This window comes from Rhizobium leguminosarum bv. trifolii WSM2297, from assembly GCF_000271845.1.
This window is the reverse complement of sequence record NZ_JH719393.1, coordinates 277,360-505,981: the sequence shown is the minus strand read 5'-3', so window position 1 is coordinate 505,981 and position 228,622 is coordinate 277,360. Positions and strand designations below refer to the sequence as shown.

At 61.2% G+C, this 228,622-nt stretch carries 195 protein-coding genes and 7 pseudogenes (2 of these 202 running past the window's edge); 94 read left to right on the top strand and 108 right to left on the bottom strand.

Annotation, left to right across the window (positions count from 1 at the left end):
* Positions 1-749, bottom strand: partial view of a LacI family DNA-binding transcriptional regulator gene (locus RLEG4DRAFT_RS06135; RefSeq protein WP_003576114.1) — the 5' portion only. It extends 286 nt beyond the left edge of the window; only the first 749 of its 1,035 coding nucleotides appear in the window; it begins with the start codon at positions 747-749; its stop codon lies beyond the left edge, outside the window.
* A gap of 566 nt (positions 750-1,315) precedes the next feature.
* On the opposite strand from RLEG4DRAFT_RS06135, the gene RLEG4DRAFT_RS06130 reads away from it, so the two are divergent.
* The 3 genes from RLEG4DRAFT_RS06130 (at position 1,316) to RLEG4DRAFT_RS06120 (ending at position 4,443) form a co-directional block, all read left to right on the top strand.
* Complete coding sequence (locus RLEG4DRAFT_RS06130; protein ID WP_003576113.1) at positions 1,316-2,563, top strand: ABC transporter substrate-binding protein; 1,248 nt, start codon at positions 1,316-1,318, stop codon at positions 2,561-2,563.
* 90 nt (positions 2,564-2,653) lie between these two features.
* A complete protein-coding gene (locus tag RLEG4DRAFT_RS06125) occupies positions 2,654-3,592 on the top strand; it encodes a carbohydrate ABC transporter permease (RefSeq protein ID WP_003576112.1) in 939 nt (312 codons plus the stop codon).
* Between the two features lie 5 nt (positions 3,593-3,597).
* On the top strand, positions 3,598-4,443 hold the full coding sequence (locus RLEG4DRAFT_RS06120; RefSeq protein WP_003576110.1) for a carbohydrate ABC transporter permease: 846 nt from the start codon (positions 3,598-3,600) through the stop codon (positions 4,441-4,443).
* Between the two features lie 6 nt (positions 4,444-4,449).
* Here the strand turns inward: RLEG4DRAFT_RS06120 and RLEG4DRAFT_RS06115 are convergent, their stop codons facing one another.
* From RLEG4DRAFT_RS06115 to RLEG4DRAFT_RS06090, 6 genes are read right to left on the bottom strand one after another with little or no spacing between them, the layout of a single operon-like run.
* A complete protein-coding gene (locus RLEG4DRAFT_RS06115) occupies positions 4,450-5,451 on the bottom strand; it encodes a sugar kinase (RefSeq protein ID WP_003576109.1) in 1,002 nt (333 codons plus the stop codon).
* 18 nt (positions 5,452-5,469) lie between these two features.
* Complete coding sequence (locus tag RLEG4DRAFT_RS06110) at positions 5,470-6,285, bottom strand: carbohydrate ABC transporter permease (RefSeq protein ID WP_003576107.1); 816 nt, start codon at positions 6,283-6,285, stop codon at positions 5,470-5,472.
* Entirely contained in the window at positions 6,285-7,226 is a 942-nt protein-coding gene (locus RLEG4DRAFT_RS06105; RefSeq protein WP_003576105.1) for a carbohydrate ABC transporter permease, read from the bottom strand. The genes RLEG4DRAFT_RS06110 and RLEG4DRAFT_RS06105 overlap by 1 nt, the downstream gene beginning before the upstream one ends.
* Positions 7,226-8,554, bottom strand: coding sequence for an ABC transporter substrate-binding protein (locus tag RLEG4DRAFT_RS06100; protein WP_003576102.1), 1,329 nt, complete (start codon positions 8,552-8,554; stop codon positions 7,226-7,228). Before RLEG4DRAFT_RS06100 ends, RLEG4DRAFT_RS06105 begins: the two co-directional genes overlap by 1 nt.
* Before the next feature lie 55 nt (positions 8,555-8,609).
* Positions 8,610-9,287, bottom strand: coding sequence for a GntR family transcriptional regulator (locus tag RLEG4DRAFT_RS06095; RefSeq protein WP_171898183.1), 678 nt, complete (start codon positions 9,285-9,287; stop codon positions 8,610-8,612).
* 7 nt (positions 9,288-9,294) lie between these two features.
* A complete protein-coding gene (locus RLEG4DRAFT_RS06090) occupies positions 9,295-10,179 on the bottom strand; it encodes a dihydrodipicolinate synthase family protein (protein WP_003576100.1) in 885 nt (294 codons plus the stop codon).
* A 427-nt stretch (positions 10,180-10,606) separates the two neighbouring features.
* Between RLEG4DRAFT_RS06090 and RLEG4DRAFT_RS06085 the strand changes: the two genes are divergently transcribed.
* Positions 10,607-10,963, top strand: a complete 357-nt coding sequence (locus RLEG4DRAFT_RS06085) for a hypothetical protein (protein ID WP_003576098.1) — start codon at positions 10,607-10,609, stop codon at positions 10,961-10,963.
* A gap of 3 nt (positions 10,964-10,966) precedes the next feature.
* Entirely contained in the window at positions 10,967-11,389 is a 423-nt protein-coding gene (locus RLEG4DRAFT_RS06080; RefSeq protein ID WP_003576097.1) for a hypothetical protein, read from the top strand.
* Between the two features lie 309 nt (positions 11,390-11,698).
* On the opposite strand, the pseudogene RLEG4DRAFT_RS06075 reads toward RLEG4DRAFT_RS06080, so the two are convergent.
* A pseudogene (locus RLEG4DRAFT_RS06075) lies at positions 11,699-12,887 on the bottom strand (IS3 family transposase).
* A 56-nt stretch (positions 12,888-12,943) separates the two neighbouring features.
* Between RLEG4DRAFT_RS06075 and RLEG4DRAFT_RS59875 the strand changes: the two are divergent.
* Both RLEG4DRAFT_RS59875 and RLEG4DRAFT_RS06060 read left to right on the top strand, forming a co-directional pair.
* Positions 12,944-13,081, top strand: a pseudogene (locus RLEG4DRAFT_RS59875) (KUP/HAK/KT family potassium transporter); the annotation flags it as partial.
* A 134-nt stretch (positions 13,082-13,215) separates the two neighbouring features.
* On the top strand, positions 13,216-13,587 hold the full coding sequence (locus tag RLEG4DRAFT_RS06060) for a COG4315 family predicted lipoprotein (RefSeq protein WP_003576092.1): 372 nt from the start codon (positions 13,216-13,218) through the stop codon (positions 13,585-13,587).
* A gap of 339 nt (positions 13,588-13,926) precedes the next feature.
* Here RLEG4DRAFT_RS06060 and RLEG4DRAFT_RS06055 read toward each other — a convergent pair whose 3' ends face one another.
* A complete protein-coding gene (locus tag RLEG4DRAFT_RS06055) occupies positions 13,927-14,820 on the bottom strand; it encodes a LysR family transcriptional regulator (protein WP_003576090.1) in 894 nt (297 codons plus the stop codon).
* A 100-nt stretch (positions 14,821-14,920) separates the two neighbouring features.
* On the opposite strand from RLEG4DRAFT_RS06055, the gene RLEG4DRAFT_RS06050 reads away from it, so the two are divergent.
* Positions 14,921-15,790: an SDR family oxidoreductase gene (locus tag RLEG4DRAFT_RS06050; RefSeq protein ID WP_003576089.1), complete on the top strand. Its 870-nt coding sequence runs from the start codon at positions 14,921-14,923 to the stop codon at positions 15,788-15,790.
* A gap of 179 nt (positions 15,791-15,969) precedes the next feature.
* Here the strand turns inward: RLEG4DRAFT_RS06050 and RLEG4DRAFT_RS06045 are convergent, their stop codons facing one another.
* Positions 15,970-16,815 (bottom strand): quinone oxidoreductase family protein, encoded by an 846-nt coding sequence (locus RLEG4DRAFT_RS06045; RefSeq protein ID WP_210161322.1) that lies wholly within the window; start codon positions 16,813-16,815, stop codon positions 15,970-15,972.
* Positions 16,816-17,372: 557 nt separating this feature from the next.
* Between RLEG4DRAFT_RS06045 and RLEG4DRAFT_RS06040 the strand changes: the two genes are divergently transcribed.
* Positions 17,373-18,902, top strand: coding sequence for an aldehyde dehydrogenase (NADP(+)) (locus RLEG4DRAFT_RS06040; protein WP_003576085.1), 1,530 nt, complete (start codon positions 17,373-17,375; stop codon positions 18,900-18,902).
* A 274-nt stretch (positions 18,903-19,176) separates the two neighbouring features.
* Positions 19,177-19,395, top strand: a pseudogene (locus RLEG4DRAFT_RS42395) (hypothetical protein); the annotation flags it as partial.
* Between the two features lie 306 nt (positions 19,396-19,701).
* Here the strand turns inward: RLEG4DRAFT_RS42395 and RLEG4DRAFT_RS06035 are convergent.
* Positions 19,702-20,181, bottom strand: coding sequence for a hypothetical protein (locus tag RLEG4DRAFT_RS06035; protein WP_003576080.1), 480 nt, complete (start codon positions 20,179-20,181; stop codon positions 19,702-19,704).
* Positions 20,182-20,396: 215 nt separating this feature from the next.
* Here RLEG4DRAFT_RS06035 and RLEG4DRAFT_RS40720 point away from each other — a divergent pair, with 215 nt between their 5' ends.
* The 3 genes from RLEG4DRAFT_RS40720 to RLEG4DRAFT_RS39980 all read left to right on the top strand — a co-directional run bounded on the left by RLEG4DRAFT_RS40720 (position 20,397) and on the right by RLEG4DRAFT_RS39980 (position 21,735).
* Entirely contained in the window at positions 20,397-20,546 is a 150-nt protein-coding gene (locus RLEG4DRAFT_RS40720; protein WP_171898175.1) for a hypothetical protein, read from the top strand.
* Positions 20,547-20,612: 66 nt separating this feature from the next.
* Entirely contained in the window at positions 20,613-20,798 is a 186-nt protein-coding gene (locus RLEG4DRAFT_RS06025; RefSeq protein ID WP_003576077.1) for a helix-turn-helix domain-containing protein, read from the top strand.
* Positions 20,799-21,066: 268 nt separating this feature from the next.
* On the top strand, positions 21,067-21,735 hold the full coding sequence (locus RLEG4DRAFT_RS39980; RefSeq protein ID WP_125869619.1) for a hypothetical protein: 669 nt from the start codon (positions 21,067-21,069) through the stop codon (positions 21,733-21,735).
* An 11-nt stretch (positions 21,736-21,746) separates the two neighbouring features.
* On the opposite strand, the gene repC is transcribed toward RLEG4DRAFT_RS39980, so the two are convergent.
* The 6 genes from repC to RLEG4DRAFT_RS05990 all read right to left on the bottom strand — a co-directional run bounded on the left by repC (position 21,747) and on the right by RLEG4DRAFT_RS05990 (position 29,044).
* Positions 21,747-23,051: a plasmid replication protein RepC gene (gene repC, locus RLEG4DRAFT_RS06015; RefSeq protein ID WP_003576076.1), complete on the bottom strand. Its 1,305-nt coding sequence runs from the start codon at positions 23,049-23,051 to the stop codon at positions 21,747-21,749.
* 153 nt (positions 23,052-23,204) lie between these two features.
* Complete coding sequence (gene repB, locus RLEG4DRAFT_RS06010) at positions 23,205-24,206, bottom strand: plasmid partitioning protein RepB (RefSeq protein ID WP_003576075.1); 1,002 nt, start codon at positions 24,204-24,206, stop codon at positions 23,205-23,207.
* A gap of 3 nt (positions 24,207-24,209) precedes the next feature.
* Positions 24,210-25,403, bottom strand: coding sequence for a plasmid partitioning protein RepA (repA, locus tag RLEG4DRAFT_RS06005; protein ID WP_003576073.1), 1,194 nt, complete (start codon positions 25,401-25,403; stop codon positions 24,210-24,212).
* A gap of 274 nt (positions 25,404-25,677) precedes the next feature.
* A complete protein-coding gene (locus RLEG4DRAFT_RS06000; protein WP_003576072.1) occupies positions 25,678-26,988 on the bottom strand; it encodes a hypothetical protein in 1,311 nt (436 codons plus the stop codon).
* Positions 26,989-27,206: 218 nt separating this feature from the next.
* Positions 27,207-28,136, bottom strand: a complete 930-nt coding sequence (locus RLEG4DRAFT_RS05995; RefSeq protein ID WP_003576071.1) for a DUF72 domain-containing protein — start codon at positions 28,134-28,136, stop codon at positions 27,207-27,209.
* A 155-nt stretch (positions 28,137-28,291) separates the two neighbouring features.
* Positions 28,292-29,044, bottom strand: a complete 753-nt coding sequence (locus RLEG4DRAFT_RS05990; RefSeq protein ID WP_003576069.1) for an SDR family oxidoreductase — start codon at positions 29,042-29,044, stop codon at positions 28,292-28,294.
* 341 nt (positions 29,045-29,385) lie between these two features.
* On the opposite strand from RLEG4DRAFT_RS05990, the gene RLEG4DRAFT_RS05985 reads away from it, so the two are divergent.
* Genes RLEG4DRAFT_RS05985 through RLEG4DRAFT_RS05970 form a run of 4 tightly spaced genes read left to right on the top strand, consistent with a single transcriptional unit; the run spans position 29,386 to position 34,733 of the window.
* On the top strand, positions 29,386-33,021 hold the full coding sequence (locus RLEG4DRAFT_RS05985; protein WP_003576066.1) for a PAS domain-containing protein: 3,636 nt from the start codon (positions 29,386-29,388) through the stop codon (positions 33,019-33,021).
* Entirely contained in the window at positions 33,018-33,659 is a 642-nt protein-coding gene (locus tag RLEG4DRAFT_RS05980; RefSeq protein WP_003576064.1) for a response regulator transcription factor, read from the top strand. Before RLEG4DRAFT_RS05985 ends, RLEG4DRAFT_RS05980 begins: the two co-directional genes overlap by 4 nt.
* Before the next feature lie 2 nt (positions 33,660-33,661).
* Complete coding sequence (locus RLEG4DRAFT_RS05975) at positions 33,662-34,039, top strand: response regulator (protein WP_003576062.1); 378 nt, start codon at positions 33,662-33,664, stop codon at positions 34,037-34,039.
* A gap of 1 nt (position 34,040) precedes the next feature.
* A complete protein-coding gene (locus RLEG4DRAFT_RS05970; protein ID WP_003576061.1) occupies positions 34,041-34,733 on the top strand; it encodes a response regulator transcription factor in 693 nt (230 codons plus the stop codon).
* Here RLEG4DRAFT_RS05970 and RLEG4DRAFT_RS39975 read toward each other — a convergent pair.
* On the bottom strand, positions 34,730-35,020 hold the full coding sequence (locus RLEG4DRAFT_RS39975) for a hypothetical protein (protein WP_125869618.1): 291 nt from the start codon (positions 35,018-35,020) through the stop codon (positions 34,730-34,732). The two genes, RLEG4DRAFT_RS05970 and RLEG4DRAFT_RS39975, sit on opposite strands and share 4 nt — an antisense overlap.
* Between RLEG4DRAFT_RS39975 and RLEG4DRAFT_RS05965 the strand changes: the two genes are divergently transcribed.
* From RLEG4DRAFT_RS05965 to RLEG4DRAFT_RS05955, 3 genes are all read left to right on the top strand, one after another.
* Complete coding sequence (locus RLEG4DRAFT_RS05965) at positions 34,944-35,303, top strand: ArsR/SmtB family transcription factor (protein ID WP_003576060.1); 360 nt, start codon at positions 34,944-34,946, stop codon at positions 35,301-35,303. The two genes, RLEG4DRAFT_RS39975 and RLEG4DRAFT_RS05965, sit on opposite strands and share 77 nt — an antisense overlap.
* 288 nt (positions 35,304-35,591) lie before the next feature.
* Positions 35,592-36,257 carry a nitroreductase gene (locus RLEG4DRAFT_RS05960; protein ID WP_003576059.1) on the top strand — a complete coding sequence of 222 codons (666 nt, stop codon included), beginning with the start codon at positions 35,592-35,594 and terminating at the stop codon, positions 36,255-36,257.
* A gap of 85 nt (positions 36,258-36,342) precedes the next feature.
* Positions 36,343-36,915, top strand: a complete 573-nt coding sequence (locus RLEG4DRAFT_RS05955) for an NADPH-dependent FMN reductase (RefSeq protein ID WP_003576057.1) — start codon at positions 36,343-36,345, stop codon at positions 36,913-36,915.
* A 59-nt stretch (positions 36,916-36,974) separates the two neighbouring features.
* On the opposite strand, the gene RLEG4DRAFT_RS05950 is transcribed toward RLEG4DRAFT_RS05955, so the two are convergent.
* The 6 genes from RLEG4DRAFT_RS05950 to RLEG4DRAFT_RS05925 form a co-directional block, all read right to left on the bottom strand.
* On the bottom strand, positions 36,975-38,162 hold the full coding sequence (locus RLEG4DRAFT_RS05950; RefSeq protein ID WP_003576055.1) for a galactarate dehydratase: 1,188 nt from the start codon (positions 38,160-38,162) through the stop codon (positions 36,975-36,977).
* Between the two features lie 12 nt (positions 38,163-38,174).
* Positions 38,175-39,386 carry a mandelate racemase/muconate lactonizing enzyme family protein gene (locus tag RLEG4DRAFT_RS05945; RefSeq protein WP_003576053.1) on the bottom strand — a complete coding sequence of 404 codons (1,212 nt, stop codon included), beginning with the start codon at positions 39,384-39,386 and terminating at the stop codon, positions 38,175-38,177.
* The gene (locus RLEG4DRAFT_RS05940) at positions 39,383-41,134 is read right to left on the bottom strand and encodes an ABC transporter ATP-binding protein (protein ID WP_003576051.1); all 1,752 of its coding nucleotides are present in this window, start codon (positions 41,132-41,134) and stop codon (positions 39,383-39,385) included. The genes RLEG4DRAFT_RS05945 and RLEG4DRAFT_RS05940 overlap by 4 nt, the downstream gene beginning before the upstream one ends.
* Before the next feature lie 7 nt (positions 41,135-41,141).
* Positions 41,142-42,263: an ABC transporter permease gene (locus tag RLEG4DRAFT_RS05935; RefSeq protein WP_003576049.1), complete on the bottom strand. Its 1,122-nt coding sequence runs from the start codon at positions 42,261-42,263 to the stop codon at positions 41,142-41,144.
* 9 nt (positions 42,264-42,272) lie between these two features.
* Positions 42,273-43,259 (bottom strand): ABC transporter permease, encoded by a 987-nt coding sequence (locus RLEG4DRAFT_RS05930; RefSeq protein WP_003576048.1) that lies wholly within the window; start codon positions 43,257-43,259, stop codon positions 42,273-42,275.
* A 122-nt stretch (positions 43,260-43,381) separates the two neighbouring features.
* Positions 43,382-45,322, bottom strand: a complete 1,941-nt coding sequence (locus RLEG4DRAFT_RS05925) for an ABC transporter substrate-binding protein (protein WP_003576047.1) — start codon at positions 45,320-45,322, stop codon at positions 43,382-43,384.
* Positions 45,323-45,623: 301 nt separating this feature from the next.
* On the opposite strand from RLEG4DRAFT_RS05925, the gene RLEG4DRAFT_RS05920 reads away from it, so the two are divergent.
* The 9 genes from RLEG4DRAFT_RS05920 to RLEG4DRAFT_RS05880 are packed head-to-tail and all read left to right on the top strand — an operon-like array spanning position 45,624 to position 54,317.
* Complete coding sequence (locus RLEG4DRAFT_RS05920) at positions 45,624-46,337, top strand: FadR/GntR family transcriptional regulator (RefSeq protein WP_003576045.1); 714 nt, start codon at positions 45,624-45,626, stop codon at positions 46,335-46,337.
* Between the two features lie 20 nt (positions 46,338-46,357).
* Positions 46,358-47,188 carry an NAD-dependent epimerase/dehydratase family protein gene (locus tag RLEG4DRAFT_RS05915; protein WP_003576043.1) on the top strand — a complete coding sequence of 277 codons (831 nt, stop codon included), beginning with the start codon at positions 46,358-46,360 and terminating at the stop codon, positions 47,186-47,188.
* A complete protein-coding gene (locus tag RLEG4DRAFT_RS05910) occupies positions 47,185-48,060 on the top strand; it encodes an SMP-30/gluconolactonase/LRE family protein (RefSeq protein WP_003576041.1) in 876 nt (291 codons plus the stop codon). The genes RLEG4DRAFT_RS05915 and RLEG4DRAFT_RS05910 overlap by 4 nt, the downstream gene beginning before the upstream one ends.
* Positions 48,061-48,094: 34 nt before the next feature.
* On the top strand, positions 48,095-49,048 hold the full coding sequence (locus tag RLEG4DRAFT_RS05905) for a dihydrodipicolinate synthase family protein (RefSeq protein ID WP_003576038.1): 954 nt from the start codon (positions 48,095-48,097) through the stop codon (positions 49,046-49,048).
* A 45-nt stretch (positions 49,049-49,093) separates the two neighbouring features.
* Positions 49,094-50,680 carry an ABC transporter substrate-binding protein gene (locus tag RLEG4DRAFT_RS05900; protein WP_003576037.1) on the top strand — a complete coding sequence of 529 codons (1,587 nt, stop codon included), beginning with the start codon at positions 49,094-49,096 and terminating at the stop codon, positions 50,678-50,680.
* Positions 50,681-50,685: 5 nt separating this feature from the next.
* Positions 50,686-51,783, top strand: a complete 1,098-nt coding sequence (locus RLEG4DRAFT_RS05895; RefSeq protein WP_003576036.1) for an ABC transporter permease — start codon at positions 50,686-50,688, stop codon at positions 51,781-51,783.
* 4 nt (positions 51,784-51,787) lie between these two features.
* Positions 51,788-52,723: an ABC transporter permease gene (locus RLEG4DRAFT_RS05890; RefSeq protein WP_003576034.1), complete on the top strand. Its 936-nt coding sequence runs from the start codon at positions 51,788-51,790 to the stop codon at positions 52,721-52,723.
* Positions 52,720-53,577 (top strand): ABC transporter ATP-binding protein, encoded by an 858-nt coding sequence (locus tag RLEG4DRAFT_RS05885; protein ID WP_003576032.1) that lies wholly within the window; start codon positions 52,720-52,722, stop codon positions 53,575-53,577. The genes RLEG4DRAFT_RS05890 and RLEG4DRAFT_RS05885 overlap by 4 nt, the downstream gene beginning before the upstream one ends.
* On the top strand, positions 53,574-54,317 hold the full coding sequence (locus tag RLEG4DRAFT_RS05880) for an ABC transporter ATP-binding protein (protein ID WP_003576031.1): 744 nt from the start codon (positions 53,574-53,576) through the stop codon (positions 54,315-54,317). Before RLEG4DRAFT_RS05885 ends, RLEG4DRAFT_RS05880 begins: the two co-directional genes overlap by 4 nt.
* Positions 54,318-54,352: 35 nt before the next feature.
* On the opposite strand, the gene RLEG4DRAFT_RS05875 is transcribed toward RLEG4DRAFT_RS05880, so the two are convergent.
* Positions 54,353-55,195, bottom strand: coding sequence for an alpha/beta fold hydrolase (locus RLEG4DRAFT_RS05875; protein ID WP_003576029.1), 843 nt, complete (start codon positions 55,193-55,195; stop codon positions 54,353-54,355).
* A gap of 287 nt (positions 55,196-55,482) precedes the next feature.
* Here RLEG4DRAFT_RS05875 and RLEG4DRAFT_RS05870 point away from each other — a divergent pair, with 287 nt between their 5' ends.
* Together RLEG4DRAFT_RS05870 and RLEG4DRAFT_RS05865 are read left to right on the top strand one after the other, a co-directional pair.
* Positions 55,483-58,362, top strand: a complete 2,880-nt coding sequence (locus RLEG4DRAFT_RS05870; RefSeq protein ID WP_003576027.1) for a helix-turn-helix transcriptional regulator — start codon at positions 55,483-55,485, stop codon at positions 58,360-58,362.
* A 170-nt stretch (positions 58,363-58,532) separates the two neighbouring features.
* Complete coding sequence (locus tag RLEG4DRAFT_RS05865) at positions 58,533-59,141, top strand: class I SAM-dependent DNA methyltransferase (RefSeq protein ID WP_003576025.1); 609 nt, start codon at positions 58,533-58,535, stop codon at positions 59,139-59,141.
* Positions 59,142-59,198: 57 nt separating this feature from the next.
* On the opposite strand, the gene RLEG4DRAFT_RS05860 is transcribed toward RLEG4DRAFT_RS05865, so the two are convergent.
* Entirely contained in the window at positions 59,199-60,311 is a 1,113-nt protein-coding gene (locus RLEG4DRAFT_RS05860; RefSeq protein WP_171898182.1) for a hypothetical protein, read from the bottom strand.
* 408 nt (positions 60,312-60,719) lie between these two features.
* On the opposite strand from RLEG4DRAFT_RS05860, the gene RLEG4DRAFT_RS05855 reads away from it, so the two are divergent.
* Positions 60,720-60,923 (top strand): cold-shock protein, encoded by a 204-nt coding sequence (locus tag RLEG4DRAFT_RS05855; RefSeq protein ID WP_003572688.1) that lies wholly within the window; start codon positions 60,720-60,722, stop codon positions 60,921-60,923.
* Positions 60,924-61,081: 158 nt separating this feature from the next.
* Here RLEG4DRAFT_RS05855 and RLEG4DRAFT_RS42390 read toward each other — a convergent pair.
* The 5 genes and pseudogenes from RLEG4DRAFT_RS42390 to RLEG4DRAFT_RS05830 all read right to left on the bottom strand — a co-directional run.
* Positions 61,082-61,257: pseudogene (locus RLEG4DRAFT_RS42390) on the bottom strand (GMC oxidoreductase); the annotation flags it as partial.
* An 89-nt stretch (positions 61,258-61,346) separates the two neighbouring features.
* Complete coding sequence (locus tag RLEG4DRAFT_RS05845) at positions 61,347-61,652, bottom strand: DUF982 domain-containing protein (protein ID WP_245277933.1); 306 nt, start codon at positions 61,650-61,652, stop codon at positions 61,347-61,349.
* Positions 61,653-61,804: 152 nt separating this feature from the next.
* Positions 61,805-63,151: an SLC13 family permease gene (locus tag RLEG4DRAFT_RS05840; RefSeq protein ID WP_003576019.1), complete on the bottom strand. Its 1,347-nt coding sequence runs from the start codon at positions 63,149-63,151 to the stop codon at positions 61,805-61,807.
* Positions 63,152-63,245: 94 nt separating this feature from the next.
* Positions 63,246-64,757 (bottom strand): malonate--CoA ligase, encoded by a 1,512-nt coding sequence (locus RLEG4DRAFT_RS05835; RefSeq protein ID WP_003576018.1) that lies wholly within the window; start codon positions 64,755-64,757, stop codon positions 63,246-63,248.
* A complete protein-coding gene (locus RLEG4DRAFT_RS05830; RefSeq protein WP_003576016.1) occupies positions 64,754-66,178 on the bottom strand; it encodes a malonyl-CoA decarboxylase in 1,425 nt (474 codons plus the stop codon). The genes RLEG4DRAFT_RS05835 and RLEG4DRAFT_RS05830 overlap by 4 nt, the downstream gene beginning before the upstream one ends.
* Positions 66,179-66,335: 157 nt before the next feature.
* Here RLEG4DRAFT_RS05830 and RLEG4DRAFT_RS05825 point away from each other — a divergent pair, with 157 nt between their 5' ends.
* The 3 genes from RLEG4DRAFT_RS05825 (at position 66,336) to RLEG4DRAFT_RS05815 (ending at position 69,311) form a co-directional block, all read left to right on the top strand.
* The gene (locus tag RLEG4DRAFT_RS05825; RefSeq protein WP_003576015.1) at positions 66,336-66,986 is read left to right on the top strand and encodes a GntR family transcriptional regulator; all 651 of its coding nucleotides are present in this window, start codon (positions 66,336-66,338) and stop codon (positions 66,984-66,986) included.
* Between the two features lie 131 nt (positions 66,987-67,117).
* Positions 67,118-68,035, top strand: coding sequence for a DMT family transporter (locus RLEG4DRAFT_RS05820; RefSeq protein WP_003576013.1), 918 nt, complete (start codon positions 67,118-67,120; stop codon positions 68,033-68,035).
* Between the two features lie 283 nt (positions 68,036-68,318).
* Positions 68,319-69,311 carry an Lnb N-terminal periplasmic domain-containing protein gene (locus RLEG4DRAFT_RS05815; protein ID WP_003576012.1) on the top strand — a complete coding sequence of 331 codons (993 nt, stop codon included), beginning with the start codon at positions 68,319-68,321 and terminating at the stop codon, positions 69,309-69,311.
* Positions 69,312-69,328: 17 nt separating this feature from the next.
* Here the strand turns inward: RLEG4DRAFT_RS05815 and RLEG4DRAFT_RS05810 are convergent, their stop codons facing one another.
* Positions 69,329-70,573 (bottom strand): DUF763 domain-containing protein, encoded by a 1,245-nt coding sequence (locus RLEG4DRAFT_RS05810; RefSeq protein ID WP_003576011.1) that lies wholly within the window; start codon positions 70,571-70,573, stop codon positions 69,329-69,331.
* 116 nt (positions 70,574-70,689) lie between these two features.
* Here RLEG4DRAFT_RS05810 and RLEG4DRAFT_RS05805 point away from each other — a divergent pair, with 116 nt between their 5' ends.
* Positions 70,690-72,231 (top strand): phospholipase D-like domain-containing protein, encoded by a 1,542-nt coding sequence (locus RLEG4DRAFT_RS05805; RefSeq protein WP_003576009.1) that lies wholly within the window; start codon positions 70,690-70,692, stop codon positions 72,229-72,231.
* Here the strand turns inward: RLEG4DRAFT_RS05805 and RLEG4DRAFT_RS05800 are convergent.
* Positions 72,178-73,137, bottom strand: a complete 960-nt coding sequence (locus RLEG4DRAFT_RS05800) for a lysylphosphatidylglycerol synthase domain-containing protein (RefSeq protein ID WP_003576007.1) — start codon at positions 73,135-73,137, stop codon at positions 72,178-72,180. The genes RLEG4DRAFT_RS05805 and RLEG4DRAFT_RS05800 overlap by 54 nt on opposite strands.
* Positions 73,138-73,252: 115 nt before the next feature.
* On the opposite strand from RLEG4DRAFT_RS05800, the gene RLEG4DRAFT_RS05795 reads away from it, so the two are divergent.
* Positions 73,253-73,981 carry an endonuclease/exonuclease/phosphatase family protein gene (locus RLEG4DRAFT_RS05795; RefSeq protein WP_003576005.1) on the top strand — a complete coding sequence of 243 codons (729 nt, stop codon included), beginning with the start codon at positions 73,253-73,255 and terminating at the stop codon, positions 73,979-73,981.
* A 212-nt stretch (positions 73,982-74,193) separates the two neighbouring features.
* Here RLEG4DRAFT_RS05795 and RLEG4DRAFT_RS05785 read toward each other — a convergent pair whose 3' ends face one another.
* The 5 genes from RLEG4DRAFT_RS05785 to RLEG4DRAFT_RS05765 form a co-directional block, all read right to left on the bottom strand.
* The gene (locus RLEG4DRAFT_RS05785) at positions 74,194-74,445 is read right to left on the bottom strand and encodes a hypothetical protein (protein WP_003576004.1); all 252 of its coding nucleotides are present in this window, start codon (positions 74,443-74,445) and stop codon (positions 74,194-74,196) included.
* A gap of 140 nt (positions 74,446-74,585) precedes the next feature.
* On the bottom strand, positions 74,586-75,095 hold the full coding sequence (locus tag RLEG4DRAFT_RS05780; RefSeq protein ID WP_003576003.1) for a hypothetical protein: 510 nt from the start codon (positions 75,093-75,095) through the stop codon (positions 74,586-74,588).
* Positions 75,096-75,211: 116 nt separating this feature from the next.
* Complete coding sequence (locus RLEG4DRAFT_RS05775; RefSeq protein ID WP_003576002.1) at positions 75,212-76,348, bottom strand: NAD(P)/FAD-dependent oxidoreductase; 1,137 nt, start codon at positions 76,346-76,348, stop codon at positions 75,212-75,214.
* Positions 76,349-76,447: 99 nt separating this feature from the next.
* Complete coding sequence (locus RLEG4DRAFT_RS48460) at positions 76,448-77,986, bottom strand: amino acid ABC transporter permease/ATP-binding protein (RefSeq protein ID WP_003576000.1); 1,539 nt, start codon at positions 77,984-77,986, stop codon at positions 76,448-76,450.
* A 78-nt stretch (positions 77,987-78,064) separates the two neighbouring features.
* Positions 78,065-78,889 (bottom strand): ABC transporter substrate-binding protein, encoded by an 825-nt coding sequence (locus tag RLEG4DRAFT_RS05765; protein ID WP_003575997.1) that lies wholly within the window; start codon positions 78,887-78,889, stop codon positions 78,065-78,067.
* Between the two features lie 182 nt (positions 78,890-79,071).
* Between RLEG4DRAFT_RS05765 and RLEG4DRAFT_RS05760 the strand changes: the two genes are divergently transcribed.
* Positions 79,072-80,142 (top strand): LacI family DNA-binding transcriptional regulator, encoded by a 1,071-nt coding sequence (locus tag RLEG4DRAFT_RS05760; protein ID WP_003575995.1) that lies wholly within the window; start codon positions 79,072-79,074, stop codon positions 80,140-80,142.
* 85 nt (positions 80,143-80,227) lie between these two features.
* Here RLEG4DRAFT_RS05760 and RLEG4DRAFT_RS05755 read toward each other — a convergent pair whose 3' ends face one another.
* The 11 genes from RLEG4DRAFT_RS05755 to araD all read right to left on the bottom strand — a co-directional run bounded on the left by RLEG4DRAFT_RS05755 (position 80,228) and on the right by araD (position 90,593).
* The gene (locus RLEG4DRAFT_RS05755; RefSeq protein ID WP_003575993.1) at positions 80,228-80,491 is read right to left on the bottom strand and encodes a hypothetical protein; all 264 of its coding nucleotides are present in this window, start codon (positions 80,489-80,491) and stop codon (positions 80,228-80,230) included.
* A gap of 125 nt (positions 80,492-80,616) precedes the next feature.
* On the bottom strand, positions 80,617-80,847 hold the full coding sequence (locus tag RLEG4DRAFT_RS05750) for a hypothetical protein (RefSeq protein WP_037093443.1): 231 nt from the start codon (positions 80,845-80,847) through the stop codon (positions 80,617-80,619).
* A gap of 301 nt (positions 80,848-81,148) precedes the next feature.
* Positions 81,149-81,397, bottom strand: a complete 249-nt coding sequence (locus tag RLEG4DRAFT_RS38490; protein WP_003575989.1) for a hypothetical protein — start codon at positions 81,395-81,397, stop codon at positions 81,149-81,151.
* Between the two features lie 67 nt (positions 81,398-81,464).
* Positions 81,465-81,872, bottom strand: coding sequence for a hypothetical protein (locus RLEG4DRAFT_RS05740; RefSeq protein ID WP_003575987.1), 408 nt, complete (start codon positions 81,870-81,872; stop codon positions 81,465-81,467).
* Positions 81,873-81,898: 26 nt separating this feature from the next.
* The gene (locus RLEG4DRAFT_RS05735; RefSeq protein WP_003575986.1) at positions 81,899-82,189 is read right to left on the bottom strand and encodes a hypothetical protein; all 291 of its coding nucleotides are present in this window, start codon (positions 82,187-82,189) and stop codon (positions 81,899-81,901) included.
* A gap of 185 nt (positions 82,190-82,374) precedes the next feature.
* A complete protein-coding gene (locus tag RLEG4DRAFT_RS05730; RefSeq protein ID WP_171898181.1) occupies positions 82,375-83,436 on the bottom strand; it encodes an Ldh family oxidoreductase in 1,062 nt (353 codons plus the stop codon).
* A 59-nt stretch (positions 83,437-83,495) separates the two neighbouring features.
* The gene (locus RLEG4DRAFT_RS05725; RefSeq protein ID WP_003575982.1) at positions 83,496-85,016 is read right to left on the bottom strand and encodes an ABC transporter substrate-binding protein; all 1,521 of its coding nucleotides are present in this window, start codon (positions 85,014-85,016) and stop codon (positions 83,496-83,498) included.
* Between the two features lie 325 nt (positions 85,017-85,341).
* Entirely contained in the window at positions 85,342-86,859 is a 1,518-nt protein-coding gene (locus RLEG4DRAFT_RS05720) for an aldehyde dehydrogenase (NADP(+)) (protein ID WP_003575980.1), read from the bottom strand.
* Between the two features lie 63 nt (positions 86,860-86,922).
* Positions 86,923-87,633, bottom strand: a complete 711-nt coding sequence (locus RLEG4DRAFT_RS05715) for a ribonuclease activity regulator RraA (RefSeq protein ID WP_003575979.1) — start codon at positions 87,631-87,633, stop codon at positions 86,923-86,925.
* Between the two features lie 22 nt (positions 87,634-87,655).
* Positions 87,656-88,846, bottom strand: coding sequence for an L-talarate/galactarate dehydratase (locus tag RLEG4DRAFT_RS05710; RefSeq protein WP_003575977.1), 1,191 nt, complete (start codon positions 88,844-88,846; stop codon positions 87,656-87,658).
* 10 nt (positions 88,847-88,856) lie between these two features.
* Entirely contained in the window at positions 88,857-90,593 is a 1,737-nt protein-coding gene (gene araD, locus RLEG4DRAFT_RS05705) for an L-arabinonate dehydratase (RefSeq protein WP_003575976.1), read from the bottom strand.
* Positions 90,594-90,736: 143 nt separating this feature from the next.
* Here araD and RLEG4DRAFT_RS05700 point away from each other — a divergent pair, with 143 nt between their 5' ends.
* Positions 90,737-91,456, top strand: coding sequence for a GntR family transcriptional regulator (locus RLEG4DRAFT_RS05700; protein ID WP_003575975.1), 720 nt, complete (start codon positions 90,737-90,739; stop codon positions 91,454-91,456).
* Between the two features lie 29 nt (positions 91,457-91,485).
* Here the strand turns inward: RLEG4DRAFT_RS05700 and RLEG4DRAFT_RS05695 are convergent, their stop codons facing one another.
* From RLEG4DRAFT_RS05695 to RLEG4DRAFT_RS05675, 5 genes are all read right to left on the bottom strand, one after another.
* On the bottom strand, positions 91,486-92,433 hold the full coding sequence (locus tag RLEG4DRAFT_RS05695) for a 2-hydroxyacid dehydrogenase (protein WP_003575974.1): 948 nt from the start codon (positions 92,431-92,433) through the stop codon (positions 91,486-91,488).
* Positions 92,430-94,064: an ABC transporter ATP-binding protein gene (locus tag RLEG4DRAFT_RS05690; protein WP_003575973.1), complete on the bottom strand. Its 1,635-nt coding sequence runs from the start codon at positions 94,062-94,064 to the stop codon at positions 92,430-92,432. Before RLEG4DRAFT_RS05690 ends, RLEG4DRAFT_RS05695 begins: the two co-directional genes overlap by 4 nt.
* Positions 94,057-94,977, bottom strand: coding sequence for an ABC transporter permease (locus RLEG4DRAFT_RS05685; RefSeq protein ID WP_003575972.1), 921 nt, complete (start codon positions 94,975-94,977; stop codon positions 94,057-94,059). The genes RLEG4DRAFT_RS05690 and RLEG4DRAFT_RS05685 overlap by 8 nt, the downstream gene beginning before the upstream one ends.
* 9 nt (positions 94,978-94,986) lie before the next feature.
* On the bottom strand, positions 94,987-95,901 hold the full coding sequence (locus RLEG4DRAFT_RS05680) for an ABC transporter permease (protein WP_003575971.1): 915 nt from the start codon (positions 95,899-95,901) through the stop codon (positions 94,987-94,989).
* A 102-nt stretch (positions 95,902-96,003) separates the two neighbouring features.
* Complete coding sequence (locus RLEG4DRAFT_RS05675) at positions 96,004-96,897, bottom strand: DMT family transporter (RefSeq protein WP_003575970.1); 894 nt, start codon at positions 96,895-96,897, stop codon at positions 96,004-96,006.
* Positions 96,898-97,384: 487 nt separating this feature from the next.
* Here RLEG4DRAFT_RS05675 and RLEG4DRAFT_RS05665 point away from each other — a divergent pair, with 487 nt between their 5' ends.
* A complete protein-coding gene (locus tag RLEG4DRAFT_RS05665) occupies positions 97,385-98,572 on the top strand; it encodes a hypothetical protein (protein ID WP_003575969.1) in 1,188 nt (395 codons plus the stop codon).
* 142 nt (positions 98,573-98,714) lie between these two features.
* Here the strand turns inward: RLEG4DRAFT_RS05665 and RLEG4DRAFT_RS40715 are convergent, their stop codons facing one another.
* The 7 genes from RLEG4DRAFT_RS40715 to RLEG4DRAFT_RS05630 form a co-directional block, all read right to left on the bottom strand.
* Complete coding sequence (locus tag RLEG4DRAFT_RS40715) at positions 98,715-98,876, bottom strand: hypothetical protein (RefSeq protein ID WP_003575968.1); 162 nt, start codon at positions 98,874-98,876, stop codon at positions 98,715-98,717.
* A gap of 189 nt (positions 98,877-99,065) precedes the next feature.
* A complete protein-coding gene (gene malQ / locus RLEG4DRAFT_RS05655) occupies positions 99,066-100,934 on the bottom strand; it encodes a 4-alpha-glucanotransferase (RefSeq protein WP_003575967.1) in 1,869 nt (622 codons plus the stop codon).
* Positions 100,935-100,955: 21 nt separating this feature from the next.
* Positions 100,956-102,719, bottom strand: a complete 1,764-nt coding sequence (treZ, locus tag RLEG4DRAFT_RS05650; RefSeq protein ID WP_003575966.1) for a malto-oligosyltrehalose trehalohydrolase — start codon at positions 102,717-102,719, stop codon at positions 100,956-100,958.
* A gap of 140 nt (positions 102,720-102,859) precedes the next feature.
* Positions 102,860-103,150 carry a type II toxin-antitoxin system RelE/ParE family toxin gene (locus RLEG4DRAFT_RS05645; protein WP_003575965.1) on the bottom strand — a complete coding sequence of 97 codons (291 nt, stop codon included), beginning with the start codon at positions 103,148-103,150 and terminating at the stop codon, positions 102,860-102,862.
* Positions 103,143-103,400: a type II toxin-antitoxin system ParD family antitoxin gene (locus RLEG4DRAFT_RS05640; RefSeq protein WP_003575964.1), complete on the bottom strand. Its 258-nt coding sequence runs from the start codon at positions 103,398-103,400 to the stop codon at positions 103,143-103,145. The genes RLEG4DRAFT_RS05645 and RLEG4DRAFT_RS05640 overlap by 8 nt, the downstream gene beginning before the upstream one ends.
* A gap of 97 nt (positions 103,401-103,497) precedes the next feature.
* Positions 103,498-105,174, bottom strand: a complete 1,677-nt coding sequence (locus tag RLEG4DRAFT_RS05635; RefSeq protein WP_003575962.1) for a response regulator — start codon at positions 105,172-105,174, stop codon at positions 103,498-103,500.
* A gap of 10 nt (positions 105,175-105,184) precedes the next feature.
* Positions 105,185-111,484, bottom strand: coding sequence for a HAMP domain-containing protein (locus RLEG4DRAFT_RS05630; protein WP_003575961.1), 6,300 nt, complete (start codon positions 111,482-111,484; stop codon positions 105,185-105,187).
* A 224-nt stretch (positions 111,485-111,708) separates the two neighbouring features.
* Here RLEG4DRAFT_RS05630 and RLEG4DRAFT_RS05625 point away from each other — a divergent pair, with 224 nt between their 5' ends.
* Entirely contained in the window at positions 111,709-112,161 is a 453-nt protein-coding gene (locus RLEG4DRAFT_RS05625) for a hypothetical protein (protein ID WP_003575960.1), read from the top strand.
* A 26-nt stretch (positions 112,162-112,187) separates the two neighbouring features.
* Positions 112,188-112,469, top strand: a complete 282-nt coding sequence (locus tag RLEG4DRAFT_RS05620) for a hypothetical protein (protein ID WP_003575958.1) — start codon at positions 112,188-112,190, stop codon at positions 112,467-112,469.
* Positions 112,470-112,512: 43 nt separating this feature from the next.
* On the opposite strand, the gene RLEG4DRAFT_RS59870 is transcribed toward RLEG4DRAFT_RS05620, so the two are convergent.
* Positions 112,513-112,707 carry a hypothetical protein gene (locus RLEG4DRAFT_RS59870; protein WP_037093270.1) on the bottom strand — a complete coding sequence of 65 codons (195 nt, stop codon included), beginning with the start codon at positions 112,705-112,707 and terminating at the stop codon, positions 112,513-112,515.
* Between RLEG4DRAFT_RS59870 and RLEG4DRAFT_RS59865 the strand changes: the two are divergent.
* Both RLEG4DRAFT_RS59865 and RLEG4DRAFT_RS54120 read left to right on the top strand, forming a co-directional pair.
* Positions 112,706-112,964, top strand: a pseudogene (locus RLEG4DRAFT_RS59865) (hypothetical protein); the annotation flags it as partial. The gene RLEG4DRAFT_RS59870 and the pseudogene RLEG4DRAFT_RS59865 overlap by 2 nt on opposite strands.
* Complete coding sequence (locus RLEG4DRAFT_RS54120; RefSeq protein WP_003575956.1) at positions 112,924-113,529, top strand: hypothetical protein; 606 nt, start codon at positions 112,924-112,926, stop codon at positions 113,527-113,529. The pseudogene RLEG4DRAFT_RS59865 and the gene RLEG4DRAFT_RS54120, both read left to right, overlap by 41 nt.
* A 293-nt stretch (positions 113,530-113,822) precedes the next feature.
* On the opposite strand, the gene RLEG4DRAFT_RS05605 is transcribed toward RLEG4DRAFT_RS54120, so the two are convergent.
* Entirely contained in the window at positions 113,823-114,488 is a 666-nt protein-coding gene (locus RLEG4DRAFT_RS05605) for a GntR family transcriptional regulator (RefSeq protein WP_003575955.1), read from the bottom strand.
* A 495-nt stretch (positions 114,489-114,983) separates the two neighbouring features.
* On the opposite strand from RLEG4DRAFT_RS05605, the gene RLEG4DRAFT_RS05600 reads away from it, so the two are divergent.
* The 8 genes from RLEG4DRAFT_RS05600 to RLEG4DRAFT_RS05565 all read left to right on the top strand — a co-directional run bounded on the left by RLEG4DRAFT_RS05600 (position 114,984) and on the right by RLEG4DRAFT_RS05565 (position 124,335).
* On the top strand, positions 114,984-116,195 hold the full coding sequence (locus RLEG4DRAFT_RS05600; protein WP_085061895.1) for an NRAMP family divalent metal transporter: 1,212 nt from the start codon (positions 114,984-114,986) through the stop codon (positions 116,193-116,195).
* A gap of 121 nt (positions 116,196-116,316) precedes the next feature.
* Positions 116,317-117,081, top strand: coding sequence for a LamB/YcsF family protein (locus RLEG4DRAFT_RS05595; protein ID WP_003575953.1), 765 nt, complete (start codon positions 116,317-116,319; stop codon positions 117,079-117,081).
* Between the two features lie 20 nt (positions 117,082-117,101).
* On the top strand, positions 117,102-117,908 hold the full coding sequence (locus RLEG4DRAFT_RS05590; protein ID WP_003575952.1) for a putative hydro-lyase: 807 nt from the start codon (positions 117,102-117,104) through the stop codon (positions 117,906-117,908).
* 7 nt (positions 117,909-117,915) lie between these two features.
* On the top strand, positions 117,916-119,517 hold the full coding sequence (locus RLEG4DRAFT_RS05585; RefSeq protein ID WP_003575951.1) for a 5-oxoprolinase/urea amidolyase family protein: 1,602 nt from the start codon (positions 117,916-117,918) through the stop codon (positions 119,515-119,517).
* Positions 119,518-119,555: 38 nt separating this feature from the next.
* A complete protein-coding gene (locus tag RLEG4DRAFT_RS05580) occupies positions 119,556-121,289 on the top strand; it encodes an acetyl/propionyl/methylcrotonyl-CoA carboxylase subunit alpha (RefSeq protein ID WP_003575950.1) in 1,734 nt (577 codons plus the stop codon).
* Positions 121,290-121,514: 225 nt separating this feature from the next.
* Positions 121,515-122,540 (top strand): ABC transporter substrate-binding protein, encoded by a 1,026-nt coding sequence (locus RLEG4DRAFT_RS05575; RefSeq protein ID WP_003575949.1) that lies wholly within the window; start codon positions 121,515-121,517, stop codon positions 122,538-122,540.
* Entirely contained in the window at positions 122,537-123,577 is a 1,041-nt protein-coding gene (locus RLEG4DRAFT_RS05570; protein WP_003575948.1) for a FecCD family ABC transporter permease, read from the top strand. Before RLEG4DRAFT_RS05575 ends, RLEG4DRAFT_RS05570 begins: the two co-directional genes overlap by 4 nt.
* Positions 123,574-124,335: an ABC transporter ATP-binding protein gene (locus RLEG4DRAFT_RS05565; RefSeq protein ID WP_003575946.1), complete on the top strand. Its 762-nt coding sequence runs from the start codon at positions 123,574-123,576 to the stop codon at positions 124,333-124,335. The genes RLEG4DRAFT_RS05570 and RLEG4DRAFT_RS05565 overlap by 4 nt, the downstream gene beginning before the upstream one ends.
* An 18-nt stretch (positions 124,336-124,353) precedes the next feature.
* On the opposite strand, the gene RLEG4DRAFT_RS05560 is transcribed toward RLEG4DRAFT_RS05565, so the two are convergent.
* Positions 124,354-124,821 carry an Lrp/AsnC family transcriptional regulator gene (locus RLEG4DRAFT_RS05560; RefSeq protein ID WP_003575945.1) on the bottom strand — a complete coding sequence of 156 codons (468 nt, stop codon included), beginning with the start codon at positions 124,819-124,821 and terminating at the stop codon, positions 124,354-124,356.
* A gap of 150 nt (positions 124,822-124,971) precedes the next feature.
* Between RLEG4DRAFT_RS05560 and RLEG4DRAFT_RS05555 the strand changes: the two genes are divergently transcribed.
* Both RLEG4DRAFT_RS05555 and RLEG4DRAFT_RS05550 read left to right on the top strand, forming a co-directional pair.
* Complete coding sequence (locus RLEG4DRAFT_RS05555) at positions 124,972-126,147, top strand: amino acid aminotransferase (protein WP_003575943.1); 1,176 nt, start codon at positions 124,972-124,974, stop codon at positions 126,145-126,147.
* On the top strand, positions 126,144-127,772 hold the full coding sequence (locus RLEG4DRAFT_RS05550) for a thiamine pyrophosphate-dependent enzyme (protein WP_003575941.1): 1,629 nt from the start codon (positions 126,144-126,146) through the stop codon (positions 127,770-127,772). The genes RLEG4DRAFT_RS05555 and RLEG4DRAFT_RS05550 overlap by 4 nt, the downstream gene beginning before the upstream one ends.
* A 6-nt stretch (positions 127,773-127,778) precedes the next feature.
* Here RLEG4DRAFT_RS05550 and glgB read toward each other — a convergent pair whose 3' ends face one another.
* From glgB to RLEG4DRAFT_RS05535, 3 genes are read right to left on the bottom strand one after another with little or no spacing between them, the layout of a single operon-like run.
* Positions 127,779-129,989, bottom strand: a complete 2,211-nt coding sequence (glgB, locus tag RLEG4DRAFT_RS05545) for a 1,4-alpha-glucan branching protein GlgB (RefSeq protein ID WP_003575939.1) — start codon at positions 129,987-129,989, stop codon at positions 127,779-127,781.
* Positions 129,986-133,267 (bottom strand): maltose alpha-D-glucosyltransferase, encoded by a 3,282-nt coding sequence (gene treS, locus RLEG4DRAFT_RS05540; RefSeq protein ID WP_003575937.1) that lies wholly within the window; start codon positions 133,265-133,267, stop codon positions 129,986-129,988. The genes glgB and treS overlap by 4 nt, the downstream gene beginning before the upstream one ends.
* The gene (locus RLEG4DRAFT_RS05535) at positions 133,268-136,495 is read right to left on the bottom strand and encodes an alpha-1,4-glucan--maltose-1-phosphate maltosyltransferase (protein WP_003575936.1); all 3,228 of its coding nucleotides are present in this window, start codon (positions 136,493-136,495) and stop codon (positions 133,268-133,270) included. It lies immediately after the preceding gene.
* A 238-nt stretch (positions 136,496-136,733) separates the two neighbouring features.
* On the opposite strand from RLEG4DRAFT_RS05535, the gene RLEG4DRAFT_RS05530 reads away from it, so the two are divergent.
* From RLEG4DRAFT_RS05530 to RLEG4DRAFT_RS05515, 4 genes are all read left to right on the top strand, one after another.
* Positions 136,734-137,090, top strand: a complete 357-nt coding sequence (locus RLEG4DRAFT_RS05530) for a hypothetical protein (RefSeq protein WP_003575935.1) — start codon at positions 136,734-136,736, stop codon at positions 137,088-137,090.
* Positions 137,091-137,160: 70 nt separating this feature from the next.
* Positions 137,161-137,415, top strand: a complete 255-nt coding sequence (locus tag RLEG4DRAFT_RS05525; RefSeq protein ID WP_003575934.1) for a hypothetical protein — start codon at positions 137,161-137,163, stop codon at positions 137,413-137,415.
* Between the two features lie 118 nt (positions 137,416-137,533).
* Positions 137,534-138,415, top strand: a complete 882-nt coding sequence (locus RLEG4DRAFT_RS05520; protein WP_003575933.1) for an MBL fold metallo-hydrolase — start codon at positions 137,534-137,536, stop codon at positions 138,413-138,415.
* Between the two features lie 26 nt (positions 138,416-138,441).
* Positions 138,442-139,215 (top strand): phosphotransferase enzyme family protein, encoded by a 774-nt coding sequence (locus RLEG4DRAFT_RS05515; protein WP_003575932.1) that lies wholly within the window; start codon positions 138,442-138,444, stop codon positions 139,213-139,215.
* On the opposite strand, the gene RLEG4DRAFT_RS05510 is transcribed toward RLEG4DRAFT_RS05515, so the two are convergent.
* The 4 genes from RLEG4DRAFT_RS05510 to RLEG4DRAFT_RS05495 all read right to left on the bottom strand — a co-directional run bounded on the left by RLEG4DRAFT_RS05510 (position 139,216) and on the right by RLEG4DRAFT_RS05495 (position 142,043).
* Positions 139,216-140,262: a magnesium and cobalt transport protein CorA gene (locus RLEG4DRAFT_RS05510; RefSeq protein WP_037093267.1), complete on the bottom strand. Its 1,047-nt coding sequence runs from the start codon at positions 140,260-140,262 to the stop codon at positions 139,216-139,218.
* 177 nt (positions 140,263-140,439) lie between these two features.
* Positions 140,440-140,949 carry a GNAT family N-acetyltransferase gene (locus RLEG4DRAFT_RS05505; RefSeq protein WP_003575930.1) on the bottom strand — a complete coding sequence of 170 codons (510 nt, stop codon included), beginning with the start codon at positions 140,947-140,949 and terminating at the stop codon, positions 140,440-140,442.
* Positions 140,950-140,952: 3 nt separating this feature from the next.
* Complete coding sequence (locus tag RLEG4DRAFT_RS05500) at positions 140,953-141,237, bottom strand: DUF1778 domain-containing protein (protein WP_003575929.1); 285 nt, start codon at positions 141,235-141,237, stop codon at positions 140,953-140,955.
* A gap of 98 nt (positions 141,238-141,335) precedes the next feature.
* Positions 141,336-142,043, bottom strand: a complete 708-nt coding sequence (locus tag RLEG4DRAFT_RS05495; protein ID WP_003575928.1) for a DUF4272 domain-containing protein — start codon at positions 142,041-142,043, stop codon at positions 141,336-141,338.
* Between the two features lie 201 nt (positions 142,044-142,244).
* Here RLEG4DRAFT_RS05495 and RLEG4DRAFT_RS05490 point away from each other — a divergent pair, with 201 nt between their 5' ends.
* Positions 142,245-144,128, top strand: a complete 1,884-nt coding sequence (locus tag RLEG4DRAFT_RS05490; protein WP_003575927.1) for a methyl-accepting chemotaxis protein — start codon at positions 142,245-142,247, stop codon at positions 144,126-144,128.
* A gap of 66 nt (positions 144,129-144,194) precedes the next feature.
* On the opposite strand, the gene RLEG4DRAFT_RS05485 is transcribed toward RLEG4DRAFT_RS05490, so the two are convergent.
* From RLEG4DRAFT_RS05485 to RLEG4DRAFT_RS05465, 5 genes are all read right to left on the bottom strand, one after another.
* The gene (locus tag RLEG4DRAFT_RS05485) at positions 144,195-145,646 is read right to left on the bottom strand and encodes an NCS1 family nucleobase:cation symporter-1 (RefSeq protein ID WP_003575926.1); all 1,452 of its coding nucleotides are present in this window, start codon (positions 145,644-145,646) and stop codon (positions 144,195-144,197) included.
* A gap of 126 nt (positions 145,647-145,772) precedes the next feature.
* A complete protein-coding gene (locus RLEG4DRAFT_RS05480; protein WP_003575924.1) occupies positions 145,773-146,927 on the bottom strand; it encodes an alpha/beta hydrolase in 1,155 nt (384 codons plus the stop codon).
* A 178-nt stretch (positions 146,928-147,105) separates the two neighbouring features.
* Positions 147,106-150,177: an efflux RND transporter permease subunit gene (locus RLEG4DRAFT_RS05475; RefSeq protein ID WP_003575922.1), complete on the bottom strand. Its 3,072-nt coding sequence runs from the start codon at positions 150,175-150,177 to the stop codon at positions 147,106-147,108.
* The gene (locus RLEG4DRAFT_RS05470) at positions 150,174-151,259 is read right to left on the bottom strand and encodes an efflux RND transporter periplasmic adaptor subunit (protein ID WP_003575921.1); all 1,086 of its coding nucleotides are present in this window, start codon (positions 151,257-151,259) and stop codon (positions 150,174-150,176) included. The genes RLEG4DRAFT_RS05475 and RLEG4DRAFT_RS05470 overlap by 4 nt, the downstream gene beginning before the upstream one ends.
* Positions 151,256-152,329 carry an efflux RND transporter periplasmic adaptor subunit gene (locus RLEG4DRAFT_RS05465; RefSeq protein ID WP_003575917.1) on the bottom strand — a complete coding sequence of 358 codons (1,074 nt, stop codon included), beginning with the start codon at positions 152,327-152,329 and terminating at the stop codon, positions 151,256-151,258. Before RLEG4DRAFT_RS05465 ends, RLEG4DRAFT_RS05470 begins: the two co-directional genes overlap by 4 nt.
* A 111-nt stretch (positions 152,330-152,440) precedes the next feature.
* Here RLEG4DRAFT_RS05465 and RLEG4DRAFT_RS05460 point away from each other — a divergent pair, with 111 nt between their 5' ends.
* Together RLEG4DRAFT_RS05460 and RLEG4DRAFT_RS05455 are read left to right on the top strand one after the other, a co-directional pair.
* Positions 152,441-153,073, top strand: coding sequence for a TetR/AcrR family transcriptional regulator (locus RLEG4DRAFT_RS05460; protein ID WP_003575916.1), 633 nt, complete (start codon positions 152,441-152,443; stop codon positions 153,071-153,073).
* Positions 153,074-153,250: 177 nt separating this feature from the next.
* Positions 153,251-154,288, top strand: coding sequence for a LacI family DNA-binding transcriptional regulator (locus tag RLEG4DRAFT_RS05455; protein WP_003575914.1), 1,038 nt, complete (start codon positions 153,251-153,253; stop codon positions 154,286-154,288).
* A gap of 34 nt (positions 154,289-154,322) precedes the next feature.
* On the opposite strand, the gene RLEG4DRAFT_RS05450 is transcribed toward RLEG4DRAFT_RS05455, so the two are convergent.
* The gene (locus RLEG4DRAFT_RS05450) at positions 154,323-155,351 is read right to left on the bottom strand and encodes an AraC family transcriptional regulator (protein ID WP_003575912.1); all 1,029 of its coding nucleotides are present in this window, start codon (positions 155,349-155,351) and stop codon (positions 154,323-154,325) included.
* A gap of 171 nt (positions 155,352-155,522) precedes the next feature.
* On the opposite strand from RLEG4DRAFT_RS05450, the gene RLEG4DRAFT_RS05445 reads away from it, so the two are divergent.
* Complete coding sequence (locus RLEG4DRAFT_RS05445; RefSeq protein WP_003575910.1) at positions 155,523-156,674, top strand: ROK family transcriptional regulator; 1,152 nt, start codon at positions 155,523-155,525, stop codon at positions 156,672-156,674.
* A gap of 164 nt (positions 156,675-156,838) precedes the next feature.
* Here RLEG4DRAFT_RS05445 and RLEG4DRAFT_RS05440 read toward each other — a convergent pair whose 3' ends face one another.
* From RLEG4DRAFT_RS05440 to RLEG4DRAFT_RS05415, 6 genes are read right to left on the bottom strand one after another with little or no spacing between them, the layout of a single operon-like run.
* Positions 156,839-157,885, bottom strand: coding sequence for a carbohydrate ABC transporter permease (locus RLEG4DRAFT_RS05440; RefSeq protein WP_171898195.1), 1,047 nt, complete (start codon positions 157,883-157,885; stop codon positions 156,839-156,841).
* Positions 157,886-157,898: 13 nt separating this feature from the next.
* On the bottom strand, positions 157,899-158,888 hold the full coding sequence (locus tag RLEG4DRAFT_RS05435; protein WP_003575906.1) for a carbohydrate ABC transporter permease: 990 nt from the start codon (positions 158,886-158,888) through the stop codon (positions 157,899-157,901).
* Between the two features lie 2 nt (positions 158,889-158,890).
* Positions 158,891-159,997: an ABC transporter ATP-binding protein gene (locus RLEG4DRAFT_RS05430; protein ID WP_003575904.1), complete on the bottom strand. Its 1,107-nt coding sequence runs from the start codon at positions 159,995-159,997 to the stop codon at positions 158,891-158,893.
* Positions 159,985-161,349, bottom strand: a complete 1,365-nt coding sequence (locus RLEG4DRAFT_RS05425; RefSeq protein WP_003575902.1) for a glycoside hydrolase family 28 protein — start codon at positions 161,347-161,349, stop codon at positions 159,985-159,987. The genes RLEG4DRAFT_RS05430 and RLEG4DRAFT_RS05425 overlap by 13 nt, the downstream gene beginning before the upstream one ends.
* Positions 161,346-162,440: a glycoside hydrolase family 88/105 protein gene (locus RLEG4DRAFT_RS05420; RefSeq protein WP_003575900.1), complete on the bottom strand. Its 1,095-nt coding sequence runs from the start codon at positions 162,438-162,440 to the stop codon at positions 161,346-161,348. The genes RLEG4DRAFT_RS05425 and RLEG4DRAFT_RS05420 overlap by 4 nt, the downstream gene beginning before the upstream one ends.
* A gap of 16 nt (positions 162,441-162,456) precedes the next feature.
* Entirely contained in the window at positions 162,457-164,979 is a 2,523-nt protein-coding gene (locus RLEG4DRAFT_RS05415) for a hypothetical protein (protein WP_003575897.1), read from the bottom strand.
* A 189-nt stretch (positions 164,980-165,168) separates the two neighbouring features.
* On the opposite strand from RLEG4DRAFT_RS05415, the gene RLEG4DRAFT_RS05410 reads away from it, so the two are divergent.
* Both RLEG4DRAFT_RS05410 and RLEG4DRAFT_RS05405 read left to right on the top strand, forming a co-directional pair.
* Positions 165,169-166,455, top strand: coding sequence for an ABC transporter substrate-binding protein (locus tag RLEG4DRAFT_RS05410; protein ID WP_003575896.1), 1,287 nt, complete (start codon positions 165,169-165,171; stop codon positions 166,453-166,455).
* A 523-nt stretch (positions 166,456-166,978) separates the two neighbouring features.
* Positions 166,979-168,241, top strand: a complete 1,263-nt coding sequence (locus tag RLEG4DRAFT_RS05405) for a DUF3422 domain-containing protein (protein WP_003575893.1) — start codon at positions 166,979-166,981, stop codon at positions 168,239-168,241.
* A gap of 117 nt (positions 168,242-168,358) precedes the next feature.
* Here the strand turns inward: RLEG4DRAFT_RS05405 and RLEG4DRAFT_RS05400 are convergent, their stop codons facing one another.
* The 6 genes from RLEG4DRAFT_RS05400 to RLEG4DRAFT_RS05375 form a co-directional block, all read right to left on the bottom strand.
* Entirely contained in the window at positions 168,359-170,503 is a 2,145-nt protein-coding gene (locus RLEG4DRAFT_RS05400; protein ID WP_003575892.1) for a methyl-accepting chemotaxis protein, read from the bottom strand.
* 15 nt (positions 170,504-170,518) lie between these two features.
* Entirely contained in the window at positions 170,519-171,448 is a 930-nt protein-coding gene (locus tag RLEG4DRAFT_RS05395) for a substrate-binding domain-containing protein (protein ID WP_003575890.1), read from the bottom strand.
* A gap of 198 nt (positions 171,449-171,646) precedes the next feature.
* The gene (locus tag RLEG4DRAFT_RS05390; protein ID WP_003575886.1) at positions 171,647-172,528 is read right to left on the bottom strand and encodes a carbohydrate ABC transporter permease; all 882 of its coding nucleotides are present in this window, start codon (positions 172,526-172,528) and stop codon (positions 171,647-171,649) included.
* Complete coding sequence (locus RLEG4DRAFT_RS05385; RefSeq protein WP_003575884.1) at positions 172,518-173,444, bottom strand: carbohydrate ABC transporter permease; 927 nt, start codon at positions 173,442-173,444, stop codon at positions 172,518-172,520. The genes RLEG4DRAFT_RS05390 and RLEG4DRAFT_RS05385 overlap by 11 nt, the downstream gene beginning before the upstream one ends.
* 89 nt (positions 173,445-173,533) lie before the next feature.
* On the bottom strand, positions 173,534-174,757 hold the full coding sequence (locus tag RLEG4DRAFT_RS05380) for an ABC transporter substrate-binding protein (protein WP_003575881.1): 1,224 nt from the start codon (positions 174,755-174,757) through the stop codon (positions 173,534-173,536).
* A 49-nt stretch (positions 174,758-174,806) separates the two neighbouring features.
* Positions 174,807-176,126, bottom strand: a complete 1,320-nt coding sequence (locus RLEG4DRAFT_RS05375; protein ID WP_003575880.1) for an alpha-L-fucosidase — start codon at positions 176,124-176,126, stop codon at positions 174,807-174,809.
* Between the two features lie 204 nt (positions 176,127-176,330).
* On the opposite strand from RLEG4DRAFT_RS05375, the gene RLEG4DRAFT_RS05370 reads away from it, so the two are divergent.
* The gene (locus tag RLEG4DRAFT_RS05370) at positions 176,331-177,338 is read left to right on the top strand and encodes a LacI family DNA-binding transcriptional regulator (protein ID WP_003575877.1); all 1,008 of its coding nucleotides are present in this window, start codon (positions 176,331-176,333) and stop codon (positions 177,336-177,338) included.
* 29 nt (positions 177,339-177,367) lie between these two features.
* On the opposite strand, the pseudogene RLEG4DRAFT_RS59860 reads toward RLEG4DRAFT_RS05370, so the two are convergent.
* Positions 177,368-177,526: pseudogene (locus RLEG4DRAFT_RS59860) on the bottom strand (CopG family transcriptional regulator); the annotation flags it as partial.
* A 210-nt stretch (positions 177,527-177,736) separates the two neighbouring features.
* Between RLEG4DRAFT_RS59860 and RLEG4DRAFT_RS05365 the strand changes: the two are divergent.
* The 4 genes from RLEG4DRAFT_RS05365 to RLEG4DRAFT_RS05350 all read left to right on the top strand — a co-directional run bounded on the left by RLEG4DRAFT_RS05365 (position 177,737) and on the right by RLEG4DRAFT_RS05350 (position 181,584).
* Positions 177,737-178,465 carry a FadR/GntR family transcriptional regulator gene (locus tag RLEG4DRAFT_RS05365; RefSeq protein ID WP_003575874.1) on the top strand — a complete coding sequence of 243 codons (729 nt, stop codon included), beginning with the start codon at positions 177,737-177,739 and terminating at the stop codon, positions 178,463-178,465.
* 298 nt (positions 178,466-178,763) lie between these two features.
* On the top strand, positions 178,764-179,777 hold the full coding sequence (locus tag RLEG4DRAFT_RS05360; protein ID WP_003575871.1) for an ABC transporter substrate-binding protein: 1,014 nt from the start codon (positions 178,764-178,766) through the stop codon (positions 179,775-179,777).
* Between the two features lie 94 nt (positions 179,778-179,871).
* Positions 179,872-180,690, top strand: coding sequence for an ABC transporter ATP-binding protein (locus RLEG4DRAFT_RS05355; protein ID WP_003575870.1), 819 nt, complete (start codon positions 179,872-179,874; stop codon positions 180,688-180,690).
* Positions 180,691-180,702: 12 nt separating this feature from the next.
* The gene (locus RLEG4DRAFT_RS05350; protein WP_003575869.1) at positions 180,703-181,584 is read left to right on the top strand and encodes an ABC transporter permease; all 882 of its coding nucleotides are present in this window, start codon (positions 180,703-180,705) and stop codon (positions 181,582-181,584) included.
* 77 nt (positions 181,585-181,661) lie between these two features.
* On the opposite strand, the gene RLEG4DRAFT_RS05345 is transcribed toward RLEG4DRAFT_RS05350, so the two are convergent.
* From RLEG4DRAFT_RS05345 to RLEG4DRAFT_RS05330, 4 genes are read right to left on the bottom strand one after another with little or no spacing between them, the layout of a single operon-like run.
* Positions 181,662-183,068, bottom strand: a complete 1,407-nt coding sequence (locus RLEG4DRAFT_RS05345; protein ID WP_003575867.1) for a sensor histidine kinase — start codon at positions 183,066-183,068, stop codon at positions 181,662-181,664.
* Positions 183,058-183,726: a response regulator gene (locus tag RLEG4DRAFT_RS05340; RefSeq protein ID WP_003575865.1), complete on the bottom strand. Its 669-nt coding sequence runs from the start codon at positions 183,724-183,726 to the stop codon at positions 183,058-183,060. The genes RLEG4DRAFT_RS05345 and RLEG4DRAFT_RS05340 overlap by 11 nt, the downstream gene beginning before the upstream one ends.
* Positions 183,727-183,765: 39 nt before the next feature.
* Entirely contained in the window at positions 183,766-184,638 is an 873-nt protein-coding gene (locus tag RLEG4DRAFT_RS05335; protein WP_003575863.1) for a hypothetical protein, read from the bottom strand.
* Between the two features lie 11 nt (positions 184,639-184,649).
* Positions 184,650-186,443, bottom strand: a complete 1,794-nt coding sequence (locus RLEG4DRAFT_RS05330; RefSeq protein WP_003575861.1) for a heparinase II/III domain-containing protein — start codon at positions 186,441-186,443, stop codon at positions 184,650-184,652.
* Between the two features lie 224 nt (positions 186,444-186,667).
* Here RLEG4DRAFT_RS05330 and RLEG4DRAFT_RS05325 point away from each other — a divergent pair, with 224 nt between their 5' ends.
* The 7 genes from RLEG4DRAFT_RS05325 to RLEG4DRAFT_RS05295 all read left to right on the top strand — a co-directional run bounded on the left by RLEG4DRAFT_RS05325 (position 186,668) and on the right by RLEG4DRAFT_RS05295 (position 194,739).
* Entirely contained in the window at positions 186,668-187,648 is a 981-nt protein-coding gene (locus tag RLEG4DRAFT_RS05325; RefSeq protein ID WP_245277931.1) for a carbohydrate ABC transporter permease, read from the top strand.
* Positions 187,645-188,481 carry a carbohydrate ABC transporter permease gene (locus RLEG4DRAFT_RS05320; protein WP_003575857.1) on the top strand — a complete coding sequence of 279 codons (837 nt, stop codon included), beginning with the start codon at positions 187,645-187,647 and terminating at the stop codon, positions 188,479-188,481. The genes RLEG4DRAFT_RS05325 and RLEG4DRAFT_RS05320 overlap by 4 nt, the downstream gene beginning before the upstream one ends.
* A 3-nt stretch (positions 188,482-188,484) precedes the next feature.
* Positions 188,485-189,657: a glycoside hydrolase family 88 protein gene (locus RLEG4DRAFT_RS05315; RefSeq protein WP_003575854.1), complete on the top strand. Its 1,173-nt coding sequence runs from the start codon at positions 188,485-188,487 to the stop codon at positions 189,655-189,657.
* Between the two features lie 15 nt (positions 189,658-189,672).
* Positions 189,673-190,782: an ABC transporter ATP-binding protein gene (locus tag RLEG4DRAFT_RS05310; RefSeq protein WP_003575852.1), complete on the top strand. Its 1,110-nt coding sequence runs from the start codon at positions 189,673-189,675 to the stop codon at positions 190,780-190,782.
* 18 nt (positions 190,783-190,800) lie between these two features.
* The gene (locus RLEG4DRAFT_RS05305) at positions 190,801-191,514 is read left to right on the top strand and encodes a YesL family protein (protein ID WP_003575851.1); all 714 of its coding nucleotides are present in this window, start codon (positions 190,801-190,803) and stop codon (positions 191,512-191,514) included.
* A 29-nt stretch (positions 191,515-191,543) separates the two neighbouring features.
* Positions 191,544-192,818, top strand: coding sequence for an ABC transporter substrate-binding protein (locus RLEG4DRAFT_RS05300; protein ID WP_003575849.1), 1,275 nt, complete (start codon positions 191,544-191,546; stop codon positions 192,816-192,818).
* A gap of 76 nt (positions 192,819-192,894) precedes the next feature.
* Positions 192,895-194,739: a DUF2264 domain-containing protein gene (locus RLEG4DRAFT_RS05295; RefSeq protein WP_037093441.1), complete on the top strand. Its 1,845-nt coding sequence runs from the start codon at positions 192,895-192,897 to the stop codon at positions 194,737-194,739.
* Positions 194,740-194,746: 7 nt separating this feature from the next.
* On the opposite strand, the pseudogene RLEG4DRAFT_RS42370 reads toward RLEG4DRAFT_RS05295, so the two are convergent.
* Positions 194,747-194,827, bottom strand: a pseudogene (locus RLEG4DRAFT_RS42370) (HIT family protein); the annotation flags it as partial.
* 290 nt (positions 194,828-195,117) lie between these two features.
* Between RLEG4DRAFT_RS42370 and RLEG4DRAFT_RS05290 the strand changes: the two are divergent.
* Positions 195,118-195,381: a hypothetical protein gene (locus RLEG4DRAFT_RS05290; protein ID WP_003575844.1), complete on the top strand. Its 264-nt coding sequence runs from the start codon at positions 195,118-195,120 to the stop codon at positions 195,379-195,381.
* Positions 195,382-195,425: 44 nt separating this feature from the next.
* A complete protein-coding gene (locus tag RLEG4DRAFT_RS05285; RefSeq protein ID WP_003575842.1) occupies positions 195,426-195,695 on the top strand; it encodes an antibiotic biosynthesis monooxygenase in 270 nt (89 codons plus the stop codon).
* Positions 195,696-195,758: 63 nt separating this feature from the next.
* Here the strand turns inward: RLEG4DRAFT_RS05285 and RLEG4DRAFT_RS05280 are convergent, their stop codons facing one another.
* From RLEG4DRAFT_RS05280 to RLEG4DRAFT_RS05265, 4 genes are all read right to left on the bottom strand, one after another.
* Positions 195,759-196,178, bottom strand: coding sequence for an HD domain-containing protein (locus tag RLEG4DRAFT_RS05280; protein WP_003575840.1), 420 nt, complete (start codon positions 196,176-196,178; stop codon positions 195,759-195,761).
* Between the two features lie 4 nt (positions 196,179-196,182).
* Positions 196,183-196,509 carry a DUF2934 domain-containing protein gene (locus tag RLEG4DRAFT_RS05275; RefSeq protein WP_003575839.1) on the bottom strand — a complete coding sequence of 109 codons (327 nt, stop codon included), beginning with the start codon at positions 196,507-196,509 and terminating at the stop codon, positions 196,183-196,185.
* A gap of 31 nt (positions 196,510-196,540) precedes the next feature.
* Positions 196,541-196,891, bottom strand: coding sequence for a hypothetical protein (locus RLEG4DRAFT_RS05270; RefSeq protein WP_003575837.1), 351 nt, complete (start codon positions 196,889-196,891; stop codon positions 196,541-196,543).
* Between the two features lie 144 nt (positions 196,892-197,035).
* A complete protein-coding gene (locus tag RLEG4DRAFT_RS05265; protein ID WP_003575835.1) occupies positions 197,036-197,326 on the bottom strand; it encodes a hypothetical protein in 291 nt (96 codons plus the stop codon).
* 363 nt (positions 197,327-197,689) lie between these two features.
* Between RLEG4DRAFT_RS05265 and ydiJ the strand changes: the two genes are divergently transcribed.
* A complete protein-coding gene (gene ydiJ, locus RLEG4DRAFT_RS05260; protein ID WP_003575833.1) occupies positions 197,690-200,734 on the top strand; it encodes a D-2-hydroxyglutarate dehydrogenase YdiJ in 3,045 nt (1,014 codons plus the stop codon).
* 89 nt (positions 200,735-200,823) lie between these two features.
* On the opposite strand, the gene RLEG4DRAFT_RS05255 is transcribed toward ydiJ, so the two are convergent.
* Genes RLEG4DRAFT_RS05255 through RLEG4DRAFT_RS05245 form a run of 3 tightly spaced genes read right to left on the bottom strand, consistent with a single transcriptional unit; the run spans position 200,824 to position 203,220 of the window.
* A complete protein-coding gene (locus tag RLEG4DRAFT_RS05255; protein ID WP_003575831.1) occupies positions 200,824-201,087 on the bottom strand; it encodes a DUF6522 family protein in 264 nt (87 codons plus the stop codon).
* A gap of 41 nt (positions 201,088-201,128) precedes the next feature.
* The gene (locus tag RLEG4DRAFT_RS05250; RefSeq protein ID WP_003575829.1) at positions 201,129-202,259 is read right to left on the bottom strand and encodes an HPP family protein; all 1,131 of its coding nucleotides are present in this window, start codon (positions 202,257-202,259) and stop codon (positions 201,129-201,131) included.
* 55 nt (positions 202,260-202,314) lie between these two features.
* Positions 202,315-203,220 carry a LysR substrate-binding domain-containing protein gene (locus RLEG4DRAFT_RS05245; protein ID WP_003575827.1) on the bottom strand — a complete coding sequence of 302 codons (906 nt, stop codon included), beginning with the start codon at positions 203,218-203,220 and terminating at the stop codon, positions 202,315-202,317.
* Positions 203,221-203,475: 255 nt separating this feature from the next.
* On the opposite strand from RLEG4DRAFT_RS05245, the gene RLEG4DRAFT_RS05240 reads away from it, so the two are divergent.
* Positions 203,476-203,787, top strand: coding sequence for a hypothetical protein (locus RLEG4DRAFT_RS05240; RefSeq protein WP_003575825.1), 312 nt, complete (start codon positions 203,476-203,478; stop codon positions 203,785-203,787).
* 17 nt (positions 203,788-203,804) lie between these two features.
* Here the strand turns inward: RLEG4DRAFT_RS05240 and RLEG4DRAFT_RS05235 are convergent, their stop codons facing one another.
* Complete coding sequence (locus RLEG4DRAFT_RS05235) at positions 203,805-204,026, bottom strand: hypothetical protein (RefSeq protein ID WP_003575823.1); 222 nt, start codon at positions 204,024-204,026, stop codon at positions 203,805-203,807.
* Positions 204,027-204,263: 237 nt separating this feature from the next.
* Between RLEG4DRAFT_RS05235 and RLEG4DRAFT_RS05230 the strand changes: the two genes are divergently transcribed.
* Entirely contained in the window at positions 204,264-204,464 is a 201-nt protein-coding gene (locus tag RLEG4DRAFT_RS05230) for a hypothetical protein (protein WP_003575821.1), read from the top strand.
* Positions 204,465-204,489: 25 nt separating this feature from the next.
* Here RLEG4DRAFT_RS05230 and RLEG4DRAFT_RS05225 read toward each other — a convergent pair whose 3' ends face one another.
* Entirely contained in the window at positions 204,490-204,804 is a 315-nt protein-coding gene (locus RLEG4DRAFT_RS05225; protein ID WP_037093263.1) for a hypothetical protein, read from the bottom strand.
* Here RLEG4DRAFT_RS05225 and RLEG4DRAFT_RS05220 point away from each other — a divergent pair.
* On the top strand, positions 204,803-205,846 hold the full coding sequence (locus RLEG4DRAFT_RS05220; RefSeq protein ID WP_003575820.1) for a tartrate dehydrogenase: 1,044 nt from the start codon (positions 204,803-204,805) through the stop codon (positions 205,844-205,846). The two genes, RLEG4DRAFT_RS05225 and RLEG4DRAFT_RS05220, sit on opposite strands and share 2 nt — an antisense overlap.
* Positions 205,847-205,870: 24 nt before the next feature.
* On the opposite strand, the gene RLEG4DRAFT_RS05215 is transcribed toward RLEG4DRAFT_RS05220, so the two are convergent.
* Together RLEG4DRAFT_RS05215 and RLEG4DRAFT_RS05210 are read right to left on the bottom strand one after the other, a co-directional pair.
* The gene (locus tag RLEG4DRAFT_RS05215) at positions 205,871-206,539 is read right to left on the bottom strand and encodes an aldolase (protein ID WP_003575818.1); all 669 of its coding nucleotides are present in this window, start codon (positions 206,537-206,539) and stop codon (positions 205,871-205,873) included.
* A gap of 16 nt (positions 206,540-206,555) precedes the next feature.
* On the bottom strand, positions 206,556-207,554 hold the full coding sequence (locus RLEG4DRAFT_RS05210; RefSeq protein ID WP_003575816.1) for a LacI family DNA-binding transcriptional regulator: 999 nt from the start codon (positions 207,552-207,554) through the stop codon (positions 206,556-206,558).
* A gap of 233 nt (positions 207,555-207,787) precedes the next feature.
* On the opposite strand from RLEG4DRAFT_RS05210, the gene ltnD reads away from it, so the two are divergent.
* The 12 genes from ltnD to RLEG4DRAFT_RS05150 all read left to right on the top strand — a co-directional run bounded on the left by ltnD (position 207,788) and on the right by RLEG4DRAFT_RS05150 (position 222,916).
* Positions 207,788-208,732, top strand: coding sequence for an L-threonate dehydrogenase (ltnD, locus tag RLEG4DRAFT_RS05205; protein WP_003575813.1), 945 nt, complete (start codon positions 207,788-207,790; stop codon positions 208,730-208,732).
* A gap of 15 nt (positions 208,733-208,747) precedes the next feature.
* Positions 208,748-209,524, top strand: coding sequence for a 2-oxo-tetronate isomerase (gene otnI, locus RLEG4DRAFT_RS05200; protein ID WP_003575811.1), 777 nt, complete (start codon positions 208,748-208,750; stop codon positions 209,522-209,524).
* A 3-nt stretch (positions 209,525-209,527) separates the two neighbouring features.
* On the top strand, positions 209,528-210,805 hold the full coding sequence (otnK, locus tag RLEG4DRAFT_RS05195) for a 3-oxo-tetronate kinase (protein WP_003575809.1): 1,278 nt from the start codon (positions 209,528-209,530) through the stop codon (positions 210,803-210,805).
* Between the two features lie 644 nt (positions 210,806-211,449).
* The gene (locus RLEG4DRAFT_RS05190) at positions 211,450-212,163 is read left to right on the top strand and encodes an HAD-IA family hydrolase (protein WP_003575807.1); all 714 of its coding nucleotides are present in this window, start codon (positions 211,450-211,452) and stop codon (positions 212,161-212,163) included.
* A gap of 62 nt (positions 212,164-212,225) precedes the next feature.
* Positions 212,226-213,836: an ABC transporter substrate-binding protein gene (locus RLEG4DRAFT_RS05185; RefSeq protein ID WP_003575804.1), complete on the top strand. Its 1,611-nt coding sequence runs from the start codon at positions 212,226-212,228 to the stop codon at positions 213,834-213,836.
* A gap of 90 nt (positions 213,837-213,926) precedes the next feature.
* On the top strand, positions 213,927-214,877 hold the full coding sequence (locus tag RLEG4DRAFT_RS05180; RefSeq protein WP_003575803.1) for an ABC transporter permease: 951 nt from the start codon (positions 213,927-213,929) through the stop codon (positions 214,875-214,877).
* Positions 214,874-215,740 (top strand): ABC transporter permease, encoded by an 867-nt coding sequence (locus RLEG4DRAFT_RS05175; RefSeq protein ID WP_003575801.1) that lies wholly within the window; start codon positions 214,874-214,876, stop codon positions 215,738-215,740. Before RLEG4DRAFT_RS05180 ends, RLEG4DRAFT_RS05175 begins: the two co-directional genes overlap by 4 nt.
* A complete protein-coding gene (locus RLEG4DRAFT_RS05170; RefSeq protein WP_003575799.1) occupies positions 215,737-217,392 on the top strand; it encodes an ABC transporter ATP-binding protein in 1,656 nt (551 codons plus the stop codon). Before RLEG4DRAFT_RS05175 ends, RLEG4DRAFT_RS05170 begins: the two co-directional genes overlap by 4 nt.
* A 173-nt stretch (positions 217,393-217,565) precedes the next feature.
* Positions 217,566-218,891 (top strand): NAD(P)/FAD-dependent oxidoreductase, encoded by a 1,326-nt coding sequence (locus RLEG4DRAFT_RS05165; protein WP_003575797.1) that lies wholly within the window; start codon positions 217,566-217,568, stop codon positions 218,889-218,891.
* Positions 218,892-218,917: 26 nt separating this feature from the next.
* A complete protein-coding gene (locus RLEG4DRAFT_RS05160) occupies positions 218,918-220,342 on the top strand; it encodes an aldehyde dehydrogenase family protein (RefSeq protein WP_003575794.1) in 1,425 nt (474 codons plus the stop codon).
* Between the two features lie 428 nt (positions 220,343-220,770).
* The gene (locus tag RLEG4DRAFT_RS05155; protein WP_003575791.1) at positions 220,771-222,096 is read left to right on the top strand and encodes an NAD(P)/FAD-dependent oxidoreductase; all 1,326 of its coding nucleotides are present in this window, start codon (positions 220,771-220,773) and stop codon (positions 222,094-222,096) included.
* 112 nt (positions 222,097-222,208) lie between these two features.
* Positions 222,209-222,916 carry an aspartate/glutamate racemase family protein gene (locus tag RLEG4DRAFT_RS05150; protein ID WP_003575789.1) on the top strand — a complete coding sequence of 236 codons (708 nt, stop codon included), beginning with the start codon at positions 222,209-222,211 and terminating at the stop codon, positions 222,914-222,916.
* A gap of 64 nt (positions 222,917-222,980) precedes the next feature.
* On the opposite strand, the gene RLEG4DRAFT_RS05145 is transcribed toward RLEG4DRAFT_RS05150, so the two are convergent.
* Positions 222,981-225,521 (bottom strand): methyl-accepting chemotaxis protein, encoded by a 2,541-nt coding sequence (locus tag RLEG4DRAFT_RS05145; protein WP_003575786.1) that lies wholly within the window; start codon positions 225,519-225,521, stop codon positions 222,981-222,983.
* A gap of 311 nt (positions 225,522-225,832) precedes the next feature.
* Positions 225,833-228,622: the 3' portion of a trifunctional transcriptional regulator/proline dehydrogenase/L-glutamate gamma-semialdehyde dehydrogenase gene (gene putA / locus RLEG4DRAFT_RS05140; RefSeq protein ID WP_003575784.1), read on the bottom strand. The gene runs 918 nt beyond the window's last position; 2,790 of the gene's 3,708 nt are visible here — the last part of the coding sequence; its start codon lies off the right edge, out of view — the gene reads right to left on this strand; it ends in the stop codon at positions 225,833-225,835.

The following is a 228,622-nucleotide window of genomic DNA, read 5'->3' as shown; positions in this document are numbered from 1 at the left end:
CAGAGCAGGGTCTTGCCCGGAAGGCCGCCGCGCGCAAGAATTCGCTGCATCTGCTCGTATCCGAGACGCTCGAACTCCCAGGAAGGCGGTGCGTCGCAATCGATGACCAGCGGGGAATGCCCTTCCCTTGCCATGGTCGCGCGGTAACTCGCCTGCCGCTCGCCAGCATTTTCCGTTAAATGCGGAATTTCCAGGAATATCGGTGGCTCACCAGACCGGCAAAGATACTGGACAATGGCGGCCATGCTTTGGGCGTTGTCGTTGCCGACATAAGGAAGATCGCCGCTGGCAGGATTGTCGAAGCAGACGACGGGAATTCCATCTTTTAATCTTTCCAGCGCGGAACGGCGCGAACCGGCCCCGAGCGGCGCCACGATCGCGCCCGCGACCTTCAGCGACAGCAAGGTCCGCACCGCCTCCGCCTCCAGTTCCGGCCGCGTGTGCGAGGAAATCTGGACGGGCCAGAATCCCTTGTCGCGCAGCTCGAGCTCGATCAGAGATACGACCTGCACATAAAAAGGATCCGACATGGTCGGGACCAGGATCCCGATATTCCTGGTCCGCTTGCGATTGAGATGCCGCGCAAAAAGATTCGGCTCGAAATTCGACTTCTTGAGAGCCGCCTCGATGCGTTTGCGGGTCACCTCCTTGATCTGCGAGGGATCATCAAAATATTTCGACAAGGTCGGACGCGATACGCCGGAGGCGGTCGCGAAGTCATCCATCGATTTATAACTCTTCTTGGCCATTCAGTTCCTTACCGGCAGGACGACGCGCTGGATCGAAATAAGACCGCACCAACGGCAACGCCGCCGACGCGCAATCACGCATTCGAGCAAGTTGTACAGGGCGATCTCGATATCTGGAATTGCTGAAAATCACCGGCAGGCGGGCTTGATCCGTCATTTTCGGTGCGGATCTCGGCTCCCTTTCGAAAAACGAAATATTCGCCTCCATCTGCCTTGTGCGCCATTCGCGCCGCGCTTGCGCAAAGGCCCTTGTTTCAAGCCCTACTTGGAAAATTTGCAGGGAAGACGTGGGGTGCGCGGCCTTTCGGTTCATTGGGCAAACTTTCATTTGTTTACGAAAGTAAAGAAAAAATGCATCACAAGCAACACAAATGCTGCGAAAAAATCTCAAAGAGAAACCCAAATATTATGGTTATTTATCAGCAATTTAGCTTGGATCGTGTTGCCTGCGGAGACGACTCCTTTTTTCCGATTCGCAGTTCTTCATTGACATACGGGTGCCTCACGGAACCTACTTTACCTACGGTCTTGAGGAGGATCGATAACTGAATCTATGGGAGGCACAGATGAATATCAGAAAGTTCGGCGTGACAATGCGGGCTGCCGTCGCTGTGTGGGCGCTATGCGCTACATCGGCGTTTGCCGACACCACCATCGAATTCATTCAATGGTGGGAACCGGAAATGCCCTCCGGTGCGCTCCGCGGCATCATGAACGATTTCGAAGCGGCAAATCCCGGTATCAAGGTGACCCTGGTCAGCGGTCCCTATGCCACGACGCGCGACCAGATCGTCGTCGGCGCCGCCTCCGGGACCCTCAGCGACGTCGTCGGCCTTGATGGCGCCTGGGTCAACGGGCTGGCCAAGCAGGGTGCAATCGCCTCCATGGACGAACTGATGGAGAAGGCGAAATACGACAAGAGCCAGATCACCGATATCGTCAAGGTCGACGGCAAGAGCGTGATGTTCCCGCTGGCATCCTTCGTCTACCCGGTCTTTGTCAACCTCGATATCGCCAAGGCATCGGGCGTCGACAAGCTGCCGACGACGCGCACCGAATTCGCCGAAGCCGCAAAAAAGATGACCGACGGCTCGAAGAACCAATATGGCTGGGTTTTGCCGCTATCGCTGCAGTCTCCGAGCGGAATCCAGAACGACGTGATGTCCTGGGTCTGGGCCTCCGGCTCCTCGATGCTGAAGGACGGCAAGCCTGACCTCGAAAATGACGCCGTCGTCGGCACGCTCGACTATCTCACTTCCCTCAACAAGGAAGGCGTTATTTCTCCCGGCATTTTTGCCAAGAAGGAACAGGACAAGGTCGAGGAATTCGTCAACGGCCGTGTCGGCATGATGGTCGATTCCCTCGCCCATGTGAACCTCATCCGCGAACGCAATCCGAAGCTCAAGTTCGACATCTCAGCCTTGCCGGCCACCGACGGCTACACCGGCAAACGCGGCATGCCCTATGCATCCTGGGGCATCGGCATCAGCGAGGGCAGCAAGCACAAGGAGGAAGCCTGGAAACTTGTGGAATATCTGATGAGCCCAGACGTCAACGGCCGCTTGGTGTCGATTGCCAACGCCTTCCCCGGCAACGTCCATGCCAAACCGGACTTCGTGGCATCGGACCCGATCTTCGCCGAAGCTTTCAAAATTTTCCAGAGCGGCTATCCTGCCAATGAATTCGTCGGCCTTCCTGTGGCCGAAGAGCTGATGCGCGACATGAATGTCGAAGTTCAGAAGATGTTCGACGGTGGCCAGTCGGCCAAGGACGCGGCTGCCAATACCGAGAAGGCTTGGCTCGCCAAGTTCTAAGCGCGTCGCCTTCACGAGATCACCGGTAGCGCGACCTGGCGCTGCCGGTGCAAGTCGTCAAAATCTCGGCAGAATGGGAAGTCACAGCTCATGAATCATTCCGCTCCGGCTCTGGTCGCTGCGCAAGCCAAAGCGCGAGGGAAAAGAAGACTTCGCTACAGCACCTTAAGGAAGCTGGTGCCGTATTTCTACGTGTCGCCGGCGACCCTGCTGCTGGTTCTGCTGATGCTGTTCCCCATGGTGATGGTCTTCAAATATTCATTGATGGACGGCGCCATCATGAAGAAGGACGGTGCGTTCGCGGGGGTGCAGAACTATCTGACCATCTTCGAAAATCCGATCTTCTGGCAGTCGGTGGTGCAGACGCTTTATTTCACGATCATGAGCGTCGTCTTCCATTTCATCATCGGCTTGGCCTTCGCGCTGCTCTTGAACACCAATCGCGTCGATCCGCTTATTCGCAGCATCCTGCGTGTGCTCTTCATCCTGCCCTGGCTGTTTACCGCCGTCATCATCGCCATCATTTGGCGTTTGCTGCTTGACCCGAACGGCGTCGTCAACAGCGTGCTGATGGCACTGCATATCATCAACTTCAAGGTCGAGTGGTTTTCCTCGACCCACACCGCCATTCACGCTTTGACCTTCGCAAATATCTGGGCGGGTTATCCGCTTTACATGGTCAGCCTGCTTGCCGGCCTCCAGGGCATTTCGAAGGAGCTTTACGAGGCAGCCGGCATCGACGGCGCCAACGAACTGGAAAAATTCTGGTACATCACCATTCCGCAACTGATGCCGATCATCATCAGCATCGCGCTGCTCGACTTCATCTGGACGATGCAGGTTTTTCCGCTCGTCTGGATGACGACGGGCGGCGGTCCGATCTATTCGACGGAAGTGCTTTCCACCTTCACCTACAAACTCGCCTTCTCCCAATATGAATTTTCTCTGGCTTCGGCGAGTGCAATGATCATCCTCATCATTTCGATGAGCGTCACCTACTTCTACATCAAACACCAGCAGCGCAGGTGAGCGGCATGGCAAAGCGATCCTTCAAGAGCTCGGCGCTGCCGACCATCCTGACCTATCTCGGGCTGGCGGTCGGCCTCATCTTTTCGACCTTCCCGATCGTCTGGATGTTCTTCAGCTCGCTGAAATCGAACACGGAAATCTTCGCTCTTCCGCCGCGGCTGTTGCCGCAGGATTTCACGGTGGCCGCCTATTTGACGATCTTCAACGATCCGGTGAAGGTGCGGTTCTTCATCAACAGCTACTTCGTCGCCGGCGTCGTCACTTGCCTTACCCTGGTCGTCGCCATCCTGACCGCCTACGGCTTCAGCCGCTATTCATTCCGCTTCAAGAACACCTTGAACATCTTCATCATCAGCACGCAGACCGTTCCGCCGATCACCCTTCTCATTCCCTATTTCGGCATGGTGGTCGCCTTCAAGATTTTCGATACGTATCTCGCGCTGATCCTCACCTACATGGTCTTCACACTGCCCTACGCCGTTCTGCTGATGACGGGCTACCTCAATACCTTGCCGAAGGAATTGGACGAGGCCGTCCTTGTCGATGGCGGTTCGAGCTGGACGGCGCTTTGGCGTGTCATTGTTCCCGTCTCCATCCCCGGGATCGTCGCCACCGCGGTCTACACGTTTCTGCTTGCGTGGAACGAATTCCTCTTCGCACTGACGCTGACAAAATCGATGGACCTCAGAACCGTTCCGATCGGCATCCAGCTGCTGATGGGCCAGCACGCTTTCGAATGGAATGAAATGATGGCAATGAGCGTGCTGGGTTCCCTTCCCCTCCTGGTGCTTTACCTGGTTGCTCAGCGCTATTTCCTGGCGGGCATGACCGCGGGTTCGGTCAAAAGCTGACGAATTTCATGGCGCGGGCGGATCGCTTGTTCGATCTGCCTGCCCGCAAGATTGTTCCCGACCGCTCCACCCTTCAAGGGCATTGCAAACCTCGGCTCTGCTGGGCGCGCCGATACGGCCGCCGAACACCTGGCATTTGAGCGCCGCCGCCATGGACGAGAGGCGCATCGTCTCGGCGATCGGCAGACCTTCTGCGATCGCCAGAGCGAAAGCACCATGGAAGATATCGCCTGCCGCAAGCGTATCGACGGCCGTCACCTTCGGAGCGGCAAGATGGAAGATTTCGCCGGTTGGCTCATCGAACCAGAAGGATCCGTTTTCGCCTGCAGTAACGCTGATGAAGGCATGCTCGAACTTTCGCTTGAGAAGACCGACGGCCATCGCCGGCTCCGCCGTTCCGGTAAGGCGCTCGGCGGCCGGCTGCGAGAACACGATGTGGCTGGCAGCCGGTGCCAGCATCTCGATGACGCCCTCGCCTGCAACGTCGCCATCGAGAATGGCCGGTTTGCCCGCTTCTCCGGCGGCCGACACCGTCCGCAGTGCAAGCCTCGGCCAGCGAACGTCGACCAGCACCGCATCGAAATCGGAAGCGTCCTGCTTTGTGACCGGCTTGACCATCTCGTGCAGGGCCGCATCGTAGAACGGCACAATCAAGCGCTCGCCTTGATCATCGACAAGGATCGTCGAGACAGCCGAGCGGGCACCTGCCACACGGACCATGCCGCTGGTATCTATGCCGCTATTGCCGAGGTCGGCAATGATGCGGTCGCCGGTGACATCGTCGCCGACCGCGCCCCAGAGGCTGGCATTGCCGCCCAGCCGGGCGATCGCAAAGGCCGCGCTTGACGCCATGCCTTCGGCGACCTGCAGCATATCGTAGGGCAGAATTTTGCCCTGACCGGCCGGTAACGAGCGCACCCGAAACAGCGTGTCCAGCACCGCCGCGCCGACACATAAAACGCTGCGCGGCGGGCCAGCCGGCGGGTCGAAGGCAGAAGAATTCGTCACGGCGGTCGTCTCACCTGCTCACTTGACGGCTCCGGCCGTCAGCCCCGCCACGATCTGCCGTTGCGCAAACACCGTCAATATCAGCACCGGCAAGGTGACGATCAACGCCGCCGCCGCAAGCGGGCCCCAGCTCACCTGTTCGAATGAGAGCATGTTGTAGACTGCAACCGGAAGCGTACGCGTCTCGCGGCTGGCGAGCACGATGCCGAAGACGAAGTTGTTCCAGGAGAAGATGACCGACAGGATGAAGGCGACGACAATGCCGGGCTTGGCGATCGGCAAGGCGACCAGGCGGAAAATCTGCCAGGGCGTCGCACCGTCGATGCTTGCAGCCTCTTCCAGCTCCATCGGCGTCGTCTCGAAATAGCCGATCATGATCCAGACGACGATCGGCACGGTGACGACGAGATGGATGATGATCTGCGGCATCAGCGTGCCGAGCAGGTTCAGCCACTGGAACAGCAGGAAGAGCGGGATCAAAAAGGAAAGGCCGGGCGTCATGCGCGCGATCATGATGACCATCGCCGACTTCTCCGCCTTCAGGCGTGCGATACCGTAGCCGGCAGGCACGCCGATCAAGAGCGCCAGAAGCGTCGCGGCACCCGTCACCAGCACCGAATTCCAGAGATAGAGAAAGAAGTTGTTCTCCTCAAAGACCTTCAGGTAGTTGGTCCAGGCGAAACGCTCCGGAATGAAGATCGGCGGATAGGCGCCGTTGTCGATCTCGTATTTCAACGACAGCGAGATCATCCAGAGGAAGAACAGGACGACCGGCGAGATCATCACAAGGGCAATAAACAGTAGTCCGATGCGATCGAGTGTCTTGCGCTTCATCAGCGTGCCTCCCCGTCGGACCAGTTGGCGCGCTGCCGGAGCATCAGAAGGACGAAGGAGAGCAGGACGATGAGCACGAAGAAGACCACCGCCATGGCCGAGCCGTAACCGATATCGTAGTAGGCGAAGGCAGTGTTATAGAGATAGATATTGATCGTTTCCGAGGCCGTGCCCGGGCCACCCTGGGTCATGGCATAGATGATGTCGAAACTCTTCACCGCATCGATGCTGCGGATAATCACGGCGATCATCAGGAATGGCGCGATCATCGGCAGCGTCAGATAGCGGAATTTCTGCCAGACATTGGCGCCATCGATTTCGGCACTTTCATAGGGTTCGCGCGGAACCGCCGCCAGGCCGCCGAGCACGATCAGCATGATCAGCGGCGTCCATTGCCAGGTCTCGACCAGCACCAGCGACGGGATGACGCTGCTCTGATTATAGATCCACTCCTGCGGGCCGATGCCGATGAAGGAAAGAAGATAATTGAGGACGCCGAGCTGCGGGTGGAACATCATGGTCCAGACGAGGGCGATGGCGACCGGTGTCGCCATCATCGGCATCACGAATATGCCGCGCAGAAGGCCGCGCAGCGGAAATTGCGTATCGAATATCAGCGCGGCGAGTGTCCCCAGAAACAGGGGAGCCACCACGGAGAGCGTCGTGTAAAGCACCGTATGCCACAGCGACTCCCAGAAGCGCATGTCGACGGCCAGGCGCGCATAATTGTCCAGCCCGGCGAAGACCTGGGACTGGCCGAGCGTCCAGCTGTTGACGCTCATCCAAAGCGTAAACACCCATGGAAAAACGATGACCGCCGCAATGACGATCAGCGCCGGGATCACAAAGGGCCAATAATTGGGAGCAACGCGACCCGCGTTGCTCCTTCCCTTCGAGGCGGCCTTGGCGGCGGCGGCCGTTTCGATGCTTGCCGAGGCCATCATCCCTCGCTTTTCGCCAGGACCGGTTCGAACTGGGCCGTTGCGGCCTTGAGTTCGGCTTCCGGATCGGCGCCGCCAATCATATTGGTGAGACCGACGCCATAGATGTCGCGGAACTCGGTAACCGGAATGATGACCGGCAGCGCGAGCTGCGAGATCTTGCCGGAACCGACGACGGCATCCAGCCATGCGCCCGGCATCTTGACGCCTTCGCGGACCTTCGCATCCTCCAGGACGGACTGGCGGAAAGGAACGCCGGCACCGGCCTGCAGCAGGCGGGCGCCCATGTCATGCGAAATCGCCCATTGGCAGAAGAGGTAGGCGGCTTCCTTCTTCTGGCTGGCCGCGACGACGCCAAGCCCGTCGCCGAAGGTTCCCGCAGCCTGTGCCTTCGGGCCTTTCGGCATGATGCCGTAACCCACCTGGCCGACGACGCGCGATTTTTCCGGGTTCTCGATCGGCGGCGCAAAGCCGACGCCGTCGAGCCACATGCCGATCTTGCCCTGCAGGAAGGCCGACTGAGCCTCGGCCCAGTTGAAGCCGGAGACGCCTGGAGGGGCGGTCTTGGTCATCAGCTTCTGGTAAAGCTTGGCGGCGTCGATCGCTTCCGGCGAAGTCGTGCGCAGCTTGCCATCAGGGCCGAGCGGGCTCGAACCGTAACCGAGCAACAGCGACGTCCAGACCGGCGTATTGGCGTTCTTGAGGCCGCGAGCGACGAAGCCGTAGGTGTTGGTCGACGGATCGGTGAGTGCTTCGGCCGCACTTGCCAGCTCTTCGAAGGTCGTCGGGTAGGAAAGCCCCTTCTTCTCGAACAGCGCCTTGTTCCAGTAGATGATCCAGTAATCGACCGAGAAGGGGAGAGAACGCAGAACGCCCTCGGCATCCTTGGCGAAGGCGAGGCCGGCTTCGGCGAAATCACCCTCGGTCAGGGATGGGTCGGTCAGCGCAGGATCCTTGAGGAAGCCGCCGATATCGGCAAGCCAGCCGCCCTTTTCGAACTGCCGCTTCTGCACGTGATAGCTCATGTGTACGACGTCGAAGCTCGGCTTGCCGGAGCTGAGCTCGATCGTCGTCTTCTGGCGCTGTTGTTGTTCGGGCGTCGCTTCGGCATTGACCTTGATGCCGGTGAGTTCCTCGAATTCGGGCAGGTACTTCAACAGTATTTCGCTGCGCGGGCTCTTGACCAGGTTGACTTCGAGCTTGGTGCCGGCGAAGCGCTTCCAGTCAACGGCAGCAAATGCCGAGCGTATGCCGAGCATGCCGCTGGCCCCAAAAGCCGCCGTACCTGCCAGAAAGCCGCGTCTCGTCGGATTCAAAAACGATGACATGTGATTCCTCCTCCTTTTGCCGGCGATCTCCTCACCGCCGGCTGTTTATTTCCGATTATATCCTGAGCGCACGATCTCTCGCGTGATTGATGTGTGCGACAAGGCTGTTGACGGCGTCCTCCGCCGATCGTCGTTCTATTGCCTCGAGCACCTTCAGATGCTCGCCCATGACAGGCCCGACGTGGCCCTCGATGCGAAACCGGTCCTGGCTGATCAGGCGCATCTTGATCGAGTTCACGCGGTAGGCATTCGAAATGATGGTATTTCCCAAAGCATCGATAAAGGCGTCGTGCATGCCCCAGTCGACAGCCTGCGCGTGCACTTCCAATTCGTGCGAACCATCGCCGCTTCGAATGGCGTCGGCAATATCCCGATGCTGCTTCAAAAGCCCGGCGATCGTCTCGTCGGACGCAGAGCGGGTGAAAAGCGCCACGGCTTCCTTCTCCAGGAACACGCGCAGCTGGAATGCCTCGCGGATGAGATTGAGATCGATGTGAGCGATCTGCAACCCCCGCTGCGGCACGGTCTTGATCAGCCCTTCAGCTTCAAGCCTGGGGATGAGTTCGCGGATGGCACCGAGCGTCAGTCCCGTCAACTCGACGAGGCGGCGCTGCGAAACGAACTGGCCGGGGCGCACGTCACGCGCAAGCAGGTGGCGCGTGAAACTCTCATACGCCTTTTCCCGCAGTGTCGGCTGCTCGTCTGTGCCGTCCATCGCCTCTCCCAGAAACATCCCTGACCTATGCCGCCTTCGAGCGGAAAAGAGAATCGAACGCAAGAGCGAGTTCCGCCTGCCCTTCAGCGGATATTGAAACGAGGGGTGGACGAACTGCAAGCCATATATCATCCGAGCTGAGGTGAGCGACCATGACCTTCACGGCAGCGGTCACCGGAAATTTCAGCAGTTCGGCCACGAAATCTTCGACGCGGGAATCGTCCTTGCCGTCCTCCGCCATCAGCTTGACTTCACGCGGTACGAAATTCGCCATGCCCGAGATTGCACCCTGGCCGCCAAGCCGCACGCCCTTGGCCAGGTGGCGTTCGTCCCCCACCAGGATGACAAGATCGCCATGCGCCTTCAATAGCGTTTCCGTAAAAGGCCAGTCGCCGGAAGAATCCTTGACGCCTCTGACGATATCGGGAAAGGCGGTCCGCAGCCGGCCAATCAGCGATACGGTCAGCGGAACCATTGTGACCGAGGGAATGTTGTAGACGATAATGTCTCGCGCCTTGTCGCCCAGGATGGCGAATACCGCCGAAAACCACTTGAAGAGCCCGTCGTCACTGACGTTCTTGAAGTAGGAAGGCGGCGCAAGCAGAATGTTGCGGACCCCCTTGGAAAGAGCAAGACCTGCCTGCGACGCCGCATCTTCGGCGGCGTCTACCAGCACGCCGACGACGATCTTCTCTGCTGCTATCCCAGCATCGAGCAAGCGAGCCAGGACTCGTTCCCGTTCCTGCGTTCCGATGGAGGAGCCCTCGCCCGTCGTTCCGAACAGGGTTACGCTCGAACATCCGGCAGCAAGGCTTCGCTTAGCCTGCGCGATCATGACTTCGATCGCGATATCGCCATTGATGTCGAACGGCGTGGCGAGAGCGACTGACAGCCCGAATTTCTGGGTCAATATGCTTCCTCCCAATTATTGGGATTAGACGTAGCAGACTGACATGTTAGTTGTAAAGGTATGATTGCATGCCGAAGTTTCCCACGTTTGTTTTTGCCCGGCCCCTCCACAATGTCCTTTTGCACCTTCGAAAAGGCTTGAAAGCACCTGCCCGGATTTAGTGTTGATTGGATCCCGCCGACAGCGCACAGCGAGTGGACTTATAAGGCGAGCAAATTCGATTCACGGTAAATCGTTCTGTTCGTAGATCCGGCTTGATCAACAGTCGGCGCGAAATTTAGCCCGAACATATATTCACGGAATTATGAGCAATTGCGACCAACGAAGCGGGTCTTGAGGCGTGAGTATGTGACATTCCTTGATAGGTATCTTGATGCGGGTGCTTCAGAAGGTATATGGGAATGGTGTATTTCTATAGGAGTGTGCGATGTCCTCTACAGTTTCGGCGAATGTCGATGGCAGAACGGCCGTTAAATTGAAGGCGGTGGCCTCGATGGAAAACAGGTCCGTATCGAATGCGGTGTCGAGCGCAATCACAGTATTCGTTGGGCTACCCAAGGGTGTCCGTGATTTCCTACTCGAGTTAAACGCACAGAACGACCAGGACACTATCAACAGGCTTGGCCGTGAAATGATGGCAGCGGCGGCGCGAGTTCGCCTTGAGAGAGCAACCACCGACCTAGCATCCGAGCACCGCTTCGGGGGGCCAGAAGAAGTGTCCAGCGAGATCGACATGTTGGAAGAAGCGACGGCCCTCGCCCGTGCCGCGGCACACCGGAAGTAATACATGGATCGTCCTGTTCGAGTGCTGCTCGATGTCAACGTCTGCTCCATGATCGACATCATGAAATATGGGCCAGATTCCCTCGATCCCTATCTTATTTTGGGCGGAGAAGAGCGCTTCGCCATGTCTGACGCAGAGGATGCAGGCGTGCTAGCTACAGCCTTTGGCGCCGAAGCCGACATTCTTGTTACGGACAATTTGAGGGATTTTGCAACCAAGGACGCTTCTGTCGTAGACACGCAAGTGGTGAACACTACTCATTCGGGCCAGCGAACCCTACAGGCTTTAAGATATGAGATCGGCAGTGCGGATCTCATTGTCGCGCACCCGTTCGATGTAATGCAATGGATCCGCTTGGGCTATGATTTTACGCCGGCCACCCTCTGGAACTCCATTCAACAGCCCGGCAATGAACCCGGCCTATGATTGCGGGCAGCATTCTTACTTTTGCAGTTCTGGTGGCACTTGCTACATAATTCCGTATATTTGATCAGTCGCAACTGTTGGTTATTCTCCTAGGAACCGTCTCTTCATGAACTGTTGGTAACGTTCTGGAGATGCGCCAATGGGACACTCCATTTGACCAATTCCCAGATGCGATCTGAAGATCCGGAACTGGAATATCAGCGCCGGCACGGGGGCTGCCGGCGCTCGTTCTTGCGGCGCTCGGCGTCGTCTCTTGAGACATCGGAACAAGCCCGCTCACGCCTTCCGGAAGTGACCTTGCCCCAAGTTTTATCCAGTTTTGAGTTCGCTCCAGCGGTTTTTGGTTGCTGTTGTTGGTTCGGTAGCGGCGGGTTGCGGTGCGGAGCCATTTCGGCTGCGCAGCACCGCATCACGTCGCGGGTTGAGTGTCTGAGCGAATTCGGCCGGTGTCAGCCAGCCAAGGCCTGAATGCGGGCGTTGATCGTTGTAATCGCTACGCCAGTTTGAAAGCGCAGACCGGGCGTGAGCAAGCGACGAGAACAGAGTTTCATTCAAGAACTCGTCTCGCAGCCGCCCGTTGAAGCTTTCGATGAAGGCGTTCTGGATAGGCTTGCCAGGCGCGATGTAATGCCAGTCAACCTTGGTCCGGTCCGCCCATTGCAGGATCGCGTTGCTGGTGAACTCGCTGCCGTTGTCGCTGACGATCATCCTCGGCTTGCCGCGCTCCTCGATGATCCGGTCAAGCTCCCGTGCGACGCGAAGACCGGAAAGCGATGTATCGGCGACGAGCGCCAGGCACTCCCTCGTGCAATCATCGACGACGGTCAGAATCCGCAACCTGCGCCCATCGGTGAACTGATCCGACACGAAGTCTAGCGACCAACGGTCATTGGCCATCATCGGCACCAGCATCGGCGCTCGCGTGCCTATCGCTCGCTTGCGACCGCCGCGCTTGCGCACCGTCAGCTTCTCTTCCCGATAGAGCCGGAAGAGCCTCTTGTGGTTCACGAGGTGACCATCCCGCCGGAGCAGCACATGAATGCGTCGATATCCAAAGCGGCGGCGTTCATGCGCCAATGCCTTCATTCGCTCGCGAAGCTCATGATCGTCGCTGCGGCTCGTTTCATAACGGATCGTCATCCGGCAAACGCCGATGGCTTTACACGCCCGCCGTTCACTCATCTGATGGTGGCTCATCAGATGAGTGACAGCGTTCCGCTGGCTGCGGGCGTCACCACTTCTTTCCCAAAAGGTCTTTCAAAGCAGCATTGTCAAGCATGGCATCCGCCAGGAGCCGCTTCAGCTTCGTGTTCTCGTCCTCCAGCGTCTTCAACCGCTTGGCTTCGGATACGTCCATGCCGCCGAACTTGGCTTTCCACTTATAGATACTGGCATCGCTGACGCCGTGCTTGCGGCAAAGCTCCGCGACCGGAGTGCCTGCCTCGTGCTCCTTCAGAATGCCGATAATCTGTTCGTCTGTGAAACGATTGCGCTTCATTCCCTGGTCCTCTCAATGGGCCAGAGCTTACTTCAAAATGGATTATTTCAACGGGGCAAGGTCACCTGACCGGTCGCCCCAAATGGGTGCTTGTCTTGGGCGTCGTCGGCGTCTCGCTCTTCCTCGGCGACGCAATCATTACTCCGGCGATCTCCGTCCTGTCGGCAGTCGAGGGTATCGAGATGGTAGCCCCGGCTGCCGGTCACAAGACAAATCGAAATCTGTATCGCCGTCAGTCAGATCACGGAACCGCCACCTCGCCGGAGCGTTTCTTGCTCATACCGGACCCTGTCAGCATCCCGCTGGCACTCCCAAACTGGAGGTAATCATGAAAACGCTGATCGTCTCCATGGGCTTGTTGGCTGCAACCGTCTTTTCGGCCTTTGCAGCGGAACCGGCCAAAATGGTTGATACAAAGATGGGTAAGATCCTTGCAAACGCCAAAGGTATGACACTCTATACGTTCGACAAGGACGCCATGGGCAAATCAAACTGCGACGAGGCCTGCTTGAAGAAATGGCCTGCCTTCCACGCCGCCGCCAAGGCCAAGGCCGAAGGTGAATGGTCACTAGTCAAGGCGGCCGACGGCAAGGAGATGTGGGCGTACGAAGGAAAGCCGCTTTACACCTTCGCTGGAGACAAGAAGCCTGGAGATATGACCGGCGATGGCGTCGGCGGTGTTTGGCATGTCGCCAAGTAGCCCGGCGCACTGGAGCCTTTCAGGACTGAATTGAAAGGCTCCAAACGGGGGATGAGGGCGATGATGTATCCGCGTGAGCGCCTCATCCCTGTCCGCATCGGTATTCCGAAACCGGAGTTAGCGCCCTGCTTTTCCGAACCGACAATTGCGCAATTAGCTAGTAACTGCCACCAAGTATTTGCCAGACCGCCGGGACCGCCTCGAACGGAAAGCCTTGCTCGCGCAGTTCCGAGCGGGAGTGAGCTTTGTGCGGTTACGCCGTCGGTTCTGCATGGGTTGCGAACGCATGTGCCACCCGGACGGCGATCTGTGCCGGAAGCGGTTCCCGTGCCTTCAAGATCATCCGTCGATGTAAGCTGAAAGCTCATCCGATGTGCCATTTGGAAATGCGGCTTTCAGATGGGCAAGGAACGCAGACACCCGCGCGCTGAGCAAGCGCCTTGAGGGATAGAGCGCCCACAGGCCGATCTCAGATGCTTGCACGTCGCCCCACTTCAAAAGCTTGCCCGAAGCAATGTCGTCACTGACGAGGGAGATGGGAAGTCGGGCTGCTCCGACGCCCATCCTCACGGCGTCGCGGACGTTCAACAGAGACGAGAGACCGAGTATGGGTTTGACATTGATGGAGGCTGCGCCGGCAGCCGTCGTTATTGTCCACGCATCCATCGCGCCCGGCGGGCCGCGCACGATTACTGGAACCGTGGCATCGTTCTTTGGAAATTCCAGTCTTGCAGGTGCAACCACAACCAAACGGTCTCGAAGGAAGACGCGGCCGACGAGGGTGTTGTCGGGATCGGGATTGACGCGGATCACCAGGTCATACCCTTCCTCGACCATGTCGACGACGCGATCCTCAGTGGTGACCTCCACCCTCACCTCTGGATACTTCAGAGCGAAGCTGGCGGCGAGCTTACCGATCGCCGTCTGTGAGAACAACAACGGCGCACTGACCCTTAGTCTGCCACGAGGTTTGTCGCCCCCTGCCGCGATTGCAGTCGTCGTCTCGTCGAGCTCCGTCAGAAGCGCTCCGGCACGCTCCTGGAGCGCCCGCCCCTCCTCCGTGAGCATAAGCATCCTAGCGCCACGCTCAACCAAGCGCATACCGAGGTTCGCTTCCAGGTCCGTAACACGTCGAGAAAGCGTCGCTTTCGGACGCCCCGTCGCACGCGCAGCTTTGCCGAAGCCGCCATGCCGGGCCACGAGAACGAAATCGGCGAGACCGAGAAGATCCATTGATGTTCCACCAGTGGGACGACGTGTCCAGATTATCTGCCTATTGGATCATTAGTGATCCATTCATATTCGGGTTGTCAACAACCAACGGAGAACTTCCATGACAATACTCGTAATCGGCGCAACTGGCCGCGTCGGCCGCCATGTCGTCGAACAGCTCGTTTCTCGAAACGCAAAGGTCCGGGTCCTAACCCGCGACGCCTCCAAGGCGAACTTTCCGATCGACGTTGAAGTTGTTCAGGGCGAGATCCTTGACCTCGCCTCCCTGCGTAACGCCTTCAAGGGCGTCCGCACTCTGTTCCTACTTAATGCGGTGACTGGCGATGAATTCACGCAGGCCATCATCACCCTCAACCTCGCCCGCGAAGCCGGCATCGAACGCGTCGTCTACCTGTCCGTCATCCATGCTGATCGCTTCGTCAACGTCCCGCATTTCGCGGTGAAGTCCGGTGCAGAGCAGATGCTGAAGCAGATGGACTTCAGCGCTACGATCCTGCGTCCGAGCTACTTCATCGACAACGAAGTCATGATCAAGGACGTCGTTCTTGATCATGGCGTCTATCCCATGCCCATCGGCGGCAAGGGCGTGGCGATGGTGGATGCCCGCGACATTGCGGAAGTGGCGGCGATCGAACTCGTCCGCCGCGACCAGGCGTCCGGCAAGCTTCCTGTGGAAACAATCAACCTGGTCGGTCCGGACACGTTGACCGGCGAAGGTGTCGCCGCGATCTGGACCGAAGTCCTCGGCCGTCCCATCGTCTACGGAGGCGATGATCCAAGCGGCTTCGAGCAGAATATGGCGACGTTCATGCCGACATGGACGGCCTATGAAATGCGCCTGATGGCCGAGCGCTACGTAAGCGACGGCATGATCCCGGAAGATGGCGATGTCGACCGCCTGGTCAAAATTCTGGGTCGACCATTGCATTCCTATCGTGAGACTGCTGCATCTCTGGCGACACGGAACTGAGCATCCTGGCCCAGACTGTAAGAGAGAAGACGAAGGGGAACCTTCGGTGGATGGAGGCCATTCCTCTCTCACCGAGGTTCTCTTTGAATGAAGATGGCGTATAGGGAGACCGACCGAACTCGACCGGATGTCTCCTCAGAAAACGATCACCGGACGCCCGCGCACCCCGCCGGCCGCCATCATCCGTTGAGCATCAGCGATCTTCTCCGGAGGAAATTCGCCAGCGACCCGGAGCGTGATCTCGCCGCTCTCCACCATCCGACGTAGGGTCTCGAGGAATTCTGTTCGTTCCAGGACCTCGCGAACCCAAACGGGTCTGATGTAGATTCCTCTCTGCGACGGCTCGTCTTTCCACCCGCGAACGGCAGGTAAACGCCGCCGTCCTTTATGGCAGGGAACGCTTTTTCGCCAAGGACTGCGGTATCGAGCAGGGCGTCCACTCCGTCTGGCGCATGCTTTCTCACAGCGGCGGCGAAGTCGCCACTCCGCTCGACGACGGTCGTCGCGCCGCACCCGTCAACGAGTTCGAGCTCCTCGGGTTTGGCGTCGGCGATCACATTGATACCTTGACGTCTTGCCGCGGCGATCGCGTAATGGGCAAGAAGGCCGGCGCCGCCCGACACTGCGAGCGTTTCCCCTTGCGGTATCGACGCCAGCTCCAGCGCCAACAGTGCGGTCATCCCATTCATCGGAAGGGTTGCTGCTTGAACCAGCGTTATGTTGCTGGGCTTGCGGACAGCGGACGCTTCAAGCACGACGACGAATTCAGCCTGGGCGCCACCTTCGGGACGGCGGGGATTCAACGCGGCCATGACTTCGTCCCCCACCTTGAGCCGAGTGACGTTCGGGCCGACGGCCTCTACGACGCCGGCTGCGTCCATTCCGGGGGTGATCGGCGCTTCGACGCCAGGCGCTCCCACCTCTCTGAGGAGGATGTCCGTGGGGCTGACGGCGGCGGCTTTGACGTGGATCCGGATTTCGCCCTCGCGCGGCGCTCGAACACTGCGCTCGACAATCTCGATCACGTCTTCGCCGCCATTCGTGCTATAGGTCACGGCCTTTGCAAGAATGGATCGCGTGATGCAAACTCCCCTTAGATGATCTCCGGCAGACCGATCTGGCTGACGTACTGTCTGACATGGGGACTTTGCTGACCAACGCAAGGCCCTGCCAGACTGCAGCTATTCCGCCGTCTCTATGGCCTTGAGCGGACACATTTGCAGCGGCGCCTTAAATTCCGAGGCAGACGACGTCGATCGACGCTTCCTCAAGCATGTGAGTAAGGCTCGAAGCGGCTGCTGACGCCGTTGACGTTACAGGTGCCGATCTTGAAGGCTGCTCTCATCGAGATCGCGCTCTTCCTCGATAGCGGACAAGCGGGCGTCGCAGGGTCTAGCTGCGGTGAGAAATTCCACCCGCATCCACCAGGAACTGGTCTTTTTCGGTTTGGGATGAACGATCTTCCTCAGCGGGGGCGGCAAGCACTCCCGCTCCTCAGAAAAAGGTCCGCTCTGGGTGGCAAGCGAGCCTCCCAAAGCCTACATTGAAAAGTAATACTTTTTGATTCGAGAGGATGTCGATCATGACCATCACCGGCAGCCTGCTGATCGCGGGCGCTGAAAAGCGCGGCTCCAAAGGGGAGTTCTTCGGCATCGAGGCGGCGACCGGCAAGCCCCTGCCGGTCTCGTTCGGCGGCGCTTCGGCGGCCGACGTCGAGGAAGCGGCCCGGATCGCATGGGAAGCTTTCGACGTCTACCGCGAAATCGACCTGGAACCGCGCGCGGCATTCCTCGAAGCAATAGCCGAGGAGATCGACGGCGTTGGCGACGAACTTTTCGTCCGGGCAATGGCGGAAACGGGCCTTCCTCGGGGACGGCTCGACGGCGAGCGCGCGCGAACCACTGGACAACTTCGGCTGTTCGCAAAGGAAGTCCGGGGCGGTCGGTTCCAGGAGCTGCGGTTCGACGCGGGCGATCCATTGCGCAAGCCGGTGCCGAAACCTGACCTTAGATTGCGCAATATCCCAGTCGGCCCCGTCGCCGTCTTCGGCGCCTCCAACTTCCCACTGGCCTTCTCAGTCGCCGGGGGCGATACCGCTTCCGCGCTAGCCGCCGGCTGCCCGGTCATCGTGAAAGCCCATTCCGCCCATCCGGGGACGTCTGAGATCGTCGGGCGCGCAGTTCAGAAGGCGGTCGCGAACGCAGGACTTCCTGCCGGAACGTTCGCGCTCCTCTTCGACACCGGCTTCGAAGTCGGCCAGGCCCTGGTGGCGGATCCTCGCATCCGGGCGGTCGGCTTCACCGGCTCCCGCCGCGGCGGCACCGCGCTGATGAAGATCGCCTCCGAACGCAAGCAGCCGATCCCAGTCTACGCCGAAATGTCGAGCATCAACCCGGTGATCCTTTTTCCCGCCGCACTAGCGTCGCGTGCGGAGGAGATCGCGTCATCCTTCGTCGGCTCGCTGGCTCTCGGCGCCGGACAGTTCTGCACGAACCCCGGCCTGATCCTGGCGGTCGACGACGAAGGACTGGACGCCTTCATCGCGAGGACGCGCGATCTGCTTCCCGACGTCGCCGCACAGACGATGCTGACCGGGTCGATCGCGAAGGCTTTCAGGGACGGCGTTGGTCGGCTCGAGAAGCATCCGGAAGTGAAGCTCGTCGCCAACGGGAAGCACGGCGGCGAATTCGAAGGAACCGCGGCCCTCTTCGAAACGACGGCCACTGCGTTCCTCGAACATCGCGAGCTGCAGGACGAGGTGTTCGGGGCGGCGGGTCTCGTGGTCCGATGCAAGGACGTCGCCGAACTTGAAAAGGTCCTAGACGGACTGGAAGGGCAGCTCACAGTCGCTCTGCACGTCGCGGCCGAGGACGAGGAGACGGCAAGACGTTTCGTTCCGAGGTTGGAGATGTTGGCAGGACGCCTTCTTCTGAATGGCTTCGGCACGGGCGTCGAAGTGTCGCCCGCCATGGTGCACGGCGGCCCCTACCCGGCGACCGCCGATGGCAGGTCGACCTCGGTCGGAACGCTGGCCATCTACCGGTTCCTTCGGCCGGTGTCGTATCAGGACTTCGGTGAAGCCCTTCTGCCGGCTGCGCTACGCCCCAAGTGACAGAGGTAAGCTTCGGTTGAGCTTTAGCTGGCAATCGCGCAAGCGGCCCAGATGCCCCGCGAGTTCACCGTTCCCGATGTGCTGGAGCTTCGACCTTTCGCGGCGTCGAAGCTGCCTTTCGGGACCTAGAAGCCCTTGTTCATCTGGACGTTGTCGAGAACGATGCCGCCGGTCCATGTCGCTTGGTGATGGCCTGTTTGCAGGGGGCGCACCATGCGGCATGTTCATTTATAACAATTCTGATATCCTCCGCGCTCGAACGGGAGTGAGCGTTATGTTTACCGCGAGTTTGGTTCCGGAAGCCTATTACTGGGCGCGTTCAGCAAAGCACTTCGACGGGAAGCTCACCGTTGTACAAGTCTCGACTGTCTTCGGAGAAGATCCCAATTATTGGTCCCTTGCACTGCTGGGCACCGACCAGCACGCAATGCCATGCGATTTCGAGATCATCGGACCATTGGTCCTCCCGGACGAGAACCCCATGCGGCAAAGCCGCCGAGTAGTATTATCGAACGCAACCGAGTTCCCTATTAGCAAGCCCGCGTGGTCGGATATTCGGCCCATGTCATCCTCGTCTGCGCGAGGATCGATTTTGACCGATCCACAACTTCTAAGCGATCAACCTGAGCGTTATTCCACACGACCCTTTTTGGGCTAATGGTGGTCGAACATAGCCGCGCCAAGCTCTGCGCTTGCGGCGATACTCGTCAGAATCGATATCCGACCGCGAGCATTCGCCAAGCGCCCGTTGGTGATTTGATCGAGGCGCTGCAGATCACCTGCGATGCCGCAAGCCTCGTCACTTTTCGCAAAGCTTTGCCAAGTTCTTCTCCAGACTTCGCCGGAGGGCGCCGGAGATTTCGGTCTCCAGCCCCATGACGATGTCGCCGAACCGGCCACCGGTCTTCACGATCTCAATGGAGGTCTCGGTCGCCTTGCAGGTCGCCAGGTCGATGTTCAGACGAACCTCAGCAGTCGCTGAAAACCCTCCTTCGACCAGCGCTTCGTCTGAGGTCTTGCAAGCAAGCGTGCCGCGGGCGCTCGCCTCCGCGGTGTCGCCATTAACCGACAATTGCAGGTTTTCGATCTTTACGGAATCGAGCTTGTCGACGCCTACCTCTACACTGATGCCGAAGCTCGATACCTTGGTCTTCAACGACCTGCATGGCTGCGCATCTCCGATGGCCCTCTCCAGCGCATTCGGTGCCTGTGCGTTGGCGAAGAAGCATGGCTGGAGGAGAAAGACTCCAGCCGTTAGCGCGCCTAAACACTTCCGCATCGCTCTCTCCAATCTGCCTGGGTTTTCACGCAGGTGCCTCTGAATCATAGGGCTGGATCGGTCTCCCGGAAAGGCAGTACCGCTCGCGGCCCCTTCAGTAGGCGGATCCCCGCGCCGAGCGAAGGGCAGCCATGCATTGGAGATCTGGGACTGACCACCATTTATCGATAAGCTCATCTTAGATGGATAGCATGATATCGAGGATCAAAAGAACCTTGACCGTCGGCCAACGCGCGGCCGCGGTCGAGCGAACGAATACAATCGCGCAGGAATCAGCCGCCGAGGAACGCCAGCGCCGCGAAGAGAAGACCGAGCGGCTGCGGCAGCTCGGGTTTGCATCTGTGGAAGCGACGCCGCAGAAGTGAACGCCGGCTGCCATCGAGGGATGGAACCCTCGTACAAGAATCAATTTCAAAAACTCGGAGAAGACGATGGATCACGTGTCGAGGAATATCGAGACCGCTGCGGCCCTGCAGGAAGACCGACTTGCCAAGGGCTACAGCCTCGAAGATCTGGCGATCACGACTGGCTTGACGGTCGACGAAATCAAGTCGGCCGAGCGCGGCGACAACGTGCCGACCCACAACATCGAGCGGATCGAGCACGCCCTGAAATAAAAACACGGCGCCTTTAGTCGAAAATTCCACACCGCGGAAACGGGCTGGGCACTATGGCGTCAGCAAGTGGGGCGACGTCGCCGTTGCCCGCGGGCCGAAGGCATCGACAAAGACTTCCAGCCTTGGGGCGGAGCCGACTTCGATTTCTTCGAGGAGCTCCACACTGTCATCGAACGTGAGCCGACCTCGATGCTCGACCTTTGAATTGCTGGGTCTCTTTGCCTCTGTCGGCATCGAGAAGGGCACGCCCTTCGCTCCGGATCAGCTGATGAAGAAGCTGCTGGTCGACGCGGTGGCTGCCGGCAACGCAACCGCCCGCGGCGACGGCGTCCAACTCTATCCGAATAGCGCCTGGAGCATGACCCTTCTTGGGCGGCAACTATCAGTGGCTCCGGGACGAAGCCAGAGGCGACCGCAATCTCGACGCCAGGACACTGTTTTTCTTTCAGGCGACGGTCAACACGCCCGCCATGGTGCAGCAAATGGTCGGCGCCGGTTCCCAGTACCCCAATGCCCCGACCGACCGGAACGGCGACTATTTGAATGGCGGAAAGACTTACAGGCTTCGCATTTCCCGCCAATGCGCCGGCCATGGACTTTTGGTCGTAGTGCTCCGCAGACGCGCTCGCAGCTCAAGACGAGCCAGACCTTCCCGAGCGAGAACAACAAACGCGGCAAGCTCATCGGGAATTCCGGCGGTGAGCGAAGGGCGTTGGCCCGGGGGACGAAGCTGCTCCGTTTTCGCAACCCGGCCATCTTCGCCACGGAGGGGCCACTTGCGTTGCGCCGCCATTCCGACGGCGCCGGCGTATGTCGCCTCGATCCCATTTCCGAGGCGGAGGAACTCCTTTCCGCGCGACCCGCAACGCAAGCGACGCGACATCGCCGGACATTGCCGTGTTCGCGAAGCCGACAGCAGATCATTTCGCGCACGTAAATCCCGCATCATCAACCGGCATGCCTTGCCGTCGACCCATTTACCCGCACCAGCGCCATCAGCATGGGGCCGATCGCAAACTCGCCTCTTTCGGTCCTTCGGGTGAGATCGCGGAGATAACCACCGGGCGAATTGATATGTCCGCCCCTTTCCAGGATACAAGCGATTACGGTCGCGGCATTTTCCGGTCCCATGCCGGCGCAGGCTTCCTCGTAGGCCGACGGACTGACGCCGAGCATCGAGCGCACGACGACGGCGGCCGCCATCAGGTCTCGCCAACTGCCGATCGCGCCGCCCGGCCCATAGTCGAGAATGGCAGGGCAGGCCTGGAGAACGAGGCCAAGCGGGAAGGATTTCAGGCCCGGGCCGGAGACCGGAGCGGCGGCACCCGATACCTTACCGACCATTCCAGCCGCCGGCTTGAGCGACCTCGGCTTTTGCTCACCCGGCGGTTCGGTAGTGCCCTCGTTGTTTGTCGCTGCCTTTTCGTCCTGCTTCGGTTCGAAGCTTGGTTCAAGTTCATAGTTGGAGTTGGGGTTTGAATTCTGTTTGTGACGCTCAACTTGACACTCATTGGCGTCTATTTTTTGTCTTTTGATGTGCTTTTCCAGCAGGTTGACTGCTTCGTCCCGCAAAAGGCCCATTTCGTCGAGCAATGAAGCCAGCTCCTCGACCCCCGCCACGCGCGGTATCCTGGCGACGATGGCGCGAAACATCATCGTCATCTGCTCCCAGTCGCCTGGAACCGCATCGTCGATCGCCGTTGAGATCAGCTTGGAGATATCACGACGGCAGAGTGTCAGGCGCTCCCTGGTCACTCTCAGCAGTTCTCGGTCGGCAATCACCTGAGCCGCCAGGCTTTCGATCTCTATCGCGCGTGCGAGCAGCGGCGCGATGCTGAACCCGAAGGCTTCGCCGATCGCCCCTGCCCTGTCGCGGCGGGCATAACGCTTTCCATTCGGGCTGTCCTTGCGCAGGATAAGACCCGCCTCTACCAGGACCGCCAGATGCCGTCGCAGCGTCGCGGGTGTCATTCCACGGGCACGAAGCGAAAGCTGCGCGTTTGAGGGAAAGACGATCAGGCCGTTTTCCTCGGAAATCTCGTCGTCGGGATAGAAGGTCAGCAGCGCGTCTAGCACCGTCAGTGCCCGATCGGTCACGCCGAGTGCCGGCCGGGCCTCGCAGATTGCCCGAAACAGCTTCCACTTGCTGCGTTTCATCCCCGGCTCGATGCTCTCGGCCAGCTGCTGGCTTGCCAGCATGCCAAGCGACATCGGCCGCCGCCCAAAGGGCGTCGTCACATATCCACTCTCCATTGCCTTCACCTTCGTTCAGGCAAAAGAAAACCGTCCACCAATTTGGTGCCTAAGACGCTTGACTGTGATTCGTGGAAATGCGATTCTCGATGTGCTTAAGATCTGAGAAGGGCTTCCACGACGGCGTCGTTGGGGGCCTTTTTCTTTTGCGCGCTACGCTCCTCTGTCCTTGTTGAACTCCTGGAACAGGCCCTGCAGCCTTTCCTGGACGAATTGATCGAATCCCGGTGCGGTCTTGCCGTCGAAAACGAACGTGGCGCCCGATGCTGTCTTCTTGATCGTCACTGGCAGGCCGCTGACCTGAGTTTTGGAAATCGCCGGCTTTGGCGCCGACGTCCGCTTGGTTGCCAGCACAAGTGCGCGGTGAAACCGCTCGTCGCTTGAGATTTTGCGCGCGTCGTCCGCGGACAACTCGGCGATGATCCTCTCGATGTCGGCGCCTTCAAGCCGCTCGCCTAGTTCCAGCCACCGCCGGCGGCCGATATCGGGCGCAGCGCCGATGGCGTTGACGAGATCAAGCGGAACCTGCCGTATGACGATCAGCATTCTCGACAGCGCCGCCTTATCGACGCCGAGCGACGCCATGATGACATCGCGGCCAAAGCTGCGTTCCTCGAGCCGTGACGCGAAAAGCGCGCGCTCGATATAGGAGAGATTGGTGCGGGCGCTGTTTTCCTGTCCCTGGCTGACGACCAACTGACCGTCGGTGAGATCGCGGACGACCGCGCGCACCCGGATGCCGATTTCTCTGGCTGCAGCCAGGCGACGATGGCCGTAAGCCACCTGGTAACGTCCCCTAGTATCGGGGTGCGGGCGCACAAGGATCGGAACCTGCTGTCCATGCTCGCGGATCTGTTCGACAAGCTGTGCGAGCTCGGCCGCATCGATCGCCAATCGGTCGCAGATGAAGGACGCGTCAATCAGGCCGGGATCGAGGTCGACGATGGTCTGGCCGGCGGCAAGCTGCCGTTCCAGTTCACTCGCCCGTTCCATTTTTTCGGTAATGTTGCCGAGCGTCTTGGTAATGCCGCCGACAGGTGCGGGACTGCGCTCCTGCGGCACGAATCCCGCGATCGGACGATTGTCGCGCGGCGCGACAGTTTCCACCCTGGCCGGACTCGGAGCAGAGATTTCGATGAGGTTCTTGCGCGCCATCGACTATTTCCTTCCCCAGGTGGAGCGAATATGCGCCTCGATCTCGCTGTTCACCAAGTTGAGGGACTCCAGCGCCCGATCATAGGTTCCGCGGGTGAATTGCGACCGCTCGACCTCGTAAAGTGTCTGCTTGGTGACGCCGGCATCGGCGACCGCCGTCGACTTCACCATGGCGTTGTGCAGCATTCGATTGCCGAAGATCGCCCGCATGAAGCCGGTCATCTGGCTCTGCGGCCCGTCGTTCGGCTCGAAACGTGTCACCAGGTAGCGCATCCAATCATAGCTGGTGCGCCCGCCGGCCTTCTCCACGACGGACATCAGTTCGCTGGTCATCGTCAGGAACTGCGACATCGACATGACGTCCAGCATCTGCGGGTGGACGGTAATCAGGACCGACGTTGCCGCGCAGAGCGCCGACATCGTCAGGAACCCCAGCTGCGGCGGGCAGTCGATGACGACGATGTCGTAGAGGCTTTCGATCTCGGTCAGGACCTCGCCGATACGGGCAAAGAACATCGTCTCTGCCCTCCCCGACGACATCGCCTTCGGCGTCTCGTGCTCGAACTCCATCAGCTCGAGATTTCCGGGAATGAGATGCAAATTGGGCGTGTAGGTGGCGCGCACGATATCGGCGATGGGGCACGGCTGCTCATAGCGGATCGCGCCGTAGATCGTTTCGCCCTCTCCAACGTCGAATTCCGGCTGATGGCCGAACAAGGCGGATAAGGAAGCCTGCGGGTCGAGGTCGACGGCAAGCACCCGGTAGCCCCTCAGCGCCATGAACTGGGCCAGATGCGCTGCGGTCGTGGTCTTGCCCGAGCCGCCTTTGAAATTCATGACGGAGACGATCTGAAGCTTTTCTCCCGGCCTGCGGGCCGGCACATATTTCGGCGTGCCGTTTCGCTCGTCGAGGACCCGGCGAATCCGATCCATATCCGCTGGGCTATAGAGCCTCCGTCCGTTTGCCAGCGGATCCGGCCCATGGCCATCGGCAGCCACCTGCCGGAGATAACCTTCGCCGATGCCGATGAAGGCTGCAGCTTCCGCCGGCGAGAATGTCCTGATGGTCTTTTGCGACAGCGGAGGGAAGATTTTTGCCTGATGCTGCTGAAGCTGATAGGACAACTCCTTCGCATCTGTTGCCAGAAGCGACGGCAGATGCTCTTGGTCGTCCTGAAGAGCAAGACTCGGCTGCATGATCTGTTTCCCAAATAACTGCGCAATTTTGAACGAAAGCGCTTCAGTTGCGCAGTTCCCATATGCCGCGATTCGTGACCGATTTACAAATGCTTAACCAAAGATGGGTCGAGGCGTGTGAGACGAGCGCGCAAATCTGGCAGTTTCCGGGACCAGTCGGCGGGTCATTCGCACCTTCCCAAGGTGCTCGTGAGCAAGGGCGACGCTCTCGTTATGCACATGACTTTATTGAATTTTTTGTGACGCCGCCGGCGGGACCAAAGGCTCTGTCTACCTATTGTCCGTCCTCTTTCAGATAGTTGCTTCCGTTGATCACCAGGAGCCCGTCGGAGCCTTTGTCCGGTTCGAATATGCTCATGCTTTCCGTCTTACCGCTCGCATCGGTCAGGTCGAGACGATAACCAGAAAGCGTATAGCGTCCGCTGGCGCCCGGCCGGTTGCCCGATGTGGTGACGCCCGATCGTGATCCGCCGATTTCGTTCGTCATCGCGGCGCCGGACCAGCCTGTGCGTTCGAACGTGCCGTTTCGATGAAGTGTCAGCGTATGGCTGGAAGCGACCGATCCCGATGAGGTCGCGCTCATGCCGCTCGAGGCAGAGGTGGAAACCCATTCGCCGTCGAGCGTCGCGCCATCCTCAAACGGCGGCACCGCATGATGGTCATCCTCGTCAATAACCAAGTCGTCGCCCCTTTTCGAAAATGGCTTCGTCTCGGTCTCCATCGTGCCATAGGCAGAGGTGACGCTGCGCATTTCGATCGACCCAGCCGACGAGAAGAAGCCGCCGCCGGTGAGCTTGTAAAGGCCGCAGTCGGTCGGGTTTTCCCTGCAGTGCTCGGCAATGCTCCGGCCGCCCTTCGGCAGTTCCGTGCTGAACAGGCCCTTCGGATCGAACATGGTGATCTCGCTATCGGAATAGAAATCCACGCCGCCGAAGACGTTCGGGCGGACACCCGTATCGAGATGGGTGAAGACGCCGTCGAGCCCGCCGTCGCCGCCTGCCGGCACGAGATCGAAATCCTTGTCGGAAGGATCAAGCTTGACCGAACGCACGAGCGCCTCGAAATCGGTTTCGGCACTTTGGCTTCTGTCGCCGTCGAGGTTCAAGAGCACAAGCTGCAGATAGGCTTGCCGCCTGTTGCCGGCGATGCCGACGACGATCTGATTGATGCTGACATTCTTCTGGTGGACGCAGCAGCGTTCCTCCACGCGGATGTCGTGACCATTTATCGTGATCCCGGAATGTTTGATCAGAATATCTTCCTTGGCCATGTCGGGCAGCGTCGCGACGAAAGTCTTCATGCCGGCCGGAAGGGAGTTGCGCGCAGCCGAAAGCGGCTTGGTGATCTGGATCAGGGCGCTCCCGCGCTTGTCGTCCTCGGTTTCCGGAAAATCCTTCTGCAGCATGAAGAGATTGCCGTTGCCGGCTTTCCGCCAGCCGGAAGCGGGATCAGGCAAGCTCACCGTCAGGCCGCCAATATCGGCGGGCGCTGCCAATGCCCGGGGGGAGGAGAGAAGGCAGAAAAGAACGACCAAAGCCAAGGCTGATTTAACCTGGCAAAGCCGATCGATATATGCGCTGCCCATACGCCCATCCCCTCTAGTTTCGACGACCGCCGACGGGATTTGGAGCCGCGCTCCACCATTTCAACCCTGAGCTTTCATGAAGATTTCTTGAACCTTCGTCACAGCTGATATCAGGGAGCGGGTGCCATCATTCATGAGGCAAGAGGTGGTGACAGCGGCCGACATCCCGCGTCAGCCGCGCAACTGTCTGACGGAGACTGACGTTGGTAGCAATGGAATTACCGTTCGCCTAGAAGTCGCGACAGCATCTTGGCGTTGTTGATGGCGTGAGCGTCTCTGTCATTGTTGAAGTAGGTCCAGACCGTTTTCGCTCCGCTGCTCTTTATCCGCTCGGCCCAGACCGTCAGCTCGGCTTCGCTGTAATCGTGACGGTACCATCGCGTGGTGCCATGGAAACGAATGTAAATATCGTCAGCGGTCTTCACCAACTCGTCTGGAAGACGCGGCCCGCTACATGAGCAGAAGATCGCGCCGGCAGCCTCGAACTGCTTGAACACCTCGTCGTTCCACCAAGTTTTGTGGCGGAATTCGACAACGTTCCGGCGCTGCGGATCGAGCTGGCGAAGGATGAGCTGCAGAGTGTCGGGCGAATAGCGGATACTCGGCGGCAGCTGGAAAAGGAAACACCCCATCCGCTTGTCGAGCATATCCGCGATATAACCGAAATCTCTGATCAGATCGTCGGTCTCTTCGAAACGCCTGATATGCGTGATTAACTCGCACACCTTGATCGTATAGACGAAATCGCCAGTCACCTGGCGAAGCCAGGTTTTCACCGTGGCAACTGTTGGCCATGAATAGAACGGCGCGTTCAGCTCGACCGTCTCGAACTCTCGCTCGTAAAACGAAAACCATTGCTTTCGAGGAAGATCGGCGGGGTAGAAGGAACCCTGCCAATGCCAGTAATACCAGCCCGAGCAACCGATGTGGACCCTCCCCTCGGCATGGCCGTCAGAGATCGCTACCCTTCGTTCCCCGGCGTCGACCCTGGCTTCGTGCATCTTGGCGGCACGCTCGACGTTGGCCTCGCGCTGCTTCTGCCGCCGCTCCGCCCGCCGCGCCTTCCGTTTCTCCCGATCATCTATCGACACTTCCGGCACGTCGCGGTCTCCGATCTCGCAGGCAGGCTTCAAACCACCGATGAACATCGGGCGTGCCGGCTGCAGCGTGAATCGGGGATAGAACTTCGATATAAATCATGTGTTCCGCAAAGACCTCGTCCGATGCCCAAACCGGCAATGCGAGAAGGCTGAGAAAAGCCGATTGAGGAGCGAAACGGCCGACAAATGCCGATCGACACGATCTAATCCGCCATCGATTGATATAGCCATTCGGAGAGCTTCTCGGACGCTATCCGCGCGCCAGCGCCCGGAAGCAGTGCGTCGCCGGTCAATTCGACCCCGAAATACGACGTGGACGGATCCGTTATCACCTGCCGCTGGTCTTCGTTTGCAGCGAGATAGATCCGTGCGACCTCGTCGACACCGAACTGTTCCGGGCCGCCGATTTCGACGACACCGCCCAAAGGCGTTGCGACGGTCAATTCGGCCAGGAAGGCGGCGACGTCCCCGGCTGAGACCGGCCTCATCAAGGCCGGCGGCAGTCGAAAGACATCGTCTTGCGCGCCGATATCGATCAATCCGCTGATGAACTCGTAAAACTGCGTAGAGCGGAGGATCGTATAGGGGCGATTTGACGCGCGGATAAGATTCTCCTGCACCATTTTCGCGCGAAAATAGTCGCTTTCCACCAGCAGCGGCGTGCCGACGACGGAGAGGGCGAGATAATGCCCGACGCCGGCTTCAGCGGCGGTGGCAAGCAAATTCTTCGTCGAAGCCTTGAAAAAATCCAATGCAGCGCTGTCACCAAATGATGCGGCGTTGGTCACATCAACGATGATATCGGTTTCCGCCACGGCCGCGTCGAGGCCCTTGCCGGTAGCGGTGTCGACGCCAACCGACAAGGAGGCGGCCGTGACCTCGTGGCCTGACCGGCGCAGGCGCTCCGAGAGTTGCGTCCCGATGAGACCGCTTGCTCCCACCACCGTAATTTTCATGTCAGCCATCCTTGCAATCTTTTGGGTCGACATTGACCGGAAAGCCAAAACCCTTCCATCATGCGTGAGGGTGAACATCTTAGCCGTAGGTATAGCCGAACAGACCCAAGGTTTAGAATAATCGACCGGGAACCGAACCGGCCCTCACTCCTCGTTCGCGCTGAATATCCGGCGTCGACGCAACACTACCTCTCCGCGCAATGTATGGATTTCCATGAGTTGCGGCTGTGAGGTGACGGGATTACGGTTCGAGCATGAGCTCGCCGGCCCCGACATCAAGAACAAGTGCTGCACCGAATGCTGACGATCCCCGCGTTTTGCCTGCCCGACAGGAGTGGTTGATGATGAGCGTTTGGTCGCACCGCCCCCGCGCCCTGTATCTGGGGCTCTTCATCGCCGCCTATGTGCTCGGCTGCGGCTTCGCCCAGTCGCTGGCAATCGTGCCGGGAACGGGCATTTCCATCTGGCCTCCGGGCGGACTTTTCATCGCCACGCTCATCCTCGCCCCCAGGCGCAGCTGGCTATGGTGGATATTGGGAGGCTGCCTGGCAGAGCTGCTCAGCAATGCCATCTGGTTCCACAGTCCGCTGCCTGCGGCCTTTCTGATCTATGTCGGCAATGCTCTTGAAGCGGTCGTCGCGGCATGGCTGGTCAATCGGGTCTTGAAGCGGCCGGCACAGCTGGAAACCTTGCAGGAAGTTCTTGCATTCGTCGTCCTGGGGGCCGGAGTTGCGCCCATCGTCAGCGCGACGGTGGGAAGTGCAACGCTCGCGTGGTTTGGAATACAATCGCAATCCTTCGTGACGGCCTGGCCCCTTTGGTGGATCGGTGATGCAACCGGCGTCCTGATCGTCGCGCCGCTGGCGCTCGCCGTCTTCCACAACTGGCGCGGCAAGACCCGGCTTTCGGTGGCACAATGGCTGGAAGCTGGCGTCCTTGGACTGATTTTCCTCGGTGTCGCGGCTCTTTCGCTGAGTGGCTACCTTCCCTTCGCCTACATCATCATGCCGCCTCTTCTCTGGGCCGCGGTCCGCTTCGAGTTCAAGGGCGCGGCCATATCGCTCGTTCTCCTTGCTCTGATCACCGCCGTCTTCACGGCAACCGGGACCAGCGAATTTGTCGGCGATCACGAATCCCAGAAACACAAGCAGATCATGCTGCAGCTTTTTCTGGCCATCTCGGCATTTTCGGCGTTGATCGTCGCCGCCATATCCAGGCAACACCAGCTGGCCGTCAGCACATTGCGGCAAAGCGTGGAGACATTGCGCGAGCGGGAGCAGGAGCTCTCGCAGCTCGTCGACTTGGTGCCGAGCCACGTCTGGCGCCTGACACCTGAGGGCGAACCGACCTTCTTCAACAGACGGATGGTCGATTTTCTCGGTCTCGATGTCGCGGATTCGGACAGGCCAGGCATGAGCCGGCTGCAATCAGTCGTCGAGGCCATCATTCATCCCGATGATGCGATGGGCTTCGGGGAAGCGCTCAACCATTGCCTCGCCACCGGCGAGAACTTCGCCATGCGGTATCGGCTGCGCCGCGCCGACGGCGCCTATCACTGGATGTCGAGCCGCGCCGAGCCGATGCGGGATCAGACGGGAAACATCGTCCAGTGGTACGGTCTTTGCCACGACATCGACGATCAGGTCCGTGCCGAAGAGGCGGTGCGCCTAAGCGAGCGAGCGCTGCAGCAGATGATCGACGCGGTCCCGGTTCGCGTCTGGAGCGTCGAGCCGACGAGCGGGTCGGTTTATTTCAACAAGCGCTATCAGGACCATTTCCGGGCCGTCATCGCCAATTTCGACGCGCTCGGCGAGCCGCGCATCGAAGAGCTGCTGCAGCAGCTGATCCATCCAGAAGACGCGCCTGACGTTCAGCGCACGCTGCAGAATTGTTTCGAAAGCGGCGGCGGCAGCGCGATGCGATTTCGCTGGCGCGAAAAGGACGGCGCCTACCGCTGGGCGGAATGCCGGGTGGAACCTCGGCGCGATGACGCCGGAACGGTCGTGCAATGGTACGGCGTTTCTCTCGACATCGACGAAGAGGTGCGCGCCTTGGAGGCATTGCGGGATCGCGAGCGCGAACTCTCTCAGCTCGTCGACATGGTCCCGGCGCAGATTAGACGCCTGACGCCGCAAGGCGAGCCGGTCTTCTTCAACAAGCGCCTGATTGATTTTTTCGGTCTCGACGTAGGGGATATGGACAAGCCGGGCATGAGCCGCCTCTCGTCGGTTATTCACACCCTCGTTCACCCCGACGATTCATCGAGACTCCTTGAGACGGTTCACCGTTCCCTCGTCAGCGGCGATCCCTTCTCGATAAAATACCGTATGCGCCGTGTCGATGGAGCCTACCGCTGGGTCGACGGCCGCGCCGAGCCGCTGCGGGATCAAAATGGCGCGATCGTCCAATGGTACGTGATATCGGTCGACATCGACGATGAGATGCGCGTGCAGGAAGCGCTGCGCGACCGGGAGCGGGAGCTTTCGCAACTCGTGAACATGGTTCCGAGCCTGCTCTGGCGGCTTGATCCGGAAGGCGCTCCGACCTTCTTCAACCAGCGTCTGATCGATTTTCTGGGTCTCAACATCGCTCATATGGAAAAGCCGGGCATGAGCCGACTGGCGGCGCTCATCGAAGCTGCCGTCCATCCAGACGATGCGGGGAGCCTTGCAGAAGCGCTCAACCATTCCTTCGCCACCGGCGAGCGCTTTTCAAAGCAGTATCGCCTGCGGCGCGCTGATGGCGTCTACCGCTGGGTCAAAGGCAGCGCCGAGCCGCTCAGGGACGAGAGCGGGCAAATCATCCAGTGGTACGGCCTCACCCATGACATCGACGACCAATTGCGTATTGAGGAGGAGTTGCGCGAGAGAGAACGCTCACTTTGGCAGATCGTCGAAACGCTGCCGGCAATGATCGATTGCGCGGCGCCCGATGGAGAACCGGTATACCGCAACCCTCAGCTCCGCGATTTCCTCGGATATAAGCTCGAAGAGCTTGATGGAACGGGGAAAACCCGGCTGGACGGCACACTCGATGCCGGCGTCCATCCCGACGACGTGGCGAGTGTCAAAGAGGATTATGCCCATTCGTTGCACACCGGCGAACCCTATGCGCGACGGCACCGTCTGCGCCGGTTCGATGGAGAATATCGTTGGGTCGAAACGCGCGCCGCGCCGATGCGCAATGCAGACGGCGTGATCGTCCAGTGGAATGTCATCTGCCTTGATATCGACGGAGAGGTTCGGGCGGAGGAAGATCTGCGTCAGGCACGGGAAGGCCTTGCGCGGGCGAGCCAGGTGGCGAGCCTCGCCGAACTCTCGGCCTCCATAGCCCATGAGGTGAATCAGCCGCTCGCAGCCGTCGTCGCCAACTCGCATGCTTGCCAGCGCTGGCTCATGGCCGAGCCCCCGAACATGGAGCGGGCGCAGAGGACGGTCGAACGCATTGTCCGCGACGCCAACTCGGCCGCAGACGTCGTCAGCCGCATCCGCGCCCTGTTCAAACAATCCGCAGACAGGCGGGCTTACACGACGCTCTCAAGCGTCATCGATGAAGCGCGCAACCTCATGGCCGACGAAGCGGCGCGGCGGCGCGCCAGGATGGATGTGGAGGTCGATGGAAACCTCCCGTTCATCGCCATCGATCGCATCCAGATCCAGCAGGTTCTGATCAATCTCGTCCGCAACGGGATCGAGGCGATGGACGCCGTCGCCGGTGACAGGGTGATCGGGATGCGCGTGCGCCATATGGGCAATGCGGTTCAGACCGAAATCAGCGATCGCGGCGGAGGTATCGAATTTCCCGAGAAGATGTTCGAGCCGTTCTTCACGACCAAGGAAAACGGCATGGGCATGGGTCTGGCGATCTGCCGCTCGATCGTCGAGCTGCACGGCGGACGTTTATGGGCAGAGAAGAACAATCCGCACGGAGCGACGTTGATCTTCACATTGCCCATTGAAACAAAGGCGGCGTCATGACGGCGGACGACCATATTGTCTTCATCGTCGATGACGATGAACGCATCCGCGAAGCGCTCGGCGAGCTGCTGGACGCGCACGGCATGCGCGCCATCGCCTTCGAATCGGCCGGCGACTACGTGAAAGCGGACAAGCCGGATCTACCCGCCTGCCTCATCCTCGATATCGAACTGCCCGACATCAACGGCCTCGACCTGCAGAGGCAAATCGCCGACGGGGATCACCCGCCGATCGTCTTCATTACCGGGCATGGCGACATCCCCTCCTCCGTGCGAGCGATCAAAAGCGGCGCCGTCGATTTCCTCACAAAACCGTTCAGTGACGCGGATCTCCTGGCGGCAATCCATGCGGCACTCGCCGAGGATCGGGAAAAGCGATCGGGACGCGCCGAGCTCGACATGCTCAGACGACATTATCTCGACCTGACGCCGCGCGAGCGCGAAGTGCTGCCGCTCGTTGTCAGCGGTCTTCTCAACAAGCAGGCGGCAGCCGAACTCGGGATCAGCGAAGTCACACTGCAGATCCATAGAAGAAACGTGATGCAGAAAATGGCGGCGGCGTCGCTCGCCGATCTCGTGCGGATCGCGGAGAAACTGGAAATACCGATTACCCACTCGCGCCGGGTGGGGGGGAATTGAACATGAACGAAACAAGACATGTCGTCGCAATTGTCGATGACGATCCAAGACTGCTTGAATCGATGGGCGACCTTCTGGAATCGGCGGGTTATGTGGCCCGCGGCTTCCCGTCGGCGGGCTCGCTGCTCGTCAGCGGGCTGTCGGACCTTGATGTGCTCATCACCGATATCGGAATGCCCGGCATCGACGGCTTCGAGCTTCGTGACCTGGTGAGAAAATCACGTCCCGAGTTGCCGGTGTTCCTGATCACGGGCCGCCACGAGATCGCGGATCAGGGCCGCGCCCAGGGAGGCGGAGGTTTCTTCCGCAAGCCCTTCGATGCCCAGGCCCTGCTGGCGGCTATCGCCAATGCTTTACACCACTCGAGAGATGGAGGGTAACATGAGAGTTGACCAGCCGTTGCTGCGGAGATCGGCGCCGTTATCACTGCAGGGCAGATATGAAGAAGATCAGCCGCTCGTCATTATCGTCGATGACGACGCATCGGTTCGCGAGGCGCTGTCGGAGCTTATCCTGTCGGCGGGTTTTCAATCGATCAGTTTTGCCTCGACCCGCGAATTGCTTGATGCCGATCTCTTGGAAAACCCCGGCTGTCTGATCCTCGATGTGCGTATGCCCGGAGCAAGCGGCCTTCACCTGCAGAGCCATCTGGCCGAAAACGGCATTTCCAAGCCGATCATTTTTCTGACCGGCCATGGCGATATCCCGATGACCGTCCAGGCGATGAAGGCCGGCGCGGTGGATTTTCTCACCAAGCCGGTGCGGGACCAGACGCTGCTCGACGCCATCACTGCGGCCATTGCGATGGATACCGAACGACGGGCCGAAGCCGCAATCGCCAAACGCAATGTCAAACGCCTGGAGACGCTGACGCAGCGCGAGCGCGAAGTTCTGCATGAAGTGGCGCGCGGACGCCTCAACAAACAAATCGCCTTCGACCTCGGCATCAGCGAAGTGACGGTCAAACTTCATCGCAGCAACGTCATGCACAAGATGGAGGCCGGTTCGATCGGCGAACTGATCCGGGCCTGGGAGACGCTGCCGGCGCAAATGCGGCAGGCCGGCTCGCGCTAATTTTCTTGCCGGGCCGCGTTCCAAGACCAAGAATGCCGGCCTCGAACATCAATTGCCTGTCCATTTGATGCGCGCCGTATCCAATTTGCGTTGAAAAAGACGGCGCGGCGCCGGCAATGGGTTTCGCCGTGACCCGCATGCGTTATCTCTAAATTAAAGCTCGGGGATATGACCTCATGCCCGGCTTGGATTTCATAAAGGAGATCACGCCTGAACAATCGATCGCCAGCCGCGCCTTCCCCTGAAACCAGCGCCTTCGACAGCGAAGCAAGCTTCTTGTCGGCCATGGGGAACGCCAAACGGCTTCACATTCTGCATCTGTTGACCGAGGGGGAAGTGTCGGTGACCGTGCTGGCCGATGAGGTGGGATTGAGCCAATCTTCGACTTCCCAGCATCTGGCAATTCTTCGAGAACAGGGGCTCGTGCAGACGCGAAGGGCTGCCCAGACGATCTTTTATTCCCTTCAATCCGGTGCGGCCAAGACGATGCTCGATACGCTCGCCGACATCTTCGGATCGCACCGTCGCTCCCCAGCAGAACACGTCCGGGCCGGGCACCAGACAAAATGACGAAGCGTTGCTTTTGACACCCGAGATTGAGCTTCAATTCTGCTGAGCATGATCTTCAGGCAATCCGGATCCGCGCTCTGCCGACATGAACGCGGTTTCGCGTGGGATGATGGCGGCTTCAGCGTAAGCGCCGAGCTGAGACCTGCAGCGGTTTACCGACATGCCCCCTCGGACGCGTCGATCCCCGATGGACCTTTGATGTACGTCTCCTAGACCGCGGTATGATTACGCCTTCGTTGCGAATGGAGATAATCAACCCATCAGCAACGAAACGGTGAGGAAGCGATCATGGACGTATATGAGGCAGTCACAAGCCGACGGTCGGTGCGCGGATTCAAAGACAGGCCTGTGTCGAAAGAGATACTCGAGCGGGTGCTGTCGGCCGCGGCCTGGTCGCCGTCAGGATCGAACATCCAGCCTTGGAACACCTACGTGATGATCGGCGCGGCGCTGGCCGAGCTCAAGACAACAGCCGTCGAGCGCGTGGCCCACGGTGACCCCTGGGACAAGAGGCAGTACGAGATGTATCCGCAGGCGCTGAAGTCCCCTTACGGGGAGCGCCGGTCCGCCTTCGGCAAGGAGCGCTACAGCGCGCTCGGCATTGCACGCGAAGACTGGGAGGCGCGCCAGCGGGCAGCGATCGCCAACTGGAACTGCTTCGGCGCGCCAGCCGCCCTGTTCTGCTACATCGATCGTGACCTCGGCCCACCCCAATGGGCCGACGTCGGCATGTATCTGCAGACCGTCATGCTGCTGCTCCGCGCCGAAGGACTGCACAGTTGCCCGCAGATGGCGTGGTCGCAGGTTCGCGAGACGGTCGCGGAGGCCCTGTCACCCCCGGACGGGCTCATCCTCTTCTGCGGAATGTCGATCGGCTACGAGGATCCTGTGGTAAGATTTGCCCGTACGGGCCGCGCGCCGCTCGCCGAGACGGTCACTTTCGTCGGCGACTAGCTAGCTTGCGCTCAAGGACGAGAGACCCCTTCCATGCTTCCTGCGCAGGATACGTCCTTTATCATGCGCGATACTGGAGAACGCCATGACCACGCATAAAGTAGGCTATCTCATCGGCAGCCTCGCAAAGGGCTCGATCAATCGCAAGCTCGCCAAAGCGTTGGTGCGGTTCGCCCCGCCGGAACTTGAGATGTCGGAGATATCGTTCAAGGACCTGCCGCTCTACAGCTACGACTATGACGCCGACTACCCTCCGGCCGGCAAGGCATTCAAGGCGGCGATCGCGGCCGTCGACGCCGTCCTGTTCGTCACGCCCGAATACAATCGATCCATACCCGGCGGGCTGAAAAACGCCATCGACTGGGCGAGCCGCCCCTACGGCACCAACTCGTTTACGCGTAAGCCGTCAGCGGTGATCGGCACGTCGCCGGGCGCGATCGGCACGGCAGTCGCCCAGCAGAATTTACGCAGCGTGCTTAGTTTCTGCAATTCTCCCCAGATGAATGCCCCGGAAGCCTACATCCAGTTCACACCTGGGCTGATCACCGATGACGGCGAGGTCACGAACGAAACCACCGCCGAATTCCTTCGCAAGTTCATGCAGGACTTCCATGTTTTCATCGCCAGAGTTCGCTCGGTGCTGCCGAAAGACGCCTAGACGGCACTGGGATCCGGCCGCTCCCATATTGCAGCGGCCAGTTCCCGGTTTTCGAGTCTTTAAGCGAAGGCGTAAGAGCCGTCCGGCCGCTTCGGCACGCGCCGCTGCCAGTGGATATAACCTTCCTCCTCCATCGCCTTCTCGTCCATTTCGACGCCCCAGCCGGGCCGATCCGGGCGCAGCTCGAGATAGCCGTCCTTCGGCAGGTAGGGATCGACGACGTAACGGGTTTCCCCTTCCCGCTTCTCGATATCGTTGCCGCCATAGACATAGGCTTGCCCCTTCGGCAGCCGGTATTCGAGGATGCGAAAATTCTGCGCCGCAGCCGAAAAATGAACGTTGACGGCCGTCGCAAGCGGACCCATCGGATTGTGCGGTGCGACGCCGACGAAGAAGGCCTCGGCAAGGGTGGCAATGCGGCGCATTTCGCTGATGCCGCCGACGACACAGATATCCGGCTGGATCAGGTCGGCGCCCTTGACCTGCAGCAGCCGCAGGAACTCGTTTCTGTTGTAGAGCGACTCGCCTGTTGCCAGCGTGCAGTTGAGGCCCTGTTTCAGGTCGCCCCAGGCCTCGATATTCTCGGGCCGCAGCGGCTCCTCGAAAAACAGCGGGTCGTAGGGGGCAAGCGCATTGCCGAGCTGACGCGCTGCGACCGGCTCGAAAATCTTGGCATGGGCGTCGAAAGCGATCTCGTATTCGTCGTTGACCGTTTCGCGCAGCGAACGGAAATAATCCGCCGAGGCTTTGACGACATTGCCCCAGCGGTTGGAATGCATGTCGATCCGCCAGGGGCTGAGCTTGAAGGCGGTGAACCCCCAACCCTCCTTCAGGCGATCGAATTCGTCGCGGGCCGCCGGCGCATCGGGAGCGGTATAGACCCCGGCATAGACCTTGATGCGGTCACGCACTTCGCCGCCGAGCAGCTTGTAGACCGGGACGTTCGCCGCCTTGGCCGCGAGATCCCACAGGCAATGGTCGAGCGCGGAGATTGCCGCAAGGCCGAGCGCGCCCGGCGGGAACCGGCTTTGCTGGATCAGCAGATTGACCAGATACTCGACGCGTGTCGGGTCCTGGCCTGATATAAATCCGTAGAGGTATTCGAGCAGCGGCGGCAGCGCCTTGTCGGGGCCGTGATTGTAGCACTCGCCCCAGCCCGTCAGCCCGTCATCGGTATCGAGCGCGACGATCACGCGCGGACGGTCCTTGTCGCGGGTCATGAAAACCCGCATGCGGTCGATCTTCATCATTCTGTCCTTCTAGCGATTGAAATAGCTGCGGCGCGCCACGCGCGTCTGCACGTAGACATGTTCGTTGCTGGTTCCGGGATTGTAGGCGCCGGCGGCCTGCGGCACCGAGACATTGCCGCTGCTCGGAAAGCGCGCGACGAAAGCCTCGTCGATATCGCAGCCAAGACCCGGGCCATCGGGGACGGCGATCAAGCCGTCAACCTGTTGCGGATGCGGCACGATCGTCTGGCAGCGGCCGTCCCAGTCGTCGTCGAGGCGCTCGAGGATGAGGCCGTTCGGGATGGCGGCCAGCAGATGCAAGGCCGCATATTCCGCCACCGGCCCGAGTGAACCCGAATGCGGCGCCATCTGGATATGATGGGCTTCGGCCATGGCGGCGATCTTCTTCATCTGGGTGATGCCGCCGGCCCGGCCGGTATCCGGCTGGATCACGTCGACCAGTTCCTTCTCGATCAGCTCGCGCTCGCCGAAAATGGTTGCCGAGCGCTCACCGGCCGCAAGCGGCATATGCGCTGCGTCGCGGATCCGCCGGTAGCCGTCAATATTCTCCGGCGCGATTGGATCTTCCACCCACATCAATTCATAGGGTTCGAGCGCCCGCACCAGCCGGCATGCATCGGCAGGCGTCAGCCATGGCGGCCCATGCAGATCGATGGCTATATCCATGTCGTCGCCGACGGCATCGCGAAGTGCTGCGACCTTGCGAACGGGATCTGCGACACCACCGCACTTGATCGCCTTTATGCCGCGTTCCTTAAGGGCAAGCGCGCGCTCCGGCGTATTCGCGTGCGAATAGATCGGGATCCGGTCGCGCACCTTACCGCCGAGCAGCATCCAGACCGGCACGCCGAGCGCCTTGCCCTTGATGTCCCAGAGCGCCATGTCGATGCCGGTCATCGCACCGCCCCCGACAGTCCCCAGCATGCCATGGCCCATCATGGCGATATGCATCTTCTGCCACAGCCGTTCGATATGGGCCGGATCTTCACCGATCAGCAGTGGCGCGAGATCATGGATCGCCGTCTCGACGACCCGGGGCCAGCCCGAGCATTCACCGATGCCGGTGATGCCCTCGTCGGTATCGATCTTCAGAAACAGCCAGTTTCTGGTGCCGCCGAACTGCTTGGAGGTGCCGGCACCCGAGAGTTGGTCGGCAGCCCAATTCTCGGGGTCAGGCTGACCGACATGCATGAGAAAGGTGCGGATTCCGGTAATTTTCATCTCTGAGAACTTCCATTCTTCAGATTATTTGGCTTCAGATTGTCTGGCTTCAGAATATCTGGCGCGACGTAGCGGAAACGCCTGGAATGATCGCGGTCGCGCGGATCGGGACGTGGGATCGCCGATATCAGCGCCTGCGTGTAGGCGTGCTCGGGGGTGCGGCAGACCTGTTCCGCCTCGCCGATTTCGACCAACTGGCCTTTGTACATGACGCCGACACGGTCGCACATGTAGCGGATGACGCCGATGTCGTGGCTGATGAAGATATAGGCGAGGCCGAGTTCGTCCTGCAGGCGCATGAGTAGGTCAAGCACCTGCGAGCGCACCGAGACGTCGAGCGCCGAGGTTGCCTCGTCGGCAACGATGACGCGCGGATTGAGCGTGATGGCGCGGGCAATGCCGATCCGCTGGCGCTGACCGCCGGAGAATGCGTGCGGGTAGCGTTCACGCGCCCTCGGATCGAGGCCCACCTGCTCCATGAGATGGCAAACCCGCTCGTCCAGCGCCCGCCCCTTGGCGACGCCGTTGACGAGCAGCGGCTCGCCGATGATCTGGGAGACGGTCATGCGTGGGTTGAGGGAGCCGAAAGGATCCTGGAACACCATTCGCAATTCCCGCCGTGCGGCGGCCAGCGTCTGACCTTTCGCCGTTGCCAGATCGATGATGTTGCCGTCGGCGCGGCGGTAAAGGATTTCGCCGGCAGTCGGATCAATCAGCCGCATGATCGAGCGGCCCATCGTCGTCTTGCCGGATCCGCTCTCGCCGACGATGCCGAGCGTTTCGCCCGGCAGAAGCGAAATGGAGACATCGTCGAGCGCTTTGACTTCACCGAAATCCATCGAGACATTGCGGAGTTCGAGGATCGGTGCTGCAGTCCTGTCGAGCGGCGCGCGCGCCAGACGGATTTCGGCCTTCTGCTCCAACTTCAGCACCGAGCCGATGAGCATGCGGGTATAATCGTCTTGCGGGGAATGAAAGATCTGCTCGACCGGTGCATATTCCTTGGCGACGCCGTTGTGCATCACCAGCACGTCGTCGGCGATCTGCGCCACGACGCCCATGTCATGGGTGATGAACAGAACGGCCATTCCGTTGGCCTTCTGCAGCCGGGCGATCAGGTCGAGAATCTCGGCCTGTGTCGTCACGTCGAGGGCCGTGGTCGGCTCGTCGGCGATCAGCAGCTGCGGTTTGCAGGCGAGCGCCATGGCGATCATCGCCCGCTGGCGCATGCCGCCGGAATATTGGAAGGCATATCGATCCAGGGCTTTCTCCGGTGAGGGAATTTCGACCTGCTTGAGCAGCGATATGGCTTCAGCCCGCGCCTCTGCCTTGCTCATCCTGGTGTGCAGGCGAAGCGCCTCGACGATCTGGTTGCCGACCGTGTGGATCGGCGACAGCGACGACATCGGCTCTTGGAAGATCATCGCGATGTCGCGGCCGCGGATCGCCCGGATCTGGCGCCCGCGCGGATTGAGGCTGGTCAGATTGGTCGAGCCGCCGTTCTGATCGTTCAATATGATCGATCCGGCCGCAATGCGGCCGGGCGCGTCGACGATCTGCAGGATCGAACGCGCCGTCACCGACTTGCCGGATCCGCTTTCTCCGACGACACAGAGCGTCTTGCCCGGTTCGATCGAGAAAGACAGATCGCTGACGGCGCGAAAGACGCCGGTGCGCAGAGGGAATTCGACGGTCAGGTTTTTCACCTGGAGCAACGGCCTGCCGGCAATGGGAACGATATCGGTCATGCCGGCCTCATTTGTTGTAGGGATCGGCTGCATCGCGCAGGCCGTCGCCGAGAAGGTTGAGCGCCATCACGGCAACCACGACGGCGCAGCCCGGCATGAAAAGCCAAGGTGCGGTGGCGATCGAGCGAATGTTCTGGGCCTCGCGCAGCAGCACGCCCCAGGAGATGGTCGGCGGCTGCAGCCCGAGCCCCAAGAAGGAGAGAGAGGTTTCGGCAAGGATCATCGCCGGCACCGCGAGCGTGATCGACGCGATGATGTGGCTGGCAAAGCTCGGCAGCATATGGCGAAAGATGATGCGTCCTTCGCGAACGCCGTCCAGCCTGGCGGCGGCGACGAATTCCTCGGTGCGCAGGGACAGGAAACGGCCGCGGACGACGCGGGCGAGCTGCGCCCAGCCGGTCAGCGACAGGATGATCGTAATCATCATATATTGCAGCGTCGCCGGCCAGTCCTGAGGCAGCGCCGCGGCCATGGCGAGCCAGATCGGGATCGTCGGCAGTGACAGCACGAAATCGATCACGCGCTGCATGAAGAAATCGATGCGGCCGCCGTAATATCCCGAGATGCCGCCAATCACGATGCCGAGCATCAACGACAGAAAGACGCCGACAAGGCCGATCGACAACGAAATCTGCGAACCCTGTATCGTTCGGCTGAAGACATCGCGTCCAAGCCGGTCGGCGCCGAAGAGAAGCAGCGGCGTCGTCTTGTCGGGCGAAGCGATCAGATGGATGTTGGTATTGAAGAGGCCAAACACCGAATATTCATAGCCACGTCCGAAGAACTGGACGTCGACACGCTTCGTCGTGTCTTCCTTGAAGATGGCGGCCAGCGTTTCCGGATCGCGGGTCAGCTTCATCGGATAATAATGCGGGCCGAAGGAGAAGCCGTTCTGCGTATCGATCAGGTGCAATCTCTGCGGCGGGTGAAAGGTCGCCCGCGCATTTTGCAGATACGGATCGTTGATGGCGAAGAAGCCGGGAACCAGGGCAACGATATACATCATCACGGTGACGACGAGCGCCACCATGGCCAGCCGGTGCCGGCGGAAAGCCCACCAGATGAGCTGCCATTGCGATGCGACCGCGGCGCGATCCGGCTGAATATTTGTAACGGCAATGTCAGCCATGGGAGGCTCCTATTCCAACCGGATGCGGGGATCGACCAGCGCAAGCAGGATATCGCTGATCAGAGAGCCTATCAGCGTCAGCGCGCAGATCAGCAGAACGAAGGCACCCGCCAGATACATGTCCTGGGCCATCAGCGCTTGCAGCAGCAGGGGGGCAGCCGTCGGCAGATTGAGGACGATGGCGACGACGACCGAGCCGGAGATGAGGTTGGGCAGCAGCCAGGCAATCGTCGAGATGAACGGATTAAGCGCGATCATCAACGGATATTTCATCAGCAGCCGGAATTCCGACAGCCCTTTTGCCCGTGCCGTGGTCACGTAAGGCTTCGGCAGTTCGTCGAGCATGTTCGCGCGCATGACGCGGATGAGGCTCGCCGTCGAAGAAACGGCAAGAATGATGACCGGAAGCCAGAGATGCGAGAAGAGATCGACCATCTTGGCGAAGCTCCAGGATGCGTTCTCGTATTCCGGCGAAAACAGCCCTCCGACATCCTGTCCGAATTCGACCGCCGCGACATACATCAGCACCAGCGCCAGCAGGAAGGACGGAACGGCAAGGCCGAAGAAGGTGAAGGCTGTGAAGAAATAGTCGCCGATCGAATATTTTCGCACGGCCGAATAGACGCCGATCGGCAGTGCGATCGCCCAGGTGGCGATCAATGTCGACAGAGCCAGAACGAGGGTCAGCGCCATGCGCTCCCAGATCAGGTCGGAGACGGGCTGCTGCCACTCGAAGGAAATACCGAAATCGCCACGCGAGAGGATGCCCCAGATCCATTTGAAATATTGGACGAGCATTGGATCACCGAGGCCGAAACGCTCGCGCAATTGCGCCGCGGTGTTCTGATCAACGATCTCGTTGGAGGCCGCCAGCGTCGCGATATAGGTGGTGACATAATCGCCCGGCGGCAGCTGGATCAGCACGAAAGCAAGGAAGCTGACGGCAAAAAGCGATGGAATCATCCACAGCAAGCGTTTGGCGATGAAGACCAGCATGAGGCGCCTCTTGCATTGAACACCGCCTTCCGGGCCTTGCCGGCTGTCAAGGCCGGCAAGGCATCTCGGAGGGCGAACTGAAGAAAGCGCCGTACCGTCGGGCACGGCGCCAGAGATCCAAATCAGCTCGTGAAGGTGAATTGCTGCGGCAGCGCCGGCCCCGGATTGGGCCAAGACCAGCTATCCGGTTGCTTTTCGGGAACATTGCGCAGGTTGTTGCGAATGATGCCGAAGCCGCCGACCGCAAGGCAAAGGCCGACAGTCTCGAATTCCTCCGCGGCGATATCGAAGATCTGCTTCATGACCGCACCGCGCTTGTCGAGATCAGCCGTCGAACGCGCTTCGTCGAAGAGCTTCATGCGCTTCTTCTGGCTTTCCGGGGGTTCTTCGCCGCGTGCACCGTTGGAGGTGTACCATAGCGTCCACGGAATGGCGTAGCGCGATCCCTGCGGATGGAAGGCGAAGAAATCGCGCGGGTCGAGCATCGGATCGAGACCGCCGGGGCCTGGCCACACCTGCGCATCATGGGCGTTGTCGTCGCCGCGGGTGTAATAGAGCGCCCGTTCGATTGTGTTGACCTTCATATCGATGCCGATCTGAGCCCAATGCGTCTTGACCAGTTCGAGCGCGTCGACAAGGTCGGGATAGAGCGTCGGAATGACGTCGATCGAGAAGAACACCTTCTGGCCGTCCGGCCGGAGGCGGAAACCGTCGCCGCCTTTCTTGTAGCCGGCCTGATCGAGCATGGCGCCTGCCTTGTCGGCGTCATATTCGGTGAATTGGCGCGCGTACTTCTCGTGGTACCAGGGATGGGTCGGACGGGGTCCGGCCTGGTAGGGCTCGCTCTGCCCGAAATAGACGATATCGATGAGCTCCGGGCGGTTGATGCCGATCGACAACGCCTGCCGGAACGATTTATCCGCAAACATCTTGCGCATGGCAGGATCTTTGTGGGTGATATTGAAGTAGATCTGGCACTGTTGCGAAGCCGAAGGCACGAGCGTCAGCAGTCGATAGTCGCCTTTCTGCATGTTCTGAGACAGCGTCGGCTTATTGGCGAGCACGCTGATGTGACGCTCCTGGATATCGATCTTACCGGAGATGACGTTCAGCATCAGCGATTCGACGTCCTGCGAGATGCCGAAATTGATCTCATCGATATAGGGAAGCTGATTGCCCTCGGTATCGACCTGCCAGAAATAAGGATTACGGGCCATGACGACACGCGTCGCACCGCCGGCATAGGGCTCCTTGACCACCCATGGATCGAGCGTCGGCTTGTCGACATTGCCCCACCGCGACGGGATCTCGATGTCACCGCAACGGCTGCGGAACAGCTCCGTCCAGCTGGTGACGCCGGCCTTCTTCGCATCGGCTTCGATATTGGGATTATATTTCGGCAGGAACTGGCTGCAATAATGCTTCGGAAAGAGCGTCGGATGCTGACCAAGCGGGGTGGCGAGGTTTTCCAGGTAAAGCGCGTTGGCCGCAGCAAAGGTGAACTTCACTGTATAGTCGTCGACCTTTTCGACGGTGACCGGCTTGCCGGCAACAGCAAGCTGGGCCGGTGTCGCGCTGTAGAGTTCGGTGTTCTTGACGCAGTCTTCGATCGCAAAAACGACGTCATCCGCCGTAAAGGGACGACCGTCGGACCAGCGTACGCCTTCGATGAGATGGAAGGTGAATTGCGTTGCGTCGTCGCTGACTTCCCAGCGTTCGGCAAGATTCGGCTCCACAGCGGTAAATTCGAGGTTCCAGCGCACCAGGCTCTGGTTGCCCACCATGCGCAGAATGCCGTTATGGTCGGATGAACCGCGAAGGCCGCGGCGCAGGGAACCGCCATAGGTGCCGACTTTCTCGAACGGCTTGACGACCATCGGCTTCTTCGGCAGGCGCTCGGCGAGCGGCGGCAGTTTTCCGTCTTTCACAAGCTGTGCAAGTGCCGGGGCTTCACCGCCTGCGGCAGCGGATACGCGACCGGCGACGGATAGCGCTGCTACACCGGCCATGCCGCCAAGCACGGCCCGGCGGGTAACGCCACGCGACAGTATTTCATTAGGCATCGAGTTCCTCCGTTTTTATGCCGGCGCAGCGTTTGGACCGGCGGATGCGGCGGGCTCCCGACCCGCCGCTCGCGCCCTCCTCGGCGCTAGGACCGAACCATAGACACGTTCCCAAATGATTACAAGAGTTGACAGATAATTACAAATTTTGTAGCGATGCAACAACGAGGCCGGGAGGGCCTTCCCAGAAAACAAGGCTAATGCGAATAAGACGCGACGATCTGTCAGAAGCTGTACGTTGCTCTGGCGAATATTAATTGGCGACAGCGAGCGCCCACAGCGTTCAGAGAAAAGGACGATCATGACATTCGCAGTCGACGCCGTTTCGAACAGAGCCGCAACGCGCTTCAGCGACATCATCTATGAGAAGATCGTTGGGATGATCGCCGACGGCAACTTTCCGGTGAACGAACGGCTGCCTTCGGAGACGAAGCTCGCTGCTGATTTCGGCGCATCGAGGCCCGTCGTGCGCGAAGCGCTCGAACGCTTGAGAGCCGATGGTCTGGTCGTTTCGCGCAAGGGGTCCGGCTCCTATGTCAGGCAGAGGCCGGATTCGTCGATGCTGAAAATGGTGCCGGTCGGATCGCTCGCCGATGTCCAACGGTTTTTCGAATTCCGCGCCGGTCTCGAAGCCGAGGCCGCGGAGCTTGCCGCGCGAAACTGGCAGGCGGAGGACAGGGACCGGATAACGGCGGCGCTTGTTGCGATCGAGCAATGCCTGCGCAACGGAGAGCTTGGCGCCGAGGAGGACCAGGCTCTGCATGATGCAATCGCCATGGCGACCGGTAACCAGTTCCACATCACCGTACGCGAATGGTTCAGGCCGCATTTCGCCATCGGGCATTCCGTGACGCGAAGCTTGAGCCTGAAACGGACGCTGGAACAGATCCGCAGCGTCCAGGACGAGCACGCGGTGATCGTTGAGGCGATCTTCGCACGGCGGGAAACCGAAGCGCACGATGCGATGAAGAAACACATACTGAATGCTCGCGCCCGCATGTTCCAGGGCGTTTGAGTAGGAATGGGAGGAAGACGATGAAACGGATCGCTGTGACGGGGGCTGCCGGACGTGTCGGAACGCTGCTGCGACCACTCCTTCGCGCTGATGTCGAACAGGTCAGCCTGATCGATCTGCAGGAGCCCGCCGGGCTTAGCGAAAACGAGACGTTCGTCAGGGCCGACCTGACAAAGCTCGACGAGGCAACGGCTGCGCTGAAGGATATCGACGGCGTCGTTCATCTCGCTGGCATCGCAAGCGGCATCGACATGAACGCCATCCTGCACGCAAATGTGCTTGGAACCTATAATCTCTACGAAGCGGCGCGGACAAACAGGGTCCAGCGGGTCGTCTATGCATCGAGCAACCATGCGACCGGTTTCTATCCTCGTGGCCAAATCATATCGCCGCTCGTTCCCATGCGCCCCGACAGCCCGTACGGGCTCTCCAAATGCTGGGGCGAACTGGTGGCGGGGCTTTACTACGACACGACGGGCATTCGCTCCCTTTCCATCCGCATCGGCAATGCCGGCACCTATCCCAACAGTGAGCGATCGGTTGCGATCTGGATCAGCCCGCGGGATCTGGCGCAGCTTGTGCGGATCGGGCTGTCCCATCCGCTGATTGCCGCGACAGTCGTCTATGGCGTTTCAGATACCGACGAGAAATGGTGGGACAATGATCTGGCGACGAGGCTCGGCTACCGGCCACAGGACCGGCCGCGCGACCACGCCCGCATCGAACAGGGGTCCGAAGGGCCGGTCGCGCTGGCGTTCCAGGGTGGTGGGTTCTGCGAGATCAATCACGACGGAACCGTCCGCATGCGTGACGCCGAAGGTTTGGCCAAGAGCCTGGAGGCGGCCGAATGACGGCGCCTAAAATCATCCGGCCGGATGTCCGTTCGGTGATCCAGCAGCCACTGACGGTCGGTGAATCACCGGTATGGGACGATGAGACCGGCACCCTATGGCTGGTCGATATTCTGGCACCGGCGCTTGTGCGGCTTTCGGCCACAGGACAGATCGATCGCTTCGACATGCCGGCCGCAATCGGCTGTCTCGGGCTTTGCCGCGATCACAGGATCGCCGTGGCGCTTCAGACGGGCGTCCATCTTTTCGATCCCCTCTCTGGTGATATCGAATTTCTGTGCGATCCGGTTGGGCGTGATTTCAACGGCCGCCTCAACGACGGCAAGGTCGGCCCCGACGGGCACTTCTGGATCGGCTCGATTAGCGAGGCCAAGCCGCAGACCGATGAGGCAGCACTTTACCGCGTGGGGGCAGATGGCAGCACGCGGACCGTTGCAACAGGACTGACGAGCTCCAACGGCCTTGCCTGGTCGCCGGACGGCCGGCGGATGTATCACTCCGACAGCCGTCAATGTTTCCTGCAGGCATTCGACTTTGAACCCGATACGGGTGATTTGGGCGACGGCCGCCGGCTTCGCAGCTTCACGGAAGAGGACGGGCGACCGGACGGAGCGGCGGTCGATCGTGACGGCTTTTACTGGAGCGCCGGCGTTTCGGCCGGTCGCCTCAACCGCATGTCGAGCGAAGGCGAAATCGTCGAGATCTACGTTCTGCCCGTCCCGGCACCGACGATGCCCTGTTTCGGAGGACCGGATCTCAGGACCCTCTTCATCACCAGCCTGTCGACGGACCGCACCGGACGTTTCGAAGCAGGCACGGTCATCGCCTTCGATGTGGATGCGGAGGGCTTGGCGCCCTTCCGCTTCGGATGACGATCATTTTGATGGAAGCTAACGGGGAAGAAAAATGAGCATCGCGATCATGCGAAAGGCGCTCACGGGCGTTTCGGGGGTTCCCGTCACGGCCTATGACGGTAATGGCGAAGTCGAACCGCAGACGACGGCGAAGGTCTATGCGCGAGTAGCGGCGGCGGGCATTCACAACATCGTCGCTGCCGGCAATACCGGGGAATTCTATGCGCTGACGCCACAGGAAATCCGCATCGTTCACGAGGCGGCGGTATCGGGCGTTAACGGCCGGGCGCCAGTGACGGCGGCGATCGGCCGGTCGCTGCGCGAGGCGATCGGCATGGCGAGGGATGCGGCGGCGATCGGCGCATCCGCCGTCATGTCGCACCAGCCCGTCGATCCTTTCGCAGCACCTTCGGCCCAGATCGATTATTTCTGCAATCTCGCCGATGCTTCCACCCTGCCGCTGATCGCCTACGTCAGAGCCGAGGGTTTCGGTGTCGACGATATCGTCCGTCTCGCCAACCACGGCAATATTGCAGGAATCAAATTTGCCACGACCGATCTGATGCTGCTGTCGCGCGCGATTCCCGCTGCCGATCCGGCCGGCGCGCTGTTCGTCTGCGGCCTGGCGGAAAGCTGGGCGTCGACATTCACCGCGGCCGGCGCGCGCGGTTTCACCTCCGGCCTCGTCAATGTCGCACCGCAACTGTCGCTTGCCGTTCACGCTGCGCTCGAAAAAGGCGATTTCGCCGCGGCGCGCGTAATCGTCAACAAGCTCGAACCCTTCGAGCGGATGCGGACGAAGTTCCGCAATGGCGCCAACGTCACTGTCGTCAAGGAGGCCGTCACCTATTCCGGCCTCGATGTCGGCCCGGTGCGAGTGCCGGGATTGCCGCTGCTCGACCGGCATGATCGCGAAGAACTTCATCGACTGCTTCAAGGCTGGGAGGCCGAGGGCAGCATTCAAGCTAATCCGGACCGGCGGCAGTCTGCCGAAGCAGCCGGCTGAGTTCGACATTATTTTTTGAAAACAACAGGATTGGGAGGTCTAGAGATGCTGAAACAGCTACTGACAACGATCGCAATTACCGGGGCACTGATGACGACGCAGCCTGCCTGGGCGGCATCGCCGCCCAATATGCTGGTGATCGGCACCAATCTCACCGGCATCCGGACGCTTGATCCGGCCCAGAACAATGCCCGCACGGTTTCGGAGGTGATCTCGAACCTCTACGACAACCTCGTGCAGCTGTCGCCGGACGATCTTAAAACGCTGAAGCCGATGCTTGCCACCGCATGGAGTGTCTCGGACGATGGCAAGATCATCACCCTGACCTTGCGCGACGACGCCGTCTTCCAGAGCGGCAACAAGGTGACCGCCGAGGATGCGGCCTGGTCGATCCAGCGCGTCATCAAGATGGGACAAGTCGGCTCCACCGACGTCGCACTCTGGGGCTACAAGCCTGACAACGTCGAAAAACTGGTTCGGGCAAAGGACGAACATACGCTCGAGATCGAGCTGCCGCAGACCGTGAACACCGACCTGGTGCTCTATTCGCTGGCCGGCTCGTCGATCGGCATCGTCGACAAGAAGACGGTACTGTCGCATGAAGCGAACGGTGATTTCGGCGGCGCCTGGCTTTCGGCCAATTCCGCTGGCAGCGGACCATTCAGCCTGGCGCAATGGCGGCCGAACGATGTAGCAATCTTCAATGCACAGCCGAAATATTGGGGCGGCAAGCCGGCCATGGCCCGCGTCGTTGCCCGCCACATCCCGGAATCCGGCAATCTCCGGCTGCAGCTCGAAGCCGGCGACGTCGATGTCGGCCAGTATGTGGCAAGCGGCGATCTCGATGCGCTGTCCACCAACAAGGATATGGTGATCGACAATGTCCCGGGTCTCGGCTTCTATTACATCGCCCTCAATCAGAAGGACCCGGATCTGCAGAAGCCGAAGGTTCGCGAGGCCTTCCAGCACGCATTCGACTGGAAGGCGATCTCCGGCAATATCATGCGCTATACCGGCTTTCCCTGGCAGTCGATGATCCCGCGCGGCATGATCGGCGCTCCCGATGAGGCTGCCGTCCGCTATGATTACGATCCCGCCAAGGCCAAGCAGCTGCTGGCGGAGGCCGGATATCCCAACGGCCTGAAGAAAGTCCTCAATCCCTCGGGGGCGCCAACCCTGCCCTTCGCCGAAGCGCTGCAGGCGAGCGCGCGGGCCGCCGGTTTCGATCTCGATCTGGTTCCGGGCGAATTCACCCCCGCTTTCCGCGAGCGCAAATTCGAAGTGCTGCTCGGCAATTCCGGCGCCCGCCTGCCCGATCCCTTCGCCGTCGCCACCCAATATGCCTTCAACCCCGACAATAGCGACGAGGCGCGCCTCGGCAGCTATTATCTTTGGCGCACGGGCATGAAGGTGGACGACCTCAACACACTCATCGATCAATCGATGAGGGAGCGCGACACGCAAAAGCGCACCGACATCTTCAAGAAGATGGACGGGATCTATGCCGGCATGGCTTCGCCGCTCGTCATCTTCTTCCAGCGAACCGACCCCTATGTCATGCGCGCAAACGTGAAGGGCTATCACGGGCACACGACATGGTCGACGCGCTGGCATGACGTGACCAAGGAGTAGAGCGCGTGGCGAGCGCCGATCTGACATCGAAGCAGGAGGTGAGCCGCCGCTCAACGGCGGGCGGGTTCACCGAGGCGGCCCCGCACCCGGCACTCAGCCTGCTGCGGCGCCTGGCGGGACGCCTAGTGGCTGTCGTCACGACGCTGCTTGGCCTGCTTTTCCTGACCTTCTCGATGGGCCGTCTGCTGCCTGCCGACCCGGTGCTTGCCATCACCGGGGCGGAGGTCAGCAAGGAGGTTTATGACCGGGTCTATAACGAGCTTGGGCTCGGGCAACCGATCTGGATGCAGTTTCTCTCCTATGTCGGAAAGATCGCCACAGGCAATCTCGGCACATCGGCGACCACGGGCCAGCCGATCCTCACCGATCTGATGACGATCTTTCCGGCGACGATCGAGCTTGCGATCATCGCCATGATCATCGGCGCCATGATCGGTATTCCCTTAGGCGTCACGGCTGCCGTCAGGCGCGGAACGATCATCGATCACATCGCCCGGATCGTGGCGCTTGCCGGCCACTCCATCCCGATCTTCTGGACCGGGCTGATGGCGCTCTTCGTTTTCTACGCCAAGCTGAAGCTGGTCGGCGCATCGGGCCGGGTCGACGTCTTCTACGAAGGCCTCGTCACGCCAATGACCGGCTTTCTGTTGATCGACGCGGCGATACAGCAGCAATGGGACGTATTCCACAACGCTCTCGGCCACATCATCCTGCCAGCTGCGATCCTCGGCTATTATTCCGTCGCCTATATCAGCCGCATGTCGCGAAGCTTCATGCTGGAACAGCTCAGCCAGGAATACATCATCACCGCACGGGCAAAGGGGCTCGGCACCCGCAAGGTCGTCTGGCGCCATGCCTTCCGGAACATTCGCGTGCAGCTGCTGACAATCCTCGCGCTGACCTTCGGCGGGCTGCTCGAGGGCGCGGTGCTGATCGAGACGGTCTTCGGCTGGCCAGGACTCGGCCAGTATCTCACCCGCGGGCTGCAGATGAACGACATGAACGTGGTGATGGGTTCGGTGCTGACGATCGGCGCCGTCTTCCTGACCATCAACATCGTGTCGGACTTCCTCTATCGCATTCTTGATCCGAGGACACGGTGACGCCATGACGATCTCTACCGAAGACGCAGACAGCGCCCACATCGGCGGCCTCCGCAAATGGCTGCTGGCGCCGGAGCCTCAGGGCTGGTTTCAGTCGACGACGCAGCAGATCCACCAGGGCTGGCTGAAATTCAGCCTGCACCCGCTTGGCCTTGCCGGCCTCGTCGTCATCGTGCTCTTGATCGTCGTGGCGACGGCAGCCCCTCTGCTCACCAGCTACGATCCGATCGTGCAGGATATGGCCGGGCGGCTTGCGCCCCCCTCGGCGGCTCATCTTCTCGGCACCGACAATTTCGGCCGCGATGTCTTTGCGCGGGTGATCTACGGCGCCCGCACGACGCTCTACATCATCATGCTCGTCACGATCATCGTTGCACCGCTCGGCCTGCTGATCGGCACGGTCTCTGGCTATTTCGGCGGCATCGTCGACGAAATTCTGATGCGCATCACTGATATTTTCCTCTCCTTCCCCGGCCTGGTGCTGGCGCTCGGTTTCGCCGCAGCCCTCGGCCCCGGCATCACCAATGCGATCATCGCCATTTCGCTGACGGCCTGGCCGCCGATCGCGCGGCTGGCGCGCGCCGAGACGCTCAGTCTGCGCAAGGTCGACTATATCGCCGCTGTGCGCCTGCAGGGCGCGACACCGATCGCGATCATCACCCGCCACATCCTGCCGATGTGCATTCCTTCGGTGATCGTCCGCGTCACGCTCAACATGTCCGGAATCATTATCACCGCCGCCGGCCTTGGCTTTCTCGGCCTCGGCGCCCAGCCGCCCTGGCCGGAATGGGGCTCGATGGCCGCCAGCGGCCGCGAGTTCATGCTCGACAGCCCCTGGGTGATTGCAGCACCCGGCATCGCCATCGCACTCGTCAGCCTCGCCTTCAATCTCGTCGGCGATGCGCTGCGCGACGTGCTCGACCCGAGAGGTTCGGAATGACAGAGCCCCTGATCGATATCCGCAACCTCGAAATCGCCTATGGCGGCGGCCACATGCGCGCGGTGCGCGGCGTGAGTTTTACGCTCGGACAGGAAAAGCTCGGCATCGTCGGCGAATCCGGGTCAGGAAAATCGACCGTCGGCCGCGCGATCATGAAGCTGCTGCCGCCAACCGCAAAGGTCAGCGCCGAACAGATGCGCTTTCGCGACGTCGACCTCATCAAAGCAAGCGAACGAAAGATGATGACGATCCGGGGACGGCGGATCGGGCTGATCCTGCAGGACCCGAAATATTCGCTCAATCCCGTCATGCGGATCGGCGAACAAATCGCCGAGACTTACCGCTTCCATCATCCCAAGGTTAGCGCCAAACAGATCTACGGCCAGGCGCTCGACATGCTCGAAGCCGTGCAGATCCGCGATCCCGAGCGTGTTGCCCGCCTTTATCCGCACGAAATATCGGGCGGGATGGGCCAGCGCGTCATGATCGCCATGATGCTGATCGCCGAACCCGAAGTGCTGATCGCCGACGAGCCGACCTCCGCGCTCGACGTGACGGTCAGGCTCGAAATCCTGGCGCTGCTCGACGAACTCGTTTCACGCCGCAATCTTGGCCTGATCTTCATCAGCCACGACCTCAATCTGATCCGCAATTTCTGCGATCGCGTCCTCATCATGTATGCCGGCCGCGTCGTGGAGGTGCTCGAGGCGCGCGATCTGGACAAGGCGAAACACCCTTATACGCAGGGGCTTTTGGCGTCCCTGCCGACGATCGAGAATCCTCCTGCCCGGCTGCCGATCCTGAAGCGGGATCCCGCCTGGCTTGACGACCTCGCAGCGGAGGTGCGGCGATGATCCGGATAGACAATCTCACCATTCGTTTCGGACACGGCCAGCGGCCCGTCGTCAGAGATGTAAACCTCACAGTCGAGAGGGGAACGGCGTTCGGCCTGGTCGGCGAATCCGGCTGCGGCAAGTCCACCGTTCTCAGAGCCCTCTCCGGCCTCAACGCAAATTATGATGGCAACATCGAACTCCAGGGCGAGACGCTGGACCGGCAGCGCAGCCGGCCGTTCTTCCGCCGGGTGCAGATGGTGTTCCAGGACCCTTATGGATCGCTCCACCCCCGCAAGACCATCCGCTCGCAGCTGAAGGAACCGCTGCGCAACCAGGGGCTTGATACCAATTCCGTCGACGTCAACGCGGTGCTCCGATCGGTCGGCCTCGATCCGGCGCTGAGCTATAGATTTCCGCATCAGCTTTCCGGCGGGCAGCGCCAGCGTGTGGCAATCGCCCGCGCCCTGATGCTGAACCCGGACGTGCTGCTTCTCGACGAACCGACATCGGCGCTCGACGTTTCCGTCCAGGCCGAGATCCTCAATCTGCTGCAGGATCTGCGCGCCGAGCGCGGCCTCACCTATCTCCTGGTCAGCCACGATCTCGCCGTCGTCTCCCACATGTGCAGCCGCGTCGCCATCATGGAAGCCGGCGAGATCGTCGAACAGGTCGAAATCGAGGCATTGCGTAGAGGCGCGGTCGAACATCCCTATTCGCAACGGTTGTTGCGCGCGAGCCGGATGTACGGAAGGGCGTAACATCGATCGGTACGCCCTGCTGCTGCTTCAGCTAGTCACCGCAAGTGGGCGTCAATAGCGGAAATGATCGCTTCCCAATCGTTGGGATGAATTTCGTGGCCGCCGCCTTCGAGCCGAACAAGCTTCGCGCCCTTCACCGTTCGTGCCAGCAGTTCGCCATGCTCAACCGGATAAATCGGATCCGCCGTTCCGTGTATGACAAGGAGGGGTGCCGCCAGTTCAGCCAATTTTCCTTTCAAGCTCTGGCCGCCCCTCAGCATGAAATGATTGGTGGCACTGACGAAGTTTTTCGCCCGTTTGACGTCCCGTTCGACAAAGGCGCGCGCCCGCCCTTCGTCATAGCGATGCGCCACCCCGGCGATCATTCGGGTGTCTTCGACAAGGAATTCGATCACCTGGGCATTGTCTGCCCAGTCGACTGTCTCGCCCGTCGCCGCATGCGCCATGTAGGCATCAGTGGTATGCGGCAGCGCGCTTGTATCAATACCCACCGGCGTGGTGGACATCAGCGTCAGCGTCCTGACGCGCTCGGGATGCGAGAGCGCTGCGATCTGGGCGATCGTGCCACCCAGCGACATTCCAATCAGATGGACGCCGGCAATGCCGTAGCCCTCGAGTACCCTGATGGCGTCCGCAGCCATGTCGTCCATTGTGTAAGGCGGTTCCCCCGGCTCGTAGATCGTTGAACGTCCGGTGTCTCGATTGTCATAGCGAATGACATAATATTTCTGAGCGGCGAGCTTTTGGCAGAACTCGTCCGGCCACCAGAGCATCGACGCCATCGCGCCCATGATCAACAGGATCGGCTCGTGCGCGGGGTTGCCAAATGCCTGTGCGGCGATCTCGACGTCGTCAAACTTGATAATGCGTTCACTCACTTGGGGCGTCCTTTATTTGTATTGGGCGAAGCGGCGACCTTTCTCGCAAACATCACTCGACGTCCGCATGTTCCCCATGATGCGGCTAAGGCAGGCGTGCCGCATCGGGCATTTTGCGTAGGACAGGCTGAAAACTTTCGGAAGCAACGGCCGGCGGCGGGCACCCGCAAACCTCCATGCCCAGTGCTTTCAGATCGACACATCGCACCTCTGCCGACGATCGTGACGCATGGGATGACTATGTCCCCATCTCTGCTAATCTCGAATTCCATGTTTCGGAGGACTTTGTGTCGACATCCCTCAGAAAGTCCCTATTTTCAGGCCGTGCAGCAGAACTAGATGCGATGGAATCCGCGTTCCGGGATGTCTCCGGCGGGCGCCAGCGTTCTATTCTTCTCGGGGCGGAAGCTGGCGGCGGAAAGAGCCGGCTGGTCGAGGAGTTTACCGGCCGGCTCTCCGGCCGTGCCCTGATCCTGAAAGGCGGCTGCATCGAGCAGCGGGAATCGGCATTGCCCTATGCGCCGGTCACCGCCGTGCTGCATGAACTGGTTCAGCTGCGCGGCGCGCCCTCGTCGCGGTCACTCGTCGGCGCCGAAGGTGCACGCGAGCTCGCATGGCTTCTTCCCGAATTCGGCGAGACCTCTGAAAGATTCGATCCGGGCATCGCAAGAGCGCGGCTGTTCGAAGCGCTGCGAAAATTGTTTGAGGAACTGGCACGGGAGATGCCGCTCGTCGTGGTCGTGGAGGACATTCACTGGGCCGACCAGGCCACTTGCGATCTGCTTCGTTTCCTCACGACGCGGCTGAAGAAAACTCGGCTGATGCTGATCGTCACCTACCGACCCGAGGAGACCAGCGGCAGCAACGCACTGCGGACGACCATCGCCGACCTCTCGCTTTCGGAGGGAGCCGAGGTGTTGAGGCTTCCCCGCCTGAAGCGCGCCGAGGTCGCCACGCAGCTCGAGGGGCTGCTTGGGCGTCCGCCAACAGCTGCTGTCATCAATGAGGTCCATGCGCGGTGTTGCGGGATCCCGCTTTTCACCGAGGCGCTTATTGATGCGAGCGGAAGCGTGCGTACAGATTTTCCCGGCTCGCTCAACGACTACCTGCTGAAAGCGGTCAGGGAGATGCCGGCGTCGACAGCCGGCCTGTTGAAGGTGATGGCGCTTGGCGGCCCGCATATCACGCACACGCTGCTTCGCAGTGTGGAGAACAAGTCCGACCTTGAAGTGGCCGAGTTGCTGCGGCCCGCAATTTTGGCCGGGATCCTTGTGCCCGATGGTGACGGATATGCGTTCCGCCATGCGCTGATCCACGAGGCGGTGCGCAGTGACCTGATCGCCGGCGAAAGAATGGCCATCCATCGTGCCTATGCTGGGGTGCTCGAACGCGGCCCGGTTCCAAGCTACCGGGTTTGGCATTCCGCAGCACTCGCCCGCCACTGGCACGGCGCCGGCCAAGCCGAATCTTGCCTGCGGTGGGCCTGGCAATCTGCCGCGGAAGCCGCTGCCACCTTCGCCTATGAAGACCAGATGGAGATGCTGAAGCTCGTGCTGGCAACCTGGCCCGAGGTCGACAACGCGGCCGATTTGACCGGCGCGGGTCACTGCAGGGTGCTGGAACTCGCCGCCGATGCCGCTTGCTGGGCGGCAGAGGCGGAACAGGGTCTGGCTTTTGTCGAACGCGCACTTGCCGAAGTGGATGCAGAACGCGATGGCGAACAACTGGCAGCGCTTCTTCTGCAGCGCGCGGTGATGCGTCAGCACACGCTTATCCCAGGCGAAATCGCCGACCTGGAGAGAGCGCTTGATCATTCGGTCGATCCCACAAGGCTGCGCGCGGACGGACTGGGGCAGTTTTCCCGCGCGCTGATATTGCGGGGAGAATTCGACCGCGCCAAGCGCTTGGGCGAGGAACTGAAGGAGCTGTCGGAGAGGCTCGATGACGAGGAATACCGCATCGAGGCGCTGATTGTCGCGGCGTCGGTAGACATGGCTTCGAACAGTTCGCGGGTCGATGCCCTCTGGAGCGTGGCTAGGCGCGCGGAAAAGGCTTCCATCGGCCGGGTCGAGGTGCTGGCCGGTGCAGCCCTGCTTCAAGCCCTGCTCGAGAAAGGCGACTACGCTCAAGTCATCGAAGTCGGACCGGCAATTTTTGCCCGGACCGTCGAGCTCGGCCAGGCCCGGTATATCGGGGCGATCGTGGGGTCACCTCTGTGCCGCGCCCTGCTCGCCGTCGGCCGCGTTTCCGAAGCCATAGAGACATGCGAACGGATGGCGGCGTTGGATCCGCTACCGCTGGGGCTGGTACATGTTTTCGAATGCCAGGCGGAGATTGCCCTGGTCTTGGGGGATTCGGATCGCGTTGCCGCAGCGGCAAGCTCCTTGCGCGCCCTGCCGCCCGGCCCTCAGGTTGCGAACCGTATGGCCGCCAATCTTCTGAGATTCGATATCGAAAGCCGCGCGCTGGCGGGCGACATGGATCAGTCTGCGATGCTGATAAGATCCGCCTCGACCCAACTCGACAAGGAAGGAGGCATCTCGTGGCCGCTGCTGGCCTCGGCCATGCGTGCTGCTGTCGATACGAACCAGAAAGATGCCGCTCGCCAACTCGCCGACCTTGCCGTTCGGACCCCGTGCCGCAACGTCGTTGAGGAAGCCGAGAGGCTGGGCATCTCGGCCGAGTTCTCGCGCACGGCGGTTTCCGACCTCGATGCCTGGGAAGCGGTTGCCCAAAGCTGGGCTGATTTGAGCCAGCCCTTTCGGCAGGCATATGCCCTTCTGCAGGCCGGGAGCGCTGCGGTGAATGCCGGCAAGCGCGCCAGGGGTGCTGACCATTTCGGGCGAGGTGCGGACCTTGCCCAGTCGATCGGCGCTCGCCTCCTGTGCAATCAGATCGAGACGCTGGCGGCAAAGACCCGCATTGATCTGCGCGGCGGGAAAGACGGCGGCGTGCCGAAGGCGCCGCTTGGCTTGACGGATCGGGAATTCGAGGTGCTCAGGCTTGTCGCCGCTGGACAAAGCAATCGTCAGATCGCCGATAATCTGTTCATCTCGTCGAAAACGGCAAGCGTTCATGTCTCCAACATTTTGAGCAAACTCGCCGTCCCCAGCCGCGGTGCTGCGGCCGCCATGGCGCACCGGCTCCGGATGGTTGATCCGGCGTAGAGGTGCGCTTCAGGAGATTGTCTAGGTAGACCCTGCTGATATTTGCTCACAGGCATCCCATTCTTTCGTGGCCTAGGCATTTTGCCTGATGTGCTTGCGCGGCCTTACGTCGAGCATGGTGATATGGCGCCCCGAGCAGAGGGCCCGGGATTTCATCATCGGAGGACAAAATGCACGTCTCTTCCACCGCCTTGGCCGATACCCAATGCACGATCGATTCCTATGAAGGCTGTGCCGATGACTATAGCCGCATCGTTGATCCCTTTCCCGCGCCGAGCCTGGAGGCAGCCTTGCGTCAGGTCGCCATCGCCGCCGGCAAAGGCGGCCGGGTCCTTGAGATCGGATCAGGGCCTGGGTGGGATGCGGATTTCCTCGAGACACAGGGTGTTTTGGTAAGGCGAACCGATGCGACGCGGCGGTTTCTCGAGCTGCAGGCGGCGCGCGGCAAGGAAGGCGAACTCCTTAATCTCATCACCGATAACCTCGGCGGCCCTTACGATGCGGTGATTGCCCTCTGCGTTCTCATCCACGTGCCTCGCGACCAGACCGCCCAAGTCCTCGAAAAGATCGCCGCCGCGCTGCGCCCGGGAGGCGTCTTCCTGGTGACGATGCGGGATGGAGACGGGGAGACGAGCGGCGCCTACCATATGACCTACTGGCGCCGCGATGACTTCGCGCTGTGCATCCAGGCGGCCGGTCTGGATCTTGAATGGGACGCATACCGCATGAGCCGCAACGACGAAGCGTGGCACACCTTCTACGCCCGACGACCAGGATGACGCCCCGAGGCTGCTAGCAGGCGTACTCGATCAAAACGTAGGCGCCGGCCGCGCCTGCTATTTCCAGCTCGTGTAATCGGCGGCGGTGCAACCAAACGGCGCACGATCCTGAGCAAACCGCTTCTTGAGCTGTTCGCATCCCCATTCGTTTAACGGCGCCGGCATGAGGTTGTTAATGTCCATGCCAGGCGATTGAAATTGCGTCGGCGAGCTCGTGACGTACCACAGCCAGAAGCCGACCACACCGACGGCGATCAGAAGCAACGTGCCGAAGAAAAGCTGCAGCCGCCTCCAGATCGATATCGTCCTTTTGGCTTCTTCGATCAACACCGGCGCGCTCTGATCGCCGTCTTGTTGATGCGCCAGGGGTGCAAGAGCCGCGGTGCGCTCGGCTTCGGTCAGCTCTACGCGCTGCAGACGATCGTCGAGAAGCACTGGCAGGGCTGTATTGCCGTGCCTGACGGCCAGTCCGATCGCTTTGCCGTTGGCTTCACCGACGATCAGAGGTTCCTGTCCGCTCTTCATCCGCGTGTAAGCCGATCGCCCCGTTTTGTCGCTGGCGATCTTGTCATTGTAAGTGATGGAAAGGACGCCGCGCCTGCGGTCGAATGCGCTGATCTCGACCGGGACGGGAATCAGCCTGGCCGGCCGGCGTAATTGCCCCTTGACCCGCCAAATGCGGATACCGAGAAAAATCATACCCAGGCTCATGCCGCCGAGGAGGACCACGAACAGAGTGAGCGTGATGATCCTGTTCCAGAGCATGTCGAGACCCAGGCTCATTGTCGCGAGTTCTGGATGATCGGCGGAAATCACAAGATCGGTTTCATAATCGCCGGTATGAAAATCGACGAACATGACCTCGACCTCGGTGTCGTAGTTTCGTCCACCATAGTTGTAGACAAGGCGTGCCTCGCAGTCGGTAAAGACCGCCTTGCGTGTCGTGCATTTCCCGTTTTGCACGTCGCCGTTTTCGAGCACCAAAGGGTTCTGGCTGATCTGGAAATCACGAATCACCCCTGGTGCTTCCGTGACGAATAGAAAGACAGCCAATGCCAGGATAATCGGCGTTGCCCAGAAGTAAGCGTTGGGCGTGGAGATGACGTTGCGCGCCAATGATAGCGGGCGGCTGGGGAGAACAAGCGAAAACAACGGCGTCGGACCCCTCATTTGATAGCGCAGCGCGCCGGTAAAGCTTCAGACAGCGGCCGAACGAGCGGAGTTGGCGTCATCCCGACCGGTTTGCACAATCCCATTGTGCGATTCCGATCTACAACCTGTTGCAGGCAATCGGCAATCCCTTTCTACACGCATGGGCGGCAATCCCGCGTTTGATTCTGTCGATAACGTGGGCGCCGCGAGATATCAATTTCAGCGATGCTTCCGGACGCGGCATCGAGGCGATCAAAAATGTCTGATCGTTAGGCGATCGGTTGTCGGAAGCCGGATTGACCCTCGACGAAACTGTTGCCTCCTTGCCTTTAAAGTTGCGTCAGCGCTATGAAGGTTGATAGAGGAGCGGTGGCGGTATAGTTTCGCTTTCGCAAATCGACGAATGACACAAGGAATAGTTATCTCATGCCGACAGGTACGGTTAAATTCTTCAATGACGACAAGGGCTTCGGCTTTATCACCCCAGAGGATGGCGGACAGGACGTGTTCGTGCACGTGTCTGCACTGCAGCGCGGCGGGTCGCTCCGCGAAGGCGACAAGGTCAGCTTCGACGTCGGCCAGGATCGCAAGACCGGAAAATCGAAGGCTGAGAACGTCTCAACCCTCTGATCCAAAGTCGAAGATTACCCAACCCGCGTGAGCGGGTTGGGCTCGTCGTCACGCCATAGGCCGCCACGACGGTTATCGAGGTCTGTGCGTGTCGTTTTCGGGTACCGGGGACGGCAGGATGCTCCACGCATCCACGTCAGACAGACGCCAAGCGCTATTACGCCTTTGATAGATATGCTCTCGACCGCCTCCTCGGCGATCATCACCGGCGAATTGGTGTTGCCGAAGACGATCGTCGGCATGATGAGGCATCGACGACCCGCAGCTTCGCCAGCCCATTCACTCGTAATCGCGAATCGACAACCGCCATCGTGTCGCTGCCCATCTTACAGGTGCGAGCATGCCGGCCCCGCCAAGAAGGCGACCGGTCGTTGCGAGCCTAAACTTGCATTCCGCCATGGCTGCGCAGTCGGCAGGCGCGAGCTAACGGAGGATGCCGGCTTCTTCCGCCGCAGCTTTGAATGCCAAAGCAGCCGCGGATGAATCCGCTCGCCCATCGACGGCGTCCGTGCAGATCCTCTTCGCGACGGCGAAGGATGCCGCTTTCTCGGGCGGCCAAGAGGTCATGAGATAGGCGAGCGCGTCCCTGCTGTTGCGGATACTCTTAAGGTGGTCCCCATCTCCAATGATGACCTCAACGGGCTGGTCCCAAAAATCGCGGCGCATCGACATCTCCTCAACTTTTTCGGCTATCCGCTCAACGTCATCTGCGCGCGCGCGTTCCAGCATCGGACTTTGGTCTGACGTGCCCCAGGAATCTCAGGGGGCCGAATGAACGATCTTCACCGCGATCAGGGTCACTCGTTGCTCATCGCAATCGCAGCACAGCGACGGTGCCGAACAGGGCTCGACACAGGTTTGTTGGAGCCAGCAGGCGGCCGTCAGACCAGGCCAGGCACGACGAACACCAGCCAGGCAATGATTGGTCCGATGATCGCGATCAGGGCGCTGTAGATCAGCAACTGTCGCAGCACCTGGTCTCGCTTGTCATCCGGCGCATTGGCGACGACAAGGGCGCCATTGGTGGAAAACGGACTGGTGTCGACGATCGTGGTCGAGATTGCGATCGCGGCGACCACGCCGACGGCGCTGATGTGTCCTTGCAACAGGAACGGAACGGCGAGAGGGATAATCGCGCCAAGCAGCGCGGTCGACGACGCAAAGGCCGAGACGATTGCACCCGTAAAGCAAAGCAGAAGCGCCACCAGCAGCGGCATGCCGAGACTGGATATACCGTGCGCCACATAGTCGACCGTCCCGGCTTTTTCCATCACGCCGACATAGGTGATGATGCCGGCGATCAACAGCACGGTCGACCAGCTGACCTTGTCGATCGCAGCCTTCTGAGCCTTCGGCGACAATAGTGCGAGAACGACGGCCACAGTCATTGCGACGAGGCCGACGTTGAACTTGAAAACCAGGGCGCCGATGCCGAGCGCCGTCAGGCCAATCAAGGTGGTAATTCTTTCATTGTTCAGGCGCAACGTCGTCGCGGTATCGGCCGCCGTACCGTAGGCGTGGTCCCTGATCGGTTTTGCGGGCGTGCCGCCATGGCCTCTGATCGACGCCGATACGCCCTCGGGATGCAGTTCGGGCAACGGGCCGATCGAAGCGGCGTCTTGCTTCATCACTTTGGCGCCACCAAAAAGGAAAAAAACCAGCACGGCGATCGCCAGGTTGAAGAAGAAGCTGGAGAGGAACAACGACGTCGGAGCGAAAGGCAGGCCGGCCTTCTCGACGATCTGGTTGGTGATGCCGCCGTAGATGCTGATCGGCGAAAAGCCGCCCGCCTGCGCTCCGTGAATCACCATCAGGCCCATCATGACAGGGTGAATGCGGTACTGCACTGCAAAGCTCAACGCGACGGGCGCAAGGATGGCGACCGCAGCCGGGCCAAGAGCGCCGAAACCGGTAATCACAGCGGCGACGAGGAACATCACCCAGGGAATCAAGGCAATCCGGCCGCGCACCAGGCGGACGGCACATTCGACGAGCCAGTCGATCGTGCCGTTGATCTGCGCTATGGCGAAAAGATAGGTGACGGCGACGAGCGTCAGGAACAGGTCGCTTGGAAAGCCGGCGAAAATGTCGCTGGTTTTCATCCCGATGATGATGGAGCCGAGTATGAAGGCTCCGGCAAATGCCAATGCGCCCATGTTGATTGGCTGGATCGTCGCAACGATAAACATGGCGACCAGCAGTCCTATGGATAGTAATTCAATACCCATGATTCCCCTCCCTCCGACGCCGCCGGCGCCGTAGCTGTTGTTTTCAAGATTGATGCAGGATGCGACGACCCCCCTCCCAGAGGGCGCGGTCGCCTTACGTCCTGGTATAAAGATCGGCGTATTGCTGCCGCAGGATGTTTTTCTGAACCTTACCCATGGTGTTGCGCGGCAAGTCCTCGGCGAAGATAACGCGCTTGGGTTGTTTGAAGCGGGCAAGACGGTCCTGGAGGGCGCTGACGATGGAATTTTCATCCAGGACGGCGCCGGGCTTGCGCACGACGACGGCGGTAACACCTTCTCCGAAATCGGGATGCGGCACGCCGATCACGGCGCTCTCGACCACACCTTCGATCTGGTCGATCTCGCTTTCGACCTCTTTCGGATAGATGTTGTAACCGCCCGAAATCACCAGATCCTTGCCGCGGCCGACGATGTGGACATAACCTTCCCGGTCGATCTTGCCGAGATCGCCGCTGATGAAGAAACCGTCGGCGGTGAATTCGGCCGCGGTCTTTTCCGGCATCCGCCAATAGCCCTTGAAGACGTTCGGCCCTTTGATCTCGATCATGCCGGTTTGTTCAGGCGGCAGCTCGAACCCCGTGGCGGGGTCGGTTACACGCACCGTCACATCAGGCAGCGGAAAGCCGACCGTTCCGGCAATCCGTTTGCCGTCATAGGGGTTCGAAGTGTTCATGTTGGTTTCCGTCATGCCGTAGCGCTCAAGGATCGCGTGACCGGTGCGCGCCTGAAACTCGCTATGTGTTTCGGCAAGCAGGGGAGCCGAACCGGAAATGAACAGGCGGATATTGGCGACCGCCTCTTTGTCGAGGCGCGGGCTTTGCAGAAGACGCACGTAGAAGGTCGGCACGCCCATCAGCATCGTTGCCCGCGGCATTAGTGAAACGACCTCGTCGGCGTCGAACTTCGACAACAGGAACATCGAGGCGCCGGCGAGCAGTGTGACGTTGGTGGCGACGAAAAGACCATGCGTGTGAAAGATCGGCAAGGCGTGGATCAGTCGATCGTCGGCCGTGACGCGCCAATAGTCTCGCAAGGTCAAGGCGTTCGACAGCAGGTTCCCATGCGTGAGCATCGCCCCCTTGGAGCGTCCCGTCGTTCCCGACGTATAGAGGATGGCCGCCAGATCATCGGCAGAGCGCGAGGCATCGACAAAGTCTGCCGGCTCATCGCGTGCGAGATCAAGCAACGAGCCGCTGCCGTCGGTGTCGAGCGTTTCGACGATCGCACCGTGCGATTTCGCGACCGTCTCCACGCCCTCTCGGGCAGCCGGCGCGACAACCACCAAACGCGGCTCGGCATCGCCAATAAAATAATCGAGTTCAGCTAGCGTATAGGCGGTGTTGAGCGGCAGGTAGACCGCGCCGCTGCGAAGACAGGCGAGATAGAGGATCAATGCCTCGGCGCTTTTCTCGACCTGCACCGCCACTCGATCGCCCGGGCGAATGCCGAGCGCGTCCATGGCGCTGGCGATGCGGCCGGAAAGAGGGAATGCGTCATTGTAGGTCCATGTGCGCGCGCTATCGCGGATGAACGGTGCGTCACCGGGCGCGGCGGCCCGCATGGCGTCGAAAAGATGGTTGCTCACTTTCGCCCTCCTCCAAGCGTTGAATTCACCATTTGTGCGAATGGCCGGGAGCCCTGTTGGCCATTGCCGCCGCGGCGGCTGTCGTCGTTCTGGTTGAGCAAGCCTTTGACGGCGGGCGAGGCAATCACTTCGCCGCGCTGCGCCAGAGCCTCGTGGTTGGCCACGATGTCGTCGAGCTTGTAGAGGTAATTGACCATCAGGCCGTGAGCCTGCTGCATCGCCTTGGGTGAGCGATCGCCCAGAAAATTCAGTCTTTCAAGTCGGGCGCCGTTGCCGAGATGGAAGCGGGCGACAGGATCGACGGGGCGGCCCTCCGGCGTCCGTTCGATCAGGAAGTAGCGTGCCGCAAGGGGGAGCAGCACCCGCTCCACTTCGGTTGCCATATCTTCGTTGTCCGGCCAGTTCGGATCGTCCAGCAGCATCAGCGTTTTGCGGGCCGCTTCCGGCAGCAACCGGTCGTCGGTCGAAGCGCGTGCTTTGGCAAGCCAACGGGTAAAGCCTGGAACGGGCGACAGGGTGACGAAATTCTTCAGGCCGGGCAGATCTTTGCGCAGGTCTTCCACGACCTGCTTGATCAGGAAGTTGCCGAACGAGATGCCGCGCAAGCCATCCTGGCAGTTGGAGATCGAATAGAAGACAGCCGTCGTCGCTTCGTCGGCATTGATCTGCTCCCTGCCCTCGTCGAGTACATCTACGATCGCGCTGGGCACGGATCGTGTGAGCGCCACCTCGACGAAGACGAGCGGCTCATCGGCGAGCCGGGGGTGGAAGAAGGCAAAGCATCGGCGGTCGGCCGGTGCCAAACGACGGCGCAACTCCTCCCAGCCGGAGATCTCGTGCACCGCCTCATATTTTATGATCTTTTCAAGAATGGAAGCCGGCGTCGACCAGTCGATCGGTCGCAGCGTCAGGAAGCCACGATTGAACCAGGAGCCGAACAGATGCGTGAAGTCGGCGTCAAGGGCGTGATAACCGGCGGAATGATCTTTCGAAGCAAGCAGTTGCTGACGCATCCGGACGAGCTTGGCAGTGCCGTTCGGTGCGTGATTTAATCGCCGCAGAAGCTCCTGCCGCCTTGGCTCGGCTGCCTGGTGGAGAGCAATGACCGCGGCGGAGCTTTTGTCCGTGCGGTAATTTTCAATCGTCTGGTCGAGCTTGGCGGTGTCGGCCCCGAACTTTTCATGAAGCATTTGGAGGAAAGCCCGCGCGCTGTCGCTGTCGAGCGCCTCCCAGCGATCGAGAATCTCGGCCGCAAGAGCCATCCCCGACGCTTCGCCCCGGCTCGATAGCAGCATTTCGCAGAGCGTCTGGAGATCGGCCTTGGCTGCGACCTGGGTGGCGCGAGAGCCGGAAAACAGAAGCTGGCGTCCGCGGTCCGTGATGCTTTGCAGCATATCGGTAAAGAAGGAAGCCTCGGACATGCCATTTCTCCTCTCTGCTGATGGACCTGCGTGCGCGCGCAGACGGCCGCTTCCCATCGCCGGGTTTCGCCGGCAGTATGTAAAGTGTCATTTTTTGCACACAAGGTCAACAATCGTGTATACAAGAATGGCGCTTATGTATGAAGGAAGCGAACGAATGTCCGAGAATGTCGGCCGATGGCTGCGGGATGAGATTGAAAACTCAATTCTTTCCAACGAGTTCTCGCCCGGTGAGCGGCTCGATGAGATGGTGCTCGCGACGCGGTTCGGAGTCTCCCGCACACCGGTGCGCGAGGCGCTGATGCAACTGGATGCGATCGGCCTCATCGAAATTCGGCCGCGCAGAGGCGCTGTTGTCATCGATCCGGGACCGCACCGCGTCTACGAGATGTTCGAGGTAATGGCCGAGCTGGAGGGCCTGGCCGGGTCGCTCGCCGCACGACGGCTGGACGAGGCCTCCCGGGTAGCGATTGCGGCGGCCCATGCCCGCTGCCAACAATCGGCCGGCGCCGGTGACAGCGATGCCTATTATTACGATAATGAGGAGTTTCATAAGGCTATCTACGCAGCCGGCCGAAGCGATTTCCTCGAGGAGCAATGCGTGCAATTGCATCGACGCCTGCGCCCCTACCGCCGCCTCCAGCTGCGCGTGCGAAACCGCCTGTCGACCTCGTTCTTAGAACATTCCGCCATCGTCGATGCTATTTTTGCCGGAGATGGAGATGAAGCCCGCCGTCTGCTCAGGACGCATGTCGGCATCCAGGGTGAAAGATTTAGCGATCTGGTCGCAAGCATGGCAAACAGATGAACTTTTGTTGAGCGACACGCCTCAAGGATTTGAGGGCAAGAGCTTTTGACTGACCATTGACATTGGCAGCGTTAAGGCCGAAGCCGCACTCGGCCGCGCAATGCGCGGCCGTTTTCGCGAGGATTCGAGAGATGAAGACCAAGGCGGCTGCAGCCCACGCCGGAAACCTGATCATGACAGGTGTCGCGCTGATGCTGCTCGGCGATCTGCTCTTTGCGCTGAACGATGCGATGGGCAAGTGGCTGGTCGCAAGCTTTGCCGTCGGGCAGGTGCTGGTGATCCGCTCGGTCGGCGCTTTCATCGTGCTCGGACCCATGATCGCAAGGCAAGGTCCGATGGCTCTGTTCCGCGTCGAGCAGAAGGGCCTCCAGTTCATACGCGTTTTCATGGCGACCTGCGATGTCGCCCTGTTCTACGCGGCCGTCGCCTATCTGCCGCTCGCCGACGTTATGACCTTCTATATGGCCGGGCCGATCTACATCGCGGCGCTCTCGCATTTCTTTCTTGGGGAAAAGATCGGCTGGCGCCGGTGGCTCGCCGTTCTGGTCGGCTTCGCGGGCGTCGTCATTGCGCTGCGTCCGTCTACGGCGATGCTGTCGCTTCCGTCGCTCTTCGGCCTTGCCGGCAGCCTTGCCTTCGCTCTGTCGCTGGTGATGAGCCGTTATCTGCGCTCGACCAGCGACACGACGCTGGTGACATGGCAGACGGTCGCCGCTCTTGCCACCGGCATCGTGCTCAGCATCGGCCATTGGCAGGCGGCAACGCTGATCGATTGGTCCGGCATGCTGCTGCTCGGCGTCGTCGCCACCTGCGCGCATCTGTTGATCACCCGTTCGCTGAAGCTCGCCCCGGCATCGCTGCTGGCGCCGCTGCAATATACGCTGCTGCTCTGGGCGATCGTGCTGGGCTACATCTTCTTCAACGATATTCCCGATATGCAGATTGTCGTCGGCGCTGCAATCATCGTCTTTGCCGGCCTCTTCATCTTCCACCGGAAGAACCTGAAAGAGACGGTTCCCGCCGAAGCGGTCCCGCCCGACGGCCATTGAAGGCCTGTAGGCAGCGTACCTTGCCGGCGTTTGTCCGATACGGACTGGACAAGCATCGTCACTTCAAGACAGATTGCTTGCCGCCCGTCATGGGAGCAAGGCCCTCTCGAGCGTCGACAATGTGTCTCCAGATCAGGACGCTTTTTCGGGCCTTCGGCACACGTCTGGAACATCGAAATCATCGATTGACCTTCAACAAGGATGGGAAGGCGTCATGAGTTTCAACGACAGCGGCAGCGCGCCAAGATCTGCGGGCCGCGCGCGGCCGCGAGGGGTTCGCATCATGTTTCGGCTTGCCAAGGCAGCCTTCGGCCTAGCGATGCTGCTGGCGACCATCTGGGCCTCCTTCGCACTGTTCTACCGTCTGCCGGCTTCCCCTGCGATAAGAGGGGGCGCCGCAGCAGGCCTCGCACTGCTTGGCGTTGTCGCCGTAATTTCGTTGATCTGGAGGCCGCGCCTCGTCGTTATCCTTTCTTTCGTCCTATGCTTTGCAGGCATCGTCGCGTGGTGGAGCTCGATCGAGCCTCCTGTCACGGCCAACTGGGCCGGAGACGTCGCAAGGCAGGTGACGGGAACGGTCGACGGCGACATCCTGACGCTGACCGACGTCAGAAATTTTGACTGGAATAACGATGGCAGTTTCGTGGAGAAATGGGAGCCGCGCGCCTACGATCTGAGCAAACTCAAGAGCCTTGACCTGTTCATGTCCTATTGGGCAGGGCCGGAGATGGCGCACATGATCCTGAGCTTCAGTTTTGACGACGACCAATACCTGGCATGGTCGATCGAGGTGCGGAGAACGGCTGGGGGTAAATTCTCTCCACTCGGTGACCTCTTCAAAAGCAATCCCCTGGTCATCATTGCGGCCGACGAAGGCGATGTCGTTCGTGTCCGGTCCAACATCCGCGGCGAGGACGTCCAGCTCTTTCGCATGCGTGTTCCGCCGGCCAATGCCGCAAGGCTTCTCCTGCAATATGTCAGCGATGCAAACGCGCTCGCCGAACACCCGCACTTCTACAACTCGCTCACCACCAACTGCACCACCACTGCCGCCAAAATGATGCGGGCCGTCGGCGCCACATTTCCATTCGATTGGCGGCTGATCGTGAACGGCTACCTTCCGCAATTCGCCTATGACCGGAATGCGCTCGACACGAAGCTGCCGTTCGAGGAGCTGAAGGCGGCGGCGCATATCGCCGCTCGGGCAAAAGGTGCCGACGGCTCCGAGGATTTTTCGAAAGCGATCCGCGAGGGTGTACCTTCACCGCTGGATTGAAGAGCTTTCGGTATCATCTAATTCTCACCCGGCGGCTCCCAGCCGAAGACGCTGCGACCGCCGAATTCGGCGGATTGGCGAAATTCGCCGGCGATGATTTCTTTGAGGTCGGGACCGGTGACGTAGCGTTCCATCTGCCGGGATTGGTCATCCAGGCGCTTGAGCGCCTGCAGTTCCTCCTCCCGACCAAGCTTGCCCTTCTGCACCGCCGATTTCATCACCCCGATCGTCTCGTCATAGACCTTGAGTGGCACCGGAAAAGGATGGCGGTCCTTGCCGCCATGGGCGATCGAGAAGCGTGCCGGATCGGAAAAGCGGCAGGGCGCGCCGTGGACGACTTCGGCCACCATGGCCAGCGCCTCCACCGTGCGGGCGCCGACACCGGGAACCAGCAGCAGCTCTTCGAAATCCGCCGGCCCGCGGTCGGCAGCGGCGGCAAGATTTCCATGCAGGCGCCGCATGTTGACATCGCTTTCGCGCACGTCGTGGTGGGCCGGCATGATCAGATGCGGCAGCATCGGCTGTGCGGCGGGTTCTGGCGCCGGCTGCTCGACACGCAGCAGCGCGGCAGCCTCGCGTATGATCCGGTCGGGGCCGAGCGTTGCCAGCAGGTCGAGCTGGCCACGCCGCGATCGCTCGGCGCGCCGGTCGGCCAGATTGACGATCGTACCCTGGCTCCTGCCCTCGATAGCCGCATGCGGCGAGTCGACAAAACTCTCCAGCCCTTCCGACAGCCAGTGATAGCGCCGGGCCTGCCGCCTGTCGCCGTTCATGCCTTGCTGCACCACCACCCAATGGCCGTCATCGGCGACGATGAAGCCGTGCAGATAAAGATCGAACCCATCTTGAAGGGCAGCGCTGTCGACCTTGGCGATGAGGCGGCTCGTCGTCGCCAGGCCTTCGCCGTCGAGGCCGACGCGCTCGCCGATCGAGACGAGCTCCTGCGGGGTCTTGCGTGAATGTGCGCCGCGGCCGCCGCAGACATGCAGGCCGAGCTCGCCGGCGCGCGGTTTCAGCCCGCGCTTCAACGCGCCGAGAACGCTTGTAGTAATGCCGGAGGAATGCCAGTCCATGCCCATGACCGCACCGAAGGACTGGAACCAGAAAGGGTGGGCAAGCCTGCGCAGGAATTCGTCGCGGCCGTAGTGGTGCACGATCGCTTCGGTGATCAGGGCTCCCAGCCGCGTCATCCGGTCGCCGAGCCAATGCGGCACACGTCCCCCATGAAGGGGAAGATCGGCGCTGCCTGCTCGTTGTGACATCTCGTTTCCTCACGCTTTCCATCACCGGGAAGATAGCCCGGCCGCCCCTTCCAGCGCCGCACGGAACCCAAAAATATTCCAGGCGTTTGTTTTCGCAGCTAGAAGCCGAGGCAATCATGACCGCAATCGAGACCGTCTTCAATCACCCGAGCCTAACCCAGGCAAAATCGCAACGGCCGGACGGCCACGAAAATCAGAATAACAGCGCTTTGCGCCTGGACGGCAACGCCGAGAAGGCGGCTTTCCTGATCAACGGCAACCGATATTTCACCGAAGTTTCGCGGACGCTGCGGCAGGCACGGCGCACGATCTGGATCATCGGCTGGGATTTCAATCCCGACATCCCCTTGGAACCGGATAAATCCGACGAGACTTTGGCAGACCTGTTGCATGGGCTCGCAGCGGCCAATCCCGAGCTCGAAATACGCATTCTCATCTGGGCGCTCGGGCCGGTCTATTCCGAAAAATCGCTGCAGGTGCTTCGCAAGAAGACCTTCCCGCGGAATGCCAGGATCGACCTGCGCTTCGATCTTCAAGGTCCCGTTCGCGGCTGCCACCATCAGAAACTCGTCTGCGTCGACGACGCCGTCGCCTTCATCGGCGGCATTGACCTGACCTCGCGGCGATGGGACACAAAGCGCCATCGTGCCAGAGACAGACTCCGGCGTGACCCCGAGGGCGTTTCCTACGATCCGCTGCATGACGTTCAAGCGATGGTCACGGGCGACGCCGCCCGGCTGATCGGCGATATCGCCAGGCGGCGCTGGGAGGCAGCCACCGGCGAAAAGCACCTGCCATTTGCCGAGCGAGCATCCTTTTCCTGGCCGGACGATCTCGCCGTTTCGCTGCGGGAAATCCCAGTGAGCTTCGTGCTGACGGAACCGTCAACGACCTTGCGCGCCGGCATCAGCGACGGGATCGCCTCGACATTGGACATTATCTCCCGAGCACGACGCCTGCTCTATATCGAGGCACAATATCTCGCTTCCTTCCGCGTCGCCGACGCTATTGCCGCGCGCCTACAGGAAGAAGCCGGCCCCGAGGTTGTGATCATCTGCACGCGCAGCTCTCACGGGCTGATCGAGAAGCTTGTCATGGGCGGCAATCGCGACCGCGTCATCCGCCTTCTCAAACGGGCCGATCGCGCGAACCGGCTGCGGGTCTATTTTCCCGTCGTGCCCGGGCCGACAGTGGCCGGACAGGCGGTGCCCGGACAGACTGTGCCGGCGACGGTAGACGAGGTCGAGGTGCTCATCCATTCGAAACTGATGATCGCCGACGATGAGCTGGTGCGCATCGGCTCCTCCAATCTCAACAATCGCTCCGAAGGTCTTGATTCGGAATGCGATATACTATTCGCGTCTGAAACAGACGAGCACCGCCGCGCGGTCGCCGAGCTGCGCAATCGCCTGCTGGCCGAATATCTCGGAACAGGTACCGAGACCTTTGCAGCGGCTTACGCGCAAAGCGGCTCGCTGATCCAAGGGATCGACGCGCTGAATGATGGCAGTCAAGGTCTGAGAGAATTCGCCGTCGAGCTTTCCGGCAGTATCTCCCCGGTCAGAGGCACCGGGATCTTCGACCCGGCCCGGCCTTTCTTGGCCCTACGCCGACTGGGCCTCGGCGCCCTCGTCCGCCTCCTCGTCCGTCCTGCGTGATCGTCGAAAGACGATCTCACTGATGAGGAGAAGCGTCGTGCCGAGCGCCAATGGAATGAAGAAATAGGCGCAGCGAAACGCGATCAGCGCGCCGATCGAGGCTTCCTGCGGAACAGCATAGGAAACGGTCGCCTCGAGCACGCCGAGCCCACCTGGAACATGGGTTGCGAGAATTGCCGAATTGGCCAACACGTACGCCGTCACCGACCTGAAGAAGGCGACGTCGCCGAAGGCCGAGAGCATCTGGTGCAGGCAGGCGGAAACGAGCATGAAGTTGATCGTCCCGATCGCGACCTGCGCGACGGCAATCGAAAATCGCGGCAACTGAAACGACCAGCGCCAAAGCCTCAACTTGCCGCGGATGAAAAACGTCAGCCCGAGATAGACGACCGGCACAATGAGCGCCAGAAAGCCGAAGATGCGCACACTGGCCCGATCAAGCCGCAGCAGGCGCCCGGCATCACTCGGATTGACGATCAAAGCAAGTCCGCCCAACGTCACCAGCCCGAGCCCGACGGTGACGCCGCAGAACAGGATGATCTTCGCCACGTCCTCGGTCGTCAGCCCCCAGCGCGAATAGAAACGGTAGCGGAAGGCACCGCTGCTTAGCCCGGCAAAACCGATATTGTGGCCGAGCGACAGGCTGATGAACGAAGCCAACGCAATTCTAGGATAAGGCAAGGATTTGCCGAGCGAACGGATCGCCAGCAGATCAAAACAGCCAAGACACAGATAGGATGCCGCAGCAAAGAGAAGCGCTGTACAGAAGCTTGAAAGCGGTATGCTGCGAACCGATTGGACGATCTGATCGAGGCTGTACTGTTCAAAGATGCGATAGAGAAGAAAGACCGCAAAACAGAGGGCGGCAACGAGCAGTCCATTCCAGATCATGCTTTTCAAGCTCATCGATTGTCCTCAGAAGTGCGAGCGCGGTAGGTCGATGATCTGGAACGATCAAACGAGTTTTGTGTTCCCCCGGGAACGAGATGGATGTCCCCAGGGACGAGTTTCAGCGGATCCCATGGCGGAAAAATCAATCAAACTCCTGACCTATAACGTCCACAGCTGCATCGGCAGCGATCGTAAGCTCGATCCCGGGCGCATCGCTTCGGTCATCGCCGAGGCGCAAGCCGACATCATCGCTCTTCAGGAGGTCGACGTGCTCAGGCGCAGGACCGGCGGCATCGACCAGGCCCATATGATTGCCTCGCTTCTCAAGATGCAGGCCCATTTTCATCCGGCGCTATCGGTTGCCGAGGAGCAGTATGGCGATGCGATCATCACCGCCTTGCCGACGGGCGCGGTCAAGGCCGGCCCGCTGCCCTCCATCGGCGAGCAGCGCGGCGCCCTTTCAGTCGAAATCCTGGTCGGCGACAGAAAACTGCTGGTCGTCAACACCCACCTCGGTCTTCGCGGCCGCGAGCGCATGCGGCAGATGACGACGCTATTGAATTCGGGCTGGCTGCACGGGACGGCGGACGAACCTCTTCCCACCATTCTTTGCGGCGACTTTAACGCCATTCCGTCGTCGGCGACTTACCGACTTGCCGCGCGATCGTTGAAGGACGCCCAGCTCGCAGGCAATGCGCGGCCGAGAGCAACCTTTCCCGCCCGCTACCCGCTGATGCGCCTCGACCACATCTTCGTCACTGGCGATCTCGTCGTTCATGGGGCGGTGGTGCTCGAAAACCGGTTGGCGCGGGTCGCCTCGGACCACCTACCGCTCGTTGCGGAAATCGGCTTTGCCTGATCGCCCCGTCGCTTGCGAACAGCTACCCTGCATGCGGTGGAAAACGACGTTGACCACCTCCGTCAGCCGGACCGATCAGATGACGGGGCAGAACGCGGCACGGCCGAGGAAACGGGCGCGGCGACGAGGAAACTTGCCGACGAAACGACGACGCTGCCCCCGCCGATCGACCAGTTCCAATTATGTCGCCTGCTCACAATGCGCGGCACGCGTCAGTGACGACTGTAGAGCGGCGGCGCCACCTCTTCATCCACAAGATCCGGGTAGAGCTGCCGCCTTACGCGGTCGAGTGCTTCGGCCTCTTTGCGGTTCCGTTCTAGGAGAACGGCGGTCACATCCTTATAGGGCGCGCCGTCCGACAAGGCGACGCGGACGGTTCCGCCCTGCGAGAGGAACTCGCAGAACGACCTTACCGAGCGAAGACGGGTGGTAATCTCGACATAGCGGTCGTCATGTCCAGGCATGTTCATCTCCCTTGCGGATATAAGATGTCACTAATACTTCGGCGAGAACATGGCGCCCGCTTCAAAACGATTGTAGACCTGATTGGCCGAACCGAATTAACGAACAAAGCACTTTGTCCGAGACCGCCGCGCCTCCGGCGTCATCTTCTGACGAACTTCCGATTCATGGCAGCAACGACCAAGGGCATCGCCGTCGTCGTCAAAGTCCCCAAAGGAAGCTGCCTGACGGCTTTGGTGGCCACGAATGTTACTGCCATTGCGCCTGCCAGCTTAAGCCAGGGCTGAGTGCCAAGCTGCGCATGAGCGCTGGCATCTGCCCACCGGAGGTTCTCCGCAACGACAGTCGCCGCCTGACGTTGGATCACATGAAGGCGAGCACGGAGGTTTTCGAGTTCTTCTCTTAGGTCTCGCAGACGGCCTTCCAGGGCAGGATCATCGGAGACCAGGAGGTCATCCTCGATGATGCCTTCAACAGGAACATGACCGCCGAGTGTCGTAAGATACGCCCGATAGTCGGCCTCGCTCGCGAAGCCCTCACGTCTGATGAGATCAGGATTGGCGTTCGCCTCTTCGAAGGCAGCCGGTGCGGTACCGGCATTGTCGCCCATATCCTTATTTGTGCCGATGTCCCCGAGTTCGTCCTTGAACATAATGCATCTCCAGTTATTCCCTGGCGATAGAACGCTCGACGGCTCAGAAGGATGCATCGGCCGCCGCCCTCCGTTCAAAACGGCGCCGGGTCGGACCTCCGCTCCCGCCAGGGCCGTCATCGTCGCGACGCGCCGAAACGCTCCGGCCGAAACTCCGCCAGCAACGGATGGCGGCGTCCGGTGCCGATCTCGTCCGCCAGCAATTCGCCGGCAATCAGGCCGAGGGTGGCGCCGCTATGACTGAAGGCGACGAAATAACCCGGAATGGACGGCAGTTCGCCGAAGACCGGTTCGCCGTCACCCGGAATGGGCTTCGGGCCGACCCGATAATCTTCGATCTCCAGCGTCGGATTGCCTTCGAGCACCTTCGAAGCCTCGCGCAGCAGCCTCTCCAGCGTCGATTGCCTGACTTCATAGCTGCCGTCGGGCTTCACGCCGACCTCCTCCTCGGACCAGGCGGAGTCGAGCGCGAAGCCGCCGGCGGGCGTCCGCCGGATGGCGACGCGAGGTGTGTTGAGCACGGCTTTCAGCGGATGACGGATCGGCTTGGTCCGGACGAGAAGAGCGACCGGCGTTGCATCGTCGATATGCAGGCCGGCTTCGGCGACGATTGCCGGGACGTCGCCGCCCGCAGCGAGAAGCACAGCATCCGCATCGCGGCGCTTGCCATCCGCCGTTATCACGCCACGGACCCGCCCGCCTTCGATATCAACCGTCGCGCGCTCGACATCCGTGACGATCTCACCACCGAGCGCCCGGAACTCTTCCGCGAGCATGGCGATCAAGGAAGGAAGATCGACCCAGCCCTCGCCAGGGTTGAAGATCGCGCCTTGCGGCGTCACGGCACTCGCATCGACGCCCGGCGTGACCGCGGCAATCTTTTCCGGAGCGACCCATTGCGCGTGATAGCCGAGATCGCGCTCATAGTCGAAGACCTCGGCGATCTCGTTGTCGGCATCGTCCGCATCCCATGTCAGGCCACCATCGAAGCGGAGCCACGGCGCATCGGGATGTCCAGCGGCCAGAGTGCGATAGCGATCCATGCCGGCCAAACGCAGCCGGTGGTAGGCATCGGAGCGTTTGCGCGCCGAGTTGAGCCAGGCGAGCGACCGGCCGGAGGCGCCGTTGGCCAGAGGGCCGTCATTGATCAGCAGGGTGCGAATTCCGAGCCGCGCCAGATGAACGGCCGTCGAGACGCCAAAGATTCCGCCACCGATGACGACGACCTTTGAGGGTTTGGTGGAAGCGTTCATGTCGATAACCTTGTTTCCTTGCTCTTGCTTGATCGAACGAAATTCGGCGCACCCGGCCTAAAGACGACCGGGGCTGCACTCTGCGTAGCCTCAGGCATTTCAGAGGACTTCCGCAAGGAAGCGCTTCAGCCGCTCGCTTTTGGGGTTGTCAAATATTTGCTCCGGGCAGCCGGCTTCGACGATGCGGCCCTCATCCATGAAGACGACCTGGTCGGCCGCCCTGCGCGCAAACCCCATCTCATGCGTCACCACTGCCATCGTCATGCCCTGGCGGCCGAGAGCCGCCATCAGGTCGAGAACGCCCTTTACCAGTTCGGGATCGAGCGCACTCGTCACTTCGTCGAACAGGATGACCTCCGGATCCATGGCGAGCGCACGCGCGATGGCGACACGCTGCTGCTGCCCGCCCGACAGACCTGCCGGGCGATGATCCCTGCGCTCTGCAAGACCGACCTCGGCCAAACGCGCCTCGGCGATGCGCCGCGCCTCCTGCTTCGGCAACTTCTTGATCTCCGTCAGTGAAAGCATGACGTTCTCAAGCGCGGTGTGATCGGGAAACAGGTTGAAGTGCTGGAACACCATCCCCACGCGCCGGCGCAACCGCTCCGCTTTCATGGCCAGAATGCTTTCGCCATCGAGCAGGATGTCGCCGCCTTTCGGTTCCACCAGCCTGTTTATGCCCCGCAGCAGCGTCGATTTTCCCGAGCCGGAGGGGCCAATGATACAGGTGACAGTACCGGCGGCGATGTCGAGATCGACACCCTTCAGCACGTCCAGATCGCCATAGGCCATGCTGAGGCCACGGATATTCAGAGCGCCGCCCTTGAAGCGCGGTTCCGTCTCCGCGACAGATTTGGTCGCGGGCTGCCGGCCGACAGCGGTTTGCAGCTCGCTCACCTCGACCAATCCGCTCGCAACACCCGAGCCGCGGCCTTGTTTTCCCAGGCGCAGTCTCGCGTCGACGTAGTTTACGAAGTGGGTGAGCGGCACTGTGATGACGAGATAGAAGACGCCGGCCAGCAACAAGGGCGACAGATTGCCGGTGACGACGGCTTGATCCTGACCGACGCGGAAGATCTCCCGCTCGGAGGCAAGCAATCCCAGGAAATAAACGAGGCTCGAATCCTTGACGTTTCCTATGAATTGATTGACCAGCGCCGGCAGAACGCGCCGGATGCCTTGCGGGATGACGATCAGGCGCATGCCCTGCCCGTAGCTCATGCTGAGCGCCCGGCAGGCTTCCATCTGACCGCGCTCGACGCTTTGGATGCCCGATCGGAAGATTTCGCCGATATAGGCGCCGGCGATCAGACTGAGCGCCAGGATGCCGAGCGGGAACGGCGACGGACCGAAGAACTCCCGCCCGATCCGGGCAAAACCCTGACCGATGATCAGGATCGTGACGATCGCCGGCAACCCGCGAAAGACATCGGTGTAGATGCGCGCCGGCAACCGCAGCCAGCGGGACTGCGAGATGCCCATCACAGCAAGAACCATGCCGATGACGACGCCGAGTACGGTCGAGGCGGCAGCCAGGATCAGGGTGTTCTTCAGGCCTACGCTAATCATGCTCGGCAGCACTTCCGCCATGGCGTCCCAATCCAGGAAGCTGCGGCGCAGATTTTCAAGCCAGTCCATCGATATCCCCATTAAACCCCGTGCCGGGCATGGCGCCGCGGAGGTCAGCCGGCCGCTAAGGGCGGCCGGCTTGCGGCCTCACTTCTTGGGAAGATACTGGTCCGGCATCGGCGAGCCTGGGAACCACTTTTCATAAAGGGTCTTCCAGGTGCCGTCCTGCATCGCATCGTGAAGGGCGCCGTTTAAAGCCGTGCGTAAGGCATCATTTCCCTTCCGGATCACAAAGCCCGCCGGCGCATCGAAGGACGGGATGTTTACCGCAATCTTCAACGCAGGATAACGCTCGCCATATTGTTTGGCGGCCTCGTAGTCGAGAAAATGCGCATCGACCGTTTGGTTGTTGAGGGCGGCCACGGCGGAATTGTTGTCGGGAAATTTTACGAGATCGGTTTCACCGAAATTCTTGGCCGCATAGATTTCCTGCAACGTCCCTTGCACGACGCCGAGACGCTTGCCCTTGAGGCCACCGGCATCCTTGATGCCGGCATCGGCGGTCAAGACCGAGAGATAACCGGCAAGATAGCCGTCGGAAAAGTCGACGGTCTTCTTGCGGGGTTCGGTGGTACCGATCGCCGCAACGGCAACGTCGAACCGTTCGTTTGCCACCGACGGCAACAGTGCCGAAAATTCCTGGCCGGTGAACGTCACCTTATCTTTGGGGAAACCAAGGCGGGAGACGACGTTGAGAAACAGCTCGATATCGAAACCCGTGAACTGGCCGTCTGCCGTCGCGAACGTATAAGGCTTGGCATCACCCATCGTGCCGACGCTGATCACACCGGGTTGGATGAGGTTATAGGGATTGTCGGCCGCGGCCGCGGAACCTGCCCCCAACGCAAGAAGGCACGTCAATACGCCGGCCCACAATCGAGCGAGGGTGGCCGCAAATTCAAAAAGCTTCATCTTCGTTCTCCGCTCTGAAAGGAAATGCTCTTATCGGCACGCCTTGCTGCCCTGCCCACCGCGTGGCCGCGGCGGGGCTTTGAGTACAAGATACCGGTCTCCCCTGTAAAGAGACCGGTCTCACAACATATTTGATATCTGTCAATTGACCGGTCGTCAACAACTCTTGTAGTCCTCAACGCATGGAAGATTCCGCCAATCAGAAACGGTCAGTCACGGTCGCCGACGTCGCGAAGGCCGCAAAAGTCTCAAAGGCGACGGCCGCCCGCGTGCTCGGCGGCTACGGCGTGGTCAGCGCCAAGATCACAGACCAGGTCATGGCCGCCGCAACTGCGCTCGAATACCGTCCAAACGAACTCGCCCGCAGCATGAGCACCGGACGGTCCGGCATCATCGGCGTGGTTGTCGGCGATATCGAGAACGCATTCTTCAGCTTGGCGGTGCGCGGCATCAGCGATGCGGCCCGCCTCGCGGGCTTCAACGTCATCATCGCCAATTCGGGGGAACAGCTTGATGCCGAAAGATCCGCCGTCGACCTTCTGATAGGCAAGCGCGTCGATGGCCTGATCGTCACGCCGGCACGCTGCGACCGCCTCGATCACCTGCAGCACGTCCGCCGCGCCGGCGTGCCACTGGTTCTGTTCGACCGGGCCATCCCGGAACTTGATGTCGACGCCGTGACGGGGGATGACCGTGACGCGGCGATCACCGCGACCCGGTACCTCATCGATCAAGGACATCGCCGCCTCGCCTATGTCTCCGCCATGGACGCCGAGGACGGCGGGCTCACCGATATCGGACGGATCTCAAATTCCGCCGTGCGCGAACGAGTTGAAGGCTTCGTGACCGTCCTGACCGAGGCGGGTTCGCCGAACCCTCTTCATTTTATCAGGCTCGGCGCCACGAACCAGCAGCAGACGGATGCGGTGATTAAACGCTTGCTCTCAGAGACATCGCCGCCGTCGGCGCTGATGGCATCCGACAGTCTGGTGGGTCTGCGCATTTTCAAGTCGCTGCAAACGCTGGGCCTGTCGATACCCCGGGATATCTCGATGATTTCTTTTCTGGACGCCGACTGGACCAGCGTCACCGTTCCACCGATCACAATCGTTGACCAGCGCGTCTATGAGCTTGGCAAACTCGCGGGAGAACGACTCGTTGCTCGGATCGAACGCATCCCTCTTGCCGTCGAACGGCTGCGCGTTACCACGCGCCTTGTCGTGCGCGGCTCCGTTGCAACGATCGACCGGTGAGAGCCGGGCTCAAGCCGCTCGCTCTAGCCTTTTGTTTTACGCAATTTCGCACGGGAAACCGCTTGGCACTTTCCCCTGAATTCCTCTAATCGTAGAGCTCGCCATGACCAATCTGCTCCTGCCTGGCAGATGCATCACTGATAACGGGGTCATCGGCCGGATCGGGATCTTTCTTGTTGGCGTCGCGTAGAAACTGTGCAGCTTCAAGCAGCGCCGCAGTTATCTCTTCGGTTGCCCATCCGGCTTCATTGGCGGCGGCAATCAATCTTTCCAAGGCGTCGCGCGCGGCATCGGTCGCCTCTTTGAAGCGTTGCACAGGCGCTTCGGTTTTCGGCGGTGGAAAGGTCATCGGCATTCCCTCCGTGGATCTGGCTGTTGGAGATGAACGCAGCCCGCGGGAAATGGATGCATGACCAGGCCGATTTAACACGCGGATGCCTTATCCGCGCACGGCAGTCGAAATTGGCTTTCCGCTCAGATGACCGTCTGCAACAGAAAAGGAGAGCGCTCGAGCGGACGCTGGGCAAGGATCCTCAGCATCGCCGGGCCCTGTATGCCAGTGGTCGTCGTAGTGCGGCCGTCGTGATAGACCACCGTCATGACGCGGCTGAGGCTATCGTACCTGATCTGGGCGATCGTGCGGGTGTGAACCGGAAAGATGAATTCGTGGGCCTGAGACTTTCGCCTGGAGCGCTTCGAGCTCATCGTGATGCCCCGGCAAAGCAATAGCAGTATCGGCCCGGCCGTCCCCGGCTCAGGACACGTGTGATAGTTGGCAACACATCCCTCATCGAGTATCTCCAATGCGCTCAAAAATCGACCAAGCGACCAAGCGGTCAGCTCCGGCGATCGAACCGGCGACCTGAGCTTGGCCTCACCCTACCGATGCCGATCAAGCACATATTGCTTCCATGGTCGCGTGACATCGGCGTGACATGCAGATCGCCGGCCGAAAACCTGTCCGGCACAGGTATTGCGAATCATGCCCCGGGGAAACGACAGCCCATCAGTGCAATGTTCCATGTATCCCATGGGCTTGGGCGGCCTGCGGCCAGCATTCGACGGTGCGTGCGAGCGACCGAATAGCTTCGCCGACGAAGAAGACCGCATCACCGAGCCGTTCGATCTCGTAATCGAGTTCGTATACCTCGACTTCATCAAGCCCCTCACTGTCCAACAGCCGCCTGCTGGCCTCGATCAGGCGCTCCGTGCGCCCGACTATATCAAGAGCGCGTCGTATGATGATGTCGAGCATGCAGCTGCCCCCGCTTGGATGAGCAAGTGTCGGGCATAATCGGGATGCTGACAATCCCGAAATCTTGTCAGATGCGCTCGCGGATAGTCTCGTAAAGATCCCTCAACTCGCGCAGCGCCGGTTGATGGCGACGGCGCGGCGGAGAGGCACTGCGTGCAGCGAAGGCGAATGCACCCACAGCAGCCGCAACGATGAGGAGAGTCGAGACCGGATAGAGCTTCACCGTCGCTTCCGTCTGACGCATTGCTTTTCGGGCACCTGCCTCTACCGATCGAGCGCCATCGAGGATCTGTTGCTGGAGGGCGTCGATTTGCTGTCGCAGCGTGTTCAACTCTTCCTGCAGGCCGTGATCAGGCTGTCGGGGAACGCCGACAGAGGCCGTGTTCGTATCGATGACGGCTTTCGGCACCGGCTCGCCAATCTTGGCGCCTTGGGTGTCGAGGGTCATCGTCTCAGTGCTCTTGCGTCGCGGCATGTTCAATTCTCCTTCCCTAACCTGTTCTAGTCGTCGTCGAACGAGAAGACCGGCCGGTAGTGACGCGCGGCGATCAGCAAGCTCCGGTCAGGCTGGATGATGTAAATTTCCTCGACCTGACGTCCCCATTGATCGGTGAAGCTGTGCGGGAAGGACGAACCCACGGGCGATTTCGTCAACTTCGTGCGAGGCTGACCATTATACGTGATGCTGCCGGGAATGGGGGCCAATCCCCCCGACGAGTAATAGCCCGCGCCGGTCGTACAGCCCGTCAGAATAACGGCAAAGACCAGCCCAAATCCCATGCTCCGGTTCATTGAAACCTCCAGCTGTCCCGTCCTTTGCGCGTCACTGACTTTATCGCCAATGTAACAAGGGAAGGCAGACATTGTTCCAGAATCGGCAGAAGGCGTGGGAACAAGTCGCTCGGAACGTCGTGACGCTCGACTTGTGGATCAAACGTGGGATCGGCATGGCTCGAGGCCGGCCTTTAGAGATGTCGTCAGACGGCGACACCAGGAATGGGCAAGCCCAGGATCGTGGCGTGTTCACGGAGTTTCTCCCAAGCCACCTCCCCGACAGGCACGCCTTCTTGCAACGCCAGACGACGCTTTCGTGCCGCGCTATCACCCGGCATGCGGACCGGGCCGTTGTTCCAGGACGCCGGCGGATTGCTGCGGCATGCGGAGGCGAGGAAATCGGACTGCGCCGTAAAAGCATCCAGCCCGGCGAAAAAGGCGGGGTCGATAACCTGCAGAAAAGCGCTCTGCGAAAACACACCATGCGACGCGTTTGCCCGCCCCTTGCCGGAAAGCCCCTGTCCCAGCAATTCGACGATCAGCCCGAGCCCAAAGCCCTTGTGTCCCTTCAGCTGGCCGCCAAGGGGCATCATCGTCCCGCCACGTTCCGTCACCTCGCGCGGATCATCGGTCGGCTCGCCTGCGGCGGTGAAAGCCCAAGCCTCGGGGAACTTCTTGCCTGCTTTCGCCAGGTTTTGCGTCATCGTCGTGGTGGTGATCGAAGCCGAGACGTCGATCAGGATCGGATCCGTGGATGTCGGGAAACCCGCCGCCATCGGGTTCGGCGTCAGGAGCGGCTTGGTGCCGCCATAGGGCGCGACGCGGCTTGCCGCGGGATGCGACACCGACAGCTGCACGATCAGTCCCTGCTCGGTAACCTGGCGCATGAAGGCTGACAGAGCGCAGGTATGGTGGCAGTTTCGGATTGCCGCAGTGACGACGCCATGATCGCGCACGCGTTCACAGGCTTGCTCGATCGCCTTGGTCAAAAGCCATGCGCCTGGCAAGGATTTGCCGTCCCAGACAAAGGCTGCGCCGCGGTCATTGACCACCTCGTAGCTGCCCGACTTCGCCAGCGAACCCTCCTCCAACGCTTCGACATACCAATTCAGCAGACTGACGCCATGCGTCTCGTGGCCGATCATGTCGCCTTCCACCAGGACGGCGGCCGTGGTTTCGGCCTTGTCGGGCTCCATCCCGGCGCGGGTCAAAATCTGCTCGGCGAATTGGGTGAGGGCAATGCGATCAATCAGAGGCATGGGCATCCGTCCGTCAGGGCGTGGAAAGCGCGGGCCACAGGAGGCCCGCGCTCAAGTCCGCAAGGTTACTTGAAGCGGATCTGCGACAGCTGCAGTTCGGAATTCGTTGCGATCGTCGGCTTGAAGTCGAGACGCGACGAAACGCGGGTGAAACCGACCATGTGGAACATCGGAATATCGGCGATGATCTCGGTGTTCACCTTGGCGAACAGCTCCTTCCAGAGTTTTGTGCGCTCGTCGCCGGTTGCCGAGGTCGCCTTTGCGATCAGGGCATCGACCGCGGGATCCCGAACCATGGAGTGAGAGCCGTCGCTCGCATATTTCACGAATGCGGTGAAGACGGGATCGCCGGTCGCATTGTCGTGTTGCGACTGGGTCAAAGTCGGACCGGAATCGGCGACGAAAGGGGCAACGAAATAGCCGTTCCACACGGAAACGTCGTACATGTCGAGCTTGACGTTCAAGCCGACGTCCTGAAGCATGGCCATCATCGCTTCCATGGCTTCGGTGGCGTTGGGATATTGCCCGTTGCGGCCGATGATGCGGATCTGCTGATCGACCGGAACACCGTCAGCTTTCGCCGCTTTGACCAATTCCTTTGCTTTTTCGGGATCGTAGGGCCAGGCCTGGATATCGGCATTGTAACCGATCGTGGTCGGCACGACGAGCTGTGTGGCGATCTTTGCCTGTTCGGGAAACAGGGTTCCGAGCATTGCCTGACGATCGATGGCGAGGTTCATCGCTTCGCGTACACGCCGGTCGTTGAGCGGCGCTGCGCGGGTATCGATGCGCAGCGATGTGGTCTCCGAATTTGGATAGGCGAAATCGGTTTCCTTGTTGGTGGCATCCTGTACCGATACGGCCGGAACGATATCGGCTTCGCCGGCATCGACCATGGCGGCCGCGACAGCACTGTCTGAGCGGAACAGGTAGGTCGCCTGCTCCACCTGCGGCTTCTCCCCCCAATAGTCCGGATTGTGCTTCAGCACGATCGACTGGCCGATCTCCCATTTGTCGAACGTATAGGGGCCGGTGCCGATCGGCTTGCGGGTGAACTCGTCTGCTGGCGTCGCTTCGGCCGGCTCCACGGCCATCACCGTCATCAGCAACGGAAGAATTGGCTGCGCCGGTTTAGTGGTAATGCGGATCGTGTTGGCATCCGGCGTCTCGAAACTGAATTCCGTGCCGCCGAAATATTTGCCGCCGGTCTCACAGCTGAGTTTCTTGTTCTTGTTGCGCTCGATCGTGAACTGGACATCCTTGGCAGTGAACGGCTTGCCGTCGTGCCATTTGACATTCGGGCGCAGCTTGAACTCCCAGGTGTCGTTGTCGATCTTAGACCATTCCGTCGCCAGACGGGGTTTGAGGCCACCCTTGACGTAGTCGAATTCCACCAACATCTCGTTGACGTTTTCAGAAATGACCCGGCCGACGTCCTGGCGCGCTGCCATGCAGGGCTCGACGACATCGACGGTTTCGGCAAGCACAACAGTGACGTTGCTCTTCGCATCTTCAGCGTGAGCCGAGCCTATGCTCAACCCGATCACCGCGGTTGAAAAGCAGGCTGCTACCAAATGAAGTTTCATTTCGTTCTCCTCCCATGCGCCCTCGGCGCTCCTTCCAGCAATTCGTCTTCTCTTTCGGTGGTCCGGCCCTCGCCTCCTCCTGCGAGGGCCAATCTAATGCATAAGCGCACTAATATACTAGTTGAGAAGTGCGATCAAGCGCGGCGCCCCAAGCGCGGGCCTTAAGACTGTCTGAACGCTCAATTTTTAGGCTGCCGAAGCGAGGCCGCAGATCATTTCGACCTTGTCACGGGTAAGGTCGGTCCGCGGCTCACGCCTTGGTCCTACCTCGCAGCCGGCGAATGATCTGGCGAAGTTTCGCCGCGGCGATCCATTGGGCACGGCCTCAGTTGCGCAGATCTTGGGGCAACAGGCCGGCGGGGAAATTCTGGTAGGCGACGGGGCGCAGAAACCTACGGATCGACATGGTCCCGACGCTGGTCGCACCGAAATTGGTCGAAGCCGGGTAAGGTCCGCCATGCACCATGGAATCGACAACCTCGACGCCGGTTGGGAAGCCATTGACCAGCAATCTGCCCGCCTTCCTTTCAAGGATCGGCAGCAGGTCGCGGGCAAGGCCAAGATCTGCGTCGTCCATATGGATCGTCGCGGTCAGCTGACCCTGGAAGCTCTCGGCAAGGCTGACCATCTCTCCCGGCGAGTTGACGCGCACCACCAGGCCGAGAGAACCGAACACCTCTTCGCTGAGCGAGTGATCGGCAAGCCAGGCCGAGCCATTGGTCTCGAACAGGTTCGGAACTGCATCCCGGCCCGTACTCTCTGTCGCAAGAACCGGCGCGACGGCATTGCTTGCCCGCATGCGGTCGACACCTTCGTGATAGGCGGTGGCGATGCCGTTGGTCAGCATCGTCTGCGGCGCCACCTTTTCGAGCGCCGACTTGGCGGCACCGATGAACCTGTCGGCCTCCGGCCCGTCGAGGACGACGGCAATACCGGGTTTGGTGCAGAACTGGCCGGCGCCAAGCGTGAGTGAGCCGGCCCAGCCCGAACCGATTGCCTCCGCCCGGGCAGCAGTGGCAGCCGGCAGCAGGAACATCGGATTGACGCTGCCGAGTTCACCGAAAAAGGGAATGGGCTCAGGGCGCTGGGCACAGAGGTCGAAGAGCGCACGGCCGCCGGCAAGCGATCCGGTAAAGCCGACGGCCTTGATGGCGGGATGCGTCACCAGAGCCGTTCCGACATCACGGCGCCCTCCCTGGATCAGGCTGAAGACGCCGGCCGGCATGCCGGTGCGTTCGATCGCAGCGGCGATCGCCTCGGCAATGATCTCACCTGTGCCGGGATGGGCTGAATGTCCCTTCACCACCACAGGGCAGCCGGCGGCAAGCGCGGCTGCCGTATCACCGCCGGCCGTCGAGAATGCCAGCGGAAAATTCGAGGCGCCGAAGACGGCGATCGGGCCGATCGGACGCTGCACCAGACGGATCTCGGGCCGCGGCGCCGGTTGCCGGTCGGCAAGTGCTGCATCGATACGCGCGTCGAGATGTTCGCCCTTGCGGATATGCTCGGCAAAAAGCTTGAGCTGGCCGGTGGTGCGGGCACGCTCGCCGTTGAGCCGACCTTCCGGAAGCCCGGTTTCCTCAGTTCCGATCAGGGTGACGGCCTCGCCGCGTCTGTCGATCTCCTCGGCGATTGTCTCGAGGAAGATGGCGCGCTCCTCACGTGTCTTTGCTGAATAGGCAGCGAATGCCGCTTCGGCGGCGCGGCAGGCGCGGTCGACCAGTTCCGTTGTACCAACGGCGAAGTCGTGTGCCTGCCCGTGCGCAGGCTCGGACCGAAATGTCGTCGTTCCGGCAATCCACTCGCCGGCGATGAAATGCCTGCCTGAAGGGGTCCAGCTCATTGTTATCCTCCTTGACGGAGCCTCGCTCCGTCCTTGTACGGTGATCGCGCAAGATGCGCCGCTTTAGCGGCCATTCACCTTCCGCCACGCGGCAAAGAGCGTCAAATTGCTTTCATCGGTGGCCGGGTAGAGGCCAATGATCGTATGTCCCTGCTTTACCCGTTCGGTGACGAAGTCCTCGTATGCGGTCATTTCGACGGCTTCATCGGCGATCTCGTCGGCGATCTCAGCCGGGATGACGATCACGCTGTCGTCGTCGCCGACCATGATATCGCCCGGGAAGACCGCCACATCCCCGCAACCAATCGGTACGTTGATGTCGATCGCCTCATGCAACGTGAGATTCGTCGGGCTGGAGGGACGATGGTGATAGGCGGGCATCTCGAGGCCGCCGATGGTCATGGCGTCGCGGAAGCCGCCGTCGGTGACGACGCCGGCCCCGCCCCGCATCATCAGTCGGGTAATCAGGATGTCGCCGGCGGAGGCTGCGCGCGGATCCTTGCGGCTGTCCATCACCAGTACATGGCCTTCGGGGCAGGTCTCGATGGCCAGCCGTTGCGGATGTTTGGGGTTGCGAAAGACGTTCATGGCGTTGCGGTCCTCGCGCGCCGGCATGTAACGCAGGGTGAAGGCCGGCCCGACCATATTGCGGCCTTTCGGCTGCACCGGTCGAACATCCTGGATCGTCTGGTTTCTCAGGCCGCGCTTGAACAGCGCTGAGCAGAGCGTCGCGACGGAGACACCCGTCAGCTTTTCACGGGTTGCGGGATTCATATTTCCTTCTCCTCGTTCAAATTCAAAGGCCGAAGCTGTGCTTTTCCACTGTCCAGTCACGGGCTTTGCCCGTCAGGCTGCAGCCGAGCCCCGGACGTGCGGGCACGATCATCCGGCCGTCCTTGATGTCGAGCTGCTCGTTGAACAGCGGCGCCAGCCAATCGAAATGCTCCACCCAGGGCTCGTGCGCATAGGCGGCCGCCAGGTGCAGATGGATTTCCATGGCGAAATGCGGCGCCAGGCGCATACGTTTGGCCTCGGCCTGCGTGCAGATGCGCAGAAAGGGCGTGATGCCGCCGACCCGGGGCGCATCCGGCTGAATGAAGTCGACCGCATCGGCGCGGATCAGGGCCATGTGCTCGTCGGCGCTTGCCAGCATCTCGCCGGTGGCGATCGGCGTGGCGAGTTCGCGCGCCAGCGCGGCATGGCCCTCGGCGTCATAGGCATCGAGCGGTTCTTCGATCCATTCAAGATTGAGCGGCTCGACCAGCCGGCCGAAGCGCAACGCCGTCGTGCGGTCCCATTGCTGGTTCGCATCGACCATAAGCGGTACACGGCCATCGATATGGCTGGTCACCGCATCCAGCCGGCGAAGGTCGATCATCGGATCCGGCTGCCCGACCTTGATCTTGATGCCGCCGATACCGGAGGCGATCGAGTGATCGATGGCATCACGGATTTCCTCAACGCTCGACGACAGGAAACCGCCTGAAGTGTTGTAGCAGGCGACGCTATCGCGATGGGCGCCCAGCAGTTTCGCAAGCGGCAGGCCGGCCCGTTTCGCCTTCAGGTCCCAGAGGCAGATGTCGATGGCGGCAATTGCCTGCGTCGCAATGCCGGAGCGGCCGACCGAGGCCCCTGCCCAGCAGAGCTTGTCCCATATCCGTGCTGTATCGTTGGGATCTTCGCCGATCAGGTTGTCGGCAATCTCGCAGGCATGTGCATAAAGGGCAGGCCCGCCTGCCCGCTTCGAGTAACTGAAGCCGAGGCCACTATGGCCAGCTTCGGAGACGATCTCGCAAAACAGAAACGCCACTTCCGTCAGCGGCTTCTGCCGGCCCGTCAAAACCTTGGCGTCGCTGATCGGCCGCGCCAGCGGCAGATAGGCGAGCGACAGCGTGACCGATCGGATGGCGTCCAGCTTGGCCGGGCCGGTAGCCAAGCCAGCCTTGGGTGGTTGTGCGGGGATCGTGCGTCTATTGGGATCAAACATCGTGGTTCCCTCAGTTGATAGCCGGCTCAGGCGTCTTGCCACCGAATTCCGTCGTCAGGAAGTCGAAGTCGCAGCCTTTGTCGGCCTGCTCGATATGGCTGGAGAACATGAAGCCATAACCGCGCTCATAATGCCGCGTCGGCGCCACCCAGGCGGTCCGCCGCGCCGCGATCTCCTCTTCGGAAACCAGCATATTGAGGCTGCGTGAGGGAATATCAAGCTCGACCATGTCCCCCGTTCTCAGCAATGCCAGCGGCCCGCCGATATAGGATTCCGGTGCGACATGCAGTACGCAGGCGCCGAAGCTGGTTCCGGACATGCGGGCATCCGAGATGCGCACCATGTCGCGCAGGCCGAGCTTCAGCAGCGCCTTCGGCATCGGGATCATGCCCCATTCCGGCATGCCGGGCCCGCCCTGGGGGCCGGCATTGCGGAGCACCAGCACGGTGTCCGGCGTCAGCGGATAATCCGGATCGTCGATAATCTTCTTCATCTCGGCATAGCTGTCGGCAACCAGCGCCGGACCGCGATGGCGATGGAATTTCGGGTCGCAAGCCGCCGGCTTGATGACCGCGCCATCGGGACACAGGTTTCCCTTCAGCACGGCCAGCGAGCCTTCGTGATAGACCGGGTTCGACAGTGGCCGGATGACGTCGTCATTGTAGATCTTCACCTGGTCGAGGCCGTCTATCAGAGGTTTTCCCGTGACGGTAATCGCGGTTGGATCGAGCTTGTTGCCGAGCTGCTTCATCAGCGCCCGCAAGCCACCGGCATAAAAGAAATCCTCCATCAGGTAGGTCGAACCAGACGGCCGGATGTTGGCCAGCACCGGTGTCGTGCGACCAATGCGATCGAGGTCATCGAGCTCCAGCGGCACGCCGGCGCGCCGCGCCATGGCGATCAGGTGAATGATCGCGTTGGTGGAACAGCCAGTCGCCATGGCGACGGTGACGGCATTTTGGACCGCGGCCTCCGTGATGATCCGGTCCGGCGTCAGGTCCTCCCACACCATATCGACGATCCGGCGGCCACAGGCTGCCGACATGCGCTGGTGGTTGGCGTCGGCTGCCGGAATCGAGGACGCGCCCGGCAGCGTCAATCCCATGGCCTCGGCGATCGCTGTCATCGTCGAGGCCGTGCCCATGGTCATGCAATGGCCATAGCTGCGGGCAATTCCGCCTTCGATGCCCTGCCACTCCTCCTTGGTGATCGTGCCGGCACGCCGCTCGTCCCAATATTTGAAACCATCGGTCCCGGAGCCCAGGGTCTTGCCGGCATAATTGCCGCGAAGCATCGGGCCGGCCGGAAGATAAACGAAGGGAATCCCCATGCTGACGGCGCCCATAACGAGACCCGGTGTCGTCTTGTCGCAGCCACCCATCAGCACGGCGCCGTCGACAGGATGGCTCCGCAACAGCTCCTCGGTCTCCATCGCCAGCATATTGCGATAGAGCATGGTGGTCGGCTTGACGAAGTTTTCGGAAAGAGAAAGCGCGGGCAGCTCCATGGGGAACCCGCCCGACTGAAGAATTCCGCGCTTCACCCATTCGGCACGCTCGCGGAAATGCATGTGGCAGGGCTGGGCATCGGACCAGGTATTGATGACGGCAATGATCGGCTTTCCCCGCCAATCCTCCGGCGCATAACCCATCTGCATGGTCCGCGACCGGTGACCGAACGAGCGCTGGTCATCCGGCAGCATCCATCGGGCCGACCGCAATTGCTCGTAAGTTTTCCTAGCAGTCACGGCTTTCTCCCATCTTTTTGAGCGCTCATCTCCGTACACTCCCTCAACTGATATTTTAGTTTCCCATATATATCAACGGCAACTTTGCATTCTTGTGCATTAGGTCGTGCAAAGCTATGAATGGAGTGAAAGGATTGCCTCACATGAATTCCCAGTTCGCTTCCACATTCGGCCTGACTGCACCCGGCTTTCCGGTCGCGGCCGGCAGCACGGTCCAGCGGGTCTATGATGATCTCAGAAAACGCATCATCACCATTCAGCTGCCGCCGGACACCACGCTGTCGCGCACCGAGCTGACCGAGACTTATGAAGTCAGCCAGACTCCCATTCGTGACGCGTTGCAGCTCCTCAAACAGGAAGGTCTGGTTCGCATTTATCCGCAGTCCCGCACTGTGGTCACCAGGATCGACGTCCTGCAAATTTACGAGGCGCATTTCCTTCGCGTCGCACTGGAATCGGAAGTCTGCCGCCGCCTCGCGACCGATCCGGACCCGGACCCGAGCGTCATCACCCGCGCCCGCTCGATCATCAAAATGCAGTCGGCAGTCGCCGACGATGTCGATCAGATTGCCATCTTCCAGGAGCTCGACGAGCTCTTTCACCAGACATTGTTCGCCGGCGCCAAACGCAGCAGCCTGCATCAGCTGGTTCGCGAGCGATCCGGCCATCTCGAGCGCATTCGTCGTCTGCATCTGCCCGAAAAGGGCAAGATCATGAGCATCCTCGATGGTCACCACGCCATCATCGACGCCATTGCCGCCCGTGACGAACAGGGTGCCGTCGATGCGATCCGTGAGCATCTCAGCCAGACCGTCGCAAAAGTCGAAGAGCTCCGTAAGGAGTTTCCCGATTACTTCGTCTGAACCGTCCGCGCCGGGGATTTGCGCCTGAATCAATTGACCGGCGTCAGCAACGGCCTGCCTGCGAAGAAGGCGGCAAGGTTGTCGACGGTCAATTGCGCCATCCTGTCGCGCGTTTCCTCGGTACCGCTGGCGTGATGGGGATAGAGCACGACGTTGTCGAGTGCTGCCAAGCGCGGATCGGGATTGGGTTCGTTCAGGTAGACATCGATGCCGGCCGAAGCGATCCGCTCTTCCTGCAAGGCCGCGATCAGGGCCGGCTCATCGACCACGGTGCCGCGGGCAATGTTGATGAAACTGCCCGCCGGTCCGAGCGCATTCAGCACCTCAGCCGAAATCAAGCCTTCGGTCGAGGGCCCGCCCGGCGTCGCCACGATCAGGATATCGGCCCAGTCGGCCAGTTTTACCGGGTCGGCGAAATAGGCAAACTCGTTATCGGCTTTTTTCGTCCGCCCATAATAGCCGACCGTCAACCCGACAGCCTCGCAGCGCCTGGCAATCGCCATGCCTATGCGGCCGAGGCCAACGATGCCGGCCCTTTTGCCCGAGGTCGACGTCGTCAGCGGCATCATGCCTTTCTTCCCCCAGTCGCCGGAACGCACATAACGATCGCCTTCCGGCAGGCGCCGGCGCGCCGCCAGCATCAAAAGCAGCGCCGTGTCGGCAACGTCGTCGCAAAGCACTTCGGAGGTGTTGGTGAGCTTGATGCCGCGCCGCGTCATCGCCTCGACATCCATCTGGTCGTAACCCGCCGAGGAACAGGCGGCCAGCTTCAGTGCCGGCAATTTCGCAAGCAGCACCTCGTCGATCGTCACATGGCCGTTGCAGACCAGCGCCGTGCAGATCGGGCCGGCTTTCTCAAGCAGAGCATCCCGTTGCTCTCCTTGTGCAAGATCCAGCCGGTGCAGCGTATAGATGTCCTCCAACATTGCCATCTGACGGGGCCGGAGCGGATAGGCGACGATGACATCGGGCTTCATGCGGGAACAAGTCCTTCCTGTTGGAGACGGGCGGCGCGGCGCGTGGCCTGAATCTCGGGATCGGGATCGAGGCTGGCGGCAAGCAGCGCCTGGGTGTAGGGGTGCGACGGCGCGTTGAAGATCTGGGCCACCGGCCCCTCCTCGACAATCTCGCCGGCCTTCATGACGATGACACGATCGGCGAAATCGCGAACCACCGGAAGGTCGTGTGCAATGAAGAGATAGGACAGGCCGAACTCGCGGCGCAGGCCTTCGAGCAAGGCAATCACCTGCGCCTGGATCGACACGTCGAGCGCCGAAACCGCCTCGTCGCAGATGATCAGTTTCGGCTCCATCGCCAGCGCGCGAGCAATCGCGATGCGCTGGCGCTGGCCGCCGGAAAATTGATGCGGATACCGGTCGGCCATCTCAGGCTTCAGGCCAACCTTGACCAGCAACTCGGCCACCCTCTCCTTCCATCTCGCTTTCGGCAGGATATCGGGGTGAATGACCCAGGCCTCGGAGATCAGCCGGAACACGCTCATCCGCGGATTCAGCGACTGCGTCGGGTCCTGAAAGACCATCTGCAAATCGCGACGCAGCCCGAATATTTCCCTCGGCGACATCGCCAGCAGATCGTTGCCGCGGTAGAGGACCTGGCCCTCCTGCGGATCGTCGAGGCGAACGATCGCCCGGGCAAGCGTCGACTTGCCGGAACCGCTCTCACCGACGACAGCAACGGTTTCGCCGGGCATGATGACGACGTCGACGCCTTTCAGCGCCTGGAATGCGCCGAAACTCTTCTTCAAGCCGATGGCGCGCAGCAGCGGTTCTCCCTGCCGGTCACGCTCCTGTGCCATCGCGCCCTTGCCGGGCGCGGCTGCAATCAGCTTCTTGGTATAGGGGTTCTGCGGGTTGCGATAGATTTCGCCCGCATTGCCCGTTTCGACGATACAGCCGGCATTCATCACCACGACCCGGTCGGCGATCTCGGCCACGACGCCGAGATCGTGGGTAATCAGCAGCAGGCCCATTCCGGTTTCCTGCTGCAATTCCTGCAGCAGTTCGAGCACCTGCGCCTGCACCGTAACATCGAGCGCAGTGGTGGGTTCATCTGCAATCAGGATATCGGGCTTACAGGCGATCGCCATGGCGATCATCAGGCGTTGCCGCTGCCCGCCGGAGAACTGGAACGGATATTTCCGCATTGCCGCCTGCGGATCGATGATGCCGACCCGCTGCAGGAGTTCAAGCGCCCTGGCACGGGCCTGCTCTGCGGACTGACCATGCGTGGTCATCATCTCGGTGATTTGCCAGCCGACCGTGTAGACCGGGTTCAGATGGGCCAGCGGGTCCTGAAAGATCATGGCGATCCTGGCGCCGTTGATCGAACGCCGCTCCTCGGGCGTCATTTCCAGCATGTCGCGCCCATTGAGCAGAATGGTGCCGCTGGTGATCTTGCCGGGTGGCATGTCGATCAGGTTCATGATCGCCGAGGCGGATACCGACTTGCCCGAACCGCTTTCCCCGAGGATCGCCAGCGTCTCGCCGCGATCGAGATGCCAGCTGACGTCTTGCACAGCCTTGACGGTGCCGCTGACCGTGTGGAACTCGACCGAGAGGTCGCGCACTTCCAGAAGATGTTCAGCCATTTTTCCTGCCCCTCATTTCAAGGCGCCAGCGTTGCGTCGGATCGAGCGCGATGCGCAGCCAGTTCGACAGAAGGTTGAGCGACAGCGTCGTCAGGATGATCGCGAGGCCCGGCCAGAAGGACAGCCACCAGGCATTGGTGAGATAGGGCCGCCCCTGGGCAACCATGAGACCCCAGGTGATCTCAGGCGCCTGAATGCCGATCCCAAGGAAGGACAGCGAGGATTCGGCCAGCATGACGAAGGCGAAATCAAGCGTCGCGATGGTCACCAGCGTCGGAAAGATCACCGGCAGGATGTGATGGAAGACGATACGCCAATAGGATGCTCCCATGACCTTCGCCGCCTGCACGAACATCCGCTCGCGCACCTCAAGCACCTCGGCACGGGTGGTGCGCAGATAGATGGGAATGCGGGTGATCGCCAGGACGAGGACGATATTGGTGACCGAGGGTTCGAGCATATAGAGCACGATCACCGCCAGAAGCAGCGACGGGAAGGACATGATGACGTCGCCGAGCCGCATGATCCATTGAGCGGCGGAAGAACGGCTGTAACCCGCCACCAGTCCGAGCCCCGTGCCGACGACAGATGATGCAAGCACCGCCGCCGCGGCAACCAGGATGGTGTTTTGCGCCGCCACGACGACGCGGGCAAGAAGCGGCCTGCCCAGCGCATCGGCTCCAAGGACGTAAAGCAATCCGCGGGTGATATCGAACGGCGGCGCGTTTCGGCCCCGCAGGTTCTGCTTGGTGGCGATGCTCTCCAGCAGAAACGGCCCAAACAGCGCGCAGAGAAGAACGATCAGGAGGAACAGCGCGGCGAAGAAGGCGAGCTTGTCCGCCCACAGCATGCTCAGCCAGCGGCCGATCGGGCCTGTCGGTTTTTTCTCGATGAGGATCTGCGTGTCGGTCATCGTCATCGCTCAATACCGGATACGCGGATCGAGCAGCGCATAGGCGATGTCGATCAGCAGGTTCATGATGAAGATCGCCAGTGCCGAGACCATGATGACGGCCAGCACGACGGCGAAATCGCGAAGCAGGATGGAATCGATCATCAGCTTGCCGATTCCCGGAAAACCAAACACCGTCTCGACGACAACGGCACCGTTCAGGATGGCGGCCGCCTGGTCGCCGATGACGGTGATCACCGGCAGCATGGCGTTGCGCAGCCCGTGAACGAAGATAATCGAGTTCGAACGGACACCCTTGGCGCGAGCCGTCTTCACGTAGGCGGAAGACAGGACGCTGATCATCGAACCGCGCACCACCTGCAGGATCAGGCCGAAGGGCCGGATGAACAGCACGCTGACCGGCAGCACCCAATGCCAGACAGTTCCCGTTCCCGATGTCGGCAGGACATGCAGTTTGACGGCGAAAATGACGATCGCCACGATGGCAAGCCAGAAATCAGGCGCCGCGGCGCCGATCAGCGAGAAGAAGGTGGCGAGACGGTCGAAAACGCCGCCGACGCGAAACGCTGCGAGCGAGCCAATGACGATCGCAGCGACGGTGACCAGCGCCATGGTGATGACAGCCAGCCAGAAGGTCCAGACGAAAGCCTCGAGGACGACATCCATGGCAGGACGGGCCTGCCGCAGCGACTGGCCGAAATTTCCCTGCGCGAGATCTGAGACATAACGGCCGAACTGAATGATCAACGGGTCGTTAAACCCGTTCATTTCACGGAATTGCTGGCGCATGTCCGTGGTTGCATCAATAGGAAGGTAGAGGTCGGTCGGATCGCCGGTCAGCCGGGACAGGAAGAAGACGATGACGATAAGCACCACGAGCGATACGCCGCTGGCGATCGCGCGTTTGCCGATGAAACTCTTCATGCCACTCCTCCCGAGTGAAACCCATAGGAACCGAAAGCCTGGTCATCGCTTGTCGCCCGCCAGGCGCCGCCGTCGACAGCAGCAACTGAAATATTAGTTCATCTAGAATTTTTGTGAACCCCCTTTCTTATCAACCGGCGGCTTTCGTCTCCACGCCATACCGCCGGTGCCGATGATCGTCGCGCCAATGATGACCGCCGCGCCGATCCACGTCTGGGGGGCAGGAACTTCCGAGAAAAACAAGAAGGCCATCAGCGCCACGACCGGCAGCCTGAGAAAGTCGAGCGGCGCCAGAACGCTTGCAGCCGCCATACCGAAGGCGCGTGTGATCAGCGTCATATTAAATGCGCCGAGTGCCCCCTGCATGGCGAGCAGCCCGAGTTGGCTACACGTCGGCAGTGACCAGACCGGCAGCATGACGATTAGGACAAGCGGCACCGTGGCGATCAGATTCCATGCAACCAGCCGGTCCGCGCTGTCCCTCAATGCCATCCGCCGCAGCATCAACTGGCTGGCCGCGGTCAAGACCGCTCCCACCAGCGCAAAAAGCAGCCATTGATCGAAACCGGACGGTCCGGGGCGAATGATGATCATGACGCCGATAAAGCCTGCGGCAATGCCGGCGACGCTGGCGGCGCCGACACGTTCCTTGAGCACGAGCCACGCACCGAGAACCAGGAACATCGGCATGGTGAAATTGATCGCCGTTGCATCGGCGAGTGGCGCATGCGCAAAGGCGACGAACAAAGCAACCAGTGAGGCGAGCTTCAGACCAGCACGCACGCCATGCAGGACCCGGTAGGGAGAGGCTCTCAGACCAACGCGAGACACGATCCACGGCGAGACGGCAAGAAGTCCGAAAAACGACCGGAAAAAGCCAATCATCAACGGATGCACCTCGCCGGCCAGCAAACGCACGATGATTGCGTCAAGACTGTTCAAAAAGGCTGCGGCCACCATCATTCCGACGGCAAGGCCTGTACGACCGGGCTGCATTGCGTTTCTCCTGATTGAACGAATGCAGGCCGGCCCATATCGTATGGTTCGATATAGCAAGTGCGGTGACCAACATCTCCCGACGGTGTTAGCCCGATCCCTCAGTCGCCGTCCATACTAAAATACAAATATATCAGTGGTGAGAGAATGCCGCTGGAGCTGCTCTTCGCGTGGGCTGAAGAGCGTCCAAATTCCGGCGAATGATTCCCGCCATCGCAATTTGGGTTGCAAGAATCGAGGGAATACACTCTACGTCTCAGAATGAGCCGCACAACGTCCCATGCTAGAGAAAATGCCGCCGTCCATCCTCGAGGGAATGCCGGCTATGTTTCTTCAGCCCGACGGTCCCGGCGGTGCCTAACCTCCTCACCGCCCAATTAGCTGCCAGATGTACCGCGACATCCCAGCCAGCTCTCAGGCCTGAGAGCCGGATGGGTAGGTCCGGAAATTTCCCAATCCCCATACTTACCCCCATAAGGACATTTCCATGAAGCATATGCGCAATCTCCGCCTGATGCTGGCAAGCACCGCTTTTCTCGCGCTCGCCGGCCCCTCCTTCGCGCTTGACGGCGCTGATATGATGAAAAAGCTCAATGCCGCCACCAGTGCCGGCGGCACGGTCATCACCTTCGAAAAGGCTGATGTCGATGGCGACACGGTAACGGCGACGGGCGTCCAGGTTGGATATGCGAACTTGCCCGGCGATACTTTGAAGATCGGCGAGCTCACCTTCGAGGGCGTCGAGGAAACCGAAGGCGGCGGCTACCACGCCAAAACCGTCTCTTTCCCGGATATCGACATGAGCCAGGCAGTAGGTCGGCTTTCCGTAAAGGACATCGAGATCGCCGGCCTGACGATTCCCGCCAATGCCACAGGCGACACGCTGAACGACATCCTCCTCTATGAAACCGTCAGCACCGGGCCGATCGCTGTCAACATCAAGGGCAAGGACGTGTTTGCCATCGAGGGCATCGAGTCGAACCTCGGGCGCCAGAATGGTGGCTTTACCTATGACGCCAATGTCGCCGGCGTGAAAGCCGACCTGTCGCAGGTCGAGGATGCGAGCGCGAAGGACGCCATCGAGAAACTCGGGCTGACCACGCTCGACGGGACGGTGACGATGAAGGGCAGCTGGGAAGTCGAAAGCGGCAAGATCGCTGTCGACGAATACGCTTTCGACTTCAAGAATATCGGCCGGCTGAATATCGCCGTCGACCTCTCCGGCTACACGCTGGCCTTCGTCAAGTCGTTGCAGGAGGCGGTCAAGACGGCCGAGGCCAATCCGAACAAGGAAGAGGCCAACCAGGCCGCCGGCCTTGCAATGTTGGGGCTGATGCAGCAGCTGACGTTCAACAGCGCCTCGATCCGCTTCGACGATGCCTCGATCACCAAGAAGGCGCTCGACTATGCCGGCGCGCAGCAGGGCATCACCGGCGAACAGCTGACGCAATCACTGAAAGGTCTTGTGCCGATGATGATGGCGCAGCTCAACCTGCCGGAGTTGCAAAATCAGGTATCGGCTGCCGTCAACACCTATCTCGACGGGCCGAAAAACATGACGATCAGCGCAGCACCAGAAAAGCCGGTTCCATTTCCGATGATCATCGGCGCGGCCATGGGTGCGCCGAACACCATTCCTTCGGTTCTCGGCGTCAAGGTGACGGCGAACGATTAAGCCGCCTATAGAGGTGAACTGCCAGAGGCGGGTTTTCCGACCTGCCTCTGGGGTCCTTTCCCGGGAAAGGCAAGCAACATCGAAGGTCGACGAAAAGCCGACCACGTTGATCCAGGTGAAGAGAACGATTTCCCTGGATTCGCTAAAACTCGTCGCTGCGACGCCTCACCGCGTGCTTCAGTGCCATCATATGTCTTCGTCGCTCCAGCACATAATCGGCATAGCCGACGCAGATGAACAGCAATGTCGGGCCGGCGTAGATGATGATCAGAGCCAATGCGATAGGGATGAATGCGGTCGTCATGATCGTGTTTCCATCATAGGGTGGGGCCGAAAGCGGCGAAAGCCGTAAGCCTTCATCTCGACATTCCCTGTCCTTATTTACCCAAAATTCGCCGGCTTCGTATTCGTTCCGTCCCCGATCGATTTCCATCCGCCCCGCAGGTCCCCATCGGAAGGCAACATTGAAGCGGGCGGCTCGCTCGACCGCAATTCACCGCGGCCTTTCCTCCCGCATTGCCGCCGTCACGCGTTTGAGCAGCGGGACCGACAGCAGATTCTCCAGCAGAACCGATAGCTTCGGCTTCCAGTTCGGATAGCTGTCGCTGGTGCCTGGAATATTGGTCGGTCTTTTCTCGTCGGTGAGATCGGCAAGCCGCACGGCGGTCAGAAGCGATGGGGTCCGGGCAATGAAACGGTAGGCGCTGACGGTCAAAAGTTTCAGCGTTTCTTGGCTTGCCCGCGCCGCCGTGAGCCGCGGCGGCACGTCGAGGCCGGCGGCCTTGAGTGCCGTTTTCAGGTGCCTCCGTTCGCGCTTGCGGTGTTCGAGATGTTCTTCGGTGAGATCGGGCGGTACGATACCGTGTTCACAACGATCCTGAATGTCGGCGCCGCGCCACCAGCCGGCAAGCGTCTGGTGGTCATGTGTCGAAATGCAGGTAAGCGCGAGGGCGGGATAGGCATCGGCCGGCTTGAAGCCCTTTTCGTTCTGTTCGTAGGAAAGGATCCGATAGGAGAGAATGCCGGCAGCCGCCAGATCCTCCTGCAATCCTTCCGGAATCATTCCGAGAGACTCCCCGATGACGAGGCATCGATGTTCGGCGGAGGTCTCCGCGAGGATCTGCAGCAGCCGATCCTCGGGATAGCGAACATAGGCGCCGCTGTCCGGCCTGTCGCCCAAAGGAACCAGGAAAAGACGGCGGATCGCTGGCGCGTGGTCGATGCGAATGGCGCCCGCGTAGCGCATCGCGGCGCTCACCATGCGCCGGTAAGGCGACATCTTTCCTCCGGCAATTTCGGACGGCAGATATCCGGCAAGATGCCAGTCCTGCCCGTGAACGGCGAATGGATCGGGAGGACTGCCGATCGTGGCCTGCGAGACATAGATATCCGGCTCGCTCCACGTCGCCGAGCCGTCGACCGCCTCCCCGACGGCAAGGTCGAGATAGAGCCCGATGCGCAGGCCGGCCCTGCGCGCCCGATCCGCGGCCTGCATCAGCTGGCGGTGGGCAAGCCATTGAAGCCACATGTGGAAGCGAACGTCATCTGAATGCTCGCGTTCGAAATCGCCGACAGCGGCACTGTCGAAGCGTTGGAACTCGGCCGGCCACCCTTGCCAGCCGGCGCCCGCCCCGCGCTCGACCATGGAAAAGGAAAGGCATTCGAACAGCGCATGCAGCCGCAGGCTGTCGCCGCCTTGCGCGACGAAGGCGTCAAAATCGGCGGCGTCGTCATCGACGGTCTTGTCACTGACGCGGCGCTGTCGCCATGCCGACCAGAGATCATGAAGGGCACCGAGCTTGGTTCGCGCGACGCCGATGTAATCAACGAGATCGGATTGGCGAAGGCGCTTCAATTCCCGTTCGAGTTCGGGACTGCCGGCAAAAGCCGGCACCTGGTCGACGGCGATATAGAGCGGGTTGAGATGCTGGCGGCTTGAGGGCTCATAGGGGCTGCAGCGATCAGGATCGGCGAGGAACGGCGCGTGAAGCGGGTTGAGGCCGATGAAATCGGCCCCCAGCGATCCCGCCAGATCGGCCATGTCAGCCAGATCCTTGAAATCTCCTATGCCCCAGTTGCGTGCCGACCGGAGTTCGTAAAGCTGCAGGCTTAGGCCCCAGACACGTGTGCCGGAAAGGAAATCCGGCAGAAATGACACGGGAATCTTCCTGCGATCCGGCTTCGCTTCCTGTCGCGGCCCGCCGGTCTGTTGATCCGCCGTCCCCGTCAGGCCAATATTCAATGCCGAGAGTATCTTGCGCTTGGTGGCGGCGGAAATCGGCACTTCCCGGTTCTCGGGGCTGGGCCGTGTCGGGCTGATGCCGTGGAAGCGGGCGAGCTTGTCGAGTTCAGCGGATTTCATTATTCGACCCTTCCCACCCCGTCACGCCTCGCTGATGCTCCAGATCACCGTCCAGGGCGCGAGATCGCCGCCACCGCTTCCGCCGAGACGAAAGATCGTCTCGGCGTCTTCCTGCTGCGAGGCCGGCGGCGCGGCCGCTTCGTTGCCGAGGTTGGTGCGCAGATGAAGATGCCGGCTTTCCGCAAGGGTCCAGTCCACCGCGATCGCGTTTCCCGCCGAGCGGTAGACGGCCCTTCCGGCGGCGGCTCCCTTCAGCAAAGGCACGATCCGGCGGTGCCGGAGGTCGAGAAGTGTCCTGTAGAAATCGAGGATCTCAGAGGAAGCAACTTTCGACCAGTCGAGTTTGGCGGCAGCAAAGGTCGACGGCGCCGTCGGGTCGAGAAGGTCGTCGGCGTCGAAGCCCGGCAGACGCGAAAGCTCCTCGCGACGGCCTTTCCTGACCTTCTCGTTCAGCTCCTCGTCGAAATCGCAGAAAAACGGGAAAGGCTCTGCAGCACCCCATTCCTCGCCCATGAACAGCATCGGGATCTCGGGCGCCAGCAAATAGATTGATATGACGGCTTTGACGGCATCGGCCGGGCTCGACACCATGACGCGGTCTCCCAACGCCCGGTTGCCGATCTGATCATGGTTCTGGATGAAGGAGATGAAAGCGGTCGGCGGCAGATGACCGCTCGGCTTGCCCCTATTTCCACCGCGATAAGGCATATGTTCTCCCTGGAACACAAAACCTTCCGCCAGCGCCCGGCCGAGCTTGCCGACATCGCCCGCATAATCGGCATAATAGCCGAAGGTTTCGCCGGTGGCAGTGATATGCAGCATATGGTGGATGTCGTCGTTCCACTGGGCGGTGAACAGCTTCGCCGCGCCTTTTTCATCGCGCTTCAGCAGATCGCTGTCATTCTCCTCGTTCTCGACGATCAGATGAATAAGCCGATCGCCGGCCGCAGCCCTGACGCGGCGGGCAAGCTCGTGAAGCAGATGCTCGTCGCTATCGTCCTTGATCGCGTGAACAGCATCGAAGCGGAAGCCGTCGAGCCTGAATTCGGTGATCCAGTAGGTGGCGTTCTCAATGACGAATTCGCGGATCATCTGCGATCCGTCGCCGTCATAGTTGATGCCGTGGCCCCATGGCGTCTTGTGATGGTCCGTAAAGAGCGGCGCATAGGAAGGGATAAAATTCCCGTCGGGCCCGAAGTGGTTGTAGACCACATCGAGGAATACCGAGATACCGCGCTGATGCGCTTCATCCACCAGCGCCATGAAATCCTCCGGCCGCCCGTAGCTGCTGTCGGGGGCATAGGGCAGCACGCCGTCATAACCCCAGCTGTAACGGCCGGGGAATTCGCTGACCGGCATGATCTGCAACGCCGTGACGCCCAGCTCCCGCAGATGATCGAGCCGCTCGATCGCAGCTTCGAAAGTGCCCTCCGGCGTGAAGCAGCCGATATGCATCTCGTAGACGACCATCTCCTCCCATGGCCGGCCGGTCCAGTCGCTAGCCTTCCAGCCATAGGAGGAAAGGTCGACCACTTCGCTCGGACCGTGCACGTCCTGCGGCTGGAACCGCGAGGCGGGATCGGGAATTTCAAGGCCGTCCGGCAGGACGAAGCGATAGCGCGTGCCGACATGGGCATTCGGAACTGCGCACCGATGCCAGCCACCGTCCGCCGCCTGCATCGACCGCGGATCGGCGCCCTCGATCTTCAACGATACGCTTTCATGCAGAGGAGCCCAGAGCCGAAACAGAATACCGTCTTCAGTGAATGCGGGGCCGAACGTCATATTGGTCAAGGGAAAGCCTTCGGTGAAGTGAGGATGGATTTGGGTAACTTTTGCGGGAGCAAAAAGTTTCGTTCGCAAGCGCTCGCGCGAAAGCAGCTACCCTCACCAAACAAAAGATTACTGGCTTATGAGAGGCCGCGTCAGTCGAGCCAGGTCGACGGCTCGCGCATTCCGTGAACGATCACGACAATTTCAGCGCCATAACTCGTGGGTTCATAGATGGCGATGTAACGTCCCTCGACAATCAGACGGGCAGCGGCGCTGATTTCCGGGCGGGCAGGCCCGATTTCGGGGTGTGCGGCAACCAGTTCGAACTTTTCAAAAAGTCTTTGCAGGAGCCTATCCGCTGCCGGTTCATTCTGAACGGCAATATTCCGCCAGATATCGCGCATCTGGCGTTGGGCACGCGGAGACAACCTATATCTAGCCACGGGCTGCGCGTTCTGCTTTCAGCTCCTGCAGGAAGCCCGCGGGATCAACCTCCTCGGGTTCGCCGCTGGCTTTGCCCTCAGCATATTCCCGCTTGAGTTTTTCCAGCTCAAGCGCGCGAATCTCCTCGCGCTGTTCCAGCAGCCGGAGGCTATCGCGCACGACCTCGCTGGCGCTGGCATAACGCCCGCTTTCGACAAGCTCGCGGACAAGTCCTTCATAGCGAGGACCAATGTTGTAGCTAGAGGGCATAGCGCGATACCTTTTCGTTGAAGCGATATTATCAGTTTTTGATAAACGCGACAAATAGAACTGGCCGCCGGCCGATGATTGCAAGACGTTTCGACTGTCACGCCGCCGCGACTTTGCCCGAGAGTGCCTTGTCCATGGCGGCCTGAAGCTGTTCCTGGGTGAACGGCTTCGTCATCCTGAGCATCCGGCCGAGCCCGTGGTCTTCGGAAAACTCGGCATAGCCCGAGGCAAGGATGATGGGCAGGCCGGGGAAGGCCGAGCGGAGGTGGCGTGCAAGCTCGGCGCCTGTCATGCCGGGCATCGCATGATCGGTGATGACGAGATCGCAATCCCGTCCGCCGGCCAGAAATTCCAAGGCCTGCGAGGCGGAAGAAGCCTCGCGCGGCAGGTGCCCGAGATCCTCCAGCATCGCCACGGTTCCGGTCCGAACAAGCGCATCGTCGTCGACGACGAGAATGGCGAGCGGCCGTGACACCGGGTTCAGGGCTTCCGTCGCGAGAGGCTCGACGGCCGGCTGCGTCTTGACAGAGGTCTCGGCCACGGGCAGCCAAAGGGATACGGTGGTGCCGCTGCCCCTCGCGCTCGATATCTGGATCGAGCCGCCGGATTGGGCCGCCAGGCCATGCACCATCGACAGGCCGAGACCGGTTCCCTTGCCGACCCCTTTGGTGGTGAAAAACGGTTCGGCGGCACGCGAAACCGTTGCCTCGTCCATGCCTTCGCCATCGTCCGACACCGATATCCTGATGTAGTTCCCACCCGCGAGACCGGCCGGCCGAGCCTCTTCGGCATGGGCCGCGGCAACCGTCACAGCGCCGCCGCTTTCCAATGCATCTCGCGCGTTGACGAACAGGTTGAGCAGCGCCAGTTCCAACTGGTTACTGTCCACCAGCAGCGGCGCCAGATCTGTCGGGATGCGCTTGCAGATTTCGATGCGCGGACCTACGGCCTTGGCAAGGAGATCCTCGACATTTTCGAAAAGCGTGAGGAAGTCGACCGCCTGCGGCTTGAGCTCCTGGCGGCGTGCGAAGGCAAGCAGGCGTTGTGTCAACGCTGTGCCACGCTCGGCCGCCTGGATCGCGTTTGTCACCAAGCGTTCGTTTCGCTCATCGCTCGGAAGCCGTTTCTTCAGAAGGTTGAGGCTGCCGAGAACCGCCATCAGTAGATTGTTGAAGTCATGGGCGACGCCGCCGGTCAAATGACCGATCGTATCAAGCTTCTGCGCCTCGAACAGTTGCGCCAGCGCCTCTTCGCGCTCGCGCGTCCTTTGATCGATCCGGTGCTCCAACTCCTCGTTGAGCTCCCGCAACTGGGCGGCCGAGGCCTCGAGCTCGGCGGTGCGCTGACGAACCCTCGCCTCCAGTTCGGCGTTCAGGCGTTCGAGTTCCCGCGTCTTCCTGTAGAGATCTGCAAAGACCCTGACCTTGGCTCTGAGCACCTCGGGCACGATCGGTACGGAGACGTAGTCGACCGCGCCAACGGCATAACCGCGCAACCGGTCGGGTTCGGCCAGCATCACGGCGGAAACGAAGATGATCGGCGTGTTCTGATACCGCGGGTGCTGCCGGATCATGCTGACGAGCTCGAAGCCGTCCTGTTCGGGCATGCAGACATCGACGAGGATTACGGCGATTTCGGTGCGCAACAGGTGCTCGAAGGCTTCACGGGCGGATTGCGCCTTGATGAGGTTTTCATCGAGTTCTTCGAGGATAACCTCATAACTCAGGAGCTTGGCGGGCTGGTCGTCGACGAGGAGGATGTTGACTGGGTTCATGGCCGGATCCTCAGCGGTGCAGCCACATGCGAAGCGCCGACAGAAGCTGTTCGGTATTGACCGGCTTCGCCAGGTAATCGGATGCGCCGGCTTCCAGGCATTTCTCCCGGTCGCCCTTCATCGCCTTGGCCGTCAGCGCCAGGATCGGTAGCCGCCGGAACCGTGGCTCCGACCGGATGACCTGCATGGTCTCGTAACCATCCATTCCGGGCATCATGATGTCCATCAGCACGATCGCCACCGAAGATTCGTTGTTGATGACGTCGATGGCTTCGCTGCCGGTCGTGGCCGTAAGCACCCTCATTCCCCGGCGCTCGAGCACGCTGCTCAGCGCAAAGATATTGCGGGCATCGTCGTCGACGAGCAGCACGGTCTCGCCGACGAGATCCTCGTCCGAGCTGTGCAATTCCCGAAGTGTCGCCTGTTTTGCCGCCGGCAGATCGGCGACGACCCGGTGCAGGAACAGAGCCGTCTCATCGAGAAGCCGCTCAGGAGACTCGACGCCCTTTACGACGACGCTTCGGGCCATGCTGTGCAGCGTCGCATCTTCCTCAGGGGAAAGCTCCCGGCCGGTGAAGACCACTACCGGCACCTCGCCGATCTCGGCGTCGTCGCGTATCTGCTCCAGGACCTCGAAGCCGGACATGTCCGGCAGCGAAAGGTCGAGCACCACGCAGTCCGGCGGATCCTGCCTGAGGGCCGCGAGCGCTTCCGATCCGGAGCCGACACTTGTGATGTCTATGTCGTCATGTCCGAGAAGCGCGGTGACGCTCATTCGCTCCGCCTCATTGTCTTCCACGAGCAGCAGATGCTTGCGGCGCGGCTGCGAATAGGCCTTCAAGCGCGACAGCGCCTTTCCGAGGCCCTCGGGCGTCGTCGGCTTGCTCATGAACGCGAAAGCGCCGCGGGTCAGCCCATGCTGGCGATCCTCGTCGAGGCTGATGATCTGCACCGGGATATGCCGCGTCTGCGGATTCTGCTTGAGCTGGCTGAGCACCGTCCAGCCGAGCATGTCGGGCAGGAAGATGTCGAGCGAGATCGCCGCCGGCCGGTAGTCCTGTGCAAGCGCCAGCGCATCGCTGCCACGCATCGCCACCAGCACCTTGAACCCGTTATCGCGGGCGAGATCGACAAGGACGCGGGCGTAATGCGCATCGTCCTCGACGACGAGCAGCACTGAATCGCCAGCCGCAATCTGGTGGCGATCGTCTTCCACATGTTCGATTGTCTTTTCGGCGCGGCGGCTTGCCGCCGCCTCGGCGAATTCCACGACATTTGCCGACGGAGCGGGCTTCGGCGCAATCGCGCCGGCACCGACATAGGTGAGCGGCAGATAGAGGACGAAGGTGCTGCCGACCCCAGGCGTGCTGCGCAGCTGGATCTCGCCGCCCAAAAGGTTTGCCAGCTCGCGGCTGATCGCCAGCCCGAGGCCGGTGCCGCCATATTTGCGGCTCGTCGAGGCATCCGCCTGCTGGAACGCCTCGAAAATGATGCGTTGCTTCTCAGGCGGGATACCGATGCCGGTGTCGACGACTTCGAAGGCAATGACCGAAGGCGCGTGCCGGAGCGACGGATGATCCGGCGACCAGCCACTGGTTGCCAAGGCGACGCGAAGCGTCACGCCGCCCTGCGCGGTGAATTTGAAGGCGTTCGACAGCAGGTTCTTGAGGATCTGCTGCAGCCGCTTGGAATCGGTAATGATGCTCTTCGTGACATCGCCGCCGACTTCGACCGCGAACGACAGGTTCCGGTTTTCAGCCTCGTGCCGGAACGGCCGGGCCATCATTTCGAGCAGGTTGCTGACGAAAATCTCCTCGGCATCGACCGAGACCGTTCCGGATTCGATCTTCGACAGGTCTAGGATATCGCTGATCAGGTTCAGGAGATCGGTTCCGGCGCCGTGGATTGTCTTGGCAAACTCGACCTGTTTGCCCGATAGGTTGCCGTCGGGGTTCTCGCCGAGCTGCTGGCCGAGAATAAGGATAGAATTCAAAGGCGTGCGTAGCTCGTGCGACATGTTGGCGAGGAATTCGGATTTATACTTCGATGTCAGCGCCAGTTCGGTCGCCTTTTCCTCCAGCGCGCGCCGGGCCTGCTCGATCTCCTGGTTCTTCGCCTCGACTTCGACGTTGCGTTCCTCCAGCTGCTGCGCCTTCTGCCCGAGCTGTTCGTTGGTCTGCTGCAACTCGCGCTGCTGCGTCTGCAGCTCTGCCGCGAGTTTCTGCGACTGCTTGAGCAGGCCTTCGGTCTGCATGGTCGCTTCGATAGAATTGAGGACGATGCCGATCGATGTTGTCAGTTGGTCGAGGAAGGAGAGCTGCAGCTCGGTGTAGTCGCCGGCGGAAGCTAGCTCGATAACCGCCTTGACCTGCCCCTCGAAATGCACCGGCAGCACGATGGCGCTTCTCGGTAAGGTGGTGAATACGCCGGAGCTAATCGGGACGACGTTGTCGGGAAGGTCGGTGACCAGAATCCGGCGGGCGTCGCTGGCGCACTGTCCGACAAGCCCCTGGCCGAATTCGAGCCGCGGCGGGTGCGCCGCCTCGACCCCGCGGGCATAGACGGAAAGCAGCGACAGGAAGGGCTGCTGTTCGTCGGCGTCCACCTGGTAGATTACCCCTTGATGGGCGCCGACCAGAGGCGCCAGCTCCGACAACAGCATCTTGCCGACCAGCGTCAGGTCGCGCTGTCCCTGCAGCATGTTGGTGAAGCGCGCCAGATTGGTTTTCAGCCAATCCTGCTCGGTATTGCGCTCCGTGGTGAGCCGCAGGTTGTCGATCATCGTGTTGATGTTGTCTTTGAGTTCGGCCACTTCGCCGCGCGCATCGACCTTGATCGAGCGTGTCAGGTCGCCCTTGGTGACGGCGGTCGCCACTTCGGCGATGGCGCGCACCTGCGTCGTCAGGTTCGCGGCAAGCAGATTGACGTTGCCGGTCAGATCCTTCCACGTCCCCGCCGTACCCGGGACATTCGCCTGGCCGCCGAGGCGGCCTTCCACGCCGACTTCGCGCGCCACCGTGGTCACCTGGTCGGCGAAGGTCGCAAGCGTATTGGTCATGTTGTTGATGGTTTCGGCGAGCGCCGCCACCTCGCCCTTGGAGGCGACGGTGAGGTTCTGCTTGAGGTCGCCGTTCGCCACCGCCGTCACGACCTTGACGATGCCGCGAACCTGCTCGGTCAGGTTGGCGGCCATAACGTTGACGGTATCGGTAAGGTCCTTCCATGTGCCGGCCACACCCGGCACCTGCGCCTGGCCGCCGAGCTTGCCTTCGGTCCCGACTTCGCGCGCCACACGCGTTACTTCACCGGCAAAGGCGTTGAGCTGGTCCACCATGGTGTTGATGGTGTTCTTCAGCTCGAGGATTTCCCCCTTCACGTCGACCGTGATCTTGCGCGACAGGTCACCGCGCGCCACGGCTGTGGTGACTTCGGCGATGTTTCGAACCTGGGTCGTCAGATTGGCGGCAAGCAGGTTGACGTTGTCGGTCAGGTCCTTCCAGGTGCCGGCGACGCCGGGAACCACTGCCTGGCCGCCGAGCCTGCCATCGGTGCCGACTTCGCGCGCCACACGCGTCACTTCGCCGGCAAAGGATCGCAGCTGATCGACCATGGTATTCAAGGTATCTTTGAGCAGCAGGATCTCGCCGCGCACGTCGACGGTGATCTTGCGCGACAGGTCGCCATTGGCGATCGCAGTCGCCACCTCGGCGATATTGCGCACCTGCGCCGTCAGGTTGCCGGCCATCGAGTTGACGCTGTCGGTCAGGTCCTTCCAGGTGCCGGCGACGCCGGAGACCTGCGCCTGGCCGCCGAGCTTGCCTTCGGTACCGACTTCGCGGGCAACGCGCGTCACTTCGCCGGCAAAGGCGTTCAACTGGTCGACCATCGTGTTGATGGTGTTTTTCAGTTCGAGGATTTCGCCCTTCACGTCGACGGTGATCTTGCGCGACAGGTCGCCGCGCGCCACCGCCGTCGTCACTTCGGCGATGTTTCTCACCTGGCCGGTCAGGTTGGAGGCCATGGAATTGACATTTTCGGTGAGGTCCTTCCAGGTGCCGGCGACACCCGGCACCTGCGCCTGGCCGCCGAGCTTGCCTTCAGTTCCTACCTCGCGCGCAACACGCGTGACTTCGGAGGCGAAGCGGTTCAGCTGGTCGACCATGGTGTTCAGCGTTTCCTTGAGCTCAAGGATTTCACCCGAGACCGACACCGTGATCTTCTTCGACAGGTCGCCATTGGCAATCGCTGTGGAGACCTCGGCGATGTTGCGCACCTGCGCCGTCAGATTGCCGGCCATGGAATTGACGCTGTCGGTCAAGTCCTTCCAGGTGCCGGCAACGCCGAGCACGTTCGCCTGCCCACCGAGCCGGCCTTCCGTGCCGACCTCGCGCGCAACACGTGTCACCTCGCCGGCAAAGCCGTTGAGCTGATCGACCATCGTGTTGATGGTCTCCTTCAGTTCAAGGATTTCGCCCGACACGGTCACTGTGATCTTCTTGGACAGGTCGCCCTGGGCGACGGCGGTTGCGACTTCGGCGATGTTACGCACCTGCCCCGTCAGGTTGGAGGCCATGGAATTGACGCTATCGGTCAGATCCTTCCAGGTGCCGGCGACGCCGCGCACATTGGCCTGACCGCCGAGCCGGCCTTCCGTGCCCACTTCGCGGGCGACACGCGTCACTTCCGAAGCAAAGGCGTTCAGCTGATCGACCATCGTATTGATGGTTTCCTTCAGCTCCAGGATTTCGCCCTTCACATCGACGGTGATCTTCTTCGACAGGTCGCCATTGGCAATCGCAGTCGAGACTTCGGCGATATTGCGGACTTGCGCCGTCAGATTGCCGCCCATCGAGTTGACGTTTTCGGTCAGATCCTTCCAGGTGCCGGCGACGCCGCGCACATTGGCTTGGCCGCCCAGCCGGCCCTCGGTTCCGACTTCGCGGGCGACACGGGTGACTTCCGAGGCAAAGGCGTTCAACTGATCGACCATCGTATTGATGGTTTCCTTCAGCTCGAGGATTTCTCCGGACACCGTCACCGTGATCTTCTTCGATAGGTCGCCATTGGCGATCGCGGTCGACACTTCGGCGATGTTGCGCACCTGCGCCGTGAGGTTCGAGGCCATGGAATTGACGTTGTCGGTCAAGTCTTTCCAGGTGCCGGCGACACCGGGCACCTGCGCCTGCCCACCGAGCCGGCCCTCAGTGCCGACTTCACGCGCCACGCGCGTCACCTCGCCGGCAAAGCCGTTGAGCTGGTCGACCATGGTGTTGATGGTTTCCTTCAACTCCAGGATTTCGCCCGAGACGTCGACGGTGATCTTTCTCGACAGGTCGCCGCGCGCCACGGCAGTGGTCACCTGGGCGATGTTGCGCACCTGAGCCGTCAGATTGCCGCACATGGCGTTGACGCTGTCGGTCAGGTCCTTCCAGGTGCCGGCCACCCCAGGCACCAATGCCTGACCGCCGAGCTTGCCTTCGGTGCCGACTTCGCGGGCCACACGCGTTACTTCCGAAGCGAAAGAACGCAGCTGGTCGACCATGGTGTTGATGGCTTCCTTCAGCTGCAGGATCTCGCCGCGCACGTCGACGGTGATCTTCTTGGAAAGGTCGCCATTGGCAACCGCGATCGTCACCTCAGCGATGTTGCGAACCTGCGCCGTCAGGTTCGACGCCATCGAGTTGACGCTTTCGGTCAAGTCTTTCCAGACGCCGGTCACTTCAGGAACCTGCGCCTGCCCCCCGAGTTTTCCGTCCGTGCCGACCTCGCGGGCAACACGCGTCACCTCAGAGGTGAAGACGCTCAGCTGCTTGATCATCGTATTGACGATATCGGCCGAGCGCAGGAATTCGCCTTTGAGCGCCCGACCGTCGACATCGAGCGGCACCGTCTGCAGGAGATCTCCCTTAGCGACCGCGGTGATCGTGCGTGTGACAGCTGTCGTCGGCCACAAGAGATCGTCGATCAGTCCGTTGATCGATCCTTCCATCTCAGACCAGGAACCATCCGAAAGGCCGAAGCGCACCCGCGTACTCGTCCGGCCGTCCCGGCCGACGACTTGGCCGACATGCTCGAGTTGCTGGGCCATGCGCTGATTGCCGGCGATGATATCGTTGAGAGCATCGGCGATCTTGCCGGTAACGCCGGTCAGGTCGGACCGCATCCGCACGGAAAAGTCACCGCGCCGGACCGCGACGAGGACCTCCAGCAGCGCGCTGGCATCGTCGAATGCCATCGCCTTCTGGTCATGGCCATTGAGGCTGTCTGCTTCGATGTTGTCGCGCGCGCGTTCACTGGTTTGGTTGCTCACGAAAATCCCCCTCTTCGACGATCGGTAATTTAGTGCTCAACGCAGAAAATGGTATGGGCCATTTCGCATGCAGCCTATCATGATTTGCCATACAGGAAATGAACCTAAAGCTGCATGAATCCAAACCGCCTCGGGACGGCGTTTTGGCAAGGTTTGCGGTTTTTTGCACCAGCGGGAACAGTTGCCCGCCGGCCGTCGTTTCCGTTCTGACAATGGAGAGCGACATGTCGAACGTCTCACGGACAGGCAAGGAAGAGATCAACAACGCGACCAGCCCGACCACCTTCGGAAGGTCGGTCGAAAGCCAGGCGCAAATGCAGGATGCGGCGACTGAGGCGTCGCCGGAAGCCGGTGGCGAAATGCTCAACATCTATCGATTGGAGCCGATTGCCGCCCCTAACGACCCGAGATGGGATAATGCCCCGGGACACGGCACCGTCGTGGTGGCCGCCAGAACGGCTGGTGATGCCAGGATCGTCGCCGCGTCGCGTGAGCTCGATTTCATGGAAGTGGATGCGGCGCCCGCCGAGGATGTCACGACGGCCAATGCCAGCGCCTTTCGCGACGACAAGCTATACACCGTCATCGAGATCGACCGGAACAGGCGTGATGTCGCACGCGGCATCCTTGACGGGACGGTCTCGGTCGATACGATCCGATCGGTCGAACCGGACTAGAGACCCCTCGTTTCCTAGGAGCTCCCATGAATACTGCCAATCTGCAGCTCAAGGGCCTGATCATGGCCATGACGTCGATATGCGACGCGATCGTCGAGAAGGAACTGCTCACCCGCCAGGAGCTCAATACCGCGCTCTCGAAAGCCCAACGGGCAATCGAAGAGGACGACGACCATGAGCTGTCTGGGGCCAACCGCGCCGCTATCCTGTTTCCCATCCGAGTGCTGCAGCTTGCCGACGAGGCAGCCGCGCGGGGCGAACGGCTGACCTTTTCGGACTATGCCAAGCGTGTGGGAAAGCAAAGCTGATTGTGTTCCAAGGTTTCAGCGCGTCCGGCAGAGCGGATCGGGATCAGCCGTCCTTCTTTCCATGCCGACCGTGAGCGACGGAGGGCACAGCGTGGGGCAGGTCGCTTTCCGGCCCCGTCGCGATCCCCGGTCGTGCACGGTCGATGCTGATACCGGCGCGGTCATCCACGATCATGCCATGAAGCGCGGCTGTATCACGAATAACGTCGAGCTGGTCGTGATAGGCATCGGTGCCCATCTACGGCGATCCCGGCGCATCTGGCGAAACTGGGCGGTTGACGTGCGCGGTTTCGGAATTGAGAGCGGCCACCACATCGCCGAGGAGAACCGCAACGCGGGATCTCTCGAGCAATCCGGGATTTTTCGAAGCCTGGTGATACCCGGCTTAGTAACATTTGGTTGGCTACGTATCATCGCACGCCATATAAAAACCTTGTCAACCAAGGAGCTACTCATGGCCCGCCACGCATCCAATCCTGTCATCGTGCAGCCTAATCCCGTCCAGGCCGCGTTTCTGCGACGCGCGATGTCGGCGCTGGAGCGCATCTCGGCGAACGTGTCGGCAAAGGATCTCGCCGATGCGCTTTCTGCACCGACCGACGCCGGATCATTGGCACATCTTCTCAGCCGGTCGGACATGGTGGGCACGGAGATCAACGATCTCGACCCCCTCGTTCCGGCGCTCGCCCGCAATGTCGCCCATCGCCAGGATCTAATAGAGCGGGCGGGCCGGGCGGCCTCGGCCGAGGACGCCGGACGCATCCTCGGCATCACCAGGCAGGCCGTCGACAAAAGACGGCGGGCCGGCACCCTGCTTGCCATGCGCGAGGGCAGCGACTGGCGCTATCCGCTCTGCCAGTTCGACCAGCGCGAGGTAATCGCCGGGATATCGGATGTCGTGCGCGGTTTTCCCGGCGCCGGCCCCTGGATCGCGCTGGATTTCCTGCTCGCGTCCGACACGGCTCTCGGCGATCGCACTGCCCTGCAGGCGCTGCGCGATGGCGATCGCGAGGCGGTGCTACGGCTGATCCGGATTGAAACCTCCGACGGCTTTGCCTGATTCCGGCGGCCGGAGGCAGAGGGCGTCGGGAGCCGCGCGCCGGCCCCGCCCGCCTGGCTCGCCGATTCACCATTGGCGATCGACCTTGTTCCGCCTGGGCTGATCCTCCATAGGATCCATCTAACACATCTCGACCCGCTCTTCTTCTGCCCCGGTCCTGGGGCTGCCGCCACTAACCGCTTCGACAGCACATCACTTCTGGCCGCTTGGCCTCTCTGCCCTGATCGGTCTTGCCGCAAACCGCCCGCGGCGGCTTACGGCCGCGCGAAGGTTCGGCTTTGGTTACTCCGACATTACGCGTTGCCCCTGTCGATCCGAGAGAAAGCGGCGAGAACGGTTCGCTCCGATTGCAGCAGATAAGCCTCGAGTGCTGCTGAAGCTTCGGCCGTCATCCCCGCCTCGAGCTTTTCGAGAATCGCCGCATTGAGGTCGACATAAGGGGCGTGCAACAAATCGGGATCGGCGAGCAGGCCGAAGCTGAGACGCAGTTCTGCGGAGATCTGGGCATAGAATGCGTTCAGCCGCTGACTGTCGGCGAGATCGACGATCGCCGCGTGAAAGACCATATTCTCGCTTCCGACGGTGCGCCAATCCTTCGCCAGGCGCGCGACTTTGGCATGTTCGACGGCTGAGCGCATACGCGTCACCGCCGGATGATTGGGATAGGCCTTGGCAATCGCCTGGCATTCGACCATGCGACGAACACGGTAGATATCGATGATCGAGGCCATGCTGGGCGTGGCGACAAAGACGCCGCGATTTGGCTCGTGCCGCAACAGCCCTTCCTTGGTCAACAGCCGGAAGGCTTCGCGCAGTGAATTGCGCGACACGTCGAGATCGGTGCTGAGCGTCGCCTCGGACAAGCGCTGGCCGGGCCTGAATTCGCCCGCAATCAGCTTACCGCGGATTTCCTCCGCCAGCCTCGGTGCCAGCGCCGATGTGTTATTCTGCTCAGCCATCACATTCCCTTGGGCATGGGCCCCTTTGCATAAGGCCCCTTGTGCATGCGTGGATGAATCATCCATCCCCTGCGCATCGATATAGCGGTTCGCCTCACATGGGAACCGTACGAGGAAAGGCATGATCGCGTAGATCACTGCGAAGTTTTAGATAGGGTCACGGCCGGCAGTCGGGCAGAGAAATGATCGATCGCGCGGCGGCATTCTTGTCGTTGAGACGCAAGGCCGGACGCGCGACGCCTTATATGGCTCGCAATAAGACCCTTGGCGCCTAAATAGCGTTCTATTCGCTCAACATTTGAGCACTTTAGTGGAACGATCAAATAAATATTGTTGAACAATCTTGACAGAATTGTGAAACGTGGCAACGTGACATGCGTCAACAAATCCACGTGGACCAACCCGAGGGAGTTCAGGGCGTCCGCAATAAGGAGAGGGTTCATGGAACAGCCAGCTATTGCATCCGTAGACACCACGTTGGCCAAGCCAGCGCAGATGTCGACCAAATCGCGCCGCGCGGCATTGACCGCCGCGATCTTCCTGATGGCCACGTCGGCCATCGGCCCAGGCTTCATCACTCAGACCGCAACATTCACCACCAAACTCGGCGCGGCCTTCGCCTTCGCCATCCTCGCCTCGATCCTGATCGACTTTGCCGTGCAGCTGAATATCTGGCGGATCGTGACGCTGACGAAGATGCGTGCCTCCGACCTCGCCAATGCGGCGATCCCTGGCTCCGGCTACCTGCTCGCCATTCTCGTCATCGTCGGCGGGCTGTTCTTCAACATCGGCAATATCGGCGGCACCGGCCTCGGTATCAATGCGATGATCGGGCTTGATCCAAAGGTTGGCGGTGCGATCAGCGCCATCCTGTCGATCGGCATCTTTCTGTCGAAGCGGGCCGGCATGGCGATCGATCGGTTCATAATCCTTGCCGGCGTCCTGATGATTGCGTTGACCGTTTACGTTGCCATCGTGTCGGGTCCGCCCGTCGGCGACGCGCTGTTCCAGACTTTCCTGCCCTCCACCATCGATTTCGCCACGATCACCACCATCGTCGGCGGCACGGTCGGCGGTTACATCACCTATTCCGGCGCCCATCGCCTGCTCGACAAGGGCACTGTCGGCATCGAGAACCTCGGTGCAGTCAACCGCGCAGCACTCACCGGCATCGCCGTGACCGGCATCATGCGTTACGTGCTCTTCCTCGCCGTTCTCGGCGTGGTCGCGAGCGGCGGCGTCATCGATGTCTCCGGCACGGGCGCGAACCCGGCCGCTCAGGCTTTCCAGGCTGCCGCTGGCAATATCGGCCTGCGCATCTTCGGCGTCATCCTCTGGGCCGCGGCCATCACCTCGGTCATCGGCGCTGCCTATACATCGGTTTCCTTCATCACGGTTTTCAAAAAGGACATCACCGAACGCGCCCGCAACATCGCGACGGTGATCTTCATCGCCATCTCGCTGTTCTTCTACGTTGTCATCACCACGCCCCCCGCCCAGATGCTGGTCTTCGTCGGCGGCTTGAACGGCCTCATCCTGCCGATTGGCCTGGCGATCTTCATCTATGCGGCCTGGGCTCGTTCCGACCTCATGGGCGGCTACCGCTATCCACGCTGGCTGCTGGCGCTTGGCGTGCTGGTTTGCGCGCTGACCTGGTACATGGGCTACAAGTCGGTCGGCCCGATCTTTGCTCTGCTCGCTGCCTAGAGCAGTATGAGGAAAAATGCGGGCGGCCTTCCGCCCGCATCTCGCTCCAATCTGCTGGAATCGGTCACTTCGATGTTTTTGAAGCGATCCGGCTCAGCAGCACGATCCAAGGAGATCTGACATGACTGCGATCGATCTGAACAGTGATCTCGGTGAAAGCTATGGCGCCTGGGGCATGGGCGACGATGCGGCGATGCTTGGCATCGTCTCCAGTGCCAATGTCGCCTGCGGTTTCCATGCCGGCGATGCGCTCGGTATTCTGAAAACCGTTCGGGCCGCTGCTGAAAAAGGGGTCGTAGTCGGGGCACATGTCTCCTATCCCGATCGCGTCGGCTTCGGCCGGCGCGACATGGACGTCACCAGCGCGGAACTGACGGCCGACGTCATCTACCAGATCGGCGCGCTGAAGGGCGTTACCGCCGCAGCCGGCGTCAGTGTCGGTTACGTCAAGCCGCATGGCGCGCTCTACAATCGTATCGCCCATGATCCGAAACAGGGACTGGCGGTGATCGACGGCATCAAGGCCATCGATCCCGATCTGGTGCTGATGGGGCTGGCGGGCGCACCCATTCTCGAACTCGCCCGTACATCCGGGCTTAAGACCATAGCCGAAGCCTTCGCCGATCGCGCTTATACGCCAGACGGTCAGCTCGTTTCGCGGCGCGAGCCGGGGGCGGTGCTGCACGATACTGAGGTGATTGCCCGCCGCATGCTGCAACTCGCCCATGAGGGTTCGCTCGAAGCGATCGACGGTTCGATCATCAAGATCGATGCGCAATCGATCTGTGTGCATGGCGACAGCCCCGGCGCCGTGGCGATTGCTCGGGCGATCCGCCAGGCTTTCGAGTCCGACGGGATCACCGTTCGATCGTTCCTAAAGGCCTGAACAAATATTGGGAGGACACCATGATTGCGATTGAAAATCTCGGCCATGTCGACGCTGGGCCGGCTCGCTCGGCCCGCCAACGCTATCGTGGCGGCAGCGTCGAGCCGACGTCCGGCGTTGCGCCCGGATTCACCCAGGCGAACATGATCGTGCTACCGCGCGATTGGGCCTTTGACTTCCTGCTTTACGCCCAGCGCAATCCGAAGGCCTGCCCGGTGCTCGACGTTTCCGACCCCGGCTCGCATACGACGCTTCTCGCTCCGGGCGCAGATCTGCGCACCGATCTGCCACTCTATCGCGTCTGGCGCGACGGCAAGCTTGACGAGGAAACGGCCGATGCGACTGCCGCCTGGGCAGAACATGCCGATCTCGTCAGCTTCCTGATCGGCTGCAGCTTCACCTTCGAAACGCCGATGGTCGAGGCCGGCATCGAGATCCGCCACATCACCGACGGGTCCAACGTGCCGATGTATCTGACCGACAAGGCTTGCCGCCCGGCTGGGCGGCTGCATGGGAACATGGTCGTGTCGATGCGACCGATCCAGGCCAGCCGTGTTGCAGACGCAGCAATGATCTCGGGACGTTTCCCGGCCGTGCATGGTGCGCCGGTTCACATCGGCGCGCCGGAAGAAATCGGCATCAGGGATCTGTCGGCGCCGGAATTCGGCGATCCGGTGCGCATCGAACCCGGCGAGGTTCCGGTCTTCTGGGCCTGCGGCGTAACTCCACAGGCGGCGGTCATGGCATCCGGCGTTCCCTTTGCCATTAGCCACGCACCGGGGCATATGTTCATCACCGACATCCCCGACACTGCCTATCACGCCTGAGGATCCGATGCGCTTCCTGCCCGTCAACCTGACGACCTTGCTGGTCGAACTCGCCGATCTGGACGAGACACTGGCGCTATTTGCTTCGCTCGACACCGATCCGGTCGAGGGCATAGAAGACATGGTGCCGGCTGCCCGCACGCTGATGATCCGCTTCCGGCCGGAAAGACTGACGGCCGAGAGGCTGGCTAGCGAGATCGCCATCCGCGACCTGTCCGCCCGCGCTGCGCCCTCCGACCGGCTCGTCGAGATCCCGGTCCACTACAATGGCGAGGACTTGGGCGATGTCGCCGCACTGACCGGCCTTTCGGTCGAAGAGGTCATCCGCCGCCACGTCGAAAGTACCTTCACCGTTGCTTTTTGCGGCTTTGCGCCGGGCTTCGGTTATCTCGTCGGCGGCGACCCCGCTCTTCAGGTGCCGCGCCGCCAGAGCCCACGCACCAGGATCCCGGCTGGCTCGGTCGCCCTTGCCGGCGCCTTTTCAGGCGTCTATCCGCAGGCGAGCCCCGGCGGCTGGCAGATTATCGGCACGACGCCGGAGAAGATGTGGGACCTGTTGCGCGATCCGCCGGCGCTGTTCCAGCCCGGTTACCGCGTGCGTTTCTTCGATCTGGAAAAGCGGTCAGTCCCGGCGTCGGACACGCGGATCAATGTTCCGGATGCTCCTCAGGCCGAGGTCGTCGCCGAGGCGGTGACGCTGAAGGTGTTGGCCGCACCCATGCCGGCACTGTTTCAGGATCTTGGACGCTTCGGCCAGACCGGCCAGGGCGTATCCTCTTCCGGCGCGCTCGACCGTGGCGCGCTGCGCGCCGCCAACCGGGTCGTCGGCAATGCCGCCGGCACGCCCTGCCTTGAAATCATTCTCGGCGGCTTTTCCTTCGAGACGTCGGGTCGTGCGGTGATGGCGCTCACCGGCGCGCCCTGTCCGATTTCAATCCGCGATGCCAGTGGGCGCACGATCACCGCCGAGACCTACCATCCGATCTCGTTGGAACCTGGCGATGTCGTGACGCTCGGCGAAGCGCCACGCGGAATGCGCAGCTATCTCGCCATCCGCGGCGGCTTCCAAGTGAAGCCGGTGCTCGGCAGCGCCTCGACCGACACGCTCGCTGTCGTCGGCCCGGATCCGGTTGTGAAAGGCGCCGTCCTGATGGTGGAAAACGAAACCGCGCGCCTGACCAGCGTGTCGCTCACAGAAGCGCCGGCCTTCGGCTTTCCGGCCTCCGGCGAGATCGTGACGCTCGACGTGATCATGGGTCCGCGCAGCGACTGGTTTACCGAGGCGGGCATCGCCAGCCTCTCCGGCCAACCCTGGCAGGTCACGCAGCAGTCCAACCGCGTCGGCATTCGCCTCTCCGGTGAAACTGCGCTCGAGCGCAGGGACAAGGCGGAACTGCCAAGCGAGGGAACGGCAACCGGCGCCATCCAGGTGCCGCATAGCGGCCAGCCGGTCCTATTCCTCGCCGACCATCCGCTGACCGGCGGTTATCCGGTCATCGCCACCGTTGCCGAATATCATCTCGATCTCGCCGGCCAGATCCCCATCAATGCCCAAATCCGTTTCCGGCCCGTGACGACGTTTGCGGATGTTCGGCGCGCAAGGGCCTGAGACCGCAGCCTGGCCACAAGAATAATGAGGAGCCATCCATGCAGAAAGTCCTTATCGCCAATCGCGGCGAGATCGCAGTGCGCATCATTCGGGCCTGTCGCGACCACGGCCTGCAATCGGTCGCAGTCTATGCCGATCCCGACATGGACGCACTCTTCGTCAAGCTGGCCGACGAAGCCTATGGGCTTTCCGGCAGCCGTCCGGCCGAGACCTATCTCGATATCGACAAGCTGATCGACGTCGCCCGGCGCTCCGGCGCCGATGCCGTCCATCCCGGTTACGGTTTCCTGTCGGAGCGAGCTGAATTCGCCCGGGCGGTGATTGATGCCGGCCTTGTCTGGATCGGCCCCGACCCGCACGTCATCGAAGCGCTCGGCGACAAGGTCGAGGCTCGTCGCATCGCCCTGAGTGTCGGCGCACCGTTGGTTGCCGGCAGCGACGGCCCGGTCGACACCGCCGCCGAAGTCATCGCCTTTGCTGAACAGCACGGCTTGCCCGTTGCCATCAAGGCGGCCCATGGCGGCGGCGGCCGTGGCCTCAAGGTTGCCTGGAAGATGGAGGAAGTGGCGGAACTCTACGAATCCGCCGTGCGCGAGGCCAAGGCCGCCTTCGGCCGCGGCGAATGTTTTCTCGAACGGTTCCTCGACCGTCCGCGTCACATCGAGGCACAGGTTCTGGCCGACAAGCATGGCAATGTCCTGGTGCTCGGCACCCGCGACTGCTCGCTGCAGCGGCGCAACCAGAAACTCGTCGAGGAGGCGCCGGCCCCGTTCCTGTCCGACGCCCAGCGCGAGTCGATCCACGCGGCAGCCCAGAAGATCTGCGCGGCGTCCGGCTATTCGGGCGCGGGCACGGTTGAGTTCCTGCTCAGCGTCGACGGCACAATCTCCTTCCTTGAGGTGAATACGCGTCTTCAGGTCGAGCATCCGGTGACCGAGGAGACGACCGGCATCGATCTCGTCATCGAGCAGTTTCGCATCGCCGACGGCCTGCCTCTGCGCCTAACCGAAACGCCGACCCCGCGTGGCCATTCTATCGAGTTCCGCATCAATGCCGAGGATCCCGGCCGCGGCTTCTTGCCGACGCCGGGCGCGATCACGATTTTCGACGCCCCTTCCGGCCCCGGCGTCCGTCTCGACACTGGCGTGGTTTCGGGTTCGACAGTGCCTGGCACATTCGATTCGCTGATGGCGAAGCTGATCGTCACCGGGACCACGCGCGAGGAGGCGTTGAAGCGCGCACGCCGCGCGCTCAAGGAATTCCGGATCGAGGGTGTTGCTACTGTCTTGCCCTTCCACCGCGCAGCAATCGAGACCGAGGATTTTATCGGCGCGAACGGGTTCAAGGTGCACACGCGCTGGATCGAAACCGATTTCGCCGCCGCTCTCGAGGCGGAATGCCGGCCAAAGCCACCTGTCGATTCGCATCTGATCCGCACCCATGTCGAGATTGACGGCAAGCGCCATGAGCTCGGTATTCCGGCAGCACTCCTGGCGGGCCTCGGCGCGATCGAGGGCCGGGGTGCCGGTCCGGCGGCGACGGTACCCGAGGACCTATCGAGCGTAACCGCGCCGATTTCCGGCACTTTGCAGGCCTTCAAGGTCGAGGATGGCGCGGACGTTGCCGCCGGCGACCTCATCGCCATCATGGAAGCAATGAAGATGGAAACCCAGGTCACGGCCCCACGGGCAGGCAAGATCAAGATCACGGCCGAACCGGGCGCCTATCTGCAAGCCGGTGCAGAAGTCGCCCGCTTCGAAGCCTCGGCGTAGATAGCTCGGTGGCGAAAAGCGAAATCGGAAGAATGACAGTCGCTAGCAGGGTGGAACTGCGCGAATGACGTGCGGTGCTGATCCCCGCCCGGTCATGACGCTGACTGACTTCATACCAGCAAAAGCGTTGTCGATTTTGGATAAGTTGATTTATTTGGTATTGTTTTCCGGCCGTTTCTGAGGCTATACGGCGGCCGCAGACACTTCACGCACCGGGATTTCTACGTGACCAGCCTCAAAACACTTCTGGCCGCTTGCGGCCTCTACGCCCTGATCGGCCTTGCCGCAACCCCGTCTCTGGCCGGCTCGACCACCTACCCGCTGACGCTCGAAAACTGCGGCGCTGAGGTGACCTTCAAGACGGCGCCCGCGCGGGCGATCGGCCTCGGCCAGAACAGCGCGGAAATCCTGCTGCTGCTCGGCCTTCAGGACAAGATCGTCGGCACCGCCTTCTGGCCGAGCAAGGTGCTGCCGCAGCTTGCCGAGGCCAATGCCAAGGTCAAGCTTCTGACCGTCGAGATGCCGACCTTCGAATCGATGCTCGCCGAAAATCCCGACTTCGTGGCGGTGGCATTGCCGAGCCTGGTCGGCCCGAACAGCAAGATCGCCAAGCGCGAGGATTTCGACAAGGTCGGTGTTTCAACCTATCTTTCGCCGAGCACCTGCCTCAGCACCAAGGACGTCAAAGATCAGTACGGCAGCCGCGGCGCGCTGTGGAACATGGATCTCCTCTACAAGGAGATCGACGAACTCTCTGAGATTTTCGACGTCGCCGATCGCGGCCAGGCGCTGATTGCCGATTTCAAGGCGCGTGAAGCCAGGCTCCGCGGGAGCGTTGCCAAGGGCGGCCAGAACCTGTCCTACGTCTTCTGGTTCTCCTCCCCCAGCCCGTCGGCCGATGCCTATGTCGGCGGCAAGAACAGCGCTTCCGGCTTCATCGCCGATCTGCTCGGCGGCCACAATGCGATATCAGCGGAAGCGGAATGGCCGACCGTCGGCTGGGAAGGCATCATCGCCGCCAATCCCGACGTCATCGTCGTCGCCAATCTCGACCGCAACCGCTGGGAGCTCGACAAGCCCGAGGCCAAGATCAACTTCCTGAACACCGATCCGGCCGTCAGCCAGACCCCGGCCGTCAAGAACAAGGCGCTCGTCGTCATGGACGGCCAGGCGATGAACCCGACGATCCGCACGATCTACGGCGCCGAGCAGGTGGCCGAGCAATTGAAGGCTCTCGGTCTCCTGAAGTGACCGACGCAGGCCGTCTCTTCCGGCAGTTGGGAGCAGTCATCGCACTGCTTCTGGTTTCCCTTTGCCTCATCGCGATCGCCATTGGCGTCAGCGTCGGGATCGGCGACCTGCCGATCCCGCTTGCGACCACATTTTCGGCCGTCACCAACCGGCTCGGATGGACCGCGGTCGAACTGAACCGCATCCACGAGACGGTCATCTGGGATTATCGGCTGAGCCGGGCGCTGGTCGCCGCCTTCTGCGGCGCGGGGCTGGCGCTGTCGGGCGCCATCATGCAGTCGCTGCTGCGCAACCCGCTTGCCGAACCCTATGTGCTCGGCATCTCAGCCGGTGCCTCTACCGGCGCCGTGGCGATCGTCATCCTGGGGCTCGGCGCGGGTGCCGTGTCTCTGTCATCAGGTGCATTCGCCGGTGCCTTTGCCGCCTTCTTCTTCGTGGCGCTGCTGTCGAACGGCACGCGCGGCGGCGCCGACCGTACCATTCTCGCCGGTGTCGCCGCATCGCAGCTCTTCAACGCCTCCACCTCCTATATCGTCACCACCTCGGCCAATGCGCAGCAAGCCCGCGACGTCATGTTCTGGCTGCTTGGCAGTTTCAGCGGTGTGCGCTGGCCGGAATTCGCGCTGGTCTCGATCGTCGTCGGCTTCGGCCTTGCCGCCTGTCTGTTCTATGCTCGCGTGCTCGATGCCTTCGCTTTCGGCGACGAGGCGGCATCCTCGCTCGGCGTCAATGTCGGCCGTGCGCGCATGGTGCTCTTCGCGTTGACCGCGATGATGACGGCGACGATCGTCAGCATGGTCGGCTCGATCGGTTTCGTCGGCCTTGTCGTGCCGCATGTCGCCCGCTTTGTCGTCGGGCCGCTGCATATCCGCCTGCTGCCGGCCTGCGCCATCGCAGGGGCGATCTTCATGGTGCTCGCCGACATTGCAGCACGCGCCCTCATTCCCGGCCAGATCCTGCCGATCGGCGTCGTCACGGCGCTCGTCGGCGTTCCCTTCTTCTCGATCATCCTCTACCGGTTCCAGCGCGCGTCATGAGCATCAAGGCCGACAACCTCATCTGGAAAATTGGCAGGAAGACCATTCTGGACGGCGTTTCCCTGGAGGCACAGCCGGGCCGGATGCTCGGCCTGCTCGGTCCCAACGGCTCCGGCAAGACCTCGCTGCTGCGGCTTCTCGCCGGCTTGAAACGGCCACACTCCGGCCGTGTCACCCTCGACCGAAACGATATCTGCAGCATCAGCCGCCGCTCGATCGCCCAGCGCATAGCCTTCGTCGAACAGCACGCGACGACCAATGCCAATCTGAAGGTCGTCGACGTCGTCAAGCTCGGCCGGTTCCCGCACCGCTCGATCTTTTCAGGCTGGACAAGAGCCGACGATGAGGTGGTCGAAGCGGCGCTCGCACGCGCCGGCATGGCGGAGAAGCGCGACGATCGCTGGCAGAACCTGTCGGGCGGCGAAAAGCAGCGCACCCATATCGCACGGGCGCTCGCCCAGTCGCCGCAGGAGCTGATCCTCGACGAACCCACCAACCATCTCGATATCCAGCACCAGATCGGCCTGATGCGCCTCGTCTCCGGCCTGCCGATTACCAGCATCGTTGCCATGCACGATCTCAACCATGCCGCCATGTTCTGCGATGAGCTTGTCATCATGCAGCAGGGCAGGATCGTCGCCTCGGGCGCGCCTGAGGATGTGCTGAGCGAGACCCTCCTGCGAGACGTCTTTTCCGTCGAAGCCCGCATCGAAGCCTCGCCCTATCATTCCCGCCCGCACATCCACTATCTCAAATGAGAGCGGCCGGAGCCGCTCTCACGTTACGATCTGCAGCGGCAAGGCTGTGGTCTTTTTGATCGTCTTCAGAACGATGCTCGACTTTACCGAGGCCAGATTGTCGGTGACCCGGATCATTCTTTCGAGAAACTGGCTGAGATGGTCGAGGTCACGCGTCATGACCTTCATCAGAAAGTCAGCGTCCCCCGTCTGCGAATAACACTCCAGGATCTCCGGCGCAGTCTCGATGAAGCGGTGGAGCCGCTCGTTTCCGCCTTCCGTATGCGCGCGCAGGCTGACGAGGGTATGAGCGACCACGGCAAAACCCAGTTTTGCAGGATTGAGGATGGCCACGACAGTCTGGATGTACTGTTCGTTGCGCAGTCTTTCCAAGCGGCGTGCGCATTGTGTCGCGGAGAGATTGACCTTCTGCGACAACTCACCCTGCGTCACCTCGCTGTTTTGCTGGAGTGCGGCAAGCAATTTGATATCGAACTGGTCGAGCATGGGCACCCCAGCAAAGGAGAATTTCAGCACAGTATAGCCAAATCACGCAGAATGTCTGCATTCACACGCCGAATTGGGCGGATAATCGCAGAAAATCGCCACAGGCGTTCAGTTAATCTCCAGCCATAGGGATAAAACGGAGGTGAACTTGTGTTCGAGAAACTGAATAACCGGCCAGCCGACAGCCTGCTTGCCCTCATCAAGGCCTTTCAGGCCGACGAGCACGCCGGAAAGATCGACCTCGGCGTCGGCGTTTATCGCGACGCCATGGGCCGAACGCCGGTGATGCGTGCCGTCAAGGCGGCCGAGCAGGTTCTACTCGAGACCCAGGACAGCAAGAAATATTTGGGCCCGGAAGGCGATCTGCAATTCGTGCGGCTGCTGCAGCCCATCATTTTCGGCAAATCGCCGAAGTTCAATCACCGTCTTGTCGGCATTCAGACACCGGGCGGAAGCGGCGCGCTACGTCTCGGCGCCGAACTCATCCAGACGGCAAATCCATCGGCAAAGGTTCTATTGGGGGCGCCGAGCTGGCCGAACCACGCGCCGATCTTTTCCTCGGCGCGCCTGGCCGTGAAGGACTACGCCTTCGTCGATCTGACGTTACAGCAGGTCAAATTCGACAGCGTCATCGACGCCTTGTCTTCCGCTGCGGAAGGCGATGTCGTGCTGCTTCACGGTTGCTGCCACAATCCGACCGGTATCGATTTCACCATGGAGCAGTGGCGCCAGATTACCGAACTCCTCGTTGCGCACAGGTTGGTGCCGTTCATCGATCTTGCCTATCAGGGGCTGGGCGACGGTCTCGAACCGGACGCCGCACCGACGCGCATGATCCTCGAAGCTGTCGATGAAGCGCTGATCGCCTATTCCTGTGACAAGAATTTCGGTCTCTACCGCGAGCGCGTCGGCGCGCTCTATATCATGACCCGCAATATCGACGATATCGGCAAGGCTGAAAGCAACATGGCAGCGCTCGCCCGCGTAAACTGGTCCATGCCGCCCGATCACGGCGCCGCGATCGTCAGGACCATTCTCGAGAGCCCGGAAATGTCGGCAATGTGGCGCGCCGAACTCGAAGAGATGTGCCAGCGCGTCAACGGCAACCGCGCCGCGCTCGCCGCCGCTGCCCCCGATCTGGCGTTCATTCGACAGCAGCGCGGCCTGTTCTCCAATCTCTCCATGTCGAAAGAAACGGCCGGAGCCCTCCGCGCCAAACATGGCATCTACATGGCCGATTCCGGCCGTATGAACCTTGCGGGCATGCAGCCGGCCGATGCCGACGCCATCGTCACCGCACTTCGCGCTGAAGGTTGCTTGAAATGAGCAAAAAAGAAACGACCGGCCAGGCGATGACCCGTTCGCTTGTCGGCCATGGGATCGACACGGTGTTCGGCATCCCAGGCGCCCACATGTATGATTTCAACGATGCCCTCCACGGCGCTCGCGACAAGGTTCGGTTCATTCACACCCGCCACGAACAGGGCGCCGGATATATGGCCTATGGCTATGCCAAATCCACCGGCCGGATCGGCGCCTATACCGTCGTCCCCGGTCCGGGCGTTCTCAATTCCGGTGCGGCTCTCTGCACCGCTTATGGTGCCAACGCGCCGGTGCTTTGCATTACCGGCAACATCATGTCCCACTTGATCGGCCAAGGCAGAGGACAGTTGCATGAACTCCCCGATCAACTTGCCACGATCCGCGGCATTACCAAGACGGCGGCGCGCATCAATCACCAATCCGAAGCCGGTCCTGTCATGGCCGAGGTCGTCAGCAAAATGCTTTCTGGCCGCCAGGGTCCGGGAGCGGTCGAAGCTCCCTGGGACGTATTTGGCCAATCCGGCCCCGAGGTCGATCTTCCCGTCGGTTCGAGAGCGCTCCATCCGGCCGTCAACCCCGATCAGATCGCTGCCGCAGCGGCACTGATATCGAGCGCCAGCAATCCGATGATCATGGTCGGCGGCGGCGCGGCGGATGCCGGGGCAGAGATCGCCGCTCTTGCGGAACTGCTGCAGTCGCCCGTCACCTCCCATCGTTCCGGCAAAGGCATCGTCGCCGACGACCACCCGAACTACCTGAACTTGGTCGCCGCCTATGAATATTGGAAGCACACCGACGTTTTGATCGGGATCGGCAGCCGGCTCGAATTGCAGTTCATGCGATGGAAATGGCTTCCCAATGATCTCAAGATCATTCGCATCGATATCGATCCGACCGAAATGGTCCGCCTTAAGCCTGGTGTTGGCATCGTCGCCGATGCCAAGGCCGGAACGCAGGCTCTGATCGATGCACTGACTGGTTCCCGGCACGAGGATCGCACCCGCGAATTCGCCGAGCTCAACAAAGAGGCTAGATCCCGGTTCTCAGAAGTGCAGCCGCAGCTTGCCTATCTCGATGCCATTCGCCAGGCTCTTCCAAGAGATGGCTTTTTCGTCGAGGAGGTCTGCCAGATGGGCTTTACCGCCCGTTTTGCCTTCCCCGTCTACGGCCCGCGCCAATATGTGACATGCGGCTATCAGGACAATCTCGGTTTTGGCTTCAACACGGCCTTGGGCGTAAAGGTCGCCAATCCCGACAAAGCCGTGATCTCGGTTTCGGGCGATGGCGGCTTCATGTTCGGCGTTCAGGAACTTGCCACTGCGGTCCAACACAAGATCAACGTCATCGCGATCGTCTTCGACAATTCGGCCTATGGCAACGTCCTGCGCGACCAGAAACAGGCGTATGAGGGCCGCTATCTCGGTTCGGATCTCACCAATCCGGACTTTGTCGCACTTGCCGAGAGTTTTGGCATTCGAGCATTCAAGGCGGCGAGCCCCGGAGAACTGAAAACCACGATCGAGAAAGCCCTGTCTCTGGACGAACCGGTTCTTATCGTGGTTCCGATCGAAAAGGGATCCGAGGCAAGTCCCTGGCCTTTCCTCCATCCGGCGCCGCACGCCGAATGATTCCTATCAAGGCGACGGTCCCTTGAGAAAGACCGTCGCCAGTGGCGGCAGGGTCAGCGACAGGGAGACGGGCCGGCCGTGGGCGGGGATGGGTTCGCTCGACAGCGCGCCGTTGACGAGGCCGGAGCCTCCATATTCGCGGGCATCCGTCGTGATCCGCTCGATCCACACACCGTCCTGCGGGACGCCGATCCTGTAGCCGTAACGCGGCACCGGCGTGAAATTCGAAACGACAAGGACGGATGACGTGCGGTCCTTGGCATAACGGAGCATGCCGAGAACGGAATTGACAGCATCGTCGGCAGCAGCCCATTCGAAGCCCTCGGGATGAAAGTCGCCGAACTGCAATGCCGGCTCGTCGCTATAAAGCGCGTTCAGATCCTTCACCAGCCGCTGAACGCCGACATGCTGAGGCCGGTCCAGCACATCCCAGCTTACCGAAGCATCGTGGTTCCACTCGCCCGGCTGGGCGATTTCACTGCCCATGAACAATAGCTTCTTGCCAGGATGTCCCCACATGAAGCCGAGATAGCTGCGCAGATTGGCAAATTTCTGCCACTCGTTACCCGGCATTTTCGTCAGCAGCGAGCCCTTTCCGTAGACGACTTCATCGTGGGAAATCGGCAGCATGAAGCGCTCGGAATAGGCATAGATCATGCCGAAGGTCATCGTGCCGTGGCTGTAGCTTCGGTAGATGGGATCCTTCTCGATATAACTAAGGCTGTCATGCATCCAGCCCATGTTCCATTTGATGTCGAAGCCGAGGCCGCCCTGCTCCGGCGGCTTCGTGACGCCAGGCCAGGCCGTTGATTCCTCGGCAATCGTCATCGCATGCGGGCAGCGCTCGTGAATGATGCTGTTCAGGTGCTTGAAGAACTCTACCGCCTCCAAGTTCTCACGTCCGCCATATTGGTTGGGAATCCATTCGCCCTCATTGCGGCTGTAGTCGCGGTAGAGCATCGAGGCGACGGCATCGACGCGCAAGCCGTCGACATGATAACGCTCGAGCCACTCGAGCGCACTGGCGATCAGGAAGCCCTTCACCTCGTTGCGGCCAAGATTGTAGATCAGCGTGTTCCAGTCACGGTGGAAGCCCTCGCGCGGATCCTCGTGTTCGTAGAGCGCACTGCCGTCAAAGCGGGCAAGCCCCCAGACGTCTGTCGGGAAGTGGGCCGGCACCCAGTCGAGGATAACGCCGAGCCCGGCGCCATGGCAGCGGTCGACGAAATAGGCGAAATCCTCAGGTGTTCCGTATCGGCCGGTCGGGGCAAACAAGCCCAGCGGCTGGTAGCCCCACGAGCCGCCGAACGGATGCTCCATGATCGGCAGCAGCTCGATATGGGTAAAGCCCATGTCACGGGCATAGGGAACGAGCCGCTGGCTGAGCTCGACCCAGTCGAGATGCATGTTGCCGTCCTGCCCCTCACGCAGCCAGGAGCCGACGTGCACCTCATAGACGGACATCGCGCCCTCCAGTCTCGCTTCCCGGGAGCGGCCCTTCATCCAGCCATCATCACTCCATCGAAACGGCGTCGACGATGCGACGATAGAGGCGGTGGACGGGGCCGCCTCGCTGGCTCTGGCGACCGGGTCGGCTTTCTGCGGCAGGCAGGTTCCCCCAGCGTCGACGATCTCGAACTTGTATCTTTCGCCGGGGGCGAGGCGCGGAATGAACAGCTCCCAGACGCCGGCCGACGGCCTCAGCCGCATCGGATTTCGCCGCCCGTCCCAGGCATTGAAATCGCCAACGACAGAGACGCGGCGCGCATTCGGCGCCCATACGGCGAAACGAACGCCCGCAACGCCGTCGATCGACATATCAACCGCACCAAGTGTCCGGCTGAGATCATAATGCGTGCCCTCCGAGATCAGATGCAGGTCGAGCTCGCCGAGCAGCAGGCCGAAACTATAGGGGTCTTCGGTGATCTGCACCGCATCCGGCCATGTGATCCGCAGCCGGTACCCCGCCATGGCGGCTGTCGCGACAGCAAACAGGCCGGAGGGATGAGCGATGCTGAAGGGTGCCACCACCCGACCACTCCCCGCCTCGATGAGGTCGACCGCTTCGGCGCCGGGCAGATAGACCCGCACGACCGTCATGCCGCCGCTCTCATGCGGGCCGAGGATCGAAAAAGGATCGCCGTGGCGTCCGTCGATCAGGGCCCAGAGGGCATCCTGTCCGATGCCCGAGAGAAGTTCCGAGCGCTCAACATTCATGCCGTGACCCCCGCCAGACGCGAGACGATTTCGGTGAGCCCTGACAGCGGAATCGGCAGCCATTTCGGCCGGTTGCGGGCTTCATAGGCGATCTCATAGGCGGCCTTTTCGAGAAGAAAGGCATCAAGAACCCTCCGTCGTTGATCGGGTGGCATGTCAAGCGCCTTCGATGCCGAAACGGCCTGCGAATAGGCATCGAGAAACGCCTCTTCCGCCTGGCGCCCGAAGCGTGCGATGGCCTCGCGTCGGACTTCGTTCTCGTGTTCGATGACGGCATCGTTATCCAGCTTGGCGGTGGCGACGAGATAACTCAGTGACCTCAAAAGCCCGGCGACATCGCGCAGCGGATTGGTCTTGGCACGGCGCTCAGCCAGGTTCTTCGCGGGCTCGCCCTCGAAATCGATGATGACGGCATCGCCCTCGCTGACAAGGATCTGGCCAAGATGGAAATCGCCATGCGTGCGCGTCATCAGCGTATGGCGGGCGCTTTCCGCGAGCGTCGCGGCGAGTTCGACCAGTTCAGCCTGGCGCTCCAGAAGCGGCGCGGCGAGCAGGTCGATCGCCGGATCGGCATTTTCCTCGCGTTCGGCAAGCTTCGACATGGCATAGGCGACTTCGCCGGCGACCGCCTTCTTTATCGCCTTGACCTCAGCGTCGCCGGCGACAACCGGGCTGAAAGCTTGGTCTTCTGTCTCCCCGGCGAGCACCACGTGCAGTTCGCCGAGCCTCATGCCGACCATTGCGACGAAGTTGATCAGCGGCTGGAAAACGTCGTCGCCCGGCTGCACGGCCGGGTCGTTCAGCACGAGTTCGTCTGCCCCGCGGCGCAAATTGTTCAGCATCCAGTTCCAAGCGTCGCCCTGATTGCGGATCGCGCCCTGGACGATGATCAATGTCGATCGGCGTCCGCTGGAGTCCGTGTGCGCGACCTCGCCGAGCAAGGGCGCCGTGTGATCATAGCCGGCGCGGGTGAGATAACGCGTCATCTCGACCTCCGGATGGATACCGGGAAAGATGTGCCTGATCAGCTTGATCATCGCGAGATCGCCGACGATCAGCGAACTGTTGGACTGCTCGGCCGAGAGCCAATGGACCGGAAGGTCGTCTGTGACGGCGAGACGGTCGAGCCGTTCCGTGCCGAGAAATTCAAGCGTGCCGGTGCGGCCGGTGATGCGCGAGCGGTCGCCAAGTCCGCGCAGGATGCCCCGCGCCATCGCCTCCACGGCAAATCCGTCCGTCAGGAAGCCGACGCGTCTGCCCTGACGAACCCGTCCAAGGGCAAGCTGCTGGGTCAGCACGGATGGTTGCGCATCGTCCCAGGCGACCGCCAGCGGCAGCTGATAGGATTCGCTATGGTTCGGCAGCACGGCCTCCAGTTCACCGAGAACGATCCCGTCGGCAAACGGGATCGGCGTTGTAGAGATCAGACGCGCCGACTGCAGCGGCTGGTCCTTCGCCCCGAACCACCGCCGCTTCGCGAGATAGGCAGGCAGAATTTCGGCGCTGAGGACGCGTGCAAGCTTGGGTTCATCGACAAGATCGAGCAGGCCGCGGCGGATGACCATCGTCATCAGATCGGGAAGCTGCTCCGGCGGCGCGGTGCGCCATGCCGGTGGATCGGCATCTGCCTCCAACTGGAACCAGAAGAAGCCGTAGGGCGGCAATGTCAGCAGATAGGTCAGCTGGCCGATCGGCGGAAAAGGCGACATGCCGGTCAGTTCGATCGGCACGCGGCCCTCGAAACTCGACAGATCGAGTTCCACCGCTTGGGGCAGTCGCGAGAGGTTTGCGACGCAAAGCAGGGTTTCCCCTTCATATTCCCGGAGATAGGCGAGGATCTTGCGGTTTTCGGGTGCGAGGAAGCGCAGCGAGCCACGGCCGAAGGCCGGATGCCTGCCGCGCAGCGCCAGCATCTTGCGCGTCCAGTTGAGCAGCGAATGCGCATCCGTGCTCTGCGCCTCGACGTTGACGGCCTCAAAACCGTAGAGGGGGTCGGCCACCGGCGGCAGGACGAGACGCGCCGGGTCTACCCTGGAAAAGCCGCCATTGCGGTCCGGAGACCATTGCATCGGCGTTCTCACCCCATCCCGATCGCCGAGATAGATATTGTCGCCCATGCCGATCTCGTCGCCGTAATAAATCACCGGCGTTCCCGGCATCGAGAGAAGCAGTGCGTTCATCAGCTCGATCCGCCGGCGGTCGCGCTCCATCAGCGGCGCCAGGCGCCGCCTGATGCCGAGATTGATGCGCGCGCGCTTGTCGGATGCATAGGTCTCCCAGAGATAGTCCCGCTCCGCGTCGGTCACCATTTCCAGCGTCAGTTCGTCATGATTGCGAAGGAAGATCGCCCATTGGCAGTTGTCGGGAATCTCCGGCGTCTGCCGCAGGATATCGGTGATCGGAAACCGGTCTTCCTTGGCGATCGCCATGTACATGCGCGGCATCAGCGGGAAGTGGAACGCCATGTGGCATTCGTCTCCCTCGCCGAAATATTCGCGCGTGTCCTCCGGCCATTGATTGGCCTCGGCCAGCAGCATCACGCCGGGATGGGTGGCGTCAAGGGCGGCACGGATGCGTTTGAGGATCGAGTGGGTTTCGGGCAGGTTCTCGTTGATCGTGCCCTCGCGCTCGACGAGATAGGGGATCGCGTCGAGCCGGAAACCGTCGATGCCGGTTTCCAGCCAGAAGCGCATCACCTTCAGCAGTTCCTCCATGACCAGCGGGCTGTCAAAATTCAGGTCGGGCTGGTGGGAATAGAAGCGATGCCAGTAATAGGCGCCGGCCACCGCATCCCATGTCCAGTTGGATTTTTCCGTATCGATGAAGATGATGCGCGTTTCCGGGAATTTCTGATCGCTATCCGACCAGACGTAGAAGTCGCGCTCCGGCGATCCCGCCGGCGCCTGCCGGGCGCGCTGGAACCAGGGATGCTGATCGGAGGTGTGGTTGATGACGAGCTCGATGATGACGCGGATATTGCGCTGATGGGCAGCGTCGACGAAAGCGCGGAAATCCTCCATCGTCCCGTAGTCGGGGCTGACATTGCCGTAGTCGGCGATATCGTAGCCGTCGTCGCGCCGCGGAGAGGGAAAGAAAGGCAGCAGCCAGATGGCGTTAACGCCAAGTGCTGCGATATGGTCGAGCTTGGCGTGCAGGCCGGCAAAGTCGCCGACCCCGTCGCCATTGGCGTCGTAGAACGACTTGATGTGCAGCTGGTAGATGATCGCATCCTTGTACCAGAGGAGCTGCTCGGTGCCATCGGGGTTAATCGTGTCCATTCATGCCTCCGCTGCTCGAACGCGCCAGATCGCAAAGGGCAGGATCTCAGGGTTCAGGCTGACATTCTGCCGTTTGCCGGTCCATTTGAAACGATGCCCGCCGACCAGATCCTCGGCATCCAGCGCACCGCCGTCGCCGAGCGACCAGTGCCAGAGCGGCAGTTCGACATCGCTTTGCTGGAAATTGTGGGGGTCGAGACTGATGGCGATCAGCAAGACATTGTCGCGGGCTTTGCTTGCCTTCTCGAAGAACAGGATATTGTCATTCCAGGCATTTAGTAGCGTCAGCCCGAGATGCGAATGCAGCGCGGTGTTCTCGTTCCTGATGCGGTTGAGCATCCTGATTTCGGCGACGATGTTGCCAGGCCGGTCGTAGTCCCAGGCGCGGATCTCGTATTTCTCACTGTCGGCATATTCCTTGCGCTTGGCGTCGGGGCGCCCCTCGCAAAGCTCGAAACCATTATAGACGCCCCACAATCCCGAAAGCGTGGCGGCCAGTGCCGCACGGATCAGGAAGGCCGGCCGCGGTGCGTTCTGCAGAAAATCCGGATTGATGTCATGGGTGTTGACGAAGAAGTGCGGGCGGAAGAAATCCTTCGCATCCGTCTCCGTCAGCTCGCGCATATATTGCTCGAGCTCCCATTTGGCGTTGCGCCAGGTGAAATAGGTGTAGGACTGGGAGAAGCCGATCTTCGCCAGCCGGTACATGACCTTCGGCTTGGTGAAGGCTTCCGACAGGAAAACCACATCGGGATGACGCGCCCTGATATCGCCGATCAGCCATTCCCAGAAGGGAAAGGGCTTGGTGTGCGGATTGTCGACGCGAAACAGCTTGACGCCCTGGTCGACCCAAAGCTGGACGATGTCTCTGAGCTCCACCCATAACGAGGGCACCGCGTCTTTTGTGTAGAAATCGACATTGACGATGTCCTCATATTTCTTCGGCGGGTTTTCGGCATATTTGATTGTGCCGTCAGGACGCCAGTCGAACCAGCCGGGATGTTCCTTCAGCCAGGGATGATCCGGTGACGCCTGGATGGCGAGGTCGAGGGCGATCTCCAGGCCATGCCGGCCTGCCGTCTCGACCAGACGCCGGAAATCCTCGAACTCGCCGAGCTCGGGATGGATGGCATCGTGGCCGCCCTCCTCGGAACCGATGGCGTAGGGGCTTCCGGGATCGTCAGGCCCGGCTTTCAGGCTGTTGTTGCGACCTTTCCGGTTGGTCGAACCGATCGGATGAATGGGTGGGAAATAGAGCACGTCGAAGCCCATGTCGCGGATGGCAGGCAACCTTGCGATGACGTCGTCGAATGTGCCATGCCGGTCCGGATCGCCGCTCTGCGAGCGCGGGAAGATCTGGTACCAGCTGGCAAAGGCGGCGGCCTTGCGCTCGGCATCGACGGCGCTTGCCGCCGAGCGAAGCCGGAACGGCCGCCTGTCGGCCTCGTTCATCAATTCCGATGTCCTGGGATCAAGCAGGATCGCGGTGCGCTCAGTGTCCGTCGCGCGTTCGAGCCGGTCGGCGAGAGTTTTCAATTCGGCGCCCAGCGCTGTGCTGGCCTGCGCTGCAGCCGAACGGACGAGGTTCAGCCCCTCCTGCAGCTCAAGCTTCAGGTCCAACCGGGCATCATTCTTCTTCGTGAGCTCGTAGCGAAAGATCGCAAACAGGTTCTTCCATGCCTCGACGGCAAACTCGTAACGGCCGGTGCGCTCCAGCAGGAATTCGGCGCGCCAGCGGTCGTTTTCGATCAGATGCATCTCCGTCTCGTTCCAGTCCGTCATGGCGTCAAGCGGCCGCCAGAGCAGGACGGCAGCAATCGGGTCGTGGCCGTCGGCGAATATGTCGGCCTCGACAGTGACGATATCGCCGACCACCCGCTTGACCGGAAAACGCCCATCATCGACGCGGGGCTCGATGTTTTCGATGGCAAGCCGCGGCGATGCCGTCGCCTGTCCGATCTCCAAGGCGGGTCTGGATGTGATCGGCGCCGGCGCCTTGCCTTCGATGACCCGCGTCTCCCCTGCCCGCAGACGCAGAGCCGCGCCATCGGCGGCAGTGGGAAGAAAACCGAAGGCCGCCTCGCGAAGTGCGGTCACCGGCGCGGGCGCGCTTCGCCGCAGGTCTCGGTTCAACAGGATGAAGCGCACATTGTCAGCGCTGCGCAGATCCTGCACCTCGGATTGCAGAACTGCCGAGACCGGGCCATTGGCATTGCGGATAAGCCGCAGCGATGAGGCATGCGTATGGTCGGTCCTGGCGATCTCGGTGTTCGCAAGGCGGATTTCGGAAGAAAGATCGAAAGCCAGGTCGTGACGCAGTCCCCGAAGGCCCGACCTGGTCCCATGCGTCGGATCGAGCGGCGTGGCCGCGCCATATTCGAAGCCCATTGGAACCATCAGGCCACCGCCGAGCGAAGCGGCAAGGCGCAAGGCTCTCACGGCTCGCCGCTCGAGGATTTCGCGGCTCTCGGTTCCGTGCGCGATACGCCGCGCGAATGGCGGTTCCGGAAACGCGACCTGCCATCCGAGCGGCTGCTGCACGCGATGCTCGTCGATGAACCATCTCTCGTCGAAATCCCACCAGGCCATCGACGAAAAACAGCCGTTGAAACCCGCCCCCTCGATCCCGCCCCTCACGGCAAAATCGGTGCCGGGTGTCCAAGCGAGGAATTGCGCCTCGGTCTTTTCGCGCACCGCCGAAATCAGTGATTTGAACAGCGCCGGTGCGGCACGATCGATCCCGAGCACCCGGTAGCCGGAGAGACCGAGACCGCTCAATCGCCGCAGCCGTTCGATCCATTCCGCCAACAGCTGCGATTGCCGTTCCGCCCCCATCTCCGTCAGCGGCTCCGCCGGGTCCAGTGGCGAGCGCCTCGGATCGACCGGACGAAAACCCGCCTGAGGATCCCGCGCCTTGCCGTCGAGCATCACGTCCATCATTAACGCAACGCCGCTCTTGCGCCCAGCCTCCGCCAGGCGCCCCACGCCATCCTCGACTGCGCTTCCGAGCTGCAGTTCAGGATCGAGACGGTCGAAATCCCGGGAGATAAAGATGCTGCCTTCCCCACCGCGATCGAAAAAAGGCGCCGTCAGCACATGATCGAAACCGATATCCGCCGCATGGTCGAAAACTTCGCGCCATGAATCGATGCCCTGGAGAAGGAGCGGATTGACAAAATAGATCCGGGGTGGGGCGCTCAACACACCCCCGTTCGCAGAAAATGACATCGGCCGCCGCCTCGAGTTGCTTTTCAGGCAAACTTCCTTCGGCGGTTGTTGTTCCACCGGCAGGGCCAATTCGTGGCTGTACGAAGTCATCAGCCGCATCGGCGCCGGATGACGGAGAGGCTTCATTCGAGCATCAAAGCCATGCGGTGACGCGATGTAATCTTGAGGATCAGTGCCGTATTTGAGTAGTCTTCCAACGTCCCGGGAAAGTGACTCATTTGGCTGTTGAAAGACATCTGTGCTTCGATTGATCCTCTTCATCGCGACTCTGTCGGCTTCCGTCTTATGCCTCGCCTCCTGGAGCATCGAGACGGATCGCTCCACTGAGAACCACCATGGCCTGTTCGAAATCCGCGAGAAAGCGAGGCGCTTTATCGCCCAGGAGAACGCCAAAGGGCGGCAGCAATGGGTCGTATTGGAACCCAACCCGAAGGTACTGGTTCCCCGATGCGCGGTCCCGCTGCAGACCCGATGGACGCCGAAGAGCCTCGGCCGCTCGAAACCGAGTGTGATGGTGATATGCGCAGCCGCCGAACCGAACGCCGTGATGAGCAGTTGGGATGTCGCTGTGCCGGTGCAGGAGAAATCGAATTGAGCGCCCGGTCGATACCCAATGACAAATTGTGTATTTTGCGGATTTTACACATTCAATCGGAGAAGGGACAATGGCCCAAATATTGAGAGTGCCGGCGACCACCTTCTCTCGCAGCTTCGCACGATATCAGGACGAGGCGCTGACTGGAAAGATTATTGAAGTCACAAGCCATGGGCGGGTCATCGGCGGGTATCTTTCTGCAAGCGAGCTTGAACACTATAAGAACCTGAAGCGTAGGGAGCGTGAAGTTCTCATCGTCGGAGAGCTGGACGAGGAGACGATTTCCGACATTGAAAACACTCAATACGGCGTTGCGCCGAAGTGAAGTTTCACAAACCCGCACCTGGCCGGGATCAGATTTCGTTTCTTTGGAAAGAGGTCTAACCCGAACAAGATTTGGTAATCTCGACGAGGTCGCTCCGATTGCAATGAGGCAGCCAAACGTGAATGTATCGGTAGAACTGTGCACCTATCCCGAACTTGACGATCGGATCGTGATCGTTCGGAAGGGGGACGAAGTCGATGCCGTGTTTGTCAGGACAGAGAGATTCAACGTCCTGATCGATACGCTTGCAACGCCGGAGCTATGCCGGACGGCGCTGGACCTGCTTGAAGAAAAGGCTGAAGCTCGCCCGCTGATCGTCATCAATTCGCATATGGATTGGGATCATTTCTGGGGAAATGCGGCCGTTGCCGGCCGCGCTCCGATTATCGCCCATGCCGCAGCACTCGACCGCTTGCGTGACCCCTCTGCGCAAAAAGTTCTGAAGGACAAGGCCAGCCAGGAATCTCGGTTTGGCAATGTCGAGCTCATTGGCCCCGATATCACTTTTACCGGCTCGATGGTTCTCAACGGCGGCGATCTGACGCTCGAGCTCATCCATACGCCCGGGCATACGCCCGACCATATCGCCATTTGGATTCCCGAACTTCGCATCTGCCTGGCCGTCGATGCGGTGGAATATCCTATCCCCGAAGTCTGGAGTAAAAATGCCGAAGACCTTCGTCTGATCCGTTCGTCGCTGGAGCGGATCCGTGATCTCGATGCGAGGCTGGTCATCCCGGCCCATGGCCAGACATCTTCGCCTTCGACGGTGACGGCGAACCTTGCCTATTTCGAATTCCTGGCCGAACGTGTCGATGGGTTGAGCGAAAGCCAGCTAGCGGATGGGCAGCTCAGCCGTTCAAGCGGCTTCCGACTTGACGACCTCGTCGCCATTCCTGCCGGGATGCCTGAGGATACAGTGGCGTTCTACCGGAACTGCCATGAGACCAATCTTGGCGCCACGGTTCAGGCTCATATCGAAAAACGGAAATCCGCATAAAGGGACGATCGGCGGGAGGAGATGACTTGAAACCGTTGCAGGGCGGGCGAACCGGGCAGATCTGGCGCGACGGCGACGCCGTCATCAGACCATCAGGCGCGTGGACGCCGACGGTGCATCGGTTTTTGCGCCATCTCAGGAGCCGAGGCTTTCTGGCGGCGCCGGAGCCCATCGGCATCGCTGGGGGAAATCAGGAGATCGTCAGCTACGTCGCCGGGCGCGTCTGCGAAGACTTGGGTGACCCGTTTGTCGGATCGGAGCGTATGCTGCTATCCGCGGCCAGGCTCCTGCGGGATTTTCATTCGGCATCTCAAGGGTTTCTGGCAACGGATAACGCGGTCCAGACATGGATGCTGCCGCAACAGGAACCGCCCGAAATCGTCTGCCATGGAGATTACGCGCCTTATAACGTCGCCACGGCAGAGCGTGAGGCTGTCGGGATCATCGATTTCGACACCGCGCATCCTGCTCCGCGACTCTGGGATCTGGCCTATGCGATTTACCGCTGGGCGCCGTTGTCCGATCCCTCCCATCTGGGCGTGTCATCAGGCCTCGATGAACAATTGCGGCGCGCAGAAATCTTCTGCGCGGCCTATGGGACAACGGCCATAGAGCGGCAACAGCTCCCGGAGATGATCTGCAGGCGGCTTCAGGCGCTCGTCAATTTCATGCAGGCAAAGGCCTCGGTCGGAGACGAGAACTTCATGGAGGACGTGGCTGCAGGAGACGCCCGGCTGTATCTCGGCGACATAGACTATATCAGTCAGCATCGAGACCAACTGCTGAAAGCGCTCCAATAATCAGAGCCACTTCCTCCGACGGAAGAAGCCGAACAGGCCAAGACACAAGACGCCAATGACGCCGAGCACGACGAAATAGCCATACTGGGTTTTCAATTCCGGCATGTCGCTGAAGTTCATCCCGTAAATGCCGGCGATCGCCGTGGGAACGGCGAGGATCGCCGCCCAGGCGGCGAGTTTGCGGGCAATCGCCGTCTGCTCCGTCTGGCCGATCATCACACTCGCCTCGAAGGCGAAGGCCAGCACTTCACGCAGGGCGTCGATATCTTCCTGAACGCGGCGTACGTGATCGGTCACATCGCGAAACAGCGATTGCAGCGTCGGATCCATGCCGGGAAGATCGATATGCTCATATCGCCGGCAGACGTCGACGAGCGGCACCACGGCATTGCGCAGCCGCAGAAGCTTGCGGCGTAAAAGATAGAGCCGCTCGATGTCCTCCTTTGCCAGCTGTTCGCGCAGCACCAGATCTTCGAGCTTCTCGACCTCCTCCTGCACGACCTCGATGACCGGCATGTAGTTGTCGACGATGAAATCGAGGATGGAATAGAGAATGTAATTCTCGCCGTGGGCCAGTGCGGCCGGCGTCGCCTCGCATCGCTGCCGCACCGCCAGATAGGAGGACGAATCCCCGTGGCGAACCGAGACGACGTACCCGCGACCGACGAATAAATGCGTTTCGCCGAAGACGATTTCGTCATCCCTCATATGGGCGGTTCGGGCGACGATAAACATTGCGTCCCCATAAATCTCCAGCTTCGGGCGCTGGTGGGGCTGCGCCGCGTCCTCGATCGCCAAAGCGTGGAGATTGAACTCGGCCTGAACCTGATGCAACAGCACTTCGTCCGGCTCGTGCAGGCCGATCCAGACGACGGCATTTTCGCGCCCGCGCCATTCACCGGCTTCCTCTATCTTGATGTCGCGGATGCGCTGCCCATGCTGGTAAACGGCGGCAGCCACGACACCCGGCCGTTGTTCGTGCCGTGGTAACGGCGAACCGCTGGCCTGCCGCGCGGAAACACTGTCCAGATCCTTCAACCGTTCCAAAACTGTCATCCTCCCATCCGCGCACGCGCCGCGTCCGGCCCAACGCCGGTCAGGCGTTGCTCCGATCATAATGCTATTTCGTAAAACATTCATCTGCCTCAGCGCGGCGGCTGAGCGGCCCCTGCCCGCCCGGCAAAACCCGAAACCGCCGACCGAAAGAATTTGCCTTCCGCTTGCCTACCCGCCGCGGCCTGACAGCCATGCGCGGATATCCTCCAGGGAGCGAATGAGTATTGAAGAATTACCGCGCGACGGTATGAAACCCCAGCTTTGCCAAAAGCGCTCGGCCTCTTCATCGATCGCCCGGACGATAATGGCGCGTCCGCCTACGATGTCGGCTCCCGCAATACAGCGAAGAAAAGCGTCCTTCACGAGCGCCGATCCGATGCCTTTGCCCTTGTAGCGGCTATCCACAGCCAATTGCCCAATCAAGAGACAGGGAATTGGATCGGGCGGGCGACCGGTTCTAATTCTGCGAGGCACGGCATTGGGCTCGATGACGCTCGGTGCGAGACCGTAGTAGCCGACAACTTTGTCATCGTCGCAAACGACAAAAGTGCGGGTAAATCCACGCTGTTGGTTCGAGCCTGCAAAGTTCTGCAGCCAGAAATCTAAAGATGGCTTGCCGCAAGTGAACCCCTCTAACTTATGACGTCCATCGAGAAGTTCGACATTCGACAGCGCCACCGGTCAGTTTTCCCATGGCGCTTTGCGCTGCAAGCGCTCTGCGACCTTCGGCGGCGGCGCGGAGGGCGTAGCCTCGATTGCCGCAACAAAGGCATCGAAGGCATCCGGAGACAGACGAATGACACTTTCATTCAGGATCGCCGTCTGCGCCTCATGTACAGCAGCACGCCGCATAAACTCCGTGCGGGACAGACCCTTGAGAGCTGCACCGCGATCAATGATTGCCAGATCATCATCGCGAAAACGCATTGAAACCGGTATTTCCTTCCGGGGAACAGCGTTTGCCATGGTTTTCCTCATGAGGCGTCAGGCAATTATATAAGCAAATGTAACGCAGAACGCAATACACCAGAGGTGCCATAACCTCACTGAAATGGCAGCCGCCATCACGTATCCGTGGAAATATCGTCCCAATCCTGATCCATGTAGCCGATCAGCCAGTTGAGGGCGTAGTGCCATTCGTAGACAACGCCCTTGTCCAAGCCGGCGGGCGGCTCTTCGCCTTTCAGTCTTGCGTTCACGGCCGCCCAATCATAGCGGTAGATCAGGTCGGCTGCGTCGAGCAGCTCTTTCTGCGGGCGCAGCCTGGCACGGCGCATCAGACCGTCAGTTCCCAATTCGCGAAGTGTTTTCGCGATGAAGGGGACATCGCAAATATGGTCGGGACGTTCGAGCTCCGGCGAAATCCCGAGCGCCCACAACATCACGTGCACGCCTTCGTAACGCCAGGCAAAGTTTGCGCGGTCCTGGTCAGAGGGATTGGGATCGTCCATGAACGCCTGCTCTTTCGAAGTGAAAAAACCTGCCGCGTCGAACTGCCGGATGAGAGCCTGCCCCATTTCGCGGTCGCCGGTCTCACCTTTCACGGCAACGATCGCAAGCGCGATCGTGCGCTGCACGACGGCCTTGGTATTTCGGCGGGTACTCTCGCTCTCGGGCTCGACGGTCGGCAGATGATCGATCGTCGGCACGCCTTCCAATCGAAGCTGAGCGATAGACCGGGCTTTACGCGCCCCTGCCTCATCGGCGGGTTGCGAGACGGCTGCCTGCACCGGAAGGATCAATGCAACAAGGGCAGAAAATAGGCGCTTCATCGGATATGGCTCCGCTTATCTCTGACGCATCGATAAACATTTCCAACGCTATCGGCACAGGTTTTGCGCAAAAGCGACGTCGGTTTCCGGAAGGGTGGTAAACGGCATTTTACGGATTGAGCAAATCGTTAAATTTTTTCCGATACAAAAGTCCCTAAGCCAGGCCGGTATGAGGCCGGACCGTTCGATCGAGGACTTTCAATGCTTCGCCCAAACATAAAATCAAGTTTGCTGTTGATTTTCAGTGGTATAGCCCTTCTTTTCGGTCTCGTCGCCTATCTCGCGGTCGACGGTCTTCGCAAGACGAACGGTTCCACCGAAGAGATTGCGAGTCATTGGCTGCCGAGCGTTCAGGCTTCGCAGGCGATCAATCTCGCCATGACGAATCTGCGCCTCGCCTATCGTGACCACATCATCGCTCAGTCGGAGGCGGAGAAGAAAACGCGGGAAGCGGCAATCGGAGTTGCCGAGGGTGCGATTCGCAAATCGGTGGACGCTTATCTTCCACTGGCGTCATCCGACCACGAGCGCGAGCTGATCAAAACAATCAAGGAAAGTGTTGAAGGCTACATCGCCAGCAGCTCGCAGCTGCTCGTTCTTTCCCGCGCCAACAAGACCGAGGACGCTGGGCAGTATCTCGGCGGAGGAATGCGCACCTATTCGGACAAGCTCAAGGAAACCACGGCTACTCTGGCCGAATTGGACGTCAGCGGCAGCAATCAGGCTGCCGACCTCAGCAAGGAGACGTTCGCTTCGATAAAATTCTACCTGCTTGCCGCAATCGGTTTTGCGGGATTGCTTGTCCTCGGTGCCGTCGCCTTCGTGCTGACGAGCATCGCCAATCCGATTACCGGCATCACCGCCTCGATGCGACGCCTCGCAGAAGGAGACACGGGTGCCGAGATCCCCTTTGCCGACCGCGCCGACGAGATCGGATCGATGGCGGGGGCCGTGGAGATCTTCCGGCAGGCTGCGATCACGAACAAGCAGATGACCATGGAAGCCGAGGAGAATCGCAACAGGGCGGAAGCCGATCGTATTGCCGCCCAGAGGCAGGCGGAAGCCGACGCATCGGAGCGGTTGCGCATCGCCACCTCGGGTCTTGCCGCCGGTTTGAAGCGGCTCGCTGCGGGCGACCTCGCCTTCCAGCTCAACGAGGCCTTCGCCCCCGACTTCGAGGCGCTGCGTCATGACTTCAATCAGTCCGTTGCCCAGCTTGGCGCGACACTCAGAGGGATTTCCGAAAGCATCGACACGATTGACCAGGGCACTCGGGAGATTTCCTCGGGCGCGGGCGATCTTTCCAAACGCACCGAGCAGCAGGCGGCCTCGCTCGAAGAGACGGCTGCCGCACTGGAGCAGATCACCGCGAACGTATCGAACTCGAGCAAGCGGACACAGGAAACGCGTGCGGTTGCCACCGAGGCAAATCACAGCGCCGGGATCTCCGCGGAAGTCGTTTCCCACGCCGAAGAGGCAATGGAACGCATCGAGACCTCGTCGCGACAGATTTCCAACATTATCAGCGTCATCGATGAAATCGCATTCCAGACCAATCTTCTCGCCCTCAATGCGGGCGTGGAAGCGGCGAGAGCCGGCGAAGCAGGCAAGGGTTTTGCCGTCGTAGCCCAAGAAGTGCGCGAACTTGCCCAGCGCTCGGCAAGCGCTGCCAAGGAAATCAAGGGCTTGATCCTGAACTCCTCGAAAGAGGTGGAAAGCGGCGTTAAGCTCGTGCGCGATACCGGCCAGGCCTTGGCGACGATCGGCAGCTTCATCACGCAGATCAATCAGCATATGGATGCGATCGCAACCTCCGCGAAAGAGCAGTCCGTCGGCTTGAGCGAAGTCAACGTTGCAGTCAACCAGATGGATCAGACGACGCAACAGAACGCGGCGATGGTGGAACAATCGACGGCCGCATCTGAATCGCTGGCTCAGGAAGCCCAGAAGCTTCGCGAGCTCGTCGGCCAGTTCAGGCTCGACGATGCGGCTTCCGGCCAGTCTTCAGCCCTTCGCTCGACGGCGAGAATGATGGCGCAACCAGCTGCCCGTGCCGCGATGCATGCGGTTGCCGCAAGGCGCTAAAACGGACGGCGGCTGGAAATCCGGCATGAAAAAAGCGCCCGGCAATGCCGGGCGCCTTTCATTTCGTCATGCCGCAAAGGCTGGATTGCGCCGGGCGCCCATTCTCAGCACGAAATAGATCGCCCCGCCGATTCCGACGCCGAAGAACCAGCCATAGGTGCCCCACCAATCCGGCAGGATGCTGGTGAAGGTCGGCAGGATCGAGGAGAACAGGGCGCCGACCACAAAGGCGATGAAGGCGTTGCCGTGCCAGCCGTTCTGGAAGCGGAACTCTCCATTCTCGTGGTAGAGCGCCTCGACGTTCAGCTGGCTCTTCCGGATGAGATAGTAGTCCACCATCATGATGCCGAAGATCGGCCCCATCGTCGACCCAATGAAGTTGACGAAATGCGCCGCACCCGTTTCCCAGGGAGCAAACGGATAAAGCACGAGGGCGATCAATGCGGCGATATATCCGCCGCGTTTGAAGTTGATCTGCCGCGGGAAGACATTGGCGAAGTCGAAGGCCGGTGAGACGAAATTCGCCACGACGTTGATGCCGAGCGTGGCGATCGCGAATGTCAGCGCCGCAAGCAGCGCCAGGAACCAGCTTTCGAATTTCGCCGATATCATTTCCGGATGCAGCAGCACCTCGCCGTATACGGTGAAGGCGGCCGTGGTCGTGACGCCTGCGACGAGGCAGAATGCCAGAAGGTTGATCGGCAAACCCCAGAGATTGCCCTTGCGCAGCGCCTTTTCGCTGGTTGCGTAACGCGAGAAATCGCAGAAGTTCAGATAGAGCGCCGCGAAATAGGTGATCCAGGTGGCTGCCACCGCGGCAAGCGCCGCAAATGAGCCGGGCTCGCCCGGCACGCCGGCGTCCTTGGTCTTTTCGATCAGCACGTCGCGCGGGATCTCGGAACCGAAGGAGAAGGTGCCCGACTTGACGACCAGATAGACGGCCAGGATCAGCATCATGATCCAGACGGCAGGACCGGCCCAATCCTGGAACTTGCGAACCGTTTCCATGCCGCGCTGGATGATGAGCAGTTGCAGCGCCCAGACGATGACGTAGCAGATGAGTTCGAGGGTGGAGTGGCCGAGCATATGACTGTTCTGATGGAAGGCGAGCAGGCTCTCGTTGCGGATCAGAAGAGCGACGATCGCACCGGATGCGGCGGCGGTCTGCGCACCGTACCAGAAACAGGCAACCACGGCCCGCACCAAAGCCGGAACGTTGGCGCCGAACGTGCCGAAGGAGGCACGTGCCAGAACCGGAAAGGGTACGCCGGTGCGCACGCCGGCATTGCCGACCAGGCTCATCAGAAGGAAGATCACCAGGGAGCCGATGCCGATGGCGATGACGAAGTTCACGAAGCTGCCGCAGAGCAGGAACAGGCTCGCCGCCAGATAATAGCCCCACAGGCTGTGAACATCAGATGTCCAAACGTTAAAGATACTGAATGCACCCCATTTGCGCTCCTCGGCTGGTGCAAGATCCTCGTTGTATAACGAGGGAGACGGATTTCGTATGCCCATGAATGCCCTCCCATATTCCCTGAGGCCGACTCGACCACAGACGAAAGTCTGCTCCTCATTTGGGCATCTGACAATTTAATAGTCACTTTGTACACAATGCGGAACTCGGATGTACAGACGGCCGATCTATTGCGAGCTAACGGCACGCCCGCCCAGCCGAAATGGACTCGCGATTGCGGCGCCGGCGGCATCGAAGACGAAGGCGCCGACATCACCGGCCGTCGCGCGCCGGCCGTTCTCGAAGGAGGCAAGCTGGGCGCCGAACTTGGCGAGCGAAGCATAACGGTCGTGGCCCAGCCCATCGGACGTCTGGATCGATGTAATGTCGATGACCCGAAGCCGTGCCTTCAGGGCGGTCTCCTCAATGACGGGATCGTCGATATCGAGCCGGCCGACGCGCGGCCGCTCCCCAGCGATGAAGCTCGAGGCCACCAGCGCCCGGTCATCCTTGGAAACGAGAAGGGAGATCGGAATCGGCATTGGACCGATGTCTTTCAGCTGGGACCGGAAGACATCGACGTCGATGTCCGGGGCGGCAAGCACCACAGCCAGTTTGCCGACGATGGCGTCACGATGCTGCAGCTTGAGCTCTCGCACCGCTTCCATCACCAGGAACCCGCCCATGCTGTGCCCGAACAGGATGATGCGCTTCACCTTGGTCGATGCCGAGAGCGATGTGACGAGGGAATCGAGTTCGCTGCGCGAGGCGAGCGCGGCGTCGCGGTCGGCGACATATCCGGCGACGGATGCTGCCGAAGGCCAGGAAAACAGGATCGGAGCACCCGGGATCTTCGCATCGGCGGCGATCTGGGCCGTGCGGTAAAGCGCCTCCTGGTAACTGTAGTTGTAGCCATGGACGAAGATGCCGACTGTCCCGTCCGGTTGCACGGAGGCGAGCGCCTGCTGCACGAAAGCATCCCTAGGCAATTGCTTGCGCTCAGTGACGGCAAACTGCCGTTCGGGATCCGGCCTCGCCTTGGGATAGGTGATCACAGTATCCTTCCTGCCGGGAGGAACCGAAAACGCGTATTGCTCATAGGTCAGCTTCTCGGCCCATGCACTGCCGAACCCGCCCCGCACGCGATCGGGGGTTCTGTTGGTCGCAACGAGCACGCTTACCCTGTCCGGAACCGCTTCGGAATGAAGTGGCTCGCTGAGATGAACAGGCGTCAAGACCTCAGGCGATGGCCTGGTGGCGCAGCCTGCAAGCATCGCCAGGCTTATCGCGACGATGATAGTCGGGACGGCCTTCGGCAGCCCCTGGGGATACTCTTTCGTCATCGATCCGCTCCCGTGGAGATCAATGGCATTTGGGCGCATGGCTCCGCCCGTCTCGCCATCCGGCATGTCTTTCCCGCCCTGGTGTGGGATGGCATCGCCTTCGCCATCCCACTCATTTCACCGCGGCCCGTGTTGCAGCGACCGCCGCGGCGGCCGTAGGCGATGGCCGTCGACCGTCTCATGCCTCTGCCGTGGCTTCGGCCCGAGCACCCTCCTCCCTTGGGATTCTGAACCACGCGACATAGAGCGCCGGCAGGAACAGCAGGGTAAGAGCGGTTCCGATGACGATGCCGCCCATCATGGCGTAGGCCATCGGCCCCCAGAAGATCTCGCGCGAGATCGGGATCAGGGCGAGGGTTGCTGCCGCCGCCGTCAGCATGATCGGCCGCATGCGGTGTTCGGTCGCTTCGATGACCGCCTGCCATGGCGGGACGCCCTCGGTGCGCAGATGCTCGATCTGCACCACGAGGATAACGGAGTTGCGGATCAGGATGCCGATCAGCGCCAGAATGCCGAGGATGGCGACGAAGCCCATGGGCGAATTGCTGAGCAAGAGCGCCGCGACCACGCCGATCAGGGCCGTCGGCGCAACCGCGAAGACCAGGAAGAGGCGGCTGAAGCTCTGCAGCTGGATCATCAGGATCGTCGCCATCGTAAACAGCATGAGCGGAGCCACGGCCGCAATCGGCCCTTGCGCCTCGGCGCTGGATTCGACGGCGCCACCTACTTCAACCTTGTAGCCCACCGGAAGGTTCTTCTGGAATTCCTCCACCTTCGGCTTCAGCTGCTCGACGATCGTCGCCGGCTGCGTCGAACCGATGACGGCCGCCTTGAGCGTGATGGTGGGTTGCCGGTCGCGACGCCAGATCGTCGGCTGCTCGAGCTCGTAGCGGAAATTCGCCACGGCCGAGAGCGGCACGACCTTGCCGTTGGAAGTGGAGAGCTGCAGGTTCTCAAGCGTCTGGACGGAATCGCGCTCGGATGCCCTGGCCCGGCCGATGACATTGACCAGGTAGATGTCGTCGCGGATCTGCGTCGCCGTGGAACCTTCGACGATGCCGTTGAGGGCGGTGGCAATATCCTCGGAGGAGACGCCGAGCTGGCGCGCCTTGTCCTGCAGCACATCGACCTTCACGACGCGGGAGGGCTCGTTCCAGTCGAGCACCATGTTCGACAGCAGCGGATGCGAACCGACGACACCTGCAAATTGCTGGGAGATGTCGCGCACCTTTTGGATGTCGGGGCCGGTGATCCGGTACTGGACCGGCTTGCCCACCGGCGGGCCGATGTCGAGAAGCTTCGCGAAGGCGTCGGTACCGGGGAAGGTCTTCGTCAGATAGTCCTGCAGCTCCGCCCGCACCTTGTCGCGCACATCAAGGCCTTTGGTGACAATGATAGTCTGGCCGAAGGTGACATCGGGTGTCTGCACGTCGAAGGACAGGATGAAGCGCGGCGCGCCCTGGCCGACATAGGTTGTCCAGTGATCGATATCCTTGTTGTCGGCCAGAATCTCCTTTTCGAATTTGGCCATCTGCCTGTTGGTCTCGGCAATCGAGCTATTGTGCGGCAGGTTCCAGTCGATAACGAGCTCGGTTCTGTCCGAGTTCGGGAAGAACTGCTGCTGCACCAGCCCCATGCCGCCGACCGAAAGGGCGAAGACGCCGACCGTCAGGATGATGGTGACCCAGCGCCAGCGCATGGCGAGCTTCAGCAGCCAGGAGAAGACGGCGGCGAAGCGGCCCTTCTTTTCATGATGCGACTTCATCGTCTTCGGCAGGATCGTGACGCCGAGAAGCGGCGTGAACAGCACGGCGACGATCCAGGACACCACAAGCGAAACCGCAATGACCACGAAAAGCGTAAAGGTGAATTCGCCGGCGGCGCTACTGTTGAGACCGACCGGAATGAAGCCCGCGACGGTCACCAGCGTTCCCGTCAGCATCGGAAAGGCCGTCGATGTATAGACGTAGGTGGCAGCTTTCCTCAGATCGTCGCCCGCCTCCAGGCGGGCCACCATCATTTCGACGGCGATCATGGCGTCGTCGACAAGCAGCCCAAGTGCAATGATGAGTGCGCCGAGCGAGATGCGCTGGAGCGAAATGCCGGAATATTCCATCACCACGAAAGTGATGGCGAGGACGAGAGGGATGGAGATCGCCACCACCATGCCGGCGCGCAGGCCGAGGCTGATGAAGCTGATGACGAGCACGATGACGATCGCTTCGAAAAGCGCGCGGGTAAAGCCGGAGACAGCTTCATCGACGACATGCGGCTGGTCGGAAACACGGTGGACATCCACGCCGATCGGAAGATCGGCGACGACCTGTTTCATCTGCGCGTCGAGCGCCTCGCCGAACTGCAGGAGATTGGCGCCCTGCTTCATGCCGATGGCAAGCCCGATCGCGGGCTCTCCGTTGAAGCGGAACAGCGCCGAGGGCGGATCGACGTAACCGCGCTTGATCGTAGCGACGTCGGTCAGCGGGAAGAAGCGGTCGTTAATGCGAAGGTTGATCGACCGCAGGCTTTCCTCGGAGGTGAACTGTCCGCTCACCCGCAAGGCAATACGCTCCGGCCCGGCATCGACGAAGCCGGATTGCGTCACGGCATTCTGCGCCTGCAGGGTCTGGATGACCGACTGCTGGTCGATGCCGAGGGCTGCGATCTGGCGCGTGGAGAATTCGAGATAGATTGCCTCGTCCTGGGCGCCGATCACATCGACCTTGCCGACATTCGGCACCGTCAGAACTTCAGATCGAGCATTTTCCACGAGATCGCGAAGCTGCCGCTGGGTCAGTCCATCGCTGGTGAAGGCATAGATATTGCCGAACACGTCGCCGAAGCGATCATTGAAGAAGGGACCGACGACACCGGTTGGAAAATCGCCCTGGATGTCGGCGATCATGTTGCGGATGCGCAGCCAGGTCGGCGCGACATCCTTAGCCTTCGTCGTCGGCAGCAGTTCGACGAAGACGGTCGTCTGGCCGGCAACGGTCTGGCTCTTGGTGTAATCGAGCGATTCCAGTTCCTGGAGCTTCTTCTCGATCCGGTCGGTCACCTGCCGCGTCACCTCATCGGCCGAAGCGCCGGGCCACTGCGCGGTAATCACCATCGTCTTGATGGTGAAATTCGGATCCTCCTCGCGGCCCAGGTTCAGGTAGGCGAAGGCGCCGGCGAGAATGAAGACGATCATGAAGTACCAGACGAGCGAACGGTGTTCGAGCGCCCAGTCGGAAAGATTGAAGGACTTCACTGGCTGATCTCCTGGTCGATCCTGATGGCCTGGCCATCTTCAAGTTTATGTACCCCTGCCACGACCACCCGCTCTCCGGCAGCCAGCCCTTGGATGACGCGGACGGTGCCGCCTTCGACGACGTCGCCGTCGATCTTCACAGGGCGCAACGCCACCTTCTTTCCTGCTACGTCGACGATCCAGACGCTGGCGCCGTCGCTGCCGGCAAGGATGGCCGAGGCAGGCAGCACGATCTCGGGATCGACGGCACTCGTTGCGGAGGCCGTGATGACCGCACCGAGCCTGAAGGCTTCCGGTGGATCGGCGAGCGCGATCTTGGTTCTGCTCGTGCGCGTGGCGGTTTCCGCCTCTGGCGCGATCTCGCGCACGACGCCCGTCGTGCGGATCGACGGTTCGAGCTGCAGCGTCACCTCGAAGGGCGCGCCGATTTTCAGTTTCTGGGCGGCGCCCTGCGGCACATCGACCACGGCGTCGCGTTTGTCCGGCCGCGCGATTGTGACGACAGTCTGGCCGGCCGAGACGACCTGTCCCACCTCGGCCGAGGTTGTCGTCACCACGCCGTCGAATTCCGCCTGAAGCTGCGCGTAGCCGAGCTGCTCTCTGGCCTTATCGAGATTGGCCTGCGCCTTGGCGACGGCGGCCGCGGCCGTCCGTCTCGCTTGTTCGGCCTCTTCTAGCGAGGCTTCCGTGCCCGAGCGCGATTCCACCAGCGCGCGCTGGCGCTGTTCCGTCGTCACGGCGTTTCGAAGCTGGGCGTCGCTGTTCTCGACGTCGGACTGAGCGCTGCGCACGGCAAGCTCCAGCGCCAGCGGATCGATGGCGGCAACGACGTCACCCTTCTTGACGACATCTCCGACATTGACGTTACGGGCGATCATCCGACCGAGGATCCGGAAGCCGAGCTCGGTTTCGATCGTCGGCTGGATCGTGCCGGTCAGGCCGAGGCTCGTCGCGGGCGTCTGCCTGACTGTCATCGACAGCACCGGACGGGGCGCTTCCTCCGTGCTCTCCTCCTGCTTGGTGCAGGAGGAGATCAGGGCCGTACCCACAATCAGTGCGATTATCTTGGGACGAATACTCACTTGGATGCTTCCTTGACATAAGACACGATTTCGCCGGGCCTGAGGAATTTAGTGCCGTCGGTCACCACGACGTCTCCTGCGGACACGCCAGACTTGACGATGAAGCTGCCGGTCTCGTAGCTGGCGACGTCGATCGCTCTCACTGAGACCTCAGAGGATGCGGGATCGACGATCCAGACGGCCGGCTTGCCGGCCTTGGAGGTCATGGCCGACCAGGGCAGCTGAATGACGTCCTGCGGGACGTAATTGAATTTTCCGACGACGGGAGCGCCGAGCGGAATGGGAGCGTCGCTCGATATTGCGACCTTGACCCTGATGGTGCCGGTGGAAGAATCGATCGTCGGCGAAATCTCGCGCACCTTCGCCGTGATCTTCTGCGAAGGGTCCGACAGCAGGGCCACGGTGCCGTCGCCGTCGATCGGGCGCAGAAAGGCGCTCTCGACCACTTCAAAGACGGCATCCCGGTCGCCGTCATGGGCAAGGGTGAAGACGACCTGGGCCGCCTGCGCCACCTGCCCGACCTCGGCATTACGGGCGGTGATGATGCCGTCGGCGTCCGCCTTCAGCTCCGTGTAAGAGAGGGTGTCCTGCGCGGTTTCAAAGAGCGCCTGCGCCGACTTCGTCGATGCCTGCGCCGTCAGAAGCGCCTCCTGCGCCTGGTCGAGCGCGGCACGCGTCGTCACCTGGGTTTTAAACAGGCTCTGCTGCCGGTCGAATGCAAGCTGCGCTTGGGTTTGCTGCGCCTCGGCGGACTGAAGATTGGCGGCAGCCACGTCCAGGTCGGCTTTCTGTTCTTCCGGATCGATGCGCGCCAGGACCTGCCCCGCCTTCACGGACTGCCCCACCTCCACCAGCCGCTCGACAATCTTGCCGCTGACACGGAAGGACAGGTCGGTCTGAATACGGGCCCGGACTTCTCCGGTGAGCGCGCCGCCCTTAGCCAGCGGCTCAGATTTGGCCTCGACGACGCCGACCTGCCGCGGGGTCGGCTCGATCGGCCCGCCCGAATCGCTGCATGATCCGAGACCGACGGCGCATACGATCGCGGTGGCGATCAGAATGGTTCTCATAGTTGACCTCTTGCTCTCAACGGCAGCTGCTATATAATTGACTGACGAATTAGTCAATGAAACTTTGCGTCGCAGGGACGACGGCGCGCGCAACAACGGGGGACATAGGAAATGGCAGCTCAAAAGAAGCTCACACGCGCGGAACAGAAGGCATTACGGCCCATCCAAATTCTGGATGCCGCCTTCGAGGAATTCGTCAAATGCGGTTTTGCCGGAACCCGTGTCGAAGATATCGCCGACAGGGTCGGTGTCACCAAGGGCACGGTCTACGTCTATTTCGACACCAAGGAAGAGCTCTTCGAAGCCATGATTAACCACTTCTCCGTACCGTTCCAGGAGTTGCTGGGGATCGCTGGCGGGTTGAGCGGCAAGGCTGCCGACAGGCTGATGTCCATTCTGAGCCTGCTTTACGAGCAAATCGCCGAGGACCGCACGACCCGCGAACTGGTTCGGCTGGTCATTGCGGAAGGCCAGCGGTTCCCCGACCTGATCGACCGCCACCATGATGAGTTCATCGCGCCGATCATCGCCAAGATCGACGGCCTTCTTCTGGAGGGAATGGCGTCGGGGGAGTTTCGCGAAATCCCGGTGGCATTCTCCGACATCGTTGTTGCCCCCATCCTGACGACGACGGTTCTGCGGCTGATATTCGACGACCGCCGGGTGCCCACCCCCAACAAGGAGGACTTCCTGCGGACCTATTTCGATCTGCTCTTCAACGGTCTGCTCACCAAGCCTCACTGATCGCCAATGGCTCCGAGCGCTCGCGATCACCTCTCGGTTGCGCAAGCGCTGTGACCGGATTTCGCCGAAAGCCGAAAAATAGGCCCCGGTACGAGTAGCTTTTCTGAAGTCTTTATGTGAAAACATCGAGTTAGCTTGCGCCTTCGAAGGCACGACCTCAATTCGCGACGGAATAAAGTGGAACGCAAAGTCAATCTCAAGGATGTCGCGCGCGACGCTGATGTATCGCTGAGCACGGCCTCGCACGCGCTGAACGGAACCGCGCCGCTGACGGTCGAAGTGCGCGAACGGGTGCTGAATTCGGCCAAGCGACTGGGTTATCTCGACCGCCGCAGGAAGAAGGCGACGATCGCGGCGCTTCGCGTCCTGGTTCTCGCCATTCCGGGCGATGCAGCGCCGGAGAGCGACCTCAACCTGGTAAGCTGGACGATCCTCAACGGTCTCAGGAAGGAGTGCGAGCGTCGCGGCATCCGGATCGTGCCTTTCGTCAGCACCGGCCGGCGCATCGACGGCGCTCAGGTCAGACAGATCGCGCTCTCCGAGCGCGCCGACGGTATCGTGGTCCTCAATGACGATCAGCCGGAACTGATCCGTAGCCTCTCCTCCCCTGATATGCCCGTCGTCATCGTCAACGGCGAGGATCCCGCCATGCTGGTCGATACGGTGACACCGGAAAACCGATTCGGGGCGCGGCTCGGCATCGAACACCTGCTGGCGCTCGGACATCGCCGCATCCTGCACCTGACCTGGAAGGGCCGCACGACGATCCAGCGCAGATTTGACGGCTTTTCCGATGCCTATTTCGCCGCCCAGCTTCCCGTGCCCCACGACATGATCGTGGAGGCCGAAGGTTATGAGCCTCGTCACGGAGAGGCTGCCATCAACGCGCTGCTCGATCGCGATTCCACGATGAAAGGCGCCACCGCCGTCTTCTGCGCCGCCGACAATCTGGCGCTCGGCTGCTTGAAGGCCTTGGCGGATCGCGACATAGGCGTGCCCGAAGCAATCTCGGTGCTGGGCTTTGACGATATCGTCCCCGGCGAATTCAGCCGTCCGCCGCTTTCAACCGTCAGCGTTCCCACCGACAAGCTCGGCGCTGCCGCCTTGGCGCTCATCGAACAGAGACTGATCGCCAATGACCCGCAGCGGCCGGCCCATCGCCTGGAACTTGGATGCCACCTCGTCCTGCGCGGCAGCATCGCGCCGCCGCGCTAAAACCCGCCGGAAGGTGGCAGAATCCCGAAAGGCTCTAACGCAAGCGCTCCGCACGCAGGCGTGTATCCCGCGGGCTTTCACCAAAAGTGCTGCGGTAGATTATCGAGAATCTGCCTGCATGTGCGAACCCCCATATCATGCAGATTTCGCGGACGGACCGCTGATTCGTTGGATCCCGCAATTGCTCCCGGGCCGCCTGCAGCCGGATCGTGCGCAGGTAACCCGCCGGCGAGGTTCCCCTGAAGGCTTTGAAGCCCGTCTGCAGCGCGCGAAGTGAAACGCCGACATCGTCGGCAACCATCGTCATGGTGAGAGGCTCAGCGATATTGGCGTGCATATAGTCGATGGCACGCCGGACATGCCAGGGCGCAACCAACGACACTTTCTTCCTTTCCAGATGGCCGGACAACCGGTGGTGGCCAAATCGGATTACGAGATGCGCGAGCGTTTCACTCATCGTCGCCATGGCGAGAGGGGAAGACAAAAGCGGACCACCGTCGCGCATGCCCTGCACGATCGTCTGCACCAGGTTGCCGATAAGTTGGCCCGACTGTGTCGCGAGATCCAGGATGGGTTCCAGGTCGAGCGATTCGCAAAGCGGCGCTTCCACCAGCGAAACGAGCATCCGCTTCACGACTTGCCAGTCCAGGAAGAGAGCGTCCGAGCGATGCGGGCCTTGGACGACGCGATCACCGGCCTCATGATTGTTGGCCATGAGCAGATGACCCGCTCCACTTTCAACCATCCTTTTTCCAATGGACAATCGAAACGATCCCGTCTGCGGCAGGTAAAACGCAAGATGTTGCGGAGTTTCGTCGAGCGTTCGGATTGTCCAGGAGCTCTGGTAGACCGAATGAATTAGCGTGAATGCTTCGGTCCTCCTCAAGTCCGCCGCCCAGGCAAAGGTCCGGTCACTACTTAACGGCTGTGCGCCAAAAGCCCCATATCCTGTCGAGAAGGCTTGAACCATCGATTCGAAGCTTCTGCCTTCATGTGTCGGCACAAAACCATAACCCTCAGGCTCAAGCACGCGGGCTGTATTTTCCGGTCTCAATGAAATCATGCAACTCGATTCCTATCCCAGCCACGCGAGACGTCATCTCGACTGGCCTGACCAATCTCGATGAGGTAAGCAGGAGCGCCAACCCATGGATGAATTTACTTGCATCTGATGGAAATAAAGCGTCCCCTCCTTCATCTTCACACCTACAGTGTAAATCAAAACGATCAGAAAATGAAGTACGGTCCTCTAAACCATGTCGACGCACATTTTTTGCGAGACGTACAACCGGCGCGGGTTGCCTCCCGCAACGAACGGGACCTCTTGCGGTTGATTTGGAAGTCTCCCGGGATCGAGCGCTCAGACCTTACCGAGCCGCTCGATCTCACGCAGCAATCCTTGCACAGGATCGTCGCCCGGCTTCATGAGCGAGGAATGATCGTCTTTTCGTATTCGGAAGGCCGGCGGCCCGGTCCGCCCAGCCCAAAGCTGACCCTTCGAAGCGAGTGGTGTCTGACACTTGGCATTTCCGTGAACGTCGGCTCGATCGGCCTTTGTCTCATGGGCTTCGGCGAGCCTTTGGAAAACATGGAAATCCCGCAAGCAGGCGACTCGCTGTCGGCGGAGCTGGAACGGATTGAAGCAGCGGTCGAGGACATTCTCGCCCGCCAGGGCGCCAAACGGCGCGACGTCCTCGGCGTCGGCCTGGCAGTCGCCGGCCACCGCATGCTGGACACGGCCTTCAACTGTCCTCTGCCGCTCGCTCATTGGTCGCTGATAGACTTGGCGCCTTTGCTTGGAGAGCAGCTTGGCCTGCCGGTCTGGGCAGACAATGTCGCCAGGACCGCTGCTTTGGCGGAAGCGATTTTCGGGGTTGGCCGGGATGTCGCGGACTTCGCCTATATTGCCCATCTTCATGGCTACGGCGGCGGCCTGGTTTCCGGAGGCATGCCGTTTCGCGGCAGTTTCGGCAACGCCGGCGAATTCTCCGTTCTGTTCGCGCGTCAGGACTATGACGACCGACCCGCACTCGGCCAATTGCTCGAATATCTTCGCAGCAAGGGGCGCTCGGACCTGACCCTCAAGGATCTGAAGAATGAAAAGCTGGTGGATTGGGATGGCGTCCGTGAATGGGTCGACCGCGTCATGCCGGCCCACAATCGCGCCATCAATGCGATCTGCGCGATATTCGACCCCGCCCTCATCGTCCTTGGCGGCGAGCTTCCGCATTCGCTTGCGAGAATGCTTATCGAACGAACCGAATTCAACAACCTGCCTCGGCACGGCGTATTGCGCGACGTTCCAAGCCTTGCCGTGGCAAAGATCATCGACGCCCCCGGCGCTATCGGCGCAGCCTTGATCCCGCTCTTCGAAACCGTTTTGTAATCTCTCACGGGCTGCGGCGCCTCGATGACCAAACGTCGAGCTTCCGAGCCATGAACAAAATTACGCTCAAAGCGCACCGCGCAAATCAAATTCTACGCGACACGCTTCAGCCAGGAGGGAGGGGTATCCGATCTTGGGAGTAGGTCTATTTCCCGCCTCGCCCCTCATTTCATCCCGGTTCCGGCGATGCCGGTGGTGATGTATTTCTGCAGGAACAGGAAGACGACGGTGACGGGCAGCAGGCTGAGGAAGGTCATCGCCAGGATATAGTGCCACTGCACCGAGAACTCTCCCTGGAAGGCGTTGAGGCCGACCTGCAGGGTGAAATTCACGCGGCTGTTGAGAACGATGAGCGGCCAGAGGAAGTCGTTCCAGCGCCAGAGCACGGAAAAGATCGCCAGCACCGCGAGAGCAGGCGCCGTCAGCGGCAGGATGATGCGCCAGAAGATGCAGAATTCGCTTGCCGCGTCGACGCGTGCCGCCTCTATGAGTTCGTCCGGGATGGTCAGCATATATTGTCGCAGCAGGAAGACGGCGGTCGGAGAGGCGATCGTCGGCAGGATGACGCCCCAGAGATTGTCGGCGAGCCCCACCCCGACGATGACGAGATAGGCAGGCACCATGACGACGGCGAGCGGGATCATCAGTGTCGAGATGATGATGACGAAAACCGTCGTGTCGCCACGAAACTTGTATTTCGACAGCGCAAAGGCCGCCAGGGCGTTGACAACAAGCGTCAGAAGCGTCGCAACCACAGTGACGAACACCGAATTCTTCAAAAAAGTCAGGAAGCTGAAGCGCGTGAGCGGATCGGTGTAATTCTCGGTCGCGACGGTCAGGTGCTGGACCGGCGTGATCCCTTTCACATCGACGCTGACGGGAGGTCCTGGACTTGCGGGATCGACCATCTGCGCCTTGAGGCCGATGCGCCTCACCATGGCCATCTCGCGTGGCTGCCCGTCGATAGTGACCTGCCAGAGGCTGAGCAGCTTGTCGAAGCCGGGCACGGTCTGCTCCACGGCGGCGCGCGGAAGCAGCGTCGGCGGAAAGCGGGTGATTTCGGCGGCCGGCTTCAACGAGGAGAGGCCGGCCCAGACGACGGGAATGAGCACTGCCAGTGTTCCGCCGATCAGCCAGACCCAAGACAATATATCGGTGATGTCGATGCGCCCCGCCCGGCGCGTGCGCGCGAGAAAGCGGATCGGGTTCATAGAGCTGTTCATCTCAGGACTCCATTCGCTTGCCGAGGCGCAACTGTATGAGGGTGAGAACCAGAAGCACCAATCCCATGAGAACCGAGGCGGCCGAGGCAAGGCCGAAGAGACGGAGATCGCTGCTGAAGGCCATCTGGTAGATATATTGGACGATGAAGCTGTTGGCCGTGCCGGGGCCGCCGCCATTCGTCAGAACCCAGGCCTCGTCGAAGATCTGCACGGATTTGATCATCAACAGGATGAAGACGACGAGCAGGTTCGGCGCAAGCAGGGGCAACGTGATCCTGAAAAGAGTCCGGCGCGGCGAAGCGGCATCGATCGAGGCTGCCTCGTAGAGTTCCTTCGGGATCGCCTGCAGACCGGCGAGCAGGATGAGCGTGTAGAAGCCCATATGGAACCAGACCGACACCACGACGACGAAGAAGCGCGACCAGCCGACATCGAGCAGGAAGATTTCCGGGGGTACGCCAATCATCTGGAAGAAGGCGTTCAGCAGCCCGTTGCGATCGAGGAACCATTTCCAGATCAGGCCGATAACGACGGGCGACAGCAGGACGGGATAGAAGAACATCGCCCGAAAGAAGCCGCGTGCAAAGATCGCCCGGTTGAGGATGAGCGCCGTGATCAGCGCCACCAGCAACGTGGCAGTCACGTTCAATGCGACGAACCAGAGCGTGTTCCAAACCGCCGTCCAGAACAGCGATTCCTGGCAGGTTCCCGGCTGCAGATAATTGCCGCAGGAAAGCAGGGCGCGGAAATTGTCGAAGCCGACGAAGGGCCGTTCCGAGACGAAAAGATTGGTGCCGCCGGTGAAGGCGTAGCCGACCGCAATCGCGATCGGAAGAAACGTGAAGATGGCGAACAGAATGAGGTTCGGCGCCAGAAACATCCAGGGCATGCGCTTGCGGCCGAAGATGCGCTCGACCGCATTCATCGGAGCCTCGACCACCCTCATCGCCGTTTCGCCCGCCTGGGAGAGCAATGCACCAGCAGCAGCCATGGTCAACGCCTCCCCTGTCCTGATCGACGGGCAAAAGCAAGTTCGCTTTTGGGATCGAACAGATGAACACGTGCGGGATCGGCATCGATGACGAGCCGGTCGCCCTGATGAGGCGCGAAATGGCCCGCCTCGTGGATGATGATCTGCTCGTCCTGTCCCTCGAGATTGCCGTAGACATAGGTCTCGGTGCCCAGGCCCTCGTGATACTGCACGACGAACGGCAGGCCCTGCCCGCTGGAGCGCGAGAAATGTGCGGGCCTTATGCCGGCGAGAACCTCCTGCCCCACGGCAATGCCGGAAGGATCGACATCGCTGGCGATCCTGCCGCCGTTGGCGACATCGATGGCGATGCCGCTTTCCGTGATGGCTGCGACCTTGCCCTTGATGATGTTCATGCGCGGCGAACCGAGGAAGCCGGCGACAAAGAGATTGCTTGGGTGATCGAAGAGTTCGAGCGGCGCGCCGACCTGCTCGACCCGTCCGGCGCGCAGCACGACGATCTTGTCGGCCATCGTCATCGCCTCGACCTGGTCGTGCGTGACATAGATCATCGTCGTCTTGATCTCGCGATGGAGCTTGGTGATCTCGGCCCGGGTCTGGACGCGCAACGCCGCGTCGAGATTGGAAAGCGGCTCGTCGAACAGAAAGATATCGGGTTCGCGCACGATCGCCCGGCCGATCGCTACGCGCTGGCGCTGGCCGCCGGAAAGCTGCTTCGGACGCCGGTCGAGATAGGGTTCGATCGCCAGCATCCGGGCCGCCTCAGCAATGCGCGCCTCGATCTCGGCGCGCTTGAACTTCAGATTTTCAAGGCCGAAAGCGAGGTTCTTGCGAACGCTCATATGCGGATAAAGCGCGTAGGACTGGAAGACCATGGCGATCTTGCGCTCGGCCGGCGAAAGGGCGCTGACGTCGCGGCTGCCGATGGCGATTCCGCCGGACGTCACCTCTTCAAGGCCGGCAATCACGCGCAGCAGGGTCGACTTGCCGCATCCCGACGGGCCGACGAAGACGACGAACTCGCCGTCCTTGATATCGAGTTCGACGTCATGCAGGACTTTGACGGAGCCATATGACTTGTTGACGGTGGAAAGTTTCAGTTCTGCCATGCCCCACTCCCATCAGGTGCCGCCGTTTCGAAGACGACGTCGATTGCGTTCCAGCCTTGCGGCAGCGGTGTCGGCCTCGTGATCCGCACCTCGTTCATCAAGATCCCGGCGACATCAGCCCCGTAGACGGCCGGCATTCCCCCTGGATAATCCTGCAGTCCTATCACCCGGCCGTCGGAGCCGCGGGTCCAGGCATTGGCACGACCACCGCCATTGGCCGTCGGCGCGAGGTCGGCATTCGTCGGGCGCAGGTCGTAGCTCCGCCCGGTGCCGAGTAGTCCGGGCTGTTGGTCGACGGCGATACGGGCCAGCGACACGTTCCGGATGCCCGACGGCGCAGCAGCAATGATGGTGATCGCCCCCTCCATACGGCCGGTCACATCTTCGACAATGAGGTTTTCGATGGCGCCCGCGGGGCGTTCGGCGACACGGTCGACGACATTGACGGTCAGCGCCTCCCCCGAGCCCCAGAAACCATCGAGTGTTTCGCGACACTCTACCGCAATCCGCGAAAACCTCACGTTCGAGATCCGGCCGCCGTCGCGGGAGAAGATGCCGAGTGCCCGGTTGGAGGATGAGACGCGGCAATCCTCGAACACAACATTGGTGACGTCGCCATGCGTTTCCGTGCCAATCTTCAGCGCACAGCTGAGGCTCTGAACGGAGCAGCGGCGAATAAGAATATTCTCGCACCGGCCAATGGCGACGCCCCGCGGACCGATGCTCGTCTTCAGGCATATGCCGTCATCGGCCGTCGATATCGTGCAATCCTCGATGACGGCGCCGCGGCATGCGTCGAGCACGATGCCGTCCGTATTGGGAAGACGTCGGTCGTTTTCGATGGTGACGTTGCGGACCGCGACATCGGTGCAGTCGACGAAATGCAGAGTCCACATCGGCGAGCGGCTGATATGCAGCGCGCTGATCTCGACCTCGTCGCAGCCCTCGAAGACAGCGACGCGGGGACGGAATTCGGCCGGGATGAAGGTTCCCACAGTCTCGTCGTCTCCCGTGATGAAGCGCTCGCAGCCGGCTTCGATGCGCCCTTCCCCGGTCAGGCTGATCCGCCGCGCATCTTTAGCGACGATCATGCCGCGATCCGACTTCTCGGCGATCACCGAAACCGTCGTATGCGCGTAAGCCGCATAATCGGGAACCGGACGCATGATCGCGCCGGCGGCAAGGTGCAGATCGACGCCGGAGCGCAGCCGAAGCCCCCGGCAGATGTGGGTGCCCGCCAGGAGCTCCAGACGTCCGCCGCCGGAAGCCGAAAGAGCGTCGATTGCCGCCTGCAGGCGATCGGTATTGTCGCCGTCGAGCGACTCGATCGAGACGAGGGAGGGAGCACTCATTGGCCGCGGCCACTCTCGATCAGGACTTCGGACAGAAGCAGCATGGTCAGCGCCTGGCCGTAAGGCGTCGGCAAGTTCGGGATGCGCCGGTAGAAATCGAGATCATGGCCCATCGGCGTGCCATCGGAAACGCCGTGCACGACGCCTTCGTCGTCGATCTGTGCCAGCACGGCCTTGAGCGCGCGGTCCGCATGAACCCTGTCGCTCTCGTCAAGAATGCCGGCGTCGATGGCCCGCAATATGCCATAGGCGATGCCTGCCGTCGCCGAGGTTTCCAGCGGCGAGGTCGGGTCGTCCAGTAGAGTGGTGAACATTCCGTCCGGCCGCTGATATGCCTTCAGCGAACGCACCTGGCTGACGAGGACGTTCGATAGGAAACGCCGGTCTTTTTCGCCGAGGGTGGGAACGAGATCGAAGAGTTCGGGTATGGCGACGGTGATCCAGGCATTGCCACGCGCCCAGAAGGCTTTGGCGAAATTGTGCCGGCCGTTGAAGGTCCAGCCGTGATACCAGAGGCCGCTGACCGGATCGGAGAGGTAGCGTGTGTGGATTACGAACTGGTAGACCGCTTCGTCGATCCAGTCGTTGCGCCTGCAAAGTACGCCGGCCTGGGCAAGGAAGAGGCAGGCCATGAACAGCGTATCGTCCCACAATTCGCCATCGTTGAGGCGTTCCTTGACGACGTGCTGAAAGCCACCCTCTTCGGTCTTCGGCAATTCCTTGACGAGCCATTCGGCCCAGTCCTCGACGAGAGCGCGAAAATCGGGACGGTCGACATGCTGGACGAGGATTGCCAGCGGCAGCATCGGCGCCGTGCTGTTGATCTGGCGCGGCGGCAGGCCGCGTTCGATCTGGGCGGCATACCAGGTGACCAGCTCCTGCAACGCCTTCTGATCATTGGTGGAGATCGCGCGTCTGAGGAAACCGTAAAGGCCAACACCGACTTCCCAATCCCATTCGTCGAACTGAATTCCGGAGGTGGCGCCTCCCGTCACGAGACCTTCCTTGATGCCCCTGAGCCGGCTGAAAGCCGTCGCCACGCGATCGATCGTCGTCTGGAGGGCGGCGTTGTCGACAGATGCTGTGTTCATGCTGGAGACCTATGTTTTAGGAGTAGAACGGCCCGTCAAGGCCGGCTTGGGACGCGGCGCTGTCGTGGGTGAGGATCGGGTGCGGCTGATCGTGGGTGAACGGCCGCGCTTTACCGGCGATCGAAAGACCGCCGGCATAGGAAAGCGCGATCGCCGGGCCGCCCGGCGGCGTCAGGGAAAGATCCCGAAGCGCAGGATCGAAGGACACCGTCGTCTGGCACAGGCGCTCGATGAAGGCCTTGAAAGTATCATCGTTGCCGCATCCAACGATGGCCGCCCAGCCGCAAAGCGATCCGTAGGAGCGCGCTTCGCGGCCGGCGGTCGGCCCGTCGGTGATCAGCTCCAGGCCGCTCGAGGCCCAAAGAGCGGCAAATCCCCGGCCCGACCGGGCAATCAGCCACTTGTCTTCGACGATCAGATCGTCGAGGCCGTCGCGACCGATATAAGCGTGCGTCCATGCATGCCGTGCATCGCCGGTGTCCTCGATCAAGAGGGCGACGTCGCGATGCTGGGCGACACGCGGCAGGATGCCGTTGCCGGCCCAATAGGATGGCCGCTGATTGCCCCAGGGGTCGTCTTCACCGGGATGGTTGACCCACAGCCTCGCCATCGGATTGCCGGCCAGCCTGATGTCGAGGACGTGCTGCTGATGCCCTTTCTGGCCGGTCTTGTGATCGACGACGGTCGAAAGCTGCGCGGTCTCGTTCTTGAAGAGCACGAGCTTTCCGCTCTCCAGCCCCTGGCTGTAGCGCGCCTCGACGCTTCTTCCCCGCGAAAGCGAAGCAAGCTCGGCGAGATCGGCCGGCGGCTCATAGTCGCCGGCGCAAAACATCGTCAGCGCCGCGACACCGTTGTTGAGCCAGCCGGTGCCGAAGGCAACCTGGGCGAAGGGCGCAAGCTCGGTCAGCGGGCCGGCGCGCAGTTCCTTGTCATAGGCGCGCCCCTGTGAGCCGGCCGGAACGCCGGCGAGCGTATGAAGGGCGATCATGCGGAAGATGAGATCGATCTGGCCGCGGGCGCGATCGGCGATCCCGCTCTCGGCCCAGCGCTCCAGCGCCAAGAGACCGATGAAATCGATCGGGTAATAGGCGGCCGAATTCCATTCCGCCAGACCATGGGCCTCGACGCTGTCGAACCAGCGCCCGAGGCGCTCGACGGCAAGCGCCGCCTGCTGCCGTCCCATCCGCCCCGAGGCCGAGAACACCGCGTCGGGCAGGAGAAGTCCCGCCAGCAGTTGGCTGGTATGGAAGCAGAGCACATGGTTCTCGCTCCAGAACCACATCGCATCGTTGCCCGGCTCGTCGACCCAGTAGCGATAGGAGAGAACGGAATGGCGGATGCGCTCGACCGTCGCCTTGGGTATCCGGTCGCCATAGGCGCCGAGCAGCCACAAGAGCGGCACCATGATGAAGTCCGAGCAATCCTCGCGCGCATCGATCGAGGCGAGCGTCGCATCGACGATGCGGTCGAAGCTCTCCTGGTCGTCGTAGCCGGTTTCCATCATCGCGATCAGGCGGCCGGCACGGTTGGCGCCGAAACGGGCGCTGTATTCCAGCGCCTGGCGCTTGCGGGCGGAAAGCGACGTCTCGGCCGGCAATGGCGAAAGGCTGCTCATGAAGGCGGCATCGATGACGCGGGCGACCGAACCCGGCCCGGTGCCGATCGTCATGTGAATGCCGTGATAACCGTCTGCGATACCGCAGACATCGTCGGCGATCAGACGGCTCTGACGGGCGCGCAGGATCAGTTTCGAATGGGCGAGAACGGGTCGCTCGTGGCCATGACCGACGACCTTGAGTTCCACCGGCAGGTCGCGCTCCGGCGCCGTGTCGAAGATGATCTCCAACGGCTGATTGACGAAGGCGTCGCGAGCCGGACGCACGCCGCGCGAAAGGGCTTCCAGCTCGCGCACCTCGTCCTGATCCAGCGATACCGGCAGCAGCACCAAGAGCGGCTCCTTGTCCCGCATTTCCAGCTCGAAGAACCAGGTCGTGTCGCGCTCGGCAAGATCTTCGGCATGGACAAGGATCTCATTGTCGCCGGCGTCGAGCGGCAGCGCTATCTCGGTTGCGCTCTCGACGTTGCGCTTGAAGGGCTCAAAGCGCACCGCCTCTTGCCCGTTGACCCAGATGCGGACACCGCCGCAGGTCTTGAGCGCGAGATTGAGCGTGCGCGGGGCTTCCGTCCTGAACGTGCCCTTCAGCCATCGCCTGACATGTGTGGGCACATGCCAGAAGCTGGTAAACTCGACGCGGCGGTTCGAACCGGGGAGATAGAGGCTTTCTGTCGGCCAGGACGTATCCGGCGCCAGCGTCCGCCCGACCATGGTGGACCAGAAGGCCTTGCGGCACGGCAGGTCGCCGACGTCGACGAAACCATTGATGAAGCGGTAGTTTACACGATCTTCGGCCAGGGCCGGCTCGCCGGGAAAATAGCTGGCGATGAGACCGGAAACGGCCCATGCCGTTATCGTCTGCCCCTCGGCCACGCTGTATGCCGGGGCCATGTCGCCCGGCTGCTTGATGCTTTCCGTTTTCACAGATCGCCTCCTCCGCAATACAATGAAAATATTTTCATTAGGCCCTTTGGGTGCGTGATTTTTAAAATTGCTCAAAAACATCGCTATATGCTTAGAAAATAGCTTGACGGGACGAATGTCAAGTATATGAAATTCACTTATCGATGGCTGATGCCGCGATTGATGAAAATGTTTTCATGGGAGGATGAAATGAAAACGTATCTTTCAGGGGCTTTCGCACTGGCGCTGGCCACCGTTTCCTTTGCGTGGTCCAGCGTGGCCATGGCGGAAACCCAGACGATCACTTTTCTCTTTACCGACGACGACCAGGCTTATGTCGAGCGGATGGAAGCGCTGAGCAAAGAATTCGAGACGGCGCATCCCGACATCAAGGTCAATTTCGTCTCGTCCGGCTATGATGCCGTCGCCAAGCAGCTGCCAGTGCAACTTGCCATCGGCGAAGGTCCAGATATCGCCAAGATCACCGACTGGCAGCTGGCGCCCTATTACCTCGACATGCGCCCGCTGATGAAAGATCCGGATGGCTTCGCCAAGCTGCACGGCGACAGCCTCAACACGCTTCGTTTCCCCGGCGTCAACGATCCGAACTCGATCAACGGCTATGTCGCGTCGCAGACCTTCAACCTGCCCTTCGTCAACAAGACGCTGTTCGAACAGGCCAAAGAACCGCTTCCCAAGCCGACCGCCACACTGAAGGATATCGTCGAAGCCTCGGCGCGAGTCGCCAAGGCGACCGGCGCCCAGATCCCCTTCACGATGGACCGCTCGGGCCATCGCTTCTCGGGTGCTGCCTTCTCCTATGGCTCGAAATACGTCAAGGACGGCAAGTTCGCCTTCCCCGATGATGCCGCCAAGCACTACATCACCGATCTCTATAACTGGACGAAGGACGGCTCTTTCCCGAAGGAAATGTGGGGGGCTGCCGGCGGAACCCAGTACAAGAACATGGGTGACGAGTTCGTCAACGGCAATGTCGTGACCTATCTCGCCGGCAACTGGATGGTCAATCCGTTCCAGAAGAAGATCGGCGATGCATTCGACTGGACGGCAATCAGCGCGCCCTGCGGCGACGCCGGTTGCTACGCGATGCCTGGCGGCACCGCAATCGTCGGCTTCAAGCGCACCAAGTACCCGCAAGCCGTCGCCTCATTCATCGAGTTCCTCGGCTCTGAAAAGGTCCAGCGTGAAATCGCCGAAAACTACGTTATCCTGACTGGCGCCGACATCAAGGACCCGCAGTACAAGCTCGAGAGCAAGAACGCCAAGGACGCCATGGCCGTCTTCCTCGCTGCCCGCAGCAGCGCACCGAAAGCCGCCCGCGACCTGGAACGCCTGAAGGGCTCTTCTGCCATCTATCAGCTCATCGTCCAGCGCATGAGCCAGCTGATCGTCGGCGAGCTTTCCCTCGATGACACCTTCAAGGCAATGAGCGCTGACGTCGACAAGGTCAACGTCGCGCTCGCCGCCAACAAATAACCGGCCGCGCCTGTCTCCCAACAGATTGCGCGCTGCATCAGCCACGGTCTCGCAACAGGCCGTGGCTGATGGTTTTTTGCCCTTGCTCATCGCCGTCCACGACAGTTGGATCGGTTTCAAATCGTCGATGAGCTGAACCACGCTACTTCCCCTGCAAGGGATGGCGCTCCGTTTTCTTCGCCGTCATTCCGGTTGGGCTGATCGCAGTAGCCGGAGCGCGGCTTTTCATTCCGGAAAACGCGGATAGCGAGACACGTCGTTCGACTTGCCGGTTCAAGTGCTGGGCATCGCGTCGCGCACCGCCATTCCTCGCTTGGCAAGCACTCTGATGCCAGGCCTGGCGGCAAGAACAATGCGGTCTAGCATCCGATAGCGAAGGCGTCGTGACACGAGGCTCGGGAGAGGCTATAGGCGTTGTCAGCCTGGGCAAGCCCCCTAAGGCGCCAAGTCAAATCATAAGCGCCGGCACCCGGTCATTCCGCCGGGGACCGAGCGACCGTCTACCGTATAGAGGTGCATCTCCATGCCGATGGGTTCCGAGCATCCGCTGCGCAGGGAGCTTCACAACGAATTGCATGCCCGCCCGTCGCTGTATTTCGATGGTGACACCGATGTCTGGCATGTCGCGATCGTCGGCGAGAACGCCCCTCCCCCGCTTCCGAGTGATCTTCCGGGACTGGACGAGATAACGACCACGGGCCAGGGCAATCATGGCATCGGCCGCCTTGGCGACGGCCGGCTGAAATGGGAGGCGCATACCGAATTCCTGACCCTGACCTTCGTCGTTCCCGCTTCGTCCGAACCCGGGAGCAATCCGCCGGAAGCCTTTCGGGCCTGTTACCGGCAGATCGAAGGAAAGGTCATGGCGGCTGTCCGCGTGCTGGTGCGCGACGAGAAGGATGGGCAGCGTCTCGAAAAACCAAAGCTCGACTATGTCGCCTCTGAGGTCGGCGGCGGCGATGCGGAAGTGCACTCGAACTTTCGTCTGACCGACAGCGGTTTCGTCGAATTCCTGTTCTTCAACCGCAACCTCAACGCCTATCGCACCGGCCGCATGGTCCGGCGTTTCCTGGAGATCGAAACCTACCGGATGATGGCGCTGCTGGCTTTGCCGATGGCGCGCGAGACCGTCTCCAAGCTTTCCGCCTTCGACGGGCGCCTCGATCTGCTGATCGCGCATATGCAGAGCGCCGTCAAAGTCGACAAGGCGCTGCTGTCCGAGGTGACCAGGCTCTCGTCGGATGTCCTCAACTTCTCTGCGCTCGCCCGCCACCGCTTCGGCGCAACGAAAGCCTATGCCGACATTGTGGCCAGCCGATTATCCGAGCTCAGAGAAGAACGGGCCGAGGGAAGGCAAAGACTGGGCACCTTCATCGACCGGCGCTTCCAGCCGGCTGTCCGCTCCGTCTATGCGGCGGAGCGGCGTCTCGACGAGCTCGCCGAACGTGTCAGCCTGGCCGGAGACCTTCTCAGAACCACCGTGCAGGTTCAGCTTGAGGATCAGAACGCCTCGCTGCTGACCTCGATGGAAGAGCGGGCGCGTGTCCAGGTGCATATCCAGCAGGCGGTCGAAGGTTTCTCGGTCATCGCCATTACCTACTATACCATTGGCCTGGCGAAGATCTGCCTGGAAAGCATTTCCGCGCTGGGCGTCGATCCGCATGTGACAAAACTCGCCGTTCTCGGCGCCATCCCGCTTGTGCTTTTCGCCGTCTGGACCGCCGTCCGTCATGTGCGCAGGAGCATCGCCGGTGCGCCCCACGGCCCCGCATCCGGAAGCCACTGATGCGCGCTCACCGCCGCCCTTTTGGGGCGGCGGCGGTGTTCTCTTCGCGGCGTCAAAGCGCGTCGCGATCTTTCGGATTACCGCTGCAAACTATTGCGCGACATGCTTCAGCAGACATCACGAAGCCATCGCATAATGGCGACGTTCCGATGCCCGGCCGCTGCTTGTCCTGAACCGCAACAGCAGTTGCGCAAGGTTTTCGGTTTCCTGCGTCAGGCTTTGCGCGGCCGCCGTGGTTTCTTCGACCATCGCGGCGTTCTGCTGGGTTACCTTGTCCATCTGGTCGCCAGCGGCCGAGACCTCGCGCAGGCTTGTCGCCTGTTCGCGGGCGGCAACGGCGATCTCGGCGACGGTCGCATTCATCGCGGTGACCTGCTCGACGATCTGTTCGAGCGAGAGGCCGGATTCGCCGACCAGCTGGACCCCGGTCTTGACCTGCGCCGAGGAGGTGGAAATCAGTTGCTTGATCTCCCTAGCCGCATTGGCGGAACGTTGCGCGAGCTCGCGGACTTCCTGAGCGACAACCGCAAAGCCCTTGCCTGCCTCACCGGCGCGCGCCGCTTCAACGCCGGCATTCAGCGCCAGCAGGTTGGTCTGGAAGGCGATCTCGTCGATGACGCTGATGATGTTGCCGATCTTCGACGACGAGTTTTGAATTTCCGTCATCGCGTCGATGGCACGGGCGACGATTTCGCCGCCCTTTTCAGCATTGGTGCGGGCCGTCGCCACCACGGCCTGGGCGCGGCCTGCGCCCTCCGCCGTCCCGTTGACGCCGCGGGTCACGTCGCCGAGTGCTGCGACCGTTTCTTCCAGGGACGCCGCCTGCTGCTCGGTGCGGCGGGCGAGATCGTTGGAGGCGGTGGAGATTTCCGACAGACCGGAGCGGATGGTGGCGACTGCGCGAATGACGGAGTCGACCGCTTCCTCGAGGCTTGCGACCGAGTTGTTAAAGTGATCACGAATCCTGACATAGCGATGGTCGACTTCGCCGACCCGGACAGTGAGGTCGCCCTTGGAAAGCGCGTCGAGGCCCACGGAAATCTGGCGGAAGGCATGCTCCATCACCTGGGCGTCGGAGAGCCGCTCGGCTTCCTGGCGCAGCCGTTCTTCTTCGGCGGCGAGACGAGCGCGTTCGGCATTGGCTTCGGCGATCAGCTTGGCGCGTCCCGTTTCCTGGAAAACCTTCAGCGAACGAGCCATGGCTCCGAGTTCGTGGCGGTGCTCGACGCCGGTTATCACGATCTTTTCCTCGCCACGGGCAAGCTGCTCCATCGACTGCGCCATCTTGCGCACCGCCGAGGAAATCAACCGGCCGACGAAATAGGAAAGCACGAGGCCGATGACGATCAACAGACCGCTGATAACAAGCGTCGCGCTGGTCGCCGAGGCGACCGTTGCTTCCACCGAACCGTCCAGGTTCTTCTGCGCGCCGGTGACGCCGGCCTGCAGATCCTTGAACTCGCCTGATATTTTCGGTGCCAGCACATTGAGCTGCGTCTGGCGGATACTGCCGCTCGCCTGCAAGACATCCTTCATGTCGCCCAGACGGGCGGTATAGTTCTGCATAAGCTGGCCGGCACCCATCAGGCGCTTCTTCTGCAACTCGTTCTTGGCAGCCTTGGCAGCGGCATCATTGAGCGAGACTGCTTCGGCGAGTGCTGCCTGGGCCGTATCGTAGGCCGCAAAATCGTCGGAATGCACGAAGCGCTCAGAAAAATAGAGGCTGCGGTTCAAGGCTTCGAGCGTTGCCGCCGTCATGTGCAGCAGCGGCACATCGTTCTGGCGCCAGGCGCTGCGCATGACGTCGTTGAGTGCAATGCTGGTCCATGGCCCGAATTCGGTGACCTTGGAGATCAGCGCATCACGCCTGGCCTGCAGCGAGACGATCTGTTCGAAGGCCTTGCCATATCCGGCAATGTCCTGGCGGATCGTCGCAAGGCCGGATTGCAGGTCCTTGTTGTCGGCAAAACGCGGGTCGTCCGCCTCGAACGCCTTCACGCCGGCGCGAAAGCTGTCGACAACGGCCTGCGCCGGCGTCGAGCGGAAGGCTTCGGCCGACATCTGGATCTCGTGCAGCTGGTCGCTGTAGTCCGATATGGCGAGGCTCTGCCCGGCCGTGGCGCGATAGGATGCGAAGATCGAGGCGAGGCCGTTCATGCCCGAGATCGCGCTGACGGTGAGCAGGCTCATCAACAGAATCAACGGCACGAAGCCGGAGGTGATCTGCGCGCGAATGCCGAATTTATTCCAGAAATGCAACATCATAGGCCTCTTTACTCACTGGCTCTTCGGCAGGTATTGGGCAATATTCTCAGGTGTGACGAGTTCGAAAGGAACGTTGTTTTCGCGCGGCACCTTCTCCTTGCTGACCAGCTTGACGGCAGCGTCGATTGCGGCCGCTCCCTGGCCGACAGCGCTCTGGAGAATGGTCACGTCGAGATCGCCGGCCACCATCGCGGCGAGTGCATCGTCGGTCGCGTCGACGCCGGCGACGACGACGTCCTTCATCGGGATATTGGCCTTCTTCATGGCGCGGATCGCCCCGAGCGCCATTTCGTCATTGTTGGCGATGACTGCGTCGAACTTGACGCCGGCGGCGATCCATTCCTGCATCTGCTGGTCGGCATAATCGCTGGACCAATAGGCCGCCTGCCGTTCGACGATTTCAAGGCCCTTGCAGTCCGGCGTGGCGATGACGTCTGAAATGTCCTGGGTGCGGGTGCGGGCGGCCGCATGAAAGGTTTCCCCCATCAGCACGACGATGCGGCCCTTGCCCTTGAGGAGCGCGCAGACCTGCTTCGTCTCCAGTGTGCCGGAATCTTTCTCATTGGAGGCAACCACGACCTGATTGTCGGGCAGGTCCGCAAGGTTGGAAGGAACATTGTTGATATAAACCAGCGGAATGCCCGCATCTGCCGCCATCTTGGTCATCTGCGGCCCAAGATCGCCGTCGGAGACCGCAAGAATAATGGCGTCGACCTTGTCGGCGATAAGCTTCTGGACCTGTTTCTTCTGAAGCTCGTTATCGCCCTTGGCGTTCTCGGTGACTAGCTTGAGGCCCGAAATCGTCTGCCCGTGCGAGATGACGCCGTTCAGCAGCGCCGTCCTGAATTTATCGAGATCGGACATCGAAACCCCGATCGTCTGCGCGTTGGCAGCGGAGATCGATATCGCCAGGGCGATGGAAGCAAGCGTGGCCGTTTTCATGAATTCCTCTGGGCAATTCGGATGGAACTGCGTTATTTCAGATCTTGGTTAAATTTTACTTTTCGCCCGGAAGCAAAAGTTAAGCGCGCGGGATGATCTTGCGGCGGCAGAAGCGCGTTCTTCGGCCGCACTCGGCCTGACTTAATGGACATCGCGTCAGATGATGCAATGCGTCTAAGCCTTTTGGTTTAATGGGCGTTAGCGTCCGCCGAAGCCGGAGCCGACGGAGATGCCCTTGTACATTACCCTCTGCAGCACGATGGCCAGGATGACACCGGGCACCATGGAGATCGTCGCACCCGCCATGATGTAGTTCCAGGCGGTGCCCTGCTGTGTCTGGAACAGGGTAAGCCCGAGCGGCAGTGTGGCTTTTTCGACGCCGCTGGTGGCGATCAGCGGCCACAGGAAGCTCTTCCACTGGGCGATGAAGGTGAAGAGCGACAACAGTCCGATCGCCGGCATGGCGAGCGGCACGATCACCGTTACCAGAATGCGCAGGCGCGAAGCGCCGTCCATCATTGCCGCCTCGTCAAGATCCTTGGGAATGCCAAGAATGAACTGCCGCAGCAGAAATGTGCCGAAGGAGCTAAATGCGACCGGCAGGATCATGCCGTGATAGGTGTTGATCCAGCCGAGCTTGCTGACGACGAGGAAAAGCGGGATGACCAACATCACCTGCGGGATCATCAGTGTGCTGAGATAGGTCAGCAGCAGGCCTTCCCGGCCGGGAAACCGCAGCCGGGCAAAGGCGTAGGCGGAGAGACACGATACCACAATTACGATTGCGGTGACGCCGCAGGCGACCACCAAGGAGTTGAACAGGAAGGTTCCGAACGGCAATGAAACGAAGGCGTCGACGAATGTTCCCCATTCATATTCCTCGGGGAAGATGCGGACCGGAACGGCCATCACTTCGGCATTCGAGCGCACCGCGTTCGATACCATCCAGAAAAAGGGAAAGAGGAAAAGCAGCGCGATCAGCGAAAGTCCCGCATAACTGGCGAAAGTGCCGAGGCGCCGCAAGAGGCGGTGCCGATCCGCGGAAACGGAATGCGGGTGACGGGTCGGGTCAATCGTCATAATGCACCCATTTGCGCTGCATGTGGAATTGCAGGATGGTGAGCGCCATAATCATGACGAACATCACCCAGGCGAGAGCCGAGGCATAACCCATCTGGAAATTGGTGAAACCCTTCTGGTAGATGGCAAAACCGAGCGTCGCCGTTGCCGAGCCCGGGCCGCCGCGTGTCATCGCAAAGATCTCGTCGAAGACCTGTAGCGAGGTGATCGCCGTCATCACGGTGGCAAAGAAAATAGTCGGCGAAATCAGCGGCAGGCGGATGCGCCAGAAGCGCTGCCAGACGTTGGCGCCGTCGATCGTCGCCGCCTCGAGATAGTGCTTCGGCACCAGGTCGAGTGCGGCGTTGAACATCACGACGTTATAGCCGACATTCGCCCAGAGAGTGACCAGGATGACCGCCTGCATGGCCCAGGTCGAGCTCAGCAGGAAATTCGGCAGGCCGAGGCCGAGCGAGCGGATGACGCTGTCGGCCAGTCCGTCCGGCGTGAGTATCAGCAGCCACACCACCGAGGCGGCAATTGTCGGCGTGAAGGTCGGCAGGAAGAAGATCACCCGGAAGATCGCCTTGCCGCGCTTCAGGCTCGATATCCACACGGCAAGCGTCAGCGAAACGATGATATTCACAGCCAGATACTCGACGGCGAAGAACAGCGTGTTGCCCAGGATGGTGTAGAAGGCCGGATCGACGGTAAAGAGCTTGATGTAATTCTGGAAGCCGACAAAGGACGGCGTCGAGATCAACTGCCAGTTGGTGAAGCTCAGCGCGAGCGACGCCACAATCGGCAGGGCCATGAAAATCATGAAGCCGAGGAAGCTCGGCAGCAGGAACAGCATGGCCGTCTGCGTCTCTGGCTTGAAAAAGCGCCGTGGCTGTCTGGGCTGCAACGGAATTTCAGCGACGGCGCTTTGCGACATGTCATCCTCCATGCGCGGCAGTTCCTGCCGCGACGAGAGCTGGCCCACCCCTCGGAAACCGAAATCGATTTAGGGGTGTGGGCGGCGCTCTATTGTTGCGCGAGGCTCTGGATCGACTCCATCGTCTGCTTGGCGTCGGCGCTGCCGCCGAAGGCCGGCGGGAAATACTGGTTGAACAGGTTTTCCACCGCCGCCCAGTTATTGGTAATCACGTAGGGTACGGAATGCGCCAGCGAGTAGTCGATGGCCTCGCCGCCATTGGTGATGTCCTTGGCCGCCACCTTGTACCAGGAGGATTGCGCCGCCGTGCGCGCCGGCAAGGCGCGACCGCCTTCGGCAAGATAGGCCAGCGCTTCGGGGCTGGTCAGCACCTGAATGGCTTTCCAGGCCGCATCCTTGTTCTTGCTTGTCGTGGAAATACCGAAACCGGAGCCTGCTGTGACAGCCGAGAGTTCGCCTTCGGCGCGCGGCAGGGTGGTGAGGCCGATCTTAAACTTCGTCTGGCCCTTCATGCCGATGATCGACCAGGGACCGTCGATATACATGGCGATGTTGCCCGAATTGAACCGGCCCTGGACGACATCACCGGGATCCGCGCCGCCCGAGGGAACCAGCGGCGCGATCTTATCCTTGGCGGCAAAGCCGATCAGCCTGTCGGCGGCGGCAACTGCGCTCGCACTGGTCAAGTCAAGCTCGCCGGCGTCGTTGACGTATTTATCACCCCAGGCCGCGGCCAGCACCGAATAGTTGGTCGGAGTCATGCCGAATCCGTATTTGCCGTCCTTCGTCAGCTTCTTGGCGGCGTCCGTGAATTCGGCAAGTGTCCAGCCCGGCTTCGGCAGCGGAATGCCGGCGGCTTCGAGGGCATCCCGGTTATAATAGATGACCCATGGACCGACGTCGTAAGGCAGGCCGTAAAGCTGCTTGTCGACGGACATGCCGCCGATGATCGAGGGGGTGAAGGCGCCGACGTCGAACTTGTCGGCCGCGATCCGGTCATTCAGAGGCTCGAGCAACGAATAGAAATTCGGCATGCGCAGCGACTGCATGGACACGATGTCGGCGAGCTGTCCCGATGCTGCCAGCACCGGCAGCCTCGTCCAGTAGTCGACCCACCCCGTCGTCGTGAGCGTCACCTTAATGTCGGGGTACTTGGCGGTCACCATGTCGGCCAGATGCTGCCAGCTCTTGGTGTCGGCTTCGGAGCCGGTCCACATCTGCCAGGTCAGGTTGACCTGCTCGGCCGATGCGGCTGTGGCAAAAAGACTGCCGCCGATTGTGGCGAGCAAAAGCGCTTTCTTCAGAACCTTCATGGGTTTCTCCTCCCTCCATGACGCAATGAACACGCGAGTGCGACCGAGTTCACGCCTTGAGGACGATCTCGATCACCGGGACGGTAACATCAGGTCGCCGGACCGGCAGTTCGAGCGTGATCATGCCTTCCGGCACCATCACGCCGATATTGGAATCCACGTCCTTCGTCTGGCTGAGCCAGCGCACTTCGCTGGCGTCATGCAGGAATTGCGCATAGGCGATCCTGTCGGCAAGGCCTTGGATATGGATGTGGCGGTAAGGCCAGTTGTAGACATGCAGGTAGAGGCGGTTGCCGCGCTGGGTGTAGCGGCAACCGGCCGGCGCCGGTAACTCGGACGGTCCGGCTCCATAGATGGAGCGGTCGTTGACGGCCATCCAGTTCTGGTAGACCTCAAGCGCATCGATGGCGCGTGCGTCGAAAGTGCCGCGGCCTGTCGGGCCGACATTCATCAAGAGGTTGCCGCCGAGCGCGACGGAATCGATCAGCAACTGGATGATCTGTTCCGGGCTCTTCCAGCTATCCTCGTCACGGTGATAGCCCCAGGAGCCACTGAAGGTGTGGCAAGCCTCCCAGAGCACGCCCTGGCTGGCGATGGCAGGCGCCACGCGCGGCGTATATTGCTCCGGCGTCGTCACGTCGGGCAGCTTGCCCGGCGGCAGATCGAGGCGATTATTGACGATGATTTCGGGCTGCAGCTCGCGCACCAGCTCAATTAGTCGCTCGCTTTCCCAGTCAGCGCGCCCCTTGCCGGGCAGGCCGCGATATTCGCGCCCGGGATAGCTGAAATCGAACCAGATGATGTCGACGCGGCCGAATCCGGTCAAAAGCTCGCGCACCTGTTCGCGCATATAGGCGGCGTATTTCGCGATATTGCGGCCGGCATTCAGCGCCTCGGCCTCCGGGTGATTACGCAAGGGATGGTGAACGTCGATCGGGAAATCCGGATGGTGCCAGTCGAGCAGTGAATAATAAAAGCCGATCTTCAGCCCCTCGGCGCGGAAGGCTTCGACCAGAGGCGTCAGCAGATCCCTGCCACAGGGCGTGCTCGGCGCCTTATAGTCGGTCACCTTGCTGTCCCAAAGGCAGAAACCTTCGTGATGCTTGGTCGTCACCACGACATATTTCATGCCAGCGAGACGCGCACGGCGAGCCCATTCCTTGGGGTCGTATAGATCGGGATCGAAATTGTCGAAATAGCGCTGGTAATGCTCATCGGTCAGCTCTTCGCGGTTCTTCAACCACTCATGCCGTGCTCCAAGCGCATAAAGGCCCCAATGGATGAACATGCCCAAGCGGTCATGACTGAACCAGGCGTGCTTACTCGTCCCCGATGCCGGATTTTCCAGCTGGCGTTCCGAACCCGTCACAGGTTTCTCCTCCCTGTTCTCCGGCCCACATCATGTCGAACCGGTTCGGTGATTGAACATCTTCCTTGATCCAGCGCCTGTCAAGTTGAAATTCTCAATTCGCAAATTCTCGGGAACCACCCAGAAATTAGGCATTTTGCCACGTTCTGTTGCAACGGCGAATAAAATCTGACAAAAGAAGGCTCTAGAACCGGTTCGATAAAGATGACGACCATAAGAGATGTCGCGCGCCTGGCGGGGGTTTCGATCTCAACCGTCTCGCTCGCGCTCAACAGCCCCAAGCGGGTCGGCGCCGAGACGCTAGACCGCATCCAGCAGGCGATAAATTCGACGGGCTACCGCATCGATCCGGTGGCCCAGACGCTGGCGCGCGGCCGCAGCTCGCTGATCGGTTTCGTGTCTGCCAATCTCGGCAACATGTTCTTCGGCGACATCCGTCGGGAGATCGAGCATCAGGCGCTCGACCACGGCTATTTCGTGCTGATCGCCGACTCCTCCGGCAGGGCCGATCTCGAACGGGCGCTGCTAGAGCGGATGGAGGCGCAGAAGATTGCCGGTATCGCGCTGGCGACAAACGGTCATGGCGAGGAATACGCAACCTTCCTGCGGGATTTCAAGACGCCGATCGTCATGTTCGACCAGAAGGTGGAAGGTGCGGAACGTGATTTTGTCGGCTCCGATAATCCGCTGACCACCACCATCCTGACGGAACATCTGCTGCAGCTCGGCCACCGGCGCATCGGCTTCATCTCCGGCCCCTCCGGCCTGCACACCGCCGATGAGCGCCTGAAGGGCTTTACGGACACGATGGCCGGCGCCGGCGTCGACATCGATCCGTCGCTGGTGGTCGAGGGCGGCTATACCAGGGCCGGCGGCCATGCACAGGCGATGCGCCTCCTGACCCGCCGCGACCGGCCGACCGCCATCATTGGCGCCAACAATATGACGGGTCTGGCTGCACTACAGGTGATGCAGGAAATGGGCTTCCGCTGCCCTGATGACGTGTCGCTGGCGATGGTCGACGACGTGCCGTGGAGCAACGTCATCACGCCCCGCATCACCATGGTCGTGCAGGATGCGAACAAGCTCGGCGAACTGGCGGCACAACGCCTGCTGGCGAGAATAGCAAGCCCCGAGAGCGCCGCCGCCCCGCCCCAGGATTTTATCCTGACGCCGAGATTCGTGCGCGGGGAGTCGACCAGGCGGCTCTGAGCGCGGCTGAACTGCGTCACCGAGGTAAAGAGCGGCCCATCGTGATCGAGGCTGTCGGCCCAGGCTTGGACGGCCCGGTAATCGAGAGTATTGCCGTCGTTCACGTCGGCCAGCGCCTCGACCGTCAAACGTCGGCGCTTCTGCGCAAGGGGCAGCGAAACATGCGCGGTCGGCGCCCTGGCTTCCATAGAAAACCTCCTCATCATTCTTCCGATCATAACGATAAACTCTACTGTTATTCAACTACAGCGGCCCGGCGGGCAGTAACAGGCAATGGACAAGTAACTTCGATCCATTGAAAGTCGGAGCAATTTGTCATACATGTGTGATGAATCGAGATTCGGTGCCGCCGGTATGGGCGGTGTTAGGATCAAAGCCGATGCGGGGGTCGAGGCGTTATGCAGGTGAAGGATCGCGGCAGAGGCTCCGGGTCGCTGGTCGCACAGGTCGGCGAAAGTCTTCGGCAAGCCATCTTGAGCGGCCAGTATTCAGTCGGCGACAAGCTTCCGAGCGAACATGAACTGACCGAAACGCATAGCGTCAGCCGAACCGTGGTGCGCGAGGCCGTGGCAGCTCTTCGTTCCGATGGCCTGGTCGAGGTGCGCCAGGGCGCGGGGATTTTCGTCATCGGCGCCGACCCAGCGCTGTCCGGCCGGAAGGTCGACAAGGCCCGCGTCGCCTCCGATCTGGAAGTGCTCGAAATCCGCACACCTGTCGAAATCGAGGCGGCGGGACTTGCCGCCTTGCGCCGCTCGCCGGCACAGGAGGAAGCGATCTTCGAATGCCACCGGAAAATCCTGCAATGCATCGAGACTGATCAATCGATCCGCGAAGCGGATCTCGAGCTTCATGTCGCGATCGCCGAGGCGACGAACAACCCGCTGTTCAAGCACTTCCTGGAATCGCAAGGCTCGGCGATCATCCCGCAATCGAGGCTCGTCCCGGAAACGAGGACGGCCGAGCAGACCGCTTACCGAAAGCTGATCCACAGGGAACACGAAACGATCGTCATGGCCATCTCGGACAGGGACGATCAGGCTGCACGCAGCGCCATGCGCGACCATCTGGTCGGCAGCCAGGCGAGATACCGGAACCTGCTGAAGGATCTGCGAAGCTTTACCGGCTGAGGCAGTCGAGAAGCGCTGCCAACGCTATAAGTTTTCAGAAATCGCGAGCCAACCCACCTGCGAACACGAGCGTCAGCGAGCGGTTTTCCCGGCTGGCTCGCGTAGGCGACGTTATGGCAAAGGACTTGCATAGAACGTATCGGCGTGATGCTTGAACGGGATTGGACAGGTTGTTTTACCCGTCTGCGGCTGAAAGCTAATTGAAAGCTTGGACGTCTTAGGAAGAGGCAGCATCGTGGAGGAGACACGGTCAAGGTGGCGAGACGACGATGCAGCACACCACTAGGAGGAGATACCAATGCGTTCTTCACGCAGCCTTTTTCACACCGTCGCATTTTCCGCGCTTTTCGCTGCAGCATCATTTGCTGCGAGCGCCGCTAACGCAGCCGACAAGATTACCATCATGGTCGGCGGCTATGAGAAGCAGATCTATCTGCCCGCCAAGCTCGCCGAATCCCTCGGTTACTTCAAGGACGAGGGCCTTGATGTCGAGCTGCTGAACGAAGCTGCCGGCGTCGATGCCGAAAACCAGCTGCTGGCCGGCGCCGTTCAGGGTGTCGTCGGCTTCTACGATCACTGTGTAGACCTGCAGGCCAAGGGCAAGTTCGTCGAATCCATCGTCCAGTTCAGCCAGGCGCCGGGCGAAGTCGAGATGGTCTCGAGCAAACACCCCGAGATCAAGTCGCCGGCCGACTTCAAGGGCAAGACCCTCGGCGTTACTGGTCTCGGTTCGTCCACGAACTTCCTGACCCTCTTCATGGCCTCGAAGGCCGGTCTGAAGCCCGGCGACGTCGTCACCGTTCCGGTCGGCGCCGGCGGCACTTTCATCGCCGCCATGCAGCAGGATCAGATCCAAGCCGGCATGACGACCGAGCCGACGATCTCGCGCTTGGTCAAAACAGGCGAGGCGAGCGTGCTCGTCGATATGCGTACGGTCGAGTCGACCCGCCAGGCGCTCGGCGGCACCTACCCGGCCGCCTCGCTCTACATGGAAGCCTCCTGGGTCGACGCCCACAAGGAGGAGGCGCAGAAGCTCGCCAACGCCTTCGTCAAGACGTTGAAGTATATCAACACGCATTCTGCCGCCGAGATCGCGGACAAGATGCCGAAGGATTTCTACGTCGGCGACAAGGACGGCTACATCAAGGCTCTCGACGCGGGCAAGGGCATGTTCACGCCCGATGGCGTCATGCCCGAAGACGGCCCGAAGACCGTGCTTGCCGTGCTCTCGGAGTTCTCCAAGAACGTCAAAGGCAAGCAGATCGACCTCTCCAAGACCTACACGACTGAGTTCGTCAAGAACGTCAAGTAAGTCAGTCGCGCCGCTCCCGGCTCCCAAGCGGGAGCGGCCACCGTTCGATCATGGGCATTGCGTGCGCGCCCTCAAAGCACGCCTCAGGTACACCATGCAACAGGACACCAAGCAGATCCCGGCGATCGAGCTGATCAATGTCAGCCGCCGCTTTGTCTCGCCGACCGGCAAATCCCTGACTGCGCTTCGCGATTTCAACATGACGGTCGCCCGCGGCGAGTTCGTCGCCGTTGTCGGTCCCACCGGCTGCGGCAAGTCGACGACGCTCAACCTTGTGACGGGGCTCGCACGGCCGAGCGCGGGCGAAGTCCGGCTGATGGGCGGGCCGATCACCGGCATCGACCCGCGTGTCGGCTTCGCATTCCAGACCGACGCGCTGTTTCCCTGGAAGAACGTGATCGACAACGTCATGGCCGGTCCACTGTTCCGCGGCAAGTCCCGCACCGAGGCGGAAAAGTTGGCGCGCGACTGGCTGGCCCGCGTCGGCCTGTCGAAGTTTCTGCATCACTATCCCCATCAGCTTTCGGGCGGCATGCGCAAGCGCGTTTCACTGGCGCAGACCTTCATCAACGAGCCTGAGATCCTGCTGATGGACGAGCCCTTTTCGGCGCTCGACGTGCAGACCCGCACGGTCATGCACGAGGAACTGCTGAAGCTGTGGGCCGAGCGCAAGGCCTCGGTGGTGTTCGTCACCCACGATCTCGAAGAGGCCGTGGCCCTTGCCGACAAGGTCTATGTGCTGACCGCCGGCCCTGCGACGGTCAAGTCGGTCTACCCGATCGATCTTCCCCGCCCCCGGGTGGTGTCGGAAATCCGCTACGAGCAGAGCTTTATCGACTACTGCAAGACGATCTGGGAAGACCTGCGCGAAGAGGTCCAGACCAGCTACCGCCGCGCAAGCGAAGCGGCCTGACGGGAGGATATCATGGCAGACACCACTTTCGAGGCCGCTTCGGCCACGCTGTTTCGTCCGGGCACATCAGATGCCGAGATCGAAGCCTCCGCACTGAAGGCGATACGCCGGCGCAACACACTCGTGCGCTTCTGGCAGATCGCCATCCTGGTCTTCGTCATCGGCATGTGGGAGCTCTCCTCCAACATGCAGTGGATCGACCCGTTCTTCTATTCAAGCCCGAGCGGCGTTATCGAGCGGCTCTATGAATGGGCGACCGAGGGCACCACCGAAGGGTCGCTCTGGTATAATCTCTGGGTGACGATGGAAGAGGCGCTGATCGGCTTCTTCGCAGGCTCGATCACCGGCGTCTTCGTCGGCATCGGCCTTGGCCGCAACCGCTTCTTGTCGGATATCTTTTCCGTCTACATCAAGGCGATCAACTCGATCCCCCGCGTGGTCCTTGCCCCGATCTTCATCATGATCATGGGTCTCGGCCTGCCGTCCAAGGTCGCCCTCGCCTTCATCATGGTGTTCTTCGTCGTCTTTGCCAACGCCTTCCAGGGCGTGCGCGAAGCCGACCGCAACATGATCGCCAATGCCCGCATCCTCGGCGCCTCCGACTGGCAGGTGACCCGCACGGTGGTTATCCCCTCGGCGATGAGCTGGATCTTCGCCAGCCTGCACGTCTCTTTCGGCTTTGCGATCATCGGCGCGATCGTCGGCGAATTCGTCGGCGCCCGCTTCGGCATCGGCCAGCTGATCTCGATTGCGAAGGGCACGTTCGACGCAGCCGGCATGTTCGCGGCAATCCTCCTCGTGATGGTCGTCACGCTTATCGCCGAATACATCATGACGCTGATCGAGAACCGCCTGGCGAAGTGGCGGCCGCAGCAGCACCTCGATACACAGTAATCAGATCGATCTTCCTCCCAAGGCAGATCGAAGCGAAGGCCGGGCGCGACGTCCGGCCTTCTTCATCTCATTGCACGTCAGGCATGGGCAAGCGGAAGCCACACGGTAACCACGAGACCGCCGCCGTTCGCATCTTCAAGCGAGACCGAACCTCCGGCGCCTTCCGCGACCTCCCGAACGATCGCAAGACCCAAGCCGCTTCCCTCGGCTTCGGTTCCCATGATCCGGTAGAACCGTTCGAAAACCTGTTCGCGCTCCCCTTCGGGAATACCCGGCCCGTTATCCTCGACGGTGATGACGGCCCTGCCGTCGGCCTGCCCGACTGCGACGGTCACCCGGCCATCGGCGCGGGTATAGCGGATGGCGTTGTCTATGAGGTTGACCAGCATCTCGCGCAGCATCGTTCCGTCGCCCTCGACAAAAACGGGTCGGGACACTTCCAGCCCGAGATCGATATTGCGCCTCAGCGCCTCCTCGGCATGCGCTTCCAAAATCTCGCGGGCAGCCTTGCTGAGGTCGGTCGCATCGCTGCGAGGACGCCGGCTTCCGGGTTCGGCCCGCGACAAGGTCAGGAGCTGGCTGGCGAGACGCGAAATCTGCCGCGTGCTGGTTCGAAGGGCGGAAAGCGCCTCGTCGCGGCGAACCGCATCACCTTCGCGGGCCGCCACGCTTGCCTGCGTCGAAATCAGCGCGAGCGGCGTTCGAAGCTGATGGGCGGCATTCGATACGAACCGTCGCTGCGCGGCCATCTGGTTCTGGACACGCTCCATGTAATCGTTGAGCGCATGAACGAGCGGCTGCAATTCGCTCTGCACCATCTCGGGCGGCAGCGGATCGAGACGGTTGCGGCCGCGCTGGCGCACGGCGTCCCGCAGTCTGAGAGCCGGCGCCAGGCCGCGTTGAAGCCCGAGGATGGTCACCAGGCTTGCGACGAAGACAAGCATGAACTGCTTCGAAAAATCCGAAAGCCACAGCTGCCTTCGCATGGCGTACTGGCTGTTATGGGTCACGGCGACTGTCACCGAGATAGTGCCGTCGTCAGGAAGGCCGACGACGGGATGGTCGAGCATCAGGACGCGCACGGCGGCGCCATGGAATACGCGGTCCTCCCCTGCGCGCTGGACGGTCGGCAAGGGCAAGTCGGGAAAGCCGCTCACCAGACTGCCCCAGGCGGTGATCACCTGGTAGGAAACCCGGTCGCCGAAGCCTGTATCGAACATCTCCAGCGCAGCCGGCGGCACGTCCAACTGAACATTGCCGCCCTCGTCGACGCGGACTGCCTCGGCGATGACGCGGGCCGAAGCCAGAAGCGTTCGGTCCGTCACCAGCTTTGCCGTCGCATCCGCCGTCCAGAAGCTGTCGTAAAGATTGAAGCCGATGGCGCCGAGCAGGGTCAGCAGCACCCAGCAGAGCAGTTGTACTCTTAGGCTCCGGCTGAGCCGCGCGATTGTCGCGCCGGCCTTTGTGACAACGCTATTCGACATGTCTAAGGAGATAACCGAGCCCGCGCAACGTCGCAATCTGAACCGAACTGTTCTCGAGCTTCTTTCGCAGCCTGTGGACATAGATTTCGATGGCGCTCGGATCCGCCTCGTCGTCGAAACCGAACACGCTTTCGGAAAGGGCGGCCTTCGAGACCGTGTTACCCAGCTTCATGACGAGCTGTTCAAGGACAGCATATTCTCGCGGCGTCAGCTGCAGCAGCTCGTCCGCGACGAAAAACTGCCGTGTCCCGCCGGAAAAACGCAGGTTGCCGACGGTGATCTCTGAGGATGCACGATCCTGTCCGCGTCGCACCACAGCGCGGATTCTCGCTTCGAGCTCGGCAATTTCGAAGGGCTTGGCGAGATAGTCGTCGGCGCCGCTGTCGAGCCCGGCCACACGGCCGTCCAGGCTTGCATTCGCGGTCAGGATAATCACCGGAAGCTTGTTTCCGGACTGCCTCAGCCGCTTCAAAAGCGTCAAGCCGTCAAGCTTGGGCAGCGCAAGGTCGAGGATCATTGCCGAATACTCGGCGACCTTGAGCATATGCTCGGCGTCCTCGCCGTCATGGGCGATATCGATAGCATATTGCGCCTGTCGCAGGGCTTTGCCCAGCCAGGCCGCCAGATCCTTGTTGTCCTCCACCACAAGCAGTCTCATCCATCCCCCTTAGCACGGGCTGACGGTCTGGCGGAAGCGTCACAGGGGGCGACCGATGAGCACCCGCCTAGCGCGCTCGGCCTCGGCTTCGACGGCGATGGCTGCGACGTCTCGGCCTCCGGTAGCCATCGCCTCCGTCCCCCAGATTTCGATCTGCGTCAGCGCCGGAAAGGGCGAGCTGTCTTCCGCCTTGATCAGGCCGTGCAGCTCTACCCACTCGACGATACATGGCTCTATCGAAAAGCTCTGGGCGGCGCCTGATTTCACCAGCGGAAAAGCGGAGGTCCTGCCATTCGAAAAGGTGACGCTTGCCTTTTCCCACCAGGAATCATGCGGAAAATCCGCCCGGAGATAAAAGACGATCTCATCGATCCGGACCGGCCGGCCGAATTCCACCGTCAGCGCGGCTTGAGGATCGCGATTGATGCCCCAGCTCGTATAGGGCCAGAAGCCGTGATTGTCGTTGGCCTTTTCACCATCGATGGCGTTGCGCGCCGCGAAAGCCGCCTCGCCGCGGGTTTCCACATTGGCCCGCACATGCGGAAAGAGCGTGCGGTTGGCATGATCGTCCCAAGGGTTCAGAGCGAGATTGCGCCTTTGAGCGATCTCCCCGGGCCGAGCACATCTTGCTGAAAGCCGGTGGATATCGCCCTTGAAGGCGTTCGGCGAATAGGACTTTCGCCTGTCGCTGAAGGGCACGGCAAGCGAGTAGGCACCTTCCCTCATGTAGGCGAGGGCGGGATGGACCGCGTTGTCCAGCGCGAGGAAGACATGCCCCGGCTCGGAAGCCTCAACGATGACGCAGTCACCCTCGCTATAGCTCTGTCGATAGACCAGAAACGTCTCGTCCTGCCCTGTCGAGTTCGCCAGCAAGAACCCATCGGCATCCACGATCTTCAGCGTCAATTCCATGCTCGCTCTCCTCAGACGATCCGCAACGAAAGGCGCTTGCCGACAAGCGGCACGCGCAGACGGAAGAGTTTTTCGGGCCAGGCCGATCTCAGCCTAGTGTCATCTACCTCGATCTCGTCGATTTCGATTTTCCCGGCGCCATCGACGACGATGCTGCCGAGATCGGCGAGATCGATCCCCTCGGGTGTTATGGTCGGCGCGACGCACGTCATTAGCGACAAAACCGCCGGTCTGTCTCCGTCGAGGGTATCGACGATCTCGACATGGCGACCCCGTTGCAGGGAGACAGCGCGCCTGTAGCTGCGCACGTTCGCTTCCGGGGGATAGGCGCTCGCTATATCGAGAGAGATGCGCGCCTCGCTGTCGCCAAATTCGACTTCGACATCGCGTGCGCCGTAGGCTTCGCCGGCGGACTGCATGACGCCTTCGAAGGTGGGTAGGTTGTGATAGGCCGATTGCATCGTCCATATCTCGTAGCGCCGCGGCGAAAAGGTCTTGGCCGTATAGGTTTCGACGCCGACGTCGATCAGGAAGGGACGGCCGTTCTTGTAGAGCGTGACGCTGCCGACATCGTTGTGATTGTGGCCCTCGCCGTTGTTGCCGGCCTTGACCGCGAGGGAAAACTGCCCATCGCGGGCGATGAACAGGCCGATGCCGGGATAAAAGATATCCCGCCCGGATGCCGGCCGCAGTTCCGCGGCAGGGATCATATGACCGGCCAGCAGCTCCTGCACGCGGTACCAGAGGTTCCATTCGCCGGGCAGATGCGGGGTCTCGGCAGTCGCCCGGTCGGCTGCGGCGAACGCCGCCAGCATCTCGGAACCAACAGCCTTGCCGAACAGGTATTCCCGTGCGCTGCAAGGCTCGACCACCGCGGAGGAATCCGCAAAGTTGAAATAATGGCGGCCGGCGACATGCATGTTGGCGATGTATTCGGCCATATTGCGGATCTTCGGCTGCTGCCAGATCCCGTCGAACAGGCCGGGCGCCACGCTATCGAGTACGGTCAGTGCGCCGTTCAGGCAGAGTGCGGCATGGCGATAATAGACCACGCCCTCCTCGCAGGCCCCGTCTTCGGCATAATCCTTGAGGAAAGCATCGAGACTGCCGAGCGCTTTTTCGACGACGGCGCGGCGCGTCGGCTGATCCGTCTTCAGCGAGAAGGCCGTCAACAGGATGTTCTGGGTTATCCAGGCCGTCCAGTTGTTCATCCGCTCTTTACCATTGCCCATCCACCAGAAATGCCGGCCGAGATAGGGCGTCAGGATGCGGGCTTCGATCTCGCGTTTCACACGCGCCGCAACCTCCGGGCTGATGCCGTCGACCGCGTCGCCAAGGAGAGCGACGATCGTCGCCAGAAGGGCCGCCGTTTCGGCGGCGAAGAGATCGACAACCGGCTGCGAAGTATCGGGAAGCGGCAAACGCGGGCCGCCGCGCCCGTAGGCATTATGCGCAGGAAGCTGCCAGCCGCTCTCCTCGGCAATCAGGAAGATGCCGTCGACAATCCCAGGCAGGAACCGCCCAGCCGCTTCGACGAGTTCGCCCAACACCAGATCATTGAGCATCCGCCGGCGCGTGAAATATAGCGCCTCGAAGCGCGAGCGGTTGCCGGTCTGCGTGTACTCCCGGTAATCGGCGGCGGTGATGAGAGGCCAGGCGCGCGCAAAAGTGGCTTCGGCATCGCGCACGACCACATCCCGCACCGCCTGCGGCACCGCATTCCATCTCTCGCGATCGAAGTAGGTAGATCCCGGCGTGAAATCGCTGAGGACGTCCGGCAACTCCCCTGAAATCTCGCTGAACATGTCCCTCCCCGCATTGGAAAATGCCTCGACGGCGCATCGACCTGATGCTCACCTATCATATGTTTCTGGCGTTCGCCATAAAATTTGTATGATCTATTCAGAACTTGTTTGACCAATAACGGAGATGTGCTATGTCCGTTGGCAGGAGGTAGAACAGGCGGCGCCCACCCGCCCAAACGGCTCTGGGTTTAAGCTAGAGAATCCCGACGGCCGCCAGCCGCAGAATGCCCGCCCAGGAGGAAGCATCGGTGTCCATATCGAATTCGGTCATCGCTAGGGATAGCGCTCCGGCAGTTTCACGCCGGAAGATCACCGTCCTGTCCAAGCGCCAGCGCAAGATCCGCAATGCGCTTGTCGCCTATTCGTTCATCGCGCCGAATTTCCTCGGTTTCGCGGTCTTCACGCTCGGCCCGATCCTGTTCGCCTTCGCACTTGCCTTCATGCATTGGGACGGCTCGAATGCGATCACATTCGCTGGCCTCGACAATTTCTGGCGGCTCTTCGACGACAAGGCCTTCATCGCGGCGTTCTGGAACACGGTCATCTATACGGTCGCCTCGGTGCCGGCGACGCTGCTTTGCGCACTCGGCCTCGCCGTTCTTCTCAACCAGAAGATCCTGGGACGGAATTTCTTCCGCACGGCGATGTTCTTTCCCTATGTCGCCTCGCTGGTGGCCGTCGCCGTCGTCTGGAACATGATCTTCAATCCCGAGATGGGACCGGTGAACATGATCCTCTACACGTTCGGTCTCGACCCCAAAAACATGCCGGGATGGGCGGCCGATCGCCACTGGGCGATGGTCACGGTGATCCTCTTCGGCATCTGGAAGAACATGGGTTATTACATGGTCATCTATCTGGCCGGCCTGCAGGGGATCAATGCGGAACTCTATGAGGCGGCCGATCTCGACGGCGCCAATTCCTGGCAGAAATTCATCCATGTCACCGTGCCGCAGCTCGGGCCGACGACCTTCTTCGTGACCGTCATGCTGACGATCCAATCCTTCAAGGTGTTCGATCAGATCTTCATGATCACCCAGGGCGGCCCCGGCACTTCGACGCTGGTCCTCGTCTATCACATCTATAACGAGGCCTTCATTTCCTGGGATCTCGGCTATTCCAGCATGGTTTCGCTGGTGCTGTTCTTCCTCGTGCTCGCCGTCACGGTCTTCCAGTTCCGCCGCCAGAGGGAGGACGAGGCATGAGGATCGCCGGACGCAAAGTGACGACCGGGACGATCGCGATTTATGCCATCGTCATCGCCGTCACGCTCATCATGCTGATGCCATTCGCCTGGATGCTCTCGGCATCGCTGAAGCTCAGCCGCGACGTCTTCGCCTTTCCGATCGAGTGGATACCGGCCGAGCCGCAATGGCAGAACTACGTGGATATCTGGACGAAGATCCCGCTCGCCCTCTTCATCTACAATACGTCGAAACTGACGATCATCGTCACGCTGCTGCAGCTTCTGACCTCCAGCTTTGCCGCCTACGCCTTCGCGAAGCTGAATTTCCCTTACAAAAATACGCTGTTCCTCGGCTATATCGCCACCATCGCCATGCCCTGGCAGGTTTATATGGTGCCGCAGTTCCTGCTGATGCGCGAATTCGGCCTGAACAACACGCATCTGGCACTGATCTGCCTGCAGGCCTTCACCGCCTTCGGCGTCTTCCTGATGCGGCAGTTCTACATGTCGATCCCGACCGAGCTTTGCGAGGCGGCCCGCATCGACGGCATGAACGAGTATCAGATCTGGGCGCGCATCATGCTGCCGCTGTCGAAGCCCGCGCTCTCGACACTGACGATCTTCACCTTCGTCACCACCTGGAACGATTTTCTCGGGCCGATGATCTATCTCACCAAGACCGAGCTGAAGACCGTGCAGATCGGCCTGCGCATGTTCATCTCGCAATATTCGGCCGAATACGGGCTGATCATGGCGGCTTCCGTCGTCGCGCTCATTCCGGTCCTCATCGTCTTCCTTGTTCTGCAGCGCTTCTTCGTCGAGGGCATCGCCTCGACCGGATTGAAGGGTTAAGCCATGAACGCCGTTTCCTCCGTTGCCCCCCAGCCGATTACCGACGAGGAAGTGAACACCGCGCTCGATATTGCCGTCGAGCAGGTCAGGCGCAATCTGCCTGAGTTCACCCATGCCTCGCAAAACCATTCGAGCGTCAAGAATTTCTATCCCCCCGTGGCGAACGACCAGTGGACCGCGGGCTTCTGGCCGGGCGAGCTGTGGCTCGCATTCGAACACAGCGGCGACGCGGCTTTCCGGGAGGCGGCACAGATCCAGGTGCAATCGTTCCTGCATCGGATCGTCAATCGCATCGAAACCGATCATCACGATATGGGGTTTCTCTATTCGCCCTCCTGCATCGCCGCCTGGAAGCTCGTTGGCGACGAGGATGGCCGCAGAGCCGCTATCCTGGCCGCCGACCAGTTGATCGAGCGTTTCCAGCCGATCGGCCAGTTCATCCAGGCCTGGGGCCGCAAGGGCAAGGCGGAAGAATACCGCTACATCATCGATTGCCTGCTGAACCTGCCGCTGCTCTACTGGGCAAGCCGTGAGACCGGCGATCCGAAATACCGTGAAATCGCGCTTATCCACGCCCGCACGACGCTTGCCAACTCGGTGCGGCCGGATGATTCCACCTATCACACCTTCTACATGGACCCGGTGACCGGCGCTCCGGTGCGCGGCGCCACCAAACAGGGCTACAGGGACGACAGCGCCTGGGCGCGTGGACAGGCCTGGGCAATCTCCGGCATGGCGCTCTCCTATCGTTACGAGCGGATCGAGGAATATCGCCAGACCTTCGAGCGGCTGCTTGCCTTCTATCTCAACCGGCTGCCGGCCGACATGGTGCCCTATTGGGATCTGGTCTTTTCCGACGGCGACGGCGAGCCGCGCGACAGTTCGTCGGCGTCGATCACCGCCTGCGGCCTGCTTGAAATGGCCGAACTCGTCGAAGTCGAACAAGCTGAGCGTTACCGCACGCTGGCGCGCCGCATGATCAAGAGCCTGGCCGACCACTATGCGGTCAAGGATCCCACTGTTTCCAACGGTCTGGTGCTGCATGCCACCTATTCGAAGAAATCGCCGTTCAACACCTGCCGCGGCGAGGGCGTCGATGAATGCGTCTCCTGGGGAGACTATTATTACATGGAAGCTTTGACGCGCCTTTCGCGTCGCTGGTCTTCCTATTGGTGACCTCAGGAGAACCCGATGGCCAGCATTTCGCTTAAAGAGCTGAACAAATCCTACGGCGCGCTCACCGTCGTCCACGATATCGACCTTGAGATCGCCGATAAGGAATTCATCATCCTGGTCGGCCCCTCCGGCTGCGGAAAATCGACGACGCTCAGGATGATTGCCGGTCTCGAGGAAATCTCCGGCGGCGAGCTCAAGATCGGCGGCGATGTCATGAACGATGTCCCCTCCAAGGATCGGGATATCGCCATGGTCTTCCAGAACTATGCGCTCTATCCGCATATGACCGTCTACAAGAACATGGCCTTCGGCCTGCAGCTCAGAAAGGTGTCGCGTGACTTCATCGATGCCCAGGTGCAGGATGCTGCCAAGATCCTCGACATCACCCATCTCTTGAACCGCAAGCCGAAGGCGCTTTCGGGCGGCCAGCGCCAGCGCGTCGCGCTCGGCCGTGCCATGGTTCGCAATCCGGCCGTCTTCCTTCTCGACGAGCCGCTTTCCAATCTCGATGCCAAGCTGCGCGGCACGATGCGCAGCGAAATCACCAAGCTGCATAAGCGCCTCAACGCCACCTTCATCTACGTCACCCATGACCAGGTGGAGGCCATGACCATGGCGGACCGGATCGTCGTCATGAAGGACGGCCACATCCAGCAGGTCGATACGCCGCAGAACCTCTACGACCGCCCCGTCAACATGTTCGTCGCCGGCTTCATCGGCGCGCCGCAGATGAACATGCTGCCATCGACCATTCACCGCCGCGGCGACGGCTACGTCGCCGTCTTCGACGGCCGGGAGCTGCCGCTGCCCGATCATTTCGACAAGAGCAGGATCGCACCCTATGAGGGGCGCGAACTGGTGCTCGGCATCCGTCCGGAGAATTTCCACGAACTGCCGCCGGCCGACATCCCACCCGAGAACCTGGCGCCGCTGAAGGCGGTGGTAGAGCTTGCCGAACCGATGGGCTCGGAAGTGCATCTGAACATGGTGGCCGGCGGGCGCAATCTCATCGCCCGTGTGTCGCCGCGCTTCCGGCCCGATATCGGCGAGGAAGCGACGCTCACCGCCGACATGAGCAATGCGCAGTTGTTCGACAAGGAAACGGAACGCTCGATTCTATACTGAGCGCCTGGGGAAACGACCATGCAGTGGTTGCGGGACATGTGGACGAAGGAGGGGCCGGGCATCGCAAAGGATGCGCCTGCAAAGACCGGCCTTGCCCTGTTTACCGAGATCCTCGTCCGCGAATGGTGGGAGATGGTCAAGCTCAACATCCTGTTCATCCTGGCTTCGCTCTTCGTCGTGACGTTGCCGGCAGCACTCGTCGCCATGGCCCGCGTCTCCGTGGAATTGGTGGAAGATCGCAACACCTATCTGCTGCGCGATTTCACGGAAGGCTTTCTCCGCTATTTCTGGCGCGCCACTGCTTGGGGCCTGGCGCTGGCGGGAGCGCTCGCCATCTGTATCCAGGCGATCCTGACCTATGCCGCCGGCGCGCGGGACAATTTGATGTTCGCCGCACCACTGACGATCGCCCTTGTCGCCACCGCTTTCGTCGCCGTGCTCGCCTGCCACCTCGTCGTTCTAATGATGATGCGCGACCTGCCGGCACTGCGGCTCCTCCGCCTGGCTGCGCTCGCATCGCTTGCCCGCCCGCTCCCGGCGCTTGCTGCACTTGCCTTCAACGCCGGGCTGTGGCTGGCGCACATTCTCTTCTATCCGGTGTCGGCGTTCATGCCGGCAACCTTCAATTTTTCACTCGGAATGTTCGCCGTCGCATTCGGCGTCCATCGGGCAGCGGTCATGGTTCTGGACCTGCCGCCGCACCGTAAACCGCATGCACGAAGCGCTTCATAAAATAACTGATCCAGGGAAGGAGAACAGGAATGTATCTGGATAAATTCGGGAGGACGGTGAAACTTGCCGTGGCGGGTTTCACGCTGGCAGCAACGACGGCCGGCGCAGCACTTGCCCAAGACGCCGTGACGCTCAAATGGGCTTTGTGGGACTGGGACAAAACAGCCTATTACAAGCCGCTGATCGAGGCCTATCAGGCCAAGCATCCGAACGTGAAGTTCGAGCCGATGGACCTCGGCTCGCAGGACTATCAGCAGATGATTTCGACACAGCTGACCGGCGGCTCGAAAGACATCGACATCGTCACCGTCAAGGACGTGCCGGGCTATACCAATCTGGTGCGCGCCGGCAATATCGCCGATCTGAGCGGCTTTGTGAAGGATCAGAAGATCGACCCGGCGCCCTATGGCGGCCTGATCGAGGAACTGACCATCGACGGCAAGATCTATTCCCTGCCGTTCCGCTCCGACTTCTGGATCGTCTATTACAACAAGGACATCTTCGATAAATCAGGCGTCCCCTACCCCACCAATGACATGACCTGGGCGCAATTCGACGCAACCGCCGAGAAGCTCACGGGCGGCATGGGTACCAACAAGACCTATGGCGCGCTGCTGCATACCTGGCGGTCGACCGTCCAGCTGCCCGGCATCCTCGATGGAAAACACACGCTCGTCGATGGCGACTATGCCTTCCTCAAGCCTTGGTACGAGCGGGCGCTCACCCTGCAGAAGGATGGCGCCATTCCCTCCTATGCCTTCCTGAAAACGTCGAACACGCATTATTCGGCGCTGTTCTTCAATGGCACGATCGGGATGCTGCCGATGGGCACCTGGTTCGTCGGCACTCAGATCGCCAAGGTGAAATCGGGTGAATCGAAGAGCAAGAACTGGGGCATCGTGAAATTCCCGCATCCGGACGGCGTTGCAGCCGGCACGACGGCTGCGCAGATCTCGGGCCTCGCCGTCAACGCCAATTCCGAGCACAAAGATGCTGCCCTCGACTTCATCAAGTTCGTCACCGGTCCGGAGGGCGCTGCCGTCATCGCATCGACCGGCACCTTCCCGGCGCTCAAGACGGCTGATGTCAGCGCAAAGATCGCGGCAACACCCGGCTTCCCTGCAGACGCGGCCAGCAAGGAGGCGCTGACACCGTCGAAGGCCTATCTGGAAATGGCGGTCAATCCGAACGCCGCCAAGATCGAGGTCGTGCTCAACCGCGTCCATGACGCGATGATGACCGACAACACCTCAATCGACGACGGATTGAAGGAAATGACCGAAGGCGTGAATGCCATCAAGTAAGCCTCACAAGATGCCGGTGGCCGCGGACCAGCATCTGGCCCGCGGCCAATCTGTTTTGAGAAATTTCGAGCTGACGATGATCTATGATCCCGCAAGGGCCAATCCGCTTTTCGGCAATCCCCTGAAGACACGCGACGACCTCGCCAAGGCTGTCATCGACCTCTTCGAGCCACTGCTGCCATATTTTTCCGAAGGCGGCGCCCGCGTGCGCCTTGGTGCCACCGGCGCGATCTTCGACAGGGCGGCTGCGGACCTGGAGGGATTTGCGCGACCGCTCTGGGGCATCGTTCCGCTTGCCGCCGGCGGGGGCCATTTCCCGCATTGGGATCTCTACCGGCGCGGGCTCGCAAATGGCACCAATCCCACTCATCCCGAATATTGGGGCGATCTCGCCGACCGCAACCAGCGGCTCGTCGAGCTTGCCGCCGTCGGCTTCGCGCTGGCGCTGGTGCCTGAACACATCTGGGAGCCTTTGAGCGATAGCGACAGGAAGACGGTCGCCACCTATCTTGTCGCGGCGCGGGACCTGGAATTTATCGACAACAACTGGAAATTCTTCCGCGTCCTTATCGATCTCGGGCTGGAGCGCGTGGGTGTGGCGTTCGACCACAGGAAAACCCTCGCCTATCTCGATGAGTTGGAAGCTTTCGATCTCGGCGAAGGCTGGTATCGCGATGGGCCGGTGCGGCGGGTCGACCATTACATTCCCTTCGCCATGCATTTCTACGGCCTGATCCATACCGTGCTGGCGCACGGCGATGAGGCACGCAAGGACCGCTTCCGCAACCGCGCCCGGATCTTCGCCAGGGATATCCGCCATTGGTTCGGTCCCGATGGCGCTGCCCTTGCCTTCGGCCGCAGCCAGACCTACCGCTTTGCGGCCGGCGGCTTTTGGGGCGCGCTTGCCTTTGCCGGCGTCGAGGCGCTGCCCTGGCCTGAGATCAAGGGCTATTACATGCGTCATATCCGCTGGTGGTCGCCGATGCCGATTGCCGAGCGCGACGGCATTCTCTCCATCGGCTACTGCTATCCGAACCTCTTGATGAGCGAGAGCTACAATTCGCCCGGATCGCCCTATTGGGCGCTGAAATTCTTCCTGCCGCTCGCTCTTTCAGAGGATCATCCCTTCTGGGCCGCGGAGGAAGCGCCGCAGCCGGAATTCCCGGAGCCGGTTGCCTTGAAACCGGCGGGTATGGTCGCCATGCACACACCGGGAAATGTCGTCGTGCTCTCCTCCGGCCAGCAGCACGACAAGATGCGCGGCGCCAACGAGAAATATTCGAAATTCGTCTACTCCACCCGCTACGCCTTCAACATCGAAGCCGACGACCGGAATTTTACCGCCGCAAGCTTCGACGGCATGCTCGGCCTCTCCGACGACGGCAGCCACTTCCGCATGCGCGAAATCCTCGAAGAGGCGCTGATAGCAGGCGACCAGCTCTATTCGCGCTGGCGCCCCTGGAACGATGTCGTCATCGAAACCTGGCTGCTTCCCGCCAATCCCTGGCACATCCGCATCCACCGCATCGCCACGCCGCGCGCCCTCAGCACCATCGAGGGCGGCTTTGCGATCGCACGCGCCGATTTCAATGCCGATCGATCCGAACAGGGCGAGGGCCGGGCCGTCTGGTACGGACAGGCGGATGTCAGCGCGATCATCGACTTATCGCCCAATCCGAGAACCGGCCATGCGATGAGCCCGATCCCGAACGTCAACCTCATCCACGCCAAGACCCTGCTGCCGCAGCTGCGCGGCGAAATCGGCCCAGGAACCACGGTGCTCGTCACCGCGGCGATGGCTCTGCCCAGCCGCGAGAACTGGCCAGAGGCGCTCGCCAATCCGCCGGCTTGCCCGGAGCTTCAGCAGGTCGAGCGGCATTTCCGTGACAGAGGCGTGCGTGTGCCAGCCTTTGCTCTCTGATGGAGCTGACCAAGCCGCAGATAAAGCACGGCCTTGTTTCAATGCGGTGCATATAGGCCTTCAGATCAAATGGTCGGCGCTCGATCATTCCAGAACCTCTGCCATCTCATGCGCGGCGCGCGCATCCGATTGTAAGATCGATGCATCAACCGATATCGAGAGGTCAATTCGACCCTCAAAGGCCATGGCCGGAAAATGAAGAGCGGCCAAACCGGCAGAACATCATAATATTTTTGGATTACTTAAAATAACTATATTTATTTCTTCCGAACGCAGACCATCATAACTCATTCAATGCCAATATTATTGACTGAGATCCAGCTGAACATGGTGATATACTCCGCTTTCATTTGAAGATCATGAGAGGAGGAGAATGCAATGCCGACCATAATGATCTGTCACGATGTCAAAGACCCGAAACACTGGCTCGCCTCACCTGTTCGCAAGCAGGTATTGGAGCCCGTTGGCGTCACGAATATTCGCACCTTTACAGACCCTCAAACGTCCAACCGTGTTGGTTTGGTCATGGACGTGGCAGACATGGAAAAGTTGATGGCCTTCATGCAGACCAAGGCCGCGGCTGATGCCATGGCGACTGACGGCGTCTTGCCCGAGACCATGAGGTTCCTGGTTCAATCGTAATACACATTTCGACCAGACTCGGAAATGCAACGCGGGAGGATAACATGACGACGTTATTCGTGAGGCACGAGGTCTCCGACTATACCAGCTGGCGCAAGATATATGATGCGTTTCATCAAGTGCAAAAGGCCAATGGAGTTACGGCGGAAGCCGTCTACCGGGCTACCGACAATCCGAACGACATTACTGTTACACACGAATTTGCCACGCTGGAAGCGGCTCAAGCCTTCAGCAAGCTGGAAGAGCTGAAGGCGGCAATGAGCAAGGGAGGCGTGCTCGGCACTCCGACCGTCTGGTTTGCCAATAAAACATGAAATAGGCCAACGCCCCCGGTGGTGCGTTCGACGCGCCGGTCGCCATTACCAGCCAACGAGGTGCTAGCGGCCGTTGCCGATGTCGCGCAGGAGATCCAGGCCGCGCTGGTATTTTTCCGTGTTCTTGCCGGCTTGTTCGGCCTGACGGAGATTATCTTCGAGGTCGGCCTGTTTGACCGGTAGGGCCAGCGGGTTTGATGCCGCACGTCTGACAAAGTCGTCGTCGGCCTCGTCGGTCCGCCGTGTCAAAGCATCCACCGCGGAGATAATCGCCGGAGGAAAGCCTTCCTCCCTCAGCCTGTCGAGCGTCCACCCGTTTCCCTTCTCGGCAACGTCATGAAGGTATGCCACCGTTCGTGTCTCGTCGCCGGAAACGAGAAGTGCGACCCGCTGGCAGTGCTCGAAGTACGGCCGGTCGGTCTGATCAGCCTGCCCTTCATGTGCGTCCAGAGCGATCTGGATGGCGTGGTCAAGATGCTGCATAAGATTACGGCCCTTCGGTCGTCCTGATCTTCCGCTGGGACGGTTTTTCGCCTGTCGTTATCTCGATATCAGGCACAGCCTTCGCGCCCTGGCGAAGACTTTCTGCCGGTCGCCGATCGAGATCATCGCTCTCGCCGGCGGCTTGAAGCAGTGCCGCATCATCCCTGTCGTCTTCATCGAGCAGGTCCTGCAGCGTCTCGTGCTCATCCTCGCCTGCCAGTTCATCGCAGGCTTGCAGCCAATGGCGCTGGTCCGCGCCATCCGGACGGCCCTCAGCCTCCCAGATTTCGTAGGCACGGCGACGGATCTGCTCGTGCTTGTCTATAGCCATGATCACCTCCAAGCAGATTTGAATGAGCCGGTCAGGGCGTATTGATGGTTGGAAGAAAATCCTCCACCAGTTTACGCTTATCCTTTGAAAGCGTCTCCACCCGTTCCTTCCAGAACCGTTCGGCTTCCGGCGGATCCTCTTCCCATTGGCGGACACTGGTAATGTTGTCGTCAATTTTGGACCGGCGGCGGCCGCCGAGGCTGAGATATTCCTTCGCAAGCTTCAGGCTTGGGGTTTCGGTGTCGCTGCCGTCGCCGATGACCGCGCTGACGTTGCGGCGGGCATTCTCAAATGTCCTTAGACGATCCTTCTCGGTCTGCTGCGTGTCGGCGGAGCGTGCGTCGTCAGTGCCGCTATCGGGCACAGTGGATTTGGACGTCATACCGGTCCTCCCTTCATTCATGCAAAAGATGTTGCTATCCGATAACCCTCGCCGATAGCGAGAGTTCCAACCTGTCGCAATGATTTGAGCGGAGCACCGCTTTAGGCGAGGATCGAGCCGAGCACTGGCCGGCGATCCCAGCCATCAATGAACGGCCATACTCATCATCCGATAGGGGTGCACGGCTTCGAACTGCGAGACCATCGCCGTTGCCTGCAGCAACACCCGCTCGGCATTCTCAAGATCGTCACGGGCGAGTTCGTCGGCGTTGAAACGAAGCGCTTCCGCCAAGTTGTTGGAAAGTTCTGCAAAATGCATATCGCCTTCGACAAGGGCCTCACGTGCCGTGTCTTCCAGCGTTCGAGCGATATCGACGAAGATTTCCTCGCGTTCCTCAATGCTAAGATCTTTGATTATACTGGTCATCTCTTCCATGTCGCGCACTCCAAAAGACGTGGGCCAAAAGACTTGGGGCCAAAAACTTGGGGTTGAAGACGTAAGGTGGTTACCGAGTTCATCCCGTCGTCTTTATTTCGAACGCGGGAGCCGATCTTCGGTTCCCTGGAGGGGCGAGACTGTGACGCCTCAGTGTCGACATCGCTCGCCGCGCGATCGACACGCCCGCACGCCGGATCGGAAGGCTCAGACGTCGTCAGGTCGCAGGAGCGACTGCTCCTCCCCGGCGCGCGCTGGCCTTCGTCAACTCAGCAGGAATTCGAGCTCCTTACGCCGTCCATCGCGACAGCGGCGGGTGCCGCGAATTGACAAGGATGTGATCTTCGGCACATTCCTGGGGGAATGATTCCACGCCTCCGGCCCAACGCTTCAATCTCCCTTCCCCCCGCGGATTTCTTCCAGCGGCTCGTCGAGGCAGGATTCGGCGGCGACATCGAAAGCGGCGCGGCAAGCCGAACCGTGTTTTCGACCGACAACTCCATCTACCAGGTCGAGCCGGCCGGCATCCTCTTCCCGAGGGGCATTGAAGACCTGCAGGTCGTGGCGGCCGTGCTGTCGGAACCGGCATTTCGTCATCTAACCGTGGCGCCCCGCGGCGGCGGCACCGGCACGAACGGCCAATCCCTGACATCCGGCGTCGTGGTGGACTGTTCGCGGCATATGACGTCCCTCCTCGAGATCGACCCCGTCCGACGGGTCGCGCGCGTCCAGGCGGGTGTCGTCAAGGATCAGCTGAACAGGGCGCTGAAGCCCTACGGTCTCTTTTTCGCGCCCGAACTCTCGACCTCCAATCGCGCCACCATCGGCGGCATGATTTCCACCGACGCCTGCGGCCAGGGTTCCTGCCTTTACGGCAAGACCAGCAACCACGTGCTCGGATTGCGCATCGTGCTTATGGACGGCTCCGACTTTTGGTCGCGCTCGCTCGACGCTGAGGCGCTCGAAGAGATCGCTGCTCGAGAGGATCGCATCGGCGAGATCCACAGGACGGTCGATCGGATCGCCCGGGAAAAACATCAGCGGATCGCCGAGGTCTTCCCGAAGCTCAACCGCTACATGACCGGCTACGACCTCGCCCATATAAGGCGCGGCGACGGACGCTTCGACCTCAACGCCGTTCTCTGCGGTTCGGAGGGAACGCTTGCAATGATCGCCGAAGCCGAAGTCAACCTTCTGCCGATCCCCGCTTATGCGGCGCTGATCAACATCCGCTACGGCGACTTCAACACCGCCCTGGAGGATGCCCGCAACCTTGTGGCGTTGAACGTCGCCTCGGTGGAAACGGTCGATGAGAAAGTTCTCGGCCTTGCCAGAGCCGATATCGTCTGGACCGGCATTGCCCGCTTCTTTCCGGACGATGCAGCTGGAACGACCAACGGCATCAATATCGCCGAAGTGCTCGCCGATGATGAAGAGGAACTCGAACGCAAACTCGCGGATGTGACCACCGCCCTCGACACGGGTGCGAATCCACGCCATGCCGGCTACACGATCGCCCGGGGCCACGCGGACGTCGAGGCGATCTGGTCGATGCGCAAGCGAGCGGTCGGCCTGCTCGGAAATGTGGAGGGGCCGGTCAGGCCCGTCGCCTTCGTCGAGGATACGGCCGTGCCGCCGGAAAACCTTGCAGCCTATATCAGTGAATTCCGCGCGCTTCTCGATAATGCCGGCCTTTCCTACGGCATGTTCGGCCATGTCGATGCCGGCGTCCTGCATGTGCGGCCGGCGCTCGACCTCACCCGCGACGACCATATCGGGCTGGTTCGCGAGGTCAGTGACGCCGTCGTGGCGCTTACCCGCAAATATGGAGGCGTGCTCTGGGGAGAGCATGGCAAGGGCGTACGTTCAGAATATGTGCCGGAATTTTTCGGCGATCTTTATCCCAGCCTGCAGGAGATCAAGCGGGCTTTCGATCCGGAAAACCGGCTCAATCCGGGCAAGATTGCCACCCCTGCCACTGAGGCACTGACCAAGATCGACGATGTTCCGCTGCGGGGAGCGACCGACCGCATTATCGGCAACGAGATCCGCTCCGCCTTCGACAACGCCGCCTATTGCAACGGCAACGGCGCCTGTTTCGATTTCGACGAAACGAGCCCGATGTGCCCCTCCTACAAGGCGACACGCGATCGGCGTTTTTCGCCCAAGGGCCGCGCCGCGCTGATGCGGGAATGGCTGAGGCTGCTTGCCGAGAAAGGCGTCGATCCCCGCCAGGAGGCGACGCGCCTGCGGCGAAGCGTCCCGCTCGCAAGCCTCGCGCGGCGCGCCTTCAACTCGCTCAACCCAGCAAACCGGGACGACTTTTCCCACGAGGTGCGCGCCGCGATGGACACGTGTCTGGCCTGCAAGGCCTGCGCGGGACAATGTCCGGTGAAGGTTAGCGTGCCCGCCTTCCGCTCGAAATTCCTCGAACTCTACTACGGACGCTACCTCCGTCCGCTGAAGGATCCGCTGGTCGCGGCGATCGAAATCACCCTGCCGCTGGTCCGGCGCATCCGGCCGGCCTACAACCTGGTCGTCGGCACGCCGGCCGGCCGGGCGATGATGCGCATTGCCGGGCTGACCTCCCTGCCGCGGCTGCCGCAAATCTCGCTCGCGAAGGAAGCCGCCCGCCTCGGCGTGCCGCTTGCGACGCCGCAAATAATCGAAGCCCTGTCGCCGGGTGAACGGCAGCGCAGCGTCGTCTTAGTCGCCGACGCTTTTACCGCCTATTTCGACCCGGATGTCGCGCTTGCCGCCATCGGGCTCGCCAGGAAAATCGGGCTCACGCCCTTCCTTGCGGCATCCCACACCAATGGCAAAGCCCTGCATGTTCATGGCTATCTCGGACGCTTCGAGGCAGCGGCCAAGCGGACAGCGCGCTATCTCGAGCGACTGGATTCGACAAGCGTGGCGCTCGTCGGGCTCGATCCGTCGATGACACTCGCCTTTCGCAGCGAATATAAGGGCATATCGAAGGCGACCGTCCTCCTCCCTCAGGAATGGCTCACCACCAACCTCGATCGGCTCGCCGCCTCGCCTTCAACGGCTGAAGGCAAAAGCTACCGCTTGATGGCCCATTGCACCGAGCGCACCAACGCGCCTGCCTCCGTCGCGCAGTGGCAAAAAGTGTTCGAGAGCCTCGGCGTCGATCTTCAGGCAGCGCAAACCGGCTGTTGCGGCATGGCCGGCACTTTCGGCCACGAGGCCCGCAACCGGCCGATCTCCGAACGCCTCTATGCGATGAGCTGGAAGCCCGAGCTTGATGCGGCCGGGGAAGCCGATATCCTGATGGCAACCGGATATTCCTGCCGCTCGCAGGTCAAGGAAATCGACGGCAAACGCATTCCGCATCCGCTTCAGATCATCGACCGGATAATGTCTGGAAGCTCCGACATCTCGCAATAGCTGGGCGCTCTTGCCTCGGAGGAACGGAACGGCTTCAGCAAGCAGCGCCTGACGAGACTTTCATGACGATGATGTCAGCCCGGGCGCCGTCAGGATGGTTTCCCCCGAAGCACGGTCATCTGTTCGTGCTGTACCTCATTCGCATCGTTCAGCACCGCGCGCCAAAGCCTGTTGCCGAGCCGAAGCGATACCCGCTTGGTGCCCTCGTGTTCAGCAGTGCCGATTTCCACGGTGCTGACGAGGGAGCCATGTCGCATGTGACGACGGAGATCGGCCAGCGACAATCCGAACCGTTCCGCGAGTTCGGCTGAGTCCAGAATAAAATCCCCGTTCGGATCGCGCTCGATCAACATTGGCTCATTCTCCCCTCTGCGTGACGACCCACGACCACCGCTCAGGCCACGGCCGAGATTGGGGTGCTCTCATTCGGCAGCAGCCGCGCCACTGCGCTCAGAAGATCGGTCTGCGAGATCAGGCCGAGGATCCGGTGGTCGTCATCGATAATAATGACGGCATGTGTGCGCCCATCCGTCAGAACGGGCAGCAGCGACAGGGCCGGGTCCGAAGGCCTAGCCACCGCTGGCTTTGAAATTGCGCCAGCAATCGTATCAATGCTCATCGACAATTCCCGCAAGCCGACGCTGCCGATCAGACGGCCCTCCGGGTCCTTTACCGGCAGCGTGCGGATATTGTGCTTCAAAAGCAGGTGCCGTGCGGCATCCGGTTCTGCAGCTTCGCTGACGGCGATCACGTCGCGCGACATGATATCGGCACAGCTGATCTTGCCGTTAGAGCGGATCGTCGCCTGCAGCTCGACCTGCTGCAGCAGCCGGCCGAGATCGGCGCGATCGATGTCGAAGGTTTCGTCGAGCGCTGCGAGGGCGGCATCGACATCCTCCTCGCGGAAACCCACCCGCACGGCAGACGGCAGGTCGATCGTTTGATGGGTGTTCTCCGCGGGTTTGGGAACCACATGCGGATAGTTCCGCCGGGAAAGCTTATGGAACAGCAGGCCGAGGCCGACGAGAATGCAGGAGTTCAGGGCGACCGGCACGAAGGGAAAGAGGAAACCCCAGCCGGCGACGACAGGGCCGCCGAGCACGGCGGTCAGCGCTGCGGCGCCTCCCGGCGGATGCAGGCAGCGCGTGAAAGACATGGCGCCGATGGCAAGCGACACTCCGACGCCGGTCGCGATGATCGGATCGCGGATGAAATAGGCGGCAATGATACCCATCAGGGCGGAAATCGTATTGCCGCCGATGATCGACCACGGTTGCGCAAGCGGGCTGGCCGGCACCGCGAAAAGAAGCACCGCGGATGCCCCCATCGGCGCGACGATCAGGGGAAGATGCGGCCCCTGCCCGAACAGATAACCGCTGATGACGCCGGTAAGACCGATGGCCACCAAAGCGCCGAGACATGCGATCAACCGCTCGCGTAAGGTCGCACCCGCCAAAATCGGTGAAAACAGACGGAAGCGACGGAAGCGGCTCGGTCCCACCTTCGGGGAAACGGGATACTGCATGACAAGACCAATTTTGAGCGAGGATTATCTGGCGGACTGAAGGAAGATCTGAGAGCTAGTTTGTTGCCAGCCTGATATCTCTGCCTTTTGTCGCGCTCAGGACTTCGTGGAATGCATTGAATGCGCTGGGGCGATCATTCTTGCGATAGACCAGCAGCGTCTCGACAGGCCCGAGCTGGTGGGTCTGGACGGATGTCGGCCATGGCATGAGGTCGAGAACGGATCTCGGCATGATGCCGGCGGCGTTGCCGGCCGCAACGCTCGCCAGGATCGCATGGTAGGAGCCATGCTCGCTCGTCGGCAGGGCCCTCGATTTGCGCGCCCAGTGTTCGGCAATCCTGCGATAGGTGCAGCCGGGTTCCAAAGCGGCAAGCGCCCCGACACGGAGGTCGGCGGCGGATTTGATCGCCGGATGCCCGGAGGGCAGCACGATCAACAGGTCTTCGACAAAGACCGGCTCCATCTCCAGCGCCTTGAGCTCAGCATCGAACCCGACGTCCTCCTCGCGCATCGCCTTGGGCGGACGGGCAACCAGCGCACAATCCAGCGCATCGCTGACGACGGCGCAGGCGAGATCGCGGGATGCACCCATCGTCAGCTGAAGCGACACATCAGGCCACATCCGGTTGAATTGGGTCAGCGCCGCCGGCAGCCTGCTGGCGGCCGTGCTTTCCATCGTGCCGACGCGCAATGTTCCCGACGGAGCAAGAGGTCGCACGGCCTGGCGCGCTTCGAGCGCAAGCGCCATCAGCCGGTTGGCGTAGGCAAGGAACGTCTCACCCTCCCGCGTCAACGTCATCTTCTTGCCGTCACGGCTGAAGAGGGAAACGCCGAGATCCTCCTCCAACTGCTGGATGCGTGTCGTCACATTTGACGGCACCCGCCCGACGGCCTTGGCAGCCTTGGTCACGCTGCGATCGCTGACAACAGCGAGAAATATTTCGATCGACGAAAGGTCCAAAAAAGATCTCGTTTCCGGAATTAACGGGGAAGATAATTCTCTATATAAAAATCATTGTCGCAGCTCAAGTCGTATCACGATATAATCGTACGGCTGAAGCGAAGCCGTGAACGGCTGCCGAAAAAAGGATCGAGACGCCGCGTAAATAGCCATACAAGCCCGGACATCCCATCTGCCGGGCGCCATTTCGAGGCTTGCAGCTGGCACGGGGTTTGCATGTGCAATTCCATCTGCAGATCGATCGGCGCCGACCCCATGTTGCATATTGTCTTGACCTGTCTTCTTCTCAGCATCGCTTCCGGCCTGAGCATGCGGCGCTTTCTTCTGCCCTATTTCCCGGGCGGCGATCTCGCCGAGAAGTCTGCGCCCGTGACGATCGTCGCAAGCGCCGTCTTCCTGGCGACGCTCGCCTTCACCGTCTCCGATCAGGACCTCTGGGCGAAATCCGCCATCCTGCTGCTCGGCCTGTTCCTGGCGACCATGTTCGATGATGCCAGACCCAGACTGACGATCGCCTTGTCCGCCATCAGCCTGGCGGCCTATCTCGGCGTGCGTTCGATCAACTGAGCCCTATCGAACGCAAGCTATTTGGCCGTTCCGAAGCCTCTGTCGAGGTGCTGCATCCAGAGCCGAAAATCATTCGTGAGCAGCGCCACATCATACAGCCACTCCGCCCGCAAAAGCTCCCAGCGGCCTGCTTCTCCACTATCAAGCAAGGCATGAACCCTCTGCCTGAGATTTTCAAACGCCTCATCAGCGGGATAAGGCGCAGGGCGGTGCAATGCGGGATACAATCGGCTTGACATGAAGCTCACTCCTCAATAGTCGACACCGAAATATATCGTATTACGATATAATTTCAATAGATGCCAGCAAGGACTTTTAGCGGCCGACACAACGCCCCTAAACCGCTTGCAAGCCCCAAACGCTCCACGATATTACCCAAGAAAATTTTCACGCCACGCGGGAAAAACAATCTCTATTGAAGAATGATATTTCATTGTTATTCTCCAATGCGGAAACTCATCCAATGAGCGATGGCCATGGAGAGCAGACAGGCAGGCAAGATCTGGTCCGAATGGTATGCCTGGCATCCGGTCTTGCCGATCGATGACACCGTGTTTTGGCTCGAGACCGTATACCGGCGGAAATCCTCCGACGGCTTCTGGCAATACCGCTCGTTCCGGCCCGAATCCGAACGCGCACAGGCTCTGGTCTCCACGCCCATCTATCCCGGCGCTTGACCCCGCAGCGATGCGAAGATCCCGCTCAATCGATTCCGTCGATCCCGCGCCCTTCCTCGCCGAATTCAAACTTCGCCTGCCTGCGCATTTCTTTCGCCAGGTAGCAATGCGCCCTGCCGACAACGGATCGTTCGATAGAATTCACTGGTGATGCCGGCGCGAACACAACAATCGACCAAATCCCGACCGCTTTCGGCAAATAAAGCCTGACCGGCCCTCTACAGTCATGGCCGTACGGCGCAACACGCAGCCCGGTATCAGCACGGATCCCGACTGCGAAGCCTATCCGGCCAACCCGCGGTGCAAGAATGTGCTGATCAGCGTTGAGAGGACCTGCCATGAAGACCTACAAGATTGCCCTTCTGCCGGGAGACGGCATCGGCCGCGATGTAACTGAGGCAGCCAAGTCCGTGCTCGAAAAGGCGGGTGCGCGAAACGGATTTTCGCTGGCGACAACAAGCTATCCCTGGTCCTGCGACTACTATCTGGAGAACGGCAGCATGATGCCCGACAATGGCATCGAAACGCTGCGCTCCTTCGATGCCATTCTGCTCGGCGCCGTCGGATGGCCTCGGAAAGTGCCCGATTCCGTGTCTCTGCATGGACTTCTGCTGCCGATCCGCAAGGCTTTCGTGCAATATGCCAATATCCGCCCGCACCGGCTGCTGCCGGGTGTGCAAGGACCGCTGCGGTCGGAGAATTTCGACATCCTCTGCATTCGTGAAAATACCGAGGGCGAATATTCCGGCGCCGGCGGCCGCATCCACCAGGGAACCGACAGCGAGGTGGCTGTCGAGACCTCGATCTTCACCCGCAAGGGGGTCGAGCGCATCCTGCGTTTCGGCTTCGAACAAGCACGGGCGCGGCGCGGCAAGCTTGCCTCGGTGACGAAGTCGAACGCGCAGAAATACTCGATGGTGTTCTGGGACGAGATCACCCAGCAGCTTTCCACGGAATACCCCGATGTCGAGGTGACCAGCTACCATATCGACGCCATGGCTGCCCGGATGGTCATGGCGCCGGAGAGCCTCGACGTGGTCGTCGCCTCCAACCTGTTCGGCGACATCCTGACCGATCTCGGCGCCGCCATCCAGGGCGGGCTCGGCTTTGCGGCCTCCGCCAATATCAATCCTGATCGCTCGGCGCCGTCCATGTTCGAGCCCGTCCACGGCTCGGCGCCGGATATCGCCCATCTCGGCATTGCCAACCCGATCGCCGCCATCTGGTCGGGCGCAATGATGCTGGAGCACCTGGGGGAACCGGCTGCCGCCGGAAAGGTGATGGCCGCAATCGAGGCAACGACGGCACGCGGCATCGGCTCAATTCCTGGCAAGGACAAGACAGACGCGATCACCTCGTCAGTGCTTTCGGCGCTCGACTAAAGCCTGGACCGCCAAGCGACAGTTTCAATCATCGTCGTGATGGTGATGCGATGGAAGGTCGAGGCCGAACGTGTTGACGAGATCGGCCACCTGTCCCGGGCTGAGGTAACGGGGATTGAGGTTGCGCAGCAGCAGATAGAGTTTTGCCGTTTCCTCCAGCTCCTCGGTGGCAAAGACCGCCGCCTCCAGGGTGTCGCCGGCGACAACAGGTCCGTGGTTGGCCAGAAGCACCGATGAATACTTGCCTGCCAGCCCGCGGATGGCGTCGGCCACCGCCGGGTCGCCGGGACGATAATACGGCACCAGTGCGGTTTCGCCGGCGCGCATGAGATAATAGGGCGTCATCGGAGGCAGGGCAGCGCGGGGATCGATCTCCGGCAGCATGGTCAGCGCCACCGCGTGAGTGGAATGAAGATGGACGATGGCGCGGGCGCTGCCGCGTGTGTCGTAGAGGGCGGTATGCAGCGGAATTTCCTTGGTCGGCTTGTCGCCGGACAACAGCCGACCTTCGGCATCGAGCCTGGAGATCTGCGCCGGATCGAGAAACCCGAGCGAGGCATTGGTCGGCGTCACCAGCCAGCCGCCATCATCGAGCCGTAACGATATGTTGCCCGACGAACCGGGCGTCAGCCCGCGCTCGAACAGCGAGCGGCCGTATCGGCAGATTTCTTCACGCTGGCGCGCGTCGGACATGACATTTCCTCCAAAATTACGCGGTTGCGCCTTCGATGAGCTCGAAACCGAGATCGACGGCCTGGGGCGGCGCGTTGGCGACGACCATCTGCGCGGCGATTTGCCCGGTCGCCACGCGCGGCGTTCGGATGGTTGACAAGGGCTGCGGCATTGCCCGGCCGATATCGAGGCCATTATAGCCGAAAATAGCGAGCTTCGAGGGGATAGCGATCCCCTCAGCCAGACAGTGGAAATAGCCGCCCAGCGCCATATCGTCGTTGGAGAAATAAACCGCATCGAGATCCGGCGTCCGGGCAAGTAGCCGCTCCAGCCCCAGCCTGCCGTTTTCCACGGACGACGCGCCGGCGAGAATTTCACGGGCCACGAGGGGCGCGCCACCAACTTCCAGCGTTTCGCAAAAGCTTGAAAACCGCTTGCCGGCGCGGGTATCACGGTTGAGATCGTGGCCGACATAGCCGATGCGGCGATAGCCCCGCTTGAGCAGGAAGGCGGCGCTCTCCCGCCCGGCCGCCCGGTTCGAGAAGCCGACCGCGATATCGAGCGCATCTCCGTCCAGATCAAGCAGTTCCACGACCCGGCACCCGCTGGCGCGCAGCATCTTCACTGTCCCGTCCGTATGTTCGTATCCGGCCAGCATGACCGCCGCCGGCCGCCAGGCGAGCATCGCGGCGGCGAGCACTTCCTCCTTGCCCGGATCATAATCGGTGACGGAGAACACCGCCTGGTAGCGGTTTTCCTCCAGAACGGCGCTGGCTCCGCGCAGCACATCGGGGAAGACGATGTTGGAGAGCGACGGAATGACGAAGGCAACGAGACGCGACCCGGTGGAGGCCAGCGTTCCCGCGATCCGGTTCGGCACATAGCCCAATCGCTCGACGGCAGCCATCACTCGCTCCCGCGTCTTGCCGGAAAACGAGCCGTGATTGCGCAGCACGCGCGATACCGTGCTCTCGCCGACGCCGGCCGCTTCCGCGACCTCGGCAAGCGTTACCGTCACCTGCTGTTTGAGTTCCATGGTCACGTTGGAAAATCCAGCTTTCAAGTGGCTGCTCGTTCTGTCCGTTCGCCTACCTGCTGCCACTATTTTCACTGCTCTGACCAAGAAGCAATGTTTTTTTGGCAGCGCTACCAACTTGCCATTGGCAGCGCTGCCAAAATAGATTAAAGAATATGGCAGCGCTGCCACAAAGCGGGTATGGCCCCCTCGCAGCGGTGCGGACCTTTCCTCGCAAGACGGAGCACATCCTCATGGCATCATTTGCAGAAAACTCGGGCTCCGCCATTGTCTCGGCCGTCATCGGCCTTGGCTCCATGGGGCTTGGAATGGCTCGGTCGATGAAGCGCGCCGGTATCGACGTCATCGGATATGACATCACGCCGGCGGCTGTCGACCGCTTCATCGCCGATGGTGGACGTGGCGCGGCAACCCCCGCCGATGCGGCGAAGGAAGCCGATATTGTCGTTTCCGTCGTCGTCAACGGCGCGCAGACCGAAGCCGTGCTGTTCGGACCCGATGGCGTCGCCCACAAGATGAAGCCCGGCGCCGTGTTCATCTCGTCGGCAACCATGGACCCCGCCGTTGCACGCGACCTGGCACAAAGGGTGGAGGCTCTCGGCCTGCATTATCTCGACGCGCCGATTTCGGGCGGCGCCGCCAAGGCGGCGCGTGGCGAACTGACGATCATGGCGTCCGGCTCCAGCCAGGCCTTCGACAGGGCGCGCCCGGGTCTCGACGCCATGGCCGGCAAGGTCTACGAACTCGGGGACGCGGCCGGAACCGGCGCTGCCTTCAAAATGATCAACCAGCTTCTCGCCGGCGTGCATATCGCGGCCGCCTGCGAGGCGATAACCTTTGCCGCCAAGCAGGGCCTCGATCTCGACAAGGTGTTCGAGGTGATCACGGCTTCGGCTGGCAATTCGTGGATGTTCGAAAACCGCGTGCCGCATGTGCTGGCCGGAGACTACACGCCGCTCAGCAGCATCGAGATTTTCGTCAAGGATCTCGGCATCGTCCAGGACATGGCCCGCTCCGAGCGGTATCCGGTGCCCCTCGCAGCGGCGGCGCTGCAAATGTATCTGGCCGCCGCCGGCGCCGGCATGGGCCGTGATGATGATTCCTCGCTCGCCCGGCTCTACGCAAAACTTTCCGGCGCTGAATTGCCGGGTTCCGGCAAAGAACCGCAGAAGCTGTAAAAAGGAAACGCCAAAATGCCGGTTTTCGCCGCCAACCTGACGATGATGTTCAACGAATGGGCGTTCCTCGATCGCTTCGACGCCGCAGCCGATGCCGGCTTTTCTGCCGTCGAATATCTCTTTCCCTACGAAGCGGCACCCGAGGCGATCGCCGAACGGCTGACCCGCAACAATCTGCAGCAGGCCTTGTTCAACCTGCCGCCGGGCGACTGGGCGGCAGGTGAGCGCGGCATCGCGGCTCTTCCCGGACGCTTCGATGCGCTGAAAGCGGATGTCGAGAAGGCACTGGACTATGCGGCGGCGACGGGCGTCAGGCGATTGCACCTGATGGCAGGCATTGCCAACCGTCACGACGAAGACGCCTCCTCCCGTTACCGGCGCTCGGTCACTTATACGGCCGAGCGGCTTGCGGAAAAGGGCCTCGATCTTCTGCTCGAGCCGATCAACGGGCGGAACATGCCGGGATATTTCCTCAATGATTTCGGCGCCGCCGAAAAACTGATTGCCGAATCCGGCCTGGCGAACCTGAAGCTCCAGTTCGATATCTATCACCGGCAGATCATCCATGGCGACGTCGTCATGGCATTGCGGCGCCTGCTGCCGATCACCGGCCATATCCAGATTGCCAGTGTGCCGTCACGCAATGAGCCGGACGGCGAGGAGCTGAACTATCCCTATCTGTTCGGCGAAATCGATCGCCTGGGTTACGACGGTTTCATCGGCTGCGAATATATCCCGCGCGGCCAGACACTGGACGGCCTTGGCTGGTTCAAACCTTTTGCACGGAGCTAGATGATGGCTATTTTGCTCGGATCAATCGCCGACGACTATACGGGCGCCTCAGACCTCGCCAACACGCTGACGAAGAACGGTCTGCGCACGGTGCAGACGGTCGGCATCCCCAACCCGGGGCTCACGCTGCCGGATGTCGACGCCGTGGTCGTTTCCCTGAAGATCCGCTCCGTCCCGGCTTCGGAGGCCGTCACGGCCGCCACCAGCGCCGAGCGATGGCTGCGCCAGAGCGGCGCGGGCCATGTGCTCTACAAGATCTGCTCGACCTTCGATTCCACCGATGCCGGCAATATCGGACCGGTCACCGAGGCATTGCGCGATGCCGCCGGCGGCGGCGTCGTGCTAGTAACGCCAGCCTTCCCGGAAACGGGTCGGACCGTCTATCTCGGTCACCTCTTTGTCGGCGGACAGCCGTTGAACGAAAGCCCGCTCAAGGACCACCCCCTCAATCCGATGCACGACGCCAATCTGGTGCGGGTTCTCGCCAGGCAATCGAATGGCGCTATAGGGCTGATCGATCTCACGGCCATCGCCGCCGGACCCGCCACCGTCAAGGCGAGGCTCGAGGCACTGCGGGCGGCAGGCATCACCGCTGCCATCGCCGACGCGATTTTCGAGCGGGATCTTGAAACGCTCGGCGCGGTCGCACTCGAAACTCCGGTGTCCACCGGCGCCTCCGGGCTCGGCCTCGGCCTTGCCCGCGCGCTCGTCCACTCCGGTCGGGTATCGTCCGACGGAGCTGCGCCGGCGGTTATCCGGCCGGTGGGCGGGTTTTCCGCGGTCATCGCCGGCAGTTGTTCCGCAGCAACGCTACGCCAGCTCGACGCCGCCGAGCGTTCGATGTCCGTCCTGCGTCTCGACCCAGAAAAACTGCTTGCCGGTCCGGACGAGATCGCCGCGGCGATTTCCTGGGCGGGAGACCGCATCGCCGCCGGCCCAGTCGTGGTCGCCGCCAGCGCCGCGCCCGAAACCGTGGCCCGTCTGCAATCCCTTTATGGACGGGAGGCAGCCGGCCATGCGATCGAGACCGCAACGTCGATCATCGCCGCCGAACTGGTGGAAAAAGGCGTGCGGCGGCTCGTGGTCGCAGGCGGAGAAACCTCGGGGGCGGCGGTCGACAAGCTTGCCATTCCGGCATTTCTGATCGGACCGGAGATTGCGCCCGGCGTGCCGGTCCTGCGCACAGTCGGCAATGCCCAGGGCGACATGCTTCTGGCGTTGAAGTCAGGAAACTTCGGAGGCGAGGATTTCTTTGCGGCAGCGCTGGCGATGATGAACTGACGTGTTCAGCATCGCCAGGTGCCGGCTTGGGTACCGATGGTCGGGAAGCCTCTCGGCCATTCTGAAATATCCAAGGATAGCCTGAAGCCGATCAGTTCATCTCGATCGACTATCGCCGCTCATCGGCGATTGGCGCGGGCCGCTCGCCGTGCCGCTTCCGCGTCCCCTTCAACCGGCGTCAGAAGCCGCCGCGCCGCAAGCAGCCTCCGAAACCCCGAAACTTTACGAAAACGGCGTCGGGGCCGGTGCGCGGCATATTCGATTGGGCCTGCAATTACCGCGTTATCCCCTCGCATCCCCGGCGTTCATGGGAGCCCTGTCGCCCGCCGCACCGAAACGGCGAGCGTCGTTCGGGAAGGCGCTTCACGCCGACAGAGGCTCCGGCGGACCAGGATGCGAGCGGGCGAAGCAAGCCCCGAGAATATCGCGAAACGGCCAGATTCAGTATTTTGTGCCGCCATATCGCGCCTTTCAGGAGAATCCGGCGCAAGGCCGGTGACACACTACAATCAGTGAACGGCTCGTGTCCCGGCAGATGCGGGGCCTTCCACACAAGAGCGGGGCAAAAGATCCCGCCATAGGGAACAGAATATTCTTCTTTGAGAAACCGCGCTCCCGCCAGAGCCGAACACTGGGGAATTCACGTGAGCAAGAGCCTTCCGGAATTCAAATACATGACATTCGACGTCGTCGGTACGCTCATAGACTTCGAGGGCGGCCTGAAGGCCTGTTTTGCCGAGATCGCGGCCGAGACGGGACGCACGGTTGACGGCGAGCAGGCGCTCAGCCTCTACCGCGCAGCCCGCTACTCCGAGGATGCCGATCTTTTTCCCGACGACCTCGTGCGCGTCTACCTGGCGATCGCGCCGGAACTCGGCCTGCCCGCCGATCAAAAATATGGCGAACGGCTGCGGGACTCGGCGAAGAGCTGGAAGGGCTTTTCGGACAGCGCCGCAGCGTTGGCCAAACTTGCGAAGGATTACCGCCTCGTTGCGATGACCAATGCCCGCCGCTGGGCATTCGATTTGTTCGAGAAGGAACTCGGCAATCCCTTTTATGCCGCCTTCACGGCCGACGATACAGGCACTGAAAAACCCGATCCCGCATTCTTCGAGAAGGTCTTCGCCTACATTGCCGCAGAAGGTCATTCGAAGGACGACATCCTGCATGTCGCCCAGAGCCAGTACCACGATATCGGAATTTCCAGGCAACTGGGGCTCGCCAATTGCTGGATCGAGCGGCGCCATGCCCAAAAGGGTTACGGCGGCACGATCGAGCCGGCCGAGTTCACCGAACCCGATTACCATTTTACGTCCATGGCTGGCCTCGCCGATGCGGTGGCCGCCGCCCGCGCCTGACTTAACCGGATCGGGCCCCGCCCGCAGCAGGGCAGCCCGCCACACAAGAAAAGGGGAATGAGATGAACGACAAGATCACCAACTGGACCAGGTCCGACGACACCATGATCGAGACGGCCATCCGTCGCGGCGCGACCCGCCGCGAGTTGCTGCATATGATGCTGGCGGGCGGCGTCGCCATGTCCGCCGGCGGGTTCGTTCTTGGCCGCGCCGGAAAGGCGCTTGCCGCCTCACCCGTTGCGGGCGGCGCGCTCAAGGCAGCCGGCTGGTCGTCCTCCACGGCAGATACGCTCGACCCCGCCAAGGCGTCGCTCTCCACCGACTACGTCCGGTGCTGCTCCTTCTATAACCGTCTTACCATCCTCGACCAGAGCGGCAAGCCGCAGATGGAGCTTGCCGATGCGATCGAGTCCAAGGATGCGAAAACCTGGACGGTGAAGCTGAAAAGCGGCGTCACCTTCCACGACGGCAAGCCGCTGACCGCCGACGACGTGGTGTTCTCTCTGAAGCGCCATCTCGACCCCGCCGTCGGCTCGAAGGTCGCCAAGATCGCCGCCCAGATGACCGGCTTCAAGGCGGTCGACAAACAGACCGTCGAGATCACCCTCGCCGATGCAAACGCGGACTTGCCGACCATCCTGGCTCTGCACCACTTCATGATCGTTGCCGACGGCACGACCGACTTTTCAAAGGCGAATGGCACCGGCGCTTTCGTCAAGGAGGTCTTCGAGCCCGGCGTACGCTCGGTCGGGATCAAGAACAAGAACTACTGGAAATCCGGCCCGAACGTCGATTCTTTCGAGTATTTCGCCATCAGCGACGACAATGCCCGCGTCAACGCGCTGCTTTCGGGCGATATCCATCTTGCCGCCACGATCAATCCGCGTTCCATGCGCCTTGTCGAGACACAAGGCGACGCGTTCACATTGTCGAAGTCGACCTCCGGCAGCTATACAAACCTCAACATGCGGCTGGATATGGCGCCCGGCAACAAGCGGGACTTTATCGAGGGCATGAAATATCTCGTCAATCGCGAACAGATCGTCAAGTCGGCGCTGCGCGGTCTCGGCGAGGTCGGCAACGACCAACCCATTTCACCGGCGAACTTCTATCATGACGCCGGCCTGAAAGCGCGGGAATTCGATCCCGATAAGGCGAAGTTCCACTTCGATAAGGCGGGCGTCCTCGGCCAATCCATTCCGATCATCGCTTCCGATGCGGCGAACTCGTCGATCGACATGGCCATGATCATCCAGGCTGCCGGCGCTGAAATCGGCATGAAGCTCGATGTTCAGCGCGTGCCGTCCGATGGATACTGGGACAACTACTGGCTCAAGGCGCCGATTCACTTTGGCAATATCAACCCACGGCCAACCCCTGATATCCTGTTTTCCCTGCTCTACGCCTCGGATGCCCCGTGGAACGAAAGCCACTACAAGTCGGAGAAGTTCGACAAGATGCTGATCGAGGCTCGCGGTTCGCTCGACCAGGAGAAGCGTAAGGCGATGTACAACGAGATGCAGGCTATGGTCGCCCAGGAAGCCGGCACCATCATTCCAGCCTATATATCGAATGTCGATGCCACCACGGCAAAGCTCAAGGGTTTGCAACCCAGCCCGCTTGGCGGCCAGATGGGATACGCCTTTGCCGAATATGTCTGGCTCGAAGCCTGATAAAGCCCGGGGGCCGCGGCCGCAGCCGCGCCCCCGGTTCCTCCATTTGTGTTGGTAAAACTCAATTCGAACGCCAAAAGGGAGCCGCGCGTGAACAACCAGGTCCTATCCCTTGTGCTGAGCAGATTGCTCATCGCCCTGATCACCCTGGTGATCGTCTCCTTCGCCGTGTTCTTCGCGACAACGCTTTTGCCGGGAGACACGGCGACGATCCTGCTTGGCCAGGCGGCGACGCCAGAAGCCGTCGAAGGTCTCCGCAAGGCCATGCATCTCGACGAGCCGGCGTTGTTTCGTTTCCTGCGCTGGTCTGTCGGACTGCTGCAGGGCGACCTTGGCACGTCCTATGCCAACCAGATGCCGATCGTCGACCTCATTGCCGGCCGCTTCGTCAACACGCTGAAACTCGCCGGCGTCACCGCGCTGTTCTCCGTGCCGATTGCACTGACGCTCGGGATCACCGCGGCGATGCTGCGCGGCACGCTCTACGACCGGATCGTCACGGTGATCACCATCGGCGTCATCTCTGTGCCGGAGTTCATGGTCGCAACCTCGGCTGCGCTGATCTTCGCGGTCTATCTGAAATGGCTGCCGGCGCTGTCTTTCGCCAACGAGGTCCACAGTCTCAGCGATTTGCTCCGCGTCTATGCGATGCCGGTCATCACCCTCACCTTCGTCGTCTCGGCTCAGATGATCCGCATGACGCGCGCGGCTGTTATCGAGACGCTGAACACGCCCTATGTCGAAATGGCCTTGCTCAAGGGAGCCTCCCGGCCGCGCATCGTCTTTCGCCATGCGCTGCCCAATGCGCTCGGCCCGATCGTCAATGCCGTTGCACTTTCACTGTCCTACCTGCTTGGAGGGGTCATCATCGTCGAGACCATCTTCAACTATCCTGGTATCGCCAAGCTGATGCTGGATGCCGTCGCCACGCGCGACCTGCCGCTGATCCAGAGCTGCGCGATGATCTTCTGCCTAGGCTATCTGCTGCTGATCACCATCGCCGACATTATCGCCATCCTTTCCAATCCGAGGCTCCGATGACCATGACCAGTTCCGTAACCACGTCCGGCCGTCCGTCCGGAACACGGTTTGGCTATCGCTTCAACATCGTCGGAGCGATCGGCCTTATCGTCATCCTTTCGTGGGCGCTCATCGCGATCATCGCGCCACTGATCATCCCCTACCCTGTCGGCGAGATCGTCGATCTCGACTATTTCGGCCCGATGAGCCGGGAACTGTGGTTCGGCTCCGATTATCTCGGCCGCGACATGCTCTCGCGGATTCTGATGGGCGCGCGGTACACGGTCGGCATCTCGCTGGCGGCGGTGACGATCGCCTGCTTCAGCGGCGTCGTGCTCGGCATGATCGCAGCGGTCGCCGGCGGCTGGCTGGACACGATCCTCAGCCGCTTCCTCGACGCCCTCAATTCCATCCCGAGCAAGCTGTTCGGCCTGGTGATTGTCGCCGCAGTCGGCTCTTCGGTCCCGGTTCTGGTCTTGACGCTGTCGGTGATCTACATCCCCGGCGCCTACCGCTTCGCTCGGGCGCTCGCCGTCAACATCAATGCGATGGATTTCATCACGGTCGCGCGCATCCGCGGCGAAAATACCCTCTATCTCATCCGCTCGGAAATCCTGCCCAACATCGTCGGGCCGGTGCTCGCGGACCTTGGAATCCGCTTTGTCTTCATCGTTCTGCTCCTTTCCGGGCTTTCCTTCCTCGGCCTCGGCGTTCAGCCGCCCTATGCCGACTGGGGTGCGCTGGTGCGCGAGAATATCGGCGGGCTGCCGTTCGGCGCACCGGCGGTGATGTTTCCCTCGCTTGCCATCGCCAGCCTTACGATCAGCGTCAATCTGCTGATAGACAACCTGCCGCAGAAAATCCGCGACCGGAGCGTGTCATGAGCAATTTCATTGAAATCCGTGACCTGAAGGTCGAGGCCACCACCGATTCCGGCCGGCGCGTCGAGATCATCAAGGGTGTCAGCCTCGACATTGCCGAGGGCGAGATCGTCGCGCTGATCGGCGAGAGCGGCTCCGGCAAGACAACCATTGCCCTGACCCTGATGGGCCATACCCGTCCGGGCTGCCGCATCTCCGGCGGCAGTGTTTCGGTCGGCGGCAAGGATATGGTCACGCTCAGCGAGAAGCAGCGCGCCAAGGTGCGCGGCACCGAAGTCGCCTATGTCCCGCAATCTGCTGCCGCCGCCTTCAACCCGGCCAAAACGATCATGGATCAGGTGATCGAAGTCACCCGTATTCATCAGCTGATGTCGCCAGAGGATGCGCGTGCCCGGGCAGTGGAGCTCTTCCGGGCGCTGTCCCTGCCGGAGCCCGAGACGATCGGCAGCCGTTATCCGCACCAGGTTTCCGGAGGCCAGCTGCAGCGCCTGGCGGCGGCCATGGCGCTGATCGGCGACCCGACCCTCGTCATCTTCGACGAGCCGACGACGGCGCTCGACGTGACGACCCAGATCGAAGTGCTGCGCGCGTTCAAGTCGGTCATGAAGAAGGGCGGCATAGCGGGCGTCTATGTCTCGCACGACCTTGCTGTCGTCGCGCAGATCGCTGACCGCATTGTCGTGCTGAAAGGCGGGGAAACCCAGGAAACCGGGACCACCAATGAAATCCTCAACAACGCCAAGCATCCCTATACCAGAGAGCTTCTTGCAGCCTTTGAGCCGAAATCACGCGGCATAGCAGGCGCTATAGAAAACGCGACGGCCCCTCTCCTGAAGATCGAAGATCTCGTCGCGGGCTATGGACAGCGCCAGGCCGACGGCCTCCCCCTCGTCCGGGCGGTCGAACACGTGAGCCTGAAGGTGGAAAAAGGGCGTAACCTCGGCATCATCGGCGAATCCGGGTGCGGCAAGTCAACGCTCGCCCGCACCATCGCCGGCATCCTGCCGGCCGCAATCGGCAAAATCGTCTTCGACGGCACGGAACTCAGCCGCAGCGCTCGCGAGCGCTCGCGCGATCAGTTGCGCGAGATGCAGATCGTCTTCCAATATGCCGATACCGCTCTCAACCCGGCAAAATCGGTTGAGGACATCCTTGCCAGGCCCCTGGTTTTTTACCACCGCATGGATCGTCAGGCGCGAAAAACCCGGATCGATCAGCTGCTCGACATGGTTCGCCTGCCCCGCAGCCTGCGCCATCGCCGGCCGGGAGAGCTCTCAGGCGGGCAGAAACAGCGTGTCAACTTCGCCCGGGCGCTCGCCGCCGATCCGAAACTGATCCTCTGCGACGAGATTACCTCGGCTCTCGACACGGTGGTTGCCGCCGCGGTCATCGACCTGCTCAAGGAGTTGCAGCGCGAACTCGGCCTCTCCTACATCTTCATCAGCCACGACCTCTCAGTCGTGGAGGCGATCTGCGACGAGATCGTCGTGATGTATGGAGGCCGCAAGGTCGAGGAAATCACCCCCTCGACGGTGAAGGCGCCGACGCATCCCTATTCGCAGTTGCTCTTCTCCTCGGTGCCGACGCTCGATCCGGCCTGGCTCGACGGTCTCCAGCAGGATCCTGAACTGGTGCGAGCCTATTGCCGGCAATGAGGGTCGGCGTGGCGATCACTTTGTCCGGCAACGTTCCGCCTTGCGAGGCAGGGGGAAGCACGAATGGCTGCCGACCTCCTCGCAAGGCACAATCTTCTGCCGCCACCAGCTGATCTGCGGCAAAAGCGCCGCGCCAGGTCCGCTAGACTACCCCCTGAAACGGAGACCCTGACATGCCCGCACCGCTCGATCGCGTCGACACCACGCCAGAGCTGCCCACTGCCGCCGATGCGGTGGTGATCGGCGGCGGCATCGTCGGCGTTTTCGCAGCCTATTATCTGGCCCGGCGCGGATTGAAGGTGGCTCTTGTCGAGAAAGGCCTTATCGGCGCGGAACAATCGAGCCGCAACTGGGGCTGGTGCCGGCAGCAGAACCGCGACGCCCGCGAACTGCCGATGTCGACGAAGAGCCTCGATCTGTGGGAGCGCTTCGCCGCGGAGACCGGGGAGGATACCGGTTTTCGCCGCTGCGGCCTCTTCTATCTCAGCAATAGCGACGAAGAACTGGCCGGCTGGGCACGCTGGCGGGATTTCGCGCGTTCGGTCGGCGTCACGACGTATATGCTGAGCGGCGCAGAGGCCACCGAACGCGGGCGCGCCACCGGCGCCTCGTGGAAGGGCGGAGTGTTTTCGCCGACCGACGGCACCGCCGATCCGTCACGCGCCGCACCGGCCGTCGCGCGGGCGATCCTGAAGCTCGGCGGCACGGTGCATCAATCCTGCGCGGCCCGCGGCATCGACATCGAAGGCGGCAGGCTCGCCGGCGTCGTCACCGAGCACGGTACGATCAGGACAAAAATTGCCATCATGGCCGGCGGCGCCTGGGCCTCCTCCTTCTGCCGCCAGCTCGGCATTCGATTTCCGCAGGCATCGATCCGTTCGTCGATCCTTGCCGTTTCGCCCGGAGCAAGCGGCCTGCCGGACGCACTCCACACATCTGCGGTCTCCGCTACACGTCGCAGCGATGGTGGCTATACGCTGGCAATCAGCGGTCGCGGCCGCGTCGATCCGACGCCGCAGCAGTTGCGCTTCGCCCGCCAGTTCCTGCCGATGTTTGCCCGGCGCTGGCGGAGCTTAGCGCCCGGCGGTCTGGAGGGATTTCGATCCGGCCATGAATCGCTGGCCCGCTGGCGTCTAGACCGGCCGACCCCAATGGAGCGCATGCGCATCCTCGACCCGACCGTCGATAAGGCCACCATTGCCCTAACCCATGCGAGGGCACTCGAGCTTCTGCCCGCCTTGAAGAAAACCAGCATCGCCGCGGCTTGGGCGGGCTATATCGACAGCACTCCGGACGGCGTGCCGGGGATTGGCGAGATCGCCACTCTCCCAGGTTTTATCCTTGCTGCGGGCTTCAGCGGCCACGGCTTCGGCATCGGACCGGGCGCCGGTCATTTGATTGCCGATATCGCCACAGGCGATGAGCCGATTGTCGATCCACGGCCCTATCACCCAGACCGCTTCGGCAAATCCGCCTGGGGCAAGGTGGCCGACTTTTGATTTCGGCGCGGCCGGAGGAACATTTCATGAAAAACGCCCGCAAATTCTATATCGGCGGTGAGTGGGTCGATCCCGAAAGGCTGAGAGAGCTTGAGGTGATCGATCCATCGACCGAGCAATCCATCGGAACGATAGCGATCGGCGATACCGCCGATGTAGAGCGGGCGATCAAAGCCGCCCGGGCGGCCTTTACGACTTTTTCACAGACGACGAAGGCGGAGCGCAGGGCGCTGCTCGAGCGAATTCTGATGATCCTGAAGCGCCGCCAGCGGGAGATCGGCGACATCATCTCCCGCGAAATGGGAGCCCCGCGCGCCATGGCACGGGCGGAACAGGCGGGACTGGGGGCGGCGCATTTCGAAGAGACAATCCGGGCGTTCGATGCATTCGACTTCGAATATATGCAGGGCTCGACTCGGATCATTCACGAACCGATCGGCGTCGTGAGCATGATCACGCCATGGAACTGGCCGATCAACCAGATTGCCTGCAAGGTGGCTCCGGCGCTGGCGACAGGCTGCACGATGGTGCTCAAACCGTCGGAGATCGCGCCCTTCAACGCTCTCCTCTTTGCTGAGATCATGCATGAGGCGGGTGTTCCGAAAGGGGTCTTCAACCTCGTTCAGGGCGACGGACCGACAGTCGGCGCGGCGCTCGCCGGCCATTCCGATGTCGATATGGTGTCTTTTACCGGGTCGACGCAGGCCGGGATCGCCGTCGCCCAGGCTGCGGCGCCGACGGTCAAGCGGGTGCATCAGGAACTCGGCGGAAAGTCGCCGAACATCCTATTGCGAAGCGCCGATCTGGGTGCGGCGGTCGCAGCCGGCCTGCGCCGGTGCTTCGCCAATTCCGGGCAATCGTGCAATGCGCCGACCCGGATGCTGGTGCCGGCCGAGCGCATGGATGAAGCGAGCGCCATTGCGGCGACGGCGGCGGCATCGCTGACGGTCGGGCCGCCTGACGACCCGGGCACTGATCTGGGTCCGGTGGCGAGCGCTGCCCAGTTCGCCAAGATCCAGGCGCTGATTGAGAAAGGCATTGCCGAGGGCGCCGAGTTGGTGGCCGGCGGTCGCGGGCGCCCGTCGCATCTGAACGCCGGCTATTACGTGCGTCCGACAGTATTTGCGTGCGTGAAGAATTCGATGACCATCGCACGGGAGGAGATTTTTGGTCCCGTACTGTCGATCATCGGCTACGACACCGAGGACGATGCTATGGCGATTGCCAACGACACACCTTACGGTCTTGCCGCCTATATCCAAGGCGATCCGCAGGAGGCGCGGACGCTCGCCCGTCGGCTTCGCACCGGCATCGTGCGCCTCAATCAATCTGCATGGGATGGCGCGGCTCCCTTCGGCGGCTACAAGCAGTCCGGCAACGGCCGCGAATACGGGAAGTTCGGATTGCAGGAATTCACCGAGATCAAGGGCATTGTCGGGCACGCCGATTAAGGCATGTCCTAACGCGCCTGTCGCCTCAAAAAGCCGGAAACAGCACTTGTTCCAGAGGCCACGGACATCCGCGGGCTGCTGGCATGCGATGCCCTGCGGTCGTGCTGGGGGATGGGCTCGCCATCACGAGCGGCGTTGTTCACCTCGTCGATCCCCTTATACCGCGTGGTCGTGGCAGTCGCGATGACCTGCACCACCCGTTGATCGAGGTGAGGTGCGCCATGACTGAGGAAATTGCCTGGCCGTTCTCCCTACCAACCTGAGCACCGCGACTTGATCTCGCGCGCAGCCCGACGCAGCACTGCGCGAACTCGCGCCCCTCCTGCGCGACAATATTCGATGCAAAATACGGAGAATCCGCTGCAACCAGTGCATTCTGCCGTGCCCCCTCCCCGATACTGCCAGCTATCATTCACGTCGAGGCCGCCATGTCCCCTTTGATCCACACCATCAGCAGCGATGAAACTCTACCCAAATCATCAGATGTCGTCGTGATCGGTGGCGGGATTGTTGGCGCCAGCGCAGCCTATTTCTTGGCACGTCGCGGCCTCTCAGTGACGCTTATCGAAAAGGGTTATGTCGGCTGCGAACAGTCGAGCCGGAACTGGGGCTGGTGCCGTCAACAGAACCGGGATGAGCGTGAGCTACCGCTTGCCAATCTGGCGCTGCGGCTATGGGAAGAGCTGACCACAGAGATCGGGCATGACCTTGGCTTTCGCCGTTGCGGGCTCCTTTATGCCACTGCTGATCCCAAGCAGCTCGCTGAATGGGACCGTTGGCGCGAGGTTGCCCGACGGTTTGACGTCAATACGCGAATGCTTACCGCCAGCGAGGCCGCTGCCGCCGTTCCAGCGGCCGGCGGCCGCAAATGGCTGGGCGGCGTCCACGCGGCCGACGACGGCAAGGCCGAGCCCTGGCTCGCCGCTCCTCGGATAGCCGAGGGGGCGCGCAAACATGGCGCGACCATTCATCAGAACTGCGCGGCGCGCGGCCTGGATATCACCAATGGTCAAGTGAGCGGCGTCGTCACCGAGAAGGGCCTTATCCGCACCAGCCGGGTACTATGTGCCGCCGGTGCCTGGGCTTCTGCTTTTCTGCGCATGCATGCGGTTTCCCTGCCGCAGGCCAGTGTCCGTCAGACCGCACTGCGGACCGGCCCTGCACCGGATTTTGGCGGAGCAATCTATACGTCCGACTGTGCCCTGACGCGCCGGACCGATGGCAGCTACACGATAGCCGTCAGCGGCAGGGCGACGCTCGAGCTCACGCCGCAGAGCATTCGCTATGCTCGCCCGTTTCTGCCGATGTTCATCAAACGGCGGAAGGCCGTCGAGATCGGCATAGGCCGCTCGTTTTTCCAAGGTCCGGAAGCACTCGGTCGCTGGCATCTTGACAGGCCGACCCCCTTCGAACGCATTCGCGTACTCGATCCTGCTCCGGACATTCGGACGACGGCAACCATAATGGCGCGGATAAAAGCCCTGCTGCCCGCCGTCGCCGATGCCGGCGTCGTGTCTGCTTGGGGCGGATATGTCGACTCCACCCCGGATGCCATACCCGCGATTTCTCCGGTGGGCAGCATCGACGGCGTGTTCGTCGCCGCAGGTTGTTCCGGACACGGCTTCGGCGCCGGCCCTGGCATAGGCCATCTGGCAGCGGATTTGGTCGCCGGCGACAGGGCAATCGTCGATCCGACCCCATTCCGCCTGTCGCGCTTCGCGGACAAATCGAAAATTGAAGTTGGCGCGATCTGATGCGATGTAGCCGAGCGGCGTTGGATGATCCGCGATGTTCCTAGCTGCCGCGGATCCTTCAAATCACGGATCACGATGTCGGCCGATTCCCCCGCAACTCGATGGAAATCACATGTCGATTCAATCTACGAGCGCTTCCGCCAGAAAGCTGGCGTTCATCCATACAGTTTCAGGCCTTGTTTCCGAATTCGGGGCCCTCGCTACAGAACATTTGCCCGACTGGAAGCCGTTCGCGATCCTCGACGAGAGCCTACTGAGAAGCACCATTGAGCGCGGATCGCTATCCCATCTGACGAAACGAAGGCTCGCTACCTACGTATGGTCGGCAGTCGACGCCGGGGCAGATGCGATTGTCGTCACATGCTCAACGCTTGGACCGGCGGTCGATGCAATTGCACCGCTTTGCCCTGTGCCGCTGTTCCGTATTGACGAAGGCATGGCCAAAGCCGCTGTCGAGCATGGTAACCGCATCGGCGTCCTGGCGACATTATCCACGACACTGGTGCCGACGGTGGATCTGCTGAAGCGCCAGGCATGCGAGGCGGGCAAAAATGTAGTGATCGACGAGGTGCTTGTTCAGGGAGCGTTTCAATTCCTCCCCGACGGGAACGTCGAAGCGCATGACGCGCAAATCCGCCAAGCGCTTGAAGAGCTGTCGCAGAAGGTCGATGTGATCGTTTTTGCGCAGGCTTCGATGGCTCGTGCAGTAAAGGGCATGGACCACAGTCTTCCAGTTCTAACAAGCCCGGTCCTTGGGATCGAAAACGTGAAACGGCGTTTGGGGCAGCGAAAGGACCAGGTGCGGTCGAGGGCAACATGACACCTCGACCGGTCAGGGTCGACGACGCTTGATCACCATTGGGAAGCTCTCCGAACGAACCCCGTCAGGAGCCCACGGCCATCCGCAGGATGCTGGCAGGCGAAGTCCTGCGGCCGTCGGCAGTTTGAAAGTGGGAAATTCTTTCGTTCAATAGTTCCACCTGCTGCCGAAGCCGGTGAATTTCCGCGGTGTTTTCCTCCACCATGGCGGCATTGTGCTGGGTGATGTGCTCGACGTCGCGAACGGCGTTGTTCACCTCGTCGATGCCCTTGTACTGCGTTGTCGTGGCGGACGAGATGACCTGCACCAGCCCGTTGATCGAGGTGAAGTGCTCCATGATCGCCGAAAGCGCCTCACCGGTCTCCTCGACGAGCTTGACGCCCGTGCCGACCTGCGATGCGCTGTTGGAGATCAGCTCCTTGATCTCGCGGGCAGCCTTGGCGCAACGCTGGGCAAGCTCGCGAACCTCCTGAGCAACCACGGCAAAACCTCTGCCGGCCTCCCCTGCGCGCGCCGCTTCCACGCCCGCATTGAGGGCAAGAAGATTGGTCTGGAAGGCGATCTCGTCGATCACACCGATGATGCTGCTGACCTTTTCGGACGATCGGTTGATGGCGCCCATGGCGTCGACGGCCTTGGCGACGACGGCTGCGGAATGCTCGGCCTGGCGGTGCGCTTCGGCGACCGAACGCGACGTCTGGTTCGCATTTTCGGCCGTCGTCCGCACGCTGGCTGTGAGTTCGCCGAGCACGCGCGAACTGTCTTCGAGAGCCGCAGCCTGCTGCTCCGTTCGGCGAGCCAGGTCGTCGGCCGCGCCCGAAAGATTGGTGCTGCCCTCGGCGATCTCGTAGGTCGTGTTGCGAACCTCGGCGAGCGTCAGGCGCAACGCGTCGATGGCGTGATTGTAGGTGCGTGCCATCGCGACATAATCTGCCGCCAGATCCTCGCTCATCTCTGCAGCGAGATTGCCGCTGGCGAGCTTGCCGAGCATGTCGGACAGCGCGTTCAAAGCCTCGCTCTGTTCCGCCTCGATGCGCGCCTGCTCGGCCGCGCGGCGGGCCTGCTCCCGTTCGTCCCGCGCCCTGTTTGTTTCGGCAAGCTCTTCCAGCCTGGTCTTCTCCAGCGCCTGGTCGCGGAAGACGGTCACCGATCGGATCATGTCGCCGATCTCGTCGCCGCGCTTGCCGTCGCCGATGGATATGTTCAGATCGCCGTCGGCAAGTCTCATCATCGTCTGGGTGATCCGCTTCAGCGGTGCGCGCAGGGTTTCGATCAGCATGAGACCGCCGATGATCGCAAGCACCGTGCCCGCAATCATTGCCGCAAGCGACATCGTCGCCGAACGCTGGCTGATTTCCTTGCCGCTCTCCTGCGCCGTGCTGACGAACTGTTCGAGCGTGTGGCTTGCGTCGGCCACAAGTGCGGTCGCCGCCTCCTTGTCCGCGCGCCACTGGTCGGCGATCGATATCAGAAGCGAACTGTCCTTTTCGATCGAGGCCAGCGACGGCTCGATCTTCTTGGCAAGATCCTGCAAGGCGGCGTTTTTTCCGCTCAAGGGTACGAGCTGGCCAGCGCTTTCGCGCAGCGCCTTGAGATCCGCGAGAACGGCATCCCGCGCCTCGGCGTCGACCCGCCTGTTCAATTCGCTTAAGTGCAGGCGCAGATCGTCAATCGATTTGAACGCGGTATTGACGATCGCCACCATCGAGCGAAACGTTGATATGCTTGCATCCATGCCGACGAAACGCTCGATCGCAGTATCCGCATTCCCTGAGGCAAGCTTCCCAAACTTCTCCTCGAAGCCCTGCAGGTCCTGGTCGACAGGCGCGTAGCCGTCGAGCGTCAGGTTGGCGCTGTCCTTCGCCATCGCGGCGAGCTTGTCCAATACCGGCTTCAGCGCGGCAATCTGGGTCTGGGCCTTGTCGGAGGCGAGTGCGGCGCTCCCGCCGACCTCCTTGACGAGCGGCGGCAGGAGACTGCCGAGAGCGCCGGCGATATCGGCGGGGGCAGTTGCCTGCGCCGTTGCCTTGCGCAACTTTGCAACGCGCTGCGCGAGATTCTTGTAGACGGAGGCATCGAGGAGCAACGCCCGGACGAAGGCCTCTTTTCCGTTCGCCTGATCCTGGAGAACGTCGAGCTGCTTGCGGGCGGTCTGGCTTTCCTTGAACAACTGGGTCACGGCATCGTCGATTGCCTGTTCGGTATTGGCGCGCTCCTGCGACACAGCCCAAAGCGTATCGGCGCCGCTCTGCATCTTAGCCCCGAGTTCGCGCACCACGGCGATCTGCTGTTTTTGGGCGGGATCGATCAGCATCGCGTCGAGCGTTGCGGCACCTTTCTCCTGATCGGAGATGCTGGCAACCAGCCGATCGCGCGTGGTAGCCGCCGGAAGATCGGTAAAGGCCGTCAGCGAAGAGCGCAGTTGCTGGAAACTGGAAAGGGCGTCGATCGTCTGCCGCGTCAGTGTCATCTGGCCTTTGAGCGTACCGGCGGTGAAATAGCCGAAAAGCCCGATGCCGGCGATGAGGACGATCAGCGGCACCACGAAAAAGAGCACCTTCGTCACGATCCGCATACGCTGCAGCAGTCGATCAATCAACGCCATAAGAACCCCGCCCCCCAGGAATGGTCACGCCTGATGGCGCGACGATAGCTGCAACTGCTAAAAAAATGGTCAATGGTGTCGAGTTCATTCAGAGCCATCGGAACCGTGACCGAGACACCGCATTTTCTGGATTCTCAGGTCTGCTGACAAAGGTCGCTATTTACTCAGCATCACGCCCGGCCTTGTACCGAGGATCTGCCGCCTTGTCGGTCGGTCGCAAATGCTCGAGACAAGCCCGAGCATGACGAAAAGAAGTTGGCAGCCTGGGTCATTGGCCCGGAGGGATCGTATCTTTGGCCTCGGCCTATCAATTAGCCGATCGCCATGAGGCTCGCATTGCCGCCGGCAGCCGCGGTGTTGATCGATGTCGACACCTCCTCCAGCAGCCAGTTCAGGCAATAGGCCTCGGGATCGCTCGCCAATTCTTCGCTCGTCGCGGCCTGGACCAGGAGAAGCGGACCCGGCAGAGCAGCAATCTTTCGATTGACGATCAGGACCCTGTCGCGATCCCCTTCGACCAGTGCGCCCGAGAATGGCCCGTCCTTTTCCCAATCCGACGTCCAGGAAACCCGGCTGGCAACAGCCGCCGGGAGATCCGCCAGGACTGATTTCGGCAGGGAGCCGGCGTCGACAACGACGTGGTTGCCCGTCGACAGTGCTGCGGCGATCTGGCGATAGAGCCCACTTTCGGTCTGCGGCACGGCAAGAATGCGGCCGCGGGGATGGAGCGCGTAGAGATTGAGTTCTCCGACGGGACCAACCAGTTCCCGTTCGAGCCCAAGCGCCGAACGGCTCGCATATCCGCGCGCCGCTTCCCCTTCGCCCGGCAAGCCCTTCTTGTCGAGCCAGACGATATAGTCGCGAAGGGCAAGATCGGTATGAACGGAATCCTGCTGCGGTGGCACCGGTGCGCGCTGCACCAGCCGGCCGATATAGAGCGGACCGCCGGCCTTCGGGCCGGTGCCCGACAGGCCGCGGCCACCGAAAGGCTGCACGCCGACGACGGCGCCGATGATGTTACGGTTGACGTAGAGGTTGCCGGCCTTGATGCGGCTCGTCACATGCGCGATCGTTTCGTCAAGCCGGGTGTGAAGCCCGAAGGTGAGGCCGTAGCCCGATGCGTTGATATCGTCGATCAGGCGATCGAGCCCGTTTCGCTTGAAGCGGACGACATGCAGGACCGGGCCGAAGATCTCCCGCGTCAGATCAGACAGGGCCTTGATCTCGATGATCGTCGGCGGGACGAAGGTGCCGGCTGTCGCAGTTTCGGGCAGCGGCAGTTGATCGACCTTGCGGCCCATACCGCGCATCTGCTCGATATGCTGGTCGATCTCCGCCTTGGCGCCGTCGTTGATGACGGGGCCGACATCGATGCTCAGCCGGTCGGTGCGGCCGATCGTCAGCTCGCGGAAGGCGCCCTTCAGCATGTTGAGGGTCCGGTCGGCGACATCGTCCTGCAGGCAGAGAACGCGGAGCGCCGAGCATCGCTGGCCGGCGCTGTCGAAAGCCGAGGCAATGACGTCGGCCACCACTTGTTCGGCCAAAGCCGAGGAGTCGACGATCATGCCGTTCTGGCCGCCGGTTTCGGCAATCAGCGGGATCGGCTTGCCGGTCGAAGACAGCCGTTCGGCGAGCTGCGCCTGGATCATCCGGGCAACTTCGGTCGAGCCGGTAAACATCACGCCGGCCGTTTCCGCGGCGCCCACCATGCCGGCGCCGAGGCGGCCGCTGCCAGGCACGAACTGCAGGGCGCCCACAGGCACGCCCGCCTCGTGGAGGATCTTGACACTCTCCGAGGCGATGATCGGCGTCACGCCGGCAGGCTTGGCAAGCACAGGATTGCCGGCCACGAGTGCTGCAGCAACCTGCCCGGTGAAGATCGCCAGCGGGAAATTCCACGGGCTGATGCAGACGATCGGGCCGAGCGGCGCATGCGACGGCCCGAGGGTCTTGCGCGCCTGTTCGGCGTAATAACGCAGGAAGTCGATTGCCTCACGCACCTCGCCGACGGCATTGGCGGCGGATTTGCCGGCCTCGCGCATGATGATGCCCATCAACGTCTTGATGCGGGCCTGCATGATGTCGCCCGCCCGCTCCAGGCAAGCCGCGCGCTCGGCCGGCGGTACGGCCGCCCATTGTGGCGCATATTCGGCCGCCATTGCAACGACGCGGGCGGCGTCCTCGACCTTCAGCTCGGTGACCGTGCCGACGACATCGCGGTGATCGGCGGGATTGAGGACGTCCCGTGTCACCCCATCCGTGGAGCCATCGGCAAGGATGGGAAGCGCATGCCACGGGTTGGCAGCTGAAGCGGCGAGCACCTGCGCCAGATCGGAGAGGGTCGCCTCGTTTGAGAGATCGAGACCATCGGAATTGGCGCGGGCGCTGCCATAAAGCGCCTTCGGCGCGGCGATCTGCGCGTGCGGGGCGCCGACCACCGGCATGGCGGCGACCGTTTCGGCGGGATCGGCGATCAGCGCCTCGACCGAGACGTTCGGATCGGAGATGCGGTGCACGAAGGAGGAATTGGCGCCGTTTTCCAGGAGACGCCGCACCAGATAGGCAAGCAGCGTCTCATGTGTCCCCACAGGCGCATAGATGCGGCAGGGCCGGTCAAGCTTTTCCTTGCCGACGACTTCGTCATAGAGCGGTTCGCCCATGCCGTGCAGGCACTGGAACTCGTATTTGCCGACGGCGAAATCGGGGCCGGCGAGATGATAGATCGTCGCCAGCGTCTGCGCGTTGTGGCTGGCAAACTGCGGGAAGACGGCATCGGGGGCGGCAAGCAGCTTGCGGGCGCAGGCGATGTAGGCGACGTCGGTATAGATCTTGCGGGTATAGACCGGATAGTCGTCGAGACCGTCGAGCTGGGCGCGTTTGATCTCCGCATCCCAATAGGCGCCCTTGACCAGACGCAGCATGATCCGGCGCCCGGACCGACGGGCGAGATCGATGATATAATCGAGCACGAAGGGGCAGCGCTTGCCATAGGCCTGGACGACGAAGCCCAGCCCGTTCCAGCCGGCGAGATCCGGGGCAAAGCAGAGTTCCTCGAGCAGATCGAGCGAAAGCTCCAGCCGGTCGGCCTCTTCAGCGTCGAT

Bases quoted from the DNA above. Each gene is read 5' to 3' on its own strand.
- RLEG4DRAFT_RS06130 (WP_003576113.1), top strand. From the start codon at position 1,316: ATGAATATCAGAAAGTTCGGCGTGACAATGCGGGCTGCCGTCGCTGTG.
- RLEG4DRAFT_RS06125 (WP_003576112.1), top strand. From the start codon at position 2,654: ATGAATCATTCCGCTCCGGCTCTGGTCGCTGCGCAAGCCAAAGCGCGA.
- RLEG4DRAFT_RS06120 (WP_003576110.1), top strand. From the start codon at position 3,598: ATGGCAAAGCGATCCTTCAAGAGCTCGGCGCTGCCGACCATCCTGACC.
- RLEG4DRAFT_RS06110 (WP_003576107.1), bottom strand. From the start codon at position 6,285: ATGAAGCGCAAGACACTCGATCGCATCGGACTACTGTTTATTGCCCTT.
- RLEG4DRAFT_RS06105 (WP_003576105.1), bottom strand. From the start codon at position 7,226: ATGGCCTCGGCAAGCATCGAAACGGCCGCCGCCGCCAAGGCCGCCTCG.
- RLEG4DRAFT_RS06100 (WP_003576102.1), bottom strand. From the start codon at position 8,554: ATGTCATCGTTTTTGAATCCGACGAGACGCGGCTTTCTGGCAGGTACG.
- RLEG4DRAFT_RS06095 (WP_171898183.1), bottom strand. From the start codon at position 9,287: ATGTTTCTGGGAGAGGCGATGGACGGCACAGACGAGCAGCCGACACTG.
- RLEG4DRAFT_RS06085 (WP_003576098.1), top strand. From the start codon at position 10,607: ATGTCCTCTACAGTTTCGGCGAATGTCGATGGCAGAACGGCCGTTAAA.
- RLEG4DRAFT_RS06080 (WP_003576097.1), top strand. From the start codon at position 10,967: ATGGATCGTCCTGTTCGAGTGCTGCTCGATGTCAACGTCTGCTCCATG.
- RLEG4DRAFT_RS06060 (WP_003576092.1), top strand. From the start codon at position 13,216: ATGAAAACGCTGATCGTCTCCATGGGCTTGTTGGCTGCAACCGTCTTT.
- RLEG4DRAFT_RS06055 (WP_003576090.1), bottom strand. From the start codon at position 14,820: ATGGATCTTCTCGGTCTCGCCGATTTCGTTCTCGTGGCCCGGCATGGC.
- RLEG4DRAFT_RS06050 (WP_003576089.1), top strand. From the start codon at position 14,921: ATGACAATACTCGTAATCGGCGCAACTGGCCGCGTCGGCCGCCATGTC.
- RLEG4DRAFT_RS06040 (WP_003576085.1), top strand. From the start codon at position 17,373: ATGACCATCACCGGCAGCCTGCTGATCGCGGGCGCTGAAAAGCGCGGC.
- RLEG4DRAFT_RS06035 (WP_003576080.1), bottom strand. From the start codon at position 20,181: ATGCGGAAGTGTTTAGGCGCGCTAACGGCTGGAGTCTTTCTCCTCCAG.
- RLEG4DRAFT_RS06025 (WP_003576077.1), top strand. From the start codon at position 20,613: ATGGATCACGTGTCGAGGAATATCGAGACCGCTGCGGCCCTGCAGGAA.
- RLEG4DRAFT_RS39980 (WP_125869619.1), top strand. From the start codon at position 21,067: ATGAAGAAGCTGCTGGTCGACGCGGTGGCTGCCGGCAACGCAACCGCC.
- repC (WP_003576076.1), bottom strand. From the start codon at position 23,051: ATGGAGAGTGGATATGTGACGACGCCCTTTGGGCGGCGGCCGATGTCG.
- repB (WP_003576075.1), bottom strand. From the start codon at position 24,206: ATGGCGCGCAAGAACCTCATCGAAATCTCTGCTCCGAGTCCGGCCAGG.
- repA (WP_003576073.1), bottom strand. From the start codon at position 25,403: ATGCAGCCGAGTCTTGCTCTTCAGGACGACCAAGAGCATCTGCCGTCG.
- RLEG4DRAFT_RS06000 (WP_003576072.1), bottom strand. From the start codon at position 26,988: ATGGGCAGCGCATATATCGATCGGCTTTGCCAGGTTAAATCAGCCTTG.
- RLEG4DRAFT_RS05995 (WP_003576071.1), bottom strand. From the start codon at position 28,136: ATGTTCATCGGTGGTTTGAAGCCTGCCTGCGAGATCGGAGACCGCGAC.
- RLEG4DRAFT_RS05990 (WP_003576069.1), bottom strand. From the start codon at position 29,044: ATGAAAATTACGGTGGTGGGAGCAAGCGGTCTCATCGGGACGCAACTC.
- RLEG4DRAFT_RS05985 (WP_003576066.1), top strand. From the start codon at position 29,386: ATGATGAGCGTTTGGTCGCACCGCCCCCGCGCCCTGTATCTGGGGCTC.
- RLEG4DRAFT_RS05980 (WP_003576064.1), top strand. From the start codon at position 33,018: ATGACGGCGGACGACCATATTGTCTTCATCGTCGATGACGATGAACGC.
- RLEG4DRAFT_RS05975 (WP_003576062.1), top strand. From the start codon at position 33,662: ATGAACGAAACAAGACATGTCGTCGCAATTGTCGATGACGATCCAAGA.
- RLEG4DRAFT_RS05970 (WP_003576061.1), top strand. From the start codon at position 34,041: ATGAGAGTTGACCAGCCGTTGCTGCGGAGATCGGCGCCGTTATCACTG.
- RLEG4DRAFT_RS39975 (WP_125869618.1), bottom strand. From the start codon at position 35,020: ATGGCCGACAAGAAGCTTGCTTCGCTGTCGAAGGCGCTGGTTTCAGGG.
- RLEG4DRAFT_RS05960 (WP_003576059.1), top strand. From the start codon at position 35,592: ATGGACGTATATGAGGCAGTCACAAGCCGACGGTCGGTGCGCGGATTC.
- RLEG4DRAFT_RS05955 (WP_003576057.1), top strand. From the start codon at position 36,343: ATGACCACGCATAAAGTAGGCTATCTCATCGGCAGCCTCGCAAAGGGC.
- RLEG4DRAFT_RS05950 (WP_003576055.1), bottom strand. From the start codon at position 38,162: ATGAAGATCGACCGCATGCGGGTTTTCATGACCCGCGACAAGGACCGT.
- RLEG4DRAFT_RS05945 (WP_003576053.1), bottom strand. From the start codon at position 39,386: ATGAAAATTACCGGAATCCGCACCTTTCTCATGCATGTCGGTCAGCCT.
- RLEG4DRAFT_RS05940 (WP_003576051.1), bottom strand. From the start codon at position 41,134: ATGACCGATATCGTTCCCATTGCCGGCAGGCCGTTGCTCCAGGTGAAA.
- RLEG4DRAFT_RS05935 (WP_003576049.1), bottom strand. From the start codon at position 42,263: ATGGCTGACATTGCCGTTACAAATATTCAGCCGGATCGCGCCGCGGTC.
- RLEG4DRAFT_RS05930 (WP_003576048.1), bottom strand. From the start codon at position 43,259: ATGCTGGTCTTCATCGCCAAACGCTTGCTGTGGATGATTCCATCGCTT.
- RLEG4DRAFT_RS05925 (WP_003576047.1), bottom strand. From the start codon at position 45,322: ATGCCTAATGAAATACTGTCGCGTGGCGTTACCCGCCGGGCCGTGCTT.
- RLEG4DRAFT_RS05920 (WP_003576045.1), top strand. From the start codon at position 45,624: ATGACATTCGCAGTCGACGCCGTTTCGAACAGAGCCGCAACGCGCTTC.
- RLEG4DRAFT_RS05915 (WP_003576043.1), top strand. From the start codon at position 46,358: ATGAAACGGATCGCTGTGACGGGGGCTGCCGGACGTGTCGGAACGCTG.
- RLEG4DRAFT_RS05910 (WP_003576041.1), top strand. From the start codon at position 47,185: ATGACGGCGCCTAAAATCATCCGGCCGGATGTCCGTTCGGTGATCCAG.
- RLEG4DRAFT_RS05905 (WP_003576038.1), top strand. From the start codon at position 48,095: ATGAGCATCGCGATCATGCGAAAGGCGCTCACGGGCGTTTCGGGGGTT.
- RLEG4DRAFT_RS05900 (WP_003576037.1), top strand. From the start codon at position 49,094: ATGCTGAAACAGCTACTGACAACGATCGCAATTACCGGGGCACTGATG.
- RLEG4DRAFT_RS05890 (WP_003576034.1), top strand. From the start codon at position 51,788: ATGACGATCTCTACCGAAGACGCAGACAGCGCCCACATCGGCGGCCTC.
- RLEG4DRAFT_RS05885 (WP_003576032.1), top strand. From the start codon at position 52,720: ATGACAGAGCCCCTGATCGATATCCGCAACCTCGAAATCGCCTATGGC.
- RLEG4DRAFT_RS05880 (WP_003576031.1), top strand. From the start codon at position 53,574: ATGATCCGGATAGACAATCTCACCATTCGTTTCGGACACGGCCAGCGG.
- RLEG4DRAFT_RS05865 (WP_003576025.1), top strand. From the start codon at position 58,533: ATGCACGTCTCTTCCACCGCCTTGGCCGATACCCAATGCACGATCGAT.
- RLEG4DRAFT_RS05860 (WP_171898182.1), bottom strand. From the start codon at position 60,311: ATGAGGGGTCCGACGCCGTTGTTTTCGCTTGTTCTCCCCAGCCGCCCG.
- RLEG4DRAFT_RS05855 (WP_003572688.1), top strand. From the start codon at position 60,720: ATGCCGACAGGTACGGTTAAATTCTTCAATGACGACAAGGGCTTCGGC.
- RLEG4DRAFT_RS05845 (WP_245277933.1), bottom strand. From the start codon at position 61,652: ATGCTGGAACGCGCGCGCGCAGATGACGTTGAGCGGATAGCCGAAAAA.
- RLEG4DRAFT_RS05840 (WP_003576019.1), bottom strand. From the start codon at position 63,151: ATGGGTATTGAATTACTATCCATAGGACTGCTGGTCGCCATGTTTATC.
- RLEG4DRAFT_RS05830 (WP_003576016.1), bottom strand. From the start codon at position 66,178: ATGTCCGAGGCTTCCTTCTTTACCGATATGCTGCAAAGCATCACGGAC.
- RLEG4DRAFT_RS05825 (WP_003576015.1), top strand. From the start codon at position 66,336: ATGTCCGAGAATGTCGGCCGATGGCTGCGGGATGAGATTGAAAACTCA.
- RLEG4DRAFT_RS05820 (WP_003576013.1), top strand. From the start codon at position 67,118: ATGAAGACCAAGGCGGCTGCAGCCCACGCCGGAAACCTGATCATGACA.
- RLEG4DRAFT_RS05815 (WP_003576012.1), top strand. From the start codon at position 68,319: ATGTTTCGGCTTGCCAAGGCAGCCTTCGGCCTAGCGATGCTGCTGGCG.
- RLEG4DRAFT_RS05810 (WP_003576011.1), bottom strand. From the start codon at position 70,573: ATGTCACAACGAGCAGGCAGCGCCGATCTTCCCCTTCATGGGGGACGT.
- RLEG4DRAFT_RS05805 (WP_003576009.1), top strand. From the start codon at position 70,690: ATGACCGCAATCGAGACCGTCTTCAATCACCCGAGCCTAACCCAGGCA.
- RLEG4DRAFT_RS05800 (WP_003576007.1), bottom strand. From the start codon at position 73,137: ATGAGCTTGAAAAGCATGATCTGGAATGGACTGCTCGTTGCCGCCCTC.
- RLEG4DRAFT_RS05795 (WP_003576005.1), top strand. From the start codon at position 73,253: ATGGCGGAAAAATCAATCAAACTCCTGACCTATAACGTCCACAGCTGC.
- RLEG4DRAFT_RS05785 (WP_003576004.1), bottom strand. From the start codon at position 74,445: ATGCCTGGACATGACGACCGCTATGTCGAGATTACCACCCGTCTTCGC.
- RLEG4DRAFT_RS05780 (WP_003576003.1), bottom strand. From the start codon at position 75,095: ATGTTCAAGGACGAACTCGGGGACATCGGCACAAATAAGGATATGGGC.
- RLEG4DRAFT_RS05775 (WP_003576002.1), bottom strand. From the start codon at position 76,348: ATGAACGCTTCCACCAAACCCTCAAAGGTCGTCGTCATCGGTGGCGGA.
- RLEG4DRAFT_RS48460 (WP_003576000.1), bottom strand. From the start codon at position 77,986: ATGGACTGGCTTGAAAATCTGCGCCGCAGCTTCCTGGATTGGGACGCC.
- RLEG4DRAFT_RS05765 (WP_003575997.1), bottom strand. From the start codon at position 78,889: ATGAAGCTTTTTGAATTTGCGGCCACCCTCGCTCGATTGTGGGCCGGC.
- RLEG4DRAFT_RS05760 (WP_003575995.1), top strand. From the start codon at position 79,072: ATGGAAGATTCCGCCAATCAGAAACGGTCAGTCACGGTCGCCGACGTC.
- RLEG4DRAFT_RS05755 (WP_003575993.1), bottom strand. From the start codon at position 80,491: ATGACCTTTCCACCGCCGAAAACCGAAGCGCCTGTGCAACGCTTCAAA.
- RLEG4DRAFT_RS05750 (WP_037093443.1), bottom strand. From the start codon at position 80,847: ATGAGCTCGAAGCGCTCCAGGCGAAAGTCTCAGGCCCACGAATTCATC.
- RLEG4DRAFT_RS38490 (WP_003575989.1), bottom strand. From the start codon at position 81,397: ATGCTCGACATCATCATACGACGCGCTCTTGATATAGTCGGGCGCACG.
- RLEG4DRAFT_RS05740 (WP_003575987.1), bottom strand. From the start codon at position 81,872: ATGCCGCGACGCAAGAGCACTGAGACGATGACCCTCGACACCCAAGGC.
- RLEG4DRAFT_RS05735 (WP_003575986.1), bottom strand. From the start codon at position 82,189: ATGAACCGGAGCATGGGATTTGGGCTGGTCTTTGCCGTTATTCTGACG.
- RLEG4DRAFT_RS05730 (WP_171898181.1), bottom strand. From the start codon at position 83,436: ATGCCCATGCCTCTGATTGATCGCATTGCCCTCACCCAATTCGCCGAG.
- RLEG4DRAFT_RS05725 (WP_003575982.1), bottom strand. From the start codon at position 85,016: ATGAAACTTCATTTGGTAGCAGCCTGCTTTTCAACCGCGGTGATCGGG.
- RLEG4DRAFT_RS05720 (WP_003575980.1), bottom strand. From the start codon at position 86,859: ATGAGCTGGACCCCTTCAGGCAGGCATTTCATCGCCGGCGAGTGGATT.
- RLEG4DRAFT_RS05715 (WP_003575979.1), bottom strand. From the start codon at position 87,633: ATGAATCCCGCAACCCGTGAAAAGCTGACGGGTGTCTCCGTCGCGACG.
- RLEG4DRAFT_RS05710 (WP_003575977.1), bottom strand. From the start codon at position 88,846: ATGTTTGATCCCAATAGACGCACGATCCCCGCACAACCACCCAAGGCT.
- RLEG4DRAFT_RS05700 (WP_003575975.1), top strand. From the start codon at position 90,737: ATGAATTCCCAGTTCGCTTCCACATTCGGCCTGACTGCACCCGGCTTT.
- RLEG4DRAFT_RS05695 (WP_003575974.1), bottom strand. From the start codon at position 92,433: ATGAAGCCCGATGTCATCGTCGCCTATCCGCTCCGGCCCCGTCAGATG.
- RLEG4DRAFT_RS05690 (WP_003575973.1), bottom strand. From the start codon at position 94,064: ATGGCTGAACATCTTCTGGAAGTGCGCGACCTCTCGGTCGAGTTCCAC.
- RLEG4DRAFT_RS05685 (WP_003575972.1), bottom strand. From the start codon at position 94,977: ATGACCGACACGCAGATCCTCATCGAGAAAAAACCGACAGGCCCGATC.
- RLEG4DRAFT_RS05680 (WP_003575971.1), bottom strand. From the start codon at position 95,901: ATGAAGAGTTTCATCGGCAAACGCGCGATCGCCAGCGGCGTATCGCTC.
- RLEG4DRAFT_RS05675 (WP_003575970.1), bottom strand. From the start codon at position 96,897: ATGCAGCCCGGTCGTACAGGCCTTGCCGTCGGAATGATGGTGGCCGCA.
- RLEG4DRAFT_RS05665 (WP_003575969.1), top strand. From the start codon at position 97,385: ATGAAGCATATGCGCAATCTCCGCCTGATGCTGGCAAGCACCGCTTTT.
- RLEG4DRAFT_RS40715 (WP_003575968.1), bottom strand. From the start codon at position 98,876: ATGACGACCGCATTCATCCCTATCGCATTGGCTCTGATCATCATCTAC.
- malQ (WP_003575967.1), bottom strand. From the start codon at position 100,934: ATGAAATCCGCTGAACTCGACAAGCTCGCCCGCTTCCACGGCATCAGC.
- treZ (WP_003575966.1), bottom strand. From the start codon at position 102,719: ATGACGTTCGGCCCCGCATTCACTGAAGACGGTATTCTGTTTCGGCTC.
- RLEG4DRAFT_RS05640 (WP_003575964.1), bottom strand. From the start codon at position 103,400: ATGCCCTCTAGCTACAACATTGGTCCTCGCTATGAAGGACTTGTCCGC.
- RLEG4DRAFT_RS05635 (WP_003575962.1), bottom strand. From the start codon at position 105,174: ATGAACCCAGTCAACATCCTCCTCGTCGACGACCAGCCCGCCAAGCTC.
- RLEG4DRAFT_RS05625 (WP_003575960.1), top strand. From the start codon at position 111,709: ATGTCGAACGTCTCACGGACAGGCAAGGAAGAGATCAACAACGCGACC.
- RLEG4DRAFT_RS05620 (WP_003575958.1), top strand. From the start codon at position 112,188: ATGAATACTGCCAATCTGCAGCTCAAGGGCCTGATCATGGCCATGACG.
- RLEG4DRAFT_RS59870 (WP_037093270.1), bottom strand. From the start codon at position 112,707: ATGGGCACCGATGCCTATCACGACCAGCTCGACGTTATTCGTGATACA.
- RLEG4DRAFT_RS54120 (WP_003575956.1), top strand. From the start codon at position 112,924: ATGGCCCGCCACGCATCCAATCCTGTCATCGTGCAGCCTAATCCCGTC.
- RLEG4DRAFT_RS05605 (WP_003575955.1), bottom strand. From the start codon at position 114,488: ATGGCTGAGCAGAATAACACATCGGCGCTGGCACCGAGGCTGGCGGAG.
- RLEG4DRAFT_RS05600 (WP_085061895.1), top strand. From the start codon at position 114,984: ATGTCGACCAAATCGCGCCGCGCGGCATTGACCGCCGCGATCTTCCTG.
- RLEG4DRAFT_RS05595 (WP_003575953.1), top strand. From the start codon at position 116,317: ATGACTGCGATCGATCTGAACAGTGATCTCGGTGAAAGCTATGGCGCC.
- RLEG4DRAFT_RS05590 (WP_003575952.1), top strand. From the start codon at position 117,102: ATGATTGCGATTGAAAATCTCGGCCATGTCGACGCTGGGCCGGCTCGC.
- RLEG4DRAFT_RS05585 (WP_003575951.1), top strand. From the start codon at position 117,916: ATGCGCTTCCTGCCCGTCAACCTGACGACCTTGCTGGTCGAACTCGCC.
- RLEG4DRAFT_RS05580 (WP_003575950.1), top strand. From the start codon at position 119,556: ATGCAGAAAGTCCTTATCGCCAATCGCGGCGAGATCGCAGTGCGCATC.
- RLEG4DRAFT_RS05565 (WP_003575946.1), top strand. From the start codon at position 123,574: ATGAGCATCAAGGCCGACAACCTCATCTGGAAAATTGGCAGGAAGACC.
- RLEG4DRAFT_RS05560 (WP_003575945.1), bottom strand. From the start codon at position 124,821: ATGCTCGACCAGTTCGATATCAAATTGCTTGCCGCACTCCAGCAAAAC.
- RLEG4DRAFT_RS05550 (WP_003575941.1), top strand. From the start codon at position 126,144: ATGAGCAAAAAAGAAACGACCGGCCAGGCGATGACCCGTTCGCTTGTC.
- glgB (WP_003575939.1), bottom strand. From the start codon at position 129,989: ATGAATGTTGAGCGCTCGGAACTTCTCTCGGGCATCGGACAGGATGCC.
- treS (WP_003575937.1), bottom strand. From the start codon at position 133,267: ATGGACACGATTAACCCCGATGGCACCGAGCAGCTCCTCTGGTACAAG.
- RLEG4DRAFT_RS05535 (WP_003575936.1), bottom strand. From the start codon at position 136,495: ATGTCATTTTCTGCGAACGGGGGTGTGTTGAGCGCCCCACCCCGGATC.
- RLEG4DRAFT_RS05525 (WP_003575934.1), top strand. From the start codon at position 137,161: ATGGCCCAAATATTGAGAGTGCCGGCGACCACCTTCTCTCGCAGCTTC.
- RLEG4DRAFT_RS05500 (WP_003575929.1), bottom strand. From the start codon at position 141,237: ATGGCAAACGCTGTTCCCCGGAAGGAAATACCGGTTTCAATGCGTTTT.
- RLEG4DRAFT_RS05495 (WP_003575928.1), bottom strand. From the start codon at position 142,043: ATGAAGCGCCTATTTTCTGCCCTTGTTGCATTGATCCTTCCGGTGCAG.
- RLEG4DRAFT_RS05490 (WP_003575927.1), top strand. From the start codon at position 142,245: ATGCTTCGCCCAAACATAAAATCAAGTTTGCTGTTGATTTTCAGTGGT.
- RLEG4DRAFT_RS05485 (WP_003575926.1), bottom strand. From the start codon at position 145,646: ATGGGCATACGAAATCCGTCTCCCTCGTTATACAACGAGGATCTTGCA.
- RLEG4DRAFT_RS05480 (WP_003575924.1), bottom strand. From the start codon at position 146,927: ATGACGAAAGAGTATCCCCAGGGGCTGCCGAAGGCCGTCCCGACTATC.
- RLEG4DRAFT_RS05465 (WP_003575917.1), bottom strand. From the start codon at position 152,329: ATGAGAACCATTCTGATCGCCACCGCGATCGTATGCGCCGTCGGTCTC.
- RLEG4DRAFT_RS05460 (WP_003575916.1), top strand. From the start codon at position 152,441: ATGGCAGCTCAAAAGAAGCTCACACGCGCGGAACAGAAGGCATTACGG.
- RLEG4DRAFT_RS05450 (WP_003575912.1), bottom strand. From the start codon at position 155,351: ATGATTTCATTGAGACCGGAAAATACAGCCCGCGTGCTTGAGCCTGAG.
- RLEG4DRAFT_RS05445 (WP_003575910.1), top strand. From the start codon at position 155,523: ATGAAGTACGGTCCTCTAAACCATGTCGACGCACATTTTTTGCGAGAC.
- RLEG4DRAFT_RS05440 (WP_171898195.1), bottom strand. From the start codon at position 157,885: ATGAACCCGATCCGCTTTCTCGCGCGCACGCGCCGGGCGGGGCGCATC.
- RLEG4DRAFT_RS05435 (WP_003575906.1), bottom strand. From the start codon at position 158,888: ATGGCTGCTGCTGGTGCATTGCTCTCCCAGGCGGGCGAAACGGCGATG.
- RLEG4DRAFT_RS05430 (WP_003575904.1), bottom strand. From the start codon at position 159,997: ATGGCAGAACTGAAACTTTCCACCGTCAACAAGTCATATGGCTCCGTC.
- RLEG4DRAFT_RS05425 (WP_003575902.1), bottom strand. From the start codon at position 161,349: ATGAGTGCTCCCTCCCTCGTCTCGATCGAGTCGCTCGACGGCGACAAT.
- RLEG4DRAFT_RS05420 (WP_003575900.1), bottom strand. From the start codon at position 162,440: ATGAACACAGCATCTGTCGACAACGCCGCCCTCCAGACGACGATCGAT.
- RLEG4DRAFT_RS05410 (WP_003575896.1), top strand. From the start codon at position 165,169: ATGAAAACGTATCTTTCAGGGGCTTTCGCACTGGCGCTGGCCACCGTT.
- RLEG4DRAFT_RS05405 (WP_003575893.1), top strand. From the start codon at position 166,979: ATGCCGATGGGTTCCGAGCATCCGCTGCGCAGGGAGCTTCACAACGAA.
- RLEG4DRAFT_RS05400 (WP_003575892.1), bottom strand. From the start codon at position 170,503: ATGTTGCATTTCTGGAATAAATTCGGCATTCGCGCGCAGATCACCTCC.
- RLEG4DRAFT_RS05395 (WP_003575890.1), bottom strand. From the start codon at position 171,448: ATGAAAACGGCCACGCTTGCTTCCATCGCCCTGGCGATATCGATCTCC.
- RLEG4DRAFT_RS05390 (WP_003575886.1), bottom strand. From the start codon at position 172,528: ATGACGATTGACCCGACCCGTCACCCGCATTCCGTTTCCGCGGATCGG.
- RLEG4DRAFT_RS05385 (WP_003575884.1), bottom strand. From the start codon at position 173,444: ATGTCGCAAAGCGCCGTCGCTGAAATTCCGTTGCAGCCCAGACAGCCA.
- RLEG4DRAFT_RS05380 (WP_003575881.1), bottom strand. From the start codon at position 174,757: ATGAAGGTTCTGAAGAAAGCGCTTTTGCTCGCCACAATCGGCGGCAGT.
- RLEG4DRAFT_RS05370 (WP_003575877.1), top strand. From the start codon at position 176,331: ATGACGACCATAAGAGATGTCGCGCGCCTGGCGGGGGTTTCGATCTCA.
- RLEG4DRAFT_RS05365 (WP_003575874.1), top strand. From the start codon at position 177,737: ATGCAGGTGAAGGATCGCGGCAGAGGCTCCGGGTCGCTGGTCGCACAG.
- RLEG4DRAFT_RS05360 (WP_003575871.1), top strand. From the start codon at position 178,764: ATGCGTTCTTCACGCAGCCTTTTTCACACCGTCGCATTTTCCGCGCTT.
- RLEG4DRAFT_RS05355 (WP_003575870.1), top strand. From the start codon at position 179,872: ATGCAACAGGACACCAAGCAGATCCCGGCGATCGAGCTGATCAATGTC.
- RLEG4DRAFT_RS05350 (WP_003575869.1), top strand. From the start codon at position 180,703: ATGGCAGACACCACTTTCGAGGCCGCTTCGGCCACGCTGTTTCGTCCG.
- RLEG4DRAFT_RS05345 (WP_003575867.1), bottom strand. From the start codon at position 183,068: ATGTCGAATAGCGTTGTCACAAAGGCCGGCGCGACAATCGCGCGGCTC.
- RLEG4DRAFT_RS05340 (WP_003575865.1), bottom strand. From the start codon at position 183,726: ATGAGACTGCTTGTGGTGGAGGACAACAAGGATCTGGCGGCCTGGCTG.
- RLEG4DRAFT_RS05335 (WP_003575863.1), bottom strand. From the start codon at position 184,638: ATGGAATTGACGCTGAAGATCGTGGATGCCGATGGGTTCTTGCTGGCG.
- RLEG4DRAFT_RS05330 (WP_003575861.1), bottom strand. From the start codon at position 186,443: ATGTTCAGCGAGATTTCAGGGGAGTTGCCGGACGTCCTCAGCGATTTC.
- RLEG4DRAFT_RS05325 (WP_245277931.1), top strand. From the start codon at position 186,668: ATGCCCGCCCAGGAGGAAGCATCGGTGTCCATATCGAATTCGGTCATC.
- RLEG4DRAFT_RS05320 (WP_003575857.1), top strand. From the start codon at position 187,645: ATGAGGATCGCCGGACGCAAAGTGACGACCGGGACGATCGCGATTTAT.
- RLEG4DRAFT_RS05315 (WP_003575854.1), top strand. From the start codon at position 188,485: ATGAACGCCGTTTCCTCCGTTGCCCCCCAGCCGATTACCGACGAGGAA.
- RLEG4DRAFT_RS05310 (WP_003575852.1), top strand. From the start codon at position 189,673: ATGGCCAGCATTTCGCTTAAAGAGCTGAACAAATCCTACGGCGCGCTC.
- RLEG4DRAFT_RS05305 (WP_003575851.1), top strand. From the start codon at position 190,801: ATGCAGTGGTTGCGGGACATGTGGACGAAGGAGGGGCCGGGCATCGCA.
- RLEG4DRAFT_RS05300 (WP_003575849.1), top strand. From the start codon at position 191,544: ATGTATCTGGATAAATTCGGGAGGACGGTGAAACTTGCCGTGGCGGGT.
- RLEG4DRAFT_RS05295 (WP_037093441.1), top strand. From the start codon at position 192,895: ATGATCTATGATCCCGCAAGGGCCAATCCGCTTTTCGGCAATCCCCTG.
- RLEG4DRAFT_RS05290 (WP_003575844.1), top strand. From the start codon at position 195,118: ATGCCGACCATAATGATCTGTCACGATGTCAAAGACCCGAAACACTGG.
- RLEG4DRAFT_RS05285 (WP_003575842.1), top strand. From the start codon at position 195,426: ATGACGACGTTATTCGTGAGGCACGAGGTCTCCGACTATACCAGCTGG.
- RLEG4DRAFT_RS05280 (WP_003575840.1), bottom strand. From the start codon at position 196,178: ATGCAGCATCTTGACCACGCCATCCAGATCGCTCTGGACGCACATGAA.
- RLEG4DRAFT_RS05275 (WP_003575839.1), bottom strand. From the start codon at position 196,509: ATGGCTATAGACAAGCACGAGCAGATCCGTCGCCGTGCCTACGAAATC.
- RLEG4DRAFT_RS05270 (WP_003575837.1), bottom strand. From the start codon at position 196,891: ATGACGTCCAAATCCACTGTGCCCGATAGCGGCACTGACGACGCACGC.
- RLEG4DRAFT_RS05265 (WP_003575835.1), bottom strand. From the start codon at position 197,326: ATGGAAGAGATGACCAGTATAATCAAAGATCTTAGCATTGAGGAACGC.
- ydiJ (WP_003575833.1), top strand. From the start codon at position 197,690: ATGATTCCACGCCTCCGGCCCAACGCTTCAATCTCCCTTCCCCCCGCG.
- RLEG4DRAFT_RS05255 (WP_003575831.1), bottom strand. From the start codon at position 201,087: ATGTTGATCGAGCGCGATCCGAACGGGGATTTTATTCTGGACTCAGCC.
- RLEG4DRAFT_RS05250 (WP_003575829.1), bottom strand. From the start codon at position 202,259: ATGCAGTATCCCGTTTCCCCGAAGGTGGGACCGAGCCGCTTCCGTCGC.
- RLEG4DRAFT_RS05240 (WP_003575825.1), top strand. From the start codon at position 203,476: ATGTTGCATATTGTCTTGACCTGTCTTCTTCTCAGCATCGCTTCCGGC.
- RLEG4DRAFT_RS05235 (WP_003575823.1), bottom strand. From the start codon at position 204,026: ATGTCAAGCCGATTGTATCCCGCATTGCACCGCCCTGCGCCTTATCCC.
- RLEG4DRAFT_RS05230 (WP_003575821.1), top strand. From the start codon at position 204,264: ATGGAGAGCAGACAGGCAGGCAAGATCTGGTCCGAATGGTATGCCTGG.
- RLEG4DRAFT_RS05220 (WP_003575820.1), top strand. From the start codon at position 204,803: ATGAAGACCTACAAGATTGCCCTTCTGCCGGGAGACGGCATCGGCCGC.
- RLEG4DRAFT_RS05225 (WP_037093263.1), bottom strand. From the start codon at position 204,804: ATGGCAGGTCCTCTCAACGCTGATCAGCACATTCTTGCACCGCGGGTT.
- RLEG4DRAFT_RS05215 (WP_003575818.1), bottom strand. From the start codon at position 206,539: ATGTCCGACGCGCGCCAGCGTGAAGAAATCTGCCGATACGGCCGCTCG.
- RLEG4DRAFT_RS05210 (WP_003575816.1), bottom strand. From the start codon at position 207,554: ATGGAACTCAAACAGCAGGTGACGGTAACGCTTGCCGAGGTCGCGGAA.
- ltnD (WP_003575813.1), top strand. From the start codon at position 207,788: ATGGCATCATTTGCAGAAAACTCGGGCTCCGCCATTGTCTCGGCCGTC.
- otnI (WP_003575811.1), top strand. From the start codon at position 208,748: ATGCCGGTTTTCGCCGCCAACCTGACGATGATGTTCAACGAATGGGCG.
- otnK (WP_003575809.1), top strand. From the start codon at position 209,528: ATGGCTATTTTGCTCGGATCAATCGCCGACGACTATACGGGCGCCTCA.
- RLEG4DRAFT_RS05185 (WP_003575804.1), top strand. From the start codon at position 212,226: ATGAACGACAAGATCACCAACTGGACCAGGTCCGACGACACCATGATC.
- RLEG4DRAFT_RS05175 (WP_003575801.1), top strand. From the start codon at position 214,874: ATGACCATGACCAGTTCCGTAACCACGTCCGGCCGTCCGTCCGGAACA.
- RLEG4DRAFT_RS05170 (WP_003575799.1), top strand. From the start codon at position 215,737: ATGAGCAATTTCATTGAAATCCGTGACCTGAAGGTCGAGGCCACCACC.
- RLEG4DRAFT_RS05165 (WP_003575797.1), top strand. From the start codon at position 217,566: ATGCCCGCACCGCTCGATCGCGTCGACACCACGCCAGAGCTGCCCACT.
- RLEG4DRAFT_RS05160 (WP_003575794.1), top strand. From the start codon at position 218,918: ATGAAAAACGCCCGCAAATTCTATATCGGCGGTGAGTGGGTCGATCCC.
- RLEG4DRAFT_RS05155 (WP_003575791.1), top strand. From the start codon at position 220,771: ATGTCCCCTTTGATCCACACCATCAGCAGCGATGAAACTCTACCCAAA.
- RLEG4DRAFT_RS05150 (WP_003575789.1), top strand. From the start codon at position 222,209: ATGTCGATTCAATCTACGAGCGCTTCCGCCAGAAAGCTGGCGTTCATC.
- RLEG4DRAFT_RS05145 (WP_003575786.1), bottom strand. From the start codon at position 225,521: ATGGCGTTGATTGATCGACTGCTGCAGCGTATGCGGATCGTGACGAAG.